The sequence below is a fragment of the Rhizobium herbae genome (genome assembly GCF_017873135.1).
GTDB lineage: Bacteria > Pseudomonadota > Alphaproteobacteria > Rhizobiales > Rhizobiaceae > Pararhizobium > Pararhizobium herbae.
In genome coordinates, this window is sequence record NZ_JAGGJV010000005.1 from 114,073 (window position 1) to 339,139 (window position 225,067).

The window sequence follows — 225,067 nt, forward strand, 5'->3', positions numbered from 1 at the left end:
AGGCAAGTCGGTTGAGATTGGTCGCTTTCTGCATGATACCTTCCGATCGGATTGTCAGCTTTTAGCATACATTCTGTCAGTTTTCTCGGTCTTCCCGCTCCAATCTACGCATGTCATCTATGGCTTCATGAAGGAGCCAAACATGTCCGGCAAAGTCCATGTCACCTATCTCTTCGATCCCCTTTGCGGCTGGTGCTATGGAGCATCGCTGCTGCTCGGTCAGCTTGGCGCAGCAGCGGATCTGACTGTCGTGCTCGCCCCGACAGGCCTGTTTTCAGGATCCGGTGCAAGGCCGATGGACGAGCAGTTTGCCGCCTACGCCTGGTCGAACGACCAGCGTATCGCAAGCCTCACAGGGCAGCAGTTTACGGACGCCTACCGAAGCCAGGTCCTGGCAAGAGGCGGCATGCTGGATTCCGGTCCGGCCACCCTGGCATTGACGGCCGTCGCCCTGACCGCACCTGAGCGGGAATGCGATGCGCTCAGGGCCATCCAGGAGGCCCGCTATGTTTCGGGCCGCGATGTCACGGACATGTCCGAGCTGCGCAATATGCTGGAAAGCGCCGGACTTATGGCTGCAGCGGACCGCCTCGCGTCCGCGGATCCCGATCTGCTGGCCGCCAACCGGCAGCGCATGGCGTCGGCGCGCGCTTTGATGCGGGAGTTCGCGGTTAACGGCGTGCCGGCTTTGATCGTTGACGACGGAACGCGCCGGAAATTGCTCAAGGCTCAGGACCTGTTCGGCGATGGCGATCTCGTTTCCAAACTGTCCACCACAGGCATGCCTCCCTCCCGTGCCGCCCGCGAAAATCATCCCTGAAGAAAGGAAACCGGAACCATGTTCACCAGGAGAACCATCATGAAGACCACTCTCGCCGCAGGCGCCGCCGCTGTTTTTGCTCCGGCCGGTCTCGGCCATGCCGCCGGAGGCCTTGCCTGGAAGCATTTCTCCGCCGGGCAGAACGGTTTTTTCCGGGCCCCCGTTCTCGTCTCCGGCGCAACGGAAGCCGTTCTGATCGATGGCGGCTTCACACTCCCCGACGGCAAGGCTGTTGCTGAGGCGATCAAGGCCACCGGCAAAAAGCTGACCACGATCTATATCAGCCAGTCGGATCCGGACTATTATTTCAGCCTCGGCCCGATCAAGGCAGCCTTTCCGGATGCCAAGGTGATCGCCGCCTCGGCGACGGTTGACGCGATCAAGGGCAGCGTTGAGAAAAAGCTGGCCGTCTGGGGACCGCAGCTCAAGGAAAACGGCCCGCAGACACTGGCTGACGTCGTCATCCCGGAGGCTTTCGACGGACCGTCGTTGACGGTTGATGGCGAAACCATCGAGATTGTCGATGCGGGAGGCCTGGCCAATCGGCGCTATCTCTTCGTCCCGTCGCTGAATGCCGTGTTTGGCGGTGTGATGATCTTCAACGGCGTTCACGTCTGGACGGCGGATACCAACAGCGCGGAGCTGCGGGCTGCCTGGGTTGCCAATCTCGAAAAGATCGCAGCGCGCAAGCCGGCGATCGTGGTCGCTGGCCATATGACGCCGGAAGCGCCGACCGACCTATCAGGCGTCGAGCACACCATTGCCTATCTGACGGCGTTTGAGGAGGAATTGGCCAAGAACAAGGATGCGGCCGCGCTCAAGGCCGCGATGGAAGCGCGTTTCCCGGGTCTCGGCATGGGCGTTGCGCTCGATATCGGCTCGAAGGTTGCAACCGGCGAAATGAAGTGGGGCTGACCGCCTTGGGCGTCAATCTCGACATCATCCGGGCCACCTAAGAGGGCTCGTCCGAAGACAATGGTCGCAACTTGCTTGCGGCCCTTGCGTCCTTACCCGGAGAAACCTGACATGATATCCTTGCTGAATCGCATGTCAGGTTTCCGGTCGCTTTAAGGCTTTTGGGCTAGGCCATCCTTGTCCGATTTTCAGTTCAGAGCAAATAAGCCGGCTCGAAGCGACCCTTGACGGCAATGCCAAGGTCGAAGGTCTTGCCCGCATGCGGATCGGCGGCGCGCTCTGCATCGCTCATGCCCTGGAAGGCGGAGGTGACCAGCAGCCGGTCGGCCTTGGCGCCGATGAAGGCCGGGCAGGTGGTCTGCGTCGCCGGAACCGCGTAGCGGGCGATCTTCGACCCGTCGGGCCGGTAGACATCGACGGCGCCCGAGCCGTAGCGCGCATTCCAGATAAGCCCGTCCGCATCGCAGACCGATCCGTCGATGCCGCCTGAAGTCGTCGTCTCGTCGCTGATGGCCGTCGGCTCGCCGGTTGGCAGGCCGGTAGCCGCATCGAGATCGACCCGCATCAGGTGATTGATGGCGGTATCGGTGAAATAAGCGATCGCGCCATCCGGTGAAAAGCAGATGCTGTTGGGGATCGACACCTCGGCATAAAGCCGTGTCACGGTTCCACGCGCCACATGATAGATCGCGCCGGCGCCCTTGGCCTCGTCGCGGGCCATGGTGCTGACCCAGAGGCTGCCTGACGGATGCACCCGGCCGTCATTGGAGCGATTGGCCGGAATGTCTTCGAGTGTCGTCAGAAGGCTGAGCTTTCCGGACGCTGTTTCCCGGATGAACAGGCCCTTGTCGGAAGCGATCAGCTGCCTGTCCGGATCGATCACCGCGAGCACGCTGCCGAGGAACGGCAGCGGATGAACCGTCTTGCGGCCCGATGCCAGATGCAGCTCGTGCAGGGCCTCGCCCTTGATGTTGAACCACCATGCGGTGTCGGTCGCCGGATCGTAAGTCGCGCCTTCGCCCAGCTTCAGCGGTTCGTCGCAGAGGATCTTGCCGGAAAATGGAATTGTCTCGGTCATGATCATGCCGCCCCGTACACGGCGTCATACGCCTTGATCGTCACCTCAGCCCGCTTGCCGACCTCGGCGGCATCCATGCCGACCTTGTAGAGGCTGGAGCCGAGGCCGAAGCTCTTGATGCCGATCTTGGCATAATCGGCGAAATTGGCTTCCGAGACGCCGCCGACAGCGGCGATCTCCAGTTCCGGCGGCAGGATGGCGCGGATCGCCGAGATACCGGCGGGGCCGAGCGCGCTGGCGGGGAAGAATTTAAGCCCGGTCGCGCCGGCCTTAGCCGCAGCGAGCGCTTCCGTCGGCGTGAACACGCCGGGCATGGTCACCATGCCCTTGGCGGCCGCCAGCGAGATCACAGCCGGCTCGACATTCGGGCTGACCATCAGCCTGCCGCCGACGCCGTCGAGCTGCTCGACCTGTTCCGTCGTCAAAACCGTGCCCGCACCGATCAGGCAGCCGGCCGGCGCCATCTTCACGGCGATCTCGATCGAGCGGAACGGGTCCGGCGAATTCAGCGGTATCTCGATGGCCGTAAAGCCGGCCTCGATCAGCGTGCCGACGATCCCTTGCGTTTCCTCGGGCTTCAGCCCGCGCAGGATGGCGATCAGCGGATATTTCATGGGCGGGAAGGGGATGCGGGTCATGATATCTCTTTCTTCAGGCAGGCCATATGGCATTGGCAGCGGCGGCAAGGCCATGGCGAACGGCTTCATCGGCATCGATGGTCACGGGATTGAGGTCGAGAGCCGACAGGGCGGATTGGTAGAGGGCTGCGAGCGAGCCGGAGGCGACGAGACAGACACTGCTTCCGGCCTTTGCCGTGCCGAGCGCTCCGGCGATCTCAAGGCCGATCAGGGTGCCCGAAAGCCGGGCCTTGGCGGCCGGAGCGGTCAGGCCGTGCAGCAACTGGCCGCTGCGCACGGTAAAGACCAGATTGGTCGCGAGAGCCGGGTTTTTCGCGGCTCTCGCGACCGCGCCCAGAAAGAGGGGATCGCTGCCGTCGAATGCGCCGCCATCGGCGACGGCATGGCTGAGGATCGAGTGCTTCGAGATCACGTCGAACAATTCGCCGGTCATGAACGTGGAAAAACCATCGACGATGCCGCCGGTGACGCGCACCCATTTGCTGTGCGTACCCGGCATGCAGACGAGATGGCTGCCGCTGCCGAGCCGGGATATCGCGCCAAGCAGCTGGGTTTCTTCGCCCCGCATGACATCCGGCGCCTCTTCGCTGCGCTGGGCAAGGCCCGGCAGGATGCGGATATCGCGGTTGGCGTCGGGCACCGTGACGGCCGCCTTGACGATGCCGCTCAATGGTGCGGGCGTATCGAGATAACCGGCCTCGACCCAGCCCTGACGGGCGCCGGCCATGCCGCAGATGATTACCGGCAGATGCGGCGGCGCCGAAAGGGCTGTGAGATGCGACTCGAGGATCGGAGAGAATCCGGTTTTCGCAGCGGTCGTCATGCCCTCGCTACTGCGGCGCTCGGCAAGAATCTCGCCGCTTTCGCTGACGATCCACAGGCGGAAACTCGAGGTTCCCCAGTCCACCGCCGCATAGGATGCTGCCGTCATTAAAATACGCCTCCATCGATGATCATGGCCTGAGCCGTCATGCGCGCCGAACAATCGGAGGCGAGATAGAGGCAAGAGCCTACCATGTCCTCCGCGACGAGCATGTGCTTCAGGCACTGTTTTTCCTGCATGCCGGCAATCGCGGCATCGTCGATCCACAGCTTCTTCTGCCGCTCGGTCACCACCATGCCCGGCAGCACCGCGTTGACGCGGATATCGTCCGGCCCAAGCTTGCCAGCGAGCGACTTTGTGAGGCCGACGATACCGGCCTTGGCCGTGGCATAGGCCGGGATTTCGCCCATGTTGAGCATGAAGGCGATCGACGAGAAATTGATGATCGAGCCGCCGCCGGCGTGCCGCATATGTGGCGCCGCAGCCTGGCTCATGAAGAACACATGCCGCAGATTGACGGACTGGCTTTCGTCCCAGCTTGCTTCCGTCACATCTTCCAGCGGCTGCCGGTCATCGCGTGCCGCATTGTTGATGAGCACGCTCAGGGAACCGATCGCGTCCGCCGCTCGATCGACAACCGATTTTATGGTCTGGACGTCGCGCAGATCGGCCTGAAGGAAGACCGGCGCATTGTCGACCGCCGGGCCAAGCCGCTCCACCAGCGCCCGGCTGTCGGCTTCCGCGATATCGATGAAGGCGACGCGTGCCCCCTGGCGGGCGAAACCTTCGACCAACGCCGCACCAATGCCCGATCCGCCGCCGGTGATCAGGACGCCACGCCCCTTGAGGTCGTGAAATTGCGCGGCTGGCAAGGCCATGATGTGTCGCTCTCCCGGATGCGCAGGCCCGAAAACGGGCTTGCATTTGCATCAATGTCATTCCATTATATGGAACTAACTCTTATTATTTGGAATTATCGCGCTGTGGGTGCGCGGTTGTCAAGATCGAAGCTGGTACTCTGAACGAGACGGAACGAAAATCCATGGGACGGGCCGAAGCGGAAATCTCTCCTCCCGCAATCGCTGAGAATAGCGGTACCGGAACGCTCGGCAAGGCTCTTTCCGTGCTGGAAACCGTGGTGACCTCGGACAGGCCGCTCCGGTTCAGCGACATTCTTGCCGTTTCCGGCCAGCCGCGCGGCACGCTGCATCGCCAGCTCTCCCATCTGGTGGAAGAAGGGCTTCTGACGCAGGGGCGCGATCTTTGCTACGAGCCGGGCCTGCGCCTTTTAAAATTCGCCTACCGGTCGTGGTCGAAGAACCAGTTCCGCGCGGTCGCCGGGCCGCATTTGCGCAGGCTGCACGAAGAAACCGGCGAGACGGTTCATCTGGGTGTCCTGCGCGGCATCGAGATCATCTATGTCGACAAGGTGGAGAGCCGCCAGACGGTCCGGATGGAATCGCAGATCGGCAATGCATCGCCGGTCTACTGCACCGGCCTCGGCAAAGCGGCACTTTCGGTGCTGCCGCCCGACCGGCTCGCCGAAACCCTCGGCAAACTGACGTTCCAGCGTTTTACGGCCAATACACATCTTTCAGCAGCCTCTTTGAAACACGATCTGGACGAGGCGCGATTGCGGGGTTATGCCTTTGATCGAGAAGAGCACGAAACGGAAATCCGCTGTGTTGCCGCTCCGATCCATGATGCCGGTTTCGATCTTGTCGCCGGTATCTCTGTGACGGGGCCGGCTTACCGGGTGACGATGGAGCAGCTCGAAATCTGGGCTCGTCCGGTTCGTCAGGCGGCGATGGCCATCAGCGAGGACGTGGAAATCCGCATGGGACCAGGGCGTTAGATTTTCGTGGTGTCCTTTACGGTTAATTAGGTAAATCGACTGGACGTATTCAGATCGGAACTGTAGCTTTAATATATCAGATTCTGTGTCTGCCGACGTTCGATTTTCCGCCTTGAAGACAGGCTTTGCCGGAATACAACCGGTAACGAAAAGGCCTGAGGGCGGTGGCGGAACAGGATTCTCGCAAACGTCGAATCCATCGGCTGCGAGTCTGGAAGAAGTATAAAAAATGGTCGATTTCAGCGGACATCTGTCATCCATCGCGCTCCCCGCAGACCAGCGGATTGCCGAGACACAGCGGTTTGCCCAAACCATGACGCGCGAAGCGGATGTACGGCAGGCGCTGGAGCAGGTCACTAGCGACTATGGGTTTCATGGTTTTCTGGTGATGGTCGTACCGGGCAAGTCCTGCCGCAGCCTTTCGGATTCGGTTGTCATGACGAATTGGCCGAAGGATTTTCTGATAAGCTACGATGCCGCCAGCATGATGGCCGGCAGCCCGGTCATCGAGCGGCTGCGGCGCAGCACAATTCCGTTCACCTATGATACGGAACTCGATTCCCGCCGGCGTTCGGACGGCAAGGGCAATGCCGTGCTCAGCCTGTTCGAGCGGGTCAACCTGCGGCGTGGCGTTTATATTCCTGTCCATGATGTGCACGGTACCTGTGGCGCGGTCGCTTTCGGGGGCAATCGCGAGGCGGTCAATCCAGGCGAGTTGAAGGAATTGACCTTCATCGCAGGCTATCTGTTCAGCCGATTGAGCGAGCTGAAGGAAATGCGCGGCCGCGCGCCGGGTGGACTGTCGCGCCGCGAGATCGAATGCCTGCACTGGGCGGCGGCGGGAAAGACCACCACCGAAATGGCGAAAATCCTCGATCTTTCGGAATATACCGTCAATCATTATCTAAGCCGCGCGACCCGCAAGCTCGATTCCGTCAATCGCGTGCAGACCGTGGCAAAAGCGATACGTGCCGGACTGATCAATTGAGAAATGTTTATGAATGCAAGCAGGAAACCGGCATGATGTGTAGAGTGCAATACCGGCGAAGCTTCAGATCGCTTGGCCTACAACGCATACTGCTGTGCGGTGGAGTTTGTGAATGCGCGATAGTTTAATGGCAGAACCGATGGAAAAGGAGCAGCCGCGCGGCGGAGATTTCGCTTCGGAAATCGCCGCGCTGGAAACGCAGTTCGACGCGATCCGCTATATGAAGAGAACGACGCTGGCATTCGGCTTCAAGACGTTCCTCATCTGCGTCGTTCCATCCTTCGACGCGGACAAACTGGCAAGCGCCTCGATCCTGTCCAATATGCCGACGGATCTCATCAACAAGTATGACAGCATCTCTCTCCTCAAGCATTCGACCGGTATTCGCCGCCTACGGGAAACCACGACGCCGTTCCAGCTGACGCTCGATGAATGGGAAAAAGAGACGGGACGCCCGCCCCAGGCGAACGACTATATCGCCATGTTGCGTGAGCACGGCATCTTCCAGGCCAACTATTTCCCGGTTCATGACGCCGACGGCAGCCGCGCCACCGTCATCTGGATGGGAAAACGGATCGATCTGCCGATGACGGCGATGATGGAACTGCAGATGATCGCCATCCATGTCTACAATCGCCTGACGGAGATCGGCTCGTTCTGGAAGGATACCAGCGTCGCCTTGTCGGAACGCGAGATCCAATGCCTCAACTGGACGGCTGCGGGCAAGACGAGTTCGGAGATCGCCGGAATCCTCGGGCTGTCCGAGCATACCGTCAATCACTATCTCAACCACGTCAGCAAGAAGCTCGATGCCGTCAATCGTACCCAGGCTGTCGTCAAGGCGATGAAGAAGGGCTATATCAGCTGAGGTTGTGACGCCGGTATCTTCTCACGGCGGCTTCAACAAAAGCCGTGAATGCCCTCGGCATTTTAGATGATCTTTAAGTTTTGCGGTGCACCTTTGCTGCTGGTGGAATGATTTCACTGGGGGGCTATCGAATAATTCCGTGATCGACACCGCGCGGTCCGGTTTTATGCAATGCTTTGAAGTCCGGACAATACCGCCTTGTTCAAACATGCGGCGCATTGTTGCCGGGACCGTATCCTCCGCACCTTTTCCCAAAGATGACATCCGCGATGCCGCAACTTGAGGGACTTTCGTCCGTTGCCGCCGCGCTTTCGAGGATCCGAGATGCTGTTCAAGACTGCGACCTCCCGAAATATCTTCTCCGTCGTTGCAACCGGGCTCTTTGCCACGGTGGTCACCGCCGGTACGCTGTTCTGGATCTCCTATTCGGAAGTGAAGCGCCGCAGCGTCGATGAGATGAATGCCGCCGCAGCCCTGACCGCCGCCGATCTGAAGGCGCAGATGTCGAAGGGGCTCCAGCTGGTCAGCACCTTCCAGAGCGTCTTTTCCGCGATCGAGACATCCGGCACCGCAAACCGCGTTTCTGCCGATGCGATGATGAAGAAGGCGCTCGAGGATCATCCTTTTGCGCTCGGCGTCTGGAGCGGTTGGGAACCGAACGCCTTCGACGGCAAGGATGCCGAATACGTCAACAAGCCCGGACATGACGCAACCGGCCGCTACGTGCCCTATTGGGTGCGTTCCGGCGGCAAGATCATCGTGACGGCGCTGACCGACTACGACAAGGACGGCCCCGGCGACTACTACCAGATGCCGTTCAAATCACAGAAGATGGTGGTGATCGAGCCCTATAAATATGCTGTTGACGGCAAGGATGTCATGATGACCACGCTGGTCGGTCCCGTCACCGTCGACGGCAAGCCGCTCGGCGTTACCGGCATCGACATCGCGCTCGACAGCCTGACATCGAAACTTGCTGAAATGAAACCGCTCGGCGACGGCAATGTCGCGCTGGTCTCTCAAGGCGGAAATTTCCTCAGCCACGTCAACACCGCCAATCTCGGCAAGGCGTTCAAGGACAGCAGCGTCGATGCGGCTGCCTGGCAGAAGATGATCGACAATCCCGGCAAGCCTGTCGATACGGTCGGCGAGGACGGCGTCGATTCCCTCTCCATCGCCGTTCCCGTCCAACTGCTGCCCGATACGGCCTGGTACGCGATCGTCTCCGTGCCGAAGGCGACGGTCTTTGCCTATCTGACGCACATGGCCTGGGTTTCCGTCATCATCATCAGTGTCGCGTCCGTGCTTCTCGTGCTGCTCGGCGTGTTGATTTCCAACCGTTTCCGCCGCCGCCTCGAAGCGATCGTCAATGCGACCAGCGAAATCGCCAGGGGCAATACCGGCATCGTCATCGCCGATGCCGAGCGCAACGACGAGATCGGCGGCATGGCCCGCTCGCTCGCCATCCTGCGAGATGCTTCCATCGAAAAGCAGCGTCTTGAGGCGGAGGCAGCCCAGACACGCACGCTCAGTGAGGAAGAGCGCCAGCGCCGCGCCACCGAGACCCAGGAAAACGAGCGCCAGATGCGCTTTGCCGTCACCGAACTCGGCACCGGCCTGCAGCGCCTTTCCGACGGCGATGTCACCTTCCGGCTGATGACGCCGTTCATCGGCTCGCTCGAGGCGCTGCGCGAAGACTTCAACAGTTCCATGAGCACGCTGCAGCAGACGCTGCAATCGGTCGGCAGCAACGCGCTCGGCATTCAGGCCGGCTCGGCCGAGATACGCTCCTCGGCCGACGATCTTGCCAAGCGCACGGAACAGCAGGCGGCGTCCGTCGAGCAGACCGCCGCAGCACTTGACGAGATCACTGCATCGGTCAAGGATTCGACGGTGCGGGCCGAAGAGGCCGGGCAGCTCGTCGCCAGGGCCAAGTCCGGCGCGCAGACGTCGAGCGCGGTCGTCAAGAGCGCCATCGATGCCGTCGGTCAGATCGAAAGTTCGTCGCAGGAAATCAGCAGCATCATCGGCGTCATCGACGAGATCGCCTTCCAGACCAACCTGCTTGCCTTGAATGCAGGCGTCGAGGCAGCCCGTGCCGGCGATGCCGGCAAGGGTTTTGCCGTCGTTGCCCAGGAGGTGCGCGAGCTCGCCCAGCGCTCTGCCAACGCGGCGAAGGAGATCAAGGCGCTGATTTCCAAATCCGGCCATCAGGTCAAGACCGGCGTCGAGCTGGTCGGCCAGGCCGGAAAGGCGCTGGAAGTGATCGTCCACGAGGTCGACGAGATCAATCTGCGCGTCTCCTCGATCGTCGAGGCTGCCCGCGAACAGTCGATCGGGCTCAACGACATCAACCGCGCCGTCAACGTCATGGATCAGGGCACGCAGCAGAACGCCGCCATGGTCGAGGAATCGACCGCTGCCAGCCACACGCTTGCCGCCGAAGCGTCTGCACTGACGGCGCTGCTGTCCAACTTCAAGCTCGGGGAGACGTCGGACGTGAGCGCACGCCGCACGGCACCCGATGCCGGCATGCGTCGCACGCCTGCCGCTCCGGTGCGCAGTACCCCGGCTTCGAAATCGGGCATCCGGCCGGCATCGATCACCACACCCGCCGTTCAATCGCCGGCACGTTCCCTTGGGCAGAAACTCGCCGGTGCATTCCAGGGGAATAGCGGAGCCGCTGCATCGGCGCCAGCCAATGACGGTTGGGACGAATTCTGAGTTGAAATCGGGCGCCGTCCGCACGGCGTCCTGTTTCAAAATCCGGCAATGCCGACAGTGCCGCAACGCATCTGCACAATAAGTAAGCGGGATTGATGCTGCACTGCGATGCCACTGGCTGTGATTCGCTGATTTCGGCGAGGTTTCCCGAACTGGCACGGTTCCTGCTTTGTAAAAGGCATGTCCAGAGGGGACTGCAATAATAAAACTGCGCCCATGAAGGTCGCGACAAACAAGGCCGCTTTCAGCCAAAGGTGATCCCGGATGTACGGACACCAACCGGCTGAAGGCGGCCTTTGCTTTTTCGGGCCGGTTTTTCTGCGCGGCCGCATTGGCGAAACACTCCGGCTCGATTATCTAAGTGCCAGCACATTGGACAAACAGGCAGCAGGGGCAAACCAGCCGCGCTGGCGGCAGGAGTGAATGGCATGACCGACGTGACCAAGGAACAGGTTCTCGACAAGCTTCGGGGCGTTCGCGGACCGGATATGGACGGCAACATCGTTGATATGGGGCTGGTCTCGGATGTCTTCATCTCCGATTCCAAGGTTTATTTCTCGATCACCGTGCCGGCCGAGCGTGCGCGCGAACTCGATCCCCTGCGCGCCGCCGCCGAACGCGTCGTCAAGGACATCCCCGGCGTCAAGGGCGCCATGGTGGCGCTGACCGCAGACAAGAAGGGAACGTCTTCTTCTGCGCCGGTCCAGCGGCCCGCCGCCGCGCCATCCCAGCCGGGCCATTCGCACGCCGGCCATTCCCATGCGGGCCACAGCCATGCGACGGCCGCAGCCGCGCCGCGTACGCCAACGGCAGCGGCCAAAGCCGGCATTCCGGGCGTCGGCGCGATCATCGCGGTCGCGTCCGGCAAGGGCGGGGTCGGCAAGTCGACGACCTCGGTCAATCTTGCCCTGGCGCTGAAGGCCAACGGCCTGCGGGTCGGCATCCTCGATGCAGACATCTACGGCCCGTCGATGCCGCGCCTCCTGAAGATTGCCGGACGCCCGCAGCAGATCGAGGGCCGGATGATCCGGCCGATGGAAAACTACGGCATCAAGGTCATGTCGATGGGCTTCCTCGTCGACGAAGAGGTCGCGATGATCTGGCGCGGGCCGATGATCCAGTCGGCGCTGTTGCAGATGCTGCGCGAGGTTGCCTGGGGCGATCTCGACGTGCTCGTCGTCGACATGCCGCCGGGCACGGGCGACGCTCAGCTGACCATGGCCCAGCAGGTGCCGCTCGCCGGTGCCGTCATCGTCTCGACGCCGCAGGACCTGGCGCTGATCGATGCGCGCAAGGGGCTGGCGATGTTCCGCAAGGTCGAGGTGCCGGTGCTCGGCATCATCGAGAACATGAGCTATTTCATCGCACCCGATACCGGCAATCGCTATGACATCTTCGGTCACGGCGGCGCCCGCAAGGAAGCCGAGCGCATCGGCGTGCCGTTCCTTGGCGAAGTGCCATTGACCATCGGCATCCGCGAGACGTCCGACTCCGGCACGCCGGTCGTCGTCTCCGAGCCCGATAGCGAGATTACCCGCGTCTATCGCGAGGTCGCCAGGAAGGTCTGGGATCAGGTCGCAGCCCACCAGGGCGACAAAGCCCGGACCATGCCGAACATCGTGTTCGAATAGCGCGCCGGGGGAAACGAATCGTCGCTTCACACGCAGGGTTCCGTCTTTGGAAAACGCATCCCGCACATGCGAGCTGTTGACATTCTGTTGCGGTGCGTCGTTAAGTCTTCAGGCGACATTGTGGCGCTTTGCCACTTTCTGCATTGATTTTGAGTTTGCCTTGTTCCATATGCCTCCCCGCATCCGCAAGGATGCACCAGCGGTGCTGCCCTCCGTCGGGCTCCGCATGACCGTGATGACCGTTTGAGGGTTTGTCGTAAACGACGAGAGTTTCCATATGGACCTGCCGCGCGCAGCTTTGATGTCATACGGCCGGATTTTCCCGGTTTGCCATAACGTGGCTCCCTTGACCGCCTGTCGCCGCAGCGATGCGGCGATTGCCCGCGCCTGCACCGATGGTGCCCATGCAAGGGCCGTGGAATGATCACTGCTTATCGTGACAATGGGGAAGCCGTCGTCATCAGCGCGGTGAAGCCGCCTGTTTCCCTGCCATCGGATATCGTCTGGATCGACATGCTGCGCCCGGACAAGGCGGAGGATCTGCTGGTCGAAGGTTTTCTCGGCATCGACGTGCCGACACGCGACGACCTGAAGGATATCGAACCTTCCAGCCGCCTCTATACGGCGAAGGACGCGGTGTTCATGACCGCATCGCTGGTCTGCAAGGCCGAAAGCGGACAGCCGGAACTGACGGACGTGGCCTTCGTTCTGACGAAAGGGCTGCTGATCACCATCCGCTACGATGAACCGAAGGCTTTCGACCTGTTCACGGCGGCGATGCACCGCATCCCCGGCGGCTGCACCACGGGAACGGTTCTGGTGACGCGGCTTTTCGAAACCATCGTCGATCGCACCGCGGAAATTCTCGAGATCGCCGTTGCCCGGATCGATGGTTTGTCGCTGCAGGTTTTTGGCGATCGTCCGGCCGGAAAGCGCCGCCCGCCCCATTTTCTGGAAGCCAAGCTGATGGATGTCGCGTCGCATCACCGGCTGGTGGCAAAGACGCGCGACAGCCTCGCCTCGCTCTCCCGCGTCCTGACCTTTCTCTACACGGTCCCGACCGTGCAGGAAAACAAGGATACCAAGGAACTCTGCCGGACGATTTCGCGCGATATCCAGTCGCTGTCGGAACATGCCTCGTTCATTTCAGGAAACATCACCTTCCTGCTGGACGCCTCTCTCGGGCTGATCAACGTCGAGCAGAACGCCATCATCAAGATTTTCTCGATCGCCGCGGTCGTCTTCCTCCCGCCGACCCTGGTCGCCTCGCTCTACGGCATGAATTTCGATTTCATGCCCGAACTGAAATGGGCTTACGGTTATCCCATGGCCGTCGTCGGCATGGTGATATCGGCAATCGTCCCCTACTATTTCTTTCGCTGGAAAGGCTGGCTTTGAAAGCCTGAAATATTCAGATGTCCCATTCGGTAGCTACTCCCGGAACACGCGATAAAGAATTGCGCAAGTTTCTGCTTCTTGTGCTCGGCTCGGTCGGCGTCGTTTACGGCGATATTGGCACGAGCCCACTCTATGCGTTCCGTGAGGCATTGCGCCCGGTTGCCGCCGACGGTGTCACGCGGTTCGAAGTCATCGGACTGATTTCGCTGATGATCTGGACATTGACGATCATCGTGACGCTGAAGTACGTGTTGTTTCTGCTGCGCGCCGACAACCACGGCGAGGGCGGAACGCTGTCGCTTCTGGCCCTTTTGATGAAAGCCGGCAGCGGCCATGCGTCCCGGCTTTTCTTCATGGGGATCGCGGGCGCAGCGCTTTTCATCGGCGATGCGATGATCACGCCGGCTCTTTCGGTCCTGTCCGCAGTGGAAGGCCTGAAACTGGTGACGCCGGCGCTTTCCGAATACGTCGTGCCGATTTCCGTCGTCATCCTGGTGCTGCTTTTCGCGGTCCAGTCGAAGGGCACCGCCGCGGTATCGAATTTCTTCGGGCCGATTACCGTCGTTTGGTTCCTTGTCATGGGCGCCGCCGGCATCGATCATATCCGCGACGACTTCGGCATCCTCTCGGCCTTCAATCCCTGGTACGCGGTCAACTTCCTGTTCAATGCCGGCTATGTCGGCATCGTTGTTCTCGGAGCGGTGTTCCTGACGGTGACGGGTGCCGAGGCACTTTACGCCGATCTTGGCCATTTCGGCCGCAAGCCGATCCAATGGGCCTGGATCTGCCTGGTCTTCCCAGCGCTGGCGCTCAACTATCTGGGGCAGGGCGCGCTTGTTCTGAAACATCCGGAAGCCATGTCCGACCCGTTCTTCCTGATGTTCCCGGAATGGTCGCTGTTGCCGGTCGTCATCCTCGCCACCGCGGCGACGATCATTGCAAGCCAGGCGGTGATCACCGGCGCATTCTCGCTGACGCGCCAGGCGATCCATCTCGGCTTCCTGCCGCGCATGGCGATCTTCCATACATCCGAGACCCAGACGGGCCAGATTTACGTTCCAAACGTCAACACCCTGCTTCTGTTCGGCGTCATGACGCTGGTCTTCGTGTTCGGCTCGTCGGAATCGCTGGCCACCGCCTATGGTATTTCCGTCACCGGCGCGATGGTTGTCACGACGCTGCTGGCCTTCGAATTCGTTCGCCTGCGCTGGAAATGGCCGCTCTATGCCGCCTGCCTCGTCCTGCTGCCGCTGCTGGCGCTCGAAATGGTCTTCCTGGGCGCCAATCTCCTGAAAATTCATGACGGCGGCTACGTTCCGGTGATGATCGCCATTACGTTCGTGGTCGTCATGTGGACATGGAAGCGCGGCACCAAGATCCTGCACGACAAGACAAGGCATACCGACATCCCGCTCGCCTCCTTCGTCAAGTCGATCGAACGCAAGAGCGAACACGCCCCTGTCTCCGTGCCGGGAACCGCCATCTTCCTGACCAGCGATCCGGAATCGACGCCGGCCGCACTGCTGCACAACATCAAGCACAATCACGTCCTGCATGCGCAGAACTTCATCCTGACGATCCGCACCCTCAACACGCCGGTGGTGCCCAAGGATCAGCGCGTCAGCGCCAGCAGCCTGTCCGAACGCTTCAGCCTGCTTGAAATGCGCTTCGGCTACATGGAGACCCAGAATGTCTCGCAGGCGCTCGGCCTGTTCCGCAAGACGGGGTTGAAGTTCGACATCATGTCGACCTCGTTCTATCTCGGCCGACGCAAGCTGGTGCCCGATGCGCAGTCGGGCATGCCGCACTGGCAGGACAGGCTGTTCATCGGCCTTGCCAATGCCGCGATCGATCCCTCCGACTATTTCCGCCTGCCGACCAATCGCGTCGTCGAACTGGGCTCGCACGTCATCATCTGAGTGATCCGCATTGCGAAAACGCCTCCTCTGCCACGCCGGCGGGGAGGCGTTGTCGTCGCAATCCCTAATTCCGCGACGCCGCATTAACCAACCATCAAGGTTAATGCTTCATTGTCATCGCATGGTTGAGGCGGTAGACGCGCGATTGCGCGCGGCAGGACCGCTTGTCCGATTCACTTTCGCGGGGAAAGGCGGTCCGGCTGTTGTTTGCCGGATGGATACCTGCGTTTGCCAGTGCGTGGAGTACGGTTTTGGTGCGTATGAGTAGACTGTCGCGTCTCAAGTCCGGTTTGTCGCCCGCGCGCTGGACTGCCCCGCTGATGCTCGGCATCGGCCTCTTTGTCGGTTTTCCCTCGGTTTCCGCCCATGCCGACCTTGCAACCTTTCTGTCCGGTATCAACCGTGGCGGCGAACGCTGGCGCATGCACATGACCCGCTCGCCGGCAGGCTCGCTGCACGAGGTCGAGATGGTCTTCAGCGATCCGCGCATCACCGGCGCGCTCGGCGACGGGGCAGGGATCGACATGCCGGATGGCGGCAAGGTGTCGCTGACAGCCGAACAGAAGCAGCCCGATCCGCGCACCGACGAGGACCGGGTGAACCGCAGGGATAAGAAGGGCCGCATCATCGCCGTCGCGCCGATGACGCCGCCGAAGGATTTTACCGCGGGCTCGATCCTGCAGCGCACCAGTTCGCTCACGGAGCCGCTGTTCGATACCGAGGAGCGGATGGCTTTTGCCAAGCCGAAGATCATCGGCAAGGAAATCCAGATCGCCACGGCCTTCTACAAGAAGAAGGCGCCGAAGATCGATCCCGGCATGTCGCCGATGCTGGCAAGTCTCGTGACCAACCAGGGGGCCGACGTTCTGGCCACAGCCTATGGGCCGGCCGAACCGGACTACGCCCGCCAGTCGCCGTTCGATTCGATCCTGCGCGAGGACAAGACCGGCGGCCGCTTCATTCCCGACATCTCACCCGAAGACCATGCCTGGGCGGCAAATCCGCTGCCTGCGGGCGTGTTCTCCGAGGCCGAACAGAAATGCCTGACCTCCGGCATCTATTTCGAATCGCGCGGCGAATCGCTGAAAGGCCAGGCAGCCGTCGCCCAGGTCATCCTCAACCGCGTCCGCAACCCGGCCTATCCGGACACGATCTGCGCCGTCGTCTATCAGAACAAGGGCTGGTTCAACCGCTGCCAGTTCTCGTTTGCCTGCGACGGCATTCCCGACATCGTCTGGTCGCGCGCAAACTGGCAGACCGCCAAGGAAATCGCGCTGGCCGTCACCGCCGGCAAGATCTGGTTCCCGGAAGTCGGCTCCGCGACGCATTATCACGCGACCTATGTGAAGCCCGACTGGGGGCCGACGATGAAGCGGGTGTCCCGGATCGGCAAGCACATCTTCTACCGCACCTATGGCGGCGGATGGAGCTGATATCGCCCGGATTGACGATGGCCGGATAACCTCCGGTCATCCGCCGTTCCGGCAAAGCCCGCGATGATTCCCGGCGAATCCGGCGCGGCATGTGTGAAAATCCCATAACGCAATGTTTTTATTGAGTAATATTGTGGCCTAACAAGGGCCTTTGGTGCCTTGACTATGCAGGCACCTAAAACTATGTTGCGGCCGACTTCAGAACGGGCCGAGCGGTGGCTTCAAATCCGGCCTTTGTGTGACCAAGCTCGTGGTTTATGACCATGACGGGCAGCAAAAGGGAGGATGCCACATGACGGAAAACCGGAAAGAGGGTCTGGAAGATCGGCTGAAACGCCTCGGTTCCGAGCTGTCCGAAAGGCGCAAGGAAGATCCGAAGTACGCTGCGGACGAAGCGCGGGCAGCCGAAAACCGCAAGGGCTATCAGGTCGCCGTGAAGCTTTCGAGCGAATTTGTGGCGGCCATCATTGTCGGTGCACTTCTGGGCTATCTTTTGGACCATTTTGCGGGTACAGGGCCGTGGGGGATGATCATACTTCTCCTCCTTGGTTTTTGTGCCGGTGTGCTGAACGTCCTGCGTTCGGCGGGCATGGTGGCAGCGCCTCATCCCGCGGATCAGCTGGGAAAAGGCATCAAGAACAAGAGTGACGACGCTTAGACGCAGTCGTCGCAGGGTGAAATGTCCGCCATATGGCGGTTCAGTAACGAGAGAGAGCGGCTGTGGCAGGCGATAAGGTAGATCCGACCCACCAGTTTATGATCAACAAGATCTTTTCGATCGAGTTTGGCGGCATTGATTTTTCGTTCACCAACGCATCGCTGTTCATGGTCGCGACCGTTGTCGTGGCGGCCGGCTTTCTCTACTTCACGACGTCGAAGCGCAGCCTGGTTCCAGGCCGCATGCAGTCCGTCTCCGAGATTTCGTATGAATTCATTGCCTCCATGCTGCGCGAAGGCGCCGGCAGCCACGGCATGAAATTCTTCCCGATGGTGTTCTCGCTGTTCATGTTCATCCTGACGGCGAACATGCTCGGCATGATCCCCTACTTTTTCACCATTACCAGCCAGATCATCGTGACCTTTGCGCTTGCGCTGTTCGTGATCGGCACGGTTCTGGTTTACGGTTTTTACAAGCACGGCCTTGGCTTCCTCAATGTGTTCGTGCCCTCTGGCGTACCCGGCATCCTTTTGCCACTCGTGATTTCCATCGAAATCATCTCCTTCCTGTCCCGCCCGATCAGCCTTTCGGTTCGTCTCTTTGCGAACATGCTGGCCGGTCACATCACGCTGAAGGTGTTCGCAGGCTTCGTAGCCTCGCTCGGAACCCTTGGCGCGCTGGGTATCGGAGGGGCGGTTCTGCCGCTCATCATGACCGTGGCCCTCACGGGTCTCGAATTCCTCGTCGCCTTCCTCCAGGCCTATGTCTTTGCGGTGCTGACGTGCATGTACCTCAACGACGCAGTGCATCCGGGTGGCCACTAAGGAATAAAGTCGTGGGGCTTTCCTTATCAGGAAAGTGCCAAAGTTAGCCGCAACAACCATTTCGAAGGAGAAAATCATGGACGCGGAAGCAGCAAAGTACATCGGCGCAGGTCTCGCTTGCCTCGGTATGGCCGGCACGGCTCTTGGCCTCGGCAACATTTTCGGCAGCTACCTGTCGGGCGCCCTGCGCAACCCGTCGGCCGCTGACAGCCAGTTCGGCCGTCTCGTATTCGGCTTCGCCGTTACGGAAGCTCTGGGCATCTTCTCGCTGCTCGTAGCGCTGCTGCTCCTTTTCGCCGTCTAAGTTCGGCCTGAAGGCAGGGCCGCGGTTCAAGCCGCGGCCCGCATCTTTTCTGAATGCACCTGGAGGTGAGCATGTTCGTGACTTCGGCCTACGCCCAGTCAACCACCACCGAAGGCGCAGAGACCCACGACGCCGCTGCCGGCGAGGTCCACACCGAAACCGGTGTAGCCCATGAAGGCGGACATGGCTCGGGAGTGTTCCCGCCCTTCGATACTTCGACATTCGCATCGCAGCTTCTCTGGCTGGCGATTACCTTCGGTCTTTTCTACCTTCTGATGTCGAAGGTCGTCATGCCGCGCATCGCCGGCATTCTCGAAACGCGCGGCGATACCATTGCGCGCGATCTCGATGATGCCGCCCGTTCGAAGGCAGAGGCGGACGCAGCGATTGCTGCCTATGAACAGGAACTGGCCGCTGCCAAGGCCAAGGGCAACGCGATTGCGTCCACTGCGCGCGAAGCCGCAAAGGCAAAGGCAACTGCCGACCGTACCGCGGTCGAAGTCAGCCTGAACAACAAGATTTCCGCAGCCGAAGCCCGCATCGCCGACATCAAGACGAAGGCTCTGGCCGACGTTGGAGCGATTGCCGAGGAAACGGCAACCGCCGTCGTCGAGCAGTTGATCGGCGGCAAGGTATCGAAGGCCGAGATCGCGTCCGCGGTCAAGGCATCGGCGAAGTAAGGAGAGCATCATGGACATGACCTCACTGGCCACATTCTGGGCCACAGTCGGCTTGGTGCTTTTCCTCGCGCTGATCGTCTATCTCAAGGTGCCGGGCATGCTGGCGAAGTCGCTCGACGAGCGCGCCGACCGGATCACCAACGAACTCGCCGAAGCCAAGCGCCTGCGCGCCGAAGCGCAGGGCTTGCTCGTCGAATACCAGAAGAAGCGCAAGGAAGCCGAAACAGAGGCCGCCAATATCGTGGCCGCGGCCGAACGCGAAGCCGAAATGCTGACGACTGAGGCCAAGCAGAAGACCGACGAATTCGTCGCACGCCGCACCGCCCTGTCGGAACAGAAGATCAAGCAGGCCGAAACCGATGCCATCAATTCGGTTCGCGCGATCGCCGTCGACATCGCCATTGCGGCGGCCGAAAGCGTTATCACGGCGAAGTCGGATACCGCCACGCAGGCAACCCTGTTCGCCAAGGCCATCAGCGATGTGAAGACACGCCTGAACTGATCAATTCGGTTCAAAGGGAATGAAAGAAGGTCGGCTCGCGCCGGCCTTTTTTGTTGCGCAATGAAGAGGTGGCGGCAACGGCTTTTGGATGGCTTTCTGAGCACTCGAATGCAGTTTCCGGTTGATGAGTTTCCACTAAGCCCGAAATCCCGGCGTCACCCCCCTCTGTCGGCGACGCCGACATCTCCCCCTCAAGGGGGGAGATTAGCCGCAATCTTTGGAGCATCTGGGGAAACGAATGATCTCCCCCCTTGAGGGGGAGATGTCACGAAGTGACAGAGGGGGGTAAGTGTCCCCGATCTCGGAAGGGATCAGGCGGAAACCGTTTGAGGATTGCCCACAGACATGTTTGCGATATCAGCAAGACAGTCAATCAGTTGCCGTTCAATGCTGACGGAGCCATGGTCAGGCAGGCCTGCTCGAATTCGCGCATGGTTTCCGGGCTGTTGTCTTCCGGCAGGACGGCATCGGTTGCCATGTCCGTCGCGTCATCCACCGTCTGTCCGTCGTAGACGAAGGACTGGATGTAGTAGGCGAGCCCGCCTTTCCACACCTTGCGGCCGTCGATATCCTTGCAGGCATAGGCCGTCTGCAGGTCGGACTGCATCGCATCGGCTGTCGGCTGCTCTGCTGCGGATACATCAGCAGTCGCTGTGGCAGCCATCAAGATCAGACCAAAGAGCAAGTTTCGATCCTTTCAGGGAATCGCGGGTACATCTGTCATGTGATCCTATAACCCGTCCGCTTTGCCGTTTGTTACCGGGGGCACGCCAGACAGAAGAAAAACTCCCGCTGTGTCTTCGCTGCCGATACCCTGTCTTGCAAATCGTCAATGCATGGCCGGCCTGCTTGTTCCCGAAAAGTCAAAGCCGGTTTCAGGCGGGCAGTTCCTCTTCCGGCGTTTCCACTCCGTCCTGCCTCAGCGGTCGAAAACTCATGCGGTGCAGCGGGCAGGGGCCGTGGCTGCCGATGGCATTGCGATGGCGCTTCGTGGCATATCCGGCATGCACGGCAAAACCATAGGCTGGAAAAACCAGATCGGCGCGGGTCATCATCCGGTCGCGTGCCACCTTGGCGACGATCGAGGCCGCCGCGATCGAGAAGGACCGCGCATCGCCCTTGACCACCGCCTTGCCCGGGCAGGCAAGCCCGGGCGGTACGTCGCGGCCATCGGCCAGCACCAGCGCCGGACGTAAGGAGAGGCCCAGGACCGCGCGGCGCATGGCATCGAGGCTCGCCTTGCGGATATCCGTGCCATCGATCCTGCCGGCAGCCGAGGAGGCGATGGAGACGATGGCCGAGGAGAGAATGATCTCGAACAGCACTTCGCGCCTGGCGATCGACAGCTGTTTGCTGTCGTTCAGCCCTTCCGGAATATTGTCGGGATCGAGAATGACGGCGGCAGCGACAACCGGTCCTGCCAGCGGCCCGCGGCCGGCCTCATCGGTCCCAGCGACCGGCCAGAGCCCATCGCGTCTGCCCGCCAGCTCGAAGCTGAAATCGGGGCCTTCGATGGTCTCGAAAAGAAAGGGGGAATCGGGCGGTGTGCGTCGTGACATGCGGCGAAACTCGCACACAAGCCCGATTCCCTGCAAGTCCTCCGGCAGTGAGGCGGCTGCCGGAGGATGACCGATCCTGCCTCGGGGCAAGAAACAGCATCGGTATGCGAATGTCCGGAAATCGCTCCCGGAAAATCTTTCAGCGCCCGGCTAGAGCAACGACAGCTGAACGCCGGTCCCAAGCGGCGGAACGAACAGATCGCAGTTCAGCGGGCGCTTCCCCACGTTCAGTTCGAGCCGCTTGGCCGCCAGTTCGAAACGCCGGCCGATCTGCCAGGCATAGGGACCGGCGCCCTTCATGCGCTTGCCGAACTCGGCATCGTAATCCTTGCCGCCGCGCATCGAGCGCACCAGTGACATGACGTGACGATAGCGGTCCGGATAGTTCCTGAGCAGCCAGTCGCGAAACAGCGGGCTCACCTCCAGCGGCAGGCGCAGAAGAACGTAGCTTGCCTGGGTGGCGCCGGCGGTCTTGCCGGCATCCAGCACGCGCTCGATCTCGTGGTCGTTGAGGGCCGGAATGACCGGAGCCATCATCACGGTTGCCGGGATGCCGGCCTCAGACAGCGCCTTGATCGCCTCCAGGCGCTTGGATGGCGTCGAGGCGCGCGGCTCCATCAGCCGGGCGAGCTTGCGGTTGAGCGTCGTCACCGACAGGCCGACTTTCGCCAGCCCCTTCTCGGCCATCGGCGCCAGGATATCGATGTCGCGCATGACCATTGCCGATTTGGTGACGATCATCACCGGATGATCGGCGGCCTTCAGTACCTCGAGGATCTGGCGCATGATCCGCCATTCCTTCTCGATCGGCTGATAGGGGTCGGTGTTGGTGCCGATCGCGATCGGGCGAACCTTGTAGCCGGGCTTTGCCAGTTCGCGCTCCAGAAGCTTGGCGGCGTCCGGCTTGGCAAACAGCTTTGCCTCGAAATCGAGCCCCGCCGACAGGCCCATATAGGCGTGGGTCGGCCGGGCAAAGCAGTAGATGCAGCCATGCTCGCATCCACGGTAGGGATTGACGGAGCGGTCGAAAGGAATGTCGGGCGAATCGTTACGGCTGATGATCGAGCGGGGCTTTTCAATCTGCACCTCTGTCTTGAAAGCCGGCAGTTCCTCCAGCGAATTCCAGCCGTCATCTTCCAGCGCGCGCGAAACGGGCTCGAAACGGCCCGACGCATTGATGGCGGCACCCCGGCCGCGCCTCCGGTCGATCTCGATCCGCAGCCCGGAACCGGCGATCATCGCTTCGGCCATATCTGCCGTATTGGCAGGCGCCAAGGCACCCTGCCTGATGTGAGACAGCTCGTTCATGGGTTTCTCCGGGGGAATGTCTTTGCAGACGCTCCGATATCCTCTGATTATTTTCCTATCGTGAAAATGAGAACATTGCAAGAACAAAATAGACAAAGTTGCCGGCCTGTTCTCTTCCGCTTCGCCCAGGCGCGACGATTTTCGGGTTCGTTTGCGCGCGTATTCATCATGAATGAAAAGTTAATTGCCCGGAAACGAAGGGTTTGTGGAAATTGTGTGTGCGATGCGGTATGGACGGCGATGCTGACGATCATCATGGAAACCCGCAACAATGAAGCTGAACTGGCGCAGACACTGTCGGCGTTGGTTGCGGGTGCCGTTGAAGGCCTTGTGAGCGACGTGATCATTCTGGATCACGCCTCGCGGGACGGCTCCAGCCGTGTCGCGGATGCGGCGGGTGCCCGCTTCTGCATCAGCTGGGACATGAAGGACATCGTCCGCTCGGCGCGTGGAGACTGGCTGCTGCTGCTCGAGCCGGGTGCAAGGCCGGCCGGGCGCTGGATCGACGACATCGCCGAATACATGTCGCTCAGCAAGGTACCGGCGCGGTTTTCGCCTTCGCGGCTGCATCGGCGGCCGTTCCTGCAACGTGTCGTGAAGCGTGCCGCGCCGCTGGAGCTCGGGTTTCTCCTGTCGCGGCAGCAGGCAACGGCGATCGCAAAATCGGGCATGCAGCTGAGTGATTTCGCCACGGGCAGGGCAGTGCGCCGGCTTGGCAGCGAACTGGTGCCTGCCTGGGTTGCGATCGGCAACCGCCCCGCCGCGGACGATACCCACCAATAAAAAGACAGGCCCTTTCGGACCTGTCTGTACTTCATTGAAAATCGATGTTCAAAAAGGGCTTTCCGCGCGGCCGCGGCCGCGTCGTCGTATCGCTTTGCGGAGCGGATTTCTAAAGAATGAAATCCGCTGCATTCATGCTGGTCACGTTGATCTGGATGTGGAAATCGGATGTTCCGTTTCCGTCGATATCGCCGGATATGATGCCGTTCGAGAAGCGCAGCTCTCCCGCATGTCCGCTGAAGCCGGCAGAGCCGATGAATGAGAACGCCTGATTTGCGGCGGCCGTGCTGTTTGCGTCGATGGTGGCGAGGTCGACCTTGTCGCCCTGGCTGCGGCTGAAGTCGATGATGACATCGCGATTGGCGCCGGTGACGCTTTCATTCTTGTTGTTGAAATCGAACTTGTCCGCGCCGCCGTCGCCGTGCAGTTCGTCGCGCCCTGTGCCGCCGATCAGCCTGTCATTGCCGCCGAGCCCGGAGAGAATATCGTTTCCGCCGCGGCCGTTCAGCGTGTTGACGCCGTTCGACCCGAGGATGGTGTCGCCGACATTGGTGCCAGCGGCATTCTCGATGCTGACCAGCGTTTCGAAACGGTTGGCCCCTGTCTGGGCAAAACCCTGGCCGAGATCGATGCCAACGCCTGTGCCGCCGAGCGTGCTGCTGTCGTCGCGCGGCTCATAGCTGATCGTGTCGCTGCCCGAGCCGCCGTTGAACAGGTTCTGCCAGCCTTCGGAAAAGAAGCTGTCATTTCCGCTGTCGCCGAAATAGTCGCTATGGAAGGTCGATACGGCAATGGTGTCGTTGCCGGCGCCGGCGCGGATGGTATCGAAAGCCGAGCCGCTGAAGGCGAAGCCCTGACCGACATAGGTGTCGTCGCCGTCGCCGAGACGAATGTCGTTGCCGCCCTCGAAGGCATTGACGACGCCGTCGTCGCCTTTGCCGGCATCGACGAAGTTGGAGCCGCCAAGATCGTCGGAACGGTTGAGATTGATGACGTCGTTGCCGTCCTTGGCGAAAATATCGAGAAAGGCGCGGTTGCCCTGGTCGATGCGATCTGCGCCATTGGTGCCGTCGATGCGTATCCGTGCCATGTCCGTCTCCTCATCTCGTGTTGTCGATGAGGACAGTTCTACGATGCAGCGGCATGGCGCGCTGTTCCGGATGGAACAGGGAAGGCAAGGGATTGTTTAAGGGAGCGGACTACCCGCACTTCAGGTGCTCGTCGAGCCTCGGCATGATCTCGACGAAATTGCAGGGCATGTGCCGATAATCGAGCTGCTGCTTCAGGATGCCGTCCCAGGCATCGCGGCAGGCGCCGGGCGAGCCGGGAAGCACGAAGATGAAGGTGGCATTGGCGACGCCGCCGGTCGCCCGCGACTGGATCGTCGAGGTGCCGATCTTGTCGTAGGAAATCCGGTGGAAGACCTCGGAAAAGCCGTCCATGCGCTTCTCGAACAGCGGCTCCAGCGCCTCGGGCGTCACATCGCGGCCGGTGAAGCCCGTCCCGCCGGTGGTGATCACCACGTCGATTGCATCGCTGAGCGTCCAGGCCTTCACCTGCGCGGCGATCTCGGCCTTGTCGTCGGGCACGATGGCGCGGGCTTCAAGGCGATGCCCGGCGTCCTGTATGCGCGCAACCAGCGTGTCGCCCGAACGATCGTCGGCAAGCGTGCGCGTGTCGGAAACGGTGAGGACCGCGATGCCGACGGGAACGAAGGGTCTTGCTTCCTTAGTCTCGGCCATCGCAATTTCCCTCTCCATTCACACTGTTGCAGGCCAGAACGTACCAGTTCGGGTTTTGTCTTGAAAGAACGGTCGCCGCCGCGTCTCGCGAATCCGTGTCGGCAAACAGCGCAAAACAGGAGGCACCGGAGCCGGACATCCGGACGAAGGAAGCGCCCGTGTCCATAAGCGCTTTCGAGACCGCTTCGATTTCCGGCTCCAGCTTGCGGGCAGGCGGTTCGAGATCGTTGCGCAGGCTTTGCAGGGTCGCGATCCAGTCGCTGGCCGATCGTTGGCCCTGCGGAATGCTCAGAGGCGGATTCGTCTTGCTCGTCAGCATCCGGAAAATGACCGGCGTCGAAACGGCCTTCAGCGGATTGACGATCAGCATCGGGAAAGACGGAAACTCGGCAAAACGCTCGATATCCTCACCGATCCCGCGCGCGATCAACGGCCGGCCTTCCAGGCACATGGGGACATCCGCACCGAGTTGCAACGCTATTTTCTTGAGGCTGTCGATATGAACGGAAGTTCCCCATAGCTCTCGCAATCCGAGAAGCGTTGCTGCCGCATCCGCAGAACCACCGCCGATACCGGAAGCGACCGGCAGGTTCTTTTCGAGATGTAGATGAACGGGGCCAGCTTCAACACCGCGCTCGGTCAGATACGCCCGCAACAGGTCGCGCGCCTTGAGAACCAGATTGCCGGCAGCCTCTTCGCCCGTCAGCGGAAGATCCACGGAAAAACGGCCTGAGACGGTAAAGCGGTCTTCCGCCGAAATGGAAAAGCCGATGCGGTCTCCCGCATCGGCGAATGTCACAAGGCTTTCGAGCAGATGATAGCCGTCCGCCCTCTGGCCGACGACATGCAGGCCCAGATTGATCTTCGCGGGGGCCACTCGGGTGAGCGCGAAGCCTGGAATTCCTGCATCCGTTGCCATCTTATGCCGGGATCAGGATTTCTTGTCCGGCACTGTTGCGTCCGGAGTCACCTTCTTCGGCAGCGCATCGCCCGCTTCGGCGGCAGCCGGGACCTTGGCTTCGACGGGCGGCAGGCCGCTCTCGATCTTCGCCTTGATCTTCGGGATTTCCGCTTCCTCGGGCTTCAGCGCCAGCGTCTGGTTCCACTGGAACACGGCCTCGAGCTTGCGCCCGACACGCCAGTAGGCGTCACCCAGATGATCGTTGATCGTCGCATCGCCCGCCATCAGTTCGGCCGCACGTTCCAGTTCGACGACGGCATCGTCGAAGCGGTTCATCCGATAATAGGCCCAGCCGAGCGAATCGACGATGTAGCCGTCATCCGGCTTCAGATCGACCGCCTTGCGGATCATCCCGAGGCCTTCCTCGAGATTGATGTTCATGTCGACCCAGGAATAGCCGAGATAGTTCAGCACCTGCGGCTGGTCGGGGTTGAGCTCAAGTGCCTTCTTGAAGTTCGGCTCGGCCTTGTCCCACATCTTCTGGCGTTCATAGGCAATGCCGCGCTGGAAGAAGATCGTCCAGTCGCTGCGCTGCGGTACAGGACCGATGGCCTCGGCGGCGCGGTCGTAGACCAGGCCCATCTCCTTGTAGTCCTTGGCATCCGAAAGCACGCTGCCATAGGCGATATAGCTGCGCACATCCTTCGGATCGAGATCGATCAGCGCCTTCAGGTGCTGCTTGGCTTCATCCACCTTGCCGATCGAGGCGAGGCTCAGGCCAAGCTGCATTTCCGACAGCCGCCGCATCGGCGAATTTTCCGGTACGCTCTGATAGAGCGCGATTGCGCGCTCCGGCTTCTTCAAGTTTTCGGCGATACCACCGAGCATGACGAGGATATCGGCGCTTTCCGGATCGAGTGCACGGGCTGTCTGCAGATAGAGCGAGACGATGTCTTCCGCGCCGTCGCGGTTGAGCGCTGCGCCGATCGAGAAGAGTACGGCGGCGGCACCCTGCGTGGCGCTACGGACCTGCTGCTCCTGCGGCTTGCCCTCTTCGATGCTGGTGCGCAGCGCCTTCAGTGGCGCATAGTTGTTGATGAAGCCCTCGCCGACGGAAACCGCGTCCAGCGCCTTCTGCCTGTTGCCGTCGCGCGCTTCCAGCTTTGCCAGCGCAACAACGGCGCGCATGAACGTATCGGGTGCGGCACTTCCGCCTTCACGGTCGAGAACGGCGTCGTTCAGCTTCGAGCGGGCCGTGGCCTTGTCGCCAGCTGCCAGCGCGATGGCGCCTTCATGGTAGGACTTGAAGATGCGGAACCATTCCGGCCCTTCCATCGCCTCGATTGCGGCGATCGCGTCCTTCGGCTTGCCTTCGCCGGCTTTCGCCCAGCCGAGCAGCAGGCCGTTCATCAGCCGGTCGAGATCGTTCGGGCCTTCGTAGTTCAGGATTTTCTCGGCGTGGCGGTATTCCCGCTTGCGGATCGCCTCGACGGCGCGGGCGATAGTCGTGATCCGCTCGACGGAGCTATCCGACTTCAACTCCTCGGCAATCTTCACGCCGTCGTCGAAATTGCCGTTCATCAGCAATGTGATCATCAGGCGCTGCTTGACGTCGACATTATCCGGTTCGAATTCGAGAGCCGTCCGGTAGAGCCTGGTCGCCGTATCGAGATCGTGGTCGACATCGGCGGTTCGCGCGGCGAGAAACGCGCCGGAAAAGCTGTTGACCGAATTCAGGTCGAAAGGCTTGCTTTCCTCCACGGCAGCCTTTTCCTCGGCAAAGCCCTGGGAAGCGCCGGAAAGAGACGCCAAGGCCAGGAAGGCTGCACCGCTGAGCAGGCGAAGAAGGTGTTTTTGCCGCATGACAAGCCTTTCGTTACGGGCGACGCCCCTTGGCGCCGACGCCGGATTCGCGCGGAATCAGTCCCAAATCAATAACGCATAACCCGGCAAACCGGAATCGGTTTGAGTGCAAGGCAAAACGCAATTCGACATGTTGCCCTCGACCTTCGCACATTCGATCGGGCGGTTGGCACGGCAACTCCGGTAGCATGGACGGATAGAATGGCTTTTTTGGCGCAGTGCGGCAAGAAATTCCTCTTGGGACTCCAGCGCGGCAATTGATCGCCGTGTCAGCTCACCCGGTCGATGCAGAAATCGATGACCTCGAGAAGCGCCGCCTTCCACGGCGACTCCGGCAGCGGCGCCAGCGCGTCCCGGGCAATGGTGCCATAGTGCTGCGCCCTTGCGATGGTGTCGCTCAAGCCGCCGTAGCGGGTGATCAGGCCGAGCGCTTTTTCGAGGTTCTGGTCGTTGCTCTCGCCGCCTTCGATCGCTTCGCGCCAGAAGCTGCGCTCGTCGGCCGTGCCGCGGCGATAGGAGAGAATGACCGGCAGGGTGATCTTGCCCTCGCGAAAATCGTCGCCGGTATTCTTGCCGAGGTCCGCGGCCTTGCCGCCGTAATCCAGCACGTCATCGACCAGCTGGAAGGCGAGGCCAAGGTTCATGCCGTAGGATTTCAGCGCATTGCGGCTTGCCTTGTCGGTCTTGGCGACGATCGGGCCGACTTCGGCGGCGGCGGCAAAAAGCGCTGCCGTCTTGGCGCGGATGACGGAGAGATAGTCGTCTTCGGTCGTCTCCATGTTCTTGGCGACGGAGAGTTGCAGCACTTCGCCCTCGGCGATGACGGAAGCGGCTGTCGAAAGCACGTCGAGCGCTTCCAGCGAGCCGACATCGACCATCATGCGGAAGGCCTGGCCGAGCAGGAAGTCGCCGACAAGCACGCTCGCCTGGTTGCCCCAGATCATTCGTGCCGTCGATTTGCCGCGGCGCAGATCGCTCTCGTCGACCACGTCGTCGTGCAGCAGCGTGGCGGTGTGCATGAATTCGACCGAGGTCGCCAGCTTGATATGGGCATCGCCGGTAAAGCCGAACATCGCTGCGGAAGCGAGCGTCAGCATCGGGCGCAGGCGCTTGCCGCCGGAAGAAATCAGGTGGTTGGCCACTTCCGGAATCATCTGGACGTCGGAACCGGCCTTGGACAGGATGAGCTGGTTGACGCGCTCCATGTCCGCCTTGGTCAGGTCGACGAGCGGCTTTACCGATGCCTGTTTGTTTTTGCTGTCTTCCAGCGGTATCACTACGCCCAACACAAGGGACTCCTGTTCAAATTCCAGTTCGGACAATAGAAAGGGGGGCTTGTGGCGGCAAGAGGCGAATTGTCCCGCTTGCTCAAATAAGGCAGGAAAACGACCCGGAATGAAGGAATTGATCCGTACCAATGATGCTGTCGTGCTGTCTTTTGCCGAAAGCCTGATGAAGGACGCGGGCATCGGCTGTTTCATCGCCGATCAGGGCATGAGCATTCTCGAAGGCTCGCTTGGCTTGCTGCCCCGCCGGTTTCTGGTCGATGAGGACGATGCCGACGAGGCGCGGCAGGTCCTGATCGACGCCGGGCTAGAGGCGGAATTGCGCGACGCATGACGGCTGCCGCTACCGAAACCATCGACAGCTTCCACCGTGGTCAATTCCACGTGATGCAGCCATTGGGGCAGGGACATCGGTCCGGCATGGACGCCATGCTGCTCGCCTCGCTGGTCGCCACGGACAAGCCTTGCCGTGTCGCCGATCTCGGCGCCGGCGCCGGCGCTGCCGGCATGGCCGTTGCCTCGCGGCTGGAAAATGCCGAGGCGCTCCTGGTCGAGCGCTCGCCGCTGATGGTGCAGTTCGCCCGCAAAAGCCTTGCCCTGCCGGAAAATGCGCGCTTCGCCCCCCGCGTGTCGGTACTCGAGGCCGATGTCTCGCTCACGGGCCGGGCCCGCGTCGCCGCCGGTCTTGCCGACGACAGCTTCGATCACGTCATCATGAACCCGCCCTTCAACGACGCCTCCGACCGCAGGACGCCGGATGCGCTGAAGGCCGAGGCGCATGCGATGACGGAAGGGCTGTTCGATATCTGGATCCGCACGGCCGGCGCCATCGTCAGGCCCGGCGGACAGCTGTCGCTGATCGCGCGGCCGCAATCGATCGCCGAGATCATCTCCGCCTGCGGCCGCCGTTTCGGCGGCATCGAGATCACCCCGCTGCATCCGCGCGTTGGCGAAAACGCGGTGCGCATCCTCGTCACGGCGATCAAGCAGAACCGCGCACGGCTGACGCTGCGGGCGCCGCTGATCGTGCACGAGGAGGGGACGCACAAGTTCGCCGCGCTGGTCGACGACCTGAACAACGGCCGCGTCGCCTACCCCCGCCGGCGATGATTTTTACTGGCTGCCATTGCGTTTGCCGCGCCAATGCATACATGCCAACACGCACAATGATTGAATGAATGCAGGGAGTTCAGATGGCCGGATTGTTCAGGAAGCTGTTGCCGAGGCGTTTTCGCAAGGACGGCGTGACGATCCCGGTGGTCCGGCTGCATGGTGCGATCATGGCGGGCGGCAGCCAGTTTCGTCCCGCGCTGAACCTGGCGAACATCGCGCCGGTGCTTGAGAAAGCCTTCTCCATGAAGGATGCGCCGGCCGTCGCCATCTCGGTCAATTCCCCCGGTGGCTCTCCGGTCCAGTCGCGGCTGATCTACCAGCGCATCCGGGATCTCGCAGACGAAAAGAAGAAGCGGGTCATCATCTTCGTCGAGGATGTCGCGGCCTCCGGCGGCTACATGATCGCGCTGGCCGGTGACGAGATCATTGCCGATCCGACCTCGATCGTCGGCTCGATCGGCGTCGTTTCCGGCGGCTTCGGCTTTCCCGAGCTGTTGAAGAAGATCGGCGTCGAGCGGCGTGTCTACACTGCCGGTTCCAACAAGGTGATGCTTGACCCTTTCCAGCCGGAAAAGGAAACGGACATCGAGTTCCTGAAGGGACTGCAACTCGAAATCCACGACATCTTCATCGGCATGGTCAAGGCGCGGCGCGGCCACCTGCTTGCCGATACGCCGGATATCTTCTCCGGCCTGTTCTGGACTGGCCGGCGCGGCCAGGAGCTCGGGCTGGTCGACAGCCTTGGCGACATGCGCGGCGAATTGAAGAAGCGGTTTGGCGCAAAGACCGAGTTGCAACTGGTATCCGCCTCGCGCGGCCTGTTCGGCCGCCGTCAGCCGGGTGCGTCGCTCGTTGGCGGGATGGCCGAGCGCTTCGCTGCATCCACCGTTTCAGGCCTTGCCGAGGTGGCGGAGGAAAGAGCATTATGGGGCCGCTTCGGCCTTTGATCACCTGAGGAAAAACGGGGGGCGCGCATGCCGCAAATGATTATACTGCTGCTGTTCGCAGCCGTCGCCTGGATGGGCTACCGTAAGTTCGTGGCCGACGCGGAGAAACTCTCCCGCCGCCAGCAGGAAGCCCGCCGCCGTGAGGAAACCGGCACGCAAGGCACGCTGGTCAAGGATCCGGTGACGGGGGAGTATCGGCTGAAGAAGCCGGAGTGATGTTACTCTTGGCGCTCTTTGACCCGTGCCATCCAATTGGCCCCGCCATATGTGATGCAGATGACATCGACTGCTTTTCTCTCGTCATCGACGGTAAAGCAGATAACTGCCTTGCTCGAAGCGGGAATGACGCGAAGCCTAGGATATATTTCACCACGGATGGTGCCGATATGCGGGAAGTCGGTCAATGAGAAAAGGCTGCGTTCGATCTCTTCGACTTTCTCTTCGGCAACGTCGTATCCGGCATAGTCCCCGATAAAAATGGTTACCTTCAAAAGATCGTTTTTGACGAGTGGATGGCGGATGACCTTATACGCCATTCCGCTTTTCAGCCTTTTTTTTGCTGATAAGAGCGCGAACTTCCTCGAACATCGTGTCCCCCTCTAGCGGAATCCACTGTTCTCTCGGTAATTCCATGCGCTGCCGGATTTCGTCGGCCATGTTCGCTACCGCATCGTCGGGAGACTGTCTGTTCAGCATCATCTGCTCGATGCTGGCCTCGATCAGCTCGGAAACGGATGGATAGACTCCCTCTTCGACCATCTTTTCCGCATAGCGCAGGTTGCGTTCGGAAATGGTGACGGTAGTCTTGATGTTCATGGTTCGTCTCCGATGCAAAACACACAAGTATAATACGTTATGTATTGACCCTTGTCCTCTCCCATGGCACCTGTCGCCGCAAAATTAGGTAACTGGTATCGCTCCATGACCGCACCCCTGCCTGACCATATGAACCCGAAGCGCTCCTTTCAGGCGCTGATCCTGACACTGCACGCCTACTGGGCCGACAAGGGATGCGCGGTTCTTCAGCCTTACGACATGGAAGTCGGCGCCGGCACGTTTCACCCGGCAACGACGCTGCGGGCGCTTGGTCCGAAGCCCTGGCGGGCCGCCTATGTGCAGCCGTCGCGCCGTCCGACCGACGGCCGTTATGGCGAGAACCCCAACCGGTTGCAGCACTACTATCAGTACCAGGTCATCCTGAAGCCCAATCCGTCGAACCTGCAGGAACTCTACCTCGGCTCGCTGGAGGCGATCGGCCTCGATCCGCTGCTTCACGACATCCGCTTCGTCGAGGACGATTGGGAAAGCCCGACGCTTGGCGCCTGGGGCCTCGGCTGGGAATGCTGGTGCGACGGCATGGAAGTCTCGCAGTTCACTTACTTTCAGCAGGTCTGCGGCATCGAATGCGCGCCGGTCTCCGGCGAATTGACCTACGGCCTCGAGCGCCTCGCCATGTATGTGCAGGGCGTCGACAACGTCTACGACCTGAACTTCAACGGCCGCGAAGGCGACGAGAAGATCAGCTATGGCGACGTCTTCCTGCAGGCCGAACAGGAATATTCACGCCACAATTTTGAATATGCCAACACGGCGATGTTGCAGCAGCATTTCGTCGATGCCGAAAAGGAATGCCTGGCGCTTCTCGCTGCCGGTGCGCCGGACACGGGTGCCAACGCCATCCTGCACAAATGCGTCTTCCCGGCCTATGACCAGTGCATCAAGGCCAGCCACGTCTTCAACCTGCTCGATGCCCGTGGCGTCATCTCGGTCACCGAACGCCAGAGCTATATCCTGCGCGTGCGCACGCTCGCCAAGGCCTGCGGCGAGGCTTTTCTGCTGACGGATGCCGGCGGGGTAAACCTGGTCAATCAGGCTGCTTGAGCGCTAGTCTCTGGCACTAGCACCAGGCGCGTCCGATCCTGCGTGGAAAGCCGGCCGAAACCGGGTGTGACAGGTTGAAACGGCTAGACGTCTGCTCGGTGATAACCGGGGTCAGCGCCTGCCCGAATAGCGCACCCGTACCGGCACGAAGCTCCGTTGTTTCCGGTCCTGTTTCTGCGCGCGGCTGGCTGCCATGTGGCTCAGGCAGATGAGAACCAGTGCCGAGAGGGTGATCATGGAGAGGATGGTCATGTTTCAAGTTTCGCACTTCACCGATGGTTGGGCGGGTTCGCTTCGCTCTGCGTTGCGCCGTAAGGTTTCGGAGCAGCCTTCATGGCCAATGGCGCGGCATGAGCTGTCGCGCTTACGCTGAAAACATCGGTGAAGGATACGCGATGCGTGATTGACGGCAATCGCGAGTTATAACTATGCGCACGCGAGCCGTTTCGATCGAGGAAGGGCCGGATTGCCTTAAATGTGCAATCAATGGAGGATTTGTGTAAAATAGACAATTTTCAAGGGAAAACAATCTGTTGAATTTTCTCGGCTGTTCAGCAAGCGTTTAAAGAGTTTGTTCTAAAGTGGTCGCCAGCGATGAACTCAGGACACACCATGGAAGACGAGGACATTCTCCCGCCGGCGGTTTTAGCCTCGATGCTGATGCGGATGTTCGAGTTCGCGCCGATCGCGATGGCGATTACCACCAGCGATGCGAAGACGTCCAGCTATGCGAAGGTCAACGACGCCTACCTGCGGCTGACCGGCCTGAAATGGGAAAACATCCGTGGCAAGAAGCTGACGTCGGATGGGGCCGCGATCGACAATCCCGCCCGCGACCGCCGCCACCGCCTGCTGGCGGAAGAGGGGGCCTACGAGCTGGAAGAAGTCGATATCGCCTATGCCGACGGCACGGTCATCCCGACTTTGATCTCTGCGCAGAGAACCGTTATCGATGGCGTCTCCTTCGATGTCGAAGTCATCGTCGATGTATCGGCGCGCGTCCGGCAGCAGCGGGAAATCGAAAATGCGCTGAAGACATCGGCAAGGACCGACACCCTGTCCGGCCTTCCGAACCGCGCCTGTTTCGACGAGGTCGTTGCCGATTCCGTCGCGCGCAGCATGTTGAACGACCGCAAGCTCGCCCTGGCCTTCATCGATCTCAACGGTTTCAAGACGGTGAACGATACAATGGGGCATGCCGCCGGCGACGAGGTTCTCAGAACCATCGCCAGCCGCCTGCGCGAGAGCTTTCGCGCCACGGATTTCATCGCAAGGATCGGCGGCGACGAATTCGTCGTCCTGCTCGACATCGATCTGAAGCTTGCCGCTGACGTGCAGCAGAATATCCAGGATGCCATGGAGCGGGTTTTCAAGCCGATCGCCATCGACGGAAAGGTCACCTTTACCGGCGCGGCCGTCGGCGTCACGTTCCTGCAGGCGGATGATACGCCCGCTTCTTTCGTCAAGCGAGCCGACGAATATATGTATATCGCCAAAACGACCGAGCAGCGCGTCGCCGTCGTCTGCTTCGGCCAGATCCTGGAAACGGGCTCAATGCCGTCGCGCAAGACGAGACGGAACGAAGCAGTCTAGTCGCCCCCGGGCACGAGAAAACAATCCGCTCACCACCGCGCTCCTTTTTTAGAAAATTGACGACGGCGCTATTGACCTCAACTTTACTTAAGGTCGTAGAACTCCCTGCGTCGGACCGCAGTGAGCGGCCGTCGGCAAAGGGAGACGCAGATGAGCATTCAGCAATCCGGCAATGCGCCGCTTTATCGTATCAACAAGTTCTCGGTGCCGACGGAAAGCCGTGACGCGTTCCTTGATCTGATGGCAAGGACACATGCGGTCCTGCGCCGGCAGGATGGGGTTGCCGCGGATCGCATCCTTGAGCAGCAGTCCGGACCGGGTGTGTTCAATTTCGTCGCCGTGATCGAGTTCACCGGGCCGGAGGTGGTCGATACCATCGTCTCCGCCGTTGCCGCGTTCGACCGGCAGGCGGGCATTGACCGCCAGCAGGCGATGGCGAGCCTCGGCGTCAAGGCCGATATGGGGCTCTATCGCAGCCTGGATATCTGACTGTCGGCACTGATTGGCGCCTTAAGGCAAAGCGGACCGCCGCCACTTTCCTGCGTGGCGTGCGGCCCGTTTTTCCATGCACCGGTGCTTGTCGTCAAAACGTGAATTCAGACCAGATCGCTGGCATCGACGCCAACCTGCCACACCGGCTTGAGAGTCGGATAGGCGCCGGTCGGCAACTGGCCGGCATAGGTCTGGAGCGCGCGGCGAACGCCGGTCGGCTGTTCCACGGAAGCGCCGCTCGCATAGGCAAAGAACAAGGCCGTAAAGGCGATGACGTTGATGAGGGTTGCGAGCGTTTTCATGGGTCCGGTACTTTGCTTGGTCGGCGTTGATCTGATGGACCCACTATCGATCAAACGCCGCCCTCGCGCGGTTCCCGGCGGAACAGGGCAATGCGGCTGAAACGGGAAAAGTCGCAAGGCGGAGCGGGCGGCTGAAATTTGTCTTTCAACGGCGGCGTTCGATCCTTAAGTTGCGGAAAACAAATGTTGCCGGAAGGAAACCCCGATGATCGGTCTCGCCATTGCTGCGGTCGTGATCCTGTACCTGATTTTCATCTATAATGGCCTGGTCAAGGCGCGGCAGGTGAAGGAAGAGGCGTGGTCGGGCATCGACGTGCAGCTGAAGCGGCGGGCGGACCTGATCCCCAACCTGATCGAGACCGTCAAAGGCTACGCCGCCCATGAAAAGGGCACGCTGCAGGAGATCGTCGAGCTGCGAAACCGGGCACAGGCCGTGCCGACGGGCGATGTCGCCGGGCGTGCTGCGGCCGAGGGGTTGCTGACCCAGGCGCTCGGCAAGGTTTTCGCATTGGCGGAGGCCTATCCGGATCTCAAGGCCAACCAGAATTTCTCCGAATTGCAGCAGTCGCTGGAGAGTATCGAAAGCGAAGTCCAGATGGCCCGCCGCTACTACAATGGTGCTGCCCGCGACCTCAACGTCAAGGTCGAGAGCTTTCCATCCAATTTCATCGCCGGCCCGTTCGGCTTCACCAAGGCCGCCTTCTTCGAGATCACCAACGAAGCGGACCGCGCGGTGCCGGTGGTGAAGTTTTGATGATATCGGCCACGCCTTCGAGCATTCAGCCATCGCTTACCGCGAGATGCGGGATGGATGCTTTCGCGGCGCTAAACAGACCGGGATTTTATTGATGCATCCCCGCGACAGTTTGCAACGTGCGTTCGATGCCTGCTACGAGGCGTTTTCCGTGTATCCACGCCCTTTGGCATTTCACGCCTCGCCGCTTCGCAATTCCGCAGAAATCCTGACAGCGGTGACGTCGGCGCCATTGCGTGAACTGTCGAGCAAGAATCTCGGAACATATGCCGGTTATGCCGTAACGACGGTTGGCGATGCCGAGGACTACAAACATTTCCTTCCGCGCATTTTCGAATTGGCGATCGGATGGACGGGGCAGCCGGGGCTGGACGCGGAAATGATTGCGCTTCGTTTGAAGCATGGGAATTGGCGCGAGTGGCCGATCCCGGAACAGGCCGCGGTGGAAGCCGTGTTCGCCGAAGCGTTTGCCCAGGCAAGACAGGAGCACGTTGAAGAAATCGATGTGCAGGCATGGCTTTGCGGAATGGCGATCCTTGGCATGCCGCTTTCGAAAGCTCTTGATGACTGGCTGGTAGATTCCGGCATCAATTCCGGACTGCAGATTGCAAAGTTCTTCCTTAATGCGACCGAGTCTCTGCATGCTATCGACGCGAAGGACCGGGCGTTCTGGGGCTATGTCGATGAAGTGACGGTGCAACGACTGAAGACGTGGATTGAAGACGCTCCTGTCATCGCGAGAATGATTGCCACGCTCGACACTGTTGCACCCGCTGACCGATGGATCGTTGAACAGGCGATGAAAGAGCTTGCGGCGGTTCAATCGCAGACAGCGCATTGACGCATTCGACATTTGCGAAAACTGCGCATTCGTCGTAGATCGCAGTTCAAAAATAGGTCCTTCCTTGGGCCGAGGTTACCCCGTGAAGTCAAGAGACATGAGCATGAGCAACGCAGACCAGAAGCTGACCATCCTGCCGCCGGGCCATCCGCTGGAAGGCCGCGTCAGTCCGCCCGGTTCCAAGTCGATCACCAACCGGGCACTGCTGCTTGCCGGCCTTGCCAAGGGCACGAGCCGCCTGACCGGCGCGCTGAAGAGCGACGACACGCGCTACATGGCCGATGCGCTGCGCGCGATGGGCGTTACGATTTCCGAACCGGACGATACGACCTTCATCGTCACCGGTACGGGCAAGCTTTTAGCCCCTGAAACGCCGTTGTTCCTCGGCAATGCCGGCACGGCGACGCGCTTCCTGACTGCGGCGGCTGCCCTTGTCGATGGCACCGTTATAGTGGATGGCGACCAGCATATGCGCAAGCGACCGATCGCGCCGCTGGTCACAGCCCTGCGCTCGCTCGGGGTGACGATCGAAGCCGAAACCGGATGCCCGCCGGTGACGGTTTCCGGCACGGGCGATTTCGCCGGGGATCACGTTACCATCGATGCCGGTCTCTCCAGCCAGTACGTCTCCGCCCTGCTGATGGCGGCGGCCGGCGGCTCGCGTCCGGTCAATATCGAACTGGCCGGCGAAGAGATCGGCGCGCGCGGCTATATCGACCTCACCGTTGCCGCCATGCGCGCCTTCGGGGCTGACGTCACGCAGGCGAGCCCGTCGATCTGGCGGGTCGCGCCCACCGGCTACCGCGCCACCAACTATCTGATTGAACCGGACGCCTCGGCCGCGACCTATCTCTGGGCGGCGGAAGTGCTGACCGGCGGCCGCATCGATCTCGGCGTCGCGGCCACCGCGTTCTCGCAGCCCGACGCCAAGGCCTATGAGGTCATCGCCCGCTTCCCGCATATGCCCGCCGTCATCGACGGTTCGCAGATGCAGGATGCGGTGCCGACGCTCGCCGTGCTTGCCGCCTTCAACAAAACCCCGGTGCGTTTCGTCGGCATCGAGAACCTGCGCGTCAAGGAATGCGACCGCATTCGGGCGCTGTCGACCGGCCTGTCGAATATCCGTCCGGGTCTCGCCATCGAGGAGGGCGACGACCTGCTCGTCGCCTCCGATCCGGCGCTTGCCGGCCAGACGCTGCCGGCTGACATCGATACGTTCGCCGACCACCGCATTGCCATGAGCTTCGCGCTGGCCGGCCTGAAGATCAACGGCATCACCATTCTCGATCCCGGCTGCGTCGCGAAAACCTATCCGCGCTACTTTGACGAGCTTGCCTCGCTCGGCGTCGTGCTTGAGGGCGACCGGCCTTAAATCGCAAAAGACGATGGCGGAATGAACGGGGAAAGTATGGATCGCATGAAACGTATTTTCGCGGCGCTTGGCGTCATCGTCCTGTTCTTAATGGCCGCAGGCGCCGCGCGGGCGGACGAAGTCTTCACCGCCTATCATTCCGCCATCGATGTCGCCAAAAGCGGCCTGCTGACGGTGACGGAAACCATCACGGCGAACGTCGAGGGCAACCAGATCAGGCGCGGCATCTACCGCGATTTTCCGCTGACCTTTACCGACAAGAACGGCCGCGTCGCCAAGGTCGATTTCAAGCTCATCTCCGTCGAGCGTGACGGCAATGAGGAGCCCTACCACACCGAAGGCATCAGCGGCGGCATCCGGATCTATACCGGCGACAAGGATGTGTTTCTCTCCCGTGGCGAGCACATCTTCCAGTTCACCTACGAGACTGCCCGCCAGATCCGCTTCTTCGACGATCACGACGAACTCTACTGGAACGTCACCGGCAATGGATGGGCTTTCCCGATCGAGGAAGCGTCGGCAACGGTCACGTTGCCTGATGGCGTGAAGGCCCAGGCGCTCGACGTCTTCACCGGCGGCCAGGGCGCCACCGACAAGAACGCCCGTGCGATCGAGGATGGCGACCGGCTGGTCTTCACCACGACGCGCCGCCTTGAGGCGAACGAAGGGCTGACGATTGCCGTCAAGCTGCCCAAGGGCAGCATCGATCCGCCGTCCGTATCGCAGGAACGGCTCTGGTGGTTCTACGACCACCTGCCTCCGATCCTTGCCATTGCGGGCTTCGTGATCGCAGCGCTCTACTATTCCCGCATGTGGCTGAAGGTCGGTCGCGATCCTGTTCGCGGCGTCATCGTGCCGCGCTGGGATGCGCCCGATGGCATCTCGCCGGCATTGGTCAACTATATCGACAACAAGGGCTTTTCCGGAGAGGGATGGACCGCGCTGTCGGCCGCCGCGCTCAATCTTGCAGTGGACGGCTATGTCGTGCTGGAGGACCTGAAGAACGCGCTGGTCATCACCCGCACGTCGAAGGCGCAGCCCGCGGCACTGCCGACGGGAGAGGCCTCGATCCTGGCCGCCGTCCAGCGCAACGGCGGCAAACTGACGATCGACAAGGAAAACGGCCCCGCTGTGCAGAAGGCCGGGTCCGATTTCCGCAGCGCGATGGAAAAGGAACACCGCAACAGATATTACCATGCCAACACCGCCTATGTGGTCGGCGGCGTCGCTCTGTCGGTCGTCTTCCTGCTGGCGATCTTCTTTTTTGGTCTTCTGAACGAAACCACCATCCTGATCGTGCTCTTGCCGGTGTTCGCGTCGATCATCATCACGATTTTCGCCGTCGTCCTCGGCCGGTTGTTCATGCGCAGGGGCAGCCTGTTTGCCCGGATCGGCGCCATCATCGTCGTCGCCTTCTTCGGCTTTTTCATCGCCGCCATCGGGTTCAGCGTACTGGCGCTTGTGGTGACAACGGCCCTGTCGACGCATCAGGTGCCGCTTTTGATCGGCGTCGGCGGTATCGTGCTGGTCAACATGCTGTTCTTCCATCTGATGGGCGCGCCGACGCCGCTCGGCTCGAAGATGATGGATGGCATCGATGGCCTGCGGCAATATCTGACGCTGGCGGAAAAAGAGCGGATGAACATGGCCGGCGCCCCGGAAATGTCGCCGCAGCATTTCGAAAAACTGCTGCCCTACGCGGTGGCCCTTGGCGTCGAAAAACCCTGGTCGGAGACCTTCGATCGCTGGTTGCTCGCGGCTGCCGTCGGTGCCGCCGCCTACCAGCCTGCCTGGTACCACGGCAATTCCTTCGCCGTCGGCTCCTTCGGTGACCGCATCGGCGGCTTTGCCGGCTCGATGGCCAGCACCATGACTGCGTCCCTGCCACCGCCGCCCAGCAGTTCGTCTTCCGGCTTCTCATCCGGCGGCGGTTCCTCCGGCGGAGGTGGCGGCGGAGGCGGCGGGGGCGGGTGGTAGGAACCGAATATTTCGTATCGTGTCGTGATATTTGACAGTCTCCGTTTGGAGTATCATTGTGCGATACAATTCGGAGCCGTTAGATGATCCGTTCGTTCAAGGGCAAGCTTTCTGCGTCCGTTGCGGATGGCAGCGTGAAGAAGGGCTTTCCGATAGATCTCGTCCGACGCGCGCAGCAATTGCTGGCCCTGTTGAATGGAGCGACGAATCTGAAGGATTTGCTATCGCCACCGGGTAACCGCCTTGAGAAACTGTCAGGCGATCGTGAGGGCCAGTATTCAGTCCGCATCAATCAGCAATGGGGTATTTGTTTTTCGTGGTCGAACGGTGGAGCCGATGATGTCGAGATCGTGGACTATCATTAAGATGAAGGAAGTAGGATGATTGGAAATATCTTGCCTGCGATCCATCCGGGCGAAATCCTCAAGGAGCTCTATCTCGACCCGTTGGAGATGAGCGCCGGCATGCTTGCCAAGAAGCTGAATGTTCCCAGGACTCGCATCGAGCGGATCGTCACGGGTAGGACCGGGATCACCACAGACACGGCGCTGCGCCTTGCGAAGTTCTTCGACACCACGCCGGAACTCTGGATGAATCTGCAGGTCAGTTACGATCTGAAGATAGAGGCGGAGCGAAATCGCGCCGAGATCGCGCGCATTCCCGTTCGCGACGCTGCGTGAGTGCTGACTTTTCCGCCATTGGATGGATGACTTTTGCCGCCGGGCTTGCTAAGTCCCCCGCAGTCTATTGATCCCTTAGAAAAGCATCCAGTCCATGCCCGATCTTCTGCTTGAACTCCGCTCCGAGGAAATCCCGGCCCGTTTGCAGCGCAAGGCTGCCGGCGACCTGAAGAAGCTCCTGACCGATGCGCTGGTCGAGGCAGGGCTGACCTATGAGGGCGCGCGGGAATATTGGACGCCGCGCCGCCTGACGCTGGATATCCGGGGCCTCAACACCCGCTCCGCCGACGTGCGCGAGGATCGCAAGGGGCCGAGCACAAGTGCCAACGAAAAGGCGATCGAGGGTTTCCTGCGCAGCGCGGGCCTGTCCGATATCAGCCAGGCACATGTCCACAGCGACCCGAAGAAGGGCGATTTCTACGTCGCCCATATCGTCAAGCCCGGCCGTCCGACGGAAGAGATCGTCGCCGACGTCATGCCCGGCATCATCCGCAACTTCCCCTGGCCGAAGCCCATGCGGTCCGGGGCCGCTTCGGCGAAGCCCGGCTCGCTGCGCTGGGTGCGGCCGCTGCAATCGATCGTCTGCCTGTTCGGCCCGGAACACGAGGAAACGCATGTCATTCCGTTCGAGGTTGACGGCATCGTCGCGTCGAACATCACCTATGGCCACCGTTTTCATGCGCCGGAGGCCATCACCGTGCGCCGCTTTGCCGATTACATCGAGAAGCTGGAAAAGGCCAAGGTCGTGCTCGATGCCGAGCGCCGCAAGCAGATCATCGCTGCCGATGCCGCCAATATCGCCTTTGCCAACGGCCTTGAACTGGTCGAGGACGAAGCGCTGCTCGAAGAAGTCTCCGGCCTCGTCGAATGGCCGCAGGTGCTGATGGGCGCCTTCGAGGAGGACTATCTGGCGATCCCGTCGGAAATCATCCGCCTGACCATCAAGACCAACCAGAAATGTTTCGTCACCCGCCGCCCGGGCGAGGAAACCCTGTCCAACAAGTTCATCCTCGTCGCCAATATCGAGGCCAAGGACGGCGGCAAGGAAATCGTCCACGGCAACGGCAAGGTTGTTCGCGCCCGCCTGTCGGACGCCAAGCATTTCTGGACCCGCGACCAGGGCAACCTGCCGGACCTCGAAACGCTCGAAGCTTCGGCGAAAAAGTTCGATCTCGACCTGAATAAGCCGCTCGATCAGCGCATGGCCAAGCTCGATGCGCTGAACGTGACGTTCCACGCCAAGCTCGGCACCCAGAGCGAACGCGTCCAGCGCATCCGTGCCCTGGCGGCAGAACTTGCCAAGGCCACCGGTGCCAATCCGGTCTTGGTCGACCGTGCCGTCGTGCTGGCCAAGGCCGATCTGCGCACCGAAGCGGTCGGCGAATTCCCCGAGCTTCAGGGCCTCATGGGCCGCAAATATGCGTTGCTGCAGGGGGAAGATGCCTCCGTCGCCGCCGCGATCGAGGATCACTGGAAGCCGCAGGGACCGTCCGATCGCCTGCCTGCCGATGCCGTTGGCCTGACGGTGGCGCTGGCCGACAAGCTGGATACGCTGGTTGGGTTCTGGGCCATCGACGAGAAGCCGACGGGCTCGAAGGATCCGTATGCGCTGAGGCGTGCGGCGTTGGGTGTTGTGCGGGTATTGCTGGAGCGGAAGGTTCGGTTGAATTTGTTCACGGCGTTCCAACTTCATATGGCTTCTATCGAGAGATACAGGGGTATTGCGTCGGTCGAAGAAAAGGTATTCAGCTTTTCTGATGTGGCGCAATTGCCTGCGAAAGTGCTCGCTTTCGCCACCGACATCGGTCAACTGACGATGGAGATGCTGGGGTCAGAAGCCCGCCGGAAGGTGACGCTTGAAAGTGCCGACCTCCTCTCCTTCTTCCACGACCGCCTCAAAGTTTACCTCCGCGATCTCGGCGCCCGCCACGACCTGATCGATGCGGTTTTGACGCCCGATGCCGACGACCTCCTGATGGTCGCCCGCCGTGTGGAGGCCCTGACCGCCTTCATCACCTCGGAAGAGGGCCTCAACCTGCTTGCCGGCACCAAGCGCGCCACGCAGCTCTTGGCAGCCGAGGAAAAGAAGGGCACCGCGGTCGCAGCGAATGTCGATCCGGCGCTCCTGACGCTCGATGCCGAAAAGGCGCTCTATGCCGCCGTGACGCAGGCTTCCACCGAGGCAAGCGCTGCCATCGCAGGTGAAGATTTCCGTTCGGCCATGGAAGCGCTGGCGAAGCTGCGCGGCCCGGTCGACCAGTTCTTCGCCGACGTGCTGGTCAACGACGAAGACCCGGCCATCCGCGCCAATCGCCTTGCCCTGCTCGGCCTTATCCGGTCGGCCACGGGAACGGTCGCGGATTTCTCGAAGATCGCAGGATAGGACAAAACCGAACAGGTTTTTCAATAGTGCCGTATAGGTTACCATTGTCATGCCGGAGCTGAAGGAGTATCTTGAGGTCGATGGCACCAGTCCCTTTGCGGACTGGTTCAATGATCTGGATGCTCAGGCTGCCGCACGGATCGTGGTTGCGTTAAACCGCTTGCAGCGCGGAAACGTCTCCAATGTCAAAGGGGTCGGCGGTGGCTTGCAGGAACTGAAGATAGATTACGGTCCCGGTTACCGGGTTTATTTCGGTATCGTCGGCAACGTCCTTGTCATCCTGCTCGGCGGCGGCACGAAGAAGCGCCAGCAACGCGATATCGACGACGCCCTTGAACGATGGCAGATCTACAAACGCCGCAAAACGGAGACGTGATCATGACGCTGACAAGGGATTTTCGGGAAACGATCAAGGCGCGCGCCGATCGCGACGACGCTTTCCGGTCGGCTCTGCTGTCTGAAGCGCTTGATTTGCTTCTCTCTGGCAACCTGGATGACGGCAAGGCGGTCTTGCGAGACTATATCAATGCGACAATCGGCTTTGAGAATCTGGCCGCACGTGTGGGAACGCCCGCAAAGAGCCTGATGCGCATGTTCAGCGCCAAGGGAAACCCTCGTGCCGACAACCTGTTCAACGTTATCGTCCACTTGCAACGTGCCGGTGGAATCCGGGTTTCCGTGGAAGTGACTGAAGAGGCGGCATGACCGCGAAAATCCTCGTCAGCGCCTGCCTCATGGGCCATGCCGTCCGCTATGACGGGCAGGCCAGGCCGCTTGTGCATCCGGCGCTTGATCGCTGGCGGCAGGAGGGGCGGCTGGTGACGATCTGTCCGGAAATGTCGGCCGGCATGCCGGTACCGCGCCTGCCGGCGGAGATCGAACCGGGGCGATCGGCCGATGAGGTTCTGTCCGGCACCGCCCGCGTGCTGGAGAGCAACGGCGGCGATGTAACGGCCGAGTTCCGCCAAGCGGCGGAAAATGCCCTGGCGCTGGCGATCGAGACCGGCTGCGCCTATGCGCTGCTGATCGACGGCAGCCCGTCCTGCGGTTCAGGCTTCATCTATGACGGCAGCTTTTCGGGCCGCCGCCGGCCGGGCGAGGGTGTCACGGCAGCGCTGCTCAGGGCCAATGGCATCAAGGTCTTTTCCGACAGGGACATCGACGCTCTCGTCGAAGCCGCGGGTTTCACCGACTGACCGTTTTCGAACCGCCTGAAACAAAAAGGCAGCGCCCGCGAGCGCTGCCTTTCCGATGTCGATTTATCTCTGTTTGTGTATCCTTGGGGATCAACCTGCCTTGCGCCACTGCGTTTGCCGGCGGGCCTCGGCGGGGGCACCGCCGTCGGAGATGCGGAAACCGCGGATGAGGTTCAGCAGTTCTTCCGTATCGTCGGCCAGCACCTGGGCCGAAGCCGTCGTCTCTTCCGCCATGGCGGCATTCTGCTGGGTGGCGACGTCCAGCTGGTTCATCGAGCCGTTGATGCTGCGCAGCGTCGTGTCCTGTTCCTTGGCGCTGTAGGCGATCTTGGCAACGATCTCGTTGGCTGCCTGGATCTGGCTGGAAATCCGCTTCAGCGCATCGCCGGCCTCGCCCACCAGCTTGACGCCGTTGACCACCTGGCCGGAGGAGCGGGAAATCTGTTCCTTGATCTCCTTGGCAGCGGCAGCGGAGCGTTGCGCCAGTTCGCGCACTTCCTGCGCCACGACGGCGAAACCCTTGCCGGAATCGCCGGCCCGCGCCGCCTCGACACCGGCGTTCAGCGCCAAGAGGTTGGTCTGGAAGGCGATTTCGTCGATCACGCCGATGATCTTGGAGATCTCGTCGGAGGATTTCTCGATGCCGCTCATCGCCTCGATCGCTTCGGAGACGATGGCCTCGCTGCGCGAGGCATCGACGCTGACGGCCTGCACCCGCTGGCTCGCCTCGCCAGCCCCTTCGGCCGTGTGGCGCACCGATGCGGACAGTTCGTCGACCGCGGCGACGGTTTCTTCCAGATTGGCCGCCTGCTGCTCGGTCCGGCGGGCCAGTTCCAGCGATGCAGTGCGGATTTCTTCCTTGCTGCCGCCGATATCGGCGCCCTTGCCGTTGACCTTCGACATCGCCGCCTCGAGCCGCGCCAGTGCATTGTTGAAGTGTTCGCGCAGGGTCGAGTAGCCGGGGCCGAGATCGCCGCAGCGGATTGTCAGGTCGCCGGTCGCCAGAAGCTCCATCGCCTCGCCGATCGTCGCCACCACATGCGCCTGCAATTCCGCCTCTTCACGCTGAAGATCGAGATTGTGCTGGCGCTCGGCGTTGATTTCCGCCTGCTGCTCGGCCTGGCGGCGGGTCATCTCATGCCGTTCGCGGACTTTCTGCTGCAGCGATTGCGTCGCCGTCGCCATCAGGCCTACCTCGTTGCGCAGGTTCGTGTGCGGAATGTCGATCGACACGTTCTCGTCGGCAACCGCCCGGAGCGCCGTGTGGATCGCCTGCAGCGGCTTGACGATGCCGCGGATGACATACCAGGCAGCGGCAATGCCGAACCCGAAAACGATCAGCCCGAGAGACAGCGCCTTCCAGATGGTGGCGTTGACCTGCGCGTCGAGGTCGTCGATGTAGAGGCCGGTGACGACGACCACCTGCCACGGCTCGAAGGCCATGGCATAGCTGCTCTTGCGGAAGAACGCGTCGTCCGGCTGGCCGGGCTTGCTGGCATAGAAGTCCGTCTGGCCGCCGCCGGCGCGTCCAAGCCTCACCAGTTCGTCGCGGAACTTGTAGCCCTTCGGATCGGCGACGCCCTTGGCGCTCTTGCCGACCTTGCGCGCGTCGGGATGGAATTTCATGACTACATCGTAGTCGTAGCCGAAGAAATATCCGTCCGGATCGAATTTCATCGCCGTCAGGGTCTTGAAGGCCTGTGCCTGTGCCTCGTCGCGGGTCAGTTCGCCCGCCGTTTCCCGCTCGTGGAAGGCCTTGAGCACCGACACGGCCGACTGCACTTGGGTGCGCAGCGTGTCATAGCGGGCCTGGTAGAGCGCGTCGCTCGAGGTGGATATCTGAAAATAGACGGCCGCCGCGAAGGCAACGAACAGTCCGATGACCAGCAACAACAATTGTCGCGAAATCTTGAGATTCTTCATGGTGTTTCACGCGGTCCAGGCGCCGGCGGTCAAGGGATCGCCGGCAAATCTATTGAGATGAGGCAGGGGGTAAGGCCCGTCGCCGAGGCGACCGCCGGAAATCATTTCCGCGACTACGCTAATCCGAATATGCTTAAAAAAGAGCTATTCGCCGGCCGGCAAATGTCAGGATTTTGCAGTGCACAAAAAAATTGCGCCCCTGCTTCTCTCAGGGGCGCAACTTCTCGCCTGGAGGGCGATTGCCCGATCAGCCTTTCAAGCGGCTGGCTAGGGCAGGGACAGGGAAGTACGAGGGTTATTTTAGCCGAAGTTGGAAGTTTTTAAGATCAACTTCTTGTGAATGGCTGTCTTGCGGCGTGACCGTGGCCATTCCGGCCATCGACGCGGTGGAAACAGCGCCGGTTTTCGCCGTGCCGTCGATGACGGAAAGAGTGGCCGTCGCTTCGGCTTCGTCCGGCAGCGCATCTCCCGTCGCAGCCTTCGCCAGATGTTCGGCAGACGGCATTTTGGCCTGTGCGGCCTTGATGGCTTCGTCCGAAGCCTTGGTGATGAAGACCACCGGCGAGCCGCCGAGCCAGGCTTCTGTACGCACCAGCTTCATCTCGCCGTTGATTTCCTTCAGCTCCACCCGCTCGGTGCCGAGGGCAACCTCGGGGACGATGTAGCTGGTATTCTTCTTGACCACCGGGGGCGGGCAGTGAGCGCAGGAAAGCTGCGAGATGCTGTCACCGTCCGATGCCGACGTCGCATTCTCGACCGATGACGCGCCGGCCGTGCCGGCGGCGGCCAGGCTGGCGAGTGTGAACAACAGGGCGCGCATCGGCATTCTCCTCTGAAATCGTCAGAGGAAAATATCCGTTCTCCGTTACGTTCCCGTCAGGAGAATTGGTAAAGATTGAATGAGTTTTTCGATTTGCCGCTGTAACACTTGGGCAGTAGCGGTTGCAGGTCAGGCCTTCTCGCGCTCGATCGCCTGCCAGCCGATGTCGCGGCGGCAGAAGCCGTTGTCCCAGACGACGCGATCGAGAGCCGCATAGGCCGTGTCCTTGGCGGCGCAGACCGTCTTGCCCATGGCGGTGACATTCAGTACCCGGCCGCCGGTGGCGACCAGCTGCCCGTCCTTCAGCGCCGTCCCGGCGTGGAACACCTTGGTCGCGGCGTCCTCGTGCGGCAGCTTTGCGATCGGCGTGTTCTTCTCGTAGGCGCCCGGATACCCCTTGGAAGCCATCACCACGGTCAGCGCCACCTCGTTGCGCCACTCGGCGGTGACGGAGGCAAGTGTGCCGGTGGCGGCGGCATAGAGCAGGGGCAGCAGATCACTCTTCAGCCGCATCATCAGCACCTGGCATTCCGGATCGCCGAAGCGGACATTGTATTCGATCAGCTCCGGGCCCTTGGCGGTGATCATCAACCCGGCGAACAGCACGCCGGTAAAGGGATGGCCGCTATCGGCCATGCCGGCGATGGTCGGTTCGATGATCTCGCGCATGGTGCGGTCGATCATGTCCGCCGTCATGACGGGCGCCGGCGAATAGGCGCCCATGCCGCCGGTGTTCGGCCCCGTGTCGCCATCGCCGACGCGCTTGTGGTCCTGCGCCGAGGCCAAGGCGAGTGCCGAGGTGCCATCGCAGAGGCAGAAGAAGCTGGCTTCCTCGCCATCGAGATAGGCTTCGACCACGACTTCCGCGCCGGCCGCGCCGAATGTGCCGGAAAAGCAGCTGTCGACGGCCTCGAGCGCCTCATCGAGCGTCATGGCCACCGTGACGCCCTTGCCGGCGGCAAGGCCATCGGCCTTGATGACGATCGGTGCGCCCTGTTCGCGGATATAGGCCTTGGCCGGCTCGGCGGTGGTGAAGCGCTGGTAGGCGCCGGTCGGGATGTCGTATTTGGCGCAAATGTCCTTGGTGAAGCCCTTCGACCCTTCAAGCTGGGCCGCCGCCGCCGAGGGGCCGAAAACGACGATGCCGCCGTCGCGCAGCGTATCGGCCAATCCGGCGACAAGCGGCGCTTCCGGGCCGACGACGACGAAGTCGATGGATTCCCTGACGCAGAAGGCAAGGACAGCGTCGTTGTTCTCGGTATCGAGATCGACGAGCGTTGCCTCCTCGGCGATGCCGGGGTTGCCGGGGGCGGCGTAAAGCGCCGTCAGGCGCGGCGATTGCGCCAGTTTCCACGCCAGCGCATGCTCGCGCCCGCCCGACCCGATCAACAGAACTCTCATCGCCTACTCCCGCAGCCCGCCGTGATGCGTTGCCGGTTAAGGCTAGGGCAATCGAACGTCAAGGACAAATCGGCGCTATGCCGCCATTCCAGGCGGTTCACAGCAGGCTCGACGATCCGGCGCGGCGTCTGCGGTCCTTGACGAGAACGCGGTCTCCGTCGCGGCCGGCGATTTCTGCCGTCCGCTTCAGCGCCCAGATCGAGAGATCGGACAGGATCAGCGGCTTGCTGATGAGATAGCCCTGGTATTGATCGCAGCCGGCCGCCGTCAGCATCGCCAGCTTCTCGTGGGTATCGACGCCTTCGCCGATCACCGACATGTTCTGCGCGTGGCAAAGCGCGATCATCGCCTTCAATGCCGGCAGCGATTCCTTGTTGGCAAGGTTCTCCACCAGCGCCCGGTCGAGCTTGATCGTGTCTGCCGTGTATTCGATGATCTGCTGCACGGAGGTGTAGCCGGCGCCGAAATCGTCGATGGAGATGCGGAAGCCGCGTTCGCGTAAGGCTTCGATGTTTCGGTGCAACTGATCGCCAAGCTTGACCGCAAAGGTTTCCGTCAGCTCGATCTCGATCGTCCGTGGATCGAGCCCGTGCCTGTCGAGGCAGGCGCAGAAATAATCGCTGATCGATTTCGAGTGCAGCTCCGCCGACGAGATATTGATGGCAAGCACCGTATCCTGTCCGAACAGCTGCTTGAGCCGGTGATGCTCCGACATCGCCCGGTTGATCACCCACCAGTCGATCTTGGTGAACAGGCCCGAGCTCTCGGCAATCGGCACGAATTCGTCCGGCGTTACATTGCCGAGCGTGGGGGAGACCCAGCGCAGCAGCGCCTCGCAGCCGGTAACCTTGCCGCCGGCATCGACGATCGGCATGTAGACAAGGTGAAACTGTTCGTCCGGATCGACCAGCCGCAGTTCTTCCTGGATATGGCGGATCCGGTCGCGCTTGTCCTGAAGCGCCCGGGAGAAGCGCGAGGAGCGGTTCTTGCCGTTGGTCTTGGCCTGGTACATGGCCGCATCGGCATTGGAGATCAACTCGGCCAGGTTGGTCGCGTCCGTCGGGCAGATGGCGACGCCGATGCTGGCGGTCACCGGATAGTCCTTGCCGCGCACTTCAAAACCGTTGGCAAACAGCGAAAGGATGATGGCGCACATTTCGCGGATCGTGCCGTCGCCCGAGGCAGACTGAACGAGAACCGCGAACTCGTCGCCGGAAAGCCGGGCGAAGATCACCGGCGGCAAGGCCCTGCGCGTGACGATCTCGCCGACTGCGGTTTCGATCCTGAGTGCCAGCGTTTTCAAAAGGTCGTCGCCGACCTCGTGACCGTATTTGTCGTTGACGAACTTGAAGTTGTCGATGTCGATGAACAGCAGGCTGCAATGCCCGCCCTCGTTCCTGACCTGCTGCACGATATCGGCGGCAAGCGTATTGAAGTGGCCGCGATTGCTGATGCCGGTCAGCGTGTCGGTCCAGGAGGCATGCTGCACGAGTTTCAGTGCACGCTGCGACTGGTCGTGCAATTGCTTGATGTTGCCCGTCAGCCGCCCGATTTCGCCGGCAGCGCCGCTTTCCCTGATGCCATCGTTCTCGCCGCTCATCACCGCCGTCACCTGCCGGTCGAGAACAGAGATCGGATTGGTGATGAAACGGCGGATGAGGATGATCATAAGTCCGACCGAGATGAGGCTCATGGCCAGCGCACCCAGGCCAAGCAGCAGCCTCAGCTGCGCCTTGTTCCCGGACTTGTGGGACGGCGGAACCGCCAGCATGGCAAACAGCGACGGGGCGAGGCGGACGGATGCGGAGAGTTCGTCGGAGGGCTGCGGCGGTGGTGCCGCGTCGAAGTCGATCGCCGCTCCATATTCCTTCTGCAGGATGCGCTGCATGCCGAGAAACTGCGTCGGCTCGATTGCCACCTGAACCAGCAGCGCATTCTTCTTGGCGCTCGGCAGGGGACGGCTGAAGGTGACGGGATCGATGAATTCCGAATAGACGATCAACGGCCGTGTCTGCTGATCGTGAAGATAGGTCCAGTCGCGCAACTGGCTGCCGCCGGTCAGCCGGCGTGCCAGCGCAAACTGCGGCTCGCCGATCTCGGCGAAGGGGTCTTCGCTGTTTTCGAAATAGTAACCGGGCGTCATGTCCGGATTGAGAATGGCAAAGGAGATGAACATCTTCGGATCGTCGGACAATGACCGGATGCTCTGCTGCAGCCGGAGGGCCAGCGCATTGTCGCGGTAGGTCTCATCGGTTTCCGAGACGAACAGGCGGACCGCGTTGCCTTCGAGGATCGAATAAAGGAAGCTGCGGCTCTGGCTGACCTCGTTGCGGAAAAGCGCTGCCAGGTGATCGAGCTGCTGCGAAAGGCGCGCGCGCTCCAGCGCGAATACCGAATTTCCCTGCGCGAAATAGACGGAGAACGCCGCCAGCAGATAGCCTGCCAGCACGACCGGAAAGATCAGGAAGAAAGCGCGTTTGCCGAGCGTCACTGGAAGTTTGCCATCGAGCTGATGATGCGCCGGCGCGTCTGGATCGACTGGACTGAGAGTTCCTTCTGGTACTGGCTTTTCGCCAGGATTTCGGCGGGTGGGTATATTTCCCGGTTGGAACGCATCTCGGCCGGGATGAGATCAAGCGCCTTCTCGTTGGCCGTCGGCATCGTCAGCGCTTCGGCGTTGGCCGCTGCATTGTCCGCCGAACCGATGAAATCAAGCAGCTGCAGCGCAAGCCCCTTGCGCGGCGAGGCGGCGGTGACCGCCATGCAATCGAGCCAGGAGAGCGTACCTTCCTTCGGCACTGCATAGCGCCAGACGCCGGGTGTGCCGGCCTTGTCGTTGAGCACATGCTGGTCGCCGCTATAGGCGAGCGCCATGTAGATGTTCTTGCCGTTTTCAGGACTCTGGATCGAGGTGATCACGTAGTCGTAGGTCAGCACGAAGGGCGCCTGCTTCTTCATCACCTCGAACGCGGCCTTCAGCGTTTCGTTGTCATTGGCGTTGATCGACTTGCCAAGCAGCACCAGCGGCGCGATGAAGGCCTCGTTGTGATCGTCATACATCGCAACGTGTTTTTTGAGTTCGGGCGCCGGAGACATCAGGTCGTTCCAGGAGGTGGGGGTGGTTTTGACCATGTCGGAGCGGTAGACGATCCCCATCGTGCCCCAGAGGTAGGGCATGGCATAGCCGGCGCAGCGGGCTTTCCAGTCGGGCTTGTAGTCTTTCAGCGAAGGAACATTCGTCTCTGTCAACGGCTCAAGAATTCCGCGTTTTCCGAAGAGATCGGCGCCATTTTCGCCGATGACGGCAAGATCGATATTGCTGCTCGGATCCGAAAGCACCTCGTCGCGCGCATCGCCGCTATCGTAATAGATCTGGTTGACGGCAACGCCGGTCTTTTCCGTCCAGCGATCGAGGATGTTCTGGTCGATATAGGATTCCCAAATCAACAGGTTCAGTGTTTCTGCATGCCCTGGCGAGGCAGCAAACTGCGCGGCTAGCGCGGCAGAAACGGCTATTAACGTCTTGCGCATCGAAATCACCCCGATAGTCCCCTGGGCGACCTTAGCGCGCAATGCTTGATGAATACTTACAAGAGGATGCACCGGGTTGCAGTCCGGTTGAAAAGCCAGCGGCGCCGCTGAAATCGCAGCGCAAGCTGCCCGGTCACCTGCGGTATTCCGGGTAGCTTGCGATTGCGGCAATGGGTATCATCGAGATTTGGTATTACCGGTGGCTCGGAAGCTTCGGCAGGAAGATGGTCAGCAGACCGAGCAGCGGCATGTAGGAGCAGATCGTATAGACGAACTCGATGCCGTTGCGGTCGGCAAAGACGCCGAGCACGGCAGCCCCGATGCCGCCGAAGCCGAAGGCAAAGCCGAAGAACATGCCGGCGATCAGACCGACGCGGCCGGGCACCAGCTCCTGTGCAAAGACCACGATGGCCGAGAATGCCGAGGAGAAGATGAAGCCGATCAGGATCACCAATGCCGCTGTCCAGAACAGATTGGCATAGGGCAGGAGCAGCGCGAACGGGATGACGCCGAGGATCGAGAACCAGATGACGAAGCGGGCGCCGTACCGGTCGCCGATCGGTCCGCCGAAGATCACACCGGCGGCGGACGCGCCGAGGAACAGGAACAGCAGCAGCTGGGCATCCTGAACGCCGAGGCCGAACTTCTCGATGGTGAAGAAGGTGAAATAGCTGGAAAGACTGGAGAGATAGGCGTTCTTCGTTGCCGTCAGGATGACGAGAACGATCAGCGTCCAGATCACCTGGTTGCGCGGCAAGGGCAGGGCGCGGCTGACGGCTTTGCGGCCTGCCGAACTGCGGCGATGACGGGTGTACCAGACGCTGACCCAGGACAGCACCATGAAGCCTGCCAGAGCGATGACCGAGAACCAGCTGAGGCTGCTTTGGCCTTGAGGAATGACGATGAAAGCGGCCAGCAGCGGTCCGATCGCCGTGCCGGTATTGCCGCCGACCTGGAAGAGCGACTGGGCGAGGCCATGCCGTCCGCCCGAGGCGAGCCGTGCGACACGCGACGCTTCCGGATGGAAGATGGCCGAGCCGATGCCGATCAGGCAGGCGCCGGCGACCAGAACATAGAAGTGGTGGGCATTGGCAAGCGTGATCAGCCCGGCGCAGGTCGACAGCATGGCGGCCGGCAGCGAAAAGGGCATCGGCCAGCGGTCGGTGACGACACCGACGGCGGGCTGCAGCAGCGATGCGGTCACCTGAAACGCGAAAGTCAGAAGGCCGATCTGCACGAAATCGAGCGCGTAGTTGGCTTTCAGCAGCGGATAGAGCGAGGTCAGCAGCGACTGCATGATGTCGTTCAGCATGTGGCAGAAGCTGACCGCGACAATGACGGAAACCGCCGTCTTCTCCGCGCTGACCGGCGCGCCTGATGATACCGTTGCCATGCTGTCTTCCTCACCCGTCGAACGTCGTATTTTTGGATATGTGCTGTCCTACATCGCTTGAGTCTGGCCTGCTTTTGTGCTGTGGTCGCATTCTTTCGAGAGTGGGCCAAATGCGGACAATCGATCTCACGGGACAGGATAGCCAGGGCGACGACCAGCATTTCGAGAGTCTTTCCTGGATCGAAAGCGGCGAAGAGCCCGTTCTCGCGCTTGGCCGCATCTATCCTTCGGGCTTTCGAGGGCCGCCGCACAGCCACACCAAAACGCAGCTCTGGTGCGCCCGCCATGGTGTCGTGCTGGTCAGCACCGCCGGCGGCCGCTGGATGATACCGCCGGGTCACGGCTTGCTCATTCCGGCAGGTCTTGAACATTTCAGCGAGATGATCAGCGACGTGCGGATGCATTCCATCTATGTCAGTTCATCGATCGTCGTCTCCGACGTGCCGCGTGTGCTCGAAATCACGCCGCTTGCCGGCAGCCTGATCGAGGAACTGGTGCAATCGGACGAAAAACCGCTGGCTCCACGGCGCAAACGCCTGATCATGGAGCTGTTGCTGGACGAGATCGGCCGGCTGCCGGAGCGCCCGCTCGGCCTGCCGTTTCCGGGCGATGCGCGGCTCGACCGTCTCTGCCGCCATTTCCTGAAATCGCCCGATGCCAATGCCGGGATCGACGATTGGGCGCGCGAACTCGGCATGAGCCGGCGCTCCTTCACACGGCTGTTTCGCGTCGAGACCGGCGTCAGCTTCGTCACCTGGCGCCAGCAAGCCTGCATCTTCGCCTCGCTGCCGCGGCTCGCCGAAGGCGAGCCGATCACCAATGTCGCGCTTGATGCGGGCTATGAGAATATCGCGGCCTTTACCACCATGTTCCGCCGGATGCTCGGCAGTTCGCCGAGCACGTACCTCAAATCGCGCGCGGCCTGACGAAGCTGTATTTCAATTTGGCTCTGAAACAGATCTGAAAGGTCAGAGCTGGTGGTCAAGGAAGTGCCATTGGCCAACGTGCCGCCGGATGATCGGCTCGATCACGGCGTTGAGCCGCTCGACATCGCCGGCAAGGGCGGTACCCGGGTCGTCGGTTTCGGCAGGCCGTATCGGTGCGAGCCAGCGGCAGGTAAAGTGCGCTCCCCTGCGTCGTGTCACATAGGCGGGTACGATCAGCGCTCCCGAGTGACGCGCGAGACGAACCGCGACGGCGAGGTTGCCGGAAAGATGGGTCGGACGCCCGAAGAAGGGCGCCATGATCCGCCCGTCGAAACCTTCGTCGCCAAACAACATGACGACGCCGTCGTGGTTGCCGAGCAATCTCATCGCCGGGCGCACGCCAGCGACGCCGGGCGGCAGTAGCGTTGCGCCGATGCTCTGTCTTACCTTGCGGGCTATGTGGTGTTCTGCGCGGCTTTCCGGCGGCATGTAAAAGAGGGCGAACGGGACAGACATCCGCTGCAACACAGAGAACAGCAGTTCCCAGTTGCTCAGATGCAGGCCGAGGATGATGACGGGTCCCTCTGCGCGGGCGCGGGCGATATTTTCGGCCCCTTCGATCCGGATTCGGCCTGCCGGTCCGACTCTCGGCAGCACCGAGAATTCGGCCATCAGTCGCCCCTTGTTGCGCCAGTTGAGGCGGGTGACGGCGGCGGGATCGAGGTCAGGGCGAATACGGGCAGCGTTGGCGTCAATGCGGGCGTTGTGTGCCGGATAGAAGCGTCTGATCGCCTGGTAGTGCAATGCCCCGAGTTCCGAGGCTATGCCGGTCGGAAGCAGTTTGAGCATATGATAGCTCAGCATCTTCGGCAGATCGCGGAGCAGGTCGCGAACCCAGTAGCGAAGGAACCGCCGGCGTGCCTCGCCGCCGGCCACGAGATCGGCGAGCCGCGGTGGCGCTTCCTCTTGCCAGACGAAGGCCTTGCGAGTGACAAGCTTGGGATCGCTGGTTTTCGTCCGCATGTGCCGGCTCATCTGGTGTGGATCGTCACGGGCAATCCATTCTGCGGCCTGAGCGTCAGCCGGGAGGCTGGCCGCACCGTGGCGCCCGGCGCGACCCGCACGGTGAAGCGCTGCGCGAGGATCGCGAGACACAGGATTGTTTCCGTGAGGCCGAACTGCAAGCCGGCGCAGATGCGCGGCCCGCTGGCGAACGGAATGTAGGAATAGGGCACCGGGCGCCACCCGCCGAGGAATCGTTCGGGCACGAAATGGTGCGGCCGGGTCCAGATGTCCGGGTTGCGGTGCAGCAGCCACGGCGAGATGGTGATGATGGCCGCCGGCAGGACGTCGATGCTGCCGATCCGGTCCGCCTCCCGCGCCTGGCGTCCAAGAACGGGTACCGGCGGGTAGAGCCGCAGTGTTTCTTCGACCACCGCGCGGCAGTATTCGAGCTTCGGCACGTCGTCGAGGGTCGGCGGCCTTCGACCGCAGACGCGCTCGATCTCCTCGTGCAGTGCAGCTTCGCTCCAGGGGGCGTTGGCGAGGAGATACCAGGCCCATGTGAGCGTCGCGGCGGTTGTCTCCTGCCCGGCCATGAAAATGGTGGCGGCCTCGTTGCGCAGCGCATCGTGGTCGAGGCCGAGTTCGGGGTTCTTCTGCTGGCGACGGACAAGCAGGTCCAGCATGGAGCCGTCGTGGCTGCGCCCTTCGAGATGGTTGATGGCGATCCGGTCGATCACGCGGCGAACCCGCCAAATGGCCCGTCTGAGGCGCGGCGTCTTCAAAAGAGGAATGCCGTTGTCGAAACCGGCGACATAGGCGAGATTGAGGTTGTCGACGAGGCTCTGGAAGCTGGTGAAGCCGGCGACCACTTCGCCGGCGTCGTCCGGGCCGATGTCGTCGCCGAAGACGGCACGCGCAATGATCTCGGCGGTGAGGCCTCCCATTTCCGCGAGGGCGTCGATGACAGTGTCCGGCGGCAACCCCTGCCAGCGCTGTACGAGGTCGAGTGTTACCGCCTCCATGTGTCCGGCAAATTGCGGCAGGCGGCTCTTGTGGACGATGTCGGAGACAAGCGGGCGCCGACACTTCCATGTTTCGCCATCGGAGATGAAGAGCCCGTCACCGAGAAGATATTCCAGCGCCCGGCGCATTGCCGGGCTCTTCCGCTCGAAGTTGTCGTGGCGCGTTGCGAGGACATATTTGACCTGCTCTGGCACATTGACCATGACGAGCTGCCGGCCGAACCCGCGCATCTGGGAAACGCGGCTGCGGTAATCACCGCTGCGGAAGACGCTGAGATAGTCCTTCCGCGCAAGCAGAAACATCTTCAGATAATCCCGCGGGGGGCCGGTGAACGGTTCCGGTCTGGCCGGCTCGAAAACGCCGTTGCCACGAGTCTCGATGATCTTCGGCGGGGCGACCCGGAGCGAGAAGCGCATGCTTGTTTACCAATGCAACAGGCTGGAAATGACAATGAAAAGCAGCGGGAAAACCTATTTTTAGCGGTAGCACATAAAAGCCGTTCGCTGCAATCGTCTGCCTTGGCGGCCAGGCAAGATCTGGAAGAATCCGATTTTCGCAAGTTCGCGGACCACCGTCGTCCCGTTGAAGCCGCTGCATGCATCGGGCGTCTGCCCATTGCCCCGCCGTCAATGATTTTTCCGGTTTCCGATTGCGCTGATATGGAAAAGAAACACTGAAAGCTTCTGGTTAACGCGATGGTAGTGAGCTAAGGCCTATAACCGCGTTCGAAACGAACCTTTTCAGTTTTGCCCCGTTCTCCGCTGCCGGCTCGTTGCGTCGCGCCCGGTCGTCGCGGGGCTTTGTATCCGGAGTTCCGCCTTGTCCCGCCGATCCGCCCTTGCCCTTTCCGTTGGTGTTTTCATCGCCCTTTCTTCCTCCGCCCGCGCGCAGGACGGCCAGTATTTCTGGTCCGGAGACTGGTATCTGAAGGTCGGTGCCACCGGCTTCCTCGGTCCGAAATATGACGGCGCATCCGATCGCCTGTTCCAGGCCGCGCCGCTGATTTCGCTCGGCCGCGCCGGCAGCACGGTGCGGTTTTCCTCGCGCAACGACAATCCGGCCTTCGCCTTCGTCGACAAGGGCGCCTTTCGCGCCGGCGTCGTCGGCAAGCTGATCTTCGAGCGTGACGAGGACACCTCGTCCGATCTCAAGGGCCTCGATCCCGTGCGCTTCGGCGGCGAACTCGGCGGCTTTGCCGAGGTCTATCCGACCGATTGGCTGCGCATCCGCGCCGAGCTGCGCCAGGGTATCCGCAGCCATCACGGCCTTGTCGCCGATGTCGCGGCGGATGGTTTCGTCGATGTCAGCGACAACGTGCGCCTGTCTGCCGGACCGCGCCTGTCGGCGGCGACCAGCGATTACTTCGATGCCTATTACGGCGTCAGTTCATCGGAGGCGGCAAAGTCGGGTTATTCGAAATACACGCCCTCCGGCGGCCTGAACTCGGTCGGCGCCGGTGCCGCCATTACCTGGCAGGCGACCGAAAAACTCGAAACCAGCGCCTTTGCCGAATACAAGCGGCTGATGGGCCCGGCGGCGGATTCCAGCATCGTCAGGGAAGGCGGCAGCCGCGACCAGTTCCTGGTCGGCCTTTCCGCGACCTACCGCTTCGATTTCACGCTGGATTGAGTTCGGCCTCTTAGCCTGATCGCTTGACCGCGCTCGCCGGCAGTTGCAAACAAATGGCATGAGCACCGATCAAGCCGATTCCGGGCGCGTCCACGATGCGCCATCCAACAATTGGGTCTACCGCGTCCTGCCGAGGTCGCTCTGGCCCTATGCGCAGCTTGCCCGCTGGGACCGGCCGATCGGCTGGCAACTGCTGATGTGGCCATGCTTCTGGTCGGCGGCGCTGGCAGCCAACGCGGCGGCGGCGCTCGGAACGTTTTCGCTCGCCCGTTTTGCCTTTCATCTGCTGCTGTTCTTCATCGGCGCGGTCGCCATGCGCGGCGCTGGCTGCACCTATAATGACATCGTCGATCACGATATCGACATGGCCGTGGCGCGCACCCGGTCGCGGCCGCTGCCGTCGGGCCGTGTGACGCGGCGCCAGGCGAAGATCTTCACGGTGCTGCAGGCGCTCGCCGGTCTGGTCGTGCTGTTGCAGTTCAACGGTTTCTCGATCTTCCTCGGCGTCTTCTCGCTGGTGTTTGTCGCCGTCTATCCCTTTGCCAAGCGGTTTACCGACTGGCCGCAGTTCTTCCTCGGCCTTGCCTTTTCCTGGGGTGCGATCATGGGGTGGTCGGCCGAGTTCGGGAGCATCGGGCCGGCCTCGATCGTCCTCTATCTCGCAGCCATTGCCTGGACGGTCGGCTACGACACGATCTATGCCTATCAGGACAAGGAAGACGACGAGCTGATCGGCGTGCGCTCGACGGCGCGGCGGTTCGGCGAGCGTCCGCGTCCCTGGCTGTTCGGCCTCTACGGGCTGACGGTACTGCTGCTGTTCGTCTCGTTCGCGATTGCCGGGGCAGGGTTGCTCGCCTATGCGGGCCTTCTCGTCGCTTCCGTCATGCTGTTCTACCAGATTCTCGTGCTCGACATCCACGACGCCAAGCAGTGCCTGGCTTTGTTCAAGTTCAACCACATCGTCGGGCTGATCGTCTTTGCAGGGCTTTGCGCAGCTCTTCTGGTCCGGCTGGCATGAAATAAAAGGCCCTCCGGATGGCCGGAGGGCAGTGGTCCACCGCAGCAAACCTTCAACGCGCCGCGCGTTTATCGCGCACGGTCGCCGTGCGATTCACGAATCAAGCCCAGCTCAATTCCTGATCGCGATTCTTCTTCGTCTTGCCGAAGCGGGCGGAAAAGGCGGCGATGGCCGCGAGGATGAATGTGCGCATGGAATGTCTCCTTCTCGTGCCGGCAATGTGCAGGCGGCCTGTGGCATCAAGAAGGCATTCTCAAGGTTTTCCAAAGGCTTGATATCCGTTTGAAAACAAAAACAAAAAACCGACCGCAGGGACGGCCGGTCTTTTGCACTGGAGGAGGGCTTGGAAATTGTGTCGAAAATCAGTTCCGGGCGATGATTTCGCGGCCGTCGATCTTCATGTTGACGCCGAGGTTGCCGGTCGAGCGGCGCATCAGGAAGCGTGGGCGGCGATCGTTGAAAAGCGAATGGCGGCGGCGCGGCTTGATATCGCGGGTGCGCACTTCGCCGAGATGATCTTCCAGCGGCCGGGCAACGCCGTCGGCCTCGACCATCATCATCGGGATACGGTAGGCTTCCGACCATGTGCGCCAGTCGGCGGCGATATCGGAAAGATCATGGGCGACCAGAAGCGGGATGCAGAGCTCCGGGTCGTCGTGGTGAAGTTCGAGCGTCACGGTCACTTCTCCGTCTCCATGGTCGATGGCACGGGCCGCGACACCCTTGAAGGCGCGTGCAGGCAGCGCGATCGACAGGGGCAGTCCGCTGGACGGCAGAACCTTGCGCAACACGGCTCCACGCTCATCCAGACTGATGGTGACATTGCTCGACTGTCCGTGCAAGCTGTAGGTTGCCTGCTGGGGGAAGCGTTTCGGATCCAGTCGCAGCGTGGTTTCGACCCAAGCCGGTTGAGAAAGTGTCTTCAGCATTTCAATCGCCCTTGTTTTCCTTGAGAGCCGGTTCCCGGTCTTCTCTTTGGGACTTTTCGTCCTCTATGACCCAAGGATAGGCGGTGGCCGTTTGAGACGACTTAAAAATCGCGGTTAAAAAACTTTGCATTTCCTGATGGTTAGCAAAGACCAACCCGGCAGGGTTTCCCAAACCTGAAGAAAATCGGCGGCATTTTGCTCAAGCGGCGATCGGGCGGTGCGGGTTCAAGGAAAAGCCACGCACAAGGCTGAAAGGTGATGGTGCCGGTGATCATGGCCGCACTGCGCGGCATTGCGTCCTTCAGGATGGCATCCGTCAGGCAATTTCAGGCGATCGGCAGAGCGGCAATGGTTTCCACATTTATCGACTACAATCTTATCACCCGCGATATGAAGACGAGCCTTCAGCGCACGTCGCAACAGGTGCAGGTCGCCCGCGAAACCGAGTATTACAAGGCCAATATCGGCAAGGTCACCTCCATCGACGAATTTCTCGATGACTACCGGCTCTATGCGTATGCCATGAAGGCGCATGGGCTGGAAGATATGACTTATGCCAAGGCCTTCATGCGTAAGGTCATGGAGAGCGACCTCAGCGACGACAGCAGCTACGCCAATATGCTGACGGACGAGCGCTATCGCAATTTCGCGATGGCCTTCAGTTTTTCGCAATCGACCGAGGTGGTCCAAAGCGACGCACAGGAAGATTCGCTGATCGGCCTCTACACGCAGAGCATCGCCAACCAGAGTGAGGCAGTCGAAGAGGACACGCGTTATTTTAACGCAGCCATCGACAGGGTGACCACGGTCGACCAGCTCTGGCAGAACGACAAGCTTAAGAATTACGTGCTGACCGCGTTCGGCTTCGATCCCCGTTATGTCTCCTATCAGCATTTCAAGGATGTCGTCACCAGCGACGTCAGCGACCCGAACAGCTATGTGAATACGGCGGCAGCGAGCTACAAGCAGAGCCTGCAGGACAAGATCGCCAATATCCAGGCCACCGCCACGCCTGCGGATTTGGCAGACACCAGCAGCACGGCCAGCAAGCTCATTGCGCAGTATCAGGCTGCCATCACCAATGCGCCGGACTACACGCCGCTTGCAGCCGCCTTCAACTTTCAGGACGATGGAACGCTGGCTGCCGGCGACCTGCCGATGTCGGACATGCAGAAGGCATCGACCAACGAAGCCTATGTCTTCCAGCAGCCCCGGCTTTCCTCGTCGGCGGCGCAGCTCAACAAGCTCTATTACGATTCGACGATCGGAAGCGTCACCAAGGTCGACGACATCCTCGACAACAGCCGGCTGTTTGCCTATATCCGCATCGCCTACGGCCTGCCGTCGAGCATGCTGAATTCGACGATGGAAAACATCCTCACCAGCGATCTCAGCAATCCGGCAAGCTACGCCAATACGCAAGGCGGCACCGAATACAATGCGATCTACAAGGAGCTTGCCGCCGCCTTCAATTTCCAGACGGACGGAACGCTGGCCGCCGGTGATACGGCGCAGACCGCGGAACAGACGGCGACGACATCCGCCTATTGGATCGACCGCTATGATGACGCCGACGAAGCGACGGACGCAGCCCTGATCTCATCCTACAAGACCTTGATCGGCGTCGTGTCGGATGTCGACGATCTGCTCGCCGACAACAAGATCATGTCGCTGGCGCTGACGGCGGTCGGTCTTCAGGACGAGGGCGACACGTCGCGCAAACTGAAGAAGGTGCTGACCAGCGATCTCACCGATCCGAACAGCTATGTCTACACCTTGAAGGACGATCGCTACGTCCAGCTGGCAAAAGCCTTCAACTTCAATGCCGACGGAACGCTCGGCGTGCCGATGCTGGCCCAGGCCGAATCCGAAATCCTCAACACCGCCAAATCCTATGTGATCGAGAAGAGCCGTTTCGGTACCGAGGAGGACAAAACCAAGGCGACGGAGGAATCGCAGTATTACAGCGCCGAGGTCGAGAAGGTCAAAACGCTTGATGGCCTGCTGTCCAACCGGCGCCTGGTCGACTTCATCCTCGTCGCCGCCGGCCTCGATCCGGAGACCGTGACGACGGACTATCTCCGCCAGATGTTCGAATCCGATTTCAGCGATCCGAACAGCGCGATCAATACCGACCCGAACACCACACTCTATAAAGAGATCGTTTCGTCCTACAATTTTGATGCCGAAGGCAATCTCGCGCGTCCGACCCAGGGGATACAGACAAAGCGGGGTCTGCTGGAGACCGAGGATCTCTACCTCAACCAGACGCTCGAGGAGGAAAAGGGCGAGGACAATGCCGGCGTCCGCCTGGCACTCTATTTCCGCCGCATGGCGTCGGGCGTCAACACGGCTTATGATCTTTTGGCCGACAGCGCGCTGCTGCAGGTCATCCAGACGACGTTCAGCATCCCGGAAGAAATGTCGAGCGCCGATGTCGATGTCCAGTACGCCTACATCAATCGCGTGCTGGATGTCGAGGATCTGCACGATCCGGAGAAACTGGAAAAGCTGCTCGTCCGCTTCACCGCCCTCTATGACGTCGAGAACAATGTCGATGTTTCCGGCGCGGAACTGATCCTGTCGGGCAGCGGCTCAAACGGCATCAGCGCCGATACGCTGCTGAGTCTCTCACAATTGCGTCTTGGCGGCTAACTGCTTCTTCTTTATCGGACTTTAAGCACCTTGTCGGGATTCATGATCCCTGCTGGGTCGAAAGCATGCTTGATCCGCAGCATCAGGTCGATCTCGATCGGCGAACGCACGTCCGCCAGTTCGTCGCGCTTCAACTGGCCGATGCCGTGTTCGGCCGAGATCGAACCGTTGTAGCGGAGCACGATGCCGTGGACGATCGCGTTCATCTCGCGCCAGCGGGCAATGAATTGATCCTTGTCGGCCCCGACCGGCTGCGAGATGTTGTAGTGGATATTGCCGTCGCCCATATGGCCGAAGGAGCAGATGCGGGCGCCGGGAATGGCCTTCATCACCGCCGCGTCCGCTTCCGCCATGAAGGCCGGAATGCTGGAGACCGGCACCGAGACGTCATGCTTGATCGACCCGCCCTCCGGCTTCTGCGCCGGCGACATGCTTTCGCGCATGTGCCAGAGGCTCTTGCGCTGCGCTTCGCTCGTGGCAACAACGGCATTCTCGACGAGGCCGCTGGAGATTTCCGTTTCGAGCAATGCCTGCATCATCCGTTCGGCGCTCTCTGCCGAATCCGAGGTCGAGATATCGATCAGGACATACCAGGCGTGGACCGTGTCCATCGGATCGCGGACGCCGGGAATGTGTCTTGCGGTGAATTCGACGCCGAGGCGCGGCATCAGTTCGAAGCCGGTCAGCGCCGGGCCGCACAGGCTGGACGCCTTGTCGAACAGGACAAGCGCATCGGCAACGCTTTGCACACCGGCAAAGGCGACCTGATGGCCGAGCGGCTGCGGAAACAGCTTCAGCACCGCGCCGGTGATGACGCCGAGCGTACCTTCCGCGCCGATGAACAGGTCGCGCAGATCATAGCCGGTATTGTCCTTCTTCAGCCGCCGCAGCCCGTCCCAGATCTCGCCGGTCGGCAGCACGACCTCAAGGCCGAGGCACAGTTGCCGCATGTTGCCATAGGCAAGCACCGCCGTGCCGCCGGCATTGGTGGAAAGATTGCCGCCGATCCGGCAGGAGCCTTCCGAGCCGAGCGACAGCGGAAACAGCCGGTTGTGTTCCTCCGCCGCCTTCTGGATATCGGCAAGGATGCAGCCGGCATCGGCGACGATGACATTGCCGACCGGATCGATATCGCGGATCCGGTTCAGCCGCTCCAGCGACAGCACGATATCGGCCGCACCCGCGCGCGGGATCTGTCCTGCGACATGGCCGGTATTGCCCCCCTGCGGAACGATCGCGGCCCCGGTCTCGCTGGCAAGTTTCAGGATCTGCGAAACTTCCGCGACGCTGCCAGGCTTCAGCACCAGCGGTGCCGTGCCCTTGTAGAGGCCGCGCGATTCGATGAGATAGGGGGTGATGTCCGCGGCTTGCGTCAGAGCATCGCTTGCGCCGACGATGGCAGCGAAACGGGCGATGAGGTCGGAGGAGGGGATGGTATTGGTCATGAGCGAATACATACGCAACCGCAAGTGACGCGCAAGACCCGCATTCAGGGTTTTGAGATGGTGGACCGTTTCCTCTGGTCTCTCCCGAGCATCTCTTAAAAAGCCGTTGGGTTCATGATCGTTGCAGGCGGTTACATAAAAGCGCGTAGATCGCCCCGAAGGCTGAACCCGCAACAAGGCCGAAAGCCATCCAGATACCGCTGAAACCTGGGGTAAAGTATTCGTCCAGCACGTCGGCGATCAGCAATATAAGGCCAGAACCGAGCGCACCCGCAGTCGCATATGCCAGTATGTTGCCGTCGATATCATCGTGGACATGCCGAAACAAACGGTAGGCGCCAGATGTTATCGCCGCCACTCCAAACACTGGAAGAAGAGCCATATAGGTGATCAGGTTATCGACCATTGGTTCAAATGACCCGCTGGAAAACCACCGCAGAAGGTTGGCTGGGATTATGAACACGAGCGGGGCAATCAGACATAGGCATACCAAGACAAGTGTTTCCGTAACCTTATTCATATGCATCCCGGTTTGCATGATGCCGCCGAATTGAAGAAGGGTCGAAGAAGCGGCGCACGTGTATAATATTGCGCTCATACGTTAACGGCTCGTCACTCAGCAGAGTGAGGCGGAGCGTTCAAAACTCTCTATTCACATTCTTGGCGCCGCGGCCCGTTCGATCCGGTCGATGATCGCCTCGCCCAATCCATCCTGTGGAATGGGGCCGAACGCGATGGTCGTGGCGCCCGATGCGTCGGCCTGTTTCATATAGGCAAACAGATTGGCGGCGGCCTCGCGCAGATCGCCGGTTGGGCTGAGATCGAGAACGAGGGCGGCATTCTCCTCGCCGGCCAGTGCCGAGCCGCCGAACCGGATCAGTGCTTCACCGGGTTTGACATCCGTCGCATTCAGCCGCACCGCCGCTCCCGGGGCGTAGTGCGAGGCGAGCATGCCCGGCGCCTCGATCGCGGCGCCCGCAGTCTCTGGCCGCAGCACGGTTTTCCCGGTCAGCGCCTCGATATCGGCGACATCGAGACCGCCCGGCCGCAGCAGCCGGATCTCGCCGTCTTCCACCTTGAGGATGGTTGATTCCAGCCCGATTTCGGCCGGACCGGCATCAAGGATCAGTGCCAGCTTGCCGCCGAGATCGGCATCGACATGCGCGGCGCTGGTGGGGCTGATCTTGCCGGAGGTATTGGCGCTCGGCGCTGCCAGCGGCTTGCCGTAGCGCTTGATGACCGCGCGCGAAAAACCGTCCGGCATGCGGATACCGAGCGTATCGAGGCCGGCGGAAGCAAGTGGATGCACGCCGCTGCCCGGTTTCAGCGGCAGGATCAGCGTCAGCGGTCCCGGCCAGAAAGCCTCGGCAAGCCATCGCGACAGGGGATCGAAGGTGACATGCTCGTCGGCCATGGCAAGATCGGCGACATGGCAGATCAGCGGGTTGAAACGTGGTCGGCCTTTCATTTCATAGATGCGGCTGATGGCATCCGGGTTTGTGGCGTCCGCCGCCAGGCCGTAGACCGTCTCCGTCGGAATCGCGACCGGCAGGCCCTGGCCGAGCGTTTCGCAGGCTATCGCCAATGCGCGATCCGGTTCGGTCCTTGTGTCGATGATGAGGGCCATGCAGCGTCCAAACGTCAATGCGCCATCTGGAAAGACAGGCAGGCGCTCCGCCGTTTCCTTTACAGGGCTTGACGGGATATTGCCAAGCGCATTTGCAAGGCGCCGTCGACTGTGCCGGGTCGCAGGCGGACAATTCAGAGGCTGTTGATGATCTTGCGAAGCTGCTCGTTGCGCGCGCCGAGCAAAAGCACGTTCTTCAAGGCCTCCTTCGGATCGCGGGTGCGAAACAAAAGGCCGTTCTCGTGGATGGCGCGGTTGACGGTCAGCTTGCCGGCCTCTGCGTCCATTTCAGTGGCCACCGCGAAATACATCCGCGAATAGCCGAGCTTGATCTTCTCGAAGAAATGCTCGTCGTCGCCGATGTCGGAGAAGAAATTGGCGATGTAGAAAGACCAGCGGACATCGTCGAACTTGGCGAATTTGGTCCGCGCGGCCGTCACGTGGCAATAGCCGAGATGCGGGCTGTCGGCGAGCGTGCGGTGAAAGAGCAGCTTGGGGAAGCGGATCGAACGGTGGAAGCCGTTGATCCGGTCATGGGTTACCGTTGCCGCTGTTTCGAGCTTGCGGCCGGTGCGGGCGGCGACTTCCTGATGCGTCAGGTAGCGCTTTTCAGTCGGGCTCCATTCTTGCTGGTGCCGGTTGATCCGCCCGGTGCGCAGAAACTCGGTATGAACAGCCACTTTCGGCAATGGAGCCGGCTTTTTGACGGCGGCGGCGTCGAAATATCTCAAGTTTGACATCGGCCTGCACCAGGATAGCGGCGGAATGCTTGAGAGCACGCCGGGGCGGAAACGTTCATCAGGGAAAGCTACAGTGTCAGGGTTAACGCAGTCTTTCCGGATGGTAGCCTTTTGCCATGGAGCGAGGCTTGCGGGACACTCTGTATCCGGCGCCGAAAAATGTCGCAAAGAGACCGCGCCTGCCCAGAATTTGCCAACGTGTGGCGGAAAAGACGCCATCTGCTGAAAAATCAGGAAAGGTCGTTGTTTATGCTTATAAAATAGCCACTCCGGCCGCGCCGCAAAGCAACTTGGACCGTGTCGTCATTCTGGAATCGGATGTCGCTAATCGGCAGCTGCCGGGCTGCGGTACAGGGTTAGATAGGGACACTCAAGGTGCCGCCTTTATAGGGAGGGCGGAGAATTGGGAAGCCGGTCGAAATCCGGCGCTGCCCCCGCAACGGTGGTGGAGCGAAACCTCGGCAAAAGGCCACTGGAGAAATCCGGGAAGGCGCCGCGATGGTCCGAAAGGACAGCTCCAGAGCCCGGAAACCAGCCTTGTGGCGAAATTGATGTCTGGGTTGCGGCGGGCAGCCGGAAGGAGAACCTGTAGACCACGCGCACTCCCGGCGCGGTGGCGGTTCCTTTCCTGTCTGCCGCAACTTCAAAAGAGTTGGCGAGCACAAGGAAACGACCATGGATCTCCGCAGTGAAGTCCTTCGCAAATTGAAGAACCGGCGTGCCGGCCACAGCCTGGAACAGGCTTTCTATACCGATCCCGATCTCTATAAGGTCGACATGGAGCAGATCTGGTACAAGGACTGGCTGTTCATCGGCCACGATTGCGAAATCCCGAAATCCGGCAATTATTTCACCGTCCAGGTCGGCGAATATCCGGTCGTCGTCGTCCGCGATCGCACCGGCACCGTCCGCGCCCTGCACAATTCCTGCCGCCATCGCGGCTCGCGCGTCTGCGCCGGTGCCAAGGGCTCGTCCGCCAAGCTTGTCTGTCCCTATCACCAGTGGACCTACGAGCTCGACGGCAAGCTTTTGTTTGCCCGCCAGATGGGCGAGGATTTCGACAAGAACCAGCACGGCCTGAAGCCGATCCATTGCGAAACCATCGGCGGTTTTATCTTCATCTGCCTGGCCGAAGAGGCGATGGATTTCCAGCCGGTGCGCGACATGGTCTCCTCCTATGTCATGCCGCACAATCTGAAGGACACCAAGGTCGCCTTCGAAAGCACGATCATCGAGAAGGGCAACTGGAAGCTCGTCTGGGAAAACAACCGCGAGTGCTACCACTGCGCCGCAAACCACCCGGAACTCTGCCGCACCTATCCGGAAGCCCCGACGGCAACCGGCGTCCAGGGCGCCAAGGACGATCCGGTCATCGCCGAGCATTGGGCGAAGTGCGAGGCTGCCGGCCTGCCGAGCGAATTCAAGATCGACCATAGCGGCCAGTTCCGTGTCGCCCGCATGCCGCTGATCCAGGATGCCGAAAGCTACACGATGTCGGGTGCGCGCGCCGTCAAGCGCCAGCTCTCCGACGATGTCAGCCAGAGCCATATCGGTACGCTGCTGCTGTTCCACTATCCGTCGACCTGGAACCACGTGCTGGCCGATCACGCCATCACCTTCCGCGTGCTGCCTCTCGGTCCCGAGCTTACCCAGGTCACCACCAAGTGGCTGGTGCACAAGGATGCTGTCGAAGGCGTCGACTACACGATCGAAGAGCTGACGCATGTCTGGACCGAGACCAACGACCAGGATCGCCAGATCGTCGAGGAAAACGCCTTCGGCATCCGCTCTCCCGCCTACCAGCCCGGCCCCTATTCGCCGGAACACGAAGGCGGCGTCATGCAGTTCGTCGAATGGTACACCAATTTCATGGCGGACCGCCTCCAGGGCAGCACGGCATCGCCGTCGCTGGTTCGGGTTGCCTGAGCATGACGATTGCAGCATCCTTCCAGCATCTCGACGAATTGAAGCCGTGGAACGACCGGCAGCATCTCCTGGAATGCATTTCGGTCACCGCCGAGGCTCCGGACGTGATGACGTTCGCCTTCAGATCCAACAAGCCCGGCTGGTTCCGTTACCTGCCGGGCCAGTTCGTCACGCTCGAACTGCCGGTAACGCCCGATGATCCGGTGATGCGCACCTATACGCTGTCGTCCAGCCCGTCGCGGCCCTTCTCGGTGGCGGTCACCGTCAAGGCGCAGAAGGACAGTATCGGCACCCGCTGGATGTTCGATCACCTGAAGCCCGGCATGACGCTGAAGGCTTTCGGCGCACTCGGGGATTTCACCTTCGTGCGCTATCCGGCCGAAAAATACCTGTTCATTTCGGCGGGCTCCGGCGTCACGCCGATGATGTCGATGACCCGCTGGATGGCCGATTGCACGCCGCAGAGCAATGTCGCCTTCATCTCCTGCGCACGGCAGCCGGAAGACCTTTTGTTCCGCGGTGAATTGGAAGTCCTGTCGGCGCACATGCCCAACATGTCGCTCGGCTTCATCGTCGAGGGGCATCAGCCGCGCGACAGCTGGCATGGCCTGCGCGGCCGCGTCGACGGCACCAAGCTTTCGCTCCTGGCGCCCGATTTCATGGAGCGCACGGTGTTCTGCTGCGGCCCGGAGCCGTTCATGCGCGGCGTGCGCGAGACGCTGAAGTCAGCCGGCTTCGACATGACGCACTATCACGAGGAAAGCTTCCAGCCCGCCAACGCTCCAGATCCGGCGGAACTTGCCATCCGCGCCGGCGTCACGGCTGCCGTCGATCCCGCCTCGGTGTCCAACGTCACCTTCACGATGGCCGGCAAGCAGGCGAAGTGTCAGCCCGGCCAGACCATCCTGCAGACGGCGCGCTCGGCCGGCGTGCGCATCGGCGCCGCCTGTGAAGGCGGTCTCTGCGGCACCTGTCGGGTGATGAAGATTTCCGGCGAAGTCGAGATGAACCACAATGGCGGCATCCTCGACGACGAGATCGACGAAGGATACATCCTCGCCTGCTGTTCGCGGCCGATCGGGGACGTGCAGATCGAGGCGTGAGCTGCCGGCAAGCAAAAGACGGGTAAGCAGCAGAAGGGGGCTTGGTGACGTGAACTGTCACCCCTCCGCCTTGCAGCGTTGCGAACTCACGGCATCATGTGTTCCTGATATCGGTCCTCGCATGCGCCGTTCCCGATCGCGGTATCTGGGGAATATGAACCGGATGGGGACGTTTGGCATCCTGGCTGCCTGAAATGGCCAATTCAGCCTCCAGCATTGCCATCTCGATCAGGAACACGAGCATCTTTCTGTTGCTGCGTTCCGCGCTCATCTTCGACGCTTTGAGAAGTTCATAGGTCATATCTCTGGTTCGCATTTTCACGCTCCCTATCGATTGCTACCTCCAGGTTAGGGATTGCAACTTACGCGAGGCTTGCTTTCTGTAGGCACCCTATAATGGTGGGTGATCCGCCGGCGATATCGAGTGAAACAGGACCGGGTGGGATGACAAGTCCCGGGCGCCGGCGCAGCTGCCGATCTTCTGCCTCAGAACAGAAAATCACCCGCATCCAGCGCGGCCATCTTTACGCCCTTCAGCAAAATGCTGTCGCCGTTCAGCCCGTCGATCAGCACATCGCTGCCGACCTGCGTCATGTGGTGCTGGGTGAGGTCCGTGTAATCGCTGATGCCGGCAATGCCGTTGAGGTCGAGGATGTCGTGGTCCGTTGTTGCGAAATCGGTGATTGTGTCCTTGCCGTCACCCGTATTGAAGACGAACTGGTCGGCGCCTGTGCCGCCGGTGAGAATATCGCCGCCGCCATGGCCCCAGATGATGTCGTTGCCGGCCTTGCCGTCGATGGTGTTCTTGCCGCTGTTGCCGTGCAGCTGGTTGGAAAGCGCATTGCCGGTGGCATTGATGGCGGCCGTGCCGTTCAGCGTCAGGTTCTCGAAAGAGCTGCCGAGCGTGAAGGAAACGGTCGCCTTGATGAGGTCCGTGCCGCCGCCGGAGGATTCCGACAGTTTGATCGCCGCGTCGCTGATCACGTAGACATCGTTGCCGCTGCCGCCATAGATGGTGCCGCTGACCTTGCCGCCGGTGCCGTCGAAATAATCGTTGCCGCTGCCGAGCCGGATCGCGCCGATGATGGTGCCGCTGTTGAAGACTGAATCGGCACTGCTGCCGCCGAGAAAGGCCGTGCCTGCGGATTTGATCAGGCCGTTATTGTGCAGGCTCGCGGCGCTTGCCGCGGAAAAATCGATGGTTGCGGCGGAAGCGACCGTGCCGGTGATCGTGCCGTCATTGGTCACCGTCTCGCCGGTTCCGGCCACCTTGATGCCGCCGCCCGCGGTGATCGTCTTGTTGTTGGTGACAATGGCGCCGTCGGCCGATACCGCAATGGCATAGCCTTGGGTTTCGATCAGGCCGTTGTTGGTGATCTTGCCATCGTCGCCGGTCAGCGCGACCGCCGTCTTGGCGGCGCTGATCGTACCACTGTTGGTGACGACGGCGTCGTCGCCCTTGGCGATGATCGCCGTTCCGGATGTCGACGTGACGCTTCCGTCATTGGTGAGCTTGACGTCCGCGCCGGACGAAGCGACGGCCGTGCCATAGGCGATTGCCGAACCGTGGTTGGTGAGCGTCGCGGTGTTGCCGGTCGAGACGATGGCCGATGCCTTGTCCGACCGCAGCTCGCCGTTGTTGGTGAGCAACGCCGAGCTGCCGGTCAGTTGCACGGCGTTCATCGCCGCATGGGTGGTGCCGTGATTGGTGACGATCGCGCTGCTGCCGGAAACCGAGATGCCGGCGCCGGAAGAGGATTCGATCAGGCCGGTATTGACGAGATGCGTTGCCTTGCCTGCCGCGGTGATCGCCGTCAGACGCGCCTCGACGGTGCCGTCATTGGTCAGTTCCAGGCTGCCGCTGTCGATCTTGAGGCCGTAGTCCTGGCCGGAGACCTTGCCGGAGCTGCTGACGACGAATTCGCTCTTGCTGTCGGCGACCGAGGTCGAGCCGAACCGGAAGGCGTAGCTGGACGCCGAGAGTACCGTGCCGTTGATGTAGAAGTCACGCGCCGTCGCCGTCCCGGTTGCCACAAGCGCGGTCGCGGATGTGCTGAGCGTCACGCCCTTGTTGAGGACGAATATGCTGTCGGTTTCCAGCACCGACACCGGCGCGGTGCGGTTGCTGCTGATCACAATCTTTGTCGTCATCTGCTCATCATGCGCAGGCGGTCTTGCCTTGGTCTCATGCTCTCATACGGTCAAATCGATGAACAGGATCGCCCCAGCCACGGCATTTCCGCCGTCGTGGTAAATTCATCGGTAACACGGCAAAACGATGTCGCTGGCGCGAGCTTTACCGGCAAAACTACCTGAGAGCCAGAGCGCTCGATACCCTGCGGATCGATCCGGTCAGCATGAGGTCAACACCGATACCCGCGCCCGAGGAAAACCGGGCCTTGCCGGTGGCGATCAGCATCGGTTTGTCGAGCGGTTTTTCCGGCAGCAGTTCTCCCTTCGCCCAGACCGCCTTGAGCGCCTTGGCATTCATCGCCGCGACGTTGACGTCGATGTCGGTGAGCGTCCCGGCGACGCGGTAGGGGCAGCGGCGTTTGCCGCAGTTGGCGGCGGCGGAAAACTGCCAGAGCGCGTAGGCATCCCAGTTGCCCATCGGAAAGACGTTGCGGATACCCGGCTTGTAGCGGGCATACCAGAGCGGCAGGCGCGACAGGATCGGGAAGCGGCCGCGATTGGCGGCAATGTATTTGGCCGTGACGTGATTGGTGTAGAGCATCGGATAGCGGCCGGTGCGGGTCTTGATGTGACCGGCGAAGATGGCCGCGTCCTCCAGCGACATGTATTTCTTCGGATCGATGCCCTCGATATCGAGCACCATCAGCTCGTCGTCGCGCGGCGCCGCATAGTCGAGAAAATGGTTGGCCTGGTCGACCGGGTTGCCGGGGCGGGCGAGATGATAGGCGCCCCAGAGCAGGCCGCTGGCACGGGCAATGAGGCGGCGTGTCTGGTAGAGTTCGCGGCTGACGGCATATTTGCGCCACATCGTCTTGCAGTGGGCGACGGTATCGCCGCCGTGATCGCCGGTGCAGGTGAAGCTTTCCGGCAAACCGTCGGACGCCTTGGAGATGAAGCCGGCGATGCGCTTGTCCTTCAGCATCTCGTCCCAGTCGATAATGTTCAATTCGTAGGCATCGATGACGAGAGCGTGGTCGGGCGATTTCCATGGCATGAGGTCGCGTGCTGTTGCGCCACACGAAAACAGCGCGACGCCGAGGAGAACGGCGAGGCGGAAAAACGTGCCCAAACGTGTGATCCGGCGCTTTTCCATCGCAAGAGGGTGCGGAAAGAGGGTTAACCAAGGGTTAACGCCACTATAGTGAATTCCCATTGGTCGGAATGGCCAGCCAATGGAACAATCAAGCCCATCGACCGTTATCAGAGCAAGCCGGCTGTGTCGGATACAATCGAACGGAGGAACACATGGGTGTTTTCGGATTTAAATTGGCGCCACTGGCGCTGTCTGCCGTCTTGCTAGCCACATCTTTTACCCCCTCGCAGGCATTCGCGCAAATTCCGGTGCCCATCAAGGCAGAGCGCGTGAGCGATGTCGACATGGTCCAATACCGAGATCGCCGCCGTGGCGACGATGAATGGCGCCGCCGTGGCTACCATCGCCGCGGAAACGATGCTTATTATAACGGCCATCGCGGTCACTATGAACGCCGCCGCGGCTACCGCGAATATAACGGCATGTGGTTCCCGCTCGCAGCCTTTGCGACAGGCGCCATCATTGGTGGCGCGGTGTCCCAGCCGCAGGTGCGTTATGGCGGCAGCCATGTCGAATGGTGTTCCAACCGCTATCGCAGCTATCGTGCCTACGACAACAGCTACCAGCCGAACTACGGCCCGCGCAGAGAGTGCAATTCGCCGTATTGATCCGCTGTTTGATCAGCACTGACTTTGGCCGGGGACATCGTCTCCGGCCATTTTTGTGCGCGTTTAGAGAATGCCGATCCGCTTCAGGATCGTCCAGGCCACGCCCATCGAGATCATGATCAAAAATGTAGCGAGCAGGGTTCCATGGACGCCCTCGGCAAAGGGAAGGCCGCTGGTATTCATGCCGAAAAAGCCGGTGACCAGTGTCGGCGGCAGAAGGAAAGCCGTCATCAGCGACAGGATGTAGAGATGGCGGTTGGTCTCGGAGGAGAGCTTGCTGTCGATCTCTTCATGCAGGAGGCGGGCGCGTTCCTGCAGCGCGAAAACATCGCGGTCGACCGCTTCCAGCCGGTCGGAAAGCCGTTCGGCGGCATCGATGAACCCTGGCGGGACCTCGTCCTCCTCCGATGTGCCCGCTCGCCGCAACAAGGCCAGCAGCGTCCGCAGGTGCCGGTGCAGGCGCACGGCGGTTCGCCGCAGCGGCGCCAGACGCGGCTGGTGATTGTGTCCGGCCTCGCCGTAGACGTCGTCCTCGATGACGTTGAGGTCTTCGGTCAGTTCCAGCACGAGACTGATCAGCGTGCGCTGGAACTCGACCACCATCATTTCGAACAGGTCGATCGGGCGGGCGCAGCGGGCGTTCTTCTCGACGGCGGCCTTGACGCGGTCGATGCTGCGCAGCGGATGCAGCCGCGTGGTGATGATGATCTTTTCGGTGACGGCGAAATGCAGCCAGCCGATGGTTTTTGTTTCCGCGTCGAACGTGCGCTCGAAATCGACCAGCGTGCCGTAGACCATGTCGTCGGAGATGGTCACGGCTGCCTGCGTGTCGTGGCTGGTCAGCGTCGAAAGGGCTGCCTGCGGCAGGGTGGCGATGCGTTCGATCAGGGCAGGGGTGCGGGCGTCGCTGAGCGCCAGATGCAGCCAGACCCAGCCTTCGCCTTCCATCAGCGCATCGATGGACGAATCGGCGGCGATCCGCACACAACGGCTTTCGCCGGGCACGAACCGGTAGGCCCAGACGAGCCCGGGTATTTCAGACGAGATCAGATTCATGCGGCGTTATTCCGGGAGGAGGCCAGACTTCGCTTTATTCAGCTTTCATGACAGTTTTGCTACCGCTCGTCCACATGCGGTTCACTGTCGCGCCGGACAATCAAATATTGACGTTTACGTAAAAATCAATAATTTCTCGGCCGAGAAACAAGCCATTGCTGGACGGGTGGGCGGCAATGTTGTCATGTGACTGCGGGAGGAGACGATATGTACAAGGCACCGGTGGACGAAATTCTGTTCACGCTCAAGCACGTGGCCGGTCTCGGCGAGGACCTCGCCAATGGCATTTTCGGTGATCTCGACGAGGATCTCGTCGATGCGATCGTCAGCGAAGCCGGGCGTTTTGCCACGGAGGAAGTCGCGCCGCTTGCCGATATCGGCGACAGGCAGGGCTCAAAACTTGTTGATGGCAAGGTTGAGGTGCCCGAAGGATGGAGCGAACTCTATCGCAACTGGGCGGCCGGCGGCTGGAACAGCCTGACGGCGCCGGAGGAATTCGGCGGCCAGGCCCTGCCGCATATGTTGCACATCGCGGCGATGGAGTTTTGGAATGCCGGGTCCATGGCCTTTGCACTGACGCCGATGCTGACCATGGGCGCGGTCGACGCGCTTGAGAAGCATGGTTCCCGGGAACTCAAATCGACCTTTCTCGCCAAGATGATTTCCGGCGAATGGACCGGGACGATGAACCTGACAGAGCCGCATGCCGGCTCGGACCTCGGCGTCCTGAAGACCCGCGCCGAGCGCCGCGACGACGGTACCTACCGTATTTTCGGCCAGAAGATCTTCATCACCTGGGGCGAACACGATCTGACCGACAATATCGTCCATCTGGTGCTGGCGCGTCTCGCCGGTGCCCCGGAAGGCACGCGCGGCATTTCGCTGTTCCTCGTGCCGAAGTTCCTGGTCAACGACGACGGCTCGCTTGGCGCCCGCAACGATCTCTTCTGCCATTCGCTCGAGCACAAGCTTGGCATTCATGCCTCGCCGACCTGCACCATGGTCTATGGCGACGGCAGGTTCGGTGACGAGAAGGGTGCTGTCGGCTATCTTGTCGGCGAGGAGAACAGGGGCCTCAACTGCATGTTCACGATGATGAACAACGCCCGCCTTGCCGTCGGCACGCAAGGGGTCGCTATGGCCGAAGCCGCCACCCAGCATGCACTCAATTATGCCCGCGAACGCACCCAGGGCAAGGCGCCCGGCTGGAAGGGCGCGGGCATGAGCCCGATCATCGAGCACCCGGATATCGCCCGAACGCTCCTGACTATGAAGGCTGTAACGCAAGGTGCCCGCGCCATCACCTTCGCCTGTGCCCGTGCCGTCGACCGGGCGCATGTCGCCGAAGGTGACGCGGCACGGTATTGGCAGGAGCGCTCCAGCCTCCTGACGCCGATCGCCAAATCTTTCGGCACCGACGTTGGCGTCGATGTCGCCTCGATGGGCATCCAGGTTCACGGCGGCATGGGCTTCATCGAGGAAACCGGGGCTGCGCGTTATCTGCGTGATGCGCGGATTGCGCCGATCTACGAAGGCACCAACGGCATCCAGGCGATCGACCTCGTCACCCGCAAGCTGCCGCTGTCGGACGGTGATCATGTGCGCGGCTTTATCACCGAATTGAAGGCTGTTGCCGAAGAGGTCGGCTCGTCCAACCTTGCCGATTTCGGCGAAACCGGCAATCGTCTCGATAATGCGATCGCCGATCTGGAAGAGGTGACGGAGTGGCTGCTCGCCCGGCTCGCCGAAGGCAAATCCGCCGAAGCGCTCGCCGGGGCGACTGCCTATCAGCGGCTGTTCGGCCTGACATTGACGGGGGTTTATCTCGCCAGGGGCGGGCTGGCGGAGGTTGGCGATGGCGGCCGCGATGTCCGTATCGCGCTCTGCCGTTTTGCCGCCGAAAACCTGCTGTCCGAGACGGCGGCGCTGAAGGACCGTATCATCAATGGCGCGGCGAGCCTTGCCGGCGCCCGCATCGCTTTGGCTTGAAGGAGACAACCATGACCGACGATGTTTTGATCGAGCGGCCCGAAGCCTATCCCGGCGTCCAGGTCATCCGCTTCAACCGGCCGGCCAAGAAGAATGCCATCACCCGGGCGATGTATGCCAAGATGGCCAATGCACTCACCGTCGCCGGAACCGATGACGCTATTCGTGTGACCGCGTTTCTGGGAACCGAGGGCTGCTTTTCCGCTGGCAACGACATGGCCGATTTCATGGTCTTTGCCATGGGCGGAACGATGGGACAGGACGTGCTCGACTTCCTGCGCGCGCTGGCCAATGCGGCAAAACCGGTCGTTTCCGGTGTCGATGGCCTGGCGATCGGCATCGGTACCACCATCCATCTCCACTGCGACCTGACGGTCGCTTCCCCCCGTTCCGTCTTCAAGACGCCCTTCGTCGATCTGGCGCTGGTGCCGGAGGCCGCCTCCAGCCTGCTCGTTCCCCGCATCGCCGGTCACCAGCGTGCCTTCGCGCTTCTGGCCGCCGGTGAACCGTTCACGGCGGAGGAGGCGCAGGAGGCCGGCCTGATCTGGAAGATCGCTGGTGCCGAGGCCATCGAGGAAGAGGTGCTGTCGCTCGCCGCAAATCTTGCCAAAAAGCCGCCGGAAGCTCTGCGCATCGCCCGCCAGCTGATCCGCGGCGACCGCTCCGACGTGCTGGCGCGGATCGACGAGGAGGCAAAACACTTCGCCGCGCAGTTGAAAAGCGCCGAAGCGCGGGCTGCCTTCGAGGCTTTCATGCGCCGCTGAACGTGACGCGGCGGCTGTTCCCGCGGTTTTGTCCGCAGCCTGCCTTGCCGGAGGGCGAGGTGCGACCCATATTGCTGACTGTTGCGTGGAGGAATTTCGGCATTGGGGGCGTGCCGGCAAAGTCAAGGATTCGTCCATGCGGTCTCGTTTCAAGCTTTCCTTCTCCGATATGCTCAGGCAGCACCGGCGATGGGAAAGGACACTGCTGAAAGCCGTCAAGGTCACCCGAAAAGCTGTCGCATCTGCCGTGTCGGCGCCAGCGACCGCCAAGCCGAAAGCAGGCAGCAAGCTGGAGGAGGTCGCGAGCTTCGGCAGCAATCCCGGCCGCTTGCGCATGTTGCGCTATGTCCCCGCGGACCTTCCGAAAAAATCGCCGCTCGTCGTCGTGCTGCACGGCTGCCATCAGACGGCCGAAGCCTATGACAGGGGCAGCGGCTGGTCGACATTGGCAAGAGAACGCGGCTTTGCCGTCGTCTATGCCGAGCAGAAACGTTCCAACAATGCCAATCTCTGTTTCAACTGGTTCCGCCCGAGCAACGTTGCGCGCGACCGCGGCGAGGTGATGTCGATCCGCCAGATGGTTGCGAAGATGGCAACGGCGCATGGCATCGATCGCAAACGCGTGTTCGTCACCGGTCTTTCGGCCGGCGGTGCGATGACATCAGCGATGCTGGCAACCTATCCCGACGTGTTTCGCGCCGGCGGCATCATCGCCGGATTGCCCTATGGCGCGGCGCGCGACGTGCACCGGGCGCTTGCCGCCATGAAGACCGCGCCGGAGCGCACGGCGCAGGAATGGGGCAATCTCGTCCGCGCCGCATCGCCGGTGAAGCGCGATTTCCCCGCGGTTTCCATCTGGCATGGAACAAAGGACCACACGGTCTCGATCTCCAACGCGGATGCGTTGGTTCGGCAATGGCTTGATGTGCATGGCCTCGAAAGCGAAGCCTTTACGCAGAGCGAGGTGGATGGCCACATCCGCCGCGTCTGGAAGGACGCCTCGGGGAAAGTCGCGGTCGAACTGTATCTCGTCGAGGGCATGGGACACGGGACGCCATTGAAGCCACGGCCAGCGTCGCGGACAAAGGCCGATACCCCTGGCCCCTTCATGCTCGATGCCGGCATTTCCTCGTCCATGCATCTAGCGACCGCCTGGGGCTTGAAGAAGCCTGTCTTGCTTTCGGCCTTGAGACAGGCTGCCGAGTAGACGGAAGGCGCTTGAAATCCTCGCTTTTACGGGGTTGAAATTTTAACACTGCCTTAAGTGCGCGCCGATATGGTTCCCGCCATCACAGGTCCGGCATGTCCGGTTCCTGACGGGCCGCATGAGGCGTGCCGTCTCCGCCCGCCGTGGCATGTCCCCCCATTCCCGCATTCTGGAACGGTCCAGCGCCTTGAGCGCCGGTCGCCGATCCCGGTTGCGGATCAGACCGAGCCTCAGCCGGGCGCGAAAGCCGGGCCGCAATAGGGAAGCCTGCCTTGTCCAAAAGATCGAACCTGATGACGCGCATCCTTGTCGCCGCGTCCTTTGTCGTCGTTGCCGCGTTTGCCGGCTTTTCCGTTTACATCGACAGTCTCCAGCATGCCGTGACGACACGTGCCGTCGAGGAGAACATTTCCTCCTCCGGCAAGCAGGCCGCCCAGAGCGTCGCCAACTGGCTGAACGGCCGCGTTACGCTGACCGCCATGGCCGCCAATGCCGCTGGCAGCGCTTCCGATCAGGCAGGCCTCGAAGGCGCGCTCAAGAACGGTGTTCTGGAAAAGGAGTTCCTCAGCACCTATGTCGGCGACGAGAGCGGAAAATTCACCAGCTGGCCGGACTTGCCCCTGCCCGCAGGCTATGATCCACGCCAGCGGCCGTGGTATCAGCAGGCTGTCAAGGCCGATACAAGCGTGCTCACCGATCCCTATATCGATGCGTCGAGCGGCGACCTGATCATCAGCGCTGCCGTTCCGGTCAAGCGTGACGGCAAGCTGTTCGGCATCGCCGGCAGCGATTTTTCGCTGAAGACCCTCGTCGAGATGATCAAGTCCGTCGATGTCGGCGGCGAAGGCTTTGCCTTCCTCGTCAACAAGTCCGGCCAGATCCTCGTTCACCCGGATGCCAAACTCGTCACCAAGACGCTGGCCGATGCCTTCCCGGCTGAAACACCATCGATCGGCTCGTCGATCATGCAGACCGAGCTTGACGGCAAGCCGATGCTGGTCAGCTTCGTGCCGGTCGCAGGTCTTCCCTCTGTCGAATGGTATGTTGGTTTCGCCGTCGATGCGGATGTTGCCTATTCCGCCATCGGCCAGTTCCGGATCGCCGCCACCATCGCCACGCTTCTTGCCGTCGGCGTGATGATCGCCTTCCTTGCAACCCTGCTCAGCCGCCTCGTCATCCGTCCGGTCACCGACATGACCGGCGCCATGGAACGCCTGGCCGCCGGCGACCTGAAGGCCGAAATTCCCGGCCAGGACCGCCGCGACCAGATCGGTTCCATGGCCGCCGCCGTCGCCGTTTTCCGCACCAATGCCATCGAGCGCGTGCGCCTCGAAGGCGAGGCCGAATCCGGCCGTTCGCTGTCGGAGCGGGAGCGCCTTGAGCGCGAAGCCCTGAAGGCCAGGGAAACCGCCGATATCCAGCAGGCCGTCGAAGCGCTGGCGACCGGCCTCGGCCGTCTTGCCGACGGCGATCTCGGCTACCGGATCTCCATCCCCTTCGTCGCCCATCTCGACCGTCTGCGCGCCGACTTCAACAACTCCGTCACCAAGCTGCACCATGCGCTTCAGGCGGTCGGCACCAATGCGCGCGCCATCGACGCCGGCGCCAGCGAAATCCGCCATGCCGCCGACGATCTCGCCCGCCGCACCGAGCAGCAGGCAGCCTCGGTCGAGGAAACCGCCGCGGCGCTCGAGGAAATCACCACGACGGTCAAGGACAGCGCCCGCCGCGCCGAAGAAGTCGGCCAGCTGGTCGCCCGCACCCGCGCCGGTGCCGAAAAGTCCGGCGAAGTCGTCCGCAATGCCGTCAACGCCATGCAGGGCATCGAAAAGTCCTCCGGCGAGATCAGCAACATCATCGGCGTCATTGACGATATCGCCTTCCAGACCAACCTTTTGGCGCTGAACGCCGGCGTCGAGGCAGCACGTGCCGGTGACGCAGGCAAGGGCTTTGCCGTCGTCGCCCAGGAAGTACGCGAGCTTGCCCAGCGGTCTGCCAATGCCGCCAAGGAGATCAAGGCGCTGATTTCGAAGTCCGGCAGTCAGGTCAAGACCGGTGTCGAGCTGGTCGGGGAGACCGGTCAGTCGCTGCAGGCGATCGTCTCGGAGGTGCAGGAGATCAACACGCATATCCATGCGATCGTCACCGCCACCCGCGAACAATCGATCGGCCTCCAGGAGATCAACACCGCCGTCAACACCATGGACCAGGGCACCCAGCAGAACGCCGCCATGGTGGAAGAACAGACGGCCGCCAGCCATGGCCTCGCGCAGGAAGCGGCGGCACTCAACGACCTGCTCGCCCAGTTCAATATCGGCGACAGCCAGTCGTCCGCGCCTGCCGCACGGCAGCCGGCTTATGGGCGCCGCGCGGCCTGACCGGCGGCAATACAGGCAACAGGAAAAAGGCCCGGTGAAAATCGGGCCTTTTTCATGGAAGTATCAATGAAGCGATCGACGGGTATCGCGAAGGCGTCACTTCTCCAGCGTCGCCACCACTTCCACATGCGACGACCACAGGAACTGGTCGATCGGGGTGACCGAGGTGATGCGGTAGCCCACATCCACAAGAATGCGCAGGTCGCGCACCAGCGTCACCGGATTGCAGGAGACGGCGACGATCTTCTTGACGCCGGAGCGGGCCATTTCCCTCGTCTGGGCTTCGGCGCCGGCGCGCGGCGGGTCGAAGACGATGGCGTCGTAGACTTTCAGTTCCGAAGCCATCATCGGGCGGCGGAAGAGATCGCGCTTTTCCACCGTGACCGGCTTCAGGCCTTGCGTATTGCGCGCGGCAAAATCCAGTGCCTTCAGCGGCTTGTCTTCGCTCTCGACTGCATGGACGCGGGCCTTGCGGGCAATGCGCAGCGAAAACGTACCGGAACCGGCAAAGAGGTCGATGACGCGCTTGGCCTTGCCGAGATGCGCCAGCACCAGTTCCGACATCGCTTCTTCCGCCGGCCTGGTCGCCTGGGTAAAGCTTCCGGGCGGCGGCGACACGGAAACACCGCCGAAATCGATCACCGGTTTGATCGGTTCGACCAGGATTTCGCCGTTGAGGCTCAGGCGGGCGACACTCTTCTGGCCAAGGACGGTCTCGACCGCCATGCGACGCTGCCGGTCGTCCATTGCCTTGATGCCTTCAAAGGAAAGGTCGAGCCCGGACAACGTCTCCAGAACCGTGATGCGAAACGGCTCGGCATTGACAGCCATTGCTTTTGCCACGGTTCGGATCACCGCAAGCCGCGACACGATGCCGGGGCTTGCGATGGGACATTCCGATATCGAGACGATGTGATGGGTCTCGGGCTGGTTGTAGCCGAGCAGCAGCTCCTTTTCGGTGCGCCGCGCGGTAAACACCGTGCGCCGCCGCTCGCCGGGATGGGCAAGCACCAGCGGCGCGACCTCGGCCTGCAAAGCCTTCGATTTCAGCGCATCGAGGACCAGCTGCCGCTTGAAGTCCTGGTAGAGGCTGTCGCTGGCATGCTGCAGCGAACAGCCGCCGCAGGTCCCGTTTTCGCCCTCCGGCCCGAAATGCCGGCATTTCGGCGCGACACGCTCGGGCGAGACGTCGGACATTGACATGACGGTGCCCTTGTCCTTGTTGACCGCCAGCGCCACGGTTTCGCCGGGCAGGGTGAAGGGCACGTAGACAGGGCCGAATGGGCCGCGCGTGATGCCGTCGCCGGATTGGCCGATCTTCTCGATGGTCAGCGTTTCGGTGCTCATGCTTCTTGATCCAGCGAGGCGTCTTCATCCAAGGCGTCGTCGTCATCCAATGGTTTGCGTCCAGCCAGCAGATATTCCTCGTTGCCGTCGCCGCCGGAAATCGGCGAGGGGATGAGACCGAGGCTTATCCACCCCATGTCTTCGGTGAGCCAGCGCTCGAGTTCGGCGGCAACTGCGGGTGCGCTTTCCGGGTCCTTGAGCAGGCCAGCCTTGCTGATCGCCTCGCGTCCCGCCTCGAACTGCGGCTTGACGAGAAGGATGCAATGGGCGCCGGGCTCGGCGAGATCGAGCGCCGGCGGCAAAGCCAGCTTCAGCGAGATGAAAGAAACATCCGAGACGACGAACGAGATGGCGCGACCGTCGAGATGGTCCTCGTCCAGCACCCGTGCATTCAGCCCCTCGATGTTGGTGACGCGCGCATCGGCCTCCAGCCGCGGATGGAACTGGCCATGGCCGACATCGACGGAGATCACATGCGCTGCGCCATTGTGCAGCAGGATTTCGGTAAAGCCGCCGGTCGAGGCGCCGATATCCAGACAGTCCAGCCCCTCGGGCGACAGCTTGAAATGTTCAAGGCCCGCCTTCAGCTTCAGCGCCGCGCGCGACACATAGGCCTGGACCGGATCGTCGATGGCGATCGTCACGTCCTCTGGAAAGGTCGAGCTCGCCTTGACGACGACGCGGCCGTTGACGGTGACGGTGCCACGCTGGATCGCATCGCGGGCGCGCGAACGGCTGGCGACGAGACCGAGGTTCAGGAGCAGCTGGTCGAGGCGGACGGTTGTTTTGGGTTCGTTTGACATGGGGTCTCATGGCGCGTTGCGCACTCTGTTGCAAGTCTCATGGCGCATCGCAGCAAACTTAAACGAATATTAAGTCAAACGATGCAGGTTTCCTGAGCGGGCAAAGCCTATCAAGATCAACCATGATGGTAATGGTCTTTTTGCCGGCACCGATGATTTCCCCCGATATTGAAGCTGGTCGTCCGTGTTCCCGCGCGGCGCTGATCGCCAATGTCTCTATTTTTACCGTGGCGCGCTGCGCCAAAGGATATTTCGCGATGTTGAAAAATCTGTCCCTGAACCGAAAACTCGGTTTCACCTTCGCCGGCCTCATTCTGATCTTTCTGGCCGTCTCCGGCATTGTTCTCTTCAAGGCCAATCTCTCGGTGGAAGCCTCCACCCGGCAGAATGCCTCGCAACGGCTGATCGTGCTGATCGACGATGCGATGCAGGGCATGCTCGAACAGGCGGTCAACCAGCGCGGCTTCCTGCTTTTGCGCAGCGACAGCACCTATGGCGATGTGGCCGTCAATCGCGAACGCATGGTCAAGGCCATTGCCGACGCCAAGATCGCAGCGGCGGACGAGCCAGAGATTTCAAAGCAGCTTGACGCCATGCAGGCCGCCGCCGATGTCTGGTACAACGAATTGGCCCGTCCGCAGGTCGAGGCTGCCCGCAACACCGACAAGCCGCTTGCCGAAATCATCGAAATCGGCCGCAATCTCTCCAAGGGTCAGCTCGACACGTTCCGCAGCGTTGCCGCCAAGATCAAGGCGGACGCGGCCGCCTGGTCCGAATTGCAGACGGCAGAACAGACGGCATCGATCGGCGCTGTCCGGTTGACCCTGATGATTGGCGGTCTTGCGGCGACGCTGGTCGCAGCCCTGCTTGCCTGGGCTCTGTCGCGCGGCATCGTCCGCCCGATCGTCGACATGACCGGCGCCATGGGCCGGCTGGCCGATGGCGATCACGAAATTGCCGTACCGGCACTCGATCGCACCGACGAAGTCGGCCGCATGGCGCAGGCGGTACTCGTCTTCAAGCAGGCGGCACTCGAAAATCTTCGGATCACCGGCGAAGCCGACAAGATGCGCAGCGATGCCGAAACCGGCCGTCGTCTCAGCGACACGGAAAAAGCGCGCGAGCGCGATGCCATGCTTCAGGCGACCTCGAGCCTCGGCAATGGCCTGAAGCGCCTTGCCTCCGGCGATCTCGGCTTCCAGCTGACCGAACCCTTCGCCGGCGACTTCGAAAGCCTGCGCCAGGATTTCAACCGCTCGGTCGGCCAGCTTGCCGAAACGCTCGCAGCCGTCTCCAATGCGGCGGGTTCGATCGACAGCGGCACGCGCGAGATCAGCCAGAGCTCGGACGACCTGTCGCGGCGCACCGAGCAGCAGGCGGCTTCGCTGGAAGAAACTGCGGCAGCACTCGATCAGATCACCGTCAACGTCTCCAATTCCTCCAAGCGTGCCGACGAAGCCCGCGATGTCGCGGTGCAGGCCAATGCCAGCGCTGCGAAATCCGGTGCTGTTGTCGCCAATGCGGTCGACGCCATGCGTCGCATCGAGGAATCCTCCAGCCAGATCTCCAACATTATCGGCGTGATTGACGAGATCGCCTTCCAGACCAACCTCCTGGCCTTGAACGCCGGCGTCGAAGCGGCACGGGCAGGGGATGCCGGCAAGGGCTTTGCCGTCGTCGCCCAGGAAGTGCGTGAACTGGCCCAGCGCTCGGCAAAGGCCGCCAAGGAGATCAAGGACCTGATTCGCAATTCGAGCGTCGAAGTCGAGGGCGGCGTCAAGCTGGTCCGCGAAACCGGCGATGCGCTGAAGACCATCGAGACCTATGTCGTGACGATCAACCAGCACATGGATGCGATCGCTACCTCGGCGCGCGAACAGTCGGTCGGTCTGGCCGAAGTCAACACGGCAGTCAACCAGATGGACCAGGTAACCCAGCAGAATGCCGCGATGGTGGAAGAGACCAATGCCGCCAGCGCCACGCTTGCAAACGAAGCGGGCCGCCTGCGCGAACTGATCTCGCAGTTCCAGCTCGACACAGGCAAGGGCTACGGCAACGCGGTATCCCGCGTCTCCCGCCGCGCGGCCTGACCTGGGGAAGTGCAACGTCTGAACCTGGAGAAGGGCCTTCCGGCAAACCGGGGGGCCTTTTCGATTCATGGGCTTTGCCACCCCTGGCAAATGCATCGACGGCGACGCGCACCGGCGTCCAATATAGATTAGAATATAATTTAATAAAAAATTATGTTTATTTTTATATACTTAAGTGAGATTGATGATATCGATCTACAACCGACATGACGTGGGGGAGGATTGTTTGCTCGCTGCGGAATGAGTTTTCGGCTGGTCCTTTGGGCAGTGGACGCGGGCAAGCCGAGTGATCGCTTTTCCGCAGGGTGAGGAAAAATGATCCGACCGAAAATCAAAACCGTACTTCTTGGCCTGTTTGCCGCGTTTGGACTGATGTTTGCCCTGTTCGGCTGGCTATCGATCAGCAACATGCAGACCCTCAATAGCAATGCGGAAGAGATAACGACCAACAGGATGCCGAAAGCGGTCGGCCTGAAGAGTCTGGAGGGGGCGTTCTTTCGTCTGAATTTCGCCTATTCCCGCCTCATCCTCTCCGAATCGCCGGAAGAAATGGCCGCGGCGGAGAAATTCCTGGCCGAACGGCAGGCCATTTTCAAGACGTCCCTGGAAGGGATTGCGCCGCTCTTTACTTTGGAACGGGGCAAGGCACTCGTCGCAGATGTTCAAGGGGCCGTTGCCGCCTACCTCTTGCCGGCGGACGACGTGGCCGCGGCCGCGCGCAAGAACCAGGATGCCGAAGCCCGCGTGGTATTTTTCCAGAAGATGTTCCCGGAGGTGCAGAAGGTTACCTCCGCCGTGGCCGTCCTCATGGCTTTCAACGACGAGCAGACAAAGACCGCCTATGACAGTTCTGTCGCCGCCTACAACAGTTCGTTTCTCATCACATTGGTGCTGGTTGCCGGCTGCGGTTTGATGATGACCGGAGCAGCTGTCTTCGCGGTCAAGGGAATTGCCTCGCCGGTCGGAAATATCACCGTAGCGATGAACCGGCTCGCCGGCGGCGATGCCGCCTCCGCCATCCCCTATGCCGGACGGGCCGACGAGATCGGTGAAATGGCTGCGGCCGTCGAGGTTTTCCGCACCAACGCCCTTGCCAACCGCCAGCTTGAGGAGGATGCCGCAAAACAACGCACGCTCGCCGACAACGAGCGGCTTCGCAGTGATACGGCGGAAAAGGTCAAGTCCGACGCGATGCGGCGGGCAACGTCCGGTCTTGGCGACGGTCTGAAGCATCTGGCCTCCGGCAACTTGAATTTTCAGCTGACCGAAACCTTTGCCGAGGATTTCGAAAGCCTTCGCACCGATTTCAATGCGTCGGTACGGCAACTGGCCGAGACGATGGGTTCGGTGGCTCAGTCGACGGGGCAAATCGACAGTGGTACGCGGGAGATCAGCCAGAGCGCTGAAGATCTTTCCAAGCGCACGGAACAGCAGGCCGCCTCGCTCGAGGAGACCGCCGCGGCGCTTGATGAGATCACCGTCAATGTCGCCAATTCTTCCAAGCGGGCCGAAGAGGCTCGAAGCGTCGCTGTGCTTGCAAATGCCAGTGCGGCCCAGTCCGGCACTGTTGTCGCCAATGCGGTGAATGCAATGCGCCGGATCACGGAATCGTCCAGTCAAATCTCCAACATCATCGGGGTTATCGACGAGATTGCCTTCCAGACCAACCTTCTGGCACTGAACGCTGGCGTCGAGGCCGCACGTGCCGGGGACGCGGGCAGGGGCTTCGCCGTCGTCGCCCAGGAGGTGCGGGAACTGGCCCAGCGCTCGGCCAAGGCCGCCAAGGAAATCAAGGAACTGATCCGGAATTCCACGGCCGAGGTCGAAAGCGGCGTCAAATTCGTTGGCGAAACCGGCGACGCCCTGAAAACCATCGAGACCTATGTCGTGACGATCAACCAGCACATGGACGCGATTGCCACCTCGGCGCGCGAACAGTCGGTGGGCCTGGCCGAAGTCAACACGGCGGTCAACCAGATGGATCAGGTCACCCAGCAGAATGCCGCCATGGTCGAGGAGACCAACGCAGCGAGCGCCACGCTTGCCAACGAAGCAGGCCGCCTGCGGGAATTGATTTCGCAGTTCGCACTCAAGGGGGAAGCCCGTCCGACCTCGCATCGCCGGGCTGCCTGACACTCTCGGTCCCGCCATGAAAAGGCTTTCGGTGCAAACCGGAAGCCTTTCGCGCTGCCGGCCTGTTTCCCGCTCCGGGTCACTTTCCGGCCATGAATCGGCTGCGATTCAGCGTTCAGCCAGCAATTGCGATTGCCAATTCATATATTTGAGCGACGCCTTATTAATCCTAATTTAAGCATGTGCTGCAATTCTGAAGGACAAGGTTTTTCAGGGGTAAAACACGATGACGACGATCCGGAACAAGATGGTTTTTGCCAGTATTGCCATGTTCGTTCTGGCGGGTGGCGCGGCAGGTGCGGGTCTTTGGGGTGCGGTGAAGCTGACGAAGAACGTCGCCGACGTCACGCAGGCCGCTGATATCCTGCGCAACCACATGCAGGCCGACATGATGCACGACGCGCTCCGCGCGGATGTCCTTTCGGCGCTGATGGCGCAGAATCCCGCCGCCGAAATTTCGATCGACGAGGTGAAGGCCGAACTGGCCGAACATGTCGCGGGCTTCCGGGCCTCGCTGTTGGCCAATAAGGCGCTGGCGACCGATGCTTCCATTCGCGATGTTCTCGGCGCGCTCGACGCGCCTCTGTCGAGCTATATCGACAGCGCCAACGCCATCGTCGAGCAGGCGTCGGCGGAGCCGGAAAAAGCCCTTGCCGCTTTCCCGGCATTCAAGGCGCAGTTCTCGATCCTGGAAACGGCGATGGAAAAGGCCGGCGACAGCATCCAGGCGCTGTCCGACACCGTGACGCACAGCAGCGAGGAGCTGTCTTCCTTCATCGATTTGATGCTGAAGTGCATTCTGGGGGGCACGGCATTCTTTGCGCTGGGGCTTCTCCATGTCAGCCGCAAAACGATCATAAAGCCGATCAAGGCACTGTCGAGCGACATGCAGCAACTGGCTGCCGGCCGAACCGACATCACGCTTCAAGGCACCGAGCGGAAGGACGAGATCGGCGAGATGGTCGGTGCCGTGGAAATCTTCCGGCAGTCAGCCATCACCAAGATGCAGCTTGAAGCCGATGCGATTTCCGAGCGCGAAAGAGCTGAGGCAGATCGTGGGCGCATGACGGAGGAAGCGGAAAATACGGCGCGGGCGAAACTGCAGCAGGCGACGTCCGGCCTTGCCTCCGGTTTGCGCCGGCTGGCCGCAGGCGATCTCGGCTTCCAGCTTTCCGAGCCGTTCGCACCGGATTTCGAAGCACTGCGCCACGATCTGAATTCCGCCGTCCAGCAGCTGGAGCAAACCCTGACATCCGTGTCCAACGCGGCCAGTTCGATCGACACCGGCACGCGCGAAATCAGCACGAGCTCAGACGATCTCTCCAAGCGCACCGAGCAGCAGGCGGCCTCCCTGGAGGAAACGGCGGCTGCGCTGGACCAGATCACCGTCAATGTTTCCAATGCGTCCAAGCGTGCTGACGAGGCGCGAAGTGTGGCCATTCATGCCAACACCAGTGCTGCCCATTCCGGTGCGGTGGTCGCCAATGCGGTCGATGCCATGCAGCGGATCGAGCAGTCCTCCAGCCAGATTTCCAGCATCATCGGTGTGATCGACGAGATTGCTTTCCAGACCAACCTGCTGGCGCTCAACGCCGGCGTCGAGGCTGCGCGTGCCGGAGAAGCGGGCAAGGGGTTTGCCGTCGTTGCGCAGGAAGTACGCGAACTGGCCCAGCGCTCGGCCAAGGCCGCCAAGGAAATCAAGGACCTGATCCGCAATTCGACGGCCGAAGTCGAAAGCGGCGTGAAGCTGGTGCGCGAAACCGGCGACGCGCTGAAGACGATCGAGCAGTATATCGTCACCATCAACCAGCATATGGACGCGATCGCCACGTCCTCGCGCGAGCAGTCGGTCGGTCTCGCCGAGGTCAACACGGCGGTCAACCAGATGGATCAGGTGACACAGCGCAACGCGGCCATGGTCGAGGAAACCAACGCGGCCAGTGCCGCGCTGGCCGACGAAAGCCGCAAGCTGCGCGACCTGATCTCGCAATTCCAGCTGGGCAGCGGGACACGCAACGTTGGACAACGCCGCGCCGCATGAGTGGAACGGGCAATCCTTGCGTATCGTCTGTCTTGATCGAGGCTCTACAACGCACGGCCCGTTGACATCGGCGACTGCGCCCCGGCCGATGCCTTAACCCGCAACCCCGACGCCGATTTCCTTCTGGCCGAGCGCCCGGAAGACGGTCGAGACAATGCCGGCGCGGTCGAGGCCAGCCTTGGCATACATCGCCTCGGGCTTGGCCTGTTCCATCCAGATATCCGGCAGAACCAGCGGGCGGATCTTCAGCCCGTTGTCGAGCAGGCCCTCATGGGCGAGAAACTGCATGACATGGCTGCCGAAGCCGCCGACAGCGCCTTCCTCGACAGTGATCAGCACTTCATGGTGGCGGGCAAGCTGGCGGATCAGGTCGTGATCGAGCGGCTTGGCGAAGCGGGCATCGACGACAGTGGTGGAAAGCCCGGCGGCATCGAGGTCTTCGGCGGCGAGCAGGCAATCGGCAAGGCGCGTGCCGAAAGAGAGCAGCGCCACCTTCGAGCCCTGCTTCATCACCCTGCCCTTGCCGATCTCGAGAATCTGGCCACGCGCCGGCATCTCGACACCGACACCTTCTCCGCGCGGGTAGCGGAACGAAATCGGGCCGTCGTCATAGGCTGCGGCAGTACGGACCATGTGCTTGAGTTCCGCCTCGTCGGCGGCCGCCATGACGACGAAGCCGGGCAGGGTGGCGAGATAGGTCGTGTCGAACGAGCCCGCATGCGTCGGCCCGTCGGCACCGACGAAGCCGGCACGATCGATCGGAAAGCGCACGGGCAACCCCTGGATCGCCACGTCGTGGACCACCTGGTCGTAGGCACGCTGCAGGAAGGTCGAATAGAGCGCTGCGAAGGGCTTGTAGCCCTCGGAGGCGAGGCCGGCCGCAAATGTCACCGCATGCTGCTCGGCAATGCCGACGTCGAAGGTGCGCGACGGATGGGCGAGCGCGAACTTGTCGAGACCGGTGCCCGACGGCATGGCGGCGGTGATGGCAACGATCTTGTCGTCGAAGTCGGCTTCCTGCGTCAGCGCCTCGGCAAAGACGGAGGTATAGGCGGGCGCGTTCGGCTTGGCCTTCGCCTGCGCGCCGGTGATGACGTCGAAGGTGTTGACGCCATGATATTTGTCGGCGGCGGCCTCGGCCGGCGGATAACCCTTGCCCTTCTGCGTCACCACATGGATCAGCACCGGCCCCTTGGAATTGTCGCGCACATTGCGCAGCACCGGCAGCAGGTGATCGAAGGAATGACCGTCGATCGGGCCGATATGGTAGAAACCCATCTCCTCGAACAGCGTGCCGCCGGTCACATAACCGCGCGCATGCTCGACGGCGCGTGTGATCGCTCGGTCCACCGACTTGCCGAGATAGGCCGTCAGTTTCTTGCCGAGTTCGCGGAAGCCCATATAGGTGCGGCCGGAGGCGAGACGCGCCAGATAGGCGCTCATCGCGCCGGTTGGCGGCGCGATCGACATGTCGTTGTCGTTGAGGATGACGATCAGCCGGGCATCGAGCGCGCCGGCATTGTTGAGCGCCTCGTAGGCCATGCCGGCCGACATGGCGCCGTCGCCGATGACGGCGATGACGTTGCGGGGTTCGCCCGAAAGATCGGCTGCCACCGCCATGCCGAGGCCGGCGGAGATCGACGTCGAGGAATGGGCGGCGCCGAAGGGATCGTATTCGCTCTCGGCCCGGCGGGTGAAGCCGGACAGGCCGTTTTCCTGGCGCAAGGTGCGGATGCGGTCGCGGCGGCCGGTGAGAATCTTGTGCGGATAACACTGGTGGCCGACGTCGAAGATCAGCCGGTCGTGCGGCGTGTTGAACACCTTGTGTATGGCGATCGTCAATTCGACGACGCCCAGGCCCGCACCCAGATGCCCGCCGGTGCGCGACACCGCATCGACCATTTCGGCGCGCAGTTCGGTTGCCAGCTGGACGAGGTCCTTGTCGTCGATCTTCTTCAAGTCGTCGGGATAAACAACCTGATCGAGAAGAGGGGTCGCCGGCATCGGGTTGACTGGCAGTTGTGTCACGCTGAAAGGCCTTCGTTCTCGTGGCTCGGGAAAGCCGCGATTTCAAGTGTGGATGTCCGCAGGGACCGCGTCTTTAAACACAATCGTTATGGATTGCAAAAGCCGGTTTTCTTGCGGCGCAAACAGGGAGTTTAACGAATATTACCGTTCCGGCAAAGGGATAAACTCCTCGGTGTCCCCCGGTACGATGTCGAACCGGCCGGTGCGCCATTCCTCCTTGGCCTGATCGATCCGCTCCTTGGAGGAGGAGACGAAATTCCACCAGATGTGGCGTGCCGATCCGAGCGCTGCTCCACCGAACAGCATGACATGACAGCCCATCGGGCCGGCCGTGACGGTGATCGGATCGCCGGCCCGGAAAACCAGCAACTGATTGTTGGCGAAATGGTCGCCGGCGATAATTGCTTCGCCTTCGAGGATGTAGAGCGCCCGCTCTTCCCACTCTGCGGCGAAGGGGGCGCTCTTGCCCGGCGCGATCTTCAGGTCGACATAGATCGTGTCGGAAAACACGGAAACCGGCGACCGCATGCCCTCGAACTGGCCGATGACGACGCGCCCTTCCAAACCATCCATGCTGAAGGACGGCAGGTCGCGCTTTTCGGTATGGGCGAAGATCGGGTCGATCTCCTCATACTGATCCGGCAGTGCCAGCCATGTCTGCAGGCCGGAAATCGACTGCGGTTTGCCGCGCAGATTTTCCGGCGAACGTTCCGAATGCACGATGCCGCGGCCGGCCGTCATCAGGTTGAGGTCCCCCGGTGCGATCACCATTTCGGTGCCGAGGCTGTCGCGATGCTTGATCTCGCCGTCGAACAGGTAGGTGACGGTCGAAAGTCCGATATGCGGATGCGGCCGCACGTCCAGCGCTTGACCGGCTTTCAAGAGCGCCGGTCCCATGCGATCGAAGAAGATGAACGGCCCGACCAGCCGCCGCTTGGCGGTTGGTAGCGCCCGGCGTACCTGCAGATTGCCGATATCGCTGGTGCGCGGGATGATCAGATGCTCGATCGCATCGCAAGCCGGCGCATCGCCGGCCTCGGGGTCGTTTCCGGGAAAGAAGGACATGGGGGGTCTCCTGAAGCGCTGTTGGCCGTGGAGACTATAGTATGAAATCGCTCTGTGTGAGGCTGATTTTACCTGAAAGCCCGATACCGAGATCGGCGACACCATCACCGTCCGCATCGAGTTGCACATGGGTGTTGCTGCCGGAAACGAAGCTGCGCACCTCGCCTGCCTTGCCATGGAAAGCGCCGGATCCGATGAAGGAATAGGCCGAACCTTCATGCAGGAAGTGTATCTTGTCGCCTTCCTTGTGGTCGAAGTCGGCGATGAAGTCCCGCGCGCCTTTTGTGGGAAGCGATTCAGACGCGTTTGCGAAGACGAAATGATCCGCGCCGTTACCGCCCGTCAGCCTGTCGGCGCCCTTGTTGCCGGTCAGGATGTCATCGCCGTCGCCACCGTAGAGCTTGTCGCCCGCGCGGCCGCCGGTCAGGAGATCATCGCCATCGCCGCCGATGATCAGCAGTGAAGCCTTGGCTTCGGTGACCTTGCCTGTTTTTGGATCCTGGAAATATCCTTGAGCGATCAAGGTGTCGTTGGCATCAAGTTTTCTGCCATCGATGGATAGTGCTTCGGTGGTCCCGATGATGATGCTGGTTTTATTGCCGCTGTCGGACTTGCTGACGACCTTCAATTTTTCGACACCGCTGATCTTCGGACCAAGAATGGTGTTTCGTCCTTCCGAGACAAGGATCGTATCGAAACCGCCACCGCCGATGATGGTATCGCCTTTAGTCAGGCCGCTTCCTTTGCGGATAAGCGAATAATCGAAAACATCGTTCCCCATGCCTCCGGTCAGAGTTTCTTTTCCGGAAGAGCGGACGGCAATATGCACCGAGTATTCCGCATCGGTCAGGCTTGAAGCATCAATCGTTACGTTCCCCCAACTTTCCGCACTGTTTTGGATCCGCAACTGGCCGTTTTCGTTATGATTTTTCGTCAGGAAATGCTGAGTGACTTGAAAGGTAGGACCGATCCCGACGATGTCGATTACTTCGATCCCGGATATCGTCGCGGAATCAAGCATGCTTTTCGGAACCTGGGCTCCCCAAAGCTTGATCGTGTCGATTCCGGCACCCCCTGAAATTACGTCTTTATCCCGAATGGGCCAAAAGCTTACCGCGAATTCAAAGGTGTCGTTTCCCTCGCCACCGGACATTGTCGCATAGCCGCTTCCCCCCCATTGGATATCATAGTCACCAACGTACAGGTCATGATTGGCAAGGAACAGGTCATTTCCCAGTCCACCGGAAAGCGAGTTCACCCCGCCTCCGCCAATCAGTATGTCATTTCCTTTGCCGCCGGACAGGTAATCGTTGGCCGCGCCGCCGATCAGGAGATCTCCGGCATTCCCACCTTTGACGGTGAGGCTGCTATTTGAATTCATACCCGATCCATCGACAATCAATCTCCCGTCGATAGAAGCTGCCGCTTTATCCGTGCCGTAGTTGCGATCTGTCGTGATGCTGATTGCATTGCGGCCTTTGTAAAGGCCGCCAAAACCGAAATCGATCGTGCGAGACTGCCCCGCTGACAGATCCATAATCACGATTTCTTCGATATTCTTGATGTTCCAGAGACCTGCATAGCCGTTGGGGTCAGTTTTGCTTTGGCCGTTCTTGGTGGTTGTATAACCCGCCCCGGAGAGAACGAGGGTGTCGGTACCCGCGCCACCGTCGATGACGTCTCTTTCCAAAGAGTTGGCATAGTAAACAAACCTGTCGTTCCTGCTGCCGGCCCGCAGATTGTCAAAGCTCGCGTCTGCTTTTACGCCTGAGGACCCAAAAATATCGAACGACATATTGGTGACCGAGGACGCATTGAGCTGCAGGCTTGCTCCATCGAGGGCAACTTCGGAAGCATCGATAATAAAGTGCGAGCCACCGTTTGCCTTGAAGGTGTTGTCATCGAAGGTCAGCTTGAACCCAGCAGCAACTGATCCCTGGTACCGCTCCGAAAGCAGAGCGATACCCACGACTTTTGAAAAGATGGGCCAGTCGCCGGTGGCTACCGACCAGAGGCGGGTGGTGTCGTTGACAAGCACGAGCGCGTTCCTACCGGCGCCGCCATCGACGTTATCGGGTTTGGTCATGTAGCCGGACCAGAAAAAGAAAAAATCGTCTTCGCTGCCACCGATAAGCTTATCGACGCCTGCGGTGCTATAAAAATAAGCCATTCCAAACTGCCCCTCTAGGCCGGCGCGATTTTCTTATGGGCCGGCACCGAGGCTGATATCCATTGAAGCGAACCGAAGACCGTAAAAAATATAATTTAATCAACGATAACTAAGGTCGGCACGCAATTTCTGTCAAGCTGAAATGCAACTTTTCCGCGCGATTTATTCCCCGTCGAGCGGTTCCACCCCTTGCGGCTTGCCGGCCCGGTCGAGCCTGATCTTCTCGATCCGGTTTTCGGCGGCACCGAGCAGCGTCTCGCAATGTTTCTTCAACGCTTCGCCGCGCTCGTAGATCTCGATCGACTTGTCGAGCGCCACGTCGCCGCGCTCTAGCGCCGAGACGATGGCTTCCAGTTCCTCGACGGCCTTTTCGAAGGAGAGGGAGGATACGTCGATCTGGGGTGCTGTGGTCATGGTCATCCTCTCATCAGGCGGTAGATGTGTGTGCCGGCCGATTCGGCCAGCGCTTGGAGATCGTAGCCGCCTTCAAGCAGGCTGACGATGCGGTTGTTGGCGGTCTTGCCGGCCATATCGAGAAGCCGGCCGGTCGCCCAGTCGAAATCGTCGGCGACGAGATTGATCTGCGCCAGGGGATCGCGGTGGTGAGCGTCGAAGCCGGCGGAGATCAGGATGAAATCCGGGCGGAATTCGTCGAGTGCTGCCAGCACCCGCGACTTGAAGGCCTCGCGAAAATGATCGCTGCCGGTGTCGGGCGAAAGCGGCGCGTTGACGATGTTGCCCGCACCCGTCTCTGTCTTGGCGCCGCTGCCGGGATAAAGCGGCATCTGGTGCGTCGAGCAGAACAGCACCGACGGATCGTCCCAGAAGATGTCCTGCGTGCCGTTGCCGTGATGCACGTCCCAGTCGACGATGGCGACGCGCTCGGCGCCGTGTTTCTGCTGCGCATGGCGGGCGGCAATGGCGATGTTGTTGAAGAAACAGAAGCCCATCGCCTTGTTCCGCTCGGCGTGGTGGCCGGGCGGACGCGATGCGACGAAGGCATTGTCGGCCTTGCCGGAGAACACCGCGTCGACCGCCGCGACCGCGCCGCCGATGCCGGTCAGCGCCGCCTGCAGGCTGGCGGGGCTGGCATGCGTGTCGGCCTCGAAGGAGTGGATGCCTTCCTCGGGGATAACCGACATCACATTGCGCAGATGCTCTTCCGGATGGGCGAGCAGCACCAGATCCTCGTTGCCCTGCGGCGCCTGAAGCCGCGATAGCGGCGAAAACCGCTCATGCTCCAGCGCAAGGTTGAGCGCCTTCAGCCGGTCGGGCCGCTCCGGGTGACCTTCGGGAACCTTGTGTTCCAGAAAGATCGGGTTTTCGAACAGGATCGTGGTCATGGCGGGAACCTATGGCTTCGGGGATGCAAGGTCCATGGTTTAGGTAGGGCGTTTGCGGTTTTTTCAACAGCGGCGCACCAAGGCAAAAAAACCCGGACACAACGCCCGGGCCATTTAGCAATGGACGAGGCGCTCAGGCGCGCTGCGGCAGCAGCGGATAACCGGCGAGAACGGCACGCGCGGCCAGCGTTGCGATCACGGACTTGACGAGATCGCCCGGAATGAAGGCAAGCGAACCGGTGGCGACGGCTGTCAGCGGCGTACCGGTCACCGCGCTCACCCATGGCATGCCGATGGCATAGAGCACGGCGATGCCGCCGACGACGGAGGCGATGAAGAAGCCGGCGAACTGCCTGGCTTCGCTCTGGCCATCCTTGACCAGCCGCTCGGCGATCAGGCCGGTCACGAAGGTGGCGGGGATCCAGCCGAGGATGAAACCGCCGGTCGCCCCTTGGATGATGGCAAGACCGCCACGGCCGCCGGAAAGAACCGGAAGCCCGATCGCGACCAGCAATACGAAAAGCACATAGGCGAGCGCGCCGCGCCTGGCGCCGATGATGCAGCCCGCCAGCATCACGCCCATCGACTGCGCCGTGATCGGCACGGGAATGAAGCCGAGCGTGACCGGCGGGATGAGGCCGAGAACCACGATGATCGCGGTGAAGAGGGCAACGAGAACGAGGTCTCTGGTGGTCATGGTTGGTCCTTTGTCTATCGGTGTTGATGCATGCATTCGGCCGGAGCCGGAAAGCCGAGAGGTTGGAATTTCCCTCTCGCTGTCAGTGATGTTTTTCGCGCGGTCGCCGGAAGCCGCGCGCGTCGATCGCCATGGCGATCGTGTCGGCGTCCTTCAGCGTCAGGATGATCAACGGCGAAAGGATCGTCAACGGCCGGACCTTCAGCCCGCGCGCACGGTGCGCTTCGCGGATCGACTGGTAGTGGTTGAAGATATCCGGCACGAAGCGCAGCACCAGTCCGAAGGCGAGCCCGACATCGGCGGCCCGCACCAAGCCAAGGCGGTCGAGCGGCTGCAGCAGCCGGGTGATCTCGTCGATGAAATCGCCGGTTGCCGTCGTCGCCGTGACCGCGCCGGCAAACAGCACGATCGCCATCAGCCGGAAGAAGCTTTCGGCGGCCTCGCGCAGCGACGTGAAATAGGCTGTGGCGATCAGAAGGATCAGGATGGTGAAAAGGATGGGTTTCAGGCGGGAAACGGCCTCGCGAAACGCAAGGCCCGTGGTGAAATAGACCAAGGCTGCAATTGCGAAGGCAGGGATCAGAATGAAGAGGGAGGAAACGGTATAGAGCGCCAGCCCGCAGACCAGCAGGATAGCGAGCTTCATCCGCACCGACATCCGGTGCAGTGGTGTTGTCCCCTCGACATTCAGCCCGTTCAGCATCCTGCCACCTCGTGATAGGCGCGGATCGCCTCCTGCGCCGGGCCGTCGGCAACAAGCCTGCCGTCGTGGAACAGAAGCACCCGCTCGAACTGTTCGATCAGCGGCAGGTCGTGGCTGATCACGATGCTGTGCTCGTCCAGTCCGGTTATGGTGTTTTCCACCAATCGGCGGTTTTTCAGGTCCAGCTGGTTGGTCGGCTCGTCGAGAATGAGGATGCCGGGGCCGGTGACCAGCACGCTGGCGATGGCGACCAGTTGCGTCTCGCCGCCCGACAGTTCGTGCACGCGCCGCTTGGCCAGATGCGTGATGCCGAACCGCTCAAGTACGGCGGCTGTCCTGCGCTCGATCTCGTCCGCCTTCAGCCCACGGTTTTTCAGCCCGAACGCGATGTCCTCATGGACGATCGGCATGATGATCTGGTGCTGCGGATTTTGAAAGATGAAGCCGGCGGCGGCCAGAACGGCGCTTTCGTCGCGCACGGTATCCAGCCCGTTGACGGTCACCTGGCCGGTGGTCGGTTTGACCAGCCCGTTGATCAGCCGCGCGAATGTGGTCTTGCCGGAGCCGTTCAGCCCGATGACGCCGATGCGGCGCTCGGTCAGCGTCAGCGTCAGCGGCTGAAGAACCAAGCGCCCGCCAAAACTGACCGATGCGCCGGAAAAGCGTATGTCCAACCCGCGTTCCCCCGCGTTCGAATGTCGGGGCTCTATAGGACGATTTCCTTGCCGATGGAAATGGGGTGTGGTTCGGGCTTGAACAAAGTGTGAACATACGCCTAGATTGTCGGCATGGCGATTCTCGTTTCAAACCGCGATGCCCGGCGCATCTTCCTCAACAAGCAGGGCCTGGCCGCGCCACCCAACCGGGCGCTCGGCAAGCAGGGCCTGCTCGATCTCATCCATGAGATCGGCTTCGTCCAGGTCGACAGTATCTCCACCGTCGAGCGCGCCCATCACCAGATCCTGTTTTCGCGCAATCAGACTTACAAGCGCGAGCACCTGACCGAGCTTCTGGAAAAGGACGGCGCCCTGTTCGAGCACTGGACACATGATGCCTCGATCTTGCCGTCGGAGTTTTTCCGCTACTGGAAGCACCGGTTTGCCCGGCGCGAGCTGGTTCTGAGGGAACGCTGGTTGAAATGGCATGGCGAAGGGTTCGACAGCACCTTCGAAGAAACCTTCCAGCGCATCGCCCAGGGTGGCGCCGCAATGTCGCGTGACCTGAAGGTCGCCGATCACAAATCGGGCGGCTGGTGGAACTGGCACCCCAACAAGACGGCGCTCGAATATTACTGGCATACCGGCAAGCTTGCCATCGCCGGCCGCCAGAACTTCCAGAAGATCTACGATCTCGCCGAACGGGTCATTCCCGGCCATCACTACGAGCCCGAGGTCAGCCATGACGCCTTCCTCGACTGGGCGTGCCGCGCGGCGCTCGAACGGCTGGGTTTTGCCACCCATGGCGAGATCGCCGCGTTCTTTGACCTGATTTCGCCGGAAGAAGCCAAGGCCTGGGTTGCGGAACATCGCGACGAACTGACCGAGGTGATGATCGAGCCCGCCGACGGCGAGAAGCCGCGTCTCTCTTATGCCTTCACCGGCTTCCCGGAAAACCTCGGTGACCTCGCCGAGGCCCCCGCCCGTATCCGCGTGCTCAGCCCCTTCGATCCGCTGATCCGCAACCGCAATCGCACCGAACGCCTGTTCGGTTTCTACTACCGCATCGAAATTTTCGTCCCCGAGCCAAAGCGTGAATACGGCTACTACGTCTTTCCGCTGCTCGAAGGCGACAGGATTGTCGGCCGCATCGACATGAAGGCGGAGCGCAAGACCGGCTCGCTCAATGTCAAGCGGCTGTGGTGGGAGAAGGGCGTGCGGTCATCCGCGGGCCGAATGGAGCGGCTGGAAGCGGAGCTTGGCCGGCTGGCGAAGTTCGCGGGCGTCGAGCGGGTGGTGTTTCTGGAGGGATGGGACGATTAGCTGCCGTTCCATTCGGAGCGCGTCAACTCGTACCAAACTTCGCCGTGCTCGCTGCCCGCAATGGGATCAGACCCGTCGAAGGCGACGGTGCGCGCGTATTTCAAGCCGATCTTTTCCATCACGCGGCGCGATCCATGGTTCACCGCCATCGTGGTCGCCACGATCTTGTCATACTGACCGCTTTCAAACCCCCAGTCGACCAGAGCCGAAGCCCCTTGCGAGGCCAGCCCTTGGCCCCAGTCCTCCCGGCGCAGCCGGTATCCGAGCTCGGCCAGCCTCTCACCCTCCGGCCAGAGGCAGAACCACCCGACGAACGCACCGCTGGTCGTGCGACGCGCCGTCCAAACGTAGGGCTCTGTTCCCCTGGGCATGAGGAACGTCGCATTCGGATTTTCCCGGTCGTGGTCGACGGCGTATCCGCCGTTCAGAAAGCGCATGACCTCCGGATCAAGCTCAAGGTCGATGAAGTCGGCACGGTCACTCGGACAGCAAGGGGTGAGCGTCAGCTGCATCGTCTGCAAAACGGCCATTTTCGAACATCCATCCATCGTCTTGGCAAGTATGCCGTGATTTTCTCGGAGTTCTACACCCCAGGCCAAATCGAGCCGCTGCTGCCATTGGCAAAACGCGAAAGGCCACCGGTCGCAATAGAACCGGTGGCCTTTGGATGTTCGTGCCGGTGCCCGGCGCTCAGATGATCTCGGTCGCCGCGATCTCGATGCCGAAGCCTTCCAGCCCGACATAGTGGCGTTCGCGAGAGGAGAGCAGACGGATCGAGGTGATGCCGAGATCTTTCAGGATCTGCGCGCCGAGGCCGATTTCCAGCCATTCGCTCTCGCGCGCCTGCGCCTCGCTGTGATCCTCACGCTCGTGTTTGCCGGCGCGCGCCGTTGTGGAGACCCCAACGCCGACCGAGCCTTCGCGCAGGTAGACGATGACGCCGCGGCCCTGTTCGGACATGCGCTTCATGATCGGATCGAGCTGGCAATCCCGGCCGAACACGTCGGCGGCGACATTTTCCAGATGCAGGCGGACGGGGATATCGACGCCGTCGCGGATGTCGCCGAAGGTGACGGCCAGGTGCTGCATCGGGTCCCAGGGCAGGGAATAGGCATGCGCCTTGGCCTTGCCGTAGGGGGTGTCGACGTCAAAGGTCGTCTCGAGATTGATCAGCGTTTCCTTGCGCTGGCGATAGGCGATGAGATCGGCAACCGAAACCTGCTTCAGGCCATGCTTCTCGGCAAACTCGGTGACCTGCGGTCCGCGCGTCACCGTGCCGTCGTCATTGACCAGTTCGCAGATGACGCCGATCGGCGGCAGGCTGGCAAGGCGGCAGAGATCGACGGCGGCTTCCGTATGGCCGGAGCGCATCAAGACGCCGCCCTCGCGGGCGACCAGCGGAAAAATATGGCCGGGACGGGTGAAATCGGCGGCGCCGACATTCGGGTTGGCAAGGTTGCGCACCGTCAATGTCCGGTCTTCGGCCGAGATGCCTGTCGTCGTGCCGTGCTTGAAATCGACGGTCACAGTGAAGGCGGTCGTATGGGCCGAATCGTTTTCGGCCACCATGGCGTTGAGGTTGAGGCGCTTGGCTTCTTCCTTCGGCATCGGCGTGCAGACGATGCCCGAGGTATGGCGGACGATGAAGGCCATCTTTTCCGGTGTGCAATGGACGGCTGCGACGATCAGGTCGCCTTCGTTCTCGCGGCCGTCGTCATCGGTGACGACAACGATCTCGCCGGCCTCGAAGGCCCGGATGGCATCGGCAACGCGCTTCTGGTCAAAGGGCATGGGGGTGTTCCTTGGTGTTACTTGAGGCGTCCGGTCTGGCCACGGTCGCGCAGATAGTGATCGGCAATGGTGCAGGCAAGCATCGCCTCGCCGATCGGCACGGCGCGGATGCCGACGCAGGGGTCGTGGCGGCCCTTGGTACGGATATCGACATTGTTGCCGTCGCTGTCGATCGACTGGCGCTCGGTGAGGATCGAGGAGGTCGGCTTGATGGCGAAACGGGCGACCACCGGCTGGCCGGTCGCAATCCCGCCGAGGATGCCGCCGGCATGGTTGGACAGGAAGATCGGGTTGCCGTCATTGCCCATGCGCATCTCGTCGGCATTTTCCTCGCCGGTGATTTCGGCGGCGCCAAAACCATTGCCGATCTCCACGCCCTTGACGGCATTGATCGACATCAGGTTGGAGGCGATGTCCTGGTCGAGCTTGGCATAGATCGGCGCACCGATGCCGGCCGGAACGCCCTCAGCGATCACCTCGACGACCGCGCCGACCGAGGAGCCGGCCTTGCGGATGCCGTCGAGATAGTCTTCCCAGACGGGAACCATCGCCGGGTCGGGGCAGAAGAACGGGTTGTTGCCGACTTCGTTCCAGTCCCAGTTGTCACGGTTGATCCTGTGCTTGCCGATCTGCACCAGCGCGCCGCGCACCAGAAGCCCCGGAACCACCTTGCGGGCAAGGCCGCCGGCGGCGACACGCGCCGCGGTTTCACGGGCTGACGAACGGCCGCCGCCGCGATAGTCGCGAATGCCGTATTTGAGGTCATAGGTGTAGTCGGCGTGTCCCGGCCGGTAGCTCTTGGCGATCTCGGAATAATCCTTTGAACGCTGGTCGGTGTTCTCGATCATCATCGACACCGGCGTGCCGGTGGTGATCATCGTCTCGCCGTCCGCATCCAGCATCACGCCGGAGAGCACCTTGACCAGATCGTCCTCGCGGCGCTGGGTGACGAAGCGCGACTGGCCGGGCTTGCGCTTGTCGAGCCAGGCCTGCAGCTCCGGCAGCGTGAAGCGGATGCCGGGAGGGCAACCGTCGATGACGCAGCCGAGCGCCGGCCCATGGCTTTCGCCCCAGGTGGTGACGCGGAAAAGATGACCGAAGGTATTGTGCGACATGGATCAGGCAACCGGATGTGTGTGTGCGCAGCCGGGCGAGCCGTTGCGCCATTCATTCGGCCGTGACTAATAGTGGAAAATGCCGGAAAGGGAAAACCTTTCTGGCAAAATTTGGCGATTGCCGCGTGAACAGTGTGTTGCGTCCGTGAAGGGTTGATCAGGACGCCAGCTGCAGGGCCTCGTTGTTGGCGAATGCGACGAACTTGTCGAAGCTCAGGGGCTTGGCGAAGGCATAGCCCTGCAGCAGATCGCAGCCGAGCAGCCCCAGCATTTCCGCGTGCGCCATGGTTTCCACACCCTCGGCCACCGTTTCGATACCGAGCGACCGGCCGATTTCGATGATCGACCGGATCAGCGCCTGCTCGCTGCGGGATTTCAGGATCGGGGCGACGAGCTGACGGTCGATCTTCAGCCGCTTCGGCTTGATCTTCAAAAGGCTGACGATCGAGGTGTGGCCGGTGCCGAAGTCATCGATCTCGATATCGATGCCCAGCTTCTTGATACCTTCGATATTGGCGGTGACGATGTCGTCGCTTTCGTCGAGGAAGATCGATTCCACCAGTTCGAAGGAGAGCTGGCCGGGCGTGAAGGACAGGCCCTGAAGAGAGGCGAGAAGCGTGTCGTCGCTCAGCCGCTTGGCAGAGACGTTGACGGAAATTTTCGGTACGTCGATCCCCATCGTCGCCCAGCGCATGGCGTCGATCAAAGCCCGGTCGAGCACGATCCGGTCGAGTGTTGCAACGACGTTCAGCTCCTCGGCGATGTGAAGGAATTTGTCAGGCGTCAGAATGCCTTCGCGCGGATGGTTCCAGCGAACCAGGGCTTCGACGCCGGAAAGGCGCAAGGTGCCGGCTTCGAACTGCGGCTGGTACCAGGCGACGAACTGGTTCTTCTCTATGCCTTCGAGAATTTCGTCGGCGATGCGTTTTGTCGTGATGATTTCCGCCTGCAGGGCGTCGGTGAAGAATTCGTGGCGGTTGCGGCCGTTCTCCTTGGCGCGGTAGAGCGCGATATCGGCATTGATCAGAAGCTGGCGCTCGTCGAGGGCCAGATCCCGCGCCACCGCGATGCCGATGCTGACGCCGAAGCGGCAGGGAAAGCCGTTATAGTCGACCGGCTGGCGCATCTGGACGATGATCCGTTCCGAGAGGCTGGACAGGAAGGCCTTGCTCGGCGGATCGGCGACCAGCACGACGAATTCGTCGCCGCCGATGCGGGCGACCATATCGCCGGCGCGGACGCTGGAGCGCAGGATCTGCGACGCATGCACCAGCATGGCATCGCCGGCCGCATGGCCGAGCGTATCGTTGATCTGCTTGAAGCGGTCGAGGTCGATATGCAGGATGGCGATATTCTGCAGGCCGTCCTTGCGGGCAACCGACAGCGTCTCCAGTTCCTTGTCGAGCATGCGGCGATTGCCCAGTCCCGTCAGCGGATCATGCAGCGCATTGTGCTCGATGCGATCCTTGGCTTCGGCAAGCTCGTCGTTCTTGGCTTCTGCCATCGCTTTCGCCGTGCGCAGCTGTTCCGTCATCATAACGTCGTCGGTGACGTCCCAGCTGATGCCGGTGATCTTGGCCTTGCCGTCGGCGCCGACATGGGTGGAGCCGGCATTGCGCACGTGGCGGATGCTGTCGTCGGGCATGACGACGCGATATTGCGAGCGGTATTCCAGGTCTTCATCGAGCGCCTTGAACAGGGTGAGCGAGGCTGCGGTAATGTCGTCGCGATGGACGGTCCTGCGCCATTCCGCGTAGCTCGGATCGCCATTGCCCGGCGGCAGGCCGTGCAAGTGGTACATCCGTTCGTCCCAGGAGCGTTCCTGCGTGTCGAGGTCGATCTCCCAGATGCCGATCTTGGAGGATTCGAGCGCCAGGTTGAGCCGGTGCGACAGGGTCAAAAGCTCCCGCTCGCGCGAGCGCAGCGTGGCGATATTGCGCTGGCGCTCGTTGACCAGCCCGCCGGTGAGGAAAATCGGGATGATGATGATAGCGGCGGCGACGAAAATGGTGATCTCGAGCCATGTGCTGTTGGCCGGCTCCTGCGCCCAGCCGGCAGCCGGGATCGCCGCCAGCTCCCACGTGCCGCCGGGCAGCTGAAGCTGACGGATGACGGGTGCCTTCTCGAAGATGTCGGTATCGCCGAAGAAGGCATCCTGGATATTGTTTTTCACCGAGACATCGCGGATCGCCAGCTGGATATGGACATGCCGGTGGCCGTCGTCCGCTTCGTTTTCCTGGCCGCCGTCATCAAGAAGACGCGCGTTGGCGTAGATTTCCTTCTCGTCGACAACCGCTTCCATGAAACCCCAGAAGGCCACGGCTTCGTTGGTTTTGGTAAAGACCGGAGAGAAGAGATTGAAGCCGGAACGGCCGCTCGGCAATCTGACAGGGCCGGCAATGATGGGTTTTGCCTTCGACTGGGCGCGATCGACCGCGATCCTGGAAGAACGGAATTTCTTGAAGTCGGTGCCGATCATCCGCTCGTTTCCCTTGAGCGGAAAGGTCATCCGGATGACCGCGTCTGGTGCAGCGCTGACGCGCACCATTTGCGGATTCTGGATCAAAAGCTTGGTTGCCAGCTGGTCGAAATGCGCTTGCGACATATCGGGATCGACGGCGAAATTGTTGGCGAAGCCGCGGAGCGCCGTGATGTTGTTGTTGATCTCGCTCTGCAGGCGGGTGGAGACCAGATTGAGCTCGTTTTGAACGTTGCTCTTCAGCTCGCTGCGGAAATTTTCCCGATTCTGTTCCTTGAAGAAATAGCCGCCGGTGAAGACGACGGCGGCTGCGATGAGCGCGGGAAAAAGCGACGGCTTTGCAAGCCTGGCGAGCGCCCAGGCGTGATGATGGATTGTAGCGCTTTTAGTCAACGTCCATGCACCCCATATTCCCCGTCCGCACGGTAGCCACGGAGTCTTAAGATTGGCTTTAGAGGCTGTTCCTGCTATGAAATCCGCGCTTCGGCGGTGGGGTGGTGTACGTCGATCAAGATTTGGTTAACCATAGGGCTTCCAAATCGCCTAAAATTTTAAATGACACGGCAACGGGCGATTTTTGCCACAATCAGAGGTCAAACAATGGGCACAATAAAATTGAATGAATCACTGAAGAGGGCACGACAGATGCGTTTCATCGTTGCTGCATTGATGATCGCAGCCGGTTTCTTTTCGCCGCTTGCCGCGTTCGCTGAGAGTGCCGATGTCGAAGCCGTGATCACCGGCGTCGATACCGACAAGCTAAGTCTGCAACTGGACGACGGCAAGAACTACCAGGCTCCGGAAGAATTCAACTTTGACGGGCTGAAAGAAGGCGTCAAGGTTCTGGTCTTTTATACCGAGGTCGATGGCAAGCGCGTCATCAACGACTTGGAAATCGTGCAGTAATCCTGCCATTTCTCCGCGATCTCATGCCTTCGCCGCAAGGGCGAAGGCCGGCCTTAGAGCCAGCCGATGGCACCGTTCTCAATCTTCAAAATTCTATCCTGTGGAATGGCCCCGAGCGCCGCTTCCTCGGCGTCCATTGCGCCGCACAGCTTGAACAGCGTGCGGATGACGCCGCCATGGCTGACGCAGACGGTCGGTCCGGAAACGCTTGCCAGCCAGGCACCGACGCGCCAGGAGAGGATCTCGTAGCTCTCCGCATCCGGCCCGGGCGGAATGAAGTCCCATTTGGACAATTCGCGCTCTGCCACGCGTTCCGGCATTTCGCGCTCGAGTTCCGCCATGGTGTAGCCTTCCCAATCGCCGAAGGAGACTTCCTTCAGCCTGTCGTCCAGCCGGTAGCCGGAGCGGGGAAGCCCCATGGCTTCGCGAATGAGTTCCATGGTCTCGCGGGTGCGATCAAGCGGGCTCGCGACGAAATCGAAATTGTCTGCCTCATGTCCGAGGAGGGCCAAAAGCGCACGGCCGTTGCCGCTCGCCTGTCGCCGCCCCGTGTCGTTGAGGGGGATGTCCTTCTGGCCTTGCATGCGGATCTGCGCATTCCAGTCGGTCTGCCCGTGGCGGATCATGTAGATGGTCACGGAGAAACTCCGGGGCAGGGGGTCGAAGACCCGAAGCAAGGAGCCGGGGCACTCATCGATCGAGGGCCCCGGAATTCTTTCGTATCATGTCAGTCCTTGACGACGGCAATATCCGGCGCATCGACCGCCTTCATGCCGACGACATGATAACCGCTGTCGGCATGATGGATTTCTCCGGTCACCGAGCGCGACAGGTCCGACAGCATGTAGAGGCCGACATCGCCGACTTCCTCGATGGTAACGGTGCGACGCAGCGGCGCGTTGTATTCGTTCCACTTGAGGATATAGCGGAAGTCGCCGATGCCGGACGCTGCAAGCGTCTTGATCGGACCGGCGGAAATCGCATTGACGCGAATGTTCTTCGGGCCGAGGTCGACGGCCAGATACTTGACGCTGGCTTCGAGCGCCGCCTTGGCAACGCCCATGACGTTGTAGTTCGGCATCACCTTCTCGGCGCCGTAGTAAGTCATGGTCAGCATCGAGCCGCCATCGGTCATCAGCTTTTCCGCGCGCTTTGCAACGGCGGTGAAGGAGTAGACCGAGATGTTCATCGTCATGGCGAAGTTCGCCGCCGATGTGTCGACATAGCGGCCGGTCAGTTCGTCCTTGTCGGAGAAACCGATGGCGTGCACGACGAAATCGATCTTGCCCCAGAGCTTTTCGAGGTTGTCGAAAACCGCATCGATGGTGCTCTCGTCGCTGACGTCGCAGTGACCGGCCATCACCGCGCCCAGTTCCTGAGCCAGCGGCTCGACCCGCTTCTTCAGGGCGTCGCCCTGGTAGGTGAATGCCAGTTCGCCGCCCTGCGCATGAATTGCCCTGGCAATACCCCACGCGATCGAGCGGTTGTTTGCGACACCCATGATGAGGCCGCGTTTCCCCTTCATCAGACCGGATGTTTGCGACATGATGTTATGCCCCCAATACTGCCTATGCTTTCGTCAGTCAGGCATTGGCTGACTGGATATTCGCATATGTTGAACCTGCCGGAACCTTCGCGCCCCTTGCGGTCGCGTCAGTTCTGAATTTTTCGAGCATTGGCTATGACATAGCCGTCACGGTGGTTCAAGCGCGGCTGAGATCAGGAACTGTTAGTCCCCGTAATATTGGGTCAGCATCGGCGGACACTACCATCGTCCACGGACATTGTCGCAAAACCTTTACAGGAACAGGCCGTTGCGCAGGCTGCGCATCAGGTCGGTGACCTTCTCGTCCGGTTTTTCCCAGAGCATCAGCCGCAGTTCCACCAGGAGGTCGCCGCGTTTCCCGTCAGCCGTAGGCAGCCCATGGCCTTCGAGCCGGATCACATGGTCGGAACCGGACCAGGCCGGAATGGTGACGGTAACCGGACCTGTCAGGGTTTCCACCTTTGTTTCACAACCCAGCACCGCGTCCTGGATGTTGACCGCAAGGGTCGTGCGCAGATCGGTGCCGTCGGTGCGGAAGGGGCCGTCCTGATGGATTCGGACTGCAACGACGACGTCGCCGCGCAGCATGCCGTTGAGGCGGTAACCCATCTCCTTGAGGCGGACGATGCTGCCGTCGGTGGTGCCGGCCGGCAGAGCGACCTTCAACGTCTGGCCGTCGGGCAGCGTCGCCGTCGCCTTCTCGCGGCGAAAAATGTCTTCGACCGAAACCGAGACGTCGCAGAAGATGTCCGGCACCTTGTCAGGGGTGGGTTTGTTGGCAGTACCGCGAATGCGCCGGACAATGGCCGAGACCAGTTCGGCGGCGGGAGCAGCCGCGCGAGGGAAAACGCCAAAGGCTGGCGGCTTGTCCGCCGTTTCGGCTTTTGCTTCCGGTTTGGTTTCGGTTTCCGGCGCTGCTTCGGCCTTCGGCTCGGGTCTTGGCTCGGGCTTCGGTTCAGCTTTTGCCTGTGGTGCCGTGGCTGCCGGCTTTCTTTCCTGCGGCCGGGCGCCTTGCGGCTTTGCCCGGTCATCGGCGCCGAAGATGCGCGAAATCATCTCTTCGGCCGTTTCCGGATCGATGGTTTCCTCTTCCGTGCCTCGTGCCTTGCGCTTCATCTCTTCCATGCGGCGCAGTTCGGCCTCGCGGCGGGCGTAGTCGTAGCGGTTGCGCAGCTTCGGATCCTTCAGCACCTCGTAGGCGCGGCCGGCCTCGGCGAAACGCTGGGTCGCAAGCGGATCGTCCCTGTTCTGGTCCGGATGCACGGCTTTCGCCATGGACCGCCAGGCGGCCTTGATCTCGTCTGGCCCGGCATTGCGTCTGACGCCGAGCACGGAATAGGGATCACGCATGCATGTCACCGTTCTTGAGGGCTGAGGCACCGCGTCCAGCGGTTCGTTTCAGCCTGTTGAAACAACGGGGAGGCCGTGCCGCGAAGGCCCGTTCCCGATGGTGGCGATGATGAGAAGCTGCTGCTTAAATAACGGTTAGCCGCCGGCCTGGAATGGCTCTCAGACGGGGCGATGCATTGTGTTTGTCGAAGCGTGGTTAACGGCGGGTAGCGAAATCTGGCGGCCGCGCGATCAGCTGCGTGGGCCGAAACTGGTCAGATACCAATCGCCGTTGCCGAGCAGGCAGGTGTTGCCGTCGAATTTCGCGATCCCCTGATAGGAATGACGCGTGGTGGTGAAGCGGCGGCAGGTGGTGCCGTTCACCTGTTCCTCGGCGATGCTGCTGATGACGCCGGCGCTGCCGGACGTCGAATTCGCCCATGGGATGGGATTTCCGGCAATCTTGCTCACGTCCGCGGACGATACCGCGTTGCGCACCGTGATGGCGTCGGAATTATCCTCGTCATTCATCGCAGGCGGGACGGAACCGGTGGCGACGGTTCTGTCGACGGTGGTCGATCCGGCGAAATCGAGACCCGCTCCCAGGCATCCCGACAGCGTGGATGCGGCGAGACACAAAGCGGCAAATCCCGTCAGCCGGGATAAAGCCTTTGTCTCATCGATCCACTTTGCTATGTCTTGCAACGGCATACCTGTCAGACTCGAAAGAGCGGCTTTAAGGTCCGGGGACGCATCGGGCAGGCTCTGACATTTTTATCGGCGGGCGGGGACCTTCGGGTTCTATCCGCGCCATACATCACGGCATTGGAAGACAATATGAGCGAGACTGGGTTAACAACTGGTGACTTCACGGAAGAGAACGAGCCCTTTTCCCTTTTTGGCACATGGCTGAAAGAGGCACAGACATCAGAGATCAACGATCCCAACGCCTTGGCGCTGGCGACCGTGGACGCCGATGGCCTGCCGGATGTGCGCATGGTCCTCTTGAAGGACTTCGATCAGCGCGGCTTCGTCTTCTACACCAATTTCGAGAGCCACAAGGGGCAGGAGATTCTGGGCAACATGAAGGCGGCGATGTGCTTTCACTGGAAGACTTTGCGCCGTCAGGTGCGGGTGCGCGGCCCGGTGGAAATCGTCAGCAACGAGGAAGCGGACGAATATTACAAGACCCGCGCCCGCGGCAGCCGCATCGGCGCCTGGGCGTCGAAACAGTCGCGGCCGCTGGAAAGCCGGTTCGCGCTGGAGAAGGCCGTCGCCGAATACACGCTCAAATATCCCCTCGGTGACATTCCGCGTCCCGCGCACTGGTCGGGCTTCCGCATCAAGCCGACCTCGATCGAATTCTGGAAGGACGGCGCCTTTCGCCTGCACGACCGCATCGAGTTCCGTCGCGATGATCCAGAGGGCAACTGGAGCAAGGTCAGGATGTATCCCTGATTTTTTTGGGGCGTCAGCCGCGGCCCGTCAGCTTGAAGGCGATGCCGGAGGCAAGCGCGCTGACATGGCCTGCTTTCTGGAAATGGCCGTTCAGCGAAATGCGGGGCAGGGCGGTTCTGTCGACGGTATCGGTCAACGTGCCCGGCTGCGTTGTGACGGCGGTGGTGAAACCGAGATCCCTGGCAAGTCCGTGGTCGCGCGGCGAAACGGTCCCCGCATAGCCATAGGGATAGGCAATGGATGCCGGCCGGTGGCCGGTCATCCGCTCGACCCGCCTGGCTGACCGGTCCATTTCATCGCGCGCGATGTCGTCGGAGAGACGTGCCAGCGCGCGATGGCTGATCGTGTGGGCGCCGAGACTGGCCAACGGGTTTTGGATCAGCGTTTTGAGGCCCGCCTCGTCGAGGGCCAGGTCGGCCGTGAGCTTCAGCGCATCGACACCCTGACTGGCGGCCATGGTCTTCAGCCTGTCCACGGCCGTTGCTTCGTCGATCGCGTGAATGAAGGCGGCGATACGATCGAATGCCGCTTGCTTCTGCTGTAGTGATTCAGTCGGCAGGGTTTCGATTTCGTCGAAATGAAACCGCACGCTCTTTTTTTGGTTCAACAGCTCTGCCAGCACTTCCCACCACAGAATGTCCGTCCGGTCGACAAAGCCGCCGGCGACAAAGACGGTAAAGGGGACACCGTGCCTGGCAAAGACCGGGGCCGCGTGTTCGAGATTGTTGCGATAGCCGTCGTCGAGCGTGAAGACGGCCACAGGTTGGGGATCGTTCGAGGCGAGATGGGCGGGCAGGGCATCCAGTGCGACGAACCGGTAGCCATCATGTCTCAGCCGGGTGATCGCCGTGTCCAGAAATTCAGGCGTAATCTCCAGATGCGCATTGGGATCGAACAGGCGGGCCTGTTTCGGCCGGACATGATGAAGCGTGAAGATCGCGCCGCGCCCGCGCGCCTGCCGCATCAGTCCGGTCGCGTGCAGCAGCCTTGCGGCTTCAAGGCCGCCGGTGATGGCGGCGCGTTTGGCGACCTGTCGCAGCATGGTTTTCACAGGGTATTCCAAAACTTGCCGGACAACACCGGTCGGGGTGACGGATTTCGGGAGACTGTAGCGGCGGTGGCGTTAACACCGGCTGAATCCGCGCATTTCCCGAATGCCCCGGAAACGCAAAAGGGCGGCCCGTTGCGGGGCCGCCCTCATCAATTGTCTGCTTGGACGTGCTTTATGCGGGGAGGATGCCATCCACCTCATCGCGTTGGCGACCGCCGATCGCTGCGCCGACGCCGGCGACGAAGCCGCCGATGAGCAGGGAAAGCGCGCCGAAGAGCGCAACGGTCGCGCTGGTCTTGCGCGCCGTTTCCGCAGCGTTCATAGCAGCGACCTTCGCATCGTCGATGCTCTTCAGGACAGCATCGACCCGCGCTTTCGCATCCGCTTCGGAGAGACCAGTCCTTGAGGCGACAATCTGATCGAGATAGGCGCGATCGCCGGCCGACATTTCGCCGTTCGTAGCGCTGGTGAGAAGAATGCGCGAAACCTGGCCCGCCGTGTCGTCGGCGGCTTGTCCCGCGGGTGATGCGGCGGGGTTGGCCGGCCGCAGCAGGCTATCGACGAAATAGGATGTCGCGTTGCTGCCCGCATCCGAAGAGGCTGCCGCGGCACCTGCGGTAGCAGCGCCTGCCGTCACCGTCGCCGTTGCCTGCACGCCGGCCCCGACTGTCGACGATACGACTGAACCGAGAGCGCTGGCGACAATCAAGGTTGCCAGTGCCCAGGCGAGAATGCCATGCGCCGTGTCGCGGAAGAAGACTTCATCGCGGTTGACGCCCGTCCATTTCGTCCGCAGCCGCCCGGCGATGTACCCGCCAAGGCCCGCCGACGCCCATTGCACGATGATCAGCCAGATGGCCGCGCCGACGGCAAAGGTCGCAAGCGACGATCCATCGGACGAAAACGGCGAGGCCATGCTGAGGCCAATTCCCGAGCCAACCAACGAGAGAACAACCGTGATGGCCGATGCGGCAACTGCGCCTGCGATGATCGCGCCCCAGCTGACAGCGGAATGCGATGATTCCGTCGTGGCGCCGGTCGGCACCGTTGTAACCGGTATTGTCATTGCGCCACCTATCGGAAGAAGAGGGCGAGAAGGATGATAATGGGGATCGGAACCCCCAGCAGCCAGAGCAGAATTCCGCGTCCCATGATGTGTCTCCCTTGCATTGAACCGGCCGCGATTTCAAACAGTTATGCGGCGTGCCCGATTAACGCGGGCAAGCAAGTTTGGTTCCGTGATAGGGGAAAGTTGCGCAAAGGCGCCGTGTATCGGAAAAGACAGCCGTCAGGCCTGCGTGCCGCCGACGGTCATCTCGTTCATACGCAGATGCGGCTGGCCGACGCCGACGGGAACCCACTGGCCGCCCTTGCCGCAATTGCCCATGCCGGAATCGAGCTTCATGTCGTTGCCGATCATGCTGATGCGCTGCATCGCGTCCGGGCCATTGCCGATCAGCATGGCACCCTTCACCGGCGCGCCGATCTTGCCGTTGTCGATCAGGTAGGCCTCGGTGCAGCCGAAGACGAACTTGCCCGAGGTGATGTCGACCTGGCCGCCGCCGAAGGAGACGGCATAGATGCCCTTCTTCACCGAAGCGATGATTTCTTCGGGCGTCTTGTCGCCCGAAAGCATATAGGTGTTGGTCATGCGCGGCATCGGCACATGCGCGTAGGATTCGCGCCGACCGTTGCCGGTCGCCGTCATGCCCATCAGCCGGGCATTCTGCCGGTCCTGCATGTAGCCGACCAGCTTGCCGTCATCGATCAGCACATTGTAGGCGGACGGCGTTCCCTCGTCGTCGATGGTCAGCGACCCGCGCCGACTTTCGATCGTGCCGTCGTCGACGACGGTCACCCCCTTGGCGGCCACTTGCTGGCCGAGAAGGCCCGCAAAGGCAGAGGTCTTCTTGCGGTTGAAGTCGCCTTCCAGCCCATGGCCGACAGCTTCGTGCAGCATCACACCGGGCCAGCCGGAAGACAGCACCACGTCCATGGTGCCGGCCGGCGCATCGATCGCCTCAAGATTGACAAGCGCCTGGCGCAGCGCATCGTCGGCGCCGCGCTGCCAGTTGTCGGTGGCGACGAAATCGCCAAAGCCGCGACGGCCGCCGACGCCGTAGGAGCCGCTCTCCTGCCGGTCGCCTTCGCCGACGACGACGGAGATGTTGAGCCGCGTCATCGGCCGGATATCGTGCATGCGCTGGCCGTCGGCGCGCAGGATATCGACCACCTGCCAGCTGGCGGCGATCGACGCCGTCACCTGCCGGACCTTCGGGTCCTTGGCGCGCAGATAGGCGTCGATCTCCTGCAGGAGCGAAACCTTGGCTTCGAAGCTCGGCTCGCCGATCGGGTTCTCGTCGCCATAGAGCTTCTTGTTGGTGCGCTGGGGAGCGGCTGCATAGGTGCCGGAGTAACCGCGCGTCACGGCACCGACGGCATCGGCAGCCCGCTTCAGCGCGGAGAGCGAAAGATCGCCCGCATGCGCGTAACCGACCGCTTCGCCGGCAACGGCGCGCAGGCCAAACCCCTGGTCGGTATTGAAGCTGCCGCCCTTCAGGCGCCCGTTGTCGAAGGACAGCGATTCCGACTGGCTGTGCTCGATGAACAATTCGCCGTCATCGGCGCCGGATAGCGTCTGCGCCAGCACCTCGCGGATGGCGGCCTCGTCGCTGTCGAACAGCTTGATGAGATCGGTGTTCATGGACGAGGCTCCGCATTCACGGTTCAGTTGAGATGATCGCGTTCATTTAAGAGCGATGGCGCAGCAAGCCAAGGACAAAAGTCAAAAATGCCGCCGCTTACGGCAGCGCGTCGTAGCCTTCGCCAAAACCCTTGAGGTCGACCGGGATGCCGATGCCTTCTTCCGGCGACTGGAAGACGATGAAGGTGGCGGTGCCGCCGCTGCGGAAGGTTTTCAGCAGTTCTTCTTCCAGAACCACTTCGGCATAGCAGCCGTCGGAGAAGCAGCGCACGAAATAGGCGCGGCCGATATCCTTGCCATCGACATTGAGGCCAAGGCCATTCGGGAGCAGCACGCCGAGCGGCGCCAGCACGCGCAGGATTTTCGCCTTGCGGTCGGCGGTCTTCAGCACCACGACCGAAAGACCGACTTCGGGCCGGTCTTCGGCAATCACATTCTGCATCAGCGCGCACTGCTCGGCGGTTGCCCCTGCCGGCTGGTCGCATACGATCGACCACGCGCCGTGGTTCGACTTTACGGTACCCGGTGTGCCTGGCTGTTGTGCTCCGGGCTGCTGGGCCGCTGCCGTATAGGAAAGAAGTGTGGCAGCAAGTCCGAACGCCGCGATCGGCAGCCGGGAAAGGAGGGACAGGCCCATGTAAACCTCAAACTTAAGAATCAGTCCGGCTATTCTTGAAGTGCGCACGCGCAAATGAAAAGCCCCGCCGCGGTACATTCCAGCCCGGTGTGGCGGAAATGGGGCTCCTGCGCCGGGCTTGGACAGCAAACCTTGGCCCAAGCCTCGGGACAAGAGGGCATCGGCGTAGTGCGGCCCGTCTTATCTATGGTATAGGTTCCGGCATCGGCATGAAATACCGGATGTTGCCAAGGCCGTCTTTCGCCGCCGCCTGCATTCGAAAGACCCTCATCGCCTAAGAGCCTGTGCGAAAAGCATGGTTTGCGCAAAAATGCCGCATGGGCTTGAATGGACAGATGTTGCGGCGTTCATCAAACTGTGGTTTGAAGCGCTTCAGTATGGCTAAGGATTCTGCGTTTCGGTTTGATCCTGATCAAGCGTCTGGGGAGACACTATTGTGAAAAACAAGGCTTTTGCAGTTTTGGCATCGATTGCCTGTCTGCTTTTTGCTTCGAATGCTTTTGCGGACAAGCCGGTCGCGTGGCAGACCAACTTTCAGACGGCAGCAACCGGAATCATGGAAGAAATTACATGGTTCGAGCACTACACGCTCTGGTTCATCATCCCGATCACGCTTTTCGTCCTGGCTCTTTTGATCTGGATCGTGATCCGGTTCCGCGAAAGCAAGAATCCGGTCGCGTCCAAGACCAGCCATAACACAATGATCGAGATCGTCTGGACACTTGGTCCGGTCGTCATCCTTCTTTTCCTGGCCATCCCGTCCTTCCAGCTCCTGACCGCGCAGCTGACGCCGCCGCAGAATCCGGATCTGACGCTGAAGGCAACCGGAAACCAGTGGTACTGGTCCTATGAATATGAAGTCGGCGAAAGCCCGCTCTCCTTCGACAGCCTGCTGCTCAAGGACGAAGACCGCGCCTCGCTCGGCAAGGCGGACAAGGATGCTTATCCGCGTCTTCTCGCCGTCGACAACGAAGTCGTCGTTCCCGTCGGCAAGACCGTCCGTGTTCTCGTTACCGCCGCCGATGTCATCCACGCGTTCGCGATGCCGGCCTTCGGCGTGAAGATCGATGCCGTTCCGGGTCGCCTGAACGAAACCTGGTTCAAGGCGGACCGTGAAGGTCTCTACTATGGCCAGTGTTCCGAGCTCTGCGGCAAGGACCATGCCTATATGCCGATCGCCATCCGCGTCGTCAGCGAAGACAAGTACAACACTTGGCTTGCTGCCGCCGCCACCAATGTTGGTGAGGCGAACAAGGCGCTCATGGCTTCCATCGACGGTGCGGCCAAGACCGTAGACGTCGCTGCAAACGCCGCACAGTAATTCGCCCGAAAAGTATTTCGAAGGGGGGAACAACCCATGGCCGGAACAACCGCTACCCACGATCACCTTCATGACCATGCGCACGACCACGCGCATGACGATCATGATCACGCCCACAAGCCGCTGAGCTTCTTTCAGCGCTGGTTCCTGTCGACCAACCACAAGGACATCGGCACGCTGTACCTGATCTTCGCGATCTTCGCGGGCATCGTCGGCGGCACGCTGTCGGTCTTCATGCGCGCCGAGCTGCAGGAGCCGGGTATCCAGATCTTCCACGGTCTGGCCTCCATGGTCTACGGATTCGAGGGCGAGGCTGCCATCGACGGCGGCAAGCAGATGTTCAACGTCTTCACCACCGCGCACGCGCTGATCATGATCTTCTTCATGGTCATGCCGGCGCTGATCGGCGGCTTTGCCAACTGGATGGTGCCGATCATGATCGGTGCGCCGGACATGGCCTTCCCGCGCATGAACAACATCTCCTTCTGGCTGATCATTCCGGCTTTCCTTTTGGTCCTCCTGTCGATGTTCGTCGAAGGGCCTGCCGGTGGTTACGGCTCGGGCGGTGGCTGGACGATCTATCCGCCGCTATCGACGGCGGGAACGCCCGGTCCATCGATGGATCTGGTGATCCTCGGCCTGCATATTGCCGGTGCGTCGTCGATCCTCGGTGCGATCAACTTCATCACCACGATCCTTAATATGCGCGCTCCGGGCATGACGCTGCACAAGATGCCGCTGTTTGCCTGGTCGGTGCTGATCACCGCCTTCCTTCTGCTTCTGTCCCTGCCGGTTCTGGCAGGCGGCATCACCATGCTGCTCACCGACCGCAACTTCGGCACGTCCTTCTTCGCGCCTGAAGGTGGTGGCGATCCGATCCTCTTCCAGCACCTGTTCTGGTTCTTCGGTCACCCGGAAGTCTACATCCTGATCCTGCCCGGCTTCGGCATCGTCAGCCACATCGTCTCGACCTTCTCCAAGAAGCCGATCTTCGGTTATCTCGGCATGGCCTACGCCATGGTGGCGATCGGCGCTGTCGGCTTCATCGTCTGGGCGCACCACATGTACACGGTCGGCATGTCGCTCGACACGCAGCGCTATTTCGTCTTCGCGACGATGGTCATCGCGGTTCCGACCGGCGTGAAGATCTTCTCCTGGATCGCGACGATGTGGGGCGGCTCGATCCGCTTCGCGACGCCGATGGTCTGGGCGATCGGCTTCATCTTCCTGTTCACCGTCGGCGGCGTCACCGGCGTTCAGCTGGCCAATGCCGGTCTCGACCGCTCATTGCACGACACCTATTACGTGGTCGCCCACTTCCACTACGTTCTGTCGCTCGGCGCCGTGTTCGCGATCTTTGCGGCCTGGTACTACTGGTTCCCGAAGATGACCGGCTACATGTATTCGGAATTCCTCGGCAAGCTGCACTTCTGGGTGATGTTCGTCGGCGTGAACCTGGTGTTCTTCCCGCAGCATTTCCTCGGTCTGGCCGGCATGCCGCGCCGCTACATCGACTATCCGGATGCGTTTGCAGGCTGGAACTTCGTCTCCTCGATCGGTTCGTATATTTCGGCCTTCGGTGTCCTGATCTTCCTCTTCAGCGTCTTCGAAGCCTTCGCCAGGAAGCGCGTCGCGGGCGACAATCCGTGGGGTGAGGGTGCGACCACGCTGGAATGGCAGCTGACATCGCCGCCGCCGTTCCACCAGTGGGAACAGCTGCCGCGCATCAAGTAAGGGATTAGGGCCGCCCACGACGGCGGCCTTGAAGCGTGTGGTTCCTGAAACCGTCATCCTCGGGCTTGTCCCGAGGAACTGCGGGGCATGAAGCGGACGCAGGGATGAAGCAGATCCTCGGGCCAAGCCCGAGGATGACGAAAGTAGCGAGCACGCGGGCAACCGGAGTGCGTGGAACAGTACGGAAACAACATGACGGTCATCGAAAATCACGAAGCAATGGGCCCGGAGGGCGGCGTTCGCCTCTCGGAAGCCTCTGCGCGCGATTTCTTTGAGCTGCTGAAGCCGCGCGTCATGTCGCTGGTGGTGTTCACGGCGCTGGCCGGCATGGTGCTGGCGCCGGGTCATATCCATCCCTTCATCGGCTTTATCGCGATCCTCTGTATTGCCGTGGGCGCCGGAGCCTCCGGTGCCCTCAACATGTGGTACGACGCCGATATCGACGCCATCATGACCCGCACGGCAAAGCGACCGATCCCGGCCGGCAAGATCCTGCCGCGGGAAGCGCTTGCCTTCGGCCTGACGCTCTCGGCCTTCTCCGTCTGCATCCTCGGTATCGTCGTCAACTGGCTGTCGGCCGGGCTGCTCGCCTTCACCATCTTCTTCTATGTCGTGATCTACACGATGTGGCTGAAGCGCTCGACGCCACAGAACATCGTCATCGGCGGCGCTGCCGGCGCCTTCCCGCCAATGATCGGCTGGGCCTGCGTCACCAACGGCATCGCCGTCGAAAGCATCGTCCTCTTCCTCATCACCTTCCTGTGGACGCCGGCGCATTTCTGGGCGCTCGCCCTGTTCAAGATGCGCGACTACGGCGCCGTCGGCGTGCCGATGCTGCCGAATGTCAGCGGCGAGGCGACGACCAAGACGCAGATCGTCATCTATGCCGTGCTGACCGCCATCATCGGCGTGGTGCCGACGGCGCTCGGTTTTTCCAGTACCGGGTATGGCGCAGTCGCAGCCGCCCTCGGCCTCGGCTTCATCTGGTACTCGATCGGCGTTCACCGCATGCCGGAGGGTGACGAGAAAATGGTGCCGGCCAAGAAACTCTTTGCCTTCTCGATCCTCTATCTCTTCGCGATCTTCTCAGCGCTGATGATCGATCATCTGATTGCCACGCTGTGGCTTACTGCCGGAAAGGTTGCCTGATGGAATTCGTGACACTCACGGACGCTCAGAAGAAATCGCGCCGCGGCCGCAACATCGCGCTCGGCGTCGTCCTCTTCGGTCTCGTCGCCATTTTCTATGTCGTGACGCTGATCAAGTTCAGCAATGGCATGGTCCAGTAGGAATCCAACGATCATGACGACAAGCAACAAGGCAGGGCAGAAGAAGGACCGGGCAAACGGCGTCATCGTCGCGTCCTGCCTCGCCTTCGTCGTCGGGATGACCGGCATGGCCTATGCCGCCGTGCCGCTCTACGACATGTTCTGCAAGGTCACCGGCTATAACGGCACGACGAAACGCGTCGAGCAGGCCTCCGATGTCATCCTCGACAAGACGATCAAGGTGACCTTTGACGCCAACACGGCTTCCGACCTGCCTTGGCAGTTCAAGCCGGTCCAGCGCGAGATCGAACTGAAGATCGGCGAGACCGTGCAGGTCGAGTTCGAGGCAAAGAACCTGTCGAAGAAGGCGACGACCGGTCAGGCGGTGTTCAACGTCACGCCGATGGCCGCGGGCGCCTATTTCAACAAGGTTCAGTGCTTCTGCTTCACCGAGACGACGCTTCAGCCGGGCGAAGACATGAAAATGCCGGTGGTGTTCTTCGTCGATCCGGAGATCGTCAATGCGGTCGAGACCAAGGGCATCAATACGCTGACGCTTTCCTACACGTTCTACGCCCGCCAGCCGTCGAAGCCGATCGCGGCGCTGACGGTCAAGCCTGCGGCGACTGACAACAAACTTTGACAGATCACCGTTTTCGGCTAAGCCGGAGACGACACGAGAAAGACTTATCGGGGATACTTCACATGGCCGATGCGCATCAGAAAAACCACGACTATCATATCATCGATCCGAGCCCATGGCCGCTGATCGCCTCAATCGGCGCTTTCATCATGGCCTTCGGCGGCGTCGCCTATATGCGCTACCTGGCCGGCGGTTCGTTCAAGCTGTTCGGTCTGGAGCTTGCCAATCCGTGGGTCTTCTTCATCGGCTTCGCCGTTGTGCTCTACACGATGTTCGGCTGGTGGTCGGATACGATCAAGGAAGCGCATGAGGGGCACCATACCCGCGTCGTCGCGCTGCACCTGCGCTATGGCATGATCATGTTCATCGCTTCGGAAGTGATGTTCTTTGTCGCCTGGTTCTGGGCCTATTTCGACGCCAGCCTGTTTCCCGGCGAAGCCATCCAGGCCACCCGCACTGCCTTTACCGGCGGTGTCTGGCCGCCGAAGGGCATCGAGGTTCTCGACCCCTGGCACCTGCCGCTCTACAACACCGTCATCCTGCTGCTGTCGGGCACGACCGTTACCTGGGCGCACCATGCGCTGCTGCATGGCGACCGCAAGGGCCTGATCAACGGCCTGACGCTGACCGTGCTGCTCGGCATCCTGTTCTCCGGCGTGCAGGCCTACGAATACGCCCACGCCCCGTTCGCCTTCAAGGACTCGATCTACGGCGCGACCTTCTTCATGGCCACCGGCTTCCACGGTTTCCACGTCCTGGTCGGCACGATCTTCCTGCTGATCTGCCTGCTGCGCGCGCTGAAAGGCGACTTCACGCCGAAGCAGCATTTCGGCTTCGAGGCCGCCGCCTGGTACTGGCACTTCGTCGACGTGGTCTGGCTGTTCCTGTTCTTCTCGATCTACGTCTGGGGCGGCTGGGGCGCACCGCTTTCGCACGGCTGATCGGATAACAGCCTGTAAAATTCAAAAGGCGGGTGCTGCGGCAGCCGCCTTTTTCTTTGGCCTGACTTTTGTGCGCTCAGGTGCTGGATTTGTCCGGCAGGAAGCTGAAATGAGCCTAAAGGTCGCGGCGACCGATATATCTCTCTTGCTGCGAATGCGTTATGGCAGGTTGGAGCGCAAACAGGGAAGAAGACGATGAACCAAGACAGCGCACATTTCCCGCCGGTCGATCCGGTCAAGGCCGGGTTGAGGGGGCTTTGCCCGCGCTGCGGCCAGGGCAAGCTGTTCGACGGTTTCCTGAAGGTGAAGCCCGCCTGTGCCAATTGCGATCTCGATCTGGCGTTTGCCGACAGCGGCGATGGGCCGGTGGTCTTCGTCATCCTCATCGTCGGCTTCATCGTCGTTGGCGCTGCGCTGTGGATGGAGGTCAACATCAATCCGCCGCTCTGGGTGCATTTCCTCCTGTGGATACCGCTCGCCATCGCCTTTAGCTTGGTCCTCATGCGCATGCTCAAGGGGATCCTGATCAACCTGCAGTTCCGCAACAATGCACGGCCGGGCGAGATCGACCGTGGCTGAGACTGCAAGCGGAAAGAAGAGCGGCGGGCTGCTGGGCCGCGTCGCAGGCATCGTGCTGGTCCTGATCGCGCTCGGCATCCTCTTGTCGCTCGGAACATGGCAGATGCAGCGCCTGCATTGGAAAGAGGGCCTGCTGGCGGAGATCGAGGAGCGGCGTCATGCCCCTCCCGCCGATCTGGCTGCTATCGAAGCGCTGGCCGGGGCCGGCGAGGATGTCGACTATCGCGCCGTGCGCGTCGCCGGCACCTATCTCAACAACAAGGAACGGCATTTCTTTGCCACCTACGAAGGCCGCACCGGTTACTACGTCTACACGCCGCTGCAGATCGCCGATGGCCAGATCCTTCTCGTCAACCGTGGCTTCGTCTCGTTCGAACGGAAGGAGCCGGAGATGCGCAAGCAGGGCCAGCTAACCGGCGTGCAGACCGTCACCGGCCTTGCCCGCGCCAAGCTTCTGGAAAAGCCGTCCTGGGCCGTGCCGGACAATGACGTCGCCAAGAACATCTTTTACTGGAAGGACCTCGACGTCATGGCCTCAAGCGTCGGCCTCGACCTTGCGAAGGTTGTGCCGTTCTTCGTCGATGCGGATGCCACGCCACATGATGGCGGCATGCCGATCGGCGGCGTCACGCAGTTCGATCTGCCCAACAGCCACCTGCAATATGCCGTGACATGGTATGGACTGGCCGCGGCGCTGGTCGCCGTCAGTGGGATGTTCATCTTCCGGCGGAAGACGTAAGTTCCGCAAGGAATGATCGCTGGAGGAATCGAATGGCCATTCTTGCAAACATCCTGATCGCCCTGACCGCTCTCATGCATGTCGGCTTTCTCGTGCTCGAAATGTTTCTCTGGACCGGTCCGCAGGGCCGCAAAGTGTTCCGCATGTCGCCGGAGCAGGCGGAAGCGACGAAGGTGCTGGCGGCCAATCAGGGGCTTTACAACGGCTTTCTTGCCGCCGGCCTCGTCTGGTCGCTCGTCGCTTCGCCGCCGGAATTTGCCTTCCAGCTGAAGCTGTTCTTTCTTGTGTGCGTGATCGTTGCCGCTATATATGGCGCATGGTCGGTCAAGCCGCGCATCCTCTTGGTGCAGGGCGGCCCGGCAATCCTCGCTCTCGTGTTTACCGTTCTGGCATCCTGATCAATGGCATCCTCTTCCGTGGCAAAGAAACCGATCACCCTGCGCCTTTGCGGCCCGCGCGGTTTTTGCGCCGGCGTCGACAGGGCGATCCAGATCGTCGTGCTGGCGCTGAAGGAATATGGCGCCCCGGTCTATGTCCGCCACGAGATCGTCCACAATCGCTACGTCGTCGAAGGCCTTGAGGCCAAGGGCGCCATCTTCGTCGAGGAACTCGACGAGATCCCGGCGGAGCATCGCAAGCAGCCGGTGGTGTTTTCCGCCCATGGCGTGCCGAAATCCGTGCCCGCCGATGCCGAGAGCCGCAATCTTTTCTACCTCGACGCCACATGCCCGCTGGTCTCCAAGGTCCACAAGCAGGCGATGCGCCACCAGAAACTCGGCCGCCATGTCGTGCTGATCGGCCATGCCGGCCATCCGGAAGTCATCGGCACGATGGGGCAGCTGCCGGAAGGCGCGGTCTCGCTGGTCGAGACCGTCGAGGACGCCGATGTCTACATGCCGCCGGATCCGGACAATCTCGGTTTCGTCACCCAGACGACGCTGTCGGTCGATGACACGGCCGGCGTTATCAAGCGGCTGCACGAGCGCTTCCCGAACCTGACGGCACCTGCCGCCGATTCGATCTGCTATGCGACGACCAACCGCCAGGAGGCGGTGAAGCAGGCGGCCCTCGGTTGCGATCATTTCATCATCGTCGGCGCCCCGAACTCGTCGAATTCCAAGCGGCTGGTCGAGGTCGCGTTGCGCGCCGGCGCGAAAAAATCGGTGCTTGTCCAGCGCGCGTCGGAAATCGACTGGGATGATTTCGCCGATGTCTCTACGATGGGCCTGTCTGCCGGAGCATCCGCGCCGGAAGTCATCGTCAACGAGATCATCGAGGCGTTTCGCGAACGCTACGGCGCCGTGGTCGAGCTTGCCGATACGGTCGAGGAAACCGAAAACTTCCTCGTCAACCGCGAGCTTCGCCATGTGCCGCTGACGGTGGAGGATATGGTGTGGGTGAATGGAGATTATCAATAGGGGCCGGCGGCGTGGATCCTCGGGTCAAGCCCGAGGATGACGATCTTGGGCTTCGTGTCTTTCTGAATCCAAACATCGCCGTTGCAGGTTCTCCCTCCCTCCGTCATCCTCGGGCTTGACCCGAGGATCCATACGCCGGCAAACCCTTTCACCAATCCTAACCACGAGATCAGACCTTGGCAGTTTATACCGACATCACCGAAGACGATCTCGCTCGTTTTCTCACAGCCTACGACGTCGGCACGCTGACCTCCTACAAGGGCATCGCCGAAGGCGTCGAGAACACCAATTTCCTGCTGCACACGACCAGGGGTTCCTACATCCTGACGCTGTACGAGAAGCGCGTGGACCAGAACGATCTGCCGTTCTTCCTGGGGCTGATGCATCATCTCGCCGACGGCGGGCTGTCCTGCCCGCTGCCGCTGCCCCGCGCCGACGGGGAACTGCTCGGCCATCTCTCGGGACGTCCGGCGGCCGTCATTTCCTTCCTCGAGGGCATGTGGCTGCGCAAGCCGGATGCCAACCATTGCCGCGAAGTCGGCAAGGCCTTGGCAGCCATGCATGTGGCAGGCGAGGGCTTCGGGATCCGGCGCCCCAACGCGCTCTCCGTCGATGGCTGGCGACCGCTGTGGAACAATTCCCGTGATCGCGCCGACGAGGTGCAGCCGGGGCTTGCCACCGAGATCGCCGCCGAACTGGATACGCTCGAAGCCAACTGGCCGAAGGACCTGCCGGAAGGCGTCATCCACGCCGATCTTTTCCCCGACAACGTCTTCTTCCTCGGCGATGAACTCTCGGGCCTGATCGACTTCTACTTCGCCTGCAACGACTTCCTCGCCTATGACGTCTCCATCTGCCTCAACGCCTGGTGCTTCGAAAAGGACGGCGCGTTCAACATGACCAAGGGCATGGCGCTTCTGGCGGGCTATCAGAGCGTGCGGCCGCTGACCGCAGCCGAGATCGAGGCACTGCCTCTCCTGGCACGCGGCTCGGCCCTGCGCTTCTTCCTGACCCGGCTCTACGACTGGCTTATGACGCCGGCCGGCGCCTTGGTGGTCAAGAAAGACCCGCTCGAATATCTGAAAAAGCTGCAATTCCATCGCTCGGTGGCCAGCGCCGCCGAATATGGCCTTATTCAAGAGAATCTGCCCGCATGAAACATGTCGATATCTTCACCGACGGAGCCTGCTCCGGAAATCCGGGACCGGGCGGCTGGGGCGCTGTTCTCCGCTATGGCGAGGTCGAAAAGGACCTGTGCGGCGGCGAGGCGGATACGACCAACAACCGCATGGAGCTCCTGGCGGCGATCACCGCGCTCGACAGCCTGAAGACCCCCTGCGAGGTCGATCTGCACACAGACTCGAAATATGTCATGGACGGCATCGGCAAGTGGATCCACGGCTGGAAGCGGAACGGCTGGAAGACCGCCGACAAGAAGCCGGTGAAGAACGGCGAACTCTGGCAGGCGCTCGACGCCGCCAACCAGCGCCACAAGGTCACCTGGCATTGGGTCAAGGGCCATGCCGGTCACCCGGAAAACGAACGCGCCGACGAACTGGCCCGCAAGGGCATGGAGCCGTTCAAGAAGAAACGGTGACGTTCAGCGGCCGTCGGTGAACTGCACCAGATCCCGCAAATTTCCGTAGGGATACTCGAACACGGCGACGATGCCGTAGGGGGATTATTTCGAGACCGAAAGCCGGTTCACTTGGCGCGTGGACCGGTGGCACTGCATCACTTAGCTCTTGCGCTAAGTATTGCGCGATGATACTTAGCCTTATGGAACAGTATTCGGAGCAGCTAAACGGTATCTTCCAGGCGCTTGCCGATCCCACCCGCCGGGCCGTTCTGGCGCGGCTGGGCGCGGGCCCTGCCAGCATCAGCGATCTTGCAAAACCGTTCGACATGGCCCTGCCGTCGTTCATGAAACACATCCATTTTCTCGAAGGCAGCGGCTTGATCCACACCCGCAAGCAAGGCCGCGTCAGGACATGCGTCATCGAGAAGAAGCAGTTTGCCGCTGTCGAGGCGTGGCTGTCTGCGCAGCGGGCGCTTTGGGAAGGCCGCACCGACAGGCTCGAGCAGTTTGTTGCAAAGGCCCAAGCAAAAGGAGATTCACAATGACCCCATCATCAAATCCGGAACTCGACCTGACGATTTCACGGGTCATCAAGGCTCCTCGGGCGCTCGTCTGGAGCGCCTGGACCGATCCTTCGAGCTTCGAACAATGGTGGATCCCGGAGCCGGCCAGATGCAAGGTCGTGGACATGGACCTGCGTGCCGGTGGCTCGTTCGTCACGCAGATCAGCGAAAACGGTGGTGATTTCGCGCCGCATCTGAGCGGCTGCTTCCTCGCCGTCGACGATCTCGAACGGATTGTCTTCACCAATGCCCTGCTCGGCGGTTGGCGTCCCGCCGAACAGCCGTTCATGACGGCGATCATCACGCTGAGGGATCATCCGGAGGGCACCGATTATGCGGCCCATGTCATGCACCGGAACAATGCCGACCGAAACATGCACGAGGAAATGGGCTTTTACGATGGCTGGGGCACGGTTATCGGGCAGCTTGCAAGGCTTGTCGAAAAGAGCGTGCAATAATCGACAATCGACCGCAAACGCGAAAGCCCGCATGCCTTTTCAAGCACGCGGGCCTTTTGAACGATCTCTGCTCTTATCTGGCAGCGGCGGCGGCCACCGGTTCCTGAACGCGGCCGCTAAGCGAAAAGGCAAGGACCGCCGACAGCAGCAGCAATCCACCGACGATGAACATCGGCAGTTGGTAGACACCCGTCGAATCCTTGACCAGACCGGTGATATAGGGCGCCGCGAAGCCTGCGATATTGCCGATCGTGTTGATCAGCGCGATGCCGGCGGCGGCAGCCGGGCCGGTGAGGAAGCGTGACGGGATCGCCCAGAAGTTCGGCAGGGCCGCGAAGATCGAGCATGCCGTGATGGTGATGACCAGAATGGTCGCCTCGGGTGATCCCATGTACAGCGCGATCGGGATGCTGATGGCGCCGGTGAGCGCCGGAATGCCGATATGCCAGACCTTGACGCCACGCCTGGAAGCATCGCGGCTCCAGAAGAACAGGGCCACGGCGGCGGGAAGATAGGGGATGGCGGTGATCAGGCCCTTGTCGAACACGTCGAACTTGGTGCCGAATTTCGCTTCGAAACCGGCGATGATGGTCGGCAGGAAGAAGGCGAGCGCATAAAGACCATAGATCAGGCCGAAATAGATCGCCGAGAGCAGCCAGACGCGGCTATCGGTAAACGCGAGGCGCATCATGCCTCCGTGGGCGGCGGTCTTGGCCTTGTCTTCGGTGGCGAGTTCCTTGTTCAGCCAGTCCTTTTCCGTCTGCGTCAGCCACGTGGCATCATCCGGCTTGTCGACGAGGTAGAACCAGGCGACGATGCCGACGATGATTGCAGGGACTGCGACGCCGAAGAACATGATCCGCCAGCCTTCCAGCCCGAACGCCCCATGTGCCTGGATGAGCATGGCTGCGAGCGGAGCGCCGATCACGGTCGTCAGCGGCTGTGCCAGATAGAAAAGCGCCAGGATCTTGTTGCGGTGCCGGGCCGGAACCCACATGCTGAGAAACAGGATCGCGCCCGGGAAGAAGCCGGCTTCGGCCACGCCGAGCAGGAAGCGCAGCACGTAGAGCTCCGTCGCGCTGCTGACCCAGGTGAAGAGAAGCGCGACAATGCCCCAGGTCACCATGATGCGGGCAAGCCAGCGCCGCGCGCCATATTTGTGAAGCGCAAGGTTGCTGGGGATTTCGAGCACGATATAGCCGAAGAAGAAGATGCCCGCAGCAAAGCCGAACTGGGCCGCTGTCAGCGCAAGGTCCGACGTCATGCCGTTCGGGCCGGCAAACGAGATCGCGGTGCGATCGAGGAAGTTGATGAAGAACATCAAGGCGATAAACGGTACAAGCCGTTTTGACACCTTGGCGATGGCCGATCGCTCGACCTGTGAGATTTCTTTGGTTTTGGAATGCATAAGAGTTCCTCCCTTGGTTGCAAGGCTTCTCCGGCAGCACCGTCTTTCAGCGCTGATGACAGAGTGGAAACTCCATTTCCCCTTCCATGACCCGTCCTCGATACGCATGTGCCTTCAAATTGCCGCAACTCCTAAAGGAATGTATAGGTCGGCGGCAATCGATTTAATCTCGCCATCGTGTGAGAAAAAGTCACAGCTTGTCCGGGAGATTTCGTTTGACCAAGACGCTGCCATCGCTGAATGCCCTCAAAGCCTTCGAGGCGGTCGCGCGCCATCGTTCGATGACGCTTGCTGCCGATGAACTCTTCGTCACCCACGGCGCGGTCAGCCGGCACATCAAGTCATTGGAGGAAACGCTGGGCGTCCTGCTTGTCAACCGGAAGGCGCGATCGACGGAGCCGACGCTGGAGGGGCTGCGCCTTGCGGAGGGGCTGGCGAGCGCCTTCAGCCTGATGCAGGCAAGCGTCGAACGTGTTCGTCCAGGCCCGCTGACGTTGTCCTGTTCTTCCTCGATCATGATGGGGTGGATCATCCCGCGTATCGGCCAGTTCCACGAGCGCCATCCGCATATCGAGCTGCAGTTCAACATGAATTTCGACCGGATCGATTTCGTGCGCGACAAGATCGGGCTGGCGATCCGCTCCAGCATCATCGAGCCTCCCGAGGACGCGGTGATACGGGAGCTTGGCGGCGAGGCGATCGGACCGGTCTGCTCGCCGGAATATCTGGCGCAGGTGCAGCTTTCACAGCCGAAGGACCTGGAAGCGGCGATGCTTCTGTCTACCCGAACCCGGCCGCAGGCCTGGCGAGACTGGCAGACTGTCGCTGAAGAAACCGACCTGGTGCTTGAGCCGCGATCGAGCTTCGATCACTTCTACCTGCTGATTCAGGCCGCGGCCTGTGGGCTCGGCGTCGCCACCGTACCGCAGATGCTGGTGTTGGATCAGCTCGCATCGGGGCGGCTGGTGGCCCCCTTCGGCTTTAGGCCGGGACCGCGCCGGCTGGTGCTGTGGATCGCCCCGCATGTGGCGGGACGGCCGGATGCCCTGGCGCTGGAGCGCTGGCTGATCGAAGAAATGCATGCCCGGCCGGACAATTGAACAACCGGGCATGCCTGGAAAATCAGATCTGTTCCAGCATCGCCGCCGCTGCCGAAACGGTCGCCTGACCGGGGCTTTCCTCGACGTTCAGCGTCTTTACCACGCCGTCTTCCACCAGCATCGAATAGCGCTTGGAACGCAGGCCGAGCGTGCCGGCGGACAGGTCGATGTCCATGCCGAGCGCCTTGGTGAAGGCGGCGTTCCAGTCGGAGAGGAAATGGATCTTGCCCAGGCCGCCGGACGCGGTTGCCCAGGCGCCCATGACGTGAAGGTCGTTGACAGAGACAACGGCGATGTCATCGACGCCGCGCGCAAGGATGGCGTCGCGGTTCTCGAGATAGCCGGGCAGGTGATTGAGCGAGCAGGTCGGCGTGAAGGCGCCGGGAACGGCAAAGAGCACGACCTTCTTGCCGGCAAACAGCTGTTCGGTGGTGATTTCGACCGGGCCATCGGCGGTCTTTTCCTTGAAGGTGGCGGCAGGCAGCTTGTCTCCGACGGAAATGGTCACGGTCTCACTCCTTGAGGTTTTTTCGGGAAGGCAGAGCGCATCGGCTCCGCTGGGTCGCAAAGGAATATAGATTCGGCTCAGTCAAAGGCAAGCGGGGTTTGCATGCTCCGGCCGCCGATCCTGGCGACGAGCAGGACCGAGCCGCTTTTCAGCGCCCCGCCTTTTGCGGGTATCCGCACCGGTATGTCCGCAGTCACCTGGCCATTTGCCGTTGTGAGGTTTTCGGCCTTTCCGAAGTTGTAGCCCGGTGGGCCGGCGAGGAAAAGTTCGGGCGGCGTGGTCTCGTTTGTCGGAGGCAGCAGAAGCGAGATGCGCATGCGCTTGCCCGCCGGATCGAAACTGGCAGCGGTTACCTTGAACGTATCGGACGGCTCCTCCGGCAGGGCGGACACGGCATCGGCGATCCGCGCCTTGTCGAGCGGGTTCTCCGCCAGCCCTGCGGGCAGGGGCAGGCTGAGATCGGCCTGAACCGGAATGCAGATATCCTTGCAGATGCCGAGGAACACCGAGGCCTTCAGCGTCACGTCGCCGGCCTTTTCGCGTTTCAGCGAGAGCGGAAACGCCACCGACTGGTCGTAGCCGGTATAGCTTGCGATGCCGTCGTCAAAAGCCTTCGGTGCTGGAAACCGCATGCCCGAAAAAGAGATGCCATCCTGCGGGTCGACGGTCACCTGCGGCGGGATGCCGCTGGCACCCGGTTCAAGCCAATAGGTTTTCCAGCCGGGCTTCAGCCGGATGTCGAGAATGGCCGGGATCGCCCCGTCCGGCTCCGGCCTGTCGGCGACGATACGCACGGCGCCACCTTCTGACTGCACCCATTCGCTCTGCGCGGAATTTGCGGCAGGGACGATAAAAAAATACGCTGAAAGGGTTGCCAGCGCCGTCAAATGAGTCGCATTCTCTAGGAGGCGATGATGTTTCATGATGCTGAGGCTTATCGGTTTTGGGGCATGGTTGAAAGATGCCCACTTTCACCTCCGGATCATTTTCTCTTGATGAAGATGGGATGGAAGCGCCGATGACGGTCCGCAAACCAAAAGACGAGGGTGGGAACGCTTTTCAATTGACAAAGAAGGCTAACACCATGATGGCGACGTTCCAGAAGAAACGCGAGCGCGGTTTGCTAGACGGTCAGTTCCTGATCGCCATGCCGGGCATGTTCGACAGCAATTTTTCCCGCACTGTCATCTTTGTCTGCGCCCATTCGAATGACGGCGCCATGGGGTTCGTACTCAATCGTCCGCAGCGGCTGACCTTCCCGGATGTTCTCCTGCATCTGCGGATCATCGATCAGCCCGAGGTGATCCGGCTGCCCGGCATTACCCGTGATTTCCAGATCCAGACCGGCGGGCCGGTCGAGACAGGGCGTGGTTTCGTCCTTCATTCGGACGACTATCTGAGCGAATCCAGCATTCCTGTCAGCGACGATATCTGCCTGACGGCAACCCTCGATATCGTCCGCGCCATCTCGCGCGGCGAAGGGCCGTCCAAGGCGATGATGATGCTCGGCTATGCCGGCTGGGGTGCCGGCCAGCTCGAAAACGAGATCGCCAACAATGGCTGGCTCAATTGCCCGGCGAACGAAGAACTGATCTTCGACCGCGATCTCGGCGACAAATATGACCGGGCCCTGGCGCTGATGGGCGTTGCCCCGGCCATGCTGTCGGTGGATGCCGGCCACGCCTGACCGGCCGATTTTTTCCGCCTTTCCAAAGTTCTCCCGGAACAATTTGAGCAGCTCCTCGTTTTCCCGTGGCAAGGACATGACGCTTCGATCCTGTCCTCAACCTCTCAAGGAGACTGATCATGGGTAGCACTTCCGACAAGATTTCCGGCGCCGCCAATCAGGTTGCAGGCAAGGCCAAGCAGGCTGCCGGCAAGGCAACCGGCAGCGACAAGTTGCGCGCTGAAGGCAAGGGCCAGGAGGTCAAGGGCAAGGTCCAGACGGCAACCGGCAAGGCGAAGGATGCCGTGAAGGGCGTCGTTGATCGCATTTAATTTGAGTTTTGCCGCCGATCATCGTTGCAAATGGCGACGGCGGCTCCAAGGTGCGCGAATCGACTGTCCTGACGGGTTCAACTGGATGGAAGATTTCAGCGCCGATGCCCGCTGTGCTTCGCGCGGCGGGCATTTTCTATGGTTATGATTCTTTTGTTTTTTCGGCATTCAGTCTTTCAATATTAAATACACGCGATTATCGGGCGAGGCCATTTCCATGAGACTTTACGAATGCGGCAATTGCGGAAATCCCGTTCATTTCGACAATCGCGTTTGCATCAACTGCGGCTCGCAGCTTGGTTTCCTGCCCGATAGCATGTCCATGCAGGCGCTGAGGCCGGCAGGCGGCGATGTGTGGCAGGCATCCTCGCGCCAGCAGGCGGATGTCCGCTTCTGCGCCAATGCCGCGCATGATACCTGCAACTGGCTGATTTCCTCCAACGATAATCATGTCTATTGCCAGGCCTGCCGCTACAACCGCATCGTTCCGGTGACGGACAATCCCGAAGGGCTGGCGCGCTGGCAGAAGATCGGCCAGGCGCAACGGCATCTGTTCTATTCCCTGCTGCGCTGGAACCTGCCGCGGCCGGGCCGCGACGCCGATCCGCAGGGCGGGCTGGCCTTCGATTTCCTGGCCGACGAAGTCGATGCCAACGGCTATCTGGTCCCGGCCATGACCGGTCACGAGGATGGCCTGATCAGCTTGCGGGCGGCGGAAGCCAATGATGCGACGCGCGAAAGCGTGCGGGTGTCGATGAACGAGCCATACCGTACGCTGCTTGGTCATTTCCGCCATGAGATCGGTCACTTCTATTGGGCCCAGCTTGTTCGCGACGATCGGACGCTGAACGAGGCGCGCGCGCTGTTCGGTGACGAGACGGTGGACTATGCGGAGGCGCTCAAGCGCAACTACGAGCAGGGGCCTCCGATAGACTGGCAGGCAAGCTTCATCAGCACCTATGCCAGCGCCCACCCGGCCGAGGACTTCGCCGAATGCTGGGCGCATTTCTTCCATATCGTCGATACGCTGGAAACGGCAGGCTCCTTTGGGCTTTCAACGGAACCACGGCGCCACGGCGGCATGGCGGCGGAAATCGATTTCGATCCGTATCGGGCGGAGAGTGCGCAAACGCTCGTCGATGCCTGGGTACCGCTCAGCGTGGCGCTGAACAGCATCCAGCGCAGCATGGGCCAGCCCGACAGCTATCCCTTCGTACTCTCGCCACCGGTGGTGCAGAAGCTGGATTTCATCAATCGGTTGATCCGGCGGGCTGGGGCTGTGTACGGGCAGTAAGGGTGTCCGGTCAGCCTTTTGGTGGATGTCTGTGCTGGGGCACTCACTGCGTTGTGCTACCGGATCGTCGCCAGTATTTCCTCGGCCACTTCAGGAAGTTCTTCGGCAATGTCGTGATCGCTTGGGTACTCTACTAAACGTAGCAACTCCTTCTGAAAATCCTCCTTCAGATCTCTTGGCCATTGTGCAACGATCAGATGAAGGCAAAAATATTTGAATGGCCCATCATCGCCTTGCAGCACTCGTTGCACTGCGGGCTTAAGAGGCGCACCGATAGAGACAAGAAAATCGGCCAAGGGCTTGGCGATCGGCCAGTTGCCATCTGCGGTCCAGTCGAGAAGATCATCCAATATTGGAATTATGGAAGACAAGCTGGCCTCCCGAAGGGCATCAACTGCTTCCAGGTCGTGTTTGCTTTTCGGAATTAGGTCTCGAATGCTTGTCACTTCCATCCGCCCAACTCGTCTCGCATTAAGCGCTCACGCCCGCTTCATCAGCGGAAATCGCTCTTTCAGCAGCCGCTGGATCGATTCCGAGCCGATCGGTGGGCCGAACAGGAAGCTCTGGCCGAAGTCGCAGCCCATCTGGGCGAGCTGGATGGCGTCTTCCTCGGATTCGATGCCTTCGGCGACGACCTGCATCTCGAGTTCGCGGGCCATGGTGATCACCGAGCGCAACAGGATCGAGCGTTTGTCGCTGGGGTCTCTGACCAGTGACTTGTCGATCTTGATCGTGTCGAAGGGAAAGCGTGTCAGGTAGGCGAGCGAGGAATGGCCGGTGCCGAAATCGTCGAGCGCCAGACGCAGGCCGGCATCCTTCAGCTTTTCCAGCACCAGACGCGCCTGTTCCGGGTTTTCCATGACGACGGATTCGGTGAGTTCCACCTTCACCTTGTGCGGGTCGCAGTGGTTCTTGTTCAATACCGCCCGGATATCGTCATAGAGGTCGTTGTTGAGCAGCTGCGCGCTCGACAGGTTGACGGAGACGAAGATCGGCAGGTCGCCAGTCTGGATCTGCCATTCTGTCAGGTCGCTGGTGGCTTTTTCAAAGGCGAACATGCCGAGCTGGTTGATGAGATCGGAACTTTCGGCGATCGGAATGAACTCCGACGGCGAAATGCTGCCGCGCTTGGGATGTTCCCAGCGCATGAGGGCCTCGAAGCCGGCAATCTCCGCATCCACAAGGCGGACGATCGGCTGATAGACGAGGCTCAGTTCCTTGCGTTCGATGGCGCGGCGCAGGTCGGTTTCGAGCTGCAGCCGATCGGTGCCCGAGGCGCGGAAGGCCGGGCGGAACGGTTCGACACGATTGCCGCCCGCCTTCTTGGCACGGAACATCGCAAGCTCGGCATCATCGAGCAGTCCGGCGGCACTTTCCTGCTGATCGACCCAGGAGACGAGGCCGATGGAGGCGGTGAGGTTGATCTCGCGATTGCCGAAGTTGAGCGGCACCATGATCGCCTTGGACACCGCGTCGGCGAAATCGGCGACCTTGGCGGGATCGCGCTCCGACATCAGGATCAGCCCGAACTCGTCGCTGCCGAGGCGGGCAAGCGTGTCCTGCGGCTTCACCAGCCGGCGCAGGCGGCGGGTGAGCGCAATCAGGATGTTGTCGCCGGCGGCAATGCCGAGCACGTCGTTGACCTGCTTGTAGCGATCGATGTCGATGGTGATGACGGTCGGCCTGACCGCGGTCGAGCCCGGTGCCAGCGACAGGATGGATTGCAGCCTGTCGAGGAAGATCTGCCGGTTCGGCAATCCGGTCAGATTGTCGTTGAGCGCGTTGTGCAAAAGCCGGTCGATGGAATTCTTCTGCTCGGTGATATCGACGATGGTGCCGACACAGCGGATAATTTCGCCGTTGGCGCCCAACACCGGCCGGGCGCGGATCGACAGCCAGTGATAGTGGCCGTCTTCCGCCCGCACGCGGAATTCATGGTTAAGCCGTCCCTTGCGATGTTCCAGGAGAACGTCGAGCGTGGCGCGAAACCGGTCGCGGTCGTCGGGGTGAAGGCGCGGCAGCCAGTTGCGCGCCGCACCGTGCATGGTGCCGGGCGAAAGGCCGAGCTGGGCGGAAATATCCGGAATGGTGACGACACGATCGCGCGCCACGTCCCAGTCCCAGACGGTATCGCCGGAACCGGTCAATGCCAGCGACTGGCGCTCGAGGTCGGAGAACAGGCCCTGGCTATAGGCGCCGCCGGCAAAGGCATGCTGCATCACCGTAAAGCCGATCAGAAGCACGATGAGAACGAGGCCACCACCGAGCGCCGGCTGGACGATGTCGTTGGCAAGCTGGCCGGTGACCGTCAGCCAGGCGCCGAACAGCCAGACGAGGATCAGCAGCCAGGCGGGCACCAGCAGGATGGCGCGGTCGTAGCTCTTGAAGCCGAGATAGGCGATCAGGATGATACCGGCCGTGCCGGTCAGCGCGAAGGAGAGGCGGGCGATACCGGCGGCAATCGCCGGATCGTAGATGGCGACACCGAACAGCAGCCCGAGACCGAGAATCCAGGCGAGCGTCGCGTAGCTTAAGTGCTGGTGCCAGCGGTTGAGATTGAGATAGGTGAACAGGAAGATCACCAGCCCTGCGGCAAGGAACACTTCGGTCCCCGCCCGCCATATCCTCTCGTCGCCTGCGGTGATCGAGATCAGTTTCGACAGGAAGCCGAAGTCGACGCAGATATAGGCAAGCACCGCCCAGGCAAGCGCTGCCGTGGCAGGTAGCATCGAGGTTCCCTTGACGACGAACAGGATGGTCAGGAATACCGCCAGAAGACCGGCGATACCGAGTACGATGCCGCGATAAAGTGTGAAAGCGTTAACCGTGTCCTTGTAGGCATCGGGCTGCCAGAGATAGATCTGCGGCAGGTCGGGCCCTGCAAGTTCGGCGACGAAGGTGATGACCGAGCCGGGGTTGAGGGTGATGCGGAACACGTCCGCTTCGTCGCTCGGCTGCCGGTCGAGCGCAAAGCCTTCGCTCGGGGTGATCGAGAGGATGCGCTGCGAGCCGAGGTCCGGCCAGAACAGCTTGGAATTCACCAGCCGGAAATGCGGGGCGACGATGACGCGCTCCAACTGCTCTTCCGAAACGTTGGCAAGGGCAAAGACAGCCCAGTCGCCCTGGTGGTTCTCGGCGCTGGAGCGAACTTCGATGCGCCGGACGATGCCGTCGGTGCCGGGGGCGGTCGAGACCTGGAAGGCGTCGCCGCGGCCGGTATAGATTTCCGTTGTTGCCGTCAGGTCGAGAGCCGTGTCCTCGCGGGAAATCTTGACCGGTTCCGTCGCCCGCGCCGCGCCGCTACCGATCAGGCAGAACGTGACCATTATGGCGAATAGAAGTGCCACGAGCCTTCGTGCTGACGGGGGAAGCGGGTGGCGGTTCAAAAACATCAATCACTCGAATTCTTATGTTGCATGCCGTCCTGCGAGAGAAGGGAAAACATCAGATGATCCCGCCATTGCCCGTTGATCTTCAGGTATTCCCGCAAGTAGCCTTCGCGCTGAAACCCGGCCTTTTCAAGGAGCCGGATGCTTCTGTGGTTCTCGGGAATACAGGCTGCTTCGATACGGTGCAACTGAAGGCTCGAAAAGATGTAGGGAATAGCCAGTTTGACCGCCTGCGCCATATGCCCCCTACCGGCAAAACGCTCGCCCATCCAATAGCCGATCATGCAGCATTGGGCGGCACCCCGGCGGATATAACCGATGGTCAACCCGCCGATCAGCTGATCGTCTGGCCGCGAAATGATGAAGAGCGGCACTGCCTGGCCGGAGGCGAATTCCTGCTCGTTGCGGATGACGCGGGCGCGAAAGGCGCTTTCGGTCATCTCGTCGGCCCGCCAGGTTGGTTCCCACGGTTCGAGAAAGGTGCGGCTTTCGTTGCGCAGCCGATACCATTGGCGATAGTCGGACGTCTTCGGCAGGCGCAGCAGATGCGTCGCATTGGCAATCTCGACCGGATCCGGCTGCCGTGACAGAAACCGAAAGACCGATCGTGTCATAGAAGCCTCCGCGCCATCGCCGTTGATCGAGTGGTTGCCGTACGGCTCACCCCCCTCTGTCACTTCGTGACATCTCCCCCTCGAGGGGAGAGATCATTCTTTTCCGTTATGAGCGCCGAGGCAATTGAAATCTCCCCCCCTTGAGGGGGAGATGTCGGCGTCGCCGACAGAGGGGGTGGGGCCACACTCTGTCGTCGAAGGTTTCACATCGCTGCCGTCTTGCGCGTTATGGTGCCACTGGAAAGGGCGCCGAGAATATCGTCCATCGGTGCCAGTTTCTCCACGGGGCCGATCGCCGACAACGTCGGGACGGTGTCGAAGAACAGCCGGCCGGCAAGATCCGTCAGGCGCTCGACGGTAATGCCGGACAGGCGCTCCATCAGTTCTTCGTTCGGAATCGGGCGGCCGTAGAGCATCATCTGGCGGGCGATCTGGCCGGCACGTGCTGCCGGGCTTTCCTGGCCCATTAGCAGCTGGGCGCGGATCTGGGCGCGAGCGCGGTCGATCTCCTGCTGTTCGATGTTCATCGACGACTTGCGCAGCTCATCGATAATGACGGGCATCAGTTCCGGCAGGTTCTCGCCGCCGGTTGCCGCGTGAACGCCGAAGATGCCGGTGTCGGAGAAGCCCCAATGGAAGGCATAGACCGAATAGCACAGGCCGCGATGCTCGCGCACTTCCTGGAACAGCCGGGACGACATGCCGCCGCCAAGGATATTGGCAAGGATCTGCGAACAGTAGAAATCGCGGGCGTGATAGGCCTTACCCTCGAAGCCGAGCAGGACCTGCGCATCCATCAGGTCGCGATCTTCGCGCACATCGCCGCCGGTATAATGGGCAACGTCGGCGACCGGAGATGCGGCCGGCTTCTGCGGCAGACTCGAGAAGCGGTCTTCAACCTGTCGCACAAAACTATCATGATCGATCGCACCGGCCCCGACGACGAACATGCGGTCGGTCGTGTAGTTGCGGTCGAGATAGGTGCGGATCTGCTGAGGCGTGAAGGAAAGAACCGTGTCCGGCGTGCCGAGGATCGGGCGGCCGATCGTCTGGTTGGCAAAGGCGGTTTCTGCGAATTTGTCAAAGACGACGTCATCGGGCGTATCGTTGGCGGCGCCGATTTCCTGCAGGATAACCTGCTTTTCGCGCTGCAGCTCGTCCTCGTCGAAGGAGGATTCCGTCAGGATGTCGGCGAGAATATCGACGGCGAGCGGAACATCGTCCTCAAGGATACGGGCGTAGTAGGACGTGGTTTCCGTCGATGTCGCGGCGTTGACCTCGCCGCCGACATTTTCGATCTGTTCGGCAATCTCGCGGGCTGTGCGCCGCGCGGTGCCCTTGAACGCCATGTGTTCCAGCAGATGGGCAATTCCATGCTCGTCCGTGGTTTCATCGCGTGAACCGGATTTGATCCAGACCCCGAGCGCGACGCTTTCAAGATGCGGCATGTTCTCGGTGACGACCGTCAACCCGGATTGGAGCCGGGTGCACTCAACTTTCATCATACGTCTTTCTGCGTCCTTATTTCCGGATGCGGGCACGCTCGTTGATAAAGGTTTCAACGGCTTTAAGCTCGGCGTCAAGAATGTCGAACCGCTCCTCCCTGACCATCAGATCAGCAAGCCACGTTGGAAGCGCCGGGTCAATACCACTGGCCGATTTTACTGCGGCCGGGAATTTCGCGGGGTGTGCGGTGGCGAGCGTCACCATCGGCACGCTCGATGTTTCATGCTTGTTGGCAACGAAGACGCCGATCGCCGTATGCGGGTCGAGCAGGTAGCCGGTCGTCTCCAGCGTCTTGGCGATGGTCTTGGCCACATCCTTCTCGGTGGCGCGCCCGGCCCGGAACACCTTGCGGATGGACTTGAGCGCATCTTCCTCGATCTCGAAGGAGCCGGACTGCTTCAGGTTGGCCATCGCGCCGCGCACCTTGGAGGCGTCGCGGTCATAGGCCTCGAACAGCAGCCGTTCGAAATTGGAGGAGATCTGGATGTCCATCGACGGCGAGGTGGTGGCCTTGACGTCGCGCATCTCGTAGCGGCCGGTCTGCAGTGTGCGGGCCAGAATGTCGTTCTCGTTGGTGGCGACCACCAGCTTGTCGATCGGCAGGCCCATCTGCTTCGCCACGTATCCGGCAAAGATATCGCCGAAATTGCCTGTCGGTACGGTGAAGGAGATTTTCCGGTCCGGGCCGCCGAGCGAAAGCGCCGTGGTGAAGTAGTAGACGATCTGGGCCATGATGCGCGCCCAGTTGATCGAGTTGACGCCGGACAGCGCCACGCCGTCGCGAAAGGCCACGTCGTTGAACATCTCTTTGACGAGGCTCTGGCAGTCGTCGAAATTGCCGTTGATCGCCAGCGCATGGACGTTGCTCGCCTTGGACGTGGTCATCTGGTGCTGCTGCACCGGCGAGACCTTGCCATGCGGAAACAGGATGAAGATGTCGGTGCGGTCGCGCCCGGCAAAGGCGTCGATCGCAGCCCCGCCGGTATCGCCCGAGGTGGCGCCGACAATGGTGGCGCGCTCGTTGCGCTCGGTCAGGACGTAATCCATCAGCCGCCCGAGCAGCTGCATGGCGACGTCCTTGAAGGCAAGCGTCGAGCCGTGGAACAGCTCCATGATGAAGCTGTTCGGGCCGGTTTGGACGAGCGGAGCGATGGCCGGATGACGGAAGGTGGCATAGGCCTCATTGATCATCGCGCGAAACTTGTCGTCCGGAATCTCGCCGTCGACGAAGGGGTTGAGAACCGTGAAGGCGATCTCCTGGTAGGATTTTCCGCGCATTGCCCGGATTTCCTTCTTGGAAAAGCTCGGCCATTGCTTCGGCACATAAAGCCCGCCATCACGGGCAAGGCCCGCCATGAGCGCATCGCAAAAACCCAGCGATGGGGCTTCGCCCCGGGTCGAGACATACTTCACGGTAACCATCCTTCGTCATGCTTTAGATGCCGCAAGCGGCGCGGCGGGAATTGAACGGCACCATAGGCGAACCGGGTCGGGATCGTGGTTCTCTTTGCGTCAACCCTTGGCAAAGCTGACGGAAATATCGGTTCTTCGTCCGTGGCCGGCCATCTCAGCACGTTCTGAAAAATTGGCGTTCCGGCTTCAGACTCCAATCGATTTTTCAATGCGTCGCTGCTATAGACCATCGCCAAGGGTCTTGAAAGGCTCAAGTTGCGGGGGCGTGAAACCGAAAAATACCTTATTTTGCGGTCAGTCACGCTCCGCGGCATTAATTGTGCAAGGCAGGGGGTCAAGTCAGGTGTTTGGTAAAGTTTCCGTCCGTCTTCTCGGAATTTCACTTCTCGTGGTTATCGCAGGCTGCAACAAAACGGACACGGGCGGCGCGATCGACGCCGGCGGCAGTGCCGCAACGCCGACACCGGCCGTGATCCAGGGCGCTTGCCCGCAGGTCTATCTGCTGGATGGAACCGCCAACTACCGCACCTATGCCAAGGGCGCCAAGGATGATCCGACCAAGATCGTCTACCAGGCGTCGCTGGCGGATACGACCCGCCAGTGCGTCCAGAACGAAAGCCAGCTGGTCATGACCGTCGTCGTTCAGGGCCGCGTCATTGCCGGACCTGCCGGTGGCGCCGGCACCGTCACCTTGCCGATCCGCGTGGCTGCGACCGACGGCAAGAATACGCTCTATTCGGAACTGACGCAGTATCCCGTCGAGGTTCCGACCGGCGTCGGCACCACCCAGTTCATCTTCACCAAGACGCAGATTACTCTGCCCGGCGGCGCCGGCGACTTCGCCAAGGTCTATGTCGGTTTCGACGAAGGCCCGGCTGCAGGCAAGAAGAAATAAGCGGAAGTTTGTTGCGACTATCTCCCCCTCGGCGGGGAGAAAGCAAAATCAAGACCTTAGCGCTAGCTAAGTCTTAGATTTTGCAAGGGGGTAGGGCTTGGAAAAGGACGATCCCCTCACCAACAAAATCTAACACTTTGCTAAAGCTAAGATGTTGATTTTGAATCCTCTCCCGCAAGGGGAGAGGTAACCCTGCCTCAAGCCGTCAGCGATTCCGACCATTCGGACAGCGCGGCAATGACGCCCGGCAATGCGCTCATGCGCGAGATCACCGTTTCGGCGCCGGCTTCGGTCAGCTTGTCGGCATGCGAGGGATAGGTGTGCGACGCACCGGTGAAGCCGACGACGCGCATGCCGGCGGCGATGGCGCCGTGGATGCCGTGGACGGAATCCTCGATCACCAGCACGCGCGACGGATCGATGCCGAACTGTTTGGCGCCGTGCAGGAAGATGTCCGGCTTCGGCTTGACCTTGTCTTCGCCGAGGTCGCGGGCGGAATAGATATGCTTGCCGAAATGGTCCTTGATGCCGACCTTGGCCAGCATCATGGCAAGCCGCGCCGATGTCGAGTTCGAGCAGATGCAATGCGGCAGCTTGATCTGCGCCAGCATCGGCTTGACGCCATCGATGATCTTGAGGTCGTCGGCAAGGCGCTTGTCGAGAATGGCTTCGTTCTTGCCGATGAGACTGGCCGAAAGGGGAATATCGGCTTCCTTCTCGATGGCAAGCAGCGTGTTGCGCCAGGTCATGCCGGCAAAGCGCTCGGCCATTTCCTCGGTGCTGATCGGATAGCCCGATTCCGTCAGAAGCTCGGCCTCGACTTCGCTGGCGATGATTTCCGAATCGACTAGAACGCCGTCGCAGTCGAAGATGATAAGATCAATGCTGGTCATGCCGGGAGTGTCCTTGGGGGAGATGGTGGCCGTTTACACGATGCGGCAGGAAAGCTCAACCGCGCGAAGCGGGAGGCTGGTATGCGCGGGAAGGGCGTTTATGGTCTCGCCGAGTTGCTACGATCAGATCCCGGGTACTATGCGAGCAGCTTTTGCCTGACGGTCCTTTTGTCTCCGTAATGCTGCCGCAACCTTAGCGGCAGAGAAGGACGGAGACGGGAGAGAGAAGGGGCGATGAGACTTCTATTGGTAGAGGACGAGAGGGAACTGGCGGACGCGCTGTCAGCGGCGTTGAGCAAACACGGCATTGTCACCGATCACACCATACATCTTGCAGACGCTTTCGAATTGACGCGTCAGAATAGCTACGATGCGATTCTTCTGGATCGGCGTTTGCCTGATGGCGAAGGGCTGACCTTCATTCCGCTGTTGAGGCGAGCAGGTGCCGACACGCCGATCATTGTGCTGACCGCGCGTAATGAGCCATTGGAGCGTGTCGAAGGGCTGGATGTCGGCGCGGACGATTATCTGGGCAAGCCGTTTCTTGTCGAAGAGCTGATGGCTCGATTGCGCGCGGTTCTGCGACGACCGCCAAGTCTGACGGAACTTCAAATTACGGTGGGCCGGATGCTGATCGATCCCCTGCATTTGAGCGTGACCGTGGGATCAATCCCGTTCGATCTGCCCAGGCGCGAACTTCTCGTCCTGGTGGCGCTGGCCAAGCGGAAAGACAAAACCGTCCTTCGAACGACCCTTGAGGCGGCGGTTTACAATTATGAAGAAGAAATCCAGTCAAACGCACTCGATGCTCATATTTCAAGACTGCGCAAACGACTGCTGGATGCCGGTGCGGGCGTCGCAATCCACAACATCCGGGGCGTCGGATATCTCCTGAAGGAAGAATGATGCACGACAGGTCGCCCCCCTCCCTTTGGTGGAAGCTGAGTTGGCAACTCAGCCTCGTCATCGTCGCCGTGGTTGCAGCAGTCATCATCGGGCTTTGCGTCTACGGGACCATGATCCAATCTCCGAACATCGCCGTGGAGGATAAAATCAGCGCCGTGTTGGCAGAGGCGGCGGAACGCGATGCGCAAGGAAAATTTCTATTGCGGGATACATCGGAACTGAGGTCGCTCAAAACGCAGAACAAGGGACTTTGGTTTGTCGCAGCCACGACGGACGGTGCTTCGGTATCCTACGGCACTGTCCCTGCGGCCTATGCTGAGCTCGCCCATCTGGTGCACCTGTTCCATGATGCAGACATACGAGGGGCCGCCGGTACAGATGAAATCGCATCGGTCGAAAGGGTGGACACTAATGTGGGAGAGGTCCGAATTCTGTTTGGCGGCTTCGCTGACAAAGGCTGGCCCATTCTCGCCCTTCTGGTCGGCACTTACCCGATTTATGTTCCTTTGCTAATTGTCGCCTTGCCTGCGATCTTCCTCGCAGTCCCCCGAATTGTGCGGCGCGCGCTTGCAAGAGTGAGCGAGGTCGCTGACAAAGCATCGCAGATAGAACCCCGCCGGCGGGGAGCACGCCTGCCGGTTGAGGGTATTCCCAAAGAAGTCGCTCCGCTGGTGATCGCATTCAACGGAGCCCTCGATCGGCTTGAGAGTGAGATCAAGAAACGCCAGCGCTTCCTGATCGATGCGGCGCATGAACTCAGAACGCCGATCGCCATCATGCAGACGCGGATCGACGGGATGCCCGAGGGCCAGGAACGCAGGCGGCTGTTGAACGACGTTGCGCGTCTAGCGGAGACTGCCGAACAACTCCTCGATTTTGAGCGGAACGATCAGGCGACCGATCTGCATGAACCGGTCGATCTCGTCGAAATCGCACGAACGGTGGTTGCCGACCTCGCGCCCCAGGCGATTGCTGCTGGCTACCAGATCTGTTTTGAAAGCGAAGTAGACGGCCTCGAACGGCGCGGCAGCCCGTTCGCCTTGCCGAGAGCGATCGGCAATCTGGTTCGCAATGCCATTGACCACGGCGGCAATGGCGGAATGATCACGATATCAGTCTCAGCCGGCGGGCAGGTCAACGTGGTCGATGAAGGGCCCGGCATACCGGCTGAACATCAAGAGCTGGTTTTTGAACCTTTTTATCGCGTTACCCCCAAAAGCAGGGGCGCAGGCCTTGGTTTGAGCCTGGTGAAACAGATCGTCGCCAATCACGGGGGGCAAGTCAGCATCAAAAGCGGCTCGACCGGGACGCAGGTGGCCATCCAGCTCTGATAGACATATCGGTCGCTGTTCGAAGCTATCTGTAATGTTGCGGCAATCCTTCGCTTGCACTGTCCTCCCGGAACATCCGTAACGGAGGCCCGAAAGCGTGCGCAGCAATCCATCGATGAAATCATTCCTCCGACTTGCCGGATGCCGGCCGATATTTCCGTTGATATCTCTATGTCTAGCCTTGGCGGTGAGCGGATGTGCCTCTGTGCCTCTGAAAGAAGGCGGGACGCTCACCTCCTACAGCAATCTTGGCGCGCCCAAGGGAACGTTGTCCAAGTCGCGTGTTTACGTCGATGGGCAGCGCCTGACCGCGGTGAAGACGATCAGCATCGTGCCGACGAGCTTCGCATTCAGCGCCGCATCCCGCGTCAAATCGGACGCCGACCGCCTGATGGTGTCAAACGCTCTGGACCGGGCGCTCTGCATCGCGCTCAGCGACAAGTATCAATTGGTTCCGGCCGGCCAGCCGGCGGACATGACGATCCGGTCCGTCGTCACCGACATCGTCCCCACGAACAAGGCAATGGCAGGTGTTGCAACCGCGGTGACCGTAGGCACCGGCTTTGTCTTGCCCATCGGTGTGCCGCGCCTGCCCGTCGGCCTCGGAGGACTTGCTGTCGAGGCGGAGGCCGTCGATAGCGGCGGCGTCCAGCGTGCGGCAATGGTGTGGGCTCGCGGGGCAAACTCGATCCAGAACAAACCGCGGGTTTCGCAGGTCGGGGACGCCTATGGCCTCGCCTCGAAGTTCGGGAGCGACTTCTCCCGAATGCTCATCGCCGGCAAGGAACCGAAAGGCTTGGATATTTCCCTTCCTTCCAGGCAGCGGATGCAATCCCTGCTCGGCGGCAAACCGAAATATGCTGCGTGTGATGCGTTCGGCCGGGCGCCCGGATTGGTCGGGGCCGTGGCCGCCAATTACGGTGCGCCGCCGGAATGGACCGACAAGAAGCCCAAACCGCTCATGACGCATTGACGCAATACCAAGTCTCAATGATAGGAACCGTCCCATAGGTTCCTATCATCGAGACTTGGTATAAGTTGCCGCGGTGGGCATTTATCGCGTAGCGTCGCATTTGCGGTCTTAGTATAAGCCCTCATGACCGTCCGTCTGCGCCCGCATCACCTTCTCTGCATGCTGACCTTCGTCGGCAAGGGCTATACGCAGGCCTTCACCGAAAACTATATCCGCATCGCCGCCCGGCTCTCCGAGGGCGAGGATATCCTTGTGGTCGAAGGGCCGGACGATGTCTGCGGGCCGATGCTGGGCGAGCCGGACAGGCACTGTCTTGACGGGAGCGTGACGGAGCGGGATCTGAAGGCGAGCCAAGCGGTCGAGGCTTTGCTCGGCATGTCTGCCGGCCCGGGCGCTTCGATCTGCCCCGATGCGGATTTTCTCGGGCGCATGCGTGGTGCTTTCAGGGCAGGCTCCATCCGTGAAGGATGCGCCCGTTGCGAATGGTCGCCGCTCTGCACCGGCATTGCTGCTTCAAACTTCGACGGCGTGCTCGTGGCGCCGCTCGATCGGTGACGCCATGCGCAGAAGTCCCCAACTCTTGCCGGCTTTCTCTATCGCATGGCCTCCACCGGTGCGGCATCGCCCCGCGCTGCAAGCTCGGCCAGAGCGAGCGCACTGAGGCCCGCGACAAAGAATCCGGCCGACAGGGTGAACGTCGTACCGTCATAAAACGCGCCCATTGCGATGGCGAACAGGGTCGCGATCAGGCTCGATCCGGAGGCGATCAACGACGCGCCCAGACCCGCAACCTGCCCAAGCGAGCGCATGGCCATGGCGTTCAGGTTGCCGAACAGCACGCCGATCGCAAAGAACGCCGAAAAGGCAAGCACCATCAGGACCGGCAGGGGTGGTCGTCCAGCCCAAAATCCGGATGCCGCCAGCATCAACAGGCCCGCCGCCGCCAAGCCGACAAAGCCGTAGCGGGCCATGGCGTCCGACCCAGAGCGCTGCACGAGCTTGGCGTTGAGGAACGAGGCAAGTCCGATCGCCGTGGCCAGAGCCGCAAAATACAACGGGAAAGTTGCTGCGATCCCGTAGGCATCGAAGAACAGGTCAGCCGCCGTGCTGAGGTAGAGCAGCTGCGCACCGAAGACCAGACCGGTCGCAACGATCAGCAACGTCACGCGCCGGTTCGACAGGATGCGCCGCCCGTTCAACAACAGGAGCTTTGGGCGAAACGGAATCCGCTTGTCTGCCGGCAATGTTTCCGGTTGCCGCATCACCAGCCAGAAGCCGAGAAGCCCCGCCACCGCGAGATAGACCCCGAAGACGCTGCGCCAGCCTCCGACGGCGATGATGCCTTGCGCCAGGGTCGGCGCCAGCATCGGCACGAGAATGAAGAGCGTGAACATAAACGACATCACCCGCGCCATCGCATCGCCCTCGAACTGGTCGCGGATCATCGCCCGCGTGGCGATCTTCGGCCCGGAGACGCCGATCCCCTGAACAAACCGGCCGAGAATCACCATTTCCAGTGAACCAGCCGCCATGGCGATCACCGTTCCGAGCGCATAGACACAAAGGCCGAGAGCAAGCGCCTTCTTTCGTCCCATCGCGTCGGACAGCGGCCCGAGCAGCAACTCTCCGAACGCCATGCCAAGGATGAAAAGCGATATGACGTGCTGGGTCGAGAGTGGTGGCGCGGTGCCGACATCAGCGCCGATCTGACGCAATCCCGGCAATAGCGCATCGATGCTGATGGAGGTCAGCGAGGTCAGACAGGCATAGAGAGCGATACGTTCGCGGAAACTGGTTGGGGATGTCATTGGCTGCTGGTTCAGGCTTCGACGGCGTGCTCGTGGCGGCGTTCGATGGGGGACTGTGCGGGCAGGGGAAAGAGTTTCAAGAATTCCTTCTCGCCGGTGCCGGTGAAACGTATGGCGCGGCTGTCCGGCTCACGCTTGGCCCAGCCCTTGTCGAGAAACAGGGTCAGTAGCGCTTGACCGAGCGAGCCGGAGAGATGCGAACGGCGTTCGCTCCAGTCGAGGCAGGTGCGGCAGACCGGTCTGCGCAATTTGGCAAGTGCTGGAAGATCGATGCCGAGCGCCGTCATCTTGCTCGTGCCGAATTGCGTCAGCGCCAGCTTGTCGCCGACGCCGGCGATCGCTTCCTCGGCCACGAGGCTGTCGAGCAAGCGCACGCCGTAGTCACCGGCCAGGTGATTGTAGCAGACGCGTGCCTTGCGCAGTGCCGGATCCTTCGGGCCGGTGCGGTGGCGGGTGAAACCGCGATAGGCGGCAAAACCCATCAGCCCTTCGATTATGAGGCCGACATCGTCATCGGCGAGCGTGAAATAGCGGTGGCGGCCCTGCTTGCGCTGCGTAATCAGGCCACCGACCTCCAGTTTCGACAAATGCGAACTGGCGGTCTGCAAGGTGATCCCCGCTGTCCCGGCAAGCTCCGTCGCCGTCAACGCCTTGCCGCCGGTGAGCGCGGTCAGCATGTTGGCGCGGGCGGGATCGCCGATCAGCGATCCGATCTGGGCTATGTCCGGTCCTTCTTTCATACTTCGATGCTAACCGAAGCATCGAGCGCAATCAAGATGGCAGAAAGGATCATCGAAACGAAGGAGACCAAGATGATCACCTGCTTCATCCGCTACGAGATCGACCCGTTCAAGCGCGAGGAATTCGCAACCTATGCCCGCAACTGGGGACAAGTGATCCCGCGCAACGGCGCCGACCTGATCGGCTATTTCGGCCCGCACGAAGGCTCGGCCACCACGGCTTATGCCGCCTACAATGTCGAGAACATGGCGGCCTACGAGATCTACCGCGCAAAGCTTGCCGCCGATCCGCTGGGTATCGAAAACTACGCCTTCGCCAGGAAGGAGCGGTTCATCTTCAAGGAAGACCGGATTTTCCTCAAGAACCTTTCCGCTCCGCATGCCCAGGCCCTGCACACAGGCGGGATCGCGTCATGATCGCCGTCATCTTCGAGGTCACGCCGGTCTATGGCCGGCGCAGCACCTATCTCGATCTCGCAGCCCAACTTCACACCAAGCTGGACAGGATCGATGGCTTCCTGTCGATCGAGCGGTTCGAAAGCCTGAAAATGCCGGGAAAAATCTTGTCCCTGTCTTTCTGGCGCGACGAGGCGGCGGTCGCCACATGGCGCAACGGCCCGGAGCATCGGGCCGCCCAGCATGCCGGGCGCAACGGCACTTTCGCCGACTACCGCCTGCGTATCGCCGGCGTCATCCGCGACTATGGCATGACGGAGCGGGACGAGGCGCCGGAGGATAGCCGGGCCTTTCATGAGGCAAGGGAGCGCATCCAGTAAATGCCCGGAAAAGTGCTTCCATCGTCGATGGCGGGAGCATCAAGCCGAGAAGCTGTTGCTGCATCCTCCTGTATCATTTCACAAATTTCGTCTGCGCCTTCAGCATTTGGTAACCAAGTTCGGTAACCATAAGGGCTGAAATCAGTTCCGAGTAAGCGTAGGTGCGAGTTGTCCATGTCATCAGTTGTTTCAACGGCCGAAATCTCCCGCGCCGCCAGCCCTGCCGGCTGGCTGAATTCCATCATCAAGGGCGATTGCGTCGCAGCGCTTGAAGCGCTTCCCGACAATTCCGTCGATGTGGTCTTCGCCGACCCACCGTACAACCTCCAGCTCGGCGGTTCGCTGCACCGGCCCGACCAGTCGCTGGTCGATGCGGTCGATGACGAATGGGACCAGTTCGTCTCCTTCGAGGCCTACGACGCCTTCACCCGCGCCTGGCTGCTTGCCTGCCGCCGCGTCCTGAAGCCCACCGGCACGCTCTGGGTCATCGGCTCCTACCACAATATCTTCCGCGTCGGTGCGACCTTGCAGGACCTCAACTTCTGGATCCTCAACGACATCATCTGGCGCAAGACCAACCCGATGCCCAACTTCAAGGGCCGCCGGTTCCAGAACGCTCATGAGACGCTGATCTGGGCAAGCCCCAGCGCCAAGGGCAAGGGCTATACCTTCAACTACGATGCGCTGAAGGCCTCCAACGACGACGTGCAGATGCGCTCCGACTGGCTGTTTCCGATCTGCTCGGGCGGCGAGCGGCTGAAGGGCGACGACGGCAAGAAGGCGCATCCGACGCAGAAGCCGGAAGCCCTTTTGGCGCGTATCCTGATGGCATCGACCAAGCCCGGCGACGTGGTGCTCGATCCGTTCTTCGGCTCCGGTACGACCGGTGCCGTTGCCAAGCGTCTCGGCCGCAACTTTGTCGGTATCGAACGCGAGCAGGTCTATATCGATGCAGCATCCGAACGGATCGCCGCTGTCGAACCGCTCGGCAAGGCGACCCTGTCGGTCATGACCGGCAAGAAGGCCGAGCCGCGCGTCGCTTTCAATACGCTGATCGAAAGCGGCATGATCAAGCCCGGTACGGTTCTGACCGATGCGAGACGCCGCTACAGCGCCATCGTGCGTGCCGACGGAACGGTTGCCAGCGGTGGCGACGCCGGCTCGATCCATCGCCTCGGCGCCAAGGTGCAGGGGCTCGATGCCTGCAACGGCTGGACCTTCTGGCATTATGACGACGGCACATCGCTCAAGCCGATCGACGACCTGCGTGCCGTCATTCGCAGCGACATGGCCAGGATCAACTGATCCGAACCTCCGGTCGAGACATCAATCAACGCCGCGCAATCCGCAACGGATGCGCGGCGTTCGTTTTGGTGGCTGGAAACGGGATTGGGTCGACAAACCGCCCGGGCTAGGATTCTCCCGTCGGGGCCATCAGCACGCCGAAACACTCGGCGCAATAGCCGTGCTGATAGCCGATGGTCTGCCAGGGCTCGACCGGATTCTCGCAACAGATGCAATGGATAACCCAACGGGATGGACTTTCCGAATTCAGGTCCCGTGCATGTTGCTGGTTCGCGAATTTTTTCGAGGCTTCCGTGTTTCCGTTCATATGCACTGCCTTTCTTGCTTGCGTATGGGAACGGCGTGCGACAACATAAGTTTCATAAATTTTGACGTGTTTTCAACAAGGCGAGTTGGTCCTTGGACCCGGCAGCCGCCCATGCGGCTTAAAAAAATCGAGCGAATTCGAGGATGGAATCAGCAAGCCATGATCCGGCTTTTAGAACAATTTAACCATCCTGCTTGTAATCTGCTCACAAGCAGGACGACCGTGTGATCAACCATACGAGGCGCGCGGGGCAACCCGTAAATTGCTTGACCGCGCGGTCGCAGGATCACCCGGTTCAGAAATAGTTTTCGTCCGGTTTAGTACCTTCAGTCCCGGAGGAAGACTTAAACGCCCAGGATCCGGAATGGTCCTGGGCGTTTCTGCTTCCGCCGATACGCGAAATAAAAAAGCCCCGCCCGATGAACGGGCGGAGCTCTGCATTTTGTTGATGGATGTTCGGCTTACAGAATGAAGTCGTCGGCATACATCTTGGTAACGCCGTCCACCTTGATGTGAAAGTCGGAATAGCCGTCGCCGTCCGTGTCGCCGGCAAGGACCCCGTTCGATGCAAATCGCAATTCGCCCGCCTTGCCGTGGAACGACTGGCCGCTGATGAAGGTGAACTTCTGATTGCCGCTGATCAGCTCGTTGGCGTCGATCGTCGAGAGATCGATGACATCGAATTCCGAACGGTGGAAGTCCTCGATGACATCACGCTTGCTGCCGACGGCCGATTCGCTGATGGTATTGAAGTCGAAGATATCGGCGCCGGTGCCGCCATTGAGGAGGTCGAAGCCGGAGCCGCCGGACAGAAAGTCGTCGCCCGAGCCGCCCAGAAGATCGTCGTTGCCGGCACCGCCATAGAGATCGTCCGCGCCGCCGAGGCCTTCGAGGATGTCGTTGCCGCCAAGCCCCTTCAGCACGTTGCTGCCGGTGCTGCCGGTGATATCGTCATGGCCATAGTTCGTGCCGGTCGCATTCTCGATGCTGATCAGGTCTTCGCGGTGGCCCGTCGTCGTCGAAGCACGCTTGGCGCCCAGATCGATGGTGACGCCCTTGCCGCGCTGCGAGGCATAGTCGTCCTGCAGCTCGTAGCTGATCGTGTCGATACCGCTGCCGCCGTTGAAATAGTTGTCGACACCAACCGACAGGAAGACATCGGTGCCCGCATCGCCATAATAGTCGCTGCGCTCGGTATCGACTTCGAAGCGGTCATTGCCGTTGCCGCCCGAAACGACGTCATAGTCACTGGCATCGCCGGCGCTGATGTCGGCGATGTACAAGTCGTTGCCGTCGCCGAGATTGATGTCGTTGCCGCCTTCGAAATAATTGACGACCTTGTCATTGCCGGTACCGGCGTCGACATAGTTCAAGCCGCCATATTTGCTGGTGACGTTCAGGTAGACGGTATCGTTGCCGCCACCGGCATAAACATCTACCGGACCGGTGCTGTAGTCGCTCTGGACGATGTAGTTGTTGCTGCTGGTGCCGTTGATGATTTTTGCCATGGAAACGCGGCCTTTCGGTGAGTTGCGATTCTATATTTCGAGGCCGATCATGCCGCCCATAAGGTGAATGATACCTGAACCAATTGCGGCGATTTGGTGATTTCAAAAAGGGGATTTGATGTCACAAATCAGTGACATCGACACTGACGATCCGGCCTTCGCTGTCGAACGTGATGATTTCCTCGCCCTGTCGCTGGAGACGTGCGCCGGTAAGCGTGCTGGTGGCGGTCAGATGCCAGACGGAGCGTGCCGCCACGGCGGATATGGGTTCGACCAGGCTGTCTTCGGCGACCTGATCGGGATACTCGCTAAAATAGCGCCGGAACGCCGCCATGATGTCGGCACGCCCTTTCAGGCCGCCAATCCCGCCGGAGGAATAGGTCGCGTCTTCGGTGAAGAAATTTTCGATCACGGCGAAATCGAGATCGCTGATGGCGGCGTGATAACGTGTGGCAAGGGCGACGGGGTCAAGGGGCATGGTCATTCCTGTATCCGTCGTCATACCGCCAGCCCGTAGGACAGAAGATCGGCCTGGAGCGTCTGCGGATCGGTGAAATGCACGGCATGCCAGCCGGCGGCCCGCGCGCCCTCGACATTGACCATGCTGTCGTCGATGAACAGCGTTGCCGCCGGATCGAGGTCGAAGGATTTTGCGTGGGTCTGGTAGATCGCCACGTCCGGCTTGATCAGCCGGGTATCGCCGGAGACCGTGACGCCGCGCGGAAGAGTGAGAAACGGAAACAGCTTCTGCGCTTCCTTGTAGGTGTCGGAGGCGAAATTGGTCAGCATGGTCACGTCGTAGCCCTTGGCGATCAGGCTTTCCATGATCGAGACGCATTCGACATAGGCATGCGGCACCATCTCGTGCCAGTATTTGCGGAAGGCGCGGATGCTCTCCGCATGCGTTGGGTGTTCCGCGATCAAAAGGTCTTCCGCCTCCCGCCAGCTGCGGCCGCGGTCCTGCTCGATGTTCCAGTCATGTGTGCAGACATTGGCGAAGAACCACTTGCGCTCCGCGTCGTCGGGAATGATCCGGGAGAAGGGGATATGCGGATCGTAATGGATCAGCACCCTGCCGATGTCGAAGACGATGTGGCGGATCTCGATGCTCATTCAGGTGTTCCTCAGTTCGTCCAGTGGTCCGCGCCGGCTTTTGAAGGCATGCGGTATAGCCTGGGCGATTGCTTTTTTCATGACGGTCGGCAACGCCTGAGCCTCGAGCGAGGCGAGCGGCTCCCACCAGCCGTTTCCTGTTTTGTTCTGGGTGGCGACATTGGCCCGATAGATCGACAAGCGCAATTCAAAATGCGTGAAAATATGCGTGATTGTTCCGCAGGGTTCCCACGGTGCGGCAAAAGGCTGCGCCGCGATCGTGTTGTCGCCGTCGATGCGCGACGTCCATGGCGTGCCCGGTACCTCCGTCATGCCGCCGAGCAGGCCGGTCTCGCCACGTTTCTGCAGATAGACCGCGCCGTCGGCGCCGCTGGCCACGAAGGCGGCCCCGACCCGCAGCGGCTTTTCCTTTTTGGCTGCCTTGCGCGGAAAGGTTTCCGGATCCGCCGTCTTCAGCGCCAGACAGTCGTCGTTCAGGGGACAGAGTGCGCAGGCCGGCCGCTTCGGCGTGCAGATCGTCGCGCCGAGATCCATCATCCCTTGCGCAAAATCGCCCGGCCGGCCGGTCGGCGTCATTTCCGCGACGAGGGCTCGCATCTGTAGTTTTGCCGCAGGCAGCGGCGTTTCGATCGCGTGCAGCCGTGAGATCACCCGCTCGACATTGCCGTCGAGCACCGCACTCTGCCGGTTGAACGCGATGGCGGACACGGCTGCTGCAGTGTAGTCGCCGATGCCCGGCAGCGCCTTCAACCCTTCCTCCGTATCCGGAAACACACCGCCATGATCACGGGCGACGGCCTCGGCGCATTTCTTCAGGTTGCGCGCCCGGGCGTAGTAGCCGAGCCCCGCCCAGGCCTTCATCACCTCTTCGGTGTCGGCCGCAGCCAGGTCCATGACCCTTGGCCAGAGCTGGAGGAATTTTTGGAAATAGGGCTTCACCGCCTGCACGGTGGTCTGTTGAAGCATCACTTCCGAAAGCCATATGTGATAGGGGTCGGCGACCACGCCATCCCGCGCCATCGGCGGCGAGACGCGCCAGGGCAGATCGCGATGATGCCGGTCGTACCAGGAAAGAAGGCGTATGGCCGCATCGGCCGATTTCATTGTCTGCTGCATCATTTGCCGGACGGTTGATTGGACCCTATACTTGGACAAGTGTTCGCCATCCTTCAAGGCGAAATCGGAAACCGGAAGCCTTGTGTTGAAACAACCTTATACCCGCAAGGGCGGCCTGCAGATCAGCGAGATCGCCAACGGCCTGATCGATCCGGTGCTGGCCAAGCGCGCCGGTATCAACACGTTGCTGCTCGGCTCCTGGGACGAGATCGCCGGCGAGGATTTCGCCGATTGCACCCGGCCGGAAAAGATCGCCTGGCCGCGCCGCGCCTCGGAAATGGCGGGCGAGGGCGGCTACCAGCCCGGGGTGCTGACAATTGCCTGCGAAGGCGCGCGCGCCCTGTTCCTCACCCATGCGCAGGGCGAACTGATCCAGCGGATCAACGGCTTCTTCGGTTTTCCGGCGATCAACCAGATGCGCATCGTCCAGAAGCCGGTCTCGCCGCCGCCCAAGCCCTACCGCAAGCCCAAGCCCTTGACCGGCGAACGGGCGCGGCATCTGGAGACGATGGTCGATGGCATCGAGAGCGATGCGCTGAAGGCGGCGCTGACGCGGCTTGGCACGGCCGTGCTGTCGGCTCGTAAAAAGTGAGCGGGAACATCAGCCGGTCACAATTGTTTGAACTTTGGTGAGCGACAGCCCCTTGTGGCCCCGGACAAGGCAAGTTATCGAATTTTCGACCGTTTTCGTTCATCCCCTTACACAGGTGAAACCATGTCCCTTTCTGAAATGAGCCCCTTCAAGCGTCTGTTGAGCGGCGTGGCCGTGGCTGCCATCGCCGTCACGCTTGCCGCCTGCAGCGACGAGAAGAAGGATGCGGCCGCAACGGCTCCTGCGACGGAAACCACCGACACGGCCACCAAGACCGAGATCAAGCCTGCGGACGGCGGCTCGATGATGTCATCCGCCACGGCAATGAAGCCGGCCGACAATTCGATGATGGCTGCCACGAAGACCGAGGTAAAGCCGGTTGACGGTACGATGACCTCCTCGACCATGTCGTCCACTGCCACGCCGGCAACTGCCGAGGCCAACCAGACGCAGATGGCGCAGGCAGCCGCGCCCGCAACCAAGATTGAAATTCCGCAGTCGGAAGGCGAAGTGGATGTCGCCAAGTTGATGGAGCCGGGTCCGCTGCCGGAAATGGCGCTCGGCAAGGCCGATGCCAAGGTGACGATCGTCGAATACATGTCGATGACCTGCCCGCATTGCGCCCGCTTCCACAACCAGACCTTCGATGCGATCAAGACGAAATATGTCGATAGCGGCCAGGTTCGTTTCGTCGTGCGCGAATTCCCGTTCGATCCGCGCGCGGCTGCTGCCTTCATGCTGGCGCGCTGCGCCCCGGAAGGCCAGTATTTCCCGATGGTGTCCATGCTGTTCAAGCAGCAGGAAACCTGGGCTGCCGCGCCGAACGGCCGCGATGCGCTGCTGCAGATGTCGAAACTCGCCGGTTTTACACAGGAGAGCTTCGAGGCCTGCTTGACGAACCAGAAACTTCTGGATGATGTGCAGGCAACGATGCAGAAGGGCGAGAAGGATTTCGGCGTCAAGGCCACCCCGACCTTCTTCATCAATGGCAAGCAGTATTCCGGAGAAATGTCGGTTGACACCATGTCGGCCCTTATCGACACGATGCTCTGATCCCTCGCGTTTCCAGCAAACGATCGACGGGCGCCTTTGTGCGCCCGTTTTTTTGTCTTTCTTCTCCCCGGCGGGGAGAAGTGCCGAGCATCGCGAGGCGATGAGGGGGAACCCCGGGCGTGGAACCACCCCCTCATCCGGCCCTTCGGGCCACCTTCTCCCCGTTGGGGAGAAGAGGGGGCATGCCGCATGAAATTCACCAAACTCCGCCTTCTCGGCTTCAAGTCCTTCGTCGAGCCCTCCGAATTCGTCATCGAGCGCGGGCTGACCGGCGTCGTCGGGCCGAACGGCTGCGGCAAGTCCAATCTGGTCGAAGCGCTGCGCTGGGTGATGGGGGAGAATTCCTACAAGAACATGCGCGCGTCCGGCATGGACGACGTGATCTTTTCCGGTTCCGGCAATCGCCCGGCCCGTAACACGGCCGAAGTCGGGCTCTATCTCGACAATTCCGACCGCACGGCTCCCGCGGCTTTCAACGACAGCGATGAAATCCAGGTGACGCGGCGGATCGAGCGGGAGAACGGCTCGGTCTACCGCATCAACGGCAAGGAAGCCCGCGCCAAGGATGTGCAGCTGCTGTTTGCCGATGCCTCGACCGGCGCGCGGTCGCCGTCGATGGTCGGCCAGGGGCGGATCGGCGAACTGATCGCGGCCAAGCCGCAGGCCCGGCGTCAGCTGCTCGAAGAGGCCGCCGGCATTTCCGGGCTGCATTCGCGCCGTCACGAGGCAGAGCTGCGGCTGAAGGGGGCCGAGACCAATCTCGAGCGGCTGGAGGACGTTACCTCCCAGCTCGAAAGCCAGATCGAAAGCCTGAAGCGCCAGTCGCGCCAGGCCAACCGCTTCAAGATGCTGTCGGCCGATATCCGTCGCCATGAGGCGATGCTTCTGCATATCCGCTGGGTGCAGGCCAAGGAGGCCGAGGGCGAAGCAGACAGCCAGTTGAACCAGGCAACGTCCCTGGTGGCCGAAAAGGCCCAGGCACAGATGGAAGCGGCGAAGGCACAGGGCATTGCCAGCCTGAAACTGCCGGAACTGCGCGAAGGCGAGGCCCGCGCGGCGGCGGCATTGCAGCGGTTGCAGATCGCCAAGTCGCAGCTGGAAGAAGACGCCGGCCGTATCCTGCGCCGCCGTGACGAATTGCAGCGCCGCCTGTCGCAGCTGGCCGAGGACATCGTTCGCGAAGAGCGTCTGGTCGCCGACAATGCCGGTATTCTGGCCCGTCTGGATGAGGAGGAAAGCGAGCTTGCCGAGCTGCTGGCTGAAGCGGGTGACCGGGCTGAAGAAGCGCGTGAAAAGCTTGCCGATGTCAGCGACAGGTTGGCTGCGAGCGAGCGCCAGCTCGGGCTGTTGACGGCCGAACGCGCCGAGGCGCAGGCATCGCGCAACCAGCTCGAAAAGACCATCCGCGATCTTACCGAGCGGCAGGCACGGCTTGCCCGGCAATTATCCGACCAGAACCGCGACCTCGACGAACTCGACCGGCAGATTGCAACGCTGCCCGATCCGCAGGAAAAGCGCGAGGAAGTCGAGGCGGTCGAGGTTGCGCTCGAAAATGCGGAAAACGCCGTCGCCGATATCGAGGAGGCGCTGAACGCGGCTCGCCTCGCCGAAGTCGCGGCGCGTCCGTCGGTCGAGGCGGCCCGCGCCCGGCTGAACGGCATAGAGACAGAAGCCCGCACGATCCGGCGTATGCTGGATGCGTCGGCGGTGCAGGGGGCTGCCCCGCCGGTGGTCGACGACATGAAGGTCGATCGCGGTTTCGAGACGGCGCTAGGTGCAGCACTCGGCGAAGATCTGGAATCACCGCTCGATCCGGGTGCGCCCGCCCATTGGCGTGCGCCCGGCGATGCCTCCGGTGATCCGCAGCTACCCGATGGCGCGGTGCCGCTGACGAAACATGTGCGTGCGCCCAAAGCGCTCGATCGCGGCCTTTTGCAGATCGGCATTGTCGAGAATGACGCCACGGCGGAACGGTTGTTGCCGCTGTTGAAAACCGGCCAGCGGCTGGTGACGCGCGAGGGTGCGGTCTGGCGCTGGGATGGCCATGTCACGGGCGCCGATGCGCCGAGTGCGGCTGCGCTGCGACTTGAACAGAAGAACCGTCTTGCCGAACTCGAAGGCGAACTCACTGAGGCGCGTGATGAGCTGACCGCGCGCGAAGCCGAGCTTGCCACTGCGGCCGCGCGCATCCGCGCCGAGGACGAGCGCCTGCGCCTGTCGCGCGAATCCCAGCGCATGGTCGTGCGCAAGCTGGCCGAGGCCCGCGATGCTCTGGCCGCTGCCGAGCGCGCCTCCGGCGATCTCGTCCGCCGCCGCGCCGTGCTGGCCGAAACCAGCAGCCAGCTTTCTTTGCAGGTCGAGGAGATCGGCGAGCAGATGGAAGGCGCCCGCGAGGCGCTGGAGGATGCACCGGACCTTGGCCAGCTGGAGCAGAAGCTGAACAGCCAAATGACCGCCGTTGCCACGGACCGGGCGCTGGTGGCCGAAGCCCGCGCCATCAACGATGGTCTCGCCCGCGAAAACGAAGCCCGCGAGCGTCGTATCCGCTCGATCGCTGCCGAGCGTCAGACCTGGAACGCGCGGGCAGCGAGTGCCCAGGAGCATATCGAAACCCTGCGCGAGCGCGAAAGCGAAGCGCGCGAGGAAGCCGAGGAACTGCTCGAAGCGCCCGACGAATTCGACGAGAAGCGCCGGGCACTCATGAGCGAGCTGTCGAAGGCTGAAGAGGCGAGGCGGCAGGCGGCGGATATTCTGGCTGTAGCCGAAACGCGACAGCGCGATGCCGACCGCATCGCCGTCACGGCGCTGTCGGAACTGGCCGAGACGCGCGAAAAACGCGGCCGCGCCGAGGAGCGGCTTGTCTCCGCCCGGGAAAAGCGGGTCGAGGTCGAAGCCCGCATCCGCGAAGCGCTGAACTGCGCCCCGCATGAGGTGATGCGGCTCACCGATCTCGCCGTCGATGGCGATCTGCCCGACATCCGCCAGATCGAACGGGAACTGGAGCGTCTGAAGATCGAGCGCGAACGGCTGGGTGCGGTCAACCTGCGGGCTGAGGAAGAGCAGAAGGAACTGTCCGACAAGCTCGATGCCATGCTCAAGGAGCGCGAGGACGTCATCGACGCGATCCGCAAGCTGCGGACTGCGATCCAGAGCCTCAATCGCGAAGGCCGCGAGCGGCTGCTGGCGGCCTTCGATGTGGTCAACGCGCAGTTCCAGCGGCTCTTCACCCATCTGTTCGGCGGTGGCACGGCGGAGTTGCAGCTTATCGAGAGCGAGGATCCGCTCGACGCCGGCCTCGAAATCCTCGCCCGTCCGCCCGGCAAGAAGCCGCAGACGATGACGCTCTTGTCAGGCGGCGAGCAGGCGCTGACGGCGATGGCGCTGATCTTCGCCGTCTTCCTCACCAATCCGGCGCCGATCTGCGTTCTCGACGAAGTCGATGCGCCGCTCGACGACCACAATGTCGAGCGCTACTGCAACCTGATGGATGAGATGGCCGCCTCCACCGAGACCCGCTTCGTCATCATCACCCACAATCCGATCACCATGGCCCGCATGAACCGCCTGTTCGGCGTCACGATGGCGGAGCAAGGGGTCAGCCAGCTGGTTTCGGTAGACCTGCAGACGGCGGAGCAGCTGCGCGAAGCGGTCTGAGAATCGATTGTCGCAAACCAGTGCTTATGATATACTTTTTTCAAACGTATATCATGGAGGTTTGCATGCAGGTTTCCAAATGGGGCAACAGCCTGGCCGTCCGGCTACCGAAAAAGCTGGTCGAGGAGATGGGCTTGGTCGAGGGCGACGAGATCAAGGTGGTCGATGTCGTGGAAAATACGCTGCTTGTTGAGAAGGATGATCGTCGCAAGGCAGCGCTGGCCGCTCTTGCGTCCTTTAATTTGCCGCTTCCTCCCGACTATAAATTCGACAGGGAAGAGGCAAATGAGCGGTGAAGGCTTTCTTTGATACGAATATTCTCGTCTACATCGTGTCGGATGACCCGAGAAAAGTCCCCGCCGCCGCCTGTCTGCGGCACGGTGGGGTTATCAGTGTGCAGGTTTTAAACGAGTTCGTGCATGTTGTACGCAGAAAGATGCGGCACGATTGGAACACGATCGAGCTGGCGCTGAAACAATTCCAAATTGCGCTCGACGAAGTGGTGCCGCTCACCGCCCGACTTCACGAAGCTGCCCTTTCGCTGGCCCGCGATCACGGCCTCACGATCTCCGACGCCCTCATCGTCGCAGCCGCCATGGAAGCCGGCTGCGAAACGCTGTTCAGCGAGGACCTCCAGCATGGTCGTGTCTTCGGTCGCGTGACCATCAAAAACCCGTTTCTAGGCGCCGTGTAGGTGCAAGGCGAAGCGGTTCAGGCTCCGGGCCTATCGCTTCATGACTCCGCCGGATCGGCGGTAACATCCCGATCGATATCGTCGGCAAATTTGCGCATCAGCCGCACCAGTTCGTCGATGTCGCGGGCATCCCAGCTTTTGAAAATGGCCTGGCCGATCCTTTCGCGGGCGGTGTCGACGAGATCGGTCATTGCCTTGCCTTTCGGGCTGATGACCGCCTCGCGCACGCGACGGTCGGCGGCACTTCCGCGGCGTTCCACCAGATCGAGGCTTTCGAGTTTGGCGACCTGGCGGCTAACGGTGGTGTAATCGCGCCCCACACGGTCGGCCAGCTCCACAACGCCGATCGGCCCGAGCCGTTCTATGCCGACAAGCAGCGGAAACAGGGCACGATCAAGCGATATGCCGGCTTCTCGCACCATCTGTTCGTCGCGCTGGGGGCGGTTCATGACACTGACGACATCGAGAAGCGCGCCATGAAGCCGGCGAATCTGATCGTTAATATGTGTATTTTGCACACTATTTATTGACGGCATATCCATCCTCCTGTTATGTGCATTATACACGCATTTAGATGGAGATGGCAATGACAGAAGAATTTGCAACGGACGTGCTGATCTGCGGCGCGGGCGCCGCCGGTCTCACGCTGGCAATAGACTTGGCACGCCGGGGCGTATCCTTCCGCCTGATCGAGAAGATGGACAATCCGTTCCGTGGCTCGCGTGGCAAGGGCATCCAGCCGCGAACGCAGGAGATATTCGAGGATCTGGGGATCGTCGACCGCATCGTCGCGGCCGGCGGCCTCTATCCGCCACAGCGGGAATATCGGGGCGACGGCAGCTACACCGTAACCGACGTCATGGAGCATGGCGAGCCGACGCCTGCCGAGCCCTATCATGTCCCGCTGATGGTGCCGCAGTTCCTGACCGAAGGTGTGATGCGGGAACGGCTTGCCGAACTCGGGCACAGGCCGGAATTCGGTTTTGAGTTGACCGGTTTCGAACAGGATAAGAGCGGCGTCACAGCGCGGATCGCCGGCAAGGCCGGCGAAGAGGCCATCCGTGTGCGTTATCTGGTCGGGGCGGATGGTGGCCGCAGCTTCGTGCGCCACGCGCTCGATATCGGCTTTCCCGGCAAGACGCTGGGCGCCCGTGCCATCGTGGCCGATGTCATGTTGACGGGCCTGGGACGCGATGTGTGGCACCGCTTCAGCGAAGGGTCGATGGAACGGCAGATGGCGCTATGCCCGCTTGCCGGAACCGGGATGTTCCAGTTGCAGGCGCCGATCCCGCTTGAAGGTGACGTCGATCTCTCCGCCGAGGGGCTGACCGTCATGGTGGCGGAACGCACCGGCCGCGACGACATTCTCATCCGGTCGGTGTCGTGGGCATCGGCCTTCAACATGAACGCGCGGCTGGCCGATCGCTACCGTGTCGGCCGCGTGTTCCTCGTCGGCGACGCCGCCCATATTCATCCGCCGACCGGCGGCCAGGGTCTCAACACCAGCGTGCAGGACGCCTACAATCTCGGTTGGAAACTGGCGGCGGTGGCCGATGGAGCGCCCGAAATCCTGCTCGACAGCTACGAGGAGGAACGCCGGCCGATCGCCGCCGGCATGCTGGGCCTCGCCACCAAGCTGCTCGATGCCGCGAAACAGGGCGACATGCGGCGCGGTCGAGAGGTTCACCAACTCGACATCGGTTATCCCCAATCCCCGCTTATGATGGAAAAGCCGGAACGCCAGCGGGATCTGCTGTCGGGCGATCGTGCACCCGATGCGCCGGTTCGTGGCGCTGCCGGCCAGCCGACGCGCCTGTTCGAGCTGTTCAAGGGCGCGCACTGGACGCTGCTTGGATATGAGGTCGAGCGCGATGCCATCCCGCCACGCTGCGGGCTGCATATCCACACATTCGGCCCGCGCGGCGATATCGCCGATGAGGGTGGCCACATCAGCGACGCCTACGCTCTCGCGCCCGGCGATTGGCTGCTTGTGCGTCCCGACGGCTATGTCGGTGCAATTGTTGCATCCGGCGAGACGGCCGCGCTGGAGGCCTATTTTCGCAATGTCGGCCTGGGCATTCAGGGCCGATGATCGAACATTCCTGCGTAACGGGGGCGTGTTCCGCGACAGTCGCAGCCATACGGCAACATCCTTGAACCAGGTGTCCCGGCCGAAGCTGGAACCGAAAAGCGTTCCACAGGAATTCTGGAGAATAACCGATGAATGAACCCTTGCAGCCGGCACCCTTCCTGCAAAAGAGACGGATCGCGTCGCTTTGGCTCTTTACCATTGTCTCATTGCTGGTCCTGGGTGTTTCCCGGCCCTCCATCGATGAGGCGGGTGATCTTGACATCGTTCTCGATCTTTGTGGTTCGTTTTTGGTTCTCGCCGGCGTTTTCGGGCGGTTGTGGAGCATCCTCTACATCGGCGGACGAAAGAACCATCAGTTGGTGACAACTGGGCCTTACTCGATAACCAGAAACCCGTTGTATTTTTTCTCCGTGGTGGCAATTTTCGGGATCAGCCTGATGTTTGGCTCGGTGCTCGTGGCAATCGCGGTTCCGCTCGTTGCATTTGGCATCTTTCGCTGGACGGCGGAGCGTGAAGCGCGTTATCTCCAGCATCTGTTCGGTCCACAATATTCCCGTTACGCGAACGCCACCCCGCTGTTCTGGCCGAAGCTGTCATTGATGCGCTCCCCTTCGCAAATCGGGATAACCGTTGGAACGCTTCAATCGACCTTGAGGGACGCCCTGTTTTTCATCGTTTTGCTGCCCGTGATGGAACTGCTGGAATATCTGCGCGTCCAGGAACACATCACTGCTCTCTTCACCATTCCCTGAAAGGACCCGGTTGTCCGCCGTGAGCGAAGGCATCGCGGCGAGGGTCGTCGTCACCGATATCGTCAAGCCGGGTGATAACGATCCAGACGCCGTCGCCGCAAACGATTGACGGTTGTTGCCAACAAAACCCTAGCCCGGCCTCGGTAAGGGAATCTTTCACATCTCGGCGCACAATCCGGGCATCTCTTGTAGATGGGGTGGATGTCGGCTTCCGAGGATATGAGGACTTGACGGATTTCACGGGCGCAGATGCGTTGATGCTGCTGGGAGCCGTTCCCTTCGCATCCCTGTGCGTGAACGCGAGCGGCATCATCGTCTTTGCCAACGAGGCCGCGATTGCGATGTCCGGCGCCGGCGCGTCGATTGCCAGAACGCCTGTTTCGCGCATGCTGCCGGAATGGCACTCCGTCTCGACGGTGGCCGCCAATTCCTTCCGCCGCGAAACCGTGCTGTTGCGCAACGATGGCAGCGCCATCCCTGTTGAACTTTCCCTCGTGCGGTTTGCAAGTGGTGGTGACGATCTGACCGGTATCGTCATCCGGGACCTGATCGATGAGAAGGCGCTGGAATCGATGCGGCTCGAACTTGAGCGGCAGAACGACGCGGCTTTGGCGGAGGCGAAAGCTGCGCACCGGCGGCTGGGTTTCATCATCGACATGCTGCCGCAGGCTGCCTGCGTCTTCGACGCAGAGGACCGTTATGTCCTGTGGAACGAGAAATACGCGGCCCTTTACCCGGAGATTGCCGCGCATCTGCGGCCCGGCATCGCTTTTCGGGATATTCTGAAAATCAGCCTTGCCAGCGGCAAGATCGCCGAGGTCGTGGACGACGCGGAGGCGTGGCTGGAGGAACGGATGGCGCGGCATATGATGCCGGTCTCCCAGCATGAGCAGATGCTGCGCGACGGGCGCTGGCTGCGCCATGACGACCGCCGCACGCCGGATGGCGGCGCCATCGGCATGCGCATCGACATTACCGACCTCAAGCGCCGCGAAGAATCGTTCCGGCTTCTGTTCGACGCAAACCCGATGCCGATGATGGTCTGCGATGCGGTCACGCTCGATATCCTCGCGGTGAACCACGCCGCGGTGGTGCTCTACGGGTTCGCGGCCGAGGTTATGCTGGAAAAGCGCGTTACCGATTTCCATGCTCCGGCCGAAGGAGAACGGCTTGGCACCACATTGCGCGGGCTTGAGGGAGATTGCGAGGCGCGCACCGTCTGGCGCCAGAAGACGGCAAGCGGCGGCGAACATCACGTACTCATCTATGTCCGCATCCTGAACGAAGGAACATCCCGGCGGCTGCTGTTGACCATAGCCGATGTCAGTGACCGCGTTCGCGCCGAGGCGCACGCCACCCATCTTGCCCATCATGATCCGCTGACGGGCCTGCCCAACCGCATGCGGTTTCGCCAGAGGCTCGAATCCGCGCTCCAGACTGCCGCGCGCGACGGCGAGGAACTGGCGGTGCACTACCTCGATCTCGACGGCTTCAAGCCGGTCAACGACACCTTTGGTCACGCTGCCGGCGACATGCTCCTGAAAGAGGTGGCCGAACGGCTGAAATCGGTGCTGCGCGCCGGCGATCTGGTGGCAAGGCTCGGCGGCGATGAGTTCGCCATTCTCCAGCACGCTTCCGCCACCACGGCCGCGGAGGTTGCAAACCGCTGCATCAGCGTACTTGGAAAGCCATTTGCCATCGCAAACCGGCAAATCGGCATCAGCGTCAGTATCGGTATCGCGGTTGCGCCCGAGAGCGGATTCGATCCCGACGAACTGATGAGCGCCGCCGACACCGCCCTTTATCTGGCAAAGGCATCCGGCAAGAGCACGTGGCGCCGTAGCCGGACCGCCGCCTGAGCACCCCGCATCGTCTTTCTGAGACAAGTTTCTCACGATTTTGCTGCAATGCAGCAAAATTCCGCCGCCGATGCATTTTAAACCCGAAAGGGATACTGTAACCTTCGGTGGGAGCCGAACGGGTGGAGAAATAGCATGATGAAGTGGGTTTATACCTTCGGCGGGGGAGAAGCCGAGGGAAATGCGGGCGATCGTGATCTTCTGGGCGGCAAGGGTGCCAACCTGGCAGAGATGAGCAATCTCGGCCTGCCGGTCCCTCCGGGCCTGACGATCATCACCGAGGCCTGCGTTCGCTATTATGCCGATGGCCGCAGCATTCCCGATGAACTCAAGAGCCAGGTGTCGGCCGGCATCGAGAAGATGCAGGCGATCACCGGCCGTATCTTCGGCGATACGCAGCATCCTCTGCTGCTGTCGGTCCGCTCCGGCGCGCGCGCCTCGATGCCGGGCATGATGGATACCGTCCTCAATCTCGGTCTCAACGACTTGACCGTGCAGGCGCTCGGCCATGACGCCGGCGACGCGCGCTTTGCCTGGGACAGCTATCGCCGCTTCATCCAGATGTATGCCGACGTGGTCATGGGCCTTGACCATGAGATCTTCGAGGAAATCCTCGAGGACGAGAAGGGGCGCCTCGGCCATGAAAACGATACCGATCTCTCCGCAGTCGAATGGCAGCATGTCATCTCGCTCTACAAGCAGGTGATCGAGGAAGAGCTCGGTGAAGCCTTTCCGCAGGATCCGGAAGTGCAATTATGGGGCGCCATTGGTGCCGTCTTTGCCAGCTGGATGAACCCGCGCGCCGTCACCTACCGGCATCTGCACAATATTCCGGCCGCCTGGGGCACTGCCGTCAACGTGCAGGCCATGGTGTTCGGCAATCTCGGCAACACGTCCGCCACCGGCGTCGCCTTCACCCGAAACCCTTCAACCGGCGAGAACGAGCTCTACGGCGAGTTCCTCGTCAACGCGCAAGGGGAGGATGTCGTCGCCGGCATCCGCACGCCGCAGAACATCACCGAGGCCGCCCGCATCGCATCCGGCTCCGACAAGCCGTCGCTGGAAAAGCTGATGCCGGAGGCATTCGAGGAATTCCAGAAGATCTGCGCCCGGCTGGAAGGCCATTATCGCGACATGCAGGACCTGGAGTTCACCATCGAGCGCGGCACGCTCTGGATGCTGCAGACCCGCTCCGGCAAGCGCACCGCCAAGGCGGCGCTGAGGATCGCCGTCGATATGGCCGAAGCCCGCACGATCACCAGGGATCAGGCCGTCACCCGCATCGATCCTGCCTCGCTCGACCAGCTGCTGCACCCGACCATCGACCCGCGCGCCCGCCGCGACATCATCGGTTCCGGGCTGCCCGCCTCGCCGGGCGCTGCGACAGGCGAGATCGTCTTCACCTCCGAAGAGGCGGTATTGGCGCAGAAGGAAGGCCGCAAGGTCATCCTCGTGCGCGTCGAGACCAGCCCGGAAGACATTCACGGCATGCATGCGGCCGAAGGCATTCTCACCTGCCGCGGCGGCATGACCAGCCACGCGGCCGTGGTGGCACGCGGCATGGGAATACCCTGCGTGTCCGGCGCGGGCAACCTGCGCGTCGATGCCCGCAACGAACTGTTGATCGCCGCCGGCATGACGCTGAAAAAGGGTGATGTCATCACCATCGACGGCTCGTCCGGGCAGGTGCTCAAAGGCGAAATACCGATGATCCAGCCGGAACTCTCCGGCGATTTCGGCAAGATCATGGCCTGGGCGGATCAAAGCCGCCGCATGACCGTGCGCACCAATGCCGAGACCCCGGCCGACGCCCGCGCCGCCCGCTCGTTCGGCGCCGAAGGCATCGGGCTCTGCCGCACCGAGCATATGTTCTTCGAGGGCGAGCGCATCAATGTCATGCGCGAGATGATCCTTGCCGCCGACGAGGCCGGGCGGCGGGTGTCGCTCGCCAAGCTTTTGCCGATGCAGCGCTCCGACTTCGTCGAACTGTTCTCGATCATGCACGGCTTGCCGGTCACCATCCGCCTGCTCGATCCGCCGCTGCACGAGTTCCTGCCGAAGACCGACGAGGAGATCGCCGATGTCTCAGCCGTTCTCGGCATGGATCCGGCGGAACTGCGCCAGCGTGTCGATGCGCTGCATGAGTTCAATCCGATGCTCGGCCATCGCGGCTGCCGGCTGGCAATTTCCTATCCGGAAATCGCCGAGATGCAGGCCCGCGCCATCTTCGAGGCGGCGGTCGAGGCCGCCCGCGAAACCGGCGCTCCCGTCGTGCCGGAGATCATGGTGCCGCTGGTCGGCCTCAAGTCGGAGCTCGATTATGTCAAGGCCTGTATCGACGCGGTCGCCAGGGAGGTCATCGGCGAGGCGGGCATCGAGATCGAATATCTCGTCGGCACGATGATCGAGCTGCCGCGCGCCGCCCTTCGCGCCCATGTGATTGCCGAGAGCGCCGATTTCTTTTCCTTCGGCACCAATGACCTGACGCAGACCACCTTCGGCATTTCGCGCGATGATGCCGCCCAGTTCTTGAACACCTATATCCAGAAGGGCATCGTCGAGAAGGACCCGTTCGTCTCGCTCGATTTCGATGGCGTCGGCGAACTCATCCAGATCGCCGCCGAACGCGGCCGCCGCACCAAGAATGGCCTGAAACTTGGCATCTGCGGCGAACATGGCGGCGACCCCGCCTCGATCCGCTTTTGCGAGGAAACCGGCCTCGATTATGTCTCCTGCTCGCCCTTCCGCGTGCCCATCGCAAGGCTTGCGGCCGCGCAGGCGGCGATCAACGGCAAGGGGTGAGGGTGGTACTGAAAATTGACTCAGGAAACGCTATATTTTACCAGTGGGCGCTAATGTCGGCGTCCGGTTGTTTAAGGAAACTCCCATGAAGCACGTCTCGATCATCGTTCGAGCAGCATGGGATGACGAGGCGAAGGTACGGGTGGCGACGAGTACGGATATTGATGGCCTAGCCGTCGAAGCGGACACGATGGAACTGTTGGAGCCAAAGGTTCTGGCCGCGATTTCCGACCTGCTGGAACTGAACGACATATCGTCGGACCTGCAGGAAATTCCGGTTCACATCATGTCCGAGCATTTGACCAGAGTTGCGAACCCGCATTTCTGATCGCCGATGTCCAGCTATCTGCGCGACCTCAAGGATCTGTTGACCAAAGCCGGTTGTCACTATGTGAGGCCCGGCACGGGTGATCATGAAATTTGGTTCAGTCCTGTTTCATAGCGGCATTTCACTGTCGATCACGGTGTGAAATCACGCCATACCGCCAAAGAAACCCTGAAACAAGCTGGTTTGCCCAAGGCTTTCTAAGTGTCGGGGGGAACTGGTGCCTAGCTGTTCCAGGTTTCATCCCCCTAATTGTCGATAAAATCCCGCACCGCCTTGTTGTACCCCTCCGGGTCCTGCAGCATGGCAAAATGGCTGGCGTTTTCGAGGATGACGAGCTTCGCCCCTGGAATGGTCCTGGCCAGGTAATCCGTATGTTCGCGGCTGATCGCCTCGTCGTGATCGCCGAGAACGATCGCCGTCGGCGTTGTGATCTTTTTCAGGTCGTCGTCGCTCCAGTTCGGCTGGCTCGCCCACATGCCGCTGATCTGGGTGACGAAGGCGCCGTACTCGGTCGGCGTCGGGGAAATTTTCTTGTAAACCTCGCCGGCTTTTTCAATGTAGGCGGCAAAGGTCTTGTTCTCCATCACTGTCGGAATGACGCCATCGACCTTGGAATTGGCGGCCTGTGCGAACAGCTTCGTCAGCCGCTCCGGGTGGTGGATGGCGATATCGAGACCGATGATGCCGCCGTCGCTCCAGCCGACAATCGTCGTCTTGTCGATCTTCAGGTAATCGAGCAGAGCCAGATAGTCCGACGACATCAGGTCGTAGCTGTAGGGCTCGGCATTGCGGGTGGAGCGGCCGTGACCACGGCTGTCGGCGACGATGACGGTATGGTCTTTGGAGAGGTCGGCTACCTGGGCGCCCCAGACGTCGCTGTAGCCAAGGCCGCCATGGATGAGAAGCACCGGCGGGCCGGAGCCAAACACCGAGTAATGCAGCTCGATGCCGTTGACCGGAGCGGCGCCTGTCTTCGTCGCCTGCGGCAAGGGCGCCGGATCGGGCAGCTCCTGCCAGCGTTCCGCGGCAAACGCGGGCGCAGCGGTGAAGATGAAGAGGGCGCAGAGTATGTTCAGCACGGCTTTCATGGAAAATCCCCCGATCGATGTCTTCCGTATCATAGGCGGCAATTGCCGTTGCCAAAGCAAAAGCCTGCGCCATTTTGCGCTGAACGGGGAATTTTCTTGCTGGAGGGGAAGGGGGCTATGTCAGCGGACGACGACCGGCCTGTTCCAGCCCCACATCATCGTATCATTGCCGCCATACCGAAACGACCGTGATTCAGCGCGGCGGTCGAGATCGATGCGCTGCAGGCAGGTGGCGAGAGCGTCGGTGTTGCGGCGAAAACCGTAGGACATGCAGGTTTTTTCGTCGGCAGCACGGCGCTCCTCCGGCGTCATCGTCACGCAACCGCCAAGGATTGCGCCAATGGCCACAAGCGACAGGGTTTTTCGGATATGCATGCTCGAACCTTGTAACGTTTTGCAGACCGGATCCGTCTATCAGATACGTTGCAGCACATCCACAAAGGCTTCAGCGAAATTCTTCAGGTCCGCCGTCTTCTCGTCGGGCGTCTCGATGCGGATCGTGGCGCCGTCGGTCTCCAGGCAGGCAAAGATCGTCGCCATCGCAGCGCCGCCATTCTGCTGCGGAATGCGCAGGACCGCGATCCGGTCGCAATCGTCAATCAGGCCGGATGCCGGCAGTTCGAACAGGAAGGCACCGTCGATCGCGGAAGCTGCGGCGCGGACATGGGCGGCGAAGCCGTCCGGGCCTGTCGTGAAGCCGTCGAGCGAAAGCTCCAGTTCAAGCAGTTCCATCGTCAAGCCGGCGTCTGAAACCGGCGCCGCCGTCTGGGTGACCGACGATGGCGCCGTCGTTTTGGGTTCGGATGATAGCACGTTCACTCTCCTTTCAGGCAACTGGAAAGACAAGTGTCTCCCGAGTGTCTGGAAATCCTGATATCTGTGCAAGCCGGTCCAACGCCGCATGGATCGGAAAACACCGCCGCCCCCGTCGTTAAGACATGGTCAAGGAGAATGGCGAATTTGCGGCACGCCTTGGCCGCCAATACTTGCATGCACTTGGCCGAGCATTCGCTCGACCTCCATCGACTTGCCGAAAACCGCTTCACACTGTTCCGCATCATGCTCTAAACAGGAGAGAGGTTTCCGCGTCCGGGCCAAGGGATTGATTCTGCCAGATGATGATCAAGTATGAGCGCCCCACGTCTCTCGCCGCCCGCTGGGCGCGCCGGATCGCCCGCTTTGCCTTCGGTCTCTTCGTCGCCGCCCTGCTGGCGCATCGCTTCGGGCCGCTGGTGACGCCGCATTTCGTGGTGCTCGGGCTGTTTTCGGCGGGTCTTGCGGCGTTTGCAGTGCTGCTTTCGGTCATCGGCTTCGTCAGGCTCTGGCAGGTGGCCGCCGTCGGCGGCGTCGCCTCGTTCGTGGCCCTGGTCTATGCGGTGGTGCCGATCGGCTCGGCCGGCCTTGCGCTCAACGAATATTTCTCCAAGCCGGCGATCTACGATGTCAGTACCGATACGGTAACCCCGCCGCCCTGGATCAAGCCGCCGGAGGCCGAGCAGGGCTGGCTGAAGCGCCCGCGTGAGGTGACGCCGGAGGACCGGGAAGCGCAGATCGTCGCCTATCCGGGCCTGACCGGTCGCCGGTATGACGGCGCGCTCGACCGCGTGTTCCAGGGTGTGAAGATCGTCGCGGAGAAGACCGGCATCAGCATCGTTGCGCAGGAAGGCGAGGAGAACGCCGAGGCTGATCTCGAAGACATGGTCGTCAAGCCCTCGGATGCCGCCACGGCCGACAGCGAGCCGGACGACGTGCCGATCCCGCTGTCGCGCCCGGAGATGGTTCCGGGCGACATGCGCCCGGGGCGGCGTTCCTCCGATATCCTCGTGCAGGGCGAATGGCGCACCCTGATCGTCGGCTTTCGCTTTGATGTGCTGATCCGGCTTCGGGAAGAGGCGGAAACCACCTTTGTCGACATGCGCGTGGCCTCGCGCTACGGCGCACACGACCTTGGCCTCGGCGCCGCCTTCGCCGATCAGTTCCTGCATGCGCTCGATGCGGAGTTGCTCGGCATCGCCGGAGACTGATTGCGGCCGTCAGACCGTCGGTCCGGCAAAACAGCCGCCGATCCATTCGACGAAGGCTGAGGCTTCCGGCGACAGATGATCGAACTCGCGCGCCACCAGAAAGTAGGCGCCGTGGGGAATCGACAGATCGAATGGCTGGATGACGCGCCCGCCGTCGAGATCGTCCCGGGCCAGCACGGCATCGACGAGGGCAACGCCGTGGCCGCGCAGGGCGGCCTGTAGCGCCAGCGCGCAATCGGCGAAGATCGGCCCGCGCCGGGCGTCAGTCCGGCGGCGGAAAACCAGCGGGTCCAGACATCGCGGTTTTCCTCGTGCAGCAGCGTATAGGACAACAGGTCCTGTGGCGTCTCAAGGGGCGGGTGTGTCAGGACCGCAGGCGATACGACCGGTACCATCGCCACGTCGCAGAGGTGACGGGCTTGGGCGCGGGGCCAGGAGGAGGCTTGGGCGCTGTGACGGATGGCGAGTTCTGCCGCATTGCCGCGAAATTCGACCAGCCGGGCCTCGGATTCGACCGAAACGTCGATCTTCGGGTGAAGCGCGCGAAAATCCGCCAGATGCGGCACCAGCCAGCAAGCGGCGAAAGCCGGCTCGGCATTGACAGTCAGAAGCGCGTTGACCTTGGCGGAGCGGATTTCTTCAAGTCGGGCATCCACGCTGTCGAAGGCTTCGGCCAGCGTTTCGAGCAGTCGCGCGCCTTCGGCGCTGAGGCGCACTTTCCGGTGATGCCGCGTGAACAGCGCCGTTCCCAACAGCGCTTCCAGTTCACGCACCTGCCGGCTGATCGCCGCTTGCGAGACGAACAGTTCTTCCGCCGCCAGTGTAAAGCTCTCCAGCCTTCCCGCCGCCTCGAAGCTGCGCAGGGCCGTCAACGGCAAGCGTCCGCGTTTCATTGCATAACCTCAAGTCATTCGAAGGGGACAATAAGCTCGTTTGTCGGCCATGGGCAAGCGGGATCAGACTGCCGCATCGATGGATTTGAAGGGAATGATGGCGATGGGCACGATCCTGACACTCTGGATGGACGTCATCCTGCTTTTGACCTTGCAGCGCGATGTCGGGCGCAGAACATTTTTGGACGGCAGCGCCGAACGGTTCAGCCGGGAGGACGGAGCCAGCCCGTGTATCGTACGATCAGGCCGGTCAGCGGACTGGTGATCTCGACATGAAACCGGAAGATGCCGTCCCGTTCTTCCTCGAAAGTCTCGCCGCCCGGTGCCAGAAACAGCGGCAGCGGCAGGCCGAGGAAACGCCAGCCGCGGATCACCAGTCGCAGGCGGCCCTTGTCGGGCACCAGCGCGATCAGCACGCGAAAAGGCCCGAAATCCTCAGCCAGCAGATACGTGTCGCGACCGCTGGCGGCGGATTGGACGCTGCGGAAGGAGGTCTCCCCGAATGTGCGGATCCAGGTCTCGCGGCCATCGGCGCATTCGAAGCGGACGCTGACCGGGATGTCGGGATTGTCAGTGGGAAAGCCGATGATCGCGGCGGTGATCCGGGCAGCCAGGCCGGTGCCGCGCTCGACCCTGGCGCGTCCTTCGACGGTGCGTGTCACGGTGCTGTCGTGCATGGCGGCGACCGCAGGCGGCAAACTATCCCAGGCGCCGGCCAGCATGCGCCGATAGAGCGGGGTGTTCTCCTCGGATGGGCTGTCGTCCCGGATGCCGGAGTGGATCGAAAAGCGCGAAAACAGCGGCGCGAAATCCGCGAGCGTCAGTTCGCCTGCCGCCGGGCGTGCACCGGGTTGCGGTTTCCGGCCCGAAAGCCAGCCGCGAACGATCGCCTCCGCCGCCATTGCCGGAATGAAGGGACCGTCGTCGCCTTCGGCAATGAGATGCCAGGACCGCGCCAGCCTGCTGCCATCGATCGCAGCGCCCGTAACCGCGACGAACATGCCGCCACGATGTTCGCCGAAGCCCAGACGCTGCGACACTCGACGAAATAGCGGTGCGAATGGCGACAATGACGGCAGCAGTTTGAGCCGCACCAGCCAGCCGCAGAGACCGAGCAGCCGTTGCAATATCTGTGGCTCGGTGCCGGCGCCGGTGAAGGTGGATTTCAACCCCGGCAACGCCCGTGGCAACAGGACAAGATCCGGCGCGTCGACAAGGGCGAAGCGGCGGCTGTTCAAGGGGATGCTGCCCGGCGGCGCAATCGTCTGGCGCATGCCATCCATCAAGCCGTGACCGGTTGCCGGTTTGCCGTCATGCAGAAGCGCCACCGGCTTGCCGGCATAGCTGGAGACCGCCTTGACGACGTTCAGGCCCATGCGGACTTTGGGCGAGGGGGCGATGCCCGACGTGACCGTCTCGATATCGGCAAATCCCGGTTTCAAGGCGGCGAGCGCCGCGAAGGAAAGGGCGGGAAAGCTGCTGCAGCCGGAGAGGACGAAGCCGCCGCTTTCCTTTGCCGCGTCATCGAAGCTGGAGATGCCGGCGACGAAGGCTGTCGCATCGGCGAGATCGAGATAGCAGACGCCAAGCGCAATACAGGTTTTGACCAGATGATACGGATCGGGTCCGGCATCCTGAAACGGCCCGGGGGCATCGATGAGGAGATCGGGATTGAGGGCCGACAACAGAGGGCCTGAGTCGCCGCTGCGATCCATCATCACAGGCTCCAGCGTCGCCTTGGCGTCGATCATCTCTCCAATAAAAGCCGTGGCTCGTCGGCAAGCAGCCGCGCCAGCCTGCCGCCGAACGTGCCGTAGCCGCCGAGGATGAGGATGCGCAGCCGCTCGGCGCTCATGCAAGGAACCGGCTGCGGTGCTCCGGTGTCGGCACGAAGCAGGCATTGCGGCGGCCGGCGATCCGGTAGCGATTGCGCGCCACCAGTTCGTAGAGCGGATCGCGCAGGGCCCTCGGGATAATCCGCAGCACATTGGCGAGATTCCAGGGAAAGCCGAGCCCGGCGGCCATGCGCAGCGATCCCTCCGATTTCAGAAGGGCGCAGCCGTCCTCAATCAGGATGTTGGTCTCGTAGTTGCGGCTATCGAGGCCGTAGTGCCGGTAGAGCGCCTCGCCGAGCGGCGATTGCGCGGTGATGAAGCGGTAGCGGCCCTGCCGGTCGTGGCGCAGAACGAAGTTCACCCAGCCGGAGCAGAAGATGCATTCGCCGTCAAAGACGATGATCGGGTGGTCGTCGGCAAAGGCAGGCACCGACGGATCGTTGCGATAGCTGTAGGCCGGGCGGGATTGCATCAGGTAGCCCCTCCGGGCGCCAGGCGGTAGGCGCCGGTCAGCGACGGCGGGCCATCGGTCTCGACCTGACCGCGTTCGAGCAGGTCTTCCAGATGGGCAAAGACCGACAGCGCGGCGGCGCCATGCAGCCGCGGATCGGTGGTCGCGTAGATGACTTTCACCATCTCCGGAATAAACGCATCGCCAGCGCGCACCCGTTCCAGCACGGCGCGCTCGCGCATGCGCCGGTGCGCCCGAAGGCCCCTGAGAAACGCGGCAGGCTCCTTCACCGGGCCGCCATGGCCGGGCAGGTAGAGCCGGTCGTCGCGGCCGAGCAGCTTTTCCAGCGACGCCATATAGTCGGTCATCGATCCGTCCGGCGGCGCGACGATCGAAGTCGCCCAGGCCATGACGTGATCGGCGGAAAAGACGATGCCGGTGTCGTCAGGCTTGCCGAGAGCGAAAGCCGCATGGTTGGCGGTGTGGCCGGGCGTCAGAAGCGCGGTCAGCGACCAGCCGTCGCCCGCAATCGTCTCGCCATCGGCCAGCGCGATATCCGGCGCGAAATCCATGTCCGAGCTTTCGGCGAACGGATTGATCTCGCCCGCATGCAGCAGCCGTGCAGCCCGGTGCGGTCCTTCGGCGACAACAAGCGCCCCGGTCGCAGCCTTCAGCCGGCGGGCCAGCGGCGCGTGGTCGCGGTGCGTGTGGCTGACGGCGATATGGGTGACCTCGCGACCGTCAAGCGCCGCCATCAGCGCCTGGAAATGCGCCTCGTCCTCCGGCCCCGGATCGATCACCGCGACGGATTTTTTGCCGACGATATAGCTGTTGGTGCCATGGAAGGTGAAGGGACCGGGATTGTTGACGGTGATGCGCTGCACGTCGTCCGCCACCGTCACCGCCTCGCCATGGGCAGGCTTGAAGTCGAGATCGAAGTCCGGACCATCCATGCGCCGTCTCTTCACTTGTACTCGATTTCGATGAAGGACATGAATTCCTTGCCGTTGTTGACGACGTTGTGCTCGACGCCCGCCTCGCGCCGGTAGGCCTGACCCTTGGCGATATCCACCCGCCGCTCGCCCCCCGGTTCCTCAAGCAGGAATTTGCAGTCGGTCATCGGCACGACGACATAGCCCATGCCATGCACATGATGCCCGGTATCGGCCCCAGGCTCGAAATCCCAGCGGGTGATCCGCACAACGTCGTCATCGAGAAGCAGCGTCGGCTTGGCAGGCGGGCGGGCACGAAAAATGCTCATGAAGGTCTCCGGGTTTGAAGGCGAGACTAGAGGGCGGGGAGGGGAATGGGAAGGGCATTGCTCCATCATCACGCGCAGTGTTTGCCGCCTTCACCCCCCTCTGTCACTCCGTGACATCTCCCCCTCAAGGGTGGAGATCATTCCTTTCCCTCATTGCTTCCGAACTTGATGTCAGGGGCGCTGTGTGGCGACGGCCAATCTCCCCCCTTGTGGGGGAGATGTCCCGGAGGGACAGAGGGGGGTAAACCGCCACAACCTCCGCATCCGTTCGAAAAATCCGCGCAAAACCCCAACTTAAGCGTTGTCGCATGCGTGCGGCTTTGCTAAACCGGCTCTCGATTTGGCCGGACGATTTGTTCGCGCCAAGCGTTGGGGCGTAGCCAAGTGGTAAGGCACTGGTTTTTGGTACCGGCACCCCTGGTTCGAATCCAGGCGCCCCAGCCAATTTTACTTCGACAAATTCGATCATATATCCAGCGTTTGGTGTTACTGCGCATCAGTTTTCTGTTGTTCAATTCTGTAACATGGAGCACTGACCGTGATTTAATCTTTATCGTTTTGATGAAATACCATGATGGCATTACAATCCCCGCCGACCAAATATGACTCAGTTCGGTAGCAGACATGGAAACCGTATTCCCACCTGTCTTCAAGTGCATTTACTGCGGGGATGAAAAAGGCCCTTTCTCCAAGGAGCATGTGATTCCTGTTGGCTTGGGAGGGACATGGATTTTGCCTCGCGCAAGTTGCGAGGATTGCAGAAAGAAGACTCAAAAAGTCGAAAACTTCTGCCTTCGAAATCACTTCGGAAATACGCGGATCGCTCTTGACATGAAAACACGGCATCCTGAGCAAAGGCCAGATAACGTAGCTTTCAGTGTCACCAAAAAAGATTTAAGCGTTGAATCTGTATATATACACAAATCCGAATTGCCAATTTTTCTTGTCTTACCCGTATATCCAGCTTCGCGGATCGTAAGAACGTTAACCGACAAGAATATTGTTGATCCGTCTTCAAATGAGTGGGTACATATATCTAGCTTTGAAACGCTTCAGTTCCTCTCAGGTGACGGAGGCGCTGTTAAAATAGCAAGCATGGATTTTACGGGGTTTGCCCGATTTCTTGCAAAAATGGCCCACGGCTATCTAGTTTGTACGCAAGGTGTTGACGGGTTTGAGCATTTTCTCGGAGATTTAATCTGCGAGAAAACCGAGGAGTATTGGCATTGGGTAGGGAGTGTTGTTGATTGGTTTGTGCCACCCCCAACAGACGATGTTTTTCAGATACAAGGGATCACGCACAACGAAACAGGGCACCTAATCGTACGCATCCGGTTATTTCCCAACTTAAACGCTCCAGTATATCATGTGGTAGGCGGCAGGATTCGACCATAATCTCTCACACGCTAGAGCCCCGCCTTCTCCATCTAAATTTTCCGCACTTCCAACTGCTCATCGCGACCTGGATGGTGACCCTGTATGTTCTCTGGTGCAACGTAAAAAAATGCAAAACAAAACCCGCCGATCTTCACCGGCGGGTCCATTCACATCAACACAATCTACGCCAAAAACCCTTACTTCGCCTTGTCGCCGGCCAGAAACTCGTCGCACCAGCTCGGGCCTGACGATTTCTTGATGTCGCCGAGGACGTGGACCGAGCGGATCACGTAATCCGAGGAAACGTTGAGCTGGACGGAGCAGGAGAGGAATTCGGTGCGGGCAGAGGCGATCTTCTTGCCCTTCTTGCCGTTTTCGCCTTCGGCATATTGCGCCGGGATTGTCCGCTTCTTGTAGCCGCCCTTCCAGGAATAGACCGTCATGTCGCCGTTTGAGACGTCCGACTGCGGCGGTCCGAAAGCGGCGAAGAAGACGCCGGCGGGCTGGCCCTTCCAGCGGGCTTCGACGGCATTTCTGGCCGGTCCCACGGTGGTGCAGCCGGCGAGCGCCAGCGCGAGGCCGGCCACGGTCATCAAGCGGAAATTCATCTGGTCAAGTCCCTTTGGCTTTCGTTCTGAAACATCGGTCTGCCAAGGCGGCGCAGCACGGCGGTGGCCAAGGCTTTCAACCCTGCCTCTAGCGCTAAACCGATTGAAAGAAAATCGGCAGAATGACTTATAGGCGCGGTTGCGCGCATAAATTTGCAAGCGTTGCCGAAAGGCCCCAGCAGCGGGCGGCGGGGCTGCCTGACGACCCCCGGAACCTCGGCGCAGCCGCGACGGGCGAAGGCCGGCACCTGTCGTGTGGTCGCTGCCCGGATAAGGCGGGTACGGTTGTGGCGGGCAGGCTTGCCTGCCGGTGCAACGGACTGATCCCGTTGTTTTCAGGCGGCTTGCCGATTTTTCCCATTTTGCGCCTTGTGGAAAGGAAAATGCTGTTCTATAGAGGCGCCGCTGGTCACGGAGTGTAGCGCAGCCTGGTAGCGCACGTCGTTCGGGACGACGGGGTCGGAGGTTCGAATCCTCTCACTCCGACCAGCTTGAATTTTGATTTTCGATTGAAAATCAAAAAGGTGGAATTCCCGAGATTTTCCTGTTTCCCCCTTAAATCCACAACTGTCCGCCCGCGTCGCGCGATGCGGCGTGTATTGCGCCGCTGTCTTCCTTGACCGAAAAAGACAAGATGACTTACAACGGCGTGACATCCGCACACCCATCATGTCCCGTGCTCCCGGCCGCCCTTATTGGCAGCCGCGCCCGGCCTACCGATCAGGAATTCCGGCCCATGTTCGATATCCTCTGGCGTAGCGTGGCGATCGGCCTTGGCGGCACCGTCCTCATGGATCTCTGGGCTTTCCTGTTGTTCTTGGCTGCCGGCCAGTCGCGGCCGAACTGGGCGCCGGTCGGGCGCTGGTTCTGGCACCTGCGCACCGGAAAGGTCTTTCACGAGGATATCGGCAAGGCCGCGCCCTATGAGCATGAACTGGCTCTGGGCTGGATCTGCCACTATGCCGTCGGCATTCTGTACGGCATCCTGCTGATCGTCTTTACCGGCCCGTCCTGGCTTGCCGCGCCGACGTTCCTGCCGGCCTGGATCCTCGGTATCGTCACCGTCGGCGCCGGCTGGTTCCTGTTGCAGCCGGGGCTTGGGATCGGCTGGGCGGCGTCGAAGCTTCCCAATGCCAACACGGTGCGCCTGCTCAATCTTGTCTCCCATACGGTTTTTGCGGCCGGCATGTACGGGACGGCGCTTCTCATCCGCTGAAGACGTTTCTTGCCCCGGGCGATTACCGTGCTATGGCTTTGGCGCGCACCGTTCAAGGACATGTTTTGAAAAAGATAGACGACCTGATTGCCTCCGTGACGAGTATCCACGACCGCTACAAAGCCGGCCGCATGGAGCGGGAAACCGTGCGCGAATGGGTGCTTGGCCTTGGGGGATATCCGGCGCCCTATGCCGAACCGCTGGGTGACGCCGCGGCGTGGTTCAGGCCGGTCCGGGATATGGAGCCGGACGCGCTGAAGGCAGCCGACCTGGAGCGGTTGAAGGCCATCGTCGAAGCCGGGGGCTCGGTCACACTAAACCCGGCGCGGTTCAACGGCCGCTGAGGCCGTCGACATTTCGGATGTTTTGGGGGAAATGCCCGCAAGCACCGCCGTCGACCTTTTGTCGCTGGCGGTGCTTGCGAGACAGACCATTTCAGATGTCGACAGCGGCATCCTTGAAGATTTGCGAAGCCTCGCCGGCGGTCATGCGGAGTAGATCGGTTTCGTCGCGGCGGCGGGAGAACAGCTCGGTCGCCATCAGCTGGTCCGCCAGGTCCGCCGGCAGCGAGAGCACCACCCGGGTCTCGTCCGAACGAAAGCCTGTCAGCGACGAGCGCTTGGCCGTGATCATGCCGCCGGCCACCGTGTTGTTGGTGTCCGGATCGATCAGGATGAAGGCGCCGGTGGTGCGGTTCTGTTCATAGGCGTCGAAAACCGCATTCTCATCGAAGGAAAGATGGACTTTGCCAATGCCGTTCATGGGCAGGAGGCCTGTCCGCTGGTTCCAGCTGCCGGTCTTCAGGTCGAGTTGGCTGAATGGGTTGGCAGTGACGCGCTGGCGTCGCGAGCCGCTCTTCAGCCAGTAACGCCGACCCGGCTGAATGCCCTCCGACTGCAGGGCAACGAGCTGGGCGTCGAAATCGAGGCCGACCTGCGGCTGGCTGTCGATCGAGACGATCATGTCGCCGCGCGACACGTCGACCTGGCGGTCGAGTACCAGCGTGATGGCATCACCGGTAACGGCTGCGTTGCGCACAAGATCGAAGGTGATGATCTTGGTAACGTTGGCAACCATGCCGGACGGCAGGATGACGACACTGTCGCCAGGCTTGACGGAGCCGCCGGCAACCGTGCCCTGATAGCCGCGAAAGCTTTCACCGGGACGCGAGACACGCTGCACCGGCAGGCGGAAGCCGACGGTCTGGGCGGAGCGAACGGTCGCCAGTTCCAGCACTTCGACCAGCGTCTGGCCGTCATACCAGGGCATCGAGGCCTTGCCGTCATAGACGACGTTTTCGCCCTTCAGCGCCGACATCGGAATGGCGGTGATCTGGCGGACGCCGAGCGACAGCGCCAGTTCCCGGAATTGGTGGCTGATCTGGTCGAAGCGGGCGCGATCATAGTCGACCAGATCGAACTTGTTGACGGCGAGGACGAACTGCTTGATGCCCATCAGCGAGGCGATCGTCGCGTGGCGGCGGGTCTGTTCCAGCAGGCCGGTGCGGGCGTCAACCAGCAAAATGGCGAGATCGGCCGTGGACGCGCCGGTTGCCATATTGCGGGTATACTGCTCATGGCCGGGGGTGTCGGCGACGATGAAGGAACGCTTGTCGGTGGCGAAGTAGCGATAGGCGACATCGATGGTGATGCCCTGTTCGCGCTCGGCCTGAAGACCGTCGAGCAGCAATGCGAAATCGGGCAGGCCGAGATCGTTCTGCTTGCCACTGTCGCGGCGCAGCGTCGCTGCCTGGTCTTCCTTGACGGCCTTGGTGTCCCAGAGCAGCCGGCCGATCAGGGTGGACTTGCCGTCATCGACGCTGCCGCAGGTGATGAGGCGCAAGGGGCGCGTGTCGCGCGGCAGGCGCGCGGCGTCAACCGCCGGGAAAGCGGTGATCGTGCCTGTGGGTGCCTCAACGGCTTGTGCGGTTGCGGAAACGGTCATCAGAAATATCCTTCGCGCTTCTTCTTTTCCATCGAGCCGGACTGGTCCCGGTCGATGGCGCGGCCCTGCCGTTCGGAAACCGTGGCGATTTCCAGTTCGGCAATGACCTCTTCGAGATTGGTAGCCTCAGAGGGGATGGCGCCCGTCAGCGGAAAATCGCCAAGCGTGCGGAAACGGATCGAGCCATGCTTGACGGTTTCGCCGGGCAGAAGTTCCAGGCGCGGGTCTTCGGCAAGGATCATCATGCCGTCGCGCTCCACGTAGGGGCGCTCCTTGGCGTAGTAGAGCGGCACCAGCGGAATGTCTTCCACCTGGATGTAGCGCCAGATATCGACCTCGGTCCAGTTCGACAGCGGGAAGGCTCGCACGCTCTCTCCCTTGCGGATCATGCCGTTGTAGATGTTCCAGAGTTCCGGACGCTGGGCGCGCGGATCCCAGCGATGCTCGGGCGTGCGGAACGAATAAATCCGTTCCTTGGCGCGGCTTGCCTCTTCGTCGCGGCGCGCGCCGCCGAAAGCCGCATCGAAGCCGCCGGCATCCAGCGCCTGACGCAGGCCTTCGGTTTTCATGATGTCGGTGAACAGCGCCGAGCCGTGGGTGAACGGGGTCACGTTTTCAGCGGCACCGCGCGGATTGATATGCTCGATGAAGTCGAGATCGTACTTCTTCACGATGTCGTTGCGGAACGCGATCATCTCGGCAAACTTCCAGCCGGTGTTCACATGCAAGAGCGGGAAGGGCACGCGGCCGGGGTAGAACGCCTTGCGCGCCAGATGCAGCAGCACGGACGAATCCTTGCCGACGGAATAGAGCATCACCGGCTTGTCGAACTCGGCGGCGACTTCGCGAAAGATATGAATCGCCTCGTTCTCGAGCGCCTTCAGATGCGGATCGAGCGGCGTTTTTGTCGTCTGCGGATTGTGCAGTTCCGTTTCCGGAAGGGTACTGGGCATTTCAAGTCTCCGGGAGTGTCTGTGGTGCGAGCCTGCGCGGATTATCGCGCAATGCTGCTGGAAAGGGGACTGCTCGAAATCGGCGATGCTTGCGGAATGGTCGAGGCGACGGCTTCCGCGACGTGAAGGCCGCATTCGCGCTTCTCGTCGTTCTCCCACCACCAGCGGCCGGCACGCTCTGGCTCGCCCGGCTTGATGGCGCGGGTGCAGGGCTCGCATCCGATCGACGGATAACCGCGGGCATGAAGCGGGTTGACCGGGATCGCTTCCGCCGCGACGTGGGCACGGATCGTTTCGATGTCCCAGTCGGCCAGCGGATTGATCTTGATCAGGCCACGGTCGAGATCGGCCTCGGCAAACGGCGTGTCGGCGCGATTGCCCGACTGGCCGCGGCGCAGGCCGGTGATCCAGAAGGATGCCCCTTCGAGTGCGCGCGCAAGAGGCTTCACCTTGCGCGCGCCACAACAGGCATGTCTGGCTTCGACGCTGTCGTAGAAACCGTTCATGCCGTACTTGGCGGCGTAGGCGTCGATATCGTCCTGCTCGGGATAAAACCGCTTGATCAGAATGCCGTAGGTTTCTTCGGTCTTGTCGATCAGCGCGACGGTTTCGTTGAAAAGGCGGCCGGTCTCCAGCGTCGAAACGTCGATGCCGAACTTGCCCGTGCCGATGGCGGCCGTAATCACCTGGTCCTCGATGCCGAGGCTGGTGGTGAAGACCGACTTGCCGTCAAGCGCGGCGACGAGCGCCAGCCGTCCGGAAAGGTCGAGACTTTCCAGTTGGCTGTTGAGCGCACTAGCGCGATTTTCAAGCGATGCGGATGTCATGGGAGGAAATCCTGATTTTCTTGCCACGGAATATCGCAGCCCTGTGTGACAAAAGACAGAAAAACGGATTTCTAATGTCGGCGGATCAGAGCAAATATCTCTCCGTTCGGCAAAAAATGCAGAATAGTGGATGAAAAGACACAGTTTACAGCTAAAATCTATCAATTTTGTAGTTTATTTTCGCTGGGAATGCGTTTTGGTCACATCCGCTCCCTTTAAGGATCGCTATCCTTTCCTCGATCGTCTTCGGTGTTTCGATGGCCGAGAGAGCGGCTTTTTCCAGATCGGCATTCTCGACCGCCGCGCCTGTGGGAACGCTGGCGATGATCGTGTCCATCGTTGTTTCGCCTTCGATGTACACCGAGTACACGTCGAGGTCGCGCACCGTCGCATGACCGCGAAGGAGGATTGTCCGCCTTCCGTCGACCGTTGTTTCCCGGAGTTCGTCGATGCGCATGGCGTTTTTGCCCTGGCCGGATATCGTTCCGGGTTTCGCCATTTTCGTGATGTCGAGCGGCTTCAACGGGGTATCGATGACCAGAAGCATCGCCCCCGAGGGATGAAAGAACATGGCGACAGGTTCCAGCTTGAGCTCGAATCCATCCGGGGGAACGATACTCCAGCTGGTTCCGGGCAATGTCTGGCGCTCGGCGGCAGTCGCCGGCGCGGCCAGCAAGGTCAGGAAAACGCATGCCATGCGCAGGAATGGGGGCATGTCCGTTTCCCTTCGTGCAAGCGTGAATTATTTGATGGATATGCCGTCGCGGATGCTGGCGAGGCGATCGTAGTGGAAACCGGTGATCGGGTGCTGGGCGATCATCAGGATTCCCTTGCCATTGTCGATTCGAAACCAGGCGATGCCGCCCAAAGTCTTGTTCGTCGCCTTGTCCTTGCGGGTGTAGGTGACTTCAAGTACCCGGCCGCGCGTCGTGTCGCGGACGGTCGTTTCGAGGAACTCGGCATCCGGATATTGCTCGGCAATCTGGCCGCGCACCTTGTCGCCGTCGCCCTCGGCACTCATGTCGCTCTGTCCGTCCGCATCACCGACGAAAACCATGGCAAACAACTGGTCGAGCGCACCACCCATATCGCTGCCCGGGCCGTCCGTGATGATGGCGACGCTTCCCATCACGATCTCTGCGATGCGCATCCCCGCGAGATCATCGAAGCGATAGGGCAGGGCCTCGGCGCGCTGGTCGATGGTCTGATCCACTTCACGCGCCGTCAGCAGCGACGCTTCGATTGCCGCCTGATTGACCAAGCTGGCCGCGTTCGCCGGGATGACGGCAATGACCATGCCGTTGCTTTTGGCCCCTTGGATCGACACCGAAACGATATGGGAATTGCGCAGCGTCATGTAGCCCTTGAAGTAGAGCGCATGGCGGCCGCCGATGGTCATCTCGCGCATCTCGTCCATCCGGGCGACGTTTTCGCCTTCACCCTGCATGCTGCCGACTTCTCCCAGGTCCGACAGTTTCAACGGCGTCGGCTCTGACTGCATGATCATCATCGCCGCCTTCGAGGGATGGATGAACATCGTGATGGGATCGCGGGTGAGGGTGAATTCCGGCGGCGGCTCGATGCTCCAGCTGGTGCCCGGCACATTGACCGCGTCCGCGGCCTGAGCCGGCATCGTGGAAAGCATCAGCAAAGCACTGGTCACGAATGCAATCAGGCGCATATCTGTGTCCTCACGGGATGTAGGTCAAAGAGTAGCGCGGGCCTGCCGTCGCATCAACGGCGATTCTCCCGACTGTTCCTTGACGGCGGCGAGCCAGCGATTATTCGCATGCGACCGGGAAAGACTTACCGGTCGCTGGTCTCCCAGCGCGGATTGATCCACGGTTCCTGATTGCTGCGGGGCAGGGGCTGCTTGCCGAGGATATGGTCGGCCGCCTTTTCGCCGGTCATGATCGACGGGCCGTTGAGGTTGCCGTAAGTCACATGCGGGAAGATCGATGAGTCCGCAACGCGCAGTCCATCGACGCCGATGACCCGGGTTTCCGGATCGACGACGGCCATCGGATCGTTTTTGTCGCCCATCTTGCAGGTGCCGCAGGGGTGATAGGCGCTTTCCAGATGCTCGCGCAGGAAGGCGTCGATCTGATCGTCCGTCTGGACCGCTTCGCCGGGCTGGATTTCCGGTCCGCGATACTGATCGAACGCTTGCTGGCCGAAGATCTCGCGGGTGAGGCGGACACAGTGGCGGAACTTCTCCCAGTCTTCCGGATGGCTCATATAGTTGAACTTGATCACCGGATCGGCCTTCACGTCCGGCGAGCGCAGCGTGACGGAACCACGCGATTTCGAGTGGTTGTAGCCGACATGCACCTGGAAGCCGTGGCTCCTGGCCGCCGCCTTGCCGTCATAGGAAATCGCCACCGGCAGGAAGTGATACTGGATATCCGGCTGTTTGACGCCGGGAGCCGAGCGCAGGAAGGCGCAGGCCTCGAACTGGTTGGAGACGCCGAGACCGGATTTGGTGAACAGCCATTGCGCGCCGGCAACCCCCTGCCAGAACCACGGCAGCCAGGAATAGAGCGACACGGGCTTGGTCGAGACCTGCTGGAAATAGAATTCCATATGGTCCTGCAGATTGGCGCCGACCCCCGGCCGGTCGGCCTTGACCTCGATGCCCATTTCCTTCAGGTGCGCCGCCGGCCCGATGCCCGACAGCATCAGGAGCTTCGGCGAGTTGAACGAGGATGCCGAGACGACGACCTCTCGGTTGGCCTTCACCACCTCGATCTTGCCGCCGCGCTCGATCTCGACGCCCACGGCGCGGCCGTTCTCGATGACGATCTTGCGGGCATAACAGCGCAGCAGCTTGACATTCGGCCGCTTCAGCGCCGGCCGCAGATAGGCGGATGCGGTCGACCAGCGCCGGCCGTTGTGCACCGTCTGCTCCATCAGGCCGAAGCCCTCCTGCTTGGAGCCGTTATAGTCGTCGGTCAGCTCGAAACCGGCCTGCTGGCCGGCATCGACAAAGGCCTTGAACAGCGGGTTCCTGAAGCTGCCGCGCTTGACATGCAGCGGCCCGTCATTGCCGCGCCAGCCATCCTCGCCGCCCTTGGAATTTTCCATGCGCTTGAAATAGGGCAGAACGTCGGCATAGCCCCAGCCGCGCGCGCCAAGTTCCTCCCACTCGTTGTAGTCTTCCATCGAGCCGCGCACATAGACCATGCCGTTGATCGAGGACGAGCCGCCGATGACCTTTCCACGCGGAGCCGTGATCCGCCGGTTGTTGAGGTTCGGCTCAGGCTCGGAAAGATAACCCCAGTTGTAGCGGCTCATACTCATCGGCCAGGCAAGGGCTGCCGGCATCTGGATAAACGGTCCGAAATCGGACCCGCCATATTCCAGCACCAGAACGGTATTCTTGCCGTCCTCGGAAAGACGATAGGCAAGGGCCGAGCCCGCGGAGCCGGAACCGATGATGACGTAGTCTGCCTGTTGCATGGCGGTGATCTTTCTTATCCCAGCATCCGCCTTTGGTGGCTTCTGGTGTCGAGTTATAGGGTCTGGCTGCCTCTTCTCCCCACCGGGGAGAAGGTGGCCCACAGGGCCGGATGAGGGGGAGCCCCAAAGTTGAAGCTTTACCGCACCGCCCCCTCATCGCCTCGCATGCGCTCGGCACTTCTCCCCGTCGGGGAGAAGAGGCAGTAAAATCTCAATACGGCGAATCGACTTTGCCCATCGCCACATAGACGCTCTTCAGCTCACTATAGTGATTGAGCGCGGCAACCGAGTTCTCCCGACCGAAGCCGGATTGCTTGGAACCGCCAAAGGGCACTTCCACCGGCGCCAGATTGTAAGCGTTGATCCAAAGCGTGCCGGCTTCAAGCGCATCCGCCACACGGTGGCCGCGCGTGAGGTCCGAGGTAAAGACGCCGGCCGAAAGGCCGAATTCGGTGGCATTGGCGCGGGCGACCACTTCGTCCTCGCTGTCGAAGTCGAGCACGCACATGACGGGCCCAAAGATCTCCTCGCGGCAGATGGTCATGTCGTCGGTGACGTCGGCAAACACGGTCGGCTGGATGTAGTTGCCGGCCGACGAGACGGAATTCGGAATTCCGCCACCCGTCAGCAGCGTCGCGCCCTCGGCCTTGCCCTTCTCGATATAGGAAAACACCTTGTCGAGCTGCGCCTTGGAGACTATCGGGCCGAACTGCGTCGCCTCGTCCATCGGGTCGCCGATGACGATCTTTTCGGTGCGTTCCTTGAGGCGCTTGAGGAACTTGTCCTTGATGCCCCTCTGCACGAAGACGCGGGTGCCGTTGGAGCAGACCTGGCCGGTCGAGTAGAAATTGCCGAGCATGGCGCCGCCGATGGCGCTTTCGAGATCGGCGTCGTCGAAGACGATGAGCGGCGACTTGCCGCCGAGTTCCATCGTCACGTGCTTGAGGTTGGAGGCGGCCGCACCGGCCACCTTCTTGCCGGTCTCGACCGAGCCGGTCAGCGAGACCTTGGCGACATCCTTGTGGTTGACGAGCAGCGGGCCGGTCGAACGATCCCCCTGAATGACGTTGTAGAGGCCCTTGGGCAGGCCGGCCTCGATGAGGATTTCGGCGATCTTCAGCGCGCCGAGCGGGGTGTTTTCGGACGGCTTGAAGACCATGGCATTGCCGCAGATCAGCGCCGGGGCGCCCTTCCAGCAGGCGATCTGCTGCGGATAGTTCCAGGCGCCGATGCCGACGCAGACGCCGAGCGGAACGCGCTTGGTGAAGGCGAAATCTTGGCCCAGCGGAATATAGTCGCCGTTCAGCGCCGATGCCGCGACGCCACCGAAGAATTCGAAGGCGTCGGCGCCGGAGGTCGGATCGGCGACGATGGTTTCCTGGATCGGCTTGCCGGTGTCGAGCGTTTCAAGTTCGGAAAGCTCGCGGTTGCGCTCCCGCATGATATCGGCGGCGCGCTTGAGGATGCGGCCGCGCGCGGTCGGGCTCATGGCCGCCCATTCAGGTTGCGCACGCTTGGCGGCGGCGATTGCCTTTTCGACAATGGCAGGCGTTGCGGCATGCAGCCGGGCGATCACTTCGCCGGTGGCCGGATAAAGGCTGTCGAAGGCGGCGCCGTCGATATCCTCGACATATTCGCCGTCGATGAAATGGGAGGCTGGCGGTTGGGCTTTCATCTTATTCCCCTCGCGGAAAGCGTTTGGATTCTTCGAGATTGTCGAGATTCATGTGGTTGCGCATGTAGCGCTCGGATGCCTTCTGCAGCGGCTGGTGGTCCCAGGGATAGTAGGCGCCGTTGCGCAGCGCCTCATAGACCACCCAGCGCCGCGCCTGGCTTTCGCGCACGGCCGCGTCGAATTGCGCCATGTCCCAGCGCGCCTCGCGCATATCGGTAAAGGCCTTCAATGTGGCTGATATGACGGGATCGGTCGGGTTCTTGGCCAGATTGTTCAGCTCCAGCGGATCGATTTCCAGATTGAACAGTTGGTCGGGATCGAGCGCGCAGTGGATGTATTTCCACTTGCCTTCGCGAATGCAGACGAGCGGCGCATAGGAGCCTTCGGCGGCATATTCCATCAGTACCGGCGCGATGCGCTCGGCACCGTTGATGACCGGCAGGAGGCTTTCGCCATCCGTCCAGGGCATGATCTCGTCCATGGAAATGCCGGCGAGATCGCAAAGTGTCGGCGTTAGGTCGAGATTGGAAGTGGGGGCCAGATGCAGGCCGGGGGTGACACCTGGACCGGCGACCATCAGCGGCACGCGGGCCGAGCCCTCGAAGAAGTTCATCTTGAACCACAGCCCGCGCTCGCCGAGCATGTCGCCGTGATCCGAGCAGAACAGGATCAGCGTGTCGTCGAGCATTCGCGTGCGGGTCAGCGTATCGACCAGCTCCCCGACCTTCTCGTCGAGATAGGAGATATTGGCGAAATAGGCCTGCCGCGACCTGCGGACGTTCTCGTCTGTCACCGAAAAGTTCCGGTAGTCGCAGGCATGGATCAGCCGCTGCGAATGCGGGTCCTGATCCTCCGGCGCGATATCGCCGACTTCAGGCAGAAGCTGGTCGCAATCGTTGTAGAGGTCCCAGAACTTCCGCCGCGCCACATAGGGGTCGTGCGGATGGGTGAAGGAGACGGTCAGCGCCCATGGGCGACGTGCGTCGTCACCATGCTCGCGCGACAGCTGGTAGAGTTTCTGGTTGGCCAGAAACGCCACCTCGTCGTCATATTCCATCTGGTTGGTGATCTCGGCAATGCCGGCGCCGGTGACCGATCCGAGATTGTGATACCACCAGTCGATCCGCTCGCCCGGCTTGCGGTAGTCCGGTGTCCAGCCGAAATCGGCCGGATAGATGTCTGTCGTCAGGCGTTCCTCGAACCCGTGCAGCTGGTCCGGCCCGACGAAATGCATCTTGCCGGACAGAGCCGTGTAATAGCCGGCACGGCGCAGGTGATGCGCATAGGTCGGGATGGAGGAGACGTATTCGGCGGCGTTGTCATAGACCTGCGTGCGGCTCGGCAACTGTCCGGCCATGAACGAGGCGCGGGCAGGGGCGCAGAGCGGCGAGGAGGTGTAGTTGTTGCGGAAACGCGCCGAGCGCCTGGCCAGCGCCTTCATATGCGGCGCTGCTAAAAACTCCGCCGGGCCATCGGGAAAGAACTTTCCGTTCAGCTGGTCGACCATGATGATGAGGATGTTCGGCCGGCCTTTGGTCATGCGGCGTTTTCCCGTGTCGAAAGAGCATTCAGATTGAGCGTGATGTAGTCGTCGGTCAGCGCCATCGAGGCCTCCGCCGTCACCGGCGAAGAGCCGAGCGAACGTCGAATATAAAGCCCATCGATCATCGCGGCAGTGCCTTCTGCGATGCGCTGCGCATCATCTGCGACACAGAGGCACTTGAGGCTGGCAACGAGATTGGAATGCAGCCGGCGGGCATAGATGACGAGGAACCGCCGGGTCTCTTCGGAGCGCTGCGCTTCCGAGTAGAAGGCGAGCCACGCGGCGATGGTTTCCGGGGCGAACTGGTCGGCCTGGAAGCTGACGCGCACGATCGCCGAGATGCGCTCGCGCGGCGTGTCCGCGGCCTTGAGCGCCGTCACCGTATCGTCGCGCAATTGCTTCAGCAGGGAGCGCACGGTTTCGACCAGCAGCTGCTCCTTGCTGCCGAAATAGTGATGCGCCAGCGCTGCCGAAACGCCGGCATGCCGCGCAATGTCGGACATGGTGACGGCCAGCGTGCCCTGATCGCCGATGACATGCAGGGCTGCGTCCACAAGCGCCTTGCGGCGCACCGGTTCCATCCCGATTTTCGGCATTGTCGATCCCTCTTATGGGAACAGTGTATTTTTGATTGATCCATCAATCAATAAAAAACTGCCGTGGTTGTGAAGGATTTTCTTGCCATTGAAACGGGGTGCGGTTTCAACTGGGAAGGGGTGGCTAAAGCCCGGGAGCAAGAGGACATATCCGATGAAATTGCTGTTTTCCTCCTGGCAGGCTTGGGCGCTTCTCTCCGCTGTCTTTGCCGCGCTCACCGCGATTTTCGCCAAGATCGGTATCGAGAATGTCAATTCCGATTTTGCGACCTTCATCCGCACGATCGTCATCCTCCTGGCCATCGCGCTCATGCTGTTCGTCACCGGAAACTGGCAGGCGCCGGATATCGTCTCGGCCAAGAGCTGGCTGTTCCTGGTCCTGTCGGGGCTTGCAACCGGCGCATCGTGGCTCTGCTATTTCCGGGCGCTGAAGATTGGCAATGCCGCACAGGTCGCGCCGGTCGACAAGCTGAGCGTCGTGCTTGTCGCCATGTTCGCCGTGCTCTTCCTGGGCGAACGGCTGTCGCCGGCGCATTGGGCAGGGGTCGCCATGGTTGCCGGCGGCGCCGTGCTTCTGGCGCTCAAGATTTGAAGGCGGAAATTTGCAACCAGGCTTTGTATTTTAAAAGAATGTTATTCTATCGCAGATTACATAAATGCGAAAATCATGATTGGAGGCTGCGTCATGAGTCAGAATTTCGACACGGCTCTCAAGCCGCCCTTCAGCGAAAAATGGGGATGGTTCGTCGCGCTCGGAGTGCTGATGATCATGGGCGGCGGCATCGCCTTCGGCAATGTCATGGCCGCGACGGTGGCATCCGTCTATACCGTCGGCATCGTCATGTTGCTCGGCGGCATTTTGCATATGGCGCACGCCTTCCGCGTCAAGAAGTCGGAAAGTGCGTTCTACTGGAGCTTCAGTGGCGCCTGCTACACTGTCGCCGGCATCTTTGCCCTTCTCAATCCGCTGCTTGCATCCGCCACGATCACCTTGCTGATGGCCGTCGCATTGATCGTCGCCGGAGCCTTCCGGATCTGGACGGCGATCAAGCTGCGGCCGCTCGACGGATGGCGATGGATTGCGCTTGGCGGGCTGCTGACGCTTGTTGCCGGCCTCGTCATCGCCGCCGGATGGCCGGTCAACAGCCTGTGGATTCTCGGTCTGTTCCTGGCAATCGATCTGGTCATGCAGGGCCTCGCGCTCATCGCCTTCGGTGTTCTCGCCAAGGGGTGAGCGAAGGTTTAAAGGGTTGAAATAGGTTGTGTGTCCTCTTGCTAACGCACGGCAGTCATTGAATTTTCATCAAATTGTCATGCTCGGGAAACGGAAAATTCAGGTCTCGGAAGCGATCTTCCGCGCGATCTCGTGTCCGTTTCCTGGAGTTCCCGCATGTCCGCCGCCCCGCTTGCCGCTTCAGTCGAAATGCTGTCCCTGCGCCGATTCGGCGACGACCAGATCGTCACGCTTGCCAAGCTTGCGATCGAAAACGCCTTCCAGCCGATCGTCGAGATCGCCACCGGCGCCGTGTTCGGCTACGAAACGCTGATGCGCGGCTTCGAGCGTCTGGGGTTCAAATCGCCGCTGGAACTGCTCGACAAGGCCGAGGAGGCGGGCCAGCTGCTGGCGCTGGAGCATATGATCAACACCCGCGCCTTTGCCGGCTTCGCCAGCCTGCCGGATTTCGCCTCCCGCACCCTGTTCGTCAATTTCGACAGCCGCCTGATCGGGCTTGAAGGCGACGTCGTCGAGCGGCTCGGCAATCACCTGAAGCGTTCCAATATTCCGCCATCGTCGATCTGCTTCGAACTGTCCGAACGTTTCGACAGCGGCAAGATGCCGGATTTTTCCGGGTTGGTGAAAAAGCTGCGGCTCGCCGGTTTCAAGCTGGCGATCGACGATTTCGGCGTCGGTTTCAACGGGCTGAAACTGCTCTGCGACCAGCCGGTGGACTATGTGAAGATCGACCGGCATTTCATATCCGGCATCGAATCGAGCCCGCGCAAGCGTCATATCGTCCGCCATACGATCAACACGGCCCATGTGTTGGGCACGCGTGTGATCGCCGAAGGGGTCGAGACCGAAGCCGAGTTCGCCACCTGCCGCGATCTCGGCTGCGATCTTGTCCAGGGCTATTTCGTCGCCCGTCCGACGGTGCACTTCGCCGACCTGCAGCCGGCCTATCCGCATCTGGAACAGTCGGCAAGCGCACGCCGCCAGTCGACCTCGCTCGACAGTATCCTCATCCGCAAGCAGATCGAGCAGGTTCCGGCGCTGCGCGAAAACGACGACCTGGATTCGGTGTTCGAACTGTTTCGCCGGTCGCCGCAGCGCAGTTTCTTTCCGGTGCTGAATGCCAATGGCGAGCCGCGCGGCGTGCTGCATGAATATCACGTCAAGGAGATGATCTATCATCCCTTCGGCCGCGATCTCCTGAAGAACCATCTGTACCAGCGCCATATCTCGCATTTCGTCAGCCCGGCGCCGATCGCTGATCTGGAGACGCCGGCCGACGAGATGCTGAAGATCTTTGCCGGCATGGACGGCAGCGATTGCGTCATCCTGACGGAAAACATGCGCTATGCCGGTGTGTTGTCTGCGTCCTCGCTCCTGAAGATCATCAGCGAAAAACAGTTGAAGACCGCGCAGGAACAGAACCCGCTGACCGGCCTTCCCGGCAACCGCGCCATCCGCGATTATGTCCAGGGCGCGGTGCTTGACGCGGATGAGGCGCGCTATTTCTGCTATTGCGATTTCGACAGCTTCAAGCCCTTCAACGATCACTACGGCTTCCAGAAGGGCGATCTGGCCATCTCGCTGTTTGCCGCGCTGATGCGTCGGCATTTCATCGGCGAGGAAAAGTTCCTCGGCCATGTCGGCGGCGACGATTTCTTCATCGGCGTCAGCGGCTGGACGCCCGAGGAAGTGGGCGCCGTGCTGACACGGGTTCTTTCCGAATTCCGCAGCGATGTCCGCCAGCTCTATTCGCAGGAGCATCAGCAAGCCGGTTACATGACCGGCCATGGCCGCAGCGGTGACACAACCATCTTTCCGCTGATGCGCTGCTCGATCGCCGTGCTCATCCTGCCGGAAGGTTTTGTCTTCTCCGACGCCCAGGCCGTCAGCGCCCGCATCGCCGAGATCAAGAGCCTGGCGAAGGAAAGCGACAGCGGCCTGGTTTTCGAAACCTTCGGCGGTACGAACTGAAACGACAACGGGCCGGAATCCCATCATGGATTCCGGCCCGTTTCTGCATGATCCCGAAGCGTCTATCCGCGATCGGGTACGCTCATGCTTCGACAATACGCCTGTCACGGCGTCAGTGGTGTGACCGCCATTGCCCGATGTTTGTTGCCCATTGTCTGATAGGCGACCGTGACCCTTTCGCCGACCTTCAGGCCCGGATCCTTGAACCCTCCCGGCAGCAGGAATTTGGTGCCGTTCTTCAGCGTCAGCGTCATGGCCTGCGCGTCGTAGGCGCGGATGGTGCCGGTCGTGGTGCTGGCTGCGAAGGCGGCTGACGAAAGGGAGATTGCGGAGAGAAGGGTCAAAGAGGTCAGAAGAGCACGCATTGGTGTCGTCCTTGCTGGGTCCGTACATCCCGGACCGATCGTCGCAAAACCGTCCGGAGCCCGTCGTGTCGCGGCTGGGGAACCGCCGGCGTCTCCCGGTTTTGCAAGATGACGCTAGACCCGGCTTTTTCCGGTTTCAAATTAAAGAAACTTAATGTTGGCAATGGCTTGGGTGGCCAAATTTTGCCACGATGGAGCGCAGCAGTCGTTGCTTCTCAGGGATTTGCCGCAATCCTTGGATGTTCGCGCATTTCGGCACGCCGGCCGATCCGGAACAAAACACAGCTTTGCCGTTTCGGCCTGGCGCGCTAGATAACCGGCAATCACCCAGCAAGGAGAACACCGTGACCCTGCCGACCGAAATGACCTATGTCGATCTTCCGTCCCCCGGCGGGCCGGAAAAGATGGTTTTGGCACGCGGACCGCTGCCGGATCTGAAGCCCGGCGACATCCTGATCCGTGTCGAAGCCGCCGGCGTCAACCGCCCCGACGTGCTGCAGCGCCTCGGCATGTATCCGCCGCCGCCGGGCGCAAGCCCGATCCTCGGGCTGGAGGTTGCCGGTGAAGTCGTTGCCCTGGGCGAGGGGGCCGAAGGCTTCATCGTTGGCGACAAGGTCTGCGGTCTGGCCAATGGCGGCGGCTATGCGGAATTCTGCGCGCTTCCCGCGACGCAGGCCATGCCCTGGCCGAAAGGCTATGACGCGGCCCGCGCGGCCGCCCTGCCGGAAACCTTCTTCACCGTCTGGGCCAATGTCTTTCAGATGGCCGATCTGGTCGAAGGCGAAAAGATCCTCATTCACGGCGGCTCCAGCGGCATCGGCACCACCGCCATCCAGCTTGCCCGCGCCTTCGGCGCCGAGGTCTTCGTCACCGCCGGCAGCAAGGACAAATGCGAAGCCTGCGTTTCGCTCGGCGCCAAACGGGCGATCAATTACCGCGAGGAGGATTTCAAATCGGTCATCCTGGAGGAAACCGCCGGCATTGGCGCCGACGTCATCCTCGACATGGTCGGCGCCCCCTATTTCGACCGCAACATCGCTTCCCTTGCCAAGGACGGACGCCTGTCGATCATCGCCTTCCTCGGCGGCGCCACGGTGGAAAAGGCCAATATATCAGCCATTCTCGGCAAGCGCCTGCACATCATGGGCTCGGCGATGCGCCCGCGCACGGCCGTCGAGAAGGAATCGATCCGCGACGATCTGGAGGATAATGTCTGGCCGTTGTTGGAAGACGGCGACATCGCGCCGGTCATGCACGCGGTCGTGCCGTTTCCGCAGGTTTCCGAAGCGCATCGGCTGATGGAAGCCGGCGATCATATCGGCAAGATTGTCATGACGTTCTAAAGTCTGAAACAGGGCGCCCTTGCAATCGGCAAGAATCGGACTACCTTCAGATCAGCTTCAACAGAACGAAAGGAAGGTGATCCAGTGTCTAATGAGATTTCGAACCTCGTAACGGGCATGGGAGTTGTGATGGTAGGAACGAGGCAGCCCTCGATCTGAACCACCCTTCCTGCGGGTCGCATCGTGGATGCGGTCCGGGCCTTTTACCTGGCCAAAACTCATGGAGGGCCGCCTTGTGCGGCCCTTTTTGTTTGTCTGCTGCAATGCCTGCGGGATTGTGTTTGGGCTTTACCGGTAGATTTCTCTGCGATTGTCTACTCCAGCACGATCAACTTCTCATCGATGATTTCACACAGCAGACGATAGTCGCCGACGCGGTAGCTCCAATAATGCTTGAGCGGGCCGGTCAACTGTTTGCCGAGTTGACGAGGATTGTCAGTCGCAGCAAGCCTGTCCGAGAGAAAGGAAAGGATGCGAATTGCGGCTTGTCTGTCCAGATTGTTGATATTCTTCGTGCTCTTGCCGTGATTTCAATCGTCCAGCCTTACCTCGGCCAGAGAGTAGACGGCTTCGTCACCGTTCCGCACGCGCGCAGCGATTTGCGCGGCGAGATTGTAGTCTTCGATATCCTCAAGGCCTTGCTTTATGAACTGATGAACATGGAATTCCTTGCTTTGCCCTGTCTCGCGGGCAAGCTGTTCCAGTTGCTTTTCAGCAGCATCAGAAAGGCGAATTGAAAGCGTCATTGGATTGCTCCGAAGATATCTTGTCTTCTCTTTAGCATAAATCGAAGCCTCTTCCGAGCGTTGTATCCTGCTTGAGTATTGCCGCCTGCTTCCCTCTTCAGACCCCGAACCGTCCCAACGCCGGTATCTTCACCGCCGGGCGCAGCACGTCGAAGCCGGCGACCAGCCCCATGAAATGAACCTCCAGCCCGCTGCGCACCCCGACTGATACCCCGAGCAGCCCGTACAGCGTCGCGTGCATGTCCAGCCCGTCGGCATCGACCGAAAACAGCTTGCCCTCCGGCAGGTAGTCGCGGCCGACAGCGTCCGGCGGCAGCACGGCGCCAAGCTCCGGCACCGAGCGCAGCACGTGGGCGACGAAGGTGTTGGAGTTTGGCCCCGGCCAGATGCGGTAGCCACCCGGCTTGGAATAGGGGTAGGACTGGATCGCCTGTTCGATCTTCGGGATCAGCCGGGCTGCCTCGTCGCCGTCGACGCTGACGACCAGATGCGGCGTGTTCGAATACCACCGCGCATCGGCGACATAGGCGTTGCGGCGGATCGGTGAACCCCAGCCGACCTTGTCATAGCGATTGTACGTCGTATCGCCCTTGCCCTTGGTGACGATCCAGGAATGGCTGGCGACCGCCCCCTTCATGCCGCCGGTCGTGGCCGAAAAGACGTAGATCGCCGCGTCCTCGCTCTCCTTCGGCTTGGGCAGGATTTTCGCCGAAGACCAGTCCGCCTCCCGCCAGCTTGCCGGCCTTTCCTTGACATACCACCATCCGGCCGAAGCGAGCGCCGGCAGGAGATAGACGAACAGGATTGCGAGAAGCAGCCGGCGGAAAAATTTCATGTGTCGGTCCGGGTTTTGTGTTGCGTTGTCTTGGTCTAAAGACACGGGCAGAAATTGGATAATTGAGGGCAGAAGCATGTCGAACCCGGTACTTGTCGAAGTCACGCGCGGAAATCTGGTCGAAAGCCGTCATCGCGGTCTGGTGATCGCCGTCGATGGCGACGGGAAAACCGTGTTTTCGCTCGGGGATACCGATGCCGGCATCTTCCCGCGCTCTGCCTGCAAGGCCATGCAGGCACTGCCGCTGATGGAGACCGGTGCTGCCGATGCCTACGGGTTCGGCAACAGGGAACTGGCGCTGGCCTGCTCCTCCCACAATGGCGAGCCGGAACATGTAGCGCTGGCCGCCGCGATGCTGGCGGCGGCGGGCAGGGACGTCTCCACGCTCGAATGCGGCGAACACTGGTCGTTCAATCAGGACACCATCATCGGCCAGGCCCGCTCGCTCGATCATCCGTCACAGTTGCACAACAATTGTTCTGGAAAACATGCCGGCTTCGTCTGTGCCTGCTGCCACAGCGGGCAGGAAACCGCCGGCTATGTCACCTACGACCACCCGCTCCAGCGCGAAATCCGCGGCGTGATGGAAAGCCTGACGGGCGCGGCGCTGGCGCACGACAATTGCGGCACCGATGGCTGCTCGATCCCCACCTATGCTGTGCCGCTGAAGGGCCTTGCCCATGGCTTTGCCAGGATGGCGACCGGCGTCGGTCTGGACGCGGTCCGCGCGAAGGCCTCGAAGCGGCTGATCGAAGCCTGCATGGCCGAACCCTTCTATGTCGCCGGCAGCAAGCGCGCCTGCACCCGGCTGATGCGGACCGCCCCCGGCCGCATCTTCGCCAAAACCGGCGCGGAGGGCGTGTTCTGCGCCGCCATTCCGGAAAAGGGCATTGCCATCGCGCTCAAATGCGAGGACGGCACCACCCGCGCCGCCGAAGCCATGATCGCCGCCACGCTGGCGCGGTTCTTCACCGATGAACCGGAATTATACGAAAGCCTGATGGCGCAGGCCAACCACTCGATGAGAAACTGGAACGGCATCCATGTCGGCGATGTCAGGGTGACGGACGCGTTCGCCACCTGATCCTGCTCAAGCCTCGATGATCCGCACGCCCTTGTCGCGATATGGCGCCGTAACATCCTTTGCCATGCCGGCGGGCACGATCAGGCCCGCCATGTCGTCGACGACGGCAATATGATGTGGCGAGACGGCGTTGAACTTTTCCTCCGTCAGAAGCGCCATCGTTTCGGCTGACCGGGCTGCGATGGCGCGCTTGATGGCCGCTTCCTCGTAGTCTCCGGTCGAAAGCCCGTGGGTCGGATGGATCGCCGTGGCGCCGAGGAAGAAGATGTCGGGACGCAGCGTGCCGATCGCCGCCAGCGCCGCCGCGCCCGTTGCGACCATCGAATGCTTGTAGAGGCTGCCGCCGATCAGGATCACGTCGGCCCGGTGCTTTTCCAGGAGGGCCGCGATCGCCGGGCTGTGGGTCGCGATCGTCAGTTTCATCTCGCGGGGCAGGGCGCGACCAATTTCCGCATTGGTCGTGCCGCCGTCGATGAAGACCAGTTGCCCGGCGCGAACCAGTTCCGCCGCCTTTCGCCCCAGCCGTTTCTTGATATCGGTGGAGATCGTCTGGCGGGCTTCAAAATCGGGAAGCGGCGGCGTGATCGGCAGCGCGCCGCCATGCACCCGTTTCAACAGGCCGGCTGCCGCCATGTCGCGCAGGTCCCGCCGGATCGTATCCTCCGACAGGTTCAGTTCGTTCGCCAGTTCCCCGGCGAGGATCTGGCCGTCGCTGCTCAATCGCGCGGAAATCAGGGTGCGGCGCTGCGATGTCAGCATTTTCGTCTCCAAAATCATTCTTGACTATGCACGATATTGCATGATTTATCGTGAATAATCCAGATTAATCTGGAATTTTCGTGTAATTTACGGAGGAAATCATGCTGATTTTAATTGCAGGGCCTTATCGATCCGGTACCGGGGATGATCCGGAAAAGATGGCGGCGAACCTGAAGCGCCTGGAGGCGCCGTCGCATGCGCTGTTTGAGGCGGGGCATGTGCCTATGATCGGTGAATGGGTGGCCCTGCCGGTCTGGCATGCGGCAGGCGGACGCGCGGTCGGTGACGATCTCTACGAGGAGATTTTTCATCCGGTCGCCGGGCGGCTCCTGCAGCTTTGCGAGGCTGTTCTGCGCTTGCCGGGCGATAGCAAGGGGGCGGACAATGACGTCCGGATTGCCCGGGAGCGCGGCATTCCGGTCTATTTCCGGCTGGAGGACGTTCCGGGCTGTGCCGTAACCACAATGGCGTGATCGACGCGTGGCGGTCTGGCAAACATCCGGCGCGATTGATATCACTTGCGTCGGACAGGCTGGCCTGCTGCCGGCCAAGCGATGGAGAATGAGATGCTAAAGCTTTATTCCACGCCGGGGACCTGCTCGCTGGCATCGCATATCGCGCTTGAGGAATCCGGCGCAGCTTATGAGGCTGAAAGCATTGATTTTGCCAAGCAGCAGCAGCGTTCGGCCGATTTCCTTCGTGTCAATCCGAAGGGGCGGGTGCCTGCGCTGGTCACGGATCGCGGCATCATAACGGAATCTCCCGCCATCCTCGCCTATATCGGCCAGAGCTTTCCCGATTCCGCGATCGGCGTGCCAAAAGACCCGTTCGAATTCGCACGGATCCAGTCGTTCAACGCCTATCTCTGCTCGACCGTACATGTCGCCCACGCGCACAAGCGCCGCGGCAGCCGCTGGGCGGACGATCCGGCGGCGATCGAGGTGATGACGCTGAAGGTCGCCGGCAACATGGGCGATTGTTTCGAGCTTATCGAAAACACCATGTTTTCCGGTCCCTGGGTGATGGGCGAAACCTATTCGGTCGCCGATCCCTACCTGTTTACGCTTACTGGATGGCTGGAGGGCGATGGTGTCGATCCCGCGCGCTTTCCGAAAGTGTTCGATCATTTCCAGCGCATGACAGAGCGTCCGGCTGTCAAAAAGGTCCTTGCTGCCGTCACCGTTTAAGCCCGGCAGACCTCGCCGGAGAGTTTTGACGCCATACGGACGGCTCTGCCTGGAAAAGGCAGGTCGCCCAGTTCCCGCGCGTCCATCCGGGCGATGTCCGGGTGGCGCAGCAGGTCGCGGCCCCAGTTTGCATCCGTGTCATCGTCCGCCGCCGGGGCGGGAAGCAGTTGGTTGAGTATGGAGAAAATCTTCAACATGGCATCACCATCTTTCTGCGATGAGCCCATAATCCGCCTTGTCGGCGCTCTTTTCAATTGAGATTGCCACGGTAGTCATATAGAAAAACTATATGAAAGACCTGAATTCCGTTCACCTTAATGGATTGCGCGCGGTGGAAGCCGCGGGCCGTCTTGGCTCGCTGCAGGCGGCGGCCGAGGAGCTGGGCGTCACCATCGGCGCGGTCAGCCAGCAGATCATCAAGACGGAAAAACAGCTCGGTCGCGTCCTCTTCGAGCGCAGCCCGCGCGGCCTTGTGGCAACGCTGTTCGGCGAAAGCTTCCTGCCGCGGCTGACAAGCGGTTTCGAAACGCTCGATCAGGCGGTGACATCGGCCAGGAGACGGGACGAGACGATCCTGACGATCTCGGTCGCCCCGGTTTTCGCTGCGCGCTGGCTGGTCCACCGGCTGGATCATTTTACCGAGAAACACCCCGATATCCGCCTTCGTATCGATGCGACGACGGCGCTGGTCAATCTGGAGAGCGCTTGTGTCGACGTCGGCATCCGTGTCGGTTCCGGCAGCTGGCCGGGCGTCAAGGCCGAACTGCTGCTGGAACAGCAGGTCTTTCCGGTCTGCTCGCCGGCCATTGCAGAAAAACTGAACGAGCCAAGGGATATTCTCGGCATTCCGGCGGTTATCGACGGTCGCTCGATGTTCAGCTGGGAGACGTGGCTGCGCGAAGTCGGTCTTTCCGGTGAAACGATGACGGCGCGGCATGTCTTCAACGATGCCTCGCTCTGCCTCGACGCGGCGATCGCCGGTCAGGGCGTCATGCTCGCCTGGCAGACGCTGGCCGGTTACTCGATCATCGAGGGGCGTCTGGTGGTGCCGTACCCCGTCCGGGTAAAGACGGGGTTCGCGCACTATTTCGTCACTCCGCCGTCCCGCCGTGAAACCAAGACGGTATTGGCCTTCAAGCAATGGGTGCGCGAGGAAATCGCCGAGAGCATGCAGCGCCTCGGCTTCGCGTGAGCTCTGCTGCTCAGGCCGCCTCTGCTTCCTTGCGTCGTCCGGCCATCATCGCTTGAAAGGCCGGTCGTGCATGGCAACGGGCAAGCCAACTTTTGACTTGGGGATGCCGCTCCATCAGGTAACTCTCACTCATGGCATAGCGCAGCACTTCCGCCAGGTTGAGATCGGCGACGGTGAAGCGGTTGCCGACGACATAGTCCCGCGATTGCAAATGCGCCTCCAGCCGCGCCAGCGGCCTCGCCAGTCCCTTGACCGAAGCGTCGATCACCGCTTTGCCGTCCGGCGTGTTTTCCGCCGCATTGTCATAGGTCAAAACGATCTTGACCGTATGAGGCTCGACCTCGGTCGCCGCCCACAGCGTCCACGCCAGCATCTCGCCCTCTTCGCGCAGGTCAGCACCGGCGAGCGGCCCGCCGTGCTTGCGCGCAAGATAGAGGTTGTTGGCCAGCGATTCCGCCAGAACCAGTCCGTCATCCTCGATCGCCGGGATCAGCCCCATCGGGTTGACCGCGAGAAACGAGGGCGACTTCGTGTTGAGCCGGGCACCGGCGGCAAGCGGATCGGCCAGCAATCGGGCCTGGATGACGGGCACGGATGTGAAGGGAATGCCGAGTTCCTCCGCCATCCAGTAGTTGCGCGAGGCGCGCGAGCAGTAAACGCCGTAAATCGTCAGCATGGCAGTTCCCCCTGGCTTGATTTGGCTGCACGCTATGACAAGCGCGCCGGCGCTTGAAGCCGAGTGCGTTGATATCAACCATGAAATATTGTGATGTGAAGGACTTCAGCCGGTGCGGTTGCCGGAAAGTGTCAGATGGGCGAACGCCTCGCTGCCGCCCTTCATCAGATCGCCCGTGGCCTTGTCGTTCCAGCGATAGCCGAGAATGGCGCCGTCCTTGACGTCCTGGAACAGGTTGTTGGCAATCAGCGCCGTGCCCGCACCCTCGACCACCGTGACGGCGCAACCGCCGCCGGCGCCGCGCACCAGATTGCCGGTGGCAACGATGTTGCGCATGTACGGTCCCCAGCCGAGCATCAGGCCCCATTTCGGCGCGTTCTCGATGACGTTTCCGGAGATCACCGTGTCGGCCTCCGCCGCGATGCCGAAGCCGAAGCCGGCGCCGTCATGGACATAGGGGCCGTCGAGATGCAGGTTGCGGACGATGTTGTCGCTGACGGTCGCAAGCCTGCCGCCCTCGTCGAAATTGACGATCAGGATACCGTTGGCCGCCCCATCGATCAGGTTGCCGGAAGCGATCGCGCCCTGGAAACCGAATTCGGAATAGATGGCGGTTTCGCCGGAGCGCAGGCACTGGTTGCTGGAAATCTGCACGTTTGTCGCGCTGTTGGCGCGGATGGCGGAAAAGGCGCAATCGGAGACGTGATTGTCCGTCACCATGACATTCCAGGCGCGAAAGATGTTGATGCCGTTGCCGTTTTCGCCGGTGCCGCCATCCTTGGCGGTAATCCGGAACACCCGGTTGCCGCTCACCATCGTGCCGTCTTCCGCCGCTTCCCAGCGGTGCACGAGAATGCCGCCATTGCCGCAGTCGAATACCGTGTTGGCGGTGATGGCCAGCCTCGAGCTTTCCACCGCGTAGATGCCGGAAGCGGCCGCCTGCGAAATGCTGTTGCCGTCGATCCGGCCGCCGCATCGCTCCGCGTGGATGCCGTGCTTCGATGAGCCGGTGATGGTGCAATTCTCGATGGTAAGGTCTGCCACGCCGCGCAGGTTGACAAGCCCCTCGACCTCGCTGCCCAGCGCCATGCCACCGCCGTCGAAGACGAGGTCTGACAGGGTGACCTTGCCAAGCCCTTCGCCGCTCAGAAAATGGCCGCCGCCGGCATGGATCAGCCGTGTGAGGCCGGGAACGCCGCTTAGCCAGAGATTGTCGGGCAGGGTGATGCCGGAGATCAGATAGTCGCCGGCGGGCAGGAAGACCGGCATGCCCTTTTGCGCGGCATCCTTGAAAAGACGGTCGATCGCGTCGCTTTGGTCCGAGGCGGTGCCGGGGTCGACGCCGTAACCGGAGATATCGATCGTGCCGCGCAGGCCGTTTTGTAAGGGCTTGAGCTGTGCTGCGACGGAAGCGCCCGCCGTCGCGCAAAAACCCATCGAAGCGATCGAAGACAGAAGCAGGCGTCGGTTCAGCATGGCAAGTCCTTTGCGTCGGCGAAGCACAGATCATGCCAGTGCCCGGTGCGCCGAAATGATACGGGTTGTGTTGCCCGATTGCGATCGGGCGTTGAATCAATGCTGGATAGCGGCCGGTAAACGTTCATTTGGGGTGTTGTCTTTAGGGAAGAATAACTTCTGGCTGTTAGAGATCGAGATGGGGAACAGGGAAGAGACGGCTTGGACGGTGCATCCGTCCTTGGAGGCTTGCTTGACGAAAAGTTTAGACCGCCATCGACGGGATAGCGGATCCAGGATAGCCAGCAACGACGACACGCAGCGATTGATCGCGGCAAGCCAGCGGCTTGCGGCGGAAGTCTCGCGCAAGTTCGGTCCGGAAACAGACATCGCCGATCGCCATTATTGGCTCGAGACGATGGTGAACCATATTCCCGACTATATCTATGCCAAGGATCTCGAAGGCCGTTTCCTGATCGCCAACCGCGCCACCGTTGCCGACAACGGTTTTGCGGAAATGCGGGATCTCATCGGCAAGACGGACTACGATCTGCACCCGTCTGAGCTGGTCGACCATATGGCGGCGGCGGAACGGCAAGTCATCGAGACGGGCCAGCCGATCTTCGGAATGGAGGAGCGGGCGTTCGTCGGCAAGGGCTACGAGCGCTGGCTGATGACCTCCAAGGTGCCGCTGCGCAACAAGCAGGGCGCGACCATCGGCATCGTCGGCGTCTCGCGCGACATCACCGACCGCAAGAAAGCCGAGCGCCTGCTCGTCGGCCAGGCCCGATTGCTGGAACTGATCGCCACGAGCACGCCGCTTGCCGATTTCTTCAACGAGCTCATCCTGATGATCGAGGCGCATCTGCCCGGGATCATCGGTTCGATCCTGCTTCTGTCACCGGACGGCAAACATCTCCTGACCGGCGCGGCACCCGGGCTTGATGAGGCCTATTGCGCGGCGATCCATGGCATCGCCATCGGTCCCAAGGTCGGATCCTGCGGCACGGCCGCCTGGCGCGGCGAACCGGTCGTCGTTGCAGACATCCTGAGTGATCCGCTGTGGGAGGAGTATGTCACGCTGATTGAACCGTTGGGCTACCGGTCCTGCTGGTCGACGCCGATCCGGTCCTATCAGGGGCAGGTGCTTGGCACCTTCGCCCTCTATTCGCATGAGGTCGGTGTTCCCTCTGCCGAGCAGAGCGATCTGATTTCGATGGCGGCGCATCTGGCCGGCATCGCCATCGAACGGCGCCAGTCGGAAGAGCGCATCCAGTTCATGGCGCATCATGATGCCCTGACCGGCCTGCCCAACCGGGTTTTGTTCGACGAACGCGTCGCCAGCGCCCTGCAGCAGGCGCGCGTCACGGGCCAGTGGGTGGCCCTTGCATTCCTCGATCTCGACAATTTCAAGCTGATCAATGACACGCTCGGCCACAATGCCGGCGATGAGCTGCTGCGGGTCGTTGCAGGCCGAATGCTCGCCTGCGTGCGCAAGTCCGACATGATCGTGCGGGTCGGCGGCGACGAATTCATCATTCTCCTGAACGGCCTGCCGCCCGATAGCGGCATCGTGCTGTCCCGGCTGGAGGATATTCGCGCGGCCATCGGCGCGCCGCTGGTGCTGGGCGGTCGCAGCCTGCAGGTCAGTTGTTCGATGGGGGTGGTCTGCTATCCCGATCACGGCGAGACCGCGACCGAACTGCTTGCCAATGCCGATTCGGCCATGTACCGGGCCAAGGAAGCCGGCCGCAACAATCTGCAGGTGTTCGACGCCGAAATGGCGGCCAAGGCCCATCAAAAGCTGCTGCGCCACGAGGAGTTGCGCGACGCTGTCACCCGCGAAGAGTTTGTGCTGCATTATCAGCCGCAGATGAACCTGAAGACGGGCAGGATTTTCGCCGCCGAATCGCTGCTGCGATGGCAGCATCCGGAGCGTGGGATGATTTCGCCGGGCGAGTTCATCCCGCTTGCCGAGGAAACCGGCCTGATCGTGCCGATCGGCGATTGGGTGCTGAACGAAGCCTGCCGCCAGAACAAGGCCTGGCAGGATGCCGGCCTGCCGCCGATCGTCGTCAGCGTCAATGTGTCCGCCCGTCAGTTCAAGGAGCGCAACTGGGTGGCCCGCGTCGCTGAAGTTCTTGAGGAAACCGGGCTGGAGCCTCGTTTTCTGGAGTTGGAATTGACCGAGAGCCTGATCATGCAGGATGTCGGCACGGCGGTCGCCACCATGCACGAGCTCGAAGCGCTCGGCGTCCACCTTGCCATCGATGATTTCGGTACCGGCTATTCGAGCCTCAGCGCGTTGAAAAGCTTTCCGGTCCGGCGATTGAAGATCGACCGCTCCTTCGTTCAGGATATTCCGCGCGACGCCGACGACATGGCAATCACCGGCGCGATCATCTCGCTGGCGCAGAAACTGCAGATGCAGGTCATCGCCGAAGGCGTGGAGACGCAGGAGCAGGTCGATTTTCTGCGGGCCAGCGGCTGCGACGATATCCAGGGCTATTTCATCAGCCGCCCGGTTGGAGCGGCGGCGTTTGTCGCCTTGCTGGCGGGGTGAACGCCGCCTGATGTCTGTGTTCTTTTTGCATCGCCCGGGCGGCCTCGCGCAGTTGTGAAGACGCTTGTTTGGCGCAAGCCCCGTTCCAGCCGCAATTGCCATACTTGTGACAGGGACCGGCATGCGTGGCCGGGATATCATTCTGCGCGGCTTTTGCGCCGCGTGTTCGCCAATCCGCGTCAACGGAATATGTAGAGTTCAATGACCCTCTCGAAATCTCTCTCCCGCCGGCAATTCCTCAATATGTCCGGGCTTGCCGTGGCGTCGGCCGGTCTTGCAGGATGCACGTCTTCGATGAACACGGACCGCTTCCGTGCCGAAACCGCGCCCTATTTTCGCAATCCGGCACTTGAGGGCCGTTTCAGCGATCCGCGCTATGGAGCCGAGCTGGAAGGCCCGGTCGATGGCGGCGTGGAGCCGAGCGGCCTGCCACCGCAATCGGCCTATTACGCCGAGATGTACGGCCCCAAATCCGACGACGGTTTCAACATCCCGGCGGTGCCCTATCAGCAGATCGATGCGCGCTTCTATCGCCAGCAGGTCGACAACACATTCGGCGAACGTCCGGGCACCATCATCGTCGATACCGGCGAGCGCTTCCTCTACCTCATTCTCTCCAACGGTTCCGCTATGCGCTATGGCGTCGGCATCGGTCGCGAGGGGTTCGCCTGGTCCGGCAGGGGCGTGATCCAGTGGAAGCAGAAATGGCCGCGCTGGAAGCCGCCGAACGAAATGGTCGCCCGCCAGCCGCAGCTGGAAAAATACTCGATCGCCAATGGCGGCATGCCTCCGGGCATCGACAATCCGCTCGGCGCACGCGCAATGTACATCTTCCAGAATGGCGAGGACACGCTCTATCGCCTGCATGGATCGCCGGAATGGCAGTCGATCGGCAAGGCCGTATCGTCGGGATGCGTGCGGCTGATCAACCAGGATGTCATCGATCTCTACGATCGCGTCCGCAACGGCGCGCCTATCCTGGTGATCTGATACGGTGGCGCATCGCTGTCGGTGCGCCAAACCGCATCCATCGTTCATGTCCTGTGTTTCTCTTTTCCCAGAAGCACCGACATCACCCGCAGGTTTTCCGGCGTCAGCGGCTTTTCGAAATAGCTCTTGACGAAATCGTAGCGCAACGCCCTCTCGCGGTCGGCGGCGTGGTGTGAGCTGGTCAGCATGGCGACCACGGGCGCATGCGTGTCGAACTCCTTCTTGTAGTGCTCCAGGAACTCGAAGCCGTTCATGACCGGCATGTTGATGTCGAGGATGACGGCATCGGGCGTTGTTCCCCTCAGCAGGTTCAGCGCCTCCAGCCCGTTCATGGCTTTCAGCACCTTGATGTCGGGATCGAACCTGCGGATCGTATAGGTGCAGATGAACTGGTCGTTTTCGTCGTCATCGACGGTCAATATGGAGTGCATCTTCATCTCCTCTTCTCCTCCGGCAATGTCACCGTGAAAATGCTGCCCTTGTCCTGCCGGCGGTAGGCCACCGTGCCGCCCAGGTGCTCGACGCTCTTGCGCAGGATGTAGAGCCCGAGCCCACTGCCGGGGGCGTGCTGTGGATGGAAGCGCTTGAACATCTGGAACAGCTGCGGCTCGCTGCCGGGTGGAATGCCAAGCCCGTTGTCGGCAACCGACAGCACGAAGCGTCCCTTGACGGCAGAGGCTCGGACGAAGATCTCGGGGACCTGTTCTGCCGGGTCGTGATACTTGATGGCATTCGACAGCAGATTGTCGACGATGATCTGAAACCGGCTCGCTTTCCTGCGCACGACCATCGTGTCTGGAATGTCGATATGGACGGTGGAAAGACGGCCGCCGTCCATGTGCCGCAGCCGCTCGAGCGTTTCCCGCACGGTGTGGGCGACGGGGATCGTGCTTTCCGGCTCGTCCATCACCTTGGTGCGGGTGAGAAGAATGATGTTCTGGATCAGGTGGTCGAGCTTGCGAAAGCTCTGGTCGATCCGTGACAGCACCGGCTGGAGTTCCGGCACCCCGGCTCCCTGCCGGATCATGTCCTGGACGATCGACATCAGCCCGAGCGACGAGGCGATCGGCGAGCGCAGGTCGTGCGATGTCCGGTAGGAGAATTCCTCAAGCTCGGCATTGGCGTCGAGGATGTCACGCTCGTAGGCCTTGCGTTCGGAAATATCGCGCACGACGCTGCTGTAGAGTACCTGGTCATCGAGATCGATCCTTGCGACCGAAAGATCGGCGGGGAAGGTGGAGCCGTCCTTGCGCTGCCCTTCCAGTTCGCGAACGGCGCCGGCCGTCGCCGCCATGCCGGTCTCCTCGGCGCTTGCCGCATACTGCTTATGGTCATCGTGGCGGGGCATCAGCATCTTGATGTTCTGCCGGATCATCTCGTCGGCCGGGTAGCCGAAGATGGCTTCGCAGGCCGGATTGACCGACAGGATGGTGCCGCGCTGGTCGATGGTGATGAAGCCGTCGGCTGCGGTATCGATGATGGCCGCCAGCCGCTTCCGGCTCTCGCTGAGTTGTAAGGCCATTTTCCGCGACCGTTCCGAACTTCGAAAGGCGTAGATGATCAGGCAGGCATAGACCGCGCCGGACAGGAGGAGAACGGCCAGTAGCGTCGAGCGTGCATTGCCGTGTTCGCTTGCCGGAAGTTCCTGCGTAAACAGGACTTCCTGCCGCCGCAGCTCGACATAGGTGAGGGTCAGGAGAAGAAAATATGTTGCCGCCGCCAGCGTCGCTGCGACCACGGGCGGGTGATAACCGAGCCGCTCGATGCCGGTAAAGATCAGCCCTGTCGAAAGCGCGAAAAAACAAAAGGCCGTCTGTGGCGACATGCGCGCCAGCGGCAGCCAGTTATGGGCGGTCGAGATGGTGAGAAGGTAGGCGAGCAGGGCGCTTGTCGAGATCAGGAAGACCAGCGCTGCCAGCACGACGCGGATGTGCGAGGTGCGGCCGAGGATGCCGCTGAGGATCACCGCGGCGTTGATCAGCACGAAGCAGAGCGCGGCATTGGGCGCCATGCGGCCGGCGGGATTGGCGCCGACCGTCACGAACGGTGTGATGAAAAGCCGGTCGATCTTCAGGTCGATCGCCAAAATATGCTCCGCCAGCATCGCCGCGGCAAACAGGGCGGCCAGACCCGCAAGCACGATCGACATGCGCCGCGCATCCGCCAGCAACAGGCAGACGGCGGCGCCCGAAACCACGAAACAGAGCGCCGTGTTGAATTGCATCGCGAAGAGGACCGGTGCTGCTAGCGCAAGGTCGATAGGCTGGGCAAGCCACAGTGCCATGATCGCCGAGCCGACGCCGATGCTGATCCATCCCGTCAGCATGCCGGATACTATGGCTGGATGGTCCTGGCGCAAGAGTACCGCCTTCCAGTGATCAGAAACCGCTGGGAGTGAATTAGCGCACCGGTTGTCTATTGGAAGGTTGACGCGCCGCTTTAGCGCACGAGGCTCTGGTCTTGCGGGTTCTCGTCGAGGTGCCGGTTGAGATCATGAAGCGCGGAGCGCAGCGCGGCGGCTTCCTCCATGCTGCATCCCGTCGCCTTGCCGATCTCCATCAGGATGCCGAAGGCGTCGGTCTTCAGTCCCACGCCCTTGGGGGTCAGCGTGATGATGACCTGCCGTTCGTCGCTCTTGTCGCGGATGCGGCTGACGAAGCCGGCTGTTTCCAGCCGCTTGAGCAGCGGCGAGAGCGTGCCGGAATCCAGTCCCAGCTCCTCGCCGATGCCCTTGACCGTCATCTTGTCCTTCTGCCAGAGCGCCAGAAGCACCAGATATTGCGGGTAGGTGAGGCCGAACTTGTCGAGCAGCGGCTTGTAGGTGCGGTTGAAGGCATGCGCCACGGAATAGACGGCAAAGCAGAGCTGCTGGCCGAGCGCTAGCGCATCGCCGTCTTTCAGATCGTCCTTACGCTTGTCACTATCGTTGTTCATACCTTGCATTCTCGCAGTTTAGACGATGTTTTGCAATTTGCAAAATTATATTGCGTCCAATTAAATTATGCGCTATTGAATGCTCAGGCACCCAATTGCCCCACGATCAACCGCCCGGAACCCCGAGACCCCAGAACCAAGGAGACAGACAATGCCAATTCTCTACACAACCAAGGCATCCGCAACCGGTGGCCGCGCCGGCCACGCCGTGAGTGAAAACGGCGTTCTCGATGTCACGCTCACCGTGCCGAAGGAACTCGGCGGCGACGGCGCGACCGGCACCAATCCCGAGCAGCTCTTTGCCGCCGGCTATTCGGCCTGCTTCCTCGGCGCGCTGAAGTTCGTCGCCGGCAAGGAAAAGGTGAAGATCCCGGAAGATGCGACCGTGACCGCAACCGTCGGCATCGGCCCGCGCGAAGACGGCACCGGTTTCTACATCAACCCGTCGATCTCCGTCAGCCTGCCGGGTGTCGATCGCGAAGTCGGCGAAAAGCTCGTCGCCGCCGCCCACATCGTCTGCCCCTACAGCCACGCGCTGCGCACCTCGACGGAAATCTCGGCAACTCTTGCCTGAGACCGGTCCTTCGATGTCATGAAAAGCCCGGCGGAGCGATCCGCCGGGCTTTTGCGTGCCCGCCGCACGCCGGGTCGATGACCCGCTTGTAAAACCCCCGCGTTTCGAGGCTTTGGCCCGCGCAGCGCTTACCGCTGCGGCAGTTTTGCTTGGCGTCATTCATTTTTGAAAGAACATCCGATTGCGCTTCCTGAATTGAACAATCCGGCCTCCGGCGCTCGCAAAACCGTTCGGTCTCGCTGTCCGAACGGGCATGTGAAGACCGTTCACGGCATTCCGGATTGGTAGCCTCGTCTCCGGCATCATATTTTTTTCCCGCTGCAATTGTTTCTCTTGCAACCTTCGCTATAAATTGCGCCGTCCGCTGAAGGCGGGAGGGCGCATATAACTGCCTGATATTTTAGTGAAAATGGATGGATGGACGTTCTATGGCAAGAATTGTCGGAATTAATGAGACCAACGAAACGCTGACAGGTGGGAGCAGCGGCGATACGTTGGTCGGCGGTGCGGGCGAGAATCTTTTGTACGGGAAGGGCGGCGCGGACCGGTTCGAAGCGAGCACGCGTCTCGCCGACTACAAGTTCAGTGCTGACACGATCGCCGACTTTCAGCAGGGGGCCGACAAGATCGATGTCTCCGCCTTCGGTATCTCCAGTTTTGATCAGCTGAAGCTGATCCTTGAAACGAAGAACGGCACGGATGCCTTTTTTAACGCCTACTATTTCGGCTATAAACACTCGATCCAGATAAACGGGGTCACGGCCAGCAAGCTGACGGCGGCTGATTTCATCTTCGACACGCACGGAGCAAAGACCGAAGCCGGCACCGCGCGCGATGACCGCATGTTCGGCAGCACGCAGGCCGATACGCTTTCCGGCCTCGACGGCAGCGACCAACTGTTCGGCGGCGCTGGCAACGACGTTCTCGTCGGTGGCTCGGACACCAACCTTCTCTATGGACAGGGCGGCTCGGACACGTTCAGGGTGATCGAGCGGCTGGATGACTACGAATTCAGCGCCGACACGATCGGTGATTTCCAGATCGGCGCAGACAAGATCGATGTCTCGGCCTTCGGCATTTCCAGTTTCGATCAGCTGAAGCTGATCCTGGAGACGAAGAACGGCACCGATGCTTTTTTCAATGCCTACTATTTTGGCTACAACCACTCGATCCAGATAAACGGGATCACGGCCGGCAAGCTGACGTCCGCCGATTTCATCTACGACACCCAAGGAGCAAAGACCGAGGCCGGCACCGCCCGCGATGACCGCCTGTTCGGCAGCACGCAGGCCGATACGCTTTCCGGCCTCGACGGCAGCGACCAGCTGTTCGGCGGTAGCGGCAACGACGTTCTCGTCGGCGGCTCGGACACCAACCATCTCTACGGGCAGGGCGGCTCGGACACGTTCAGGATGATCGAGCGGGCGGCTGATTACGAGTTCAGCGCCGACACGATCGGCGATTTCCGGGTTGGTAGCGACAAGGTCGACGTTTCTGCCTTTGGCATTTCCAGCTTCGACCAACTGAAGCTGATCCTGGAGACGAAGAACGGCACGGATGCCTTTTTCAACGCCTATTACTTCGGCTACAACCACTCGATCCAGTTCAGCAAGGTTGCTGTGAGCAAGCTGACGGCCGCCGATTTCATCTACGACACCCAAGGAGCGAAGACCGAGGTCGGCACCGCGCGCGATGATCGCCTGTTCGGCAGCGCGCAGGCCGATACGCTTTCCGGCCTCGACGGCAGCGACCAGCTGTTCGGCGGTAGCGGCAACGACGTTCTCGTCGGCGGCTCGGACACCAACCTTCTCTACGGGCAGGGCGGTTCGGACACGTTCAGGATGATCGAGCGGGCGGCTGACTACGAGTTCAGCGCCGACACGATCGGCGATTTCCGGGTTGGTAGCGACAAGATCGACATTTCCGCCTTCGGTATTTCCAGCTTCGACCAGTTGCAACTGATCCTCGAGACGAAGAACGGCACGGATGCCTTTTTCAACGCCTATTACTTCGGCTACAACCACTCGATCCAGTTGAGCAAGGTTGCCAAGAGCAAGCTGACGGCCAATGATTTCATCTTCGACACGCAAGGGGCGAAGGATGAGGTCGGCACCGCGCGTAACGACCGGATATTCGGGAGCAGGCAAGCCGACACGCTGGATGGCGGCGACGGCGACGACCAGCTGTTTGGCGGGGTGGGCAATGACCGATTGATCGGCGGCGCCGGCATTGACCGTCTTTATGGCGGCAGTGGCACGGATACGGCGGTTTTCGCCGGAAAGCGCAGCGACTACGTCATCACCCGCAATGCCGACGGCAGCGTCAAGGTCGGTTCCGACCTGCTTGTAAGCATCGAGAAGATCGAATTCGATGACACGACGATCAGCACGCCGGCAAACCGCGCTCCAACCGCGCCGTCTCTTTCCAGAACCTCCGTGGCGGAAAATACGGCGGTGGGAACGACGGTCGGCGTCTTCTCCGCGACCGACCCCGAAGGCGGTGCCGTCACCTACCGGTTGACCGACAGCGCCGGCGGCCTGTTCAAGCTTTCCGGCAACAAGCTGCAGGTCGGCAAGGTCTTCGATTATGAAAAGCTGCAGAAGGACACGATCACGGTCGAGGTGACCGACCTTGCCGGCAAGACGACGATCAAGACCTTCACGATCTCCATCACCGATGTCATCGAAACGATCAACGGCAGCACGAAGGGCGAGACGCTGAAGGGCGGCATCGGCGCGGATAAAATCGTGGCGGGCGCGGGCAACGATACGGTGTTCGGCTATGGCGGCAACGACAAGCTCTATGGCGATGCCGGTGATGATACGCTCTATGGCGGCGCCGGCGCGGACGATCTTTCAGGCGGCGCGGGCAAGGACGTGTTCCTGTTCAAGACACTGTCGGACTCCAGAGTGTCGTCCACAGGCCGCGACACGATCTTCGATTTCTCAGGCACCGGCGGCGACCGGATCGATCTTTCCGGCATCGACGCCAGCACCAAAACCGCCGGCAACCAGGCCTTCTCCTTCCTCGGCACCGCTGCCTTCACCGGCAAGGCCGGCGAGCTGCGCTACGACAAGAAGACGTCCGACACCTATATCTACGCCGATATCAACGGCGACAAGAAAGCTGATTTCGCCATCCATCTCGATGACGCGGTGACCTTGTCGAAGGGCTATTTCGTGCTCTGAACGCATTTTCCGCTGGCGGTCCCGCTCCGGCCCGCCAGCGGCGTTTACCGGTTAATATTAAAAAACAATTTCTCCCGCGCCGATTGTTTCCGATGCAACCCTTGCTATAAATCTTCTACCGCATCGTGCGGGAAGGCATTAGGTCGTCATAGCTTAACCGCCTGATATGGTTTCGAATTGGGCGGATGATTGCGGCATGGCGACGATTGTAGGGAAGAACAAGACCGAAGAGACGCTGACCGGCACGAGTGGTGGCGATGTCATCATCGGCGGTGCGGGACATAACTTCCTTTACGGCAAGGGCGGCGCCGATATTTTTACCCTTAGCGAACGTCCCAATAAAAGCGGCGAATACAGCGGCGACTCCATCATGGATTTTACAAGCGGCATCGACAAGATCGACGTCTCCGCTTTCGGTATTTCCAGTTTTGCTCAGTTAAAGCTTTTGATCGGCGACAATGCTGGTAACGGAGACGCCTCTTTCGTTGCATTTTATGGGGGAATTAAGCACGGCTTTACAGTGCAGGATATTGCATTCAAGAATCTGAAGGCGACAGACTTCATCTTTAGTGAGCCGGATGCTCCGATTCAGGCCGGAACCGCTTTCGAAGATGCGTTGTTTGGTGGCAGCGGCAACGATACGCTGAGCGGCAACGATGGCGATGACACGCTCTTCGGCGGCGACGGAAACGACATCCTTGTCGGCGGATACAGCGAATCCACGACTGGTGACAGGCTGTATGGTCAGGGCGGTGCAGACGTCTTCCAGATGAGCGCTCGTACCGCGAAAAATCAACATTACATCATTGCTGATTTCGAAAACGGGGTCGACAAGATCGATGTCTCAGCCTTCGGCATATCAGGCTTTGAACAAATCAAACTGATCCTGGAGGACACAGGCTCGACGGAAGTGGATTTCGAAGCCTCTCGGGGTGGGTACTGGAACGTAGTGCGCATCTTCAATGTTGAACTCGATATGCTTGACGCGAAGGACTTCATCTTCAGCAAAAGTGGCCCGGTCACGGACAAGGGGACAACACAAAACGATTGGATTTTCGGCAGCGCCGACAACGACACGCTGGGTGGCTTCACCGGCGAGGACCGTATATTCGGCGGTGCCGGAAATGACGTTCTGGTCTTCGGCTTCAGTGATGAAGTTTACGGAGGAACGGGCGCCGACATTTTCAGGGGCCGGTCAGAGACGTCTGAGTTTTATGAGACTACATACATCATGGATTTCCAGGTCGGTGTGGACAAACTCGATCTGTCGGTCGCAGGCGTTACCAGTCTTGATCAGGTAAAGCTTCTGTTCGGGCTTGGAGGTAACTCGACCTTCTTGTTCGGTTATGATCTGGTGCTGAACGATGTCGATACCACGAAATTCACGGCGCGGGACTTCATCTTTGACAAGACTCTGAACAAAACCGTTATCGGGACAACGGGCAATGACTATCTGTTCGGCAGTGCTGTCGTTGACACGCTGAAGGGCGGTGCTGGTTCCGACCGTCTTTATGGTGGTGCCGGGAACGATATCCTGAGTGGCGGCGAAGGAAACGATCTCCTTTATGGTCAGGCAGGCGCCGACATTTTCAAGCTGGATCAGAAGGTATCAGGTTATGATGTGATCGGCGATTTTCAGCTCGGTATCGACCGGATCGATCTTTCACGGTCGTCCGTCACCAGCTTCGAACAATTGCGTCATCTCCTGGAGGAGGACTTTCACGAAACCGGAACGGACATAGAAATCAAATCCGTGAACTATTATCAAAGCCTGCATCTGAACGGTATCGATCCGGATAAGCTCACAGCTGCGGATTTTATCTTCAGCAAGCAGGATCTGGCGACCCAGACAGCGACAGTCAACGATGGACAGTTGTTTGGTGGCAAGGGCGCCAACACGCTGATCGGAAGTGCGGGCGACGATGAGGTATTCGGTGGTGCGGGGAACGATGTCATTTCCGGTGGAACCGGCGATAATGTCTTGTATGGCGAGGCGGGCGCCGATACCTTCAAGGTAACCGTACGGATCGCTGGACAGCCCAGTGAGGACGTGATCGCTGATTTTCAAGTCGGCGTAGACAAGCTCGACGTTTCAGGTTTTGGTATAACCAGCTTCGATCAGATGAAGCTGGTGTTGAGCTCTTATACCGGAGGAGTGTATTTCTCGGCACATTACAGAGATGGCCATCACTCCGTCACGTTGAAAAATGTTGCGCTGGCAAAGCTGACGGCTGGCGATTTCATCTTCGCCAAGAATCCGACAGTTCTGAAGGGCAGCAGTTCTGACGATACGCTTTTTGGCGGTTCTTCGGCCGACAAGCTGACTGGCGGAGCCGGCTTCGACACACTGTTCGGCGGTGCCGGAAATGATACATTGTCCGGAGGAGCGGATGTAAACGAGCTCTATGGTCAAGGCGGGTCGGATATATTCAAGGTCGCATCATTCGCGGATTATGCTGCCGGTGCAAATGAAACGTTCGATATCATAAAGGACTTCCAACTGGGCCTGGACCGCATAGACGTCTCGGCACTGGGAGTTTCGAGCTTCGACCAGTTCGAGTTGCTTTCCTGGACTTCGTCCAGTGGTGTATCCTTCTCAGTCAACGGGACCGCCAATGGTTTTGAGATCGAAGGATTGAAACGCGCGCAGTTGAGCGCTTCCGATTTCATCTTCAGCAATAAGACTGCCGTCGTCGATAACGGTGATACCGGCCGGGATTATATGCTCGGGAGCAGGAGTGCGGACAAATTGTCCGGCGGCGGCGGTACCGACGTCTTGCTGGGCGGCGATGGCAACGACAAGCTCTATGGCGACGCCGGCGACGATTATCTGCATGGCGGCAACGGTGCCGACCAACTTGCGGGCGGTACCGGTGCGGATAGCTTTATTTACATGCACCTTTCCGAATCAGGTGGCTCTTCCGCCACCCGCGACACCATCCTCGATTTCTCAGGCACCGCCGGCGACCGTATTGATCTCCGGACCATCGACGCCAGCACCAAGACCGCCGGCGACCAGGCCTTCTCCTTCCTCGGCACCGCCGCCTTCACCGGCAAGGCAGGCGAACTGCGTTACGACAAGACATCCTCCAACACCTACATCTACGCCGATATCAACGGCGACGAGAAAGCCGATTTCTCCATCCGTCTCGATGATGCGGTGACGCTGTCGAAGGGCTATTTCGTTTTGTAACGGACGTATCTCGCGTTTTGCGGGATTGCAGAATTGATCGGGTAAACAAAAACGGCGGCTCCATCGGGCCCGCCGTTTTCCGTTTCGCAAACCCAGCCGCTTTACCGTCTCAAACTTCCCAATATCCCGCGCACCAAAGCTCTTCCGAGCGAGGAGGCGACCGTGCGGGCGACGGATTTCATCGCGGCTTCGGCGACGGTCTCGCGCTGGTAGCCGGAGCGGGGTTTCGGCTTGGGCTCGGCCGGCGCCGCATCGTCGCCGAAACCGGGCAGGGTCCAGCGGCTGCCGCCGGGGGCGGCGGGCGGCGGGGCGTCGGCGGTTTCGCGGCTTTCCTCGGCCTGCTGCGTCGATTTCGCGGCACGCTTGGCGAGCAGCTCATAGGCCGATTCCCGGTCGAAATCCTCGTCATAAAGGCCGGCGACCGGGCTGATCTTCATGACGTTGGCACGTTCCGCCTCCGTCAGTGGGCCGGCGCGCGAAGACGGCGGGCGGATCAGCGTGCGCTCGACCATCGAGGGCGAGCCCTTGCCTTCGAGCGTCGAGACCAGCGCTTCGCCGGTGCCCAGATTGGTGATGACCGTGGCGCAGTCGAAATCCGGGTTGGGGCGGAAGGTATCGGCCGCCGTCTTCACGGCCTTCTGCTCGCGCGGCGTATAGGCGCGCAGCGCATGCTGGACGCGGTTGCCGAGCTGGGCCAGCACCGTTTCCGGCACGTCGAGCGGGTTCTGCGTGACGAAATAGACGCCGACGCCCTTGGAACGGATCAGCCGGACGACCTGTTCGATGCGCTCCAGCAGCACCTTCGGCGCGTCGTTGAAGAGCAGGTGCGCCTCGTCGAAAAAGAACACCAGCTTCGGCTTGTCGGGGTCGCCGACCTCGGGCAGTTCCTCGAACAGCTCCGACATCAGCCAGAGCAGGAAGGTGCCGTAGAGGCGCGGGTTCATCATCAGCTTGTCGGCGGCCAAAACCGAGATCGCGCCGCGGCCGTCGCGGGTGGTGCGCATGATGTCGGAAACCTTCAGCGCCGGCTCGCCGAAGAAGTGTGCGGCGCCCTGCTGCTCGAGAATCAGCAGTTCGCGCTGGATCGAGCCGACGGAGGATTTCGAGATAAAGCCGTATTTGTTGGAAAGCTCGGTGGCGTTCTCGCCCATATAGTTAAGCATCGCCTGGAAATCCTTGAGATCCAGCAGCGGCAGCCCGCCTTCGTCGGCGATCTTGAAGGCGATGTTGATGACGCCTTCCTGCGCGTCGGTGGCGCTCATCAGGCGGGAGAGCAGCAGCGGCCCCATCTCCGTCATGGTGGTGCGCACGCGGTGGCCTTTTTCACCGTAGAGATCCCAGAAGATCACCGGGAATTCCTGGAAGGCGAAATCGGTGAAGCCGATCTGTTCGGCCCGCTTCCTCACCCAGTCTTTTTCCTCGCCGATAGCGCCGATGCCGGACAGGTCGCCCTTCACGTCGGCGCAGAAGACGGGCACGCCGGCATTGGAAAAGCTTTCCGCCATGATCTGCAGCGTCACGGTTTTGCCGGTACCGGTGGCGCCGGTGACGAGGCCGTGGCGGTTGCCGAATTTGAAATCCAGATATTCGCCCTTGTTGATCGTGTCGTCCGGTTTCCGGCTGGTGCCGATATAGAGCTTCCCGTCCTCAAGCATGTGGGCCTTGTCTCCGTTTTGCCAATGAAAGCCTGTGGTTCGCATGGAGTGCGCCAGCCTTCAGCACATTGTTTTCCCATGCCTGTTATAGGAGGAGTGCCTGCAACCGGCAACAGGAGGATTGCCGGCGAAAAGGGCCTTGCCACGTGCCGGATGGCCGCATTGTAATTGCCACCAAGGCATGAAACGATGTTCCGGCTCGCACTGCGGATAGCCGATCCGAACGGCGCTTGAGTTTCAATCCGAGATAATTTACCTTGACGTCAACGTCAAATAAACGAGGAGAATCACCCATGAACGAACTGATCACCCGCGTTGCGGAAAATGTCGGCATCGACCCGGCAACGGCTGAAAAGGCCATCGGCATGATGCTCGGCTTCCTGCAGCGCGAAGCCGCCGACGGCCCGGTTGCCAAGATGATCGAAGCCATTCCCGGTGCATCGGAAATGGTCGCAAAATTCAACGGCGAAGGCTCCGGCGGCGGTGGCCTGCTCGGCGGGCTGTTGAGCGCGGTCGGTGCCGGCGGCGGCGTCATGGCGCTCGGCCAGCAGTTGATGTCGGAAGGCCTCGGCATGGGCGAGATCACCTCGCTCGCCAAGGAAACCATCGGTTACGCCAAGGAAAAAGCCGGTGCCGACGTCGTCGACGAAGTCGTCGCTTCTGTTCCGGGCCTCAGCCAGTTCGTCTGATCCGGCCCACTGATCAGATCGCGGAGGCTTATCCCCCCCTCTGTCACTGCGTGACATCTCCCCCCCCCTCAAGGGGGAGATCATCCATTTCCCTTGTCGCTAGAGAGTAAGGGATGCACAAAGCTGGCGGCCAATCTCCCCCCTTGAGGGGGAGATGTCGGCGTCGCCGACAGAGGGGGGGAACCACAATCTCGAAACTATCTCCTCACACCTTCCTGGCTGATGCGAACACCGCCGTAAACACGACAAGTGCCAGCCCGACGCCGATCGGGGCTGCCGACGGACCGAGAAGGTCCATGATCGATCCCGTCGCGCCCGAGCCAAGGCCGCTGCCCACCGCATAGGCGAGCGAAAACGCGGCACTGCCCGCGACCAGCATTCCGCCGCGATACTGTTCCCCAAGCATGGTCAGCGCGCAGGTGTAGAGCGAGAAGCTCGCTGCCCCCAGAAGCGCGAAATCGGCAAGGATGGCAATCGGCGAGGTCAGGAACGGAATGACGAGGAAGGCGATGGCGCCGATCCCGGCCATCGCGATCGCCACGCGCCGGCGCGGCAGCCGGTCGAGCAACACGCCGATGAAGGGCTGGGCCAATGCCGTCGGCAGCGCCAGCACCGTGACGCTCAGCGCTGCGAACGCCTGCGAATGCCCCATCTTGACGAAATAGACCGGCATCACCGAGATCGCGGCGATATCCGAGAAGCCGAAGGCAAGCACCATGGCGACGAGCAGCGGCGCCTTGCCGAAGAAGACGAAGACATCCCGCGTCGAGGACGCCTCGGGCGTGGTGCGGGTCGATAGCGTCAGCACGGCGGTGGCAAAGGCGACGAGCGCCACGTAGACGGCGGTGAGCGCGAAGCCGAAGCCGCTTTCAGTGCCCATCAGCGGAATGACCAGTGGTCCGGCGGCAAAACCGCCGCAAACACCGGCGCCGTAAAGCCCCGAGACACGGCCACGCAGCCGGTCGGGACAGGCGGCATTCATCCAGGCTTCGCCCAGCATGAAGATGAGGCTGGCAAAGAAGCCGAGCAGGAAACGGGCGAGGAACCACACCGGCAGCGAGGACGTCGCGGCGAACGTCGCCAGGCACAGCGAGCAGCCGACGAGGCTGACGATGATCAGCCGGTCGGTGCGCAGACGCGCCGTCAACTGGCCGAGCAGAAGCGTCGAGGCGGCAAGGCCGAAGGCGAAGCCGACCGCGTTGAAGCCGATCATCGCCGGCGTCACGCCGCGGCTTTCGAGCGTCAGCGAAATCAGCGGATAGGTGATGCCCTGCGCCACCGAAAAGGCGGAAGCACCGAGAATGACGGCGACGATCGCAGCCCAGTCGGGCATGAAGTCGGCGGTTGCGTGTGGTGAATGCATGAGACCCTCGCGGCCTCATATGCGGCCCGAGCCTCTCTTAGCTGAACATTCGGCATCTTGAAATGCCGTGACGGCTTATTATCATGAAGCTCAAGGTTCGCCATTTATACTTCCGCACTGTCTGCACTCACCCAAAAATAGTTTTGGTCGCCAAGTGAATCGCCAAGACATTTTGTTGCTGCCGGTTAAGCTGCGGCACGGCTCGCATTTGGGCCCATTCTTTTCATCCAATGATCGGGAATTGCACGATGACGTCCAGTATCTTCAACACGGATTCAGTCGGCACAGGGTTTCGGGCTTCGCTGGCGAGTGGCGAGATCGCCTTCGTCGGCGCCGGCGTCATGGTCGGATCGACCGACGGCACGGCGATCAACGGCGCTGGCGATGGCATCAACGTCAATGTCCGGGGCTCGGTCATCGGCCAGGCCTCCGCGATTTCCTTCGGGACGGCAACGAACCACGGCAACAATCTCTTTGTCGGCGAGGACGGCTATGTCGGCGGCTTCGCCACCGGCATTTCCATGCTGAGCTACGGTGGCAGCATCGACAACCGTGGCTCGATCTGGAGTGCCGGCACCGGCATCGAAATCCGCGCCAAGTCGCCGGCCGGTGTTTTCAGTACGACCGAGATCAGCAACAACGGCATCATCGAGGGTAATACCGCCGTCGCCAACAAAAGCACGGACGCTCTCTACCTCGTCAATATGGGTACGATCGAGGGGGCGACCTACGCCTTCTCCTCGCAAAGCGGCGCTGCCGATACCATCATCAACGATGGAACGATATTGGGCGATATTTCGCTCGGCAAGGGCAGCGACCGCTATGACGGGTCGCTCGGCGTCCTGGACGGAACGGTGTTCGGCGGCGACGGCCAGGATTTCCTGATCGGCGGCAAGGGCGACGAGAGCTTTATCGGCGGTGCCGATGCCGACGACATCGATGGCGGTGCCGGCAATGATGACATCGCCGGCGACGGCGGCACGGACCGGCTGACCGGCGGTGCCGGCGATGACGAGATTTATGGCGGCAGCGGTTCCGACACACTCGACGGCGGTATCGGGGCGGACTTTCTCAGCGGCGGTACCGGCAGCGATCTTTATCTGGTCGATAACGTCAATGACGTCGTTATCGAGGCAACGGGCGGCGGCAGCGACGTCGTCTTCGCGCTGGTGAGCTTTGCGCTGGAGGCCAACCAGTACGTCGAGCAGATGGTTTTTGCCGATCTGTCGAACTCCGGCGAGGCGGTGACGCTGACCGGCAACACTCTCAGGCAGTCGATCATCGGCGGCGCCGGCGACGACAGGCTCGATGGCGGCGGTGGCACGGACCGGCTGACCGGGCTCATCGGTAACGACACCTATATCGTCGACGGCAGCGACACGATCGTCGAGGCCGCTGGCGAAGGCATCGATCTGGTGAAATCCACCCGCGCGTATACGCTTGTCGCCAATGTCGAGAACCTGACGCTGACGGGAGCGCTGGATATCAATGGCACGGGCAATATCCTCAACAATGTCATCACAGGCAACGACGGCAAGAACACCCTGTCCGGCAAGGACGGCGACGACATGCTGAGCGGCGGCCTCGGTCTGGACAAGCTTGTGGGCGGCGCGGGCAGGGACAGCTTCCTGTTCAAGACGGCCCTGGCCGACAGCAATATCGATAGGATCATGGATTTCAATATTGCCGACGATACGATCAGGCTGGAGAACGGCATTTTTACGGTTTTGACCCATACAGGCGCGCTTGCCGCCTCCGCCTTTGCCATCAACCTGACCGGCGCCGCCGGCGACGCAAGCGACCGGATCATCTACGAAAAGGATACGGGCAAGCTGTTCTATGATGCGGATGGAAGCGGCTCTGCCTCCGGCATCCAGTTTGCGTTGCTGTCGAAGAACCTGGCGTTGACCGCGGCCGACTTCATCATCGTCTGAGGACCGCGAACGTCCACAAAAACAGCCGCTGCTCTCTCCCGCTCCTTGCGCCGTTCAGGCAGACGCGCGGGCGAAAACCCGCGCGTCTTACCGGCATTATACGTTGTCGAAGAACTCCACCGCGCCGGTGTCGAGATGGTAGTAGGCGCCGACGATCTTGATGCGGCCCTCGGCGAGGGGCTTCAGCAGCAGCGGGTCGCTTTCCTCGCGCAGGGTCCGCACGACGCGGCGCACGTTCTGTTTCACGGCATTCTCGACTGCGTCGCCGGCTTGGCCGCGTGCTTCCAGAACCGCCGGGATGATCGGCTCGATCATGTTGTCGATCTGGCCTGGAAAGCGGGCGTTCGTCTCGACCACCGCCATGGCGGCCTTCACGGCGCCGCAGCTTTCATGGCCCATGATGACGACAAGCGGCACGCCAAGCTCCGCCACCGCATATTCGATCGACCCCATCGCGACGGTATCGACGGTATTGCCGGCGTTGCGGACGATGAACAGTTCGCCCAGTCCGCGCCCGAACAGAAGTTCCGGCGGCACACGGCTGTCCGAGCAGGAGACGTAGGCGCAGAACGGTGCCTGGCCCTTTGCCAGTTCAAGACGGCGTGCCTCGCTGCGGTCGGGCAGGACGATCTCGTCGCGCAGGAAGGCCTCGTTGCCGCGCTTGAGAAGCTCAAGCGCCTCGTCGGGCGTCAGCGCCGACTTGCCGTCCTTGACAGGCGCCGGAGCAAGGGCGGCGGCGTATTGTGTGGTGGCTTGCGCGTGCGCTGCGGCGGGCAACGCGGCAACGGCGGAGGCGGCGGTCGCGGTCAAAAACAGACGGCGGGATACGGTACACATGAACAATGCTCTCCATTCGCGGGACGACGCGGATGCGTCGTCGGGTTAAAGATGGACGAGCGTGTTCGGAGAGCTGGAAGAAAGACCCACAAGACTGCACCGAGCACGCTCGATGCGGTCCGACATCACAAGGGCATAATGCCTTAGTCAGAGGGGCCCGGCCCGCAAGAACTGGATATAGGCGCTGAACGGCCCCGCACAAGAACATGCGCCAAACCGCCACACCGGGGCGCGTCAAACGCATGTCATGCGGGGGCCGGAGATTGCCCCCGCAGTGTCTTTCATCCCACGAGCCTTGGGATCAGTCGGCCCTGTCCCAGTCGGGTGCCAGACCGCCGGGGCTGACGATGCGGCCGTTCGGGCGGGCCAGCTTGTGAATGGCGGCCATCTCGTCACTGGTGAGATCGAAATCGAAGATGTCGAAATTTTCCGGCAGCCGGCTTTCTGTCGCCGTCTTCGACAGGGCGATCACATCCTTCTGCTGGATCAGCCAGCGCAGCACCACCTGAGCGGCAGTCTTGCCATGCCTGGCGGCAATGTCCTTCAACAGCGGTTCGTTCGGCACCTTGCCATCGGCCATCGCATAGTATGCGGTGATCGACATGCCGGTGGCGCGGGCCGCATCCAGAACCTTCGTCTGGTCGAGATAGGGGTGATATTCGATCTGGTTGGTGGCAACAGGCGCTTCGCTGAGCGCCACCGATTGCGCCATCAGCGCGGTGTTGAAATTGCTCACGCCGATGTTCCTGACCTTGCCGGCCTTTTTCACGGCGTTGAGCGCGCCGATCTGCTCGGCCAGCGGCACGCCGCTGCTTGGCCAATGGAGAAGCAGGAGATCGACATAGTCGGTGCGCAGCTTCTTCAGGCTTTCATCGACGGAGGCGAGGAAATCGGCGTGCTTGTAGTTGTCGACCCAGACCTTGGTGGTGAGAAAGATATCGCCGCGGGCAACGCCCGATGCTTCGATGGCCTCACCGACTTGCGCCTCGTTGCGATAGATCTGCGCCGTATCGATATGGCGGAAGCCGAGCTTGATCGCCTGCGGCACGATGCGCAGCACGTCCGGGCCGGGCATGCGGAAGGTGCCGAAGCCGAGAACGGGGATATTGGCGCCGTTGGCGCTGACTGTCTGCATGGGATTGTCCTTTCAGGGAGAAGACCCGGCGGCCGGCCGGGTCTGGAATGATCATCTATAGATGTGGCGTTTGCCGCCGGGATCAAGCGGCTTGAGTCAAGCGGCCTGGGCAAGGGCTTCCGGCTTGCGGTCGAGCATGCCGCTGATAACCGTCAGCACAAGCGCACCGGCAACCAGCACCCCACCCACCCACGGCGTCGCCTGCAGGCCGAGCGGCGAGGCGACCACCAGGCCGCCGATCCAGGCGCCGGCGGCGATGCCGAGGTTGAAGGCGGCGATGTTGAGCGCCGAGGCGACATCGACGGCGCCGGGGCGATGCTGCTTGGCCAGCTGCACGACATAGAGCTGCAGGCCGGGCACGCTGGCAAACGACAGGAAGCCGAGGGCTGCGAGCGTGACGAGCGCCGGGATCGCCGAGACCGAGGTGAAGGTGAAGATCACCAGCACGGCAGCCTGGGCGGCAAACAGCCAGGTGAGCGCCTTCACCGGATTGCGGTCGGCTATGCGGCCGCCGATGATGTTGCCGGCGGCGATCGCCAGGCCATAGAGCACCAGCACGAGGCTGACGGAGGAGGCGGCAAAGCCGGTGACGTCCTGCAGCATCGGCGCGAGGAATGTGAAGGTGACGAAGGTGCCGCCATAGCCGAGCGCCGTCATGCCGAAGACCAGCAGCAGGCGGCCCGAGCCGAGCACGCGGATCTGGTCGAGAATGCTGGCAGGTGCCGCCTTCGACAGGGTCGAGGGCAGGAGCAGGGCAATTGCGGTCAATGCGACGGCACCGAGACCAGCGACGGCCCAGAACGTGGCACGCCAGCCGAATGTCTGGCCGATGAAGGTGCCGAGCGGAACGCCGGTGACGATGGCGACCGTCAGCCCCATGAACATCAGCGCGATGGCCGAGGCGCGGCGGTTTTCCGGCACCAGATCGGCGGCAATCGTCGCGCCAACGGAGAAGAACACGCCGTGCGCGAACGCCGAGAGGATGCGGGCAACGAGCAACGTCTCGTAGGAGGGGCTCAGCGCTGCCATGGTATTGCCGGCGATGAACAACGCCATCAGGCCGAGAAGCAGCGGCTTGCGTTCGATCCGGCCGGTGAGCGCGGTGAGGATCGGTGCGCCGAAGGTGACGCCGAGCGCGTAGATCGAGACGATCAGGCCGGCGAGCGGCAGGGTGATGTCAAGATCGGTGGCGACGGTCGGCAACAGGCCGACAATGACGAATTCCGTGGTTCCGATCGCATAGGCCGCGATCGTCAGTGCGAAGAGGGCAAGAGGCATGGGAACACCTTTGTCGCCGGTGGGAGGCCGGACGTGTTGGTGGCGGCAGGCCGGATATCCGGGCCGTCATGGGTTTCGTTGAGCGGAATATGGGCCAAAGCCACTTGCGCGATAATCCATAGGAATGGATAAATGACTGTGAAATGAATTCACAAGGATAGCCGCATGGACAACCGGGCAGGCGAAATGGAGGTCTTCGTCGCAGCGGCGGAGCTGAAGAGTTTTTCCGCGGCAGGCCGCCGGCTGAAGCTGTCGCCGTCGGCCGTCAGCAAGCTCGTCACGCGCATCGAGGACCGGCTCGGCACGCGCCTGCTGGTGCGCACCACGCGGTCGCTGCTTCTGACGCCGGAGGGCGACATCTATCTCGGCCGCGCCCAGAGGATATTGGCTGACATCGCCGAGACCGAGCAGCTTGTGGCCGGAGGCGGTCGCGCGACGCCGCGCGGCCTGTTGCGTGTCAATGCCACGGTCGGCTTCGGCGAGCGCTATATCATGCCGCTTGCCGGCGAATTCCTGGCGCGCTATCCCGAGGTGCGGCTCGATCTGTCCTTGAGCGACGGCATCATCGACCTGATCGAGGAGCGTACCGATATCGCCATCCGTGTCGGACCGATGCGCGATTCAAGCCTGAAAGCGCGAAAGCTTCTCGAAAGCCATCGCATCACGGTGGCAACACCGGATTATCTCGCGCGCTGCGGCACGCCGCAACGCCCGGACGATCTCCTCGCCCACAATTGCATCACCTTCACCTTCGGCAGAACCCCCGGCGAATGGCTGTTCCGCGATCCGACGAACGGTTCGCTCTATACCCGGCCGGCGCCCGGCAATGTGCAGGCGTCGAGCGGCTCGATCGCCCGCAATCTCTGCCTGACGGGGCTCGGCATTGGCCGCATCGGCAAATTCCATGTCGAGCCTGATATCGAAAGCGGCAGGCTGGTCGAGGTCTTGAAGGACTACAATCCGCATGAGCCGGAACAGGTCCATGCGGTCTTCGCCGGCCACGAGCATCTGGCAGCCCGCATCCGTGCCTTCGTCGACTTCCTGGTCGAAAAGATGGAGTAATACGAGACTTGATATGGGCGGGCGGCGCTTGTCCGCCCGCGGACAACCGGGATTATTCGGCTGCCTTCAGCGAGGTGATCATCGCCTGCAGTTCCGGTCCGTGCTGTTCCTGCATGCCCTTGGTGCCCCAATAGGTGATGACCAAGATCTTGCCGGGCTTCGGCGACACGAAAGTCAGGCTGATGCTGACGTCGCCGTCATTGTCCTTGCCGTCCCAGTCGAGGCTGGTCGCCTTCATGCCGTTGAGTTCGCCGTTCGATTCCTTCTGGGTGGCGAG

At 61.3% G+C, this 225,067-nt stretch carries 212 protein-coding genes, 2 tRNA genes, 3 pseudogenes and 1 riboswitch (2 of these 218 running past the window's edge); of the genes and pseudogenes, 110 read left to right on the plus strand and 107 right to left on the minus strand.

The window, feature by feature from the left end; translation table 11 throughout:
- Positions 1-34 carry the start of a LysR family transcriptional regulator gene (locus J2Z75_RS14635; protein WP_209853511.1) on the minus strand. Its footprint begins 887 nt before the window's first position, so the window shows 34 of its 921 coding nt (coding positions 1-34); its start codon is at positions 32-34; the stop codon falls past the left edge of the window.
- 108 nt (positions 35-142) lie between these two features.
- Between J2Z75_RS14635 and J2Z75_RS14640 the strand changes: the two genes are divergently transcribed.
- Together J2Z75_RS14640 and J2Z75_RS14645 are read left to right on the plus strand one after the other, a co-directional pair.
- Positions 143-820, plus strand: coding sequence for a DsbA family protein (locus tag J2Z75_RS14640; protein WP_209853512.1), 678 nt, complete (start codon positions 143-145; stop codon positions 818-820).
- Positions 821-838: 18 nt separating this feature from the next.
- On the plus strand, positions 839-1,735 hold the full coding sequence (locus J2Z75_RS14645; protein WP_209853513.1) for an MBL fold metallo-hydrolase: 897 nt from the start codon (positions 839-841) through the stop codon (positions 1,733-1,735).
- A gap of 193 nt (positions 1,736-1,928) precedes the next feature.
- Here the strand turns inward: J2Z75_RS14645 and J2Z75_RS14650 are convergent, their stop codons facing one another.
- Genes J2Z75_RS14650 through J2Z75_RS14665 form a run of 4 tightly spaced genes read right to left on the minus strand, consistent with a single transcriptional unit; the run spans position 1,929 to position 5,152 of the window.
- Positions 1,929-2,813, minus strand: a complete 885-nt coding sequence (locus J2Z75_RS14650; protein ID WP_209853514.1) for an SMP-30/gluconolactonase/LRE family protein — start codon at positions 2,811-2,813, stop codon at positions 1,929-1,931.
- A 2-nt stretch (positions 2,814-2,815) separates the two neighbouring features.
- A complete protein-coding gene (locus J2Z75_RS14655; RefSeq protein WP_209853515.1) occupies positions 2,816-3,451 on the minus strand; it encodes a 2-dehydro-3-deoxy-6-phosphogalactonate aldolase in 636 nt (211 codons plus the stop codon).
- A gap of 13 nt (positions 3,452-3,464) precedes the next feature.
- Positions 3,465-4,382: a 2-dehydro-3-deoxygalactonokinase gene (locus J2Z75_RS14660; protein ID WP_209853516.1), complete on the minus strand. Its 918-nt coding sequence runs from the start codon at positions 4,380-4,382 to the stop codon at positions 3,465-3,467.
- Positions 4,382-5,152 (minus strand): SDR family NAD(P)-dependent oxidoreductase, encoded by a 771-nt coding sequence (locus J2Z75_RS14665; RefSeq protein WP_209853517.1) that lies wholly within the window; start codon positions 5,150-5,152, stop codon positions 4,382-4,384. Before J2Z75_RS14665 ends, J2Z75_RS14660 begins: the two co-directional genes overlap by 1 nt.
- A gap of 164 nt (positions 5,153-5,316) precedes the next feature.
- Here J2Z75_RS14665 and J2Z75_RS14670 point away from each other — a divergent pair, with 164 nt between their 5' ends.
- The 13 genes from J2Z75_RS14670 to J2Z75_RS14730 all read left to right on the plus strand — a co-directional run bounded on the left by J2Z75_RS14670 (position 5,317) and on the right by J2Z75_RS14730 (position 20,058).
- On the plus strand, positions 5,317-6,129 hold the full coding sequence (locus J2Z75_RS14670) for an IclR family transcriptional regulator (RefSeq protein WP_209853518.1): 813 nt from the start codon (positions 5,317-5,319) through the stop codon (positions 6,127-6,129).
- Between the two features lie 229 nt (positions 6,130-6,358).
- A complete protein-coding gene (locus J2Z75_RS14675) occupies positions 6,359-7,117 on the plus strand; it encodes a helix-turn-helix transcriptional regulator (RefSeq protein WP_209853519.1) in 759 nt (252 codons plus the stop codon).
- Positions 7,118-7,229: 112 nt separating this feature from the next.
- The gene (locus J2Z75_RS14680; RefSeq protein WP_209853520.1) at positions 7,230-7,985 is read left to right on the plus strand and encodes a LuxR family transcriptional regulator; all 756 of its coding nucleotides are present in this window, start codon (positions 7,230-7,232) and stop codon (positions 7,983-7,985) included.
- A gap of 324 nt (positions 7,986-8,309) precedes the next feature.
- Entirely contained in the window at positions 8,310-10,709 is a 2,400-nt protein-coding gene (locus J2Z75_RS14685) for a methyl-accepting chemotaxis protein (RefSeq protein WP_209853521.1), read from the plus strand.
- Between the two features lie 428 nt (positions 10,710-11,137).
- Entirely contained in the window at positions 11,138-12,340 is a 1,203-nt protein-coding gene (gene apbC / locus J2Z75_RS14690) for an iron-sulfur cluster carrier protein ApbC (protein ID WP_209853522.1), read from the plus strand.
- Positions 12,341-12,760: 420 nt separating this feature from the next.
- On the plus strand, positions 12,761-13,738 hold the full coding sequence (locus tag J2Z75_RS14695) for a magnesium transporter CorA family protein (RefSeq protein WP_209853523.1): 978 nt from the start codon (positions 12,761-12,763) through the stop codon (positions 13,736-13,738).
- A 17-nt stretch (positions 13,739-13,755) separates the two neighbouring features.
- Positions 13,756-15,657, plus strand: a complete 1,902-nt coding sequence (locus tag J2Z75_RS14700) for a potassium transporter Kup (RefSeq protein ID WP_209853524.1) — start codon at positions 13,756-13,758, stop codon at positions 15,655-15,657.
- Between the two features lie 260 nt (positions 15,658-15,917).
- Positions 15,918-17,090 (plus strand): cell wall hydrolase, encoded by a 1,173-nt coding sequence (locus J2Z75_RS14705; RefSeq protein WP_209853864.1) that lies wholly within the window; start codon positions 15,918-15,920, stop codon positions 17,088-17,090.
- A 292-nt stretch (positions 17,091-17,382) separates the two neighbouring features.
- Positions 17,383-17,748, plus strand: coding sequence for an AtpZ/AtpI family protein (locus J2Z75_RS14710; RefSeq protein WP_209853525.1), 366 nt, complete (start codon positions 17,383-17,385; stop codon positions 17,746-17,748).
- Positions 17,749-17,810: 62 nt separating this feature from the next.
- Entirely contained in the window at positions 17,811-18,572 is a 762-nt protein-coding gene (locus tag J2Z75_RS14715) for a F0F1 ATP synthase subunit A (protein WP_327791258.1), read from the plus strand.
- Positions 18,573-18,648: 76 nt separating this feature from the next.
- Complete coding sequence (locus J2Z75_RS14720; RefSeq protein WP_037106138.1) at positions 18,649-18,876, plus strand: F0F1 ATP synthase subunit C; 228 nt, start codon at positions 18,649-18,651, stop codon at positions 18,874-18,876.
- A 71-nt stretch (positions 18,877-18,947) separates the two neighbouring features.
- Positions 18,948-19,556: a F0F1 ATP synthase subunit B gene (locus tag J2Z75_RS14725; protein ID WP_209853526.1), complete on the plus strand. Its 609-nt coding sequence runs from the start codon at positions 18,948-18,950 to the stop codon at positions 19,554-19,556.
- A 10-nt stretch (positions 19,557-19,566) separates the two neighbouring features.
- Positions 19,567-20,058: a F0F1 ATP synthase subunit B gene (locus J2Z75_RS14730; RefSeq protein ID WP_407692766.1), complete on the plus strand. Its 492-nt coding sequence runs from the start codon at positions 19,567-19,569 to the stop codon at positions 20,056-20,058.
- Positions 20,059-20,431: 373 nt separating this feature from the next.
- On the opposite strand, the gene J2Z75_RS14735 is transcribed toward J2Z75_RS14730, so the two are convergent.
- The 3 genes from J2Z75_RS14735 to J2Z75_RS14745 all read right to left on the minus strand — a co-directional run bounded on the left by J2Z75_RS14735 (position 20,432) and on the right by J2Z75_RS14745 (position 22,925).
- Positions 20,432-20,722, minus strand: a complete 291-nt coding sequence (locus tag J2Z75_RS14735; RefSeq protein WP_209853527.1) for a hypothetical protein — start codon at positions 20,720-20,722, stop codon at positions 20,432-20,434.
- 211 nt (positions 20,723-20,933) lie between these two features.
- Positions 20,934-21,617 (minus strand): ribonuclease HII, encoded by a 684-nt coding sequence (locus tag J2Z75_RS14740; protein WP_209853528.1) that lies wholly within the window; start codon positions 21,615-21,617, stop codon positions 20,934-20,936.
- Positions 21,618-21,767: 150 nt separating this feature from the next.
- A complete protein-coding gene (locus J2Z75_RS14745) occupies positions 21,768-22,925 on the minus strand; it encodes a PA0069 family radical SAM protein (protein ID WP_209853529.1) in 1,158 nt (385 codons plus the stop codon).
- A gap of 240 nt (positions 22,926-23,165) precedes the next feature.
- Here J2Z75_RS14745 and J2Z75_RS14750 point away from each other — a divergent pair, with 240 nt between their 5' ends.
- Positions 23,166-23,708 (plus strand): glycosyltransferase family protein, encoded by a 543-nt coding sequence (locus tag J2Z75_RS14750; protein WP_209853867.1) that lies wholly within the window; start codon positions 23,166-23,168, stop codon positions 23,706-23,708.
- A 109-nt stretch (positions 23,709-23,817) separates the two neighbouring features.
- On the opposite strand, the gene J2Z75_RS14755 is transcribed toward J2Z75_RS14750, so the two are convergent.
- The 5 genes from J2Z75_RS14755 to J2Z75_RS14775 form a co-directional block, all read right to left on the minus strand.
- Entirely contained in the window at positions 23,818-24,798 is a 981-nt protein-coding gene (locus J2Z75_RS14755; RefSeq protein ID WP_209853530.1) for a calcium-binding protein, read from the minus strand.
- A 109-nt stretch (positions 24,799-24,907) separates the two neighbouring features.
- Positions 24,908-25,450 (minus strand): molybdenum cofactor biosynthesis protein B, encoded by a 543-nt coding sequence (gene moaB / locus J2Z75_RS14760; protein ID WP_209853531.1) that lies wholly within the window; start codon positions 25,448-25,450, stop codon positions 24,908-24,910.
- Positions 25,437-26,369 carry a 4-(cytidine 5'-diphospho)-2-C-methyl-D-erythritol kinase gene (locus J2Z75_RS14765; RefSeq protein WP_209853532.1) on the minus strand — a complete coding sequence of 311 codons (933 nt, stop codon included), beginning with the start codon at positions 26,367-26,369 and terminating at the stop codon, positions 25,437-25,439. Before J2Z75_RS14765 ends, moaB begins: the two co-directional genes overlap by 14 nt.
- Positions 26,370-26,381: 12 nt before the next feature.
- Entirely contained in the window at positions 26,382-28,214 is a 1,833-nt protein-coding gene (locus J2Z75_RS14770; RefSeq protein ID WP_209853533.1) for a tetratricopeptide repeat protein, read from the minus strand.
- Between the two features lie 269 nt (positions 28,215-28,483).
- Positions 28,484-29,500 (minus strand): polyprenyl synthetase family protein, encoded by a 1,017-nt coding sequence (locus J2Z75_RS14775; RefSeq protein WP_209853534.1) that lies wholly within the window; start codon positions 29,498-29,500, stop codon positions 28,484-28,486.
- Between the two features lie 109 nt (positions 29,501-29,609).
- Here J2Z75_RS14775 and J2Z75_RS14780 point away from each other — a divergent pair, with 109 nt between their 5' ends.
- The 4 genes from J2Z75_RS14780 to J2Z75_RS14795 all read left to right on the plus strand — a co-directional run bounded on the left by J2Z75_RS14780 (position 29,610) and on the right by J2Z75_RS14795 (position 31,776).
- Positions 29,610-29,834, plus strand: coding sequence for a putative signal transducing protein (locus tag J2Z75_RS14780; RefSeq protein ID WP_068957401.1), 225 nt, complete (start codon positions 29,610-29,612; stop codon positions 29,832-29,834).
- Positions 29,831-30,610, plus strand: a complete 780-nt coding sequence (locus J2Z75_RS14785) for a tRNA1(Val) (adenine(37)-N6)-methyltransferase (RefSeq protein WP_209853535.1) — start codon at positions 29,831-29,833, stop codon at positions 30,608-30,610. Before J2Z75_RS14780 ends, J2Z75_RS14785 begins: the two co-directional genes overlap by 4 nt.
- A gap of 83 nt (positions 30,611-30,693) precedes the next feature.
- On the plus strand, positions 30,694-31,560 hold the full coding sequence (locus J2Z75_RS14790; RefSeq protein ID WP_209853536.1) for a S49 family peptidase: 867 nt from the start codon (positions 30,694-30,696) through the stop codon (positions 31,558-31,560).
- 27 nt (positions 31,561-31,587) lie between these two features.
- A complete protein-coding gene (locus tag J2Z75_RS14795) occupies positions 31,588-31,776 on the plus strand; it encodes a hypothetical protein (RefSeq protein WP_209853537.1) in 189 nt (62 codons plus the stop codon).
- Positions 31,777-31,778: 2 nt separating this feature from the next.
- Here the strand turns inward: J2Z75_RS14795 and J2Z75_RS14800 are convergent, their stop codons facing one another.
- Both J2Z75_RS14800 and J2Z75_RS14805 read right to left on the minus strand, forming a co-directional pair.
- Positions 31,779-32,096, minus strand: a complete 318-nt coding sequence (locus J2Z75_RS14800; protein WP_209853538.1) for a type II toxin-antitoxin system RelE/ParE family toxin — start codon at positions 32,094-32,096, stop codon at positions 31,779-31,781.
- Complete coding sequence (locus tag J2Z75_RS14805; protein WP_209853539.1) at positions 32,086-32,376, minus strand: hypothetical protein; 291 nt, start codon at positions 32,374-32,376, stop codon at positions 32,086-32,088. The genes J2Z75_RS14800 and J2Z75_RS14805 overlap by 11 nt, the downstream gene beginning before the upstream one ends.
- 105 nt (positions 32,377-32,481) lie before the next feature.
- On the opposite strand from J2Z75_RS14805, the gene J2Z75_RS14810 reads away from it, so the two are divergent.
- Positions 32,482-33,441, plus strand: coding sequence for a glycine--tRNA ligase subunit alpha (locus tag J2Z75_RS14810; protein ID WP_209853540.1), 960 nt, complete (start codon positions 32,482-32,484; stop codon positions 33,439-33,441).
- 111 nt (positions 33,442-33,552) lie between these two features.
- On the opposite strand, the gene J2Z75_RS14815 is transcribed toward J2Z75_RS14810, so the two are convergent.
- Positions 33,553-33,693: a hypothetical protein gene (locus J2Z75_RS14815; protein WP_209853541.1), complete on the minus strand. Its 141-nt coding sequence runs from the start codon at positions 33,691-33,693 to the stop codon at positions 33,553-33,555.
- A gap of 360 nt (positions 33,694-34,053) precedes the next feature.
- On the opposite strand from J2Z75_RS14815, the gene J2Z75_RS14820 reads away from it, so the two are divergent.
- Positions 34,054-35,034 carry a GGDEF domain-containing protein gene (locus J2Z75_RS14820; protein WP_234937356.1) on the plus strand — a complete coding sequence of 327 codons (981 nt, stop codon included), beginning with the start codon at positions 34,054-34,056 and terminating at the stop codon, positions 35,032-35,034.
- A 150-nt stretch (positions 35,035-35,184) separates the two neighbouring features.
- Entirely contained in the window at positions 35,185-35,523 is a 339-nt protein-coding gene (locus J2Z75_RS14825; RefSeq protein WP_209853542.1) for an antibiotic biosynthesis monooxygenase family protein, read from the plus strand.
- 107 nt (positions 35,524-35,630) lie between these two features.
- Here the strand turns inward: J2Z75_RS14825 and J2Z75_RS14830 are convergent, their stop codons facing one another.
- Positions 35,631-35,828 carry a hypothetical protein gene (locus J2Z75_RS14830; RefSeq protein WP_209853543.1) on the minus strand — a complete coding sequence of 66 codons (198 nt, stop codon included), beginning with the start codon at positions 35,826-35,828 and terminating at the stop codon, positions 35,631-35,633.
- 205 nt (positions 35,829-36,033) lie between these two features.
- Between J2Z75_RS14830 and J2Z75_RS14835 the strand changes: the two genes are divergently transcribed.
- From J2Z75_RS14835 to J2Z75_RS14880, 10 genes are all read left to right on the plus strand, one after another.
- Positions 36,034-36,582: a LemA family protein gene (locus J2Z75_RS14835; protein ID WP_209853544.1), complete on the plus strand. Its 549-nt coding sequence runs from the start codon at positions 36,034-36,036 to the stop codon at positions 36,580-36,582.
- Positions 36,583-36,676: 94 nt separating this feature from the next.
- Positions 36,677-37,423, plus strand: coding sequence for a hypothetical protein (locus J2Z75_RS14840; protein WP_209853545.1), 747 nt, complete (start codon positions 36,677-36,679; stop codon positions 37,421-37,423).
- A 97-nt stretch (positions 37,424-37,520) separates the two neighbouring features.
- Positions 37,521-38,795 (plus strand): 3-phosphoshikimate 1-carboxyvinyltransferase, encoded by a 1,275-nt coding sequence (locus J2Z75_RS14845; RefSeq protein ID WP_209853546.1) that lies wholly within the window; start codon positions 37,521-37,523, stop codon positions 38,793-38,795.
- A gap of 45 nt (positions 38,796-38,840) precedes the next feature.
- A complete protein-coding gene (locus J2Z75_RS14850) occupies positions 38,841-40,772 on the plus strand; it encodes a DUF2207 family protein (RefSeq protein WP_209853547.1) in 1,932 nt (643 codons plus the stop codon).
- A gap of 83 nt (positions 40,773-40,855) precedes the next feature.
- Positions 40,856-41,137 (plus strand): type II toxin-antitoxin system RelE/ParE family toxin, encoded by a 282-nt coding sequence (locus J2Z75_RS14855; RefSeq protein WP_209853548.1) that lies wholly within the window; start codon positions 40,856-40,858, stop codon positions 41,135-41,137.
- Positions 41,138-41,152: 15 nt separating this feature from the next.
- Entirely contained in the window at positions 41,153-41,452 is a 300-nt protein-coding gene (locus tag J2Z75_RS14860) for a HigA family addiction module antitoxin (protein WP_234937357.1), read from the plus strand.
- Positions 41,453-41,546: 94 nt separating this feature from the next.
- Positions 41,547-43,835, plus strand: coding sequence for a glycine--tRNA ligase subunit beta (glyS, locus tag J2Z75_RS14865; RefSeq protein WP_209853549.1), 2,289 nt, complete (start codon positions 41,547-41,549; stop codon positions 43,833-43,835).
- Between the two features lie 49 nt (positions 43,836-43,884).
- Complete coding sequence (locus J2Z75_RS14870; RefSeq protein WP_209853550.1) at positions 43,885-44,211, plus strand: type II toxin-antitoxin system RelE/ParE family toxin; 327 nt, start codon at positions 43,885-43,887, stop codon at positions 44,209-44,211.
- Between the two features lie 2 nt (positions 44,212-44,213).
- Positions 44,214-44,540 carry a transcriptional regulator gene (locus tag J2Z75_RS14875; RefSeq protein WP_209853870.1) on the plus strand — a complete coding sequence of 109 codons (327 nt, stop codon included), beginning with the start codon at positions 44,214-44,216 and terminating at the stop codon, positions 44,538-44,540.
- Positions 44,537-45,031 (plus strand): DUF523 domain-containing protein, encoded by a 495-nt coding sequence (locus tag J2Z75_RS14880; RefSeq protein ID WP_209853551.1) that lies wholly within the window; start codon positions 44,537-44,539, stop codon positions 45,029-45,031. Before J2Z75_RS14875 ends, J2Z75_RS14880 begins: the two co-directional genes overlap by 4 nt.
- Positions 45,032-45,121: 90 nt before the next feature.
- On the opposite strand, the gene J2Z75_RS14885 is transcribed toward J2Z75_RS14880, so the two are convergent.
- From J2Z75_RS14885 to J2Z75_RS14910, 6 genes are all read right to left on the minus strand, one after another.
- Complete coding sequence (locus tag J2Z75_RS14885; RefSeq protein WP_209853552.1) at positions 45,122-46,954, minus strand: methyl-accepting chemotaxis protein; 1,833 nt, start codon at positions 46,952-46,954, stop codon at positions 45,122-45,124.
- 295 nt (positions 46,955-47,249) lie between these two features.
- The gene (locus tag J2Z75_RS14890) at positions 47,250-47,774 is read right to left on the minus strand and encodes a plant virulence effector HPE1-like domain-containing protein (RefSeq protein ID WP_209853553.1); all 525 of its coding nucleotides are present in this window, start codon (positions 47,772-47,774) and stop codon (positions 47,250-47,252) included.
- 129 nt (positions 47,775-47,903) lie between these two features.
- Positions 47,904-49,175, minus strand: coding sequence for a phosphoribosylamine--glycine ligase (gene purD, locus J2Z75_RS14895; protein ID WP_209853554.1), 1,272 nt, complete (start codon positions 49,173-49,175; stop codon positions 47,904-47,906).
- A gap of 97 nt (positions 49,176-49,272) precedes the next feature.
- Positions 49,273-51,666, minus strand: coding sequence for a putative bifunctional diguanylate cyclase/phosphodiesterase (locus J2Z75_RS14900; RefSeq protein WP_209853555.1), 2,394 nt, complete (start codon positions 51,664-51,666; stop codon positions 49,273-49,275).
- Positions 51,663-52,706, minus strand: a complete 1,044-nt coding sequence (locus J2Z75_RS14905) for a polyamine ABC transporter substrate-binding protein (RefSeq protein ID WP_209853556.1) — start codon at positions 52,704-52,706, stop codon at positions 51,663-51,665. Before J2Z75_RS14905 ends, J2Z75_RS14900 begins: the two co-directional genes overlap by 4 nt.
- 193 nt (positions 52,707-52,899) lie before the next feature.
- Positions 52,900-54,099 (minus strand): MFS transporter, encoded by a 1,200-nt coding sequence (locus J2Z75_RS14910; protein ID WP_209853557.1) that lies wholly within the window; start codon positions 54,097-54,099, stop codon positions 52,900-52,902.
- 110 nt (positions 54,100-54,209) lie between these two features.
- Here J2Z75_RS14910 and J2Z75_RS14915 point away from each other — a divergent pair, with 110 nt between their 5' ends.
- Complete coding sequence (locus J2Z75_RS14915; RefSeq protein WP_209853558.1) at positions 54,210-55,025, plus strand: AraC family transcriptional regulator; 816 nt, start codon at positions 54,210-54,212, stop codon at positions 55,023-55,025.
- 42 nt (positions 55,026-55,067) lie between these two features.
- Here the strand turns inward: J2Z75_RS14915 and J2Z75_RS14920 are convergent, their stop codons facing one another.
- Both J2Z75_RS14920 and J2Z75_RS14925 read right to left on the minus strand, forming a co-directional pair.
- Positions 55,068-56,048 carry a lysophospholipid acyltransferase family protein gene (locus J2Z75_RS14920; RefSeq protein ID WP_209853559.1) on the minus strand — a complete coding sequence of 327 codons (981 nt, stop codon included), beginning with the start codon at positions 56,046-56,048 and terminating at the stop codon, positions 55,068-55,070.
- Between the two features lie 8 nt (positions 56,049-56,056).
- A complete protein-coding gene (locus J2Z75_RS14925) occupies positions 56,057-57,469 on the minus strand; it encodes a cytochrome P450 (RefSeq protein WP_209853560.1) in 1,413 nt (470 codons plus the stop codon).
- Between the two features lie 12 nt (positions 57,470-57,481).
- Between J2Z75_RS14925 and J2Z75_RS14930 the strand changes: the two genes are divergently transcribed.
- From J2Z75_RS14930 to ubiA, 3 genes are all read left to right on the plus strand, one after another.
- Positions 57,482-57,730 carry a hypothetical protein gene (locus J2Z75_RS14930; RefSeq protein ID WP_209853561.1) on the plus strand — a complete coding sequence of 83 codons (249 nt, stop codon included), beginning with the start codon at positions 57,482-57,484 and terminating at the stop codon, positions 57,728-57,730.
- Positions 57,731-57,872: 142 nt separating this feature from the next.
- Positions 57,873-58,682, plus strand: coding sequence for a MipA/OmpV family protein (locus J2Z75_RS14935; RefSeq protein ID WP_209853562.1), 810 nt, complete (start codon positions 57,873-57,875; stop codon positions 58,680-58,682).
- Between the two features lie 58 nt (positions 58,683-58,740).
- Positions 58,741-59,700: a 4-hydroxybenzoate octaprenyltransferase gene (gene ubiA, locus J2Z75_RS14940; RefSeq protein WP_209853563.1), complete on the plus strand. Its 960-nt coding sequence runs from the start codon at positions 58,741-58,743 to the stop codon at positions 59,698-59,700.
- 362 nt (positions 59,701-60,062) lie between these two features.
- Here the strand turns inward: ubiA and J2Z75_RS14945 are convergent, their stop codons facing one another.
- Positions 60,063-60,629, minus strand: coding sequence for a DUF6101 family protein (locus J2Z75_RS14945; protein ID WP_209853564.1), 567 nt, complete (start codon positions 60,627-60,629; stop codon positions 60,063-60,065).
- Positions 60,630-60,977: 348 nt separating this feature from the next.
- On the opposite strand from J2Z75_RS14945, the gene J2Z75_RS14950 reads away from it, so the two are divergent.
- Positions 60,978-63,284 carry a DUF1217 domain-containing protein gene (locus J2Z75_RS14950; RefSeq protein WP_209853871.1) on the plus strand — a complete coding sequence of 769 codons (2,307 nt, stop codon included), beginning with the start codon at positions 60,978-60,980 and terminating at the stop codon, positions 63,282-63,284.
- A gap of 11 nt (positions 63,285-63,295) precedes the next feature.
- On the opposite strand, the gene J2Z75_RS14955 is transcribed toward J2Z75_RS14950, so the two are convergent.
- The 4 genes from J2Z75_RS14955 to J2Z75_RS14970 form a co-directional block, all read right to left on the minus strand.
- Complete coding sequence (locus J2Z75_RS14955) at positions 63,296-64,729, minus strand: FAD-binding oxidoreductase (protein ID WP_209853565.1); 1,434 nt, start codon at positions 64,727-64,729, stop codon at positions 63,296-63,298.
- A 112-nt stretch (positions 64,730-64,841) separates the two neighbouring features.
- A complete protein-coding gene (locus tag J2Z75_RS14960) occupies positions 64,842-65,135 on the minus strand; it encodes a hypothetical protein (RefSeq protein ID WP_209853566.1) in 294 nt (97 codons plus the stop codon).
- Positions 65,136-65,381: 246 nt separating this feature from the next.
- A complete protein-coding gene (locus tag J2Z75_RS14965) occupies positions 65,382-66,356 on the minus strand; it encodes an L-threonylcarbamoyladenylate synthase (RefSeq protein WP_209853567.1) in 975 nt (324 codons plus the stop codon).
- Between the two features lie 134 nt (positions 66,357-66,490).
- Positions 66,491-67,096, minus strand: a complete 606-nt coding sequence (locus J2Z75_RS14970) for a DUF6656 family protein (RefSeq protein ID WP_209853568.1) — start codon at positions 67,094-67,096, stop codon at positions 66,491-66,493.
- 356 nt (positions 67,097-67,452) lie between these two features.
- Positions 67,453-67,650: riboswitch (cobalamin riboswitch) on the plus strand.
- A gap of 121 nt (positions 67,651-67,771) precedes the next feature.
- On the opposite strand from J2Z75_RS14970, the gene J2Z75_RS14975 reads away from it, so the two are divergent.
- Positions 67,772-69,022 (plus strand): aromatic ring-hydroxylating oxygenase subunit alpha, encoded by a 1,251-nt coding sequence (locus J2Z75_RS14975; protein ID WP_209853569.1) that lies wholly within the window; start codon positions 67,772-67,774, stop codon positions 69,020-69,022.
- Positions 69,023-69,024: 2 nt separating this feature from the next.
- Positions 69,025-70,125: a hybrid-cluster NAD(P)-dependent oxidoreductase gene (locus tag J2Z75_RS14980; protein WP_209853570.1), complete on the plus strand. Its 1,101-nt coding sequence runs from the start codon at positions 69,025-69,027 to the stop codon at positions 70,123-70,125.
- Positions 70,126-70,219: 94 nt separating this feature from the next.
- Here the strand turns inward: J2Z75_RS14980 and J2Z75_RS14985 are convergent, their stop codons facing one another.
- The 3 genes from J2Z75_RS14985 to J2Z75_RS14995 form a co-directional block, all read right to left on the minus strand.
- Complete coding sequence (locus J2Z75_RS14985) at positions 70,220-70,426, minus strand: hypothetical protein (protein ID WP_209853571.1); 207 nt, start codon at positions 70,424-70,426, stop codon at positions 70,220-70,222.
- Positions 70,427-70,611: 185 nt separating this feature from the next.
- A complete protein-coding gene (locus J2Z75_RS14990) occupies positions 70,612-72,276 on the minus strand; it encodes a calcium-binding protein (RefSeq protein ID WP_209853572.1) in 1,665 nt (554 codons plus the stop codon).
- 157 nt (positions 72,277-72,433) lie between these two features.
- Positions 72,434-73,411, minus strand: coding sequence for a glycoside hydrolase family 25 protein (locus J2Z75_RS14995; RefSeq protein WP_209853573.1), 978 nt, complete (start codon positions 73,409-73,411; stop codon positions 72,434-72,436).
- 152 nt (positions 73,412-73,563) lie between these two features.
- Here J2Z75_RS14995 and J2Z75_RS15000 point away from each other — a divergent pair, with 152 nt between their 5' ends.
- Positions 73,564-74,019: a BA14K family protein gene (locus tag J2Z75_RS15000; RefSeq protein ID WP_209853574.1), complete on the plus strand. Its 456-nt coding sequence runs from the start codon at positions 73,564-73,566 to the stop codon at positions 74,017-74,019.
- A 63-nt stretch (positions 74,020-74,082) separates the two neighbouring features.
- On the opposite strand, the gene J2Z75_RS15005 is transcribed toward J2Z75_RS15000, so the two are convergent.
- Positions 74,083-75,075 carry a transporter gene (locus tag J2Z75_RS15005; RefSeq protein WP_209853575.1) on the minus strand — a complete coding sequence of 331 codons (993 nt, stop codon included), beginning with the start codon at positions 75,073-75,075 and terminating at the stop codon, positions 74,083-74,085.
- A 207-nt stretch (positions 75,076-75,282) separates the two neighbouring features.
- Between J2Z75_RS15005 and J2Z75_RS15010 the strand changes: the two genes are divergently transcribed.
- From J2Z75_RS15010 to mcpU, 4 genes are all read left to right on the plus strand, one after another.
- Positions 75,283-77,064, plus strand: a complete 1,782-nt coding sequence (locus J2Z75_RS15010; protein ID WP_209853576.1) for an acyl-CoA dehydrogenase — start codon at positions 75,283-75,285, stop codon at positions 77,062-77,064.
- A gap of 11 nt (positions 77,065-77,075) precedes the next feature.
- Positions 77,076-77,828, plus strand: a complete 753-nt coding sequence (locus J2Z75_RS15015; RefSeq protein ID WP_209853577.1) for a crotonase/enoyl-CoA hydratase family protein — start codon at positions 77,076-77,078, stop codon at positions 77,826-77,828.
- Positions 77,829-77,964: 136 nt separating this feature from the next.
- Positions 77,965-79,035 (plus strand): extracellular catalytic domain type 1 short-chain-length polyhydroxyalkanoate depolymerase, encoded by a 1,071-nt coding sequence (locus J2Z75_RS15020; protein ID WP_209853578.1) that lies wholly within the window; start codon positions 77,965-77,967, stop codon positions 79,033-79,035.
- 272 nt (positions 79,036-79,307) lie between these two features.
- Positions 79,308-81,413, plus strand: coding sequence for a methyl-accepting chemotaxis protein McpU (mcpU, locus tag J2Z75_RS15025; RefSeq protein ID WP_209853579.1), 2,106 nt, complete (start codon positions 79,308-79,310; stop codon positions 81,411-81,413).
- A 96-nt stretch (positions 81,414-81,509) separates the two neighbouring features.
- Here mcpU and J2Z75_RS15030 read toward each other — a convergent pair whose 3' ends face one another.
- Together J2Z75_RS15030 and J2Z75_RS15035 are read right to left on the minus strand one after the other, a co-directional pair.
- Positions 81,510-82,760: a class I SAM-dependent RNA methyltransferase gene (locus J2Z75_RS15030; RefSeq protein WP_209853580.1), complete on the minus strand. Its 1,251-nt coding sequence runs from the start codon at positions 82,758-82,760 to the stop codon at positions 81,510-81,512.
- Positions 82,757-83,563, minus strand: a complete 807-nt coding sequence (locus J2Z75_RS15035) for a TlyA family RNA methyltransferase (RefSeq protein ID WP_209853581.1) — start codon at positions 83,561-83,563, stop codon at positions 82,757-82,759. The genes J2Z75_RS15030 and J2Z75_RS15035 overlap by 4 nt, the downstream gene beginning before the upstream one ends.
- A gap of 257 nt (positions 83,564-83,820) precedes the next feature.
- On the opposite strand from J2Z75_RS15035, the gene J2Z75_RS15040 reads away from it, so the two are divergent.
- The 3 genes from J2Z75_RS15040 to J2Z75_RS15050 all read left to right on the plus strand — a co-directional run bounded on the left by J2Z75_RS15040 (position 83,821) and on the right by J2Z75_RS15050 (position 89,827).
- Positions 83,821-85,653: a methyl-accepting chemotaxis protein gene (locus J2Z75_RS15040; RefSeq protein WP_209853582.1), complete on the plus strand. Its 1,833-nt coding sequence runs from the start codon at positions 83,821-83,823 to the stop codon at positions 85,651-85,653.
- Positions 85,654-85,968: 315 nt separating this feature from the next.
- Entirely contained in the window at positions 85,969-87,786 is a 1,818-nt protein-coding gene (locus J2Z75_RS15045; protein ID WP_209853583.1) for a HAMP domain-containing methyl-accepting chemotaxis protein, read from the plus strand.
- A 226-nt stretch (positions 87,787-88,012) separates the two neighbouring features.
- Positions 88,013-89,827 carry a methyl-accepting chemotaxis protein gene (locus J2Z75_RS15050; protein ID WP_209853584.1) on the plus strand — a complete coding sequence of 605 codons (1,815 nt, stop codon included), beginning with the start codon at positions 88,013-88,015 and terminating at the stop codon, positions 89,825-89,827.
- A gap of 93 nt (positions 89,828-89,920) precedes the next feature.
- On the opposite strand, the gene dxs is transcribed toward J2Z75_RS15050, so the two are convergent.
- The 8 genes from dxs to J2Z75_RS15090 form a co-directional block, all read right to left on the minus strand.
- Positions 89,921-91,831 carry a 1-deoxy-D-xylulose-5-phosphate synthase gene (gene dxs / locus J2Z75_RS15055; RefSeq protein ID WP_209853872.1) on the minus strand — a complete coding sequence of 637 codons (1,911 nt, stop codon included), beginning with the start codon at positions 91,829-91,831 and terminating at the stop codon, positions 89,921-89,923.
- A gap of 165 nt (positions 91,832-91,996) precedes the next feature.
- Entirely contained in the window at positions 91,997-92,920 is a 924-nt protein-coding gene (locus tag J2Z75_RS15060; protein ID WP_209853585.1) for a pirin family protein, read from the minus strand.
- Between the two features lie 34 nt (positions 92,921-92,954).
- Entirely contained in the window at positions 92,955-95,090 is a 2,136-nt protein-coding gene (locus tag J2Z75_RS15065; protein WP_209853586.1) for a calcium-binding protein, read from the minus strand.
- Positions 95,091-95,252: 162 nt separating this feature from the next.
- The gene (locus J2Z75_RS15070) at positions 95,253-95,504 is read right to left on the minus strand and encodes an exodeoxyribonuclease VII small subunit (protein ID WP_209853587.1); all 252 of its coding nucleotides are present in this window, start codon (positions 95,502-95,504) and stop codon (positions 95,253-95,255) included.
- A gap of 2 nt (positions 95,505-95,506) precedes the next feature.
- Positions 95,507-96,433, minus strand: coding sequence for a histone deacetylase family protein (locus J2Z75_RS15075; RefSeq protein ID WP_209853588.1), 927 nt, complete (start codon positions 96,431-96,433; stop codon positions 95,507-95,509).
- Positions 96,434-96,566: 133 nt separating this feature from the next.
- The gene (locus J2Z75_RS15080; RefSeq protein ID WP_209853589.1) at positions 96,567-97,130 is read right to left on the minus strand and encodes a biotin transporter BioY; all 564 of its coding nucleotides are present in this window, start codon (positions 97,128-97,130) and stop codon (positions 96,567-96,569) included.
- An 82-nt stretch (positions 97,131-97,212) separates the two neighbouring features.
- Positions 97,213-97,833 (minus strand): energy-coupling factor transporter transmembrane component T family protein, encoded by a 621-nt coding sequence (locus tag J2Z75_RS15085; RefSeq protein ID WP_209853590.1) that lies wholly within the window; start codon positions 97,831-97,833, stop codon positions 97,213-97,215.
- A complete protein-coding gene (locus J2Z75_RS15090) occupies positions 97,827-98,507 on the minus strand; it encodes an energy-coupling factor ABC transporter ATP-binding protein (RefSeq protein ID WP_209853591.1) in 681 nt (226 codons plus the stop codon). The genes J2Z75_RS15085 and J2Z75_RS15090 overlap by 7 nt, the downstream gene beginning before the upstream one ends.
- 114 nt (positions 98,508-98,621) lie before the next feature.
- Between J2Z75_RS15090 and J2Z75_RS15095 the strand changes: the two genes are divergently transcribed.
- Positions 98,622-99,812: a winged helix-turn-helix domain-containing protein gene (locus J2Z75_RS15095; protein ID WP_209853592.1), complete on the plus strand. Its 1,191-nt coding sequence runs from the start codon at positions 98,622-98,624 to the stop codon at positions 99,810-99,812.
- Here J2Z75_RS15095 and J2Z75_RS15100 read toward each other — a convergent pair.
- From J2Z75_RS15100 to J2Z75_RS15115, 4 genes are all read right to left on the minus strand, one after another.
- Positions 99,809-100,342, minus strand: coding sequence for a GNAT family N-acetyltransferase (locus J2Z75_RS15100; RefSeq protein ID WP_234937358.1), 534 nt, complete (start codon positions 100,340-100,342; stop codon positions 99,809-99,811). The genes J2Z75_RS15095 and J2Z75_RS15100 overlap by 4 nt on opposite strands.
- 160 nt (positions 100,343-100,502) lie before the next feature.
- A complete protein-coding gene (gene ribB, locus J2Z75_RS15105; protein ID WP_209853593.1) occupies positions 100,503-101,603 on the minus strand; it encodes a 3,4-dihydroxy-2-butanone-4-phosphate synthase in 1,101 nt (366 codons plus the stop codon).
- Between the two features lie 17 nt (positions 101,604-101,620).
- The gene (gene aroC, locus J2Z75_RS15110) at positions 101,621-102,718 is read right to left on the minus strand and encodes a chorismate synthase (RefSeq protein ID WP_209853594.1); all 1,098 of its coding nucleotides are present in this window, start codon (positions 102,716-102,718) and stop codon (positions 101,621-101,623) included.
- A 157-nt stretch (positions 102,719-102,875) separates the two neighbouring features.
- Positions 102,876-105,590, minus strand: coding sequence for a bifunctional diguanylate cyclase/phosphodiesterase (locus tag J2Z75_RS15115; RefSeq protein ID WP_209853595.1), 2,715 nt, complete (start codon positions 105,588-105,590; stop codon positions 102,876-102,878).
- A gap of 252 nt (positions 105,591-105,842) precedes the next feature.
- Here J2Z75_RS15115 and J2Z75_RS15120 point away from each other — a divergent pair, with 252 nt between their 5' ends.
- Positions 105,843-106,103, plus strand: coding sequence for a DUF1344 domain-containing protein (locus J2Z75_RS15120; protein WP_209853596.1), 261 nt, complete (start codon positions 105,843-105,845; stop codon positions 106,101-106,103).
- Positions 106,104-106,156: 53 nt separating this feature from the next.
- Here J2Z75_RS15120 and J2Z75_RS15125 read toward each other — a convergent pair whose 3' ends face one another.
- The 4 genes from J2Z75_RS15125 to J2Z75_RS15140 all read right to left on the minus strand — a co-directional run bounded on the left by J2Z75_RS15125 (position 106,157) and on the right by J2Z75_RS15140 (position 109,683).
- Positions 106,157-106,741, minus strand: coding sequence for a histidine phosphatase family protein (locus J2Z75_RS15125; RefSeq protein WP_209853597.1), 585 nt, complete (start codon positions 106,739-106,741; stop codon positions 106,157-106,159).
- An 89-nt stretch (positions 106,742-106,830) separates the two neighbouring features.
- A complete protein-coding gene (gene fabI, locus J2Z75_RS15130) occupies positions 106,831-107,649 on the minus strand; it encodes an enoyl-ACP reductase FabI (RefSeq protein WP_209853598.1) in 819 nt (272 codons plus the stop codon).
- Between the two features lie 252 nt (positions 107,650-107,901).
- A complete protein-coding gene (locus tag J2Z75_RS15135) occupies positions 107,902-108,999 on the minus strand; it encodes a DnaJ C-terminal domain-containing protein (protein ID WP_209853599.1) in 1,098 nt (365 codons plus the stop codon).
- Between the two features lie 231 nt (positions 109,000-109,230).
- Entirely contained in the window at positions 109,231-109,683 is a 453-nt protein-coding gene (locus J2Z75_RS15140; RefSeq protein ID WP_209853600.1) for an RT0821/Lpp0805 family surface protein, read from the minus strand.
- Between the two features lie 132 nt (positions 109,684-109,815).
- Here J2Z75_RS15140 and pdxH point away from each other — a divergent pair, with 132 nt between their 5' ends.
- Positions 109,816-110,436 carry a pyridoxamine 5'-phosphate oxidase gene (pdxH, locus tag J2Z75_RS15145; RefSeq protein WP_209853601.1) on the plus strand — a complete coding sequence of 207 codons (621 nt, stop codon included), beginning with the start codon at positions 109,816-109,818 and terminating at the stop codon, positions 110,434-110,436.
- 13 nt (positions 110,437-110,449) lie between these two features.
- On the opposite strand, the gene J2Z75_RS15150 is transcribed toward pdxH, so the two are convergent.
- The 4 genes from J2Z75_RS15150 to J2Z75_RS15165 form a co-directional block, all read right to left on the minus strand.
- Entirely contained in the window at positions 110,450-111,499 is a 1,050-nt protein-coding gene (locus tag J2Z75_RS15150; protein ID WP_407692767.1) for a polysaccharide deacetylase family protein, read from the minus strand.
- Between the two features lie 160 nt (positions 111,500-111,659).
- A complete protein-coding gene (locus J2Z75_RS15155; protein WP_209853602.1) occupies positions 111,660-112,553 on the minus strand; it encodes a hypothetical protein in 894 nt (297 codons plus the stop codon).
- Positions 112,554-112,775: 222 nt separating this feature from the next.
- Entirely contained in the window at positions 112,776-114,191 is a 1,416-nt protein-coding gene (gene tldD / locus J2Z75_RS15160; RefSeq protein WP_209853603.1) for a metalloprotease TldD, read from the minus strand.
- A gap of 97 nt (positions 114,192-114,288) precedes the next feature.
- On the minus strand, positions 114,289-114,828 hold the full coding sequence (locus J2Z75_RS15165; protein WP_209853604.1) for an invasion associated locus B family protein: 540 nt from the start codon (positions 114,826-114,828) through the stop codon (positions 114,289-114,291).
- Positions 114,829-115,264: 436 nt separating this feature from the next.
- On the opposite strand from J2Z75_RS15165, the gene coxB reads away from it, so the two are divergent.
- The 14 genes from coxB to J2Z75_RS15235 all read left to right on the plus strand — a co-directional run bounded on the left by coxB (position 115,265) and on the right by J2Z75_RS15235 (position 126,071).
- Positions 115,265-116,149 carry a cytochrome c oxidase subunit II gene (coxB, locus tag J2Z75_RS15170; RefSeq protein ID WP_209853605.1) on the plus strand — a complete coding sequence of 295 codons (885 nt, stop codon included), beginning with the start codon at positions 115,265-115,267 and terminating at the stop codon, positions 116,147-116,149.
- A 36-nt stretch (positions 116,150-116,185) separates the two neighbouring features.
- Positions 116,186-117,883: a cytochrome c oxidase subunit I gene (ctaD, locus tag J2Z75_RS15175; RefSeq protein ID WP_209853606.1), complete on the plus strand. Its 1,698-nt coding sequence runs from the start codon at positions 116,186-116,188 to the stop codon at positions 117,881-117,883.
- Positions 117,884-118,075: 192 nt separating this feature from the next.
- Entirely contained in the window at positions 118,076-119,032 is a 957-nt protein-coding gene (locus tag J2Z75_RS15180; protein WP_209853607.1) for a heme o synthase, read from the plus strand.
- On the plus strand, positions 119,032-119,172 hold the full coding sequence (locus J2Z75_RS15185) for a hypothetical protein (RefSeq protein WP_113318136.1): 141 nt from the start codon (positions 119,032-119,034) through the stop codon (positions 119,170-119,172). The genes J2Z75_RS15180 and J2Z75_RS15185 overlap by 1 nt, the downstream gene beginning before the upstream one ends.
- 13 nt (positions 119,173-119,185) lie before the next feature.
- Complete coding sequence (locus tag J2Z75_RS15190; protein ID WP_209853608.1) at positions 119,186-119,794, plus strand: cytochrome c oxidase assembly protein; 609 nt, start codon at positions 119,186-119,188, stop codon at positions 119,792-119,794.
- Between the two features lie 62 nt (positions 119,795-119,856).
- A complete protein-coding gene (locus J2Z75_RS15195; protein WP_209853609.1) occupies positions 119,857-120,735 on the plus strand; it encodes a cytochrome c oxidase subunit 3 in 879 nt (292 codons plus the stop codon).
- A 195-nt stretch (positions 120,736-120,930) separates the two neighbouring features.
- The gene (locus tag J2Z75_RS15200) at positions 120,931-121,314 is read left to right on the plus strand and encodes a DUF983 domain-containing protein (protein WP_209853610.1); all 384 of its coding nucleotides are present in this window, start codon (positions 120,931-120,933) and stop codon (positions 121,312-121,314) included.
- Positions 121,283-122,053 (plus strand): SURF1 family protein, encoded by a 771-nt coding sequence (locus J2Z75_RS15205; RefSeq protein WP_209853611.1) that lies wholly within the window; start codon positions 121,283-121,285, stop codon positions 122,051-122,053. The genes J2Z75_RS15200 and J2Z75_RS15205 overlap by 32 nt, the downstream gene beginning before the upstream one ends.
- 32 nt (positions 122,054-122,085) lie before the next feature.
- A complete protein-coding gene (locus J2Z75_RS15210; RefSeq protein WP_209853612.1) occupies positions 122,086-122,451 on the plus strand; it encodes a DUF1304 domain-containing protein in 366 nt (121 codons plus the stop codon).
- 3 nt (positions 122,452-122,454) lie between these two features.
- On the plus strand, positions 122,455-123,471 hold the full coding sequence (gene ispH, locus J2Z75_RS15215; RefSeq protein WP_209853613.1) for a 4-hydroxy-3-methylbut-2-enyl diphosphate reductase: 1,017 nt from the start codon (positions 122,455-122,457) through the stop codon (positions 123,469-123,471).
- Between the two features lie 176 nt (positions 123,472-123,647).
- Entirely contained in the window at positions 123,648-124,628 is a 981-nt protein-coding gene (locus tag J2Z75_RS15220) for a homoserine kinase (RefSeq protein WP_209853614.1), read from the plus strand.
- Positions 124,625-125,068 (plus strand): ribonuclease HI, encoded by a 444-nt coding sequence (gene rnhA / locus J2Z75_RS15225; RefSeq protein ID WP_209853615.1) that lies wholly within the window; start codon positions 124,625-124,627, stop codon positions 125,066-125,068. The genes J2Z75_RS15220 and rnhA overlap by 4 nt, the downstream gene beginning before the upstream one ends.
- Before the next feature lie 182 nt (positions 125,069-125,250).
- Positions 125,251-125,595 (plus strand): ArsR/SmtB family transcription factor, encoded by a 345-nt coding sequence (locus tag J2Z75_RS15230; RefSeq protein ID WP_209853616.1) that lies wholly within the window; start codon positions 125,251-125,253, stop codon positions 125,593-125,595.
- Positions 125,592-126,071 (plus strand): SRPBCC family protein, encoded by a 480-nt coding sequence (locus J2Z75_RS15235; protein WP_209853617.1) that lies wholly within the window; start codon positions 125,592-125,594, stop codon positions 126,069-126,071. Before J2Z75_RS15230 ends, J2Z75_RS15235 begins: the two co-directional genes overlap by 4 nt.
- A gap of 73 nt (positions 126,072-126,144) precedes the next feature.
- Here the strand turns inward: J2Z75_RS15235 and J2Z75_RS15240 are convergent, their stop codons facing one another.
- Positions 126,145-127,479 carry an MFS transporter gene (locus J2Z75_RS15240; protein ID WP_209853618.1) on the minus strand — a complete coding sequence of 445 codons (1,335 nt, stop codon included), beginning with the start codon at positions 127,477-127,479 and terminating at the stop codon, positions 126,145-126,147.
- 215 nt (positions 127,480-127,694) lie between these two features.
- On the opposite strand from J2Z75_RS15240, the gene J2Z75_RS15245 reads away from it, so the two are divergent.
- Positions 127,695-128,579, plus strand: a complete 885-nt coding sequence (locus tag J2Z75_RS15245) for a LysR substrate-binding domain-containing protein (protein WP_234937360.1) — start codon at positions 127,695-127,697, stop codon at positions 128,577-128,579.
- Positions 128,580-128,601: 22 nt separating this feature from the next.
- Here J2Z75_RS15245 and J2Z75_RS15250 read toward each other — a convergent pair whose 3' ends face one another.
- Complete coding sequence (locus J2Z75_RS15250) at positions 128,602-129,087, minus strand: peroxiredoxin (protein ID WP_209853619.1); 486 nt, start codon at positions 129,085-129,087, stop codon at positions 128,602-128,604.
- Positions 129,088-129,164: 77 nt separating this feature from the next.
- Entirely contained in the window at positions 129,165-129,902 is a 738-nt protein-coding gene (locus J2Z75_RS15255) for a protein-disulfide reductase DsbD domain-containing protein (RefSeq protein WP_327791259.1), read from the minus strand.
- Between the two features lie 269 nt (positions 129,903-130,171).
- On the opposite strand from J2Z75_RS15255, the gene J2Z75_RS15260 reads away from it, so the two are divergent.
- From J2Z75_RS15260 to J2Z75_RS15270, 3 genes are all read left to right on the plus strand, one after another.
- Positions 130,172-130,774 carry a YqgE/AlgH family protein gene (locus J2Z75_RS15260; protein WP_407692771.1) on the plus strand — a complete coding sequence of 201 codons (603 nt, stop codon included), beginning with the start codon at positions 130,172-130,174 and terminating at the stop codon, positions 130,772-130,774.
- 119 nt (positions 130,775-130,893) lie between these two features.
- Complete coding sequence (locus J2Z75_RS15265) at positions 130,894-131,085, plus strand: CsbD family protein (protein ID WP_209853621.1); 192 nt, start codon at positions 130,894-130,896, stop codon at positions 131,083-131,085.
- Between the two features lie 217 nt (positions 131,086-131,302).
- The gene (locus J2Z75_RS15270; protein WP_209853622.1) at positions 131,303-132,379 is read left to right on the plus strand and encodes a zinc-binding metallopeptidase family protein; all 1,077 of its coding nucleotides are present in this window, start codon (positions 131,303-131,305) and stop codon (positions 132,377-132,379) included.
- A 56-nt stretch (positions 132,380-132,435) separates the two neighbouring features.
- On the opposite strand, the gene J2Z75_RS15275 is transcribed toward J2Z75_RS15270, so the two are convergent.
- The 5 genes from J2Z75_RS15275 to thrC form a co-directional block, all read right to left on the minus strand.
- Positions 132,436-132,831: a DUF5071 domain-containing protein gene (locus J2Z75_RS15275; RefSeq protein ID WP_209853623.1), complete on the minus strand. Its 396-nt coding sequence runs from the start codon at positions 132,829-132,831 to the stop codon at positions 132,436-132,438.
- A gap of 27 nt (positions 132,832-132,858) precedes the next feature.
- Complete coding sequence (locus tag J2Z75_RS15280) at positions 132,859-135,771, minus strand: EAL domain-containing protein (protein ID WP_209853624.1); 2,913 nt, start codon at positions 135,769-135,771, stop codon at positions 132,859-132,861.
- A complete protein-coding gene (locus J2Z75_RS15285; RefSeq protein WP_209853625.1) occupies positions 135,771-136,382 on the minus strand; it encodes a GNAT family N-acetyltransferase in 612 nt (203 codons plus the stop codon). The genes J2Z75_RS15280 and J2Z75_RS15285 overlap by 1 nt, the downstream gene beginning before the upstream one ends.
- Before the next feature lie 203 nt (positions 136,383-136,585).
- Positions 136,586-137,887, minus strand: coding sequence for a M16 family metallopeptidase (locus tag J2Z75_RS15290; RefSeq protein WP_209853626.1), 1,302 nt, complete (start codon positions 137,885-137,887; stop codon positions 136,586-136,588).
- A gap of 16 nt (positions 137,888-137,903) precedes the next feature.
- Positions 137,904-139,310, minus strand: a complete 1,407-nt coding sequence (gene thrC, locus J2Z75_RS15295; protein ID WP_209853627.1) for a threonine synthase — start codon at positions 139,308-139,310, stop codon at positions 137,904-137,906.
- A gap of 334 nt (positions 139,311-139,644) precedes the next feature.
- Between thrC and J2Z75_RS15300 the strand changes: the two genes are divergently transcribed.
- On the plus strand, positions 139,645-140,196 hold the full coding sequence (locus J2Z75_RS15300; protein WP_209853628.1) for a hypothetical protein: 552 nt from the start codon (positions 139,645-139,647) through the stop codon (positions 140,194-140,196).
- A 197-nt stretch (positions 140,197-140,393) separates the two neighbouring features.
- Here the strand turns inward: J2Z75_RS15300 and J2Z75_RS15305 are convergent, their stop codons facing one another.
- Positions 140,394-141,089: an HAD family hydrolase gene (locus J2Z75_RS15305; RefSeq protein WP_209853629.1), complete on the minus strand. Its 696-nt coding sequence runs from the start codon at positions 141,087-141,089 to the stop codon at positions 140,394-140,396.
- A 234-nt stretch (positions 141,090-141,323) separates the two neighbouring features.
- Here J2Z75_RS15305 and J2Z75_RS15310 point away from each other — a divergent pair, with 234 nt between their 5' ends.
- From J2Z75_RS15310 to J2Z75_RS15325, 4 genes are all read left to right on the plus strand, one after another.
- A complete protein-coding gene (locus J2Z75_RS15310) occupies positions 141,324-141,995 on the plus strand; it encodes a response regulator transcription factor (protein ID WP_209853630.1) in 672 nt (223 codons plus the stop codon).
- Entirely contained in the window at positions 141,995-143,326 is a 1,332-nt protein-coding gene (locus J2Z75_RS15315) for a sensor histidine kinase (RefSeq protein WP_407692768.1), read from the plus strand. The genes J2Z75_RS15310 and J2Z75_RS15315 overlap by 1 nt, the downstream gene beginning before the upstream one ends.
- Before the next feature lie 115 nt (positions 143,327-143,441).
- Positions 143,442-144,299, plus strand: a complete 858-nt coding sequence (locus J2Z75_RS15320) for a DUF3313 domain-containing protein (protein ID WP_209853877.1) — start codon at positions 143,442-143,444, stop codon at positions 144,297-144,299.
- A gap of 123 nt (positions 144,300-144,422) precedes the next feature.
- Positions 144,423-144,854 carry a DUF1284 domain-containing protein gene (locus J2Z75_RS15325; protein WP_209853632.1) on the plus strand — a complete coding sequence of 144 codons (432 nt, stop codon included), beginning with the start codon at positions 144,423-144,425 and terminating at the stop codon, positions 144,852-144,854.
- Between the two features lie 38 nt (positions 144,855-144,892).
- Here the strand turns inward: J2Z75_RS15325 and J2Z75_RS15330 are convergent, their stop codons facing one another.
- Complete coding sequence (locus J2Z75_RS15330; protein WP_209853633.1) at positions 144,893-146,107, minus strand: multidrug effflux MFS transporter; 1,215 nt, start codon at positions 146,105-146,107, stop codon at positions 144,893-144,895.
- 11 nt (positions 146,108-146,118) lie between these two features.
- On the minus strand, positions 146,119-146,847 hold the full coding sequence (locus tag J2Z75_RS15335; protein ID WP_209853634.1) for an ArsR/SmtB family transcription factor: 729 nt from the start codon (positions 146,845-146,847) through the stop codon (positions 146,119-146,121).
- 72 nt (positions 146,848-146,919) lie between these two features.
- Here J2Z75_RS15335 and J2Z75_RS15340 point away from each other — a divergent pair, with 72 nt between their 5' ends.
- The 3 genes from J2Z75_RS15340 to J2Z75_RS15350 all read left to right on the plus strand — a co-directional run bounded on the left by J2Z75_RS15340 (position 146,920) and on the right by J2Z75_RS15350 (position 148,928).
- Positions 146,920-147,264, plus strand: a complete 345-nt coding sequence (locus tag J2Z75_RS15340) for an NIPSNAP family protein (protein ID WP_209853878.1) — start codon at positions 146,920-146,922, stop codon at positions 147,262-147,264.
- Positions 147,261-147,623, plus strand: coding sequence for an antibiotic biosynthesis monooxygenase family protein (locus J2Z75_RS15345; RefSeq protein ID WP_209853635.1), 363 nt, complete (start codon positions 147,261-147,263; stop codon positions 147,621-147,623). Before J2Z75_RS15340 ends, J2Z75_RS15345 begins: the two co-directional genes overlap by 4 nt.
- A 174-nt stretch (positions 147,624-147,797) precedes the next feature.
- Complete coding sequence (locus J2Z75_RS15350; protein ID WP_209853636.1) at positions 147,798-148,928, plus strand: site-specific DNA-methyltransferase; 1,131 nt, start codon at positions 147,798-147,800, stop codon at positions 148,926-148,928.
- A gap of 768 nt (positions 148,929-149,696) precedes the next feature.
- On the opposite strand, the gene J2Z75_RS15355 is transcribed toward J2Z75_RS15350, so the two are convergent.
- The 4 genes from J2Z75_RS15355 to mutY form a co-directional block, all read right to left on the minus strand.
- A complete protein-coding gene (locus J2Z75_RS15355) occupies positions 149,697-150,743 on the minus strand; it encodes a calcium-binding protein (RefSeq protein ID WP_209853637.1) in 1,047 nt (348 codons plus the stop codon).
- Between the two features lie 121 nt (positions 150,744-150,864).
- Positions 150,865-151,221 carry a nuclear transport factor 2 family protein gene (locus J2Z75_RS15360; RefSeq protein ID WP_209853879.1) on the minus strand — a complete coding sequence of 119 codons (357 nt, stop codon included), beginning with the start codon at positions 151,219-151,221 and terminating at the stop codon, positions 150,865-150,867.
- Between the two features lie 20 nt (positions 151,222-151,241).
- Entirely contained in the window at positions 151,242-151,856 is a 615-nt protein-coding gene (locus J2Z75_RS15365; RefSeq protein ID WP_209853638.1) for an HAD family hydrolase, read from the minus strand.
- Complete coding sequence (gene mutY / locus J2Z75_RS15370; protein WP_407692772.1) at positions 151,857-152,972, minus strand: A/G-specific adenine glycosylase; 1,116 nt, start codon at positions 152,970-152,972, stop codon at positions 151,857-151,859. It abuts the gene before it with no gap.
- Between the two features lie 85 nt (positions 152,973-153,057).
- On the opposite strand from mutY, the gene J2Z75_RS15375 reads away from it, so the two are divergent.
- The 5 genes from J2Z75_RS15375 (at position 153,058) to J2Z75_RS15395 (ending at position 158,965) form a co-directional block, all read left to right on the plus strand.
- The gene (locus J2Z75_RS15375) at positions 153,058-153,564 is read left to right on the plus strand and encodes a DUF721 domain-containing protein (protein ID WP_209853640.1); all 507 of its coding nucleotides are present in this window, start codon (positions 153,058-153,060) and stop codon (positions 153,562-153,564) included.
- A 123-nt stretch (positions 153,565-153,687) separates the two neighbouring features.
- Positions 153,688-154,617, plus strand: coding sequence for a DsbA family protein (locus J2Z75_RS15380; RefSeq protein WP_407692769.1), 930 nt, complete (start codon positions 153,688-153,690; stop codon positions 154,615-154,617).
- Positions 154,618-154,806: 189 nt separating this feature from the next.
- Complete coding sequence (locus J2Z75_RS15385) at positions 154,807-158,271, plus strand: chromosome segregation SMC family protein (RefSeq protein ID WP_209853641.1); 3,465 nt, start codon at positions 154,807-154,809, stop codon at positions 158,269-158,271.
- 65 nt (positions 158,272-158,336) lie between these two features.
- Positions 158,337-158,567: an AbrB/MazE/SpoVT family DNA-binding domain-containing protein gene (locus J2Z75_RS15390; RefSeq protein ID WP_209853642.1), complete on the plus strand. Its 231-nt coding sequence runs from the start codon at positions 158,337-158,339 to the stop codon at positions 158,565-158,567.
- A complete protein-coding gene (locus tag J2Z75_RS15395) occupies positions 158,564-158,965 on the plus strand; it encodes a PIN domain-containing protein (RefSeq protein WP_209853643.1) in 402 nt (133 codons plus the stop codon). Before J2Z75_RS15390 ends, J2Z75_RS15395 begins: the two co-directional genes overlap by 4 nt.
- A gap of 38 nt (positions 158,966-159,003) precedes the next feature.
- Here J2Z75_RS15395 and J2Z75_RS15400 read toward each other — a convergent pair whose 3' ends face one another.
- The gene (locus J2Z75_RS15400) at positions 159,004-159,501 is read right to left on the minus strand and encodes a MarR family winged helix-turn-helix transcriptional regulator (RefSeq protein WP_209853644.1); all 498 of its coding nucleotides are present in this window, start codon (positions 159,499-159,501) and stop codon (positions 159,004-159,006) included.
- 50 nt (positions 159,502-159,551) lie between these two features.
- Between J2Z75_RS15400 and J2Z75_RS15405 the strand changes: the two genes are divergently transcribed.
- The 6 genes and pseudogenes from J2Z75_RS15405 to J2Z75_RS29235 all read left to right on the plus strand — a co-directional run bounded on the left by J2Z75_RS15405 (position 159,552) and on the right by J2Z75_RS29235 (position 166,999).
- Positions 159,552-161,057 carry an FAD-dependent oxidoreductase gene (locus J2Z75_RS15405; protein WP_209853645.1) on the plus strand — a complete coding sequence of 502 codons (1,506 nt, stop codon included), beginning with the start codon at positions 159,552-159,554 and terminating at the stop codon, positions 161,055-161,057.
- Positions 161,058-161,185: 128 nt separating this feature from the next.
- On the plus strand, positions 161,186-161,809 hold the full coding sequence (locus J2Z75_RS15410) for a methyltransferase family protein (RefSeq protein WP_209853646.1): 624 nt from the start codon (positions 161,186-161,188) through the stop codon (positions 161,807-161,809).
- A gap of 227 nt (positions 161,810-162,036) precedes the next feature.
- Positions 162,037-163,668, plus strand: a complete 1,632-nt coding sequence (locus tag J2Z75_RS15415; RefSeq protein WP_234937362.1) for a diguanylate cyclase domain-containing protein — start codon at positions 162,037-162,039, stop codon at positions 163,666-163,668.
- A 135-nt stretch (positions 163,669-163,803) separates the two neighbouring features.
- Entirely contained in the window at positions 163,804-166,470 is a 2,667-nt protein-coding gene (gene ppdK, locus J2Z75_RS15420; protein ID WP_209853647.1) for a pyruvate, phosphate dikinase, read from the plus strand.
- 85 nt (positions 166,471-166,555) lie between these two features.
- Positions 166,556-166,798 (plus strand): DUF1902 domain-containing protein, encoded by a 243-nt coding sequence (locus J2Z75_RS15425; RefSeq protein WP_209853648.1) that lies wholly within the window; start codon positions 166,556-166,558, stop codon positions 166,796-166,798.
- A 6-nt stretch (positions 166,799-166,804) separates the two neighbouring features.
- Positions 166,805-166,999: pseudogene (locus tag J2Z75_RS29235) on the plus strand (type II toxin-antitoxin system HicA family toxin).
- 44 nt (positions 167,000-167,043) lie between these two features.
- Here the strand turns inward: J2Z75_RS29235 and J2Z75_RS15430 are convergent.
- From J2Z75_RS15430 to J2Z75_RS15440, 3 genes are all read right to left on the minus strand, one after another.
- Positions 167,044-167,886: an alpha/beta fold hydrolase gene (locus tag J2Z75_RS15430; protein WP_209853649.1), complete on the minus strand. Its 843-nt coding sequence runs from the start codon at positions 167,884-167,886 to the stop codon at positions 167,044-167,046.
- Between the two features lie 120 nt (positions 167,887-168,006).
- The gene (locus tag J2Z75_RS15435) at positions 168,007-168,261 is read right to left on the minus strand and encodes a hypothetical protein (RefSeq protein WP_209853650.1); all 255 of its coding nucleotides are present in this window, start codon (positions 168,259-168,261) and stop codon (positions 168,007-168,009) included.
- A 39-nt stretch (positions 168,262-168,300) separates the two neighbouring features.
- Positions 168,301-168,699, minus strand: coding sequence for a hypothetical protein (locus J2Z75_RS15440; RefSeq protein WP_209853651.1), 399 nt, complete (start codon positions 168,697-168,699; stop codon positions 168,301-168,303).
- Between the two features lie 302 nt (positions 168,700-169,001).
- Here J2Z75_RS15440 and J2Z75_RS15445 point away from each other — a divergent pair, with 302 nt between their 5' ends.
- On the plus strand, positions 169,002-169,910 hold the full coding sequence (locus tag J2Z75_RS15445) for a DUF1499 domain-containing protein (RefSeq protein WP_209853652.1): 909 nt from the start codon (positions 169,002-169,004) through the stop codon (positions 169,908-169,910).
- 9 nt (positions 169,911-169,919) lie between these two features.
- Here the strand turns inward: J2Z75_RS15445 and J2Z75_RS15450 are convergent.
- The 5 genes and pseudogenes from J2Z75_RS15450 to J2Z75_RS15470 form a co-directional block, all read right to left on the minus strand.
- Positions 169,920-170,803, minus strand: a pseudogene (locus J2Z75_RS15450) (LysR substrate-binding domain-containing protein).
- Between the two features lie 203 nt (positions 170,804-171,006).
- Positions 171,007-172,658: pseudogene (locus tag J2Z75_RS15455) on the minus strand (DUF4166 domain-containing protein).
- Positions 172,655-173,110, minus strand: a complete 456-nt coding sequence (locus tag J2Z75_RS15460) for a thiol-disulfide oxidoreductase DCC family protein (protein WP_209853653.1) — start codon at positions 173,108-173,110, stop codon at positions 172,655-172,657. The pseudogene J2Z75_RS15455 and the gene J2Z75_RS15460 overlap by 4 nt, the downstream one beginning before the upstream one ends.
- Positions 173,110-174,042 carry an MBL fold metallo-hydrolase gene (locus tag J2Z75_RS15465; RefSeq protein ID WP_209853654.1) on the minus strand — a complete coding sequence of 311 codons (933 nt, stop codon included), beginning with the start codon at positions 174,040-174,042 and terminating at the stop codon, positions 173,110-173,112. Before J2Z75_RS15465 ends, J2Z75_RS15460 begins: the two co-directional genes overlap by 1 nt.
- An 11-nt stretch (positions 174,043-174,053) precedes the next feature.
- Positions 174,054-174,350, minus strand: coding sequence for a cupin domain-containing protein (locus J2Z75_RS15470; protein ID WP_209853655.1), 297 nt, complete (start codon positions 174,348-174,350; stop codon positions 174,054-174,056).
- Positions 174,351-174,720: 370 nt separating this feature from the next.
- On the opposite strand from J2Z75_RS15470, the gene J2Z75_RS15475 reads away from it, so the two are divergent.
- A tRNA-Gln gene (locus J2Z75_RS15475) sits at positions 174,721-174,794 on the plus strand.
- 180 nt (positions 174,795-174,974) lie between these two features.
- Complete coding sequence (locus J2Z75_RS15480; RefSeq protein ID WP_209853656.1) at positions 174,975-175,745, plus strand: HNH endonuclease; 771 nt, start codon at positions 174,975-174,977, stop codon at positions 175,743-175,745.
- Positions 175,746-175,924: 179 nt separating this feature from the next.
- On the opposite strand, the gene J2Z75_RS15485 is transcribed toward J2Z75_RS15480, so the two are convergent.
- A complete protein-coding gene (locus J2Z75_RS15485) occupies positions 175,925-176,335 on the minus strand; it encodes a hypothetical protein (RefSeq protein WP_209853657.1) in 411 nt (136 codons plus the stop codon).
- A gap of 412 nt (positions 176,336-176,747) precedes the next feature.
- Here J2Z75_RS15485 and J2Z75_RS15490 point away from each other — a divergent pair.
- The 3 genes from J2Z75_RS15490 (at position 176,748) to J2Z75_RS15500 (ending at position 177,895) form a co-directional block, all read left to right on the plus strand.
- A tRNA-Pro gene (locus tag J2Z75_RS15490) sits at positions 176,748-176,824 on the plus strand.
- 247 nt (positions 176,825-177,071) lie between these two features.
- A complete protein-coding gene (locus tag J2Z75_RS15495; RefSeq protein WP_209853658.1) occupies positions 177,072-177,551 on the plus strand; it encodes a DUF2938 domain-containing protein in 480 nt (159 codons plus the stop codon).
- Between the two features lie 65 nt (positions 177,552-177,616).
- Positions 177,617-177,895: a hypothetical protein gene (locus J2Z75_RS15500; protein ID WP_209853659.1), complete on the plus strand. Its 279-nt coding sequence runs from the start codon at positions 177,617-177,619 to the stop codon at positions 177,893-177,895.
- Between the two features lie 91 nt (positions 177,896-177,986).
- On the opposite strand, the gene cysN is transcribed toward J2Z75_RS15500, so the two are convergent.
- The 9 genes from cysN to betI all read right to left on the minus strand — a co-directional run bounded on the left by cysN (position 177,987) and on the right by betI (position 188,548).
- On the minus strand, positions 177,987-179,495 hold the full coding sequence (gene cysN, locus J2Z75_RS15505) for a sulfate adenylyltransferase subunit CysN (RefSeq protein WP_209853660.1): 1,509 nt from the start codon (positions 179,493-179,495) through the stop codon (positions 177,987-177,989).
- Positions 179,495-180,448, minus strand: coding sequence for a sulfate adenylyltransferase subunit CysD (gene cysD / locus J2Z75_RS15510; protein WP_209853661.1), 954 nt, complete (start codon positions 180,446-180,448; stop codon positions 179,495-179,497). The genes cysN and cysD overlap by 1 nt, the downstream gene beginning before the upstream one ends.
- A 41-nt stretch (positions 180,449-180,489) precedes the next feature.
- Positions 180,490-181,275 (minus strand): phosphoadenylyl-sulfate reductase, encoded by a 786-nt coding sequence (locus J2Z75_RS15515; RefSeq protein ID WP_209853662.1) that lies wholly within the window; start codon positions 181,273-181,275, stop codon positions 180,490-180,492.
- Between the two features lie 151 nt (positions 181,276-181,426).
- Positions 181,427-181,951 (minus strand): hypothetical protein, encoded by a 525-nt coding sequence (locus J2Z75_RS15520; protein WP_209853663.1) that lies wholly within the window; start codon positions 181,949-181,951, stop codon positions 181,427-181,429.
- Positions 181,952-182,017: 66 nt separating this feature from the next.
- Positions 182,018-182,956, minus strand: coding sequence for a hypothetical protein (locus J2Z75_RS15525; protein ID WP_209853664.1), 939 nt, complete (start codon positions 182,954-182,956; stop codon positions 182,018-182,020).
- Between the two features lie 125 nt (positions 182,957-183,081).
- The gene (gene betA, locus J2Z75_RS15530) at positions 183,082-184,734 is read right to left on the minus strand and encodes a choline dehydrogenase (protein ID WP_209853665.1); all 1,653 of its coding nucleotides are present in this window, start codon (positions 184,732-184,734) and stop codon (positions 183,082-183,084) included.
- Positions 184,735-184,945: 211 nt separating this feature from the next.
- Positions 184,946-186,409 (minus strand): betaine-aldehyde dehydrogenase, encoded by a 1,464-nt coding sequence (gene betB / locus J2Z75_RS15535; protein WP_209853666.1) that lies wholly within the window; start codon positions 186,407-186,409, stop codon positions 184,946-184,948.
- 1 nt (position 186,410) lies between these two features.
- Complete coding sequence (gene betC, locus J2Z75_RS15540) at positions 186,411-187,949, minus strand: choline-sulfatase (protein ID WP_209853667.1); 1,539 nt, start codon at positions 187,947-187,949, stop codon at positions 186,411-186,413.
- Positions 187,946-188,548 carry a transcriptional regulator BetI gene (gene betI / locus J2Z75_RS15545; protein WP_209853668.1) on the minus strand — a complete coding sequence of 201 codons (603 nt, stop codon included), beginning with the start codon at positions 188,546-188,548 and terminating at the stop codon, positions 187,946-187,948. The genes betC and betI overlap by 4 nt, the downstream gene beginning before the upstream one ends.
- A 154-nt stretch (positions 188,549-188,702) precedes the next feature.
- On the opposite strand from betI, the gene J2Z75_RS15550 reads away from it, so the two are divergent.
- From J2Z75_RS15550 to J2Z75_RS15560, 3 genes are all read left to right on the plus strand, one after another.
- Positions 188,703-189,140 (plus strand): EamA family transporter, encoded by a 438-nt coding sequence (locus J2Z75_RS15550; protein ID WP_209853669.1) that lies wholly within the window; start codon positions 188,703-188,705, stop codon positions 189,138-189,140.
- A 93-nt stretch (positions 189,141-189,233) separates the two neighbouring features.
- The gene (locus J2Z75_RS15555) at positions 189,234-189,782 is read left to right on the plus strand and encodes an HdeD family acid-resistance protein (protein WP_209853670.1); all 549 of its coding nucleotides are present in this window, start codon (positions 189,234-189,236) and stop codon (positions 189,780-189,782) included.
- Between the two features lie 156 nt (positions 189,783-189,938).
- Complete coding sequence (locus tag J2Z75_RS15560; protein ID WP_209853671.1) at positions 189,939-191,753, plus strand: GGDEF domain-containing protein; 1,815 nt, start codon at positions 189,939-189,941, stop codon at positions 191,751-191,753.
- Positions 191,754-191,857: 104 nt separating this feature from the next.
- Here the strand turns inward: J2Z75_RS15560 and J2Z75_RS15565 are convergent, their stop codons facing one another.
- Complete coding sequence (locus J2Z75_RS15565; RefSeq protein WP_209853672.1) at positions 191,858-192,118, minus strand: DUF1344 domain-containing protein; 261 nt, start codon at positions 192,116-192,118, stop codon at positions 191,858-191,860.
- Positions 192,119-192,462: 344 nt separating this feature from the next.
- Here J2Z75_RS15565 and J2Z75_RS15570 point away from each other — a divergent pair, with 344 nt between their 5' ends.
- A complete protein-coding gene (locus J2Z75_RS15570) occupies positions 192,463-193,461 on the plus strand; it encodes an NAD(P)H-quinone oxidoreductase (protein ID WP_209853673.1) in 999 nt (332 codons plus the stop codon).
- A 314-nt stretch (positions 193,462-193,775) separates the two neighbouring features.
- Here the strand turns inward: J2Z75_RS15570 and J2Z75_RS15575 are convergent, their stop codons facing one another.
- The 3 genes from J2Z75_RS15575 to J2Z75_RS15585 form a co-directional block, all read right to left on the minus strand.
- The gene (locus J2Z75_RS15575) at positions 193,776-193,967 is read right to left on the minus strand and encodes a type II toxin-antitoxin system RelE family toxin (RefSeq protein WP_327791262.1); all 192 of its coding nucleotides are present in this window, start codon (positions 193,965-193,967) and stop codon (positions 193,776-193,778) included.
- Between the two features lie 24 nt (positions 193,968-193,991).
- Positions 193,992-194,207 (minus strand): type II toxin-antitoxin system RelB family antitoxin, encoded by a 216-nt coding sequence (relB, locus tag J2Z75_RS15580; protein WP_209853674.1) that lies wholly within the window; start codon positions 194,205-194,207, stop codon positions 193,992-193,994.
- 97 nt (positions 194,208-194,304) lie between these two features.
- Entirely contained in the window at positions 194,305-195,042 is a 738-nt protein-coding gene (locus tag J2Z75_RS15585) for a DUF3750 domain-containing protein (RefSeq protein WP_209853675.1), read from the minus strand.
- Positions 195,043-195,118: 76 nt separating this feature from the next.
- Here J2Z75_RS15585 and J2Z75_RS15590 point away from each other — a divergent pair, with 76 nt between their 5' ends.
- A complete protein-coding gene (locus tag J2Z75_RS15590; RefSeq protein ID WP_209853676.1) occupies positions 195,119-196,126 on the plus strand; it encodes an asparaginase in 1,008 nt (335 codons plus the stop codon).
- Positions 196,127-196,132: 6 nt separating this feature from the next.
- Here J2Z75_RS15590 and J2Z75_RS15595 read toward each other — a convergent pair whose 3' ends face one another.
- Complete coding sequence (locus J2Z75_RS15595) at positions 196,133-196,885, minus strand: DeoR/GlpR family DNA-binding transcription regulator (protein ID WP_209853677.1); 753 nt, start codon at positions 196,883-196,885, stop codon at positions 196,133-196,135.
- A gap of 101 nt (positions 196,886-196,986) precedes the next feature.
- On the opposite strand from J2Z75_RS15595, the gene J2Z75_RS15600 reads away from it, so the two are divergent.
- Both J2Z75_RS15600 and J2Z75_RS15605 read left to right on the plus strand, forming a co-directional pair.
- Positions 196,987-197,358: a DUF4406 domain-containing protein gene (locus J2Z75_RS15600; protein WP_209853678.1), complete on the plus strand. Its 372-nt coding sequence runs from the start codon at positions 196,987-196,989 to the stop codon at positions 197,356-197,358.
- Between the two features lie 93 nt (positions 197,359-197,451).
- Positions 197,452-198,072 carry a glutathione S-transferase family protein gene (locus tag J2Z75_RS15605; RefSeq protein ID WP_209853679.1) on the plus strand — a complete coding sequence of 207 codons (621 nt, stop codon included), beginning with the start codon at positions 197,452-197,454 and terminating at the stop codon, positions 198,070-198,072.
- On the opposite strand, the gene J2Z75_RS15610 is transcribed toward J2Z75_RS15605, so the two are convergent.
- Complete coding sequence (locus tag J2Z75_RS15610) at positions 198,069-198,269, minus strand: hypothetical protein (RefSeq protein ID WP_209853680.1); 201 nt, start codon at positions 198,267-198,269, stop codon at positions 198,069-198,071. The two genes, J2Z75_RS15605 and J2Z75_RS15610, sit on opposite strands and share 4 nt — an antisense overlap.
- Before the next feature lie 92 nt (positions 198,270-198,361).
- Here J2Z75_RS15610 and J2Z75_RS15615 point away from each other — a divergent pair, with 92 nt between their 5' ends.
- Positions 198,362-199,264: a LysR substrate-binding domain-containing protein gene (locus tag J2Z75_RS15615; RefSeq protein WP_209853681.1), complete on the plus strand. Its 903-nt coding sequence runs from the start codon at positions 198,362-198,364 to the stop codon at positions 199,262-199,264.
- A gap of 10 nt (positions 199,265-199,274) precedes the next feature.
- Here J2Z75_RS15615 and J2Z75_RS15620 read toward each other — a convergent pair whose 3' ends face one another.
- Positions 199,275-199,940 (minus strand): glutathione S-transferase family protein, encoded by a 666-nt coding sequence (locus J2Z75_RS15620; RefSeq protein ID WP_209853682.1) that lies wholly within the window; start codon positions 199,938-199,940, stop codon positions 199,275-199,277.
- A gap of 105 nt (positions 199,941-200,045) precedes the next feature.
- Complete coding sequence (locus J2Z75_RS15625; RefSeq protein WP_209853683.1) at positions 200,046-201,416, minus strand: TIGR03808 family TAT-translocated repetitive protein; 1,371 nt, start codon at positions 201,414-201,416, stop codon at positions 200,046-200,048.
- A 178-nt stretch (positions 201,417-201,594) separates the two neighbouring features.
- On the opposite strand from J2Z75_RS15625, the gene J2Z75_RS15630 reads away from it, so the two are divergent.
- Positions 201,595-203,958: a putative bifunctional diguanylate cyclase/phosphodiesterase gene (locus tag J2Z75_RS15630; protein WP_209853684.1), complete on the plus strand. Its 2,364-nt coding sequence runs from the start codon at positions 201,595-201,597 to the stop codon at positions 203,956-203,958.
- A 201-nt stretch (positions 203,959-204,159) separates the two neighbouring features.
- Entirely contained in the window at positions 204,160-204,948 is a 789-nt protein-coding gene (locus tag J2Z75_RS15635) for a L,D-transpeptidase family protein (protein ID WP_209853685.1), read from the plus strand.
- A gap of 44 nt (positions 204,949-204,992) precedes the next feature.
- On the opposite strand, the gene J2Z75_RS15640 is transcribed toward J2Z75_RS15635, so the two are convergent.
- From J2Z75_RS15640 to J2Z75_RS15650, 3 genes are all read right to left on the minus strand, one after another.
- Positions 204,993-205,379 (minus strand): response regulator, encoded by a 387-nt coding sequence (locus J2Z75_RS15640; RefSeq protein WP_209853686.1) that lies wholly within the window; start codon positions 205,377-205,379, stop codon positions 204,993-204,995.
- A gap of 2 nt (positions 205,380-205,381) precedes the next feature.
- On the minus strand, positions 205,382-207,307 hold the full coding sequence (locus tag J2Z75_RS15645) for a sensor histidine kinase (RefSeq protein WP_209853687.1): 1,926 nt from the start codon (positions 207,305-207,307) through the stop codon (positions 205,382-205,384).
- A gap of 80 nt (positions 207,308-207,387) precedes the next feature.
- Entirely contained in the window at positions 207,388-207,882 is a 495-nt protein-coding gene (locus J2Z75_RS15650; RefSeq protein WP_209853688.1) for a MarR family winged helix-turn-helix transcriptional regulator, read from the minus strand.
- Positions 207,883-208,033: 151 nt separating this feature from the next.
- On the opposite strand from J2Z75_RS15650, the gene J2Z75_RS15655 reads away from it, so the two are divergent.
- From J2Z75_RS15655 to J2Z75_RS15665, 3 genes are all read left to right on the plus strand, one after another.
- Positions 208,034-208,456, plus strand: coding sequence for an organic hydroperoxide resistance protein (locus J2Z75_RS15655; RefSeq protein ID WP_209853689.1), 423 nt, complete (start codon positions 208,034-208,036; stop codon positions 208,454-208,456).
- 428 nt (positions 208,457-208,884) lie between these two features.
- Entirely contained in the window at positions 208,885-211,644 is a 2,760-nt protein-coding gene (locus tag J2Z75_RS15660) for a M10 family metallopeptidase C-terminal domain-containing protein (RefSeq protein ID WP_209853690.1), read from the plus strand.
- A gap of 196 nt (positions 211,645-211,840) precedes the next feature.
- The gene (locus J2Z75_RS15665) at positions 211,841-214,837 is read left to right on the plus strand and encodes a calcium-binding protein (protein ID WP_209853691.1); all 2,997 of its coding nucleotides are present in this window, start codon (positions 211,841-211,843) and stop codon (positions 214,835-214,837) included.
- Positions 214,838-214,938: 101 nt separating this feature from the next.
- Here J2Z75_RS15665 and J2Z75_RS15670 read toward each other — a convergent pair whose 3' ends face one another.
- A complete protein-coding gene (locus tag J2Z75_RS15670) occupies positions 214,939-216,492 on the minus strand; it encodes a helicase HerA-like C-terminal domain-containing protein (RefSeq protein ID WP_209853692.1) in 1,554 nt (517 codons plus the stop codon).
- A gap of 293 nt (positions 216,493-216,785) precedes the next feature.
- Here J2Z75_RS15670 and J2Z75_RS15675 point away from each other — a divergent pair, with 293 nt between their 5' ends.
- Positions 216,786-217,181, plus strand: a complete 396-nt coding sequence (locus J2Z75_RS15675; RefSeq protein WP_209853693.1) for a DUF2780 domain-containing protein — start codon at positions 216,786-216,788, stop codon at positions 217,179-217,181.
- A 205-nt stretch (positions 217,182-217,386) separates the two neighbouring features.
- Here J2Z75_RS15675 and J2Z75_RS15680 read toward each other — a convergent pair whose 3' ends face one another.
- The gene (locus J2Z75_RS15680) at positions 217,387-218,544 is read right to left on the minus strand and encodes an MFS transporter (protein WP_209853694.1); all 1,158 of its coding nucleotides are present in this window, start codon (positions 218,542-218,544) and stop codon (positions 217,387-217,389) included.
- A 248-nt stretch (positions 218,545-218,792) separates the two neighbouring features.
- Between J2Z75_RS15680 and J2Z75_RS15685 the strand changes: the two genes are divergently transcribed.
- A complete protein-coding gene (locus J2Z75_RS15685; RefSeq protein ID WP_209853695.1) occupies positions 218,793-220,478 on the plus strand; it encodes a calcium-binding protein in 1,686 nt (561 codons plus the stop codon).
- A 96-nt stretch (positions 220,479-220,574) separates the two neighbouring features.
- Here J2Z75_RS15685 and J2Z75_RS15690 read toward each other — a convergent pair whose 3' ends face one another.
- The 3 genes from J2Z75_RS15690 to J2Z75_RS15700 all read right to left on the minus strand — a co-directional run bounded on the left by J2Z75_RS15690 (position 220,575) and on the right by J2Z75_RS15700 (position 223,728).
- Complete coding sequence (locus J2Z75_RS15690; protein WP_209853696.1) at positions 220,575-221,315, minus strand: carbonic anhydrase; 741 nt, start codon at positions 221,313-221,315, stop codon at positions 220,575-220,577.
- A gap of 301 nt (positions 221,316-221,616) precedes the next feature.
- Positions 221,617-222,450, minus strand: a complete 834-nt coding sequence (locus J2Z75_RS15695; RefSeq protein WP_209853697.1) for an aldo/keto reductase — start codon at positions 222,448-222,450, stop codon at positions 221,617-221,619.
- A 96-nt stretch (positions 222,451-222,546) separates the two neighbouring features.
- Positions 222,547-223,728, minus strand: coding sequence for an MFS transporter (locus J2Z75_RS15700; RefSeq protein ID WP_209853698.1), 1,182 nt, complete (start codon positions 223,726-223,728; stop codon positions 222,547-222,549).
- Positions 223,729-223,893: 165 nt separating this feature from the next.
- Here J2Z75_RS15700 and J2Z75_RS15705 point away from each other — a divergent pair, with 165 nt between their 5' ends.
- Complete coding sequence (locus J2Z75_RS15705; protein ID WP_209853699.1) at positions 223,894-224,790, plus strand: LysR family transcriptional regulator; 897 nt, start codon at positions 223,894-223,896, stop codon at positions 224,788-224,790.
- 52 nt (positions 224,791-224,842) lie between these two features.
- Here J2Z75_RS15705 and J2Z75_RS15710 read toward each other — a convergent pair whose 3' ends face one another.
- Positions 224,843-225,067: the end of a histidine kinase gene (locus J2Z75_RS15710; RefSeq protein ID WP_209853700.1), read on the minus strand. The gene runs 267 nt beyond the window's last position; 225 of the gene's 492 nt are visible here — the last part of the coding sequence; the start codon falls outside the window, past its right edge; it ends in the stop codon at positions 224,843-224,845.

Coding starts and splice junctions, on each gene's coding strand:
- J2Z75_RS15595 (WP_209853677.1), bottom strand. CDS start 196,885: ATGCTGACATCGCAGCGCCGCACCCTGATTTCCGCGCGATTGAGCAGC.
- J2Z75_RS15590 (WP_209853676.1), top strand. CDS start 195,119: ATGTCGAACCCGGTACTTGTCGAAGTCACGCGCGGAAATCTGGTCGAA.
- J2Z75_RS14990 (WP_209853572.1), bottom strand. CDS start 72,276: ATGACGACAAAGATTGTGATCAGCAGCAACCGCACCGCGCCGGTGTCG.
- J2Z75_RS14645 (WP_209853513.1), top strand. CDS start 839: ATGTTCACCAGGAGAACCATCATGAAGACCACTCTCGCCGCAGGCGCC.
- moaB (WP_209853531.1), bottom strand. CDS start 25,450: ATGGCCGAGACTAAGGAAGCAAGACCCTTCGTTCCCGTCGGCATCGCG.
- J2Z75_RS14695 (WP_209853523.1), top strand. CDS start 12,761: ATGATCACTGCTTATCGTGACAATGGGGAAGCCGTCGTCATCAGCGCG.
- J2Z75_RS15155 (WP_209853602.1), bottom strand. CDS start 112,553: ATGACAATACCGGTTACAACGGTGCCGACCGGCGCCACGACGGAATCA.
- J2Z75_RS14855 (WP_209853548.1), top strand. CDS start 40,856: ATGATCCGTTCGTTCAAGGGCAAGCTTTCTGCGTCCGTTGCGGATGGC.
- J2Z75_RS15180 (WP_209853607.1), top strand. CDS start 118,076: ATGACGGTCATCGAAAATCACGAAGCAATGGGCCCGGAGGGCGGCGTT.
- J2Z75_RS15650 (WP_209853688.1), bottom strand. CDS start 207,882: ATGAACAACGATAGTGACAAGCGTAAGGACGATCTGAAAGACGGCGAT.
- J2Z75_RS15390 (WP_209853642.1), top strand. CDS start 158,337: ATGCAGGTTTCCAAATGGGGCAACAGCCTGGCCGTCCGGCTACCGAAA.
- dxs (WP_209853872.1), bottom strand. CDS start 91,831: ATGCCGGCGACCCCTCTTCTCGATCAGGTTGTTTATCCCGACGACTTG.
- J2Z75_RS14915 (WP_209853558.1), top strand. CDS start 54,210: ATGCGGACAATCGATCTCACGGGACAGGATAGCCAGGGCGACGACCAG.
- ubiA (WP_209853563.1), top strand. CDS start 58,741: ATGAGCACCGATCAAGCCGATTCCGGGCGCGTCCACGATGCGCCATCC.
- thrC (WP_209853627.1), bottom strand. CDS start 139,310: ATGGTTACCGTGAAGTATGTCTCGACCCGGGGCGAAGCCCCATCGCTG.
- J2Z75_RS14795 (WP_209853537.1), top strand. CDS start 31,588: ATGCCGCAAATGATTATACTGCTGCTGTTCGCAGCCGTCGCCTGGATG.
- J2Z75_RS15680 (WP_209853694.1), bottom strand. CDS start 218,544: ATGCATTCACCACACGCAACCGCCGACTTCATGCCCGACTGGGCTGCG.
- J2Z75_RS15660 (WP_209853690.1), top strand. CDS start 208,885: ATGGCAAGAATTGTCGGAATTAATGAGACCAACGAAACGCTGACAGGT.
- J2Z75_RS15360 (WP_209853879.1), bottom strand. CDS start 151,221: ATGCCCCTTGACCCCGTCGCCCTTGCCACACGTTATCACGCCGCCATC.
- ctaD (WP_209853606.1), top strand. CDS start 116,186: ATGGCCGGAACAACCGCTACCCACGATCACCTTCATGACCATGCGCAC.
- J2Z75_RS15685 (WP_209853695.1), top strand. CDS start 218,793: ATGACGTCCAGTATCTTCAACACGGATTCAGTCGGCACAGGGTTTCGG.
- J2Z75_RS14750 (WP_209853867.1), top strand. CDS start 23,166: ATGCTGACGATCATCATGGAAACCCGCAACAATGAAGCTGAACTGGCG.
- J2Z75_RS15365 (WP_209853638.1), bottom strand. CDS start 151,856: ATGAGCATCGAGATCCGCCACATCGTCTTCGACATCGGCAGGGTGCTG.
- J2Z75_RS15290 (WP_209853626.1), bottom strand. CDS start 137,887: ATGATGAAAGTTGAGTGCACCCGGCTCCAATCCGGGTTGACGGTCGTC.
- ribB (WP_209853593.1), bottom strand. CDS start 101,603: ATGCCCTTTGACCAGAAGCGCGTTGCCGATGCCATCCGGGCCTTCGAG.
- J2Z75_RS15435 (WP_209853650.1), bottom strand. CDS start 168,261: ATGCATATCCGAAAAACCCTGTCGCTTGTGGCCATTGGCGCAATCCTT.
- J2Z75_RS15605 (WP_209853679.1), top strand. CDS start 197,452: ATGCTAAAGCTTTATTCCACGCCGGGGACCTGCTCGCTGGCATCGCAT.
- J2Z75_RS14825 (WP_209853542.1), top strand. CDS start 35,185: ATGAGCATTCAGCAATCCGGCAATGCGCCGCTTTATCGTATCAACAAG.
- J2Z75_RS15085 (WP_209853590.1), bottom strand. CDS start 97,833: ATGCTGAACGGGCTGAATGTCGAGGGGACAACACCACTGCACCGGATG.
- cysN (WP_209853660.1), bottom strand. CDS start 179,495: ATGACCGTTTCCGCAACCGCACAAGCCGTTGAGGCACCCACAGGCACG.
- J2Z75_RS15320 (WP_209853877.1), top strand. CDS start 143,442: ATGAAATCATTCCTCCGACTTGCCGGATGCCGGCCGATATTTCCGTTG.
- betC (WP_209853667.1), bottom strand. CDS start 187,949: ATGACCAAAGGCCGGCCGAACATCCTCATCATCATGGTCGACCAGCTG.
- J2Z75_RS15515 (WP_209853662.1), bottom strand. CDS start 181,275: ATGACATCCGCATCGCTTGAAAATCGCGCTAGTGCGCTCAACAGCCAA.
- J2Z75_RS14655 (WP_209853515.1), bottom strand. CDS start 3,451: ATGACCCGCATCCCCTTCCCGCCCATGAAATATCCGCTGATCGCCATC.
- rnhA (WP_209853615.1), top strand. CDS start 124,625: ATGAAACATGTCGATATCTTCACCGACGGAGCCTGCTCCGGAAATCCG.
- J2Z75_RS15630 (WP_209853684.1), top strand. CDS start 201,595: ATGGGGAACAGGGAAGAGACGGCTTGGACGGTGCATCCGTCCTTGGAG.
- J2Z75_RS15315 (WP_407692768.1), top strand. CDS start 141,995: ATGCACGACAGGTCGCCCCCCTCCCTTTGGTGGAAGCTGAGTTGGCAA.
- J2Z75_RS15240 (WP_209853618.1), bottom strand. CDS start 127,479: ATGCATTCCAAAACCAAAGAAATCTCACAGGTCGAGCGATCGGCCATC.
- J2Z75_RS15425 (WP_209853648.1), top strand. CDS start 166,556: ATGAAGCACGTCTCGATCATCGTTCGAGCAGCATGGGATGACGAGGCG.
- J2Z75_RS15700 (WP_209853698.1), bottom strand. CDS start 223,728: ATGCCTCTTGCCCTCTTCGCACTGACGATCGCGGCCTATGCGATCGGA.
- cysD (WP_209853661.1), bottom strand. CDS start 180,448: ATGCCCAGTACCCTTCCGGAAACGGAACTGCACAATCCGCAGACGACA.
- J2Z75_RS14880 (WP_209853551.1), top strand. CDS start 44,537: ATGACCGCGAAAATCCTCGTCAGCGCCTGCCTCATGGGCCATGCCGTC.
- J2Z75_RS14660 (WP_209853516.1), bottom strand. CDS start 4,382: ATGACGGCAGCATCCTATGCGGCGGTGGACTGGGGAACCTCGAGTTTC.
- J2Z75_RS14800 (WP_209853538.1), bottom strand. CDS start 32,096: ATGGCGTATAAGGTCATCCGCCATCCACTCGTCAAAAACGATCTTTTG.
- J2Z75_RS15615 (WP_209853681.1), top strand. CDS start 198,362: ATGAAAGACCTGAATTCCGTTCACCTTAATGGATTGCGCGCGGTGGAA.
- J2Z75_RS14925 (WP_209853560.1), bottom strand. CDS start 57,469: ATGCGCTTCTCGCTCCGGGTCGCCCCGCCGAAGATCATCGAGACTCGT.
- J2Z75_RS14965 (WP_209853567.1), bottom strand. CDS start 66,356: ATGGCCCTCATCATCGACACAAGGACCGAACCGGATCGCGCATTGGCG.
- J2Z75_RS15040 (WP_209853582.1), top strand. CDS start 83,821: ATGTTGAAAAATCTGTCCCTGAACCGAAAACTCGGTTTCACCTTCGCC.
- J2Z75_RS15065 (WP_209853586.1), bottom strand. CDS start 95,090: ATGGCTTATTTTTATAGCACCGCAGGCGTCGATAAGCTTATCGGTGGC.
- J2Z75_RS15335 (WP_209853634.1), bottom strand. CDS start 146,847: ATGAAAGAAGGACCGGACATAGCCCAGATCGGATCGCTGATCGGCGAT.
- J2Z75_RS15620 (WP_209853682.1), bottom strand. CDS start 199,940: ATGCTGACGATTTACGGCGTTTACTGCTCGCGCGCCTCGCGCAACTAC.
- aroC (WP_209853594.1), bottom strand. CDS start 102,718: ATGTCGCACAATACCTTCGGTCATCTTTTCCGCGTCACCACCTGGGGC.
- J2Z75_RS14975 (WP_209853569.1), top strand. CDS start 67,772: ATGGATCTCCGCAGTGAAGTCCTTCGCAAATTGAAGAACCGGCGTGCC.
- J2Z75_RS14830 (WP_209853543.1), bottom strand. CDS start 35,828: ATGAAAACGCTCGCAACCCTCATCAACGTCATCGCCTTTACGGCCTTG.
- J2Z75_RS15185 (WP_113318136.1), top strand. CDS start 119,032: ATGGAATTCGTGACACTCACGGACGCTCAGAAGAAATCGCGCCGCGGC.
- J2Z75_RS15230 (WP_209853616.1), top strand. CDS start 125,251: ATGGAACAGTATTCGGAGCAGCTAAACGGTATCTTCCAGGCGCTTGCC.
- tldD (WP_209853603.1), bottom strand. CDS start 114,191: ATGAACACCGATCTCATCAAGCTGTTCGACAGCGACGAGGCCGCCATC.
- J2Z75_RS14755 (WP_209853530.1), bottom strand. CDS start 24,798: ATGGCACGGATACGCATCGACGGCACCAATGGCGCAGATCGCATCGAC.
- J2Z75_RS14650 (WP_209853514.1), bottom strand. CDS start 2,813: ATGACCGAGACAATTCCATTTTCCGGCAAGATCCTCTGCGACGAACCG.
- J2Z75_RS14995 (WP_209853573.1), bottom strand. CDS start 73,411: ATGGAAAAGCGCCGGATCACACGTTTGGGCACGTTTTTCCGCCTCGCC.
- relB (WP_209853674.1), bottom strand. CDS start 194,207: ATGACGCTTTCAATTCGCCTTTCTGATGCTGCTGAAAAGCAACTGGAA.
- J2Z75_RS14640 (WP_209853512.1), top strand. CDS start 143: ATGTCCGGCAAAGTCCATGTCACCTATCTCTTCGATCCCCTTTGCGGC.
- J2Z75_RS15550 (WP_209853669.1), top strand. CDS start 188,703: ATGAAATTGCTGTTTTCCTCCTGGCAGGCTTGGGCGCTTCTCTCCGCT.
- J2Z75_RS14885 (WP_209853552.1), bottom strand. CDS start 46,954: ATGAAGAATCTCAAGATTTCGCGACAATTGTTGTTGCTGGTCATCGGA.
- J2Z75_RS15460 (WP_209853653.1), bottom strand. CDS start 173,110: ATGCAATCCCGCCCGGCCTACAGCTATCGCAACGATCCGTCGGTGCCT.
- J2Z75_RS14670 (WP_209853518.1), top strand. CDS start 5,317: ATGGGACGGGCCGAAGCGGAAATCTCTCCTCCCGCAATCGCTGAGAAT.
- J2Z75_RS15485 (WP_209853657.1), bottom strand. CDS start 176,335: ATGAATTTCCGCTTGATGACCGTGGCCGGCCTCGCGCTGGCGCTCGCC.
- J2Z75_RS14850 (WP_209853547.1), top strand. CDS start 38,841: ATGAAACGTATTTTCGCGGCGCTTGGCGTCATCGTCCTGTTCTTAATG.
- J2Z75_RS15355 (WP_209853637.1), bottom strand. CDS start 150,743: ATGGCAAAAATCATCAACGGCACCAGCAGCAACAACTACATCGTCCAG.
- J2Z75_RS15665 (WP_209853691.1), top strand. CDS start 211,841: ATGGCGACGATTGTAGGGAAGAACAAGACCGAAGAGACGCTGACCGGC.
- J2Z75_RS14905 (WP_209853556.1), bottom strand. CDS start 52,706: ATGCGCAAGACGTTAATAGCCGTTTCTGCCGCGCTAGCCGCGCAGTTT.
- J2Z75_RS14770 (WP_209853533.1), bottom strand. CDS start 28,214: ATGCGGCAAAAACACCTTCTTCGCCTGCTCAGCGGTGCAGCCTTCCTG.
- J2Z75_RS15265 (WP_209853621.1), top strand. CDS start 130,894: ATGGGTAGCACTTCCGACAAGATTTCCGGCGCCGCCAATCAGGTTGCA.
- J2Z75_RS15260 (WP_407692771.1), top strand. CDS start 130,172: ATGATGGCGACGTTCCAGAAGAAACGCGAGCGCGGTTTGCTAGACGGT.
- J2Z75_RS15195 (WP_209853609.1), top strand. CDS start 119,857: ATGGCCGATGCGCATCAGAAAAACCACGACTATCATATCATCGATCCG.
- J2Z75_RS15470 (WP_209853655.1), bottom strand. CDS start 174,350: ATGAGCATTTTTCGTGCCCGCCCGCCTGCCAAGCCGACGCTGCTTCTC.
- J2Z75_RS15075 (WP_209853588.1), bottom strand. CDS start 96,433: ATGACCACGATCCTGTTCGAAAACCCGATCTTTCTGGAACACAAGGTT.
- J2Z75_RS15610 (WP_209853680.1), bottom strand. CDS start 198,269: ATGTTGAAGATTTTCTCCATACTCAACCAACTGCTTCCCGCCCCGGCG.
- purD (WP_209853554.1), bottom strand. CDS start 49,175: ATGAGAGTTCTGTTGATCGGGTCGGGCGGGCGCGAGCATGCGCTGGCG.
- J2Z75_RS14785 (WP_209853535.1), top strand. CDS start 29,831: ATGACGGCTGCCGCTACCGAAACCATCGACAGCTTCCACCGTGGTCAA.
- J2Z75_RS14835 (WP_209853544.1), top strand. CDS start 36,034: ATGATCGGTCTCGCCATTGCTGCGGTCGTGATCCTGTACCTGATTTTC.
- J2Z75_RS15100 (WP_234937358.1), bottom strand. CDS start 100,342: ATGGCCGTTTTGCAGACGATGCAGCTGACGCTCACCCCTTGCTGTCCG.
- J2Z75_RS15445 (WP_209853652.1), top strand. CDS start 169,002: ATGATGATCAAGTATGAGCGCCCCACGTCTCTCGCCGCCCGCTGGGCG.
- J2Z75_RS14945 (WP_209853564.1), bottom strand. CDS start 60,629: ATGCTGAAGACACTTTCTCAACCGGCTTGGGTCGAAACCACGCTGCGA.
- J2Z75_RS14780 (WP_068957401.1), top strand. CDS start 29,610: ATGAAGGAATTGATCCGTACCAATGATGCTGTCGTGCTGTCTTTTGCC.
- fabI (WP_209853598.1), bottom strand. CDS start 107,649: ATGTCGCAAACATCCGGTCTGATGAAGGGGAAACGCGGCCTCATCATG.
- J2Z75_RS15480 (WP_209853656.1), top strand. CDS start 174,975: ATGGAAACCGTATTCCCACCTGTCTTCAAGTGCATTTACTGCGGGGAT.
- J2Z75_RS14810 (WP_209853540.1), top strand. CDS start 32,482: ATGACCGCACCCCTGCCTGACCATATGAACCCGAAGCGCTCCTTTCAG.
- J2Z75_RS15070 (WP_209853587.1), bottom strand. CDS start 95,504: ATGACCACAGCACCCCAGATCGACGTATCCTCCCTCTCCTTCGAAAAG.
- J2Z75_RS15005 (WP_209853575.1), bottom strand. CDS start 75,075: ATGAATCTGATCTCGTCTGAAATACCCGGGCTCGTCTGGGCCTACCGG.
- J2Z75_RS15200 (WP_209853610.1), top strand. CDS start 120,931: ATGAACCAAGACAGCGCACATTTCCCGCCGGTCGATCCGGTCAAGGCC.
- J2Z75_RS15405 (WP_209853645.1), top strand. CDS start 159,552: ATGACAGAAGAATTTGCAACGGACGTGCTGATCTGCGGCGCGGGCGCC.
- J2Z75_RS14910 (WP_209853557.1), bottom strand. CDS start 54,099: ATGGCAACGGTATCATCAGGCGCGCCGGTCAGCGCGGAGAAGACGGCG.
- J2Z75_RS15235 (WP_209853617.1), top strand. CDS start 125,592: ATGACCCCATCATCAAATCCGGAACTCGACCTGACGATTTCACGGGTC.
- J2Z75_RS14875 (WP_209853870.1), top strand. CDS start 44,214: ATGACGCTGACAAGGGATTTTCGGGAAACGATCAAGGCGCGCGCCGAT.
- J2Z75_RS14665 (WP_209853517.1), bottom strand. CDS start 5,152: ATGGCCTTGCCAGCCGCGCAATTTCACGACCTCAAGGGGCGTGGCGTC.
- J2Z75_RS15120 (WP_209853596.1), top strand. CDS start 105,843: ATGCGTTTCATCGTTGCTGCATTGATGATCGCAGCCGGTTTCTTTTCG.
- J2Z75_RS15670 (WP_209853692.1), bottom strand. CDS start 216,492: ATGCTTGAGGACGGGAAGCTCTATATCGGCACCAGCCGGAAACCGGAC.
- pdxH (WP_209853601.1), top strand. CDS start 109,816: ATGAGCGAGACTGGGTTAACAACTGGTGACTTCACGGAAGAGAACGAG.
- J2Z75_RS14955 (WP_209853565.1), bottom strand. CDS start 64,729: ATGACCAATACCATCCCCTCCTCCGACCTCATCGCCCGTTTCGCTGCC.
- apbC (WP_209853522.1), top strand. CDS start 11,138: ATGACCGACGTGACCAAGGAACAGGTTCTCGACAAGCTTCGGGGCGTT.
- J2Z75_RS15640 (WP_209853686.1), bottom strand. CDS start 205,379: ATGCACTCCATATTGACCGTCGATGACGACGAAAACGACCAGTTCATC.
- J2Z75_RS15270 (WP_209853622.1), top strand. CDS start 131,303: ATGAGACTTTACGAATGCGGCAATTGCGGAAATCCCGTTCATTTCGAC.
- J2Z75_RS15285 (WP_209853625.1), bottom strand. CDS start 136,382: ATGACACGATCGGTCTTTCGGTTTCTGTCACGGCAGCCGGATCCGGTC.
- J2Z75_RS15340 (WP_209853878.1), top strand. CDS start 146,920: ATGATCACCTGCTTCATCCGCTACGAGATCGACCCGTTCAAGCGCGAG.
- J2Z75_RS14840 (WP_209853545.1), top strand. CDS start 36,677: ATGCATCCCCGCGACAGTTTGCAACGTGCGTTCGATGCCTGCTACGAG.
- J2Z75_RS14820 (WP_234937356.1), top strand. CDS start 34,054: ATGGAAGACGAGGACATTCTCCCGCCGGCGGTTTTAGCCTCGATGCTG.
- J2Z75_RS14720 (WP_037106138.1), top strand. CDS start 18,649: ATGGACGCGGAAGCAGCAAAGTACATCGGCGCAGGTCTCGCTTGCCTC.
- J2Z75_RS15465 (WP_209853654.1), bottom strand. CDS start 174,042: ATGGATGGTCCGGACTTCGATCTCGACTTCAAGCCTGCCCATGGCGAG.
- J2Z75_RS15080 (WP_209853589.1), bottom strand. CDS start 97,130: ATGACCACCAGAGACCTCGTTCTCGTTGCCCTCTTCACCGCGATCATC.
- J2Z75_RS15400 (WP_209853644.1), bottom strand. CDS start 159,501: ATGCCGTCAATAAATAGTGTGCAAAATACACATATTAACGATCAGATT.
- J2Z75_RS15705 (WP_209853699.1), top strand. CDS start 223,894: ATGGACAACCGGGCAGGCGAAATGGAGGTCTTCGTCGCAGCGGCGGAG.
- J2Z75_RS15410 (WP_209853646.1), top strand. CDS start 161,186: ATGAATGAACCCTTGCAGCCGGCACCCTTCCTGCAAAAGAGACGGATC.
- betA (WP_209853665.1), bottom strand. CDS start 184,734: ATGCAACAGGCAGACTACGTCATCATCGGTTCCGGCTCCGCGGGCTCG.
- J2Z75_RS14745 (WP_209853529.1), bottom strand. CDS start 22,925: ATGAACGAGCTGTCTCACATCAGGCAGGGTGCCTTGGCGCCTGCCAAT.
- betB (WP_209853666.1), bottom strand. CDS start 186,409: ATGAAAGCCCAACCGCCAGCCTCCCATTTCATCGACGGCGAATATGTC.
- J2Z75_RS15690 (WP_209853696.1), bottom strand. CDS start 221,315: ATGTGTACCGTATCCCGCCGTCTGTTTTTGACCGCGACCGCCGCCTCC.
- J2Z75_RS15310 (WP_209853630.1), top strand. CDS start 141,324: ATGAGACTTCTATTGGTAGAGGACGAGAGGGAACTGGCGGACGCGCTG.
- mutY (WP_407692772.1), bottom strand. CDS start 152,972: ATGCAGCAGACAATGAAATCGGCCGATGCGGCCATACGCCTTCTTTCC.
- J2Z75_RS14710 (WP_209853525.1), top strand. CDS start 17,383: ATGACGGAAAACCGGAAAGAGGGTCTGGAAGATCGGCTGAAACGCCTC.
- J2Z75_RS15655 (WP_209853689.1), top strand. CDS start 208,034: ATGCCAATTCTCTACACAACCAAGGCATCCGCAACCGGTGGCCGCGCC.
- J2Z75_RS15045 (WP_209853583.1), top strand. CDS start 85,969: ATGATCCGACCGAAAATCAAAACCGTACTTCTTGGCCTGTTTGCCGCG.
- J2Z75_RS15000 (WP_209853574.1), top strand. CDS start 73,564: ATGGGTGTTTTCGGATTTAAATTGGCGCCACTGGCGCTGTCTGCCGTC.
- J2Z75_RS15035 (WP_209853581.1), bottom strand. CDS start 83,563: ATGTCAAACGAACCCAAAACAACCGTCCGCCTCGACCAGCTGCTCCTG.
- J2Z75_RS14790 (WP_209853536.1), top strand. CDS start 30,694: ATGGCCGGATTGTTCAGGAAGCTGTTGCCGAGGCGTTTTCGCAAGGAC.
- J2Z75_RS14675 (WP_209853519.1), top strand. CDS start 6,359: ATGGTCGATTTCAGCGGACATCTGTCATCCATCGCGCTCCCCGCAGAC.
- J2Z75_RS15325 (WP_209853632.1), top strand. CDS start 144,423: ATGACCGTCCGTCTGCGCCCGCATCACCTTCTCTGCATGCTGACCTTC.
- J2Z75_RS15210 (WP_209853612.1), top strand. CDS start 122,086: ATGGCCATTCTTGCAAACATCCTGATCGCCCTGACCGCTCTCATGCAT.
- J2Z75_RS15275 (WP_209853623.1), bottom strand. CDS start 132,831: ATGGAAGTGACAAGCATTCGAGACCTAATTCCGAAAAGCAAACACGAC.
- glyS (WP_209853549.1), top strand. CDS start 41,547: ATGCCCGATCTTCTGCTTGAACTCCGCTCCGAGGAAATCCCGGCCCGT.
- J2Z75_RS15165 (WP_209853604.1), bottom strand. CDS start 114,828: ATGGGCCTGTCCCTCCTTTCCCGGCTGCCGATCGCGGCGTTCGGACTT.
- J2Z75_RS15695 (WP_209853697.1), bottom strand. CDS start 222,450: ATGCAGACAGTCAGCGCCAACGGCGCCAATATCCCCGTTCTCGGCTTC.
- J2Z75_RS15190 (WP_209853608.1), top strand. CDS start 119,186: ATGACGACAAGCAACAAGGCAGGGCAGAAGAAGGACCGGGCAAACGGC.
- J2Z75_RS14725 (WP_209853526.1), top strand. CDS start 18,948: ATGTTCGTGACTTCGGCCTACGCCCAGTCAACCACCACCGAAGGCGCA.
- J2Z75_RS15280 (WP_209853624.1), bottom strand. CDS start 135,771: ATGTTTTTGAACCGCCACCCGCTTCCCCCGTCAGCACGAAGGCTCGTG.
- J2Z75_RS15555 (WP_209853670.1), top strand. CDS start 189,234: ATGAGTCAGAATTTCGACACGGCTCTCAAGCCGCCCTTCAGCGAAAAA.
- J2Z75_RS15095 (WP_209853592.1), top strand. CDS start 98,622: ATGGCGATTCTCGTTTCAAACCGCGATGCCCGGCGCATCTTCCTCAAC.
- J2Z75_RS14705 (WP_209853864.1), top strand. CDS start 15,918: ATGAGTAGACTGTCGCGTCTCAAGTCCGGTTTGTCGCCCGCGCGCTGG.
- J2Z75_RS15050 (WP_209853584.1), top strand. CDS start 88,013: ATGACGACGATCCGGAACAAGATGGTTTTTGCCAGTATTGCCATGTTC.
- J2Z75_RS15305 (WP_209853629.1), bottom strand. CDS start 141,089: ATGACCAGCATTGATCTTATCATCTTCGACTGCGACGGCGTTCTAGTC.
- J2Z75_RS15675 (WP_209853693.1), top strand. CDS start 216,786: ATGAACGAACTGATCACCCGCGTTGCGGAAAATGTCGGCATCGACCCG.
- J2Z75_RS15060 (WP_209853585.1), bottom strand. CDS start 92,920: ATGTCCTTCTTTCCCGGAAACGACCCCGAGGCCGGCGATGCGCCGGCT.
- J2Z75_RS15015 (WP_209853577.1), top strand. CDS start 77,076: ATGACCGACGATGTTTTGATCGAGCGGCCCGAAGCCTATCCCGGCGTC.
- J2Z75_RS14960 (WP_209853566.1), bottom strand. CDS start 65,135: ATGGTCGATAACCTGATCACCTATATGGCTCTTCTTCCAGTGTTTGGA.
- J2Z75_RS15635 (WP_209853685.1), top strand. CDS start 204,160: ATGACCCTCTCGAAATCTCTCTCCCGCCGGCAATTCCTCAATATGTCC.
- J2Z75_RS14815 (WP_209853541.1), bottom strand. CDS start 33,693: ATGACCATCCTCTCCATGATCACCCTCTCGGCACTGGTTCTCATCTGC.
- J2Z75_RS14890 (WP_209853553.1), bottom strand. CDS start 47,774: ATGCGCGCCCTGTTGTTCACACTCGCCAGCCTGGCCGCCGCCGGCACG.
- J2Z75_RS15380 (WP_407692769.1), top strand. CDS start 153,688: ATGTCCCTTTCTGAAATGAGCCCCTTCAAGCGTCTGTTGAGCGGCGTG.
- J2Z75_RS15030 (WP_209853580.1), bottom strand. CDS start 82,760: ATGAGCACCGAAACGCTGACCATCGAGAAGATCGGCCAATCCGGCGAC.
- J2Z75_RS15350 (WP_209853636.1), top strand. CDS start 147,798: ATGTCATCAGTTGTTTCAACGGCCGAAATCTCCCGCGCCGCCAGCCCT.
- J2Z75_RS15495 (WP_209853658.1), top strand. CDS start 177,072: ATGTTCGATATCCTCTGGCGTAGCGTGGCGATCGGCCTTGGCGGCACC.
- J2Z75_RS14730 (WP_407692766.1), top strand. CDS start 19,567: ATGGACATGACCTCACTGGCCACATTCTGGGCCACAGTCGGCTTGGTG.
- ispH (WP_209853613.1), top strand. CDS start 122,455: ATGGCATCCTCTTCCGTGGCAAAGAAACCGATCACCCTGCGCCTTTGC.
- J2Z75_RS14845 (WP_209853546.1), top strand. CDS start 37,521: ATGAGCATGAGCAACGCAGACCAGAAGCTGACCATCCTGCCGCCGGGC.
- J2Z75_RS14765 (WP_209853532.1), bottom strand. CDS start 26,369: ATGGCAACGGATGCAGGAATTCCAGGCTTCGCGCTCACCCGAGTGGCC.
- J2Z75_RS15330 (WP_209853633.1), bottom strand. CDS start 146,107: ATGACATCCCCAACCAGTTTCCGCGAACGTATCGCTCTCTATGCCTGT.
- J2Z75_RS15565 (WP_209853672.1), bottom strand. CDS start 192,118: ATGCGTGCTCTTCTGACCTCTTTGACCCTTCTCTCCGCAATCTCCCTT.
- ppdK (WP_209853647.1), top strand. CDS start 163,804: ATGATGAAGTGGGTTTATACCTTCGGCGGGGGAGAAGCCGAGGGAAAT.
- J2Z75_RS15560 (WP_209853671.1), top strand. CDS start 189,939: ATGTCCGCCGCCCCGCTTGCCGCTTCAGTCGAAATGCTGTCCCTGCGC.
- J2Z75_RS14870 (WP_209853550.1), top strand. CDS start 43,885: ATGCCGGAGCTGAAGGAGTATCTTGAGGTCGATGGCACCAGTCCCTTT.
- J2Z75_RS14860 (WP_234937357.1), top strand. CDS start 41,153: ATGATTGGAAATATCTTGCCTGCGATCCATCCGGGCGAAATCCTCAAG.
- J2Z75_RS15585 (WP_209853675.1), bottom strand. CDS start 195,042: ATGAAATTTTTCCGCCGGCTGCTTCTCGCAATCCTGTTCGTCTATCTC.
- J2Z75_RS15135 (WP_209853599.1), bottom strand. CDS start 108,999: ATGCGTGATCCCTATTCCGTGCTCGGCGTCAGACGCAATGCCGGGCCA.
- J2Z75_RS15010 (WP_209853576.1), top strand. CDS start 75,283: ATGTACAAGGCACCGGTGGACGAAATTCTGTTCACGCTCAAGCACGTG.
- J2Z75_RS15345 (WP_209853635.1), top strand. CDS start 147,261: ATGATCGCCGTCATCTTCGAGGTCACGCCGGTCTATGGCCGGCGCAGC.
- J2Z75_RS14950 (WP_209853871.1), top strand. CDS start 60,978: ATGGTTTCCACATTTATCGACTACAATCTTATCACCCGCGATATGAAG.
- J2Z75_RS15430 (WP_209853649.1), bottom strand. CDS start 167,886: ATGAAAGCCGTGCTGAACATACTCTGCGCCCTCTTCATCTTCACCGCT.
- J2Z75_RS14920 (WP_209853559.1), bottom strand. CDS start 56,048: ATGCGGACGAAAACCAGCGATCCCAAGCTTGTCACTCGCAAGGCCTTC.
- J2Z75_RS15625 (WP_209853683.1), bottom strand. CDS start 201,416: ATGCTGAACCGACGCCTGCTTCTGTCTTCGATCGCTTCGATGGGTTTT.
- betI (WP_209853668.1), bottom strand. CDS start 188,548: ATGCCGAAAATCGGGATGGAACCGGTGCGCCGCAAGGCGCTTGTGGAC.
- J2Z75_RS14740 (WP_209853528.1), bottom strand. CDS start 21,617: ATGTCACGACGCACACCGCCCGATTCCCCCTTTCTTTTCGAGACCATC.
- J2Z75_RS14700 (WP_209853524.1), top strand. CDS start 13,756: ATGTCCCATTCGGTAGCTACTCCCGGAACACGCGATAAAGAATTGCGC.
- J2Z75_RS15020 (WP_209853578.1), top strand. CDS start 77,965: ATGCGGTCTCGTTTCAAGCTTTCCTTCTCCGATATGCTCAGGCAGCAC.
- J2Z75_RS14930 (WP_209853561.1), top strand. CDS start 57,482: ATGCAACAGGCTGGAAATGACAATGAAAAGCAGCGGGAAAACCTATTT.
- J2Z75_RS15205 (WP_209853611.1), top strand. CDS start 121,283: ATGCACGGCCGGGCGAGATCGACCGTGGCTGAGACTGCAAGCGGAAAG.
- J2Z75_RS14980 (WP_209853570.1), top strand. CDS start 69,025: ATGACGATTGCAGCATCCTTCCAGCATCTCGACGAATTGAAGCCGTGG.
- J2Z75_RS14685 (WP_209853521.1), top strand. CDS start 8,310: ATGCTGTTCAAGACTGCGACCTCCCGAAATATCTTCTCCGTCGTTGCA.
- J2Z75_RS14970 (WP_209853568.1), bottom strand. CDS start 67,096: ATGTCAAACTTGAGATATTTCGACGCCGCCGCCGTCAAAAAGCCGGCT.
- J2Z75_RS14985 (WP_209853571.1), bottom strand. CDS start 70,426: ATGACCTATGAACTTCTCAAAGCGTCGAAGATGAGCGCGGAACGCAGC.
- J2Z75_RS15600 (WP_209853678.1), top strand. CDS start 196,987: ATGCTGATTTTAATTGCAGGGCCTTATCGATCCGGTACCGGGGATGAT.
- J2Z75_RS14805 (WP_209853539.1), bottom strand. CDS start 32,376: ATGAACATCAAGACTACCGTCACCATTTCCGAACGCAACCTGCGCTAT.
- J2Z75_RS15525 (WP_209853664.1), bottom strand. CDS start 182,956: ATGCGCCTGATTGCATTCGTGACCAGTGCTTTGCTGATGCTTTCCACG.
- J2Z75_RS15385 (WP_209853641.1), top strand. CDS start 154,807: ATGAAATTCACCAAACTCCGCCTTCTCGGCTTCAAGTCCTTCGTCGAG.
- J2Z75_RS14680 (WP_209853520.1), top strand. CDS start 7,230: ATGCGCGATAGTTTAATGGCAGAACCGATGGAAAAGGAGCAGCCGCGC.
- J2Z75_RS14735 (WP_209853527.1), bottom strand. CDS start 20,722: ATGGCTGCCACAGCGACTGCTGATGTATCCGCAGCAGAGCAGCCGACA.